211 protein-coding genes, 3 tRNA genes, 2 other RNA genes and 10 pseudogenes are annotated in these 224,275 nt (G+C 56.1%); 101 read left to right on the top strand and 125 right to left on the bottom strand.

Features of this window, described 5'->3' with window-relative positions; translation table 11 throughout:
• Window positions 1–75, top strand: a non-coding RNA gene (locus V3W49_RS03330) — RtT sRNA; the annotation flags it as partial.
• Between the two features lie 46 nt (window positions 76–121).
• A non-coding RNA gene (locus V3W49_RS03325) (RtT sRNA) lies at window positions 122–252 on the top strand.
• A 360-nt stretch (window positions 253–612) separates the two neighbouring features.
• Here V3W49_RS03325 and narI read toward each other — a convergent pair.
• From narI to V3W49_RS03300, 5 genes are all read right to left on the bottom strand, one after another.
• On the bottom strand, window positions 613–1,290 hold the full coding sequence (gene narI, locus V3W49_RS03320; RefSeq protein ID WP_500143677.1) for a respiratory nitrate reductase subunit gamma: 678 nt from the start codon (window positions 1,288–1,290) through the stop codon (window positions 613–615).
• Window positions 1,290–2,000 (bottom strand): nitrate reductase molybdenum cofactor assembly chaperone, encoded by a 711-nt coding sequence (gene narJ / locus V3W49_RS03315; protein WP_500143675.1) that lies wholly within the window; start codon window positions 1,998–2,000, stop codon window positions 1,290–1,292. The genes narI and narJ overlap by 1 nt, the downstream gene beginning before the upstream one ends.
• A complete protein-coding gene (narH, locus tag V3W49_RS03310; RefSeq protein WP_500143674.1) occupies window positions 1,993–3,528 on the bottom strand; it encodes a nitrate reductase subunit beta in 1,536 nt (511 codons plus the stop codon). Before narH ends, narJ begins: the two co-directional genes overlap by 8 nt.
• Window positions 3,525–7,277 carry a nitrate reductase subunit alpha gene (locus tag V3W49_RS03305; protein WP_500143673.1) on the bottom strand — a complete coding sequence of 1,251 codons (3,753 nt, stop codon included), beginning with the start codon at window positions 7,275–7,277 and terminating at the stop codon, window positions 3,525–3,527. The genes narH and V3W49_RS03305 overlap by 4 nt, the downstream gene beginning before the upstream one ends.
• A 402-nt stretch (window positions 7,278–7,679) precedes the next feature.
• Window positions 7,680–9,074, bottom strand: a complete 1,395-nt coding sequence (locus V3W49_RS03300) for a NarK family nitrate/nitrite MFS transporter (RefSeq protein ID WP_500143672.1) — start codon at window positions 9,072–9,074, stop codon at window positions 7,680–7,682.
• Between the two features lie 311 nt (window positions 9,075–9,385).
• Between V3W49_RS03300 and narX the strand changes: the two genes are divergently transcribed.
• On the top strand, window positions 9,386–11,179 hold the full coding sequence (narX, locus tag V3W49_RS03295) for a nitrate/nitrite two-component system sensor histidine kinase NarX (RefSeq protein WP_500143671.1): 1,794 nt from the start codon (window positions 9,386–9,388) through the stop codon (window positions 11,177–11,179).
• Complete coding sequence (narL, locus tag V3W49_RS03290; RefSeq protein ID WP_500143670.1) at window positions 11,176–11,826, top strand: two-component system response regulator NarL; 651 nt, start codon at window positions 11,176–11,178, stop codon at window positions 11,824–11,826. Before narX ends, narL begins: the two co-directional genes overlap by 4 nt.
• 5 nt (window positions 11,827–11,831) lie before the next feature.
• Here narL and V3W49_RS03285 read toward each other — a convergent pair whose 3' ends face one another.
• Entirely contained in the window at window positions 11,832–13,154 is a 1,323-nt protein-coding gene (locus V3W49_RS03285) for a YchO/YchP family invasin (protein ID WP_500143669.1), read from the bottom strand.
• A 256-nt stretch (window positions 13,155–13,410) separates the two neighbouring features.
• Here V3W49_RS03285 and V3W49_RS03280 point away from each other — a divergent pair, with 256 nt between their 5' ends.
• On the top strand, window positions 13,411–13,956 hold the full coding sequence (locus tag V3W49_RS03280; protein WP_500143668.1) for a YbhB/YbcL family Raf kinase inhibitor-like protein: 546 nt from the start codon (window positions 13,411–13,413) through the stop codon (window positions 13,954–13,956).
• Window positions 13,957–13,971: 15 nt separating this feature from the next.
• On the opposite strand, the gene V3W49_RS03275 is transcribed toward V3W49_RS03280, so the two are convergent.
• The gene (locus tag V3W49_RS03275; protein ID WP_500143667.1) at window positions 13,972–14,127 is read right to left on the bottom strand and encodes a hypothetical protein; all 156 of its coding nucleotides are present in this window, start codon (window positions 14,125–14,127) and stop codon (window positions 13,972–13,974) included.
• Window positions 14,128–14,196: 69 nt separating this feature from the next.
• Between V3W49_RS03275 and V3W49_RS03270 the strand changes: the two genes are divergently transcribed.
• Window positions 14,197–14,550 (top strand): DsrE/DsrF/TusD sulfur relay family protein, encoded by a 354-nt coding sequence (locus V3W49_RS03270; protein WP_500143666.1) that lies wholly within the window; start codon window positions 14,197–14,199, stop codon window positions 14,548–14,550.
• A 4-nt stretch (window positions 14,551–14,554) separates the two neighbouring features.
• On the opposite strand, the gene V3W49_RS03265 is transcribed toward V3W49_RS03270, so the two are convergent.
• A complete protein-coding gene (locus V3W49_RS03265; protein ID WP_500143665.1) occupies window positions 14,555–15,232 on the bottom strand; it encodes a gamma-glutamylcyclotransferase in 678 nt (225 codons plus the stop codon).
• 603 nt (window positions 15,233–15,835) lie between these two features.
• Between V3W49_RS03265 and chaA the strand changes: the two genes are divergently transcribed.
• Entirely contained in the window at window positions 15,836–16,936 is a 1,101-nt protein-coding gene (chaA, locus tag V3W49_RS03260; protein ID WP_500143664.1) for a sodium-potassium/proton antiporter ChaA, read from the top strand.
• Between the two features lie 71 nt (window positions 16,937–17,007).
• On the opposite strand, the gene kdsA is transcribed toward chaA, so the two are convergent.
• The 6 genes and pseudogenes from kdsA to hemA form a co-directional block, all read right to left on the bottom strand.
• Window positions 17,008–17,862 carry a 3-deoxy-8-phosphooctulonate synthase gene (gene kdsA, locus V3W49_RS03255; protein ID WP_500143663.1) on the bottom strand — a complete coding sequence of 285 codons (855 nt, stop codon included), beginning with the start codon at window positions 17,860–17,862 and terminating at the stop codon, window positions 17,008–17,010.
• A gap of 41 nt (window positions 17,863–17,903) precedes the next feature.
• The gene (sirB1, locus tag V3W49_RS03250) at window positions 17,904–18,713 is read right to left on the bottom strand and encodes an invasion regulator SirB1 (protein ID WP_500143662.1); all 810 of its coding nucleotides are present in this window, start codon (window positions 18,711–18,713) and stop codon (window positions 17,904–17,906) included.
• Window positions 18,714–18,716: 3 nt separating this feature from the next.
• Window positions 18,717–19,106, bottom strand: a pseudogene (locus V3W49_RS03245) (SirB2 family protein).
• A 41-nt stretch (window positions 19,107–19,147) separates the two neighbouring features.
• Window positions 19,148–19,981 carry a peptide chain release factor N(5)-glutamine methyltransferase gene (prmC, locus tag V3W49_RS03240; protein ID WP_500143661.1) on the bottom strand — a complete coding sequence of 278 codons (834 nt, stop codon included), beginning with the start codon at window positions 19,979–19,981 and terminating at the stop codon, window positions 19,148–19,150.
• Complete coding sequence (gene prfA / locus V3W49_RS03235) at window positions 19,981–21,063, bottom strand: peptide chain release factor 1 (RefSeq protein ID WP_500143659.1); 1,083 nt, start codon at window positions 21,061–21,063, stop codon at window positions 19,981–19,983. Before prfA ends, prmC begins: the two co-directional genes overlap by 1 nt.
• A gap of 38 nt (window positions 21,064–21,101) precedes the next feature.
• Complete coding sequence (gene hemA, locus V3W49_RS03230; RefSeq protein WP_500143658.1) at window positions 21,102–22,358, bottom strand: glutamyl-tRNA reductase; 1,257 nt, start codon at window positions 22,356–22,358, stop codon at window positions 21,102–21,104.
• A 199-nt stretch (window positions 22,359–22,557) separates the two neighbouring features.
• Between hemA and lolB the strand changes: the two genes are divergently transcribed.
• The 4 genes and pseudogenes from lolB to V3W49_RS03210 all read left to right on the top strand — a co-directional run.
• On the top strand, window positions 22,558–23,178 hold the full coding sequence (gene lolB / locus V3W49_RS03225) for a lipoprotein insertase outer membrane protein LolB (RefSeq protein ID WP_500143657.1): 621 nt from the start codon (window positions 22,558–22,560) through the stop codon (window positions 23,176–23,178).
• Entirely contained in the window at window positions 23,175–24,023 is an 849-nt protein-coding gene (gene ispE / locus V3W49_RS03220; protein ID WP_500143656.1) for a 4-(cytidine 5'-diphospho)-2-C-methyl-D-erythritol kinase, read from the top strand. The genes lolB and ispE overlap by 4 nt, the downstream gene beginning before the upstream one ends.
• Window positions 24,024–24,165: 142 nt before the next feature.
• Window positions 24,166–25,113, top strand: coding sequence for a ribose-phosphate diphosphokinase (gene prs, locus V3W49_RS03215; RefSeq protein WP_138097807.1), 948 nt, complete (start codon window positions 24,166–24,168; stop codon window positions 25,111–25,113).
• Window positions 25,114–25,185: 72 nt separating this feature from the next.
• Window positions 25,186–25,337, top strand: a pseudogene (locus V3W49_RS03210) (hypothetical protein); the annotation flags it as partial.
• 93 nt (window positions 25,338–25,430) lie between these two features.
• Here V3W49_RS03210 and ychH read toward each other — a convergent pair.
• Window positions 25,431–25,715, bottom strand: a complete 285-nt coding sequence (ychH, locus tag V3W49_RS03205; RefSeq protein WP_500143655.1) for a stress-induced protein YchH — start codon at window positions 25,713–25,715, stop codon at window positions 25,431–25,433.
• A 276-nt stretch (window positions 25,716–25,991) separates the two neighbouring features.
• Between ychH and pth the strand changes: the two genes are divergently transcribed.
• From pth to V3W49_RS03190, 3 genes are all read left to right on the top strand, one after another.
• Window positions 25,992–26,576, top strand: coding sequence for an aminoacyl-tRNA hydrolase (pth, locus tag V3W49_RS03200; protein ID WP_500143654.1), 585 nt, complete (start codon window positions 25,992–25,994; stop codon window positions 26,574–26,576).
• A 136-nt stretch (window positions 26,577–26,712) separates the two neighbouring features.
• On the top strand, window positions 26,713–27,804 hold the full coding sequence (gene ychF, locus V3W49_RS03195; protein WP_500143652.1) for a redox-regulated ATPase YchF: 1,092 nt from the start codon (window positions 26,713–26,715) through the stop codon (window positions 27,802–27,804).
• Window positions 27,805–28,120: 316 nt separating this feature from the next.
• Window positions 28,121–29,479 carry a hypothetical protein gene (locus tag V3W49_RS03190; protein WP_500143650.1) on the top strand — a complete coding sequence of 453 codons (1,359 nt, stop codon included), beginning with the start codon at window positions 28,121–28,123 and terminating at the stop codon, window positions 29,477–29,479.
• A 99-nt stretch (window positions 29,480–29,578) separates the two neighbouring features.
• On the opposite strand, the gene dbpA is transcribed toward V3W49_RS03190, so the two are convergent.
• Entirely contained in the window at window positions 29,579–30,952 is a 1,374-nt protein-coding gene (gene dbpA, locus V3W49_RS03185; RefSeq protein WP_500143649.1) for an ATP-dependent RNA helicase DbpA, read from the bottom strand.
• A 346-nt stretch (window positions 30,953–31,298) separates the two neighbouring features.
• Between dbpA and proP the strand changes: the two genes are divergently transcribed.
• The gene (gene proP / locus V3W49_RS03180; RefSeq protein WP_500143647.1) at window positions 31,299–32,768 is read left to right on the top strand and encodes a glycine betaine/L-proline transporter ProP; all 1,470 of its coding nucleotides are present in this window, start codon (window positions 31,299–31,301) and stop codon (window positions 32,766–32,768) included.
• Between the two features lie 79 nt (window positions 32,769–32,847).
• Window positions 32,848–33,282, top strand: a complete 435-nt coding sequence (locus V3W49_RS03175) for a hypothetical protein (RefSeq protein ID WP_500143645.1) — start codon at window positions 32,848–32,850, stop codon at window positions 33,280–33,282.
• A gap of 73 nt (window positions 33,283–33,355) precedes the next feature.
• Here V3W49_RS03175 and V3W49_RS03170 read toward each other — a convergent pair whose 3' ends face one another.
• The gene (locus V3W49_RS03170) at window positions 33,356–34,309 is read right to left on the bottom strand and encodes a chemotaxis protein (RefSeq protein WP_500143687.1); all 954 of its coding nucleotides are present in this window, start codon (window positions 34,307–34,309) and stop codon (window positions 33,356–33,358) included.
• A gap of 216 nt (window positions 34,310–34,525) precedes the next feature.
• On the opposite strand from V3W49_RS03170, the gene V3W49_RS03165 reads away from it, so the two are divergent.
• The 6 genes from V3W49_RS03165 (at window position 34,526) to V3W49_RS03140 (ending at window position 40,157) form a co-directional block, all read left to right on the top strand.
• Window positions 34,526–35,671 carry a transglutaminase-like domain-containing protein gene (locus V3W49_RS03165; protein WP_500143644.1) on the top strand — a complete coding sequence of 382 codons (1,146 nt, stop codon included), beginning with the start codon at window positions 34,526–34,528 and terminating at the stop codon, window positions 35,669–35,671.
• Window positions 35,649–36,005 (top strand): mercuric transporter MerT family protein, encoded by a 357-nt coding sequence (locus tag V3W49_RS03160; protein WP_500143642.1) that lies wholly within the window; start codon window positions 35,649–35,651, stop codon window positions 36,003–36,005. The genes V3W49_RS03165 and V3W49_RS03160 overlap by 23 nt, the downstream gene beginning before the upstream one ends.
• Window positions 36,002–36,286 carry a heavy-metal-associated domain-containing protein gene (locus V3W49_RS03155; protein ID WP_500143640.1) on the top strand — a complete coding sequence of 95 codons (285 nt, stop codon included), beginning with the start codon at window positions 36,002–36,004 and terminating at the stop codon, window positions 36,284–36,286. Before V3W49_RS03160 ends, V3W49_RS03155 begins: the two co-directional genes overlap by 4 nt.
• A 112-nt stretch (window positions 36,287–36,398) precedes the next feature.
• On the top strand, window positions 36,399–37,406 hold the full coding sequence (locus tag V3W49_RS03150) for a LacI family DNA-binding transcriptional regulator (protein ID WP_500143639.1): 1,008 nt from the start codon (window positions 36,399–36,401) through the stop codon (window positions 37,404–37,406).
• Window positions 37,407–37,531: 125 nt separating this feature from the next.
• Entirely contained in the window at window positions 37,532–38,983 is a 1,452-nt protein-coding gene (gene nhaC, locus V3W49_RS03145) for a Na+/H+ antiporter NhaC (protein WP_500143637.1), read from the top strand.
• 13 nt (window positions 38,984–38,996) lie between these two features.
• Window positions 38,997–40,157 (top strand): MalY/PatB family protein, encoded by a 1,161-nt coding sequence (locus V3W49_RS03140; protein ID WP_500143636.1) that lies wholly within the window; start codon window positions 38,997–38,999, stop codon window positions 40,155–40,157.
• Window positions 40,158–40,184: 27 nt separating this feature from the next.
• Here the strand turns inward: V3W49_RS03140 and V3W49_RS03135 are convergent, their stop codons facing one another.
• The 7 genes from V3W49_RS03135 to V3W49_RS03105 form a co-directional block, all read right to left on the bottom strand.
• Window positions 40,185–40,859 carry a hypothetical protein gene (locus tag V3W49_RS03135; protein WP_500143634.1) on the bottom strand — a complete coding sequence of 225 codons (675 nt, stop codon included), beginning with the start codon at window positions 40,857–40,859 and terminating at the stop codon, window positions 40,185–40,187.
• Window positions 40,860–40,975: 116 nt separating this feature from the next.
• The gene (locus tag V3W49_RS03130) at window positions 40,976–42,358 is read right to left on the bottom strand and encodes a purine-cytosine permease family protein (RefSeq protein ID WP_500143633.1); all 1,383 of its coding nucleotides are present in this window, start codon (window positions 42,356–42,358) and stop codon (window positions 40,976–40,978) included.
• 150 nt (window positions 42,359–42,508) lie between these two features.
• Window positions 42,509–43,975, bottom strand: a complete 1,467-nt coding sequence (locus V3W49_RS03125; RefSeq protein WP_500143632.1) for an aldehyde dehydrogenase — start codon at window positions 43,973–43,975, stop codon at window positions 42,509–42,511.
• A 13-nt stretch (window positions 43,976–43,988) separates the two neighbouring features.
• Window positions 43,989–45,026, bottom strand: a complete 1,038-nt coding sequence (locus V3W49_RS03120) for an LLM class flavin-dependent oxidoreductase (protein WP_500143630.1) — start codon at window positions 45,024–45,026, stop codon at window positions 43,989–43,991.
• A gap of 18 nt (window positions 45,027–45,044) precedes the next feature.
• Window positions 45,045–45,974 (bottom strand): flavin reductase family protein, encoded by a 930-nt coding sequence (locus tag V3W49_RS03115; protein WP_500143629.1) that lies wholly within the window; start codon window positions 45,972–45,974, stop codon window positions 45,045–45,047.
• A complete protein-coding gene (locus V3W49_RS03110; protein ID WP_500143628.1) occupies window positions 45,961–46,806 on the bottom strand; it encodes an alpha/beta fold hydrolase in 846 nt (281 codons plus the stop codon). The genes V3W49_RS03115 and V3W49_RS03110 overlap by 14 nt, the downstream gene beginning before the upstream one ends.
• Complete coding sequence (locus tag V3W49_RS03105; RefSeq protein ID WP_500143627.1) at window positions 46,778–47,380, bottom strand: amino acid synthesis family protein; 603 nt, start codon at window positions 47,378–47,380, stop codon at window positions 46,778–46,780. Before V3W49_RS03105 ends, V3W49_RS03110 begins: the two co-directional genes overlap by 29 nt.
• Before the next feature lie 468 nt (window positions 47,381–47,848).
• Between V3W49_RS03105 and V3W49_RS03100 the strand changes: the two genes are divergently transcribed.
• Window positions 47,849–48,523, top strand: coding sequence for a GntR family transcriptional regulator (locus V3W49_RS03100; RefSeq protein ID WP_500143626.1), 675 nt, complete (start codon window positions 47,849–47,851; stop codon window positions 48,521–48,523).
• 4 nt (window positions 48,524–48,527) lie between these two features.
• The gene (locus V3W49_RS03095; protein ID WP_500143624.1) at window positions 48,528–48,815 is read left to right on the top strand and encodes a DUF1330 domain-containing protein; all 288 of its coding nucleotides are present in this window, start codon (window positions 48,528–48,530) and stop codon (window positions 48,813–48,815) included.
• Here the strand turns inward: V3W49_RS03095 and V3W49_RS03090 are convergent.
• From V3W49_RS03090 to V3W49_RS03080, 3 genes and pseudogenes are all read right to left on the bottom strand, one after another.
• A pseudogene (locus V3W49_RS03090) lies at window positions 48,807–49,339 on the bottom strand (MEKHLA domain-containing protein). The gene V3W49_RS03095 and the pseudogene V3W49_RS03090 sit on opposite strands and share 9 nt — an antisense overlap.
• 8 nt (window positions 49,340–49,347) lie before the next feature.
• Window positions 49,348–50,562: a thiamine pyrophosphate-dependent enzyme gene (locus V3W49_RS03085; RefSeq protein ID WP_500143622.1), complete on the bottom strand. Its 1,215-nt coding sequence runs from the start codon at window positions 50,560–50,562 to the stop codon at window positions 49,348–49,350.
• 14 nt (window positions 50,563–50,576) lie between these two features.
• Window positions 50,577–51,092 (bottom strand): thiamine pyrophosphate-binding protein, encoded by a 516-nt coding sequence (locus V3W49_RS03080; RefSeq protein WP_500143620.1) that lies wholly within the window; start codon window positions 51,090–51,092, stop codon window positions 50,577–50,579.
• 225 nt (window positions 51,093–51,317) lie between these two features.
• On the opposite strand from V3W49_RS03080, the gene treA reads away from it, so the two are divergent.
• Window positions 51,318–53,063 (top strand): alpha,alpha-trehalase TreA, encoded by a 1,746-nt coding sequence (gene treA, locus V3W49_RS03075; protein WP_500143619.1) that lies wholly within the window; start codon window positions 51,318–51,320, stop codon window positions 53,061–53,063.
• A 47-nt stretch (window positions 53,064–53,110) separates the two neighbouring features.
• Here treA and hpaX read toward each other — a convergent pair whose 3' ends face one another.
• The gene (hpaX, locus tag V3W49_RS03070; protein WP_500143617.1) at window positions 53,111–54,454 is read right to left on the bottom strand and encodes a 4-hydroxyphenylacetate permease; all 1,344 of its coding nucleotides are present in this window, start codon (window positions 54,452–54,454) and stop codon (window positions 53,111–53,113) included.
• 368 nt (window positions 54,455–54,822) lie between these two features.
• Here hpaX and hpaR point away from each other — a divergent pair, with 368 nt between their 5' ends.
• The gene (gene hpaR, locus V3W49_RS03065; protein WP_500143616.1) at window positions 54,823–55,251 is read left to right on the top strand and encodes a homoprotocatechuate degradation operon regulator HpaR; all 429 of its coding nucleotides are present in this window, start codon (window positions 54,823–54,825) and stop codon (window positions 55,249–55,251) included.
• Between the two features lie 754 nt (window positions 55,252–56,005).
• Here hpaR and V3W49_RS03060 read toward each other — a convergent pair.
• On the bottom strand, window positions 56,006–56,242 hold the full coding sequence (locus V3W49_RS03060) for a hypothetical protein (RefSeq protein ID WP_500143615.1): 237 nt from the start codon (window positions 56,240–56,242) through the stop codon (window positions 56,006–56,008).
• A 128-nt stretch (window positions 56,243–56,370) separates the two neighbouring features.
• Between V3W49_RS03060 and V3W49_RS03055 the strand changes: the two genes are divergently transcribed.
• Entirely contained in the window at window positions 56,371–56,667 is a 297-nt protein-coding gene (locus V3W49_RS03055; RefSeq protein WP_500143614.1) for a hypothetical protein, read from the top strand.
• A 62-nt stretch (window positions 56,668–56,729) separates the two neighbouring features.
• A complete protein-coding gene (locus V3W49_RS03050; RefSeq protein WP_500143686.1) occupies window positions 56,730–58,883 on the top strand; it encodes a TonB-dependent siderophore receptor in 2,154 nt (717 codons plus the stop codon).
• A gap of 1,205 nt (window positions 58,884–60,088) precedes the next feature.
• Here V3W49_RS03050 and emtA read toward each other — a convergent pair.
• Window positions 60,089–60,703, bottom strand: a complete 615-nt coding sequence (gene emtA, locus V3W49_RS03045; RefSeq protein WP_500143612.1) for a membrane-bound lytic murein transglycosylase EmtA — start codon at window positions 60,701–60,703, stop codon at window positions 60,089–60,091.
• A gap of 113 nt (window positions 60,704–60,816) precedes the next feature.
• On the opposite strand from emtA, the gene ldcA reads away from it, so the two are divergent.
• Entirely contained in the window at window positions 60,817–61,728 is a 912-nt protein-coding gene (ldcA, locus tag V3W49_RS03040; RefSeq protein ID WP_500143610.1) for a muramoyltetrapeptide carboxypeptidase, read from the top strand.
• Between the two features lie 93 nt (window positions 61,729–61,821).
• Window positions 61,822–63,558: a potassium/proton antiporter gene (locus V3W49_RS03035; RefSeq protein WP_500143609.1), complete on the top strand. Its 1,737-nt coding sequence runs from the start codon at window positions 61,822–61,824 to the stop codon at window positions 63,556–63,558.
• Here V3W49_RS03035 and V3W49_RS03030 read toward each other — a convergent pair.
• From V3W49_RS03030 to V3W49_RS03020, 3 genes and pseudogenes are all read right to left on the bottom strand, one after another.
• A pseudogene (locus V3W49_RS03030) lies at window positions 63,505–63,615 on the bottom strand (hypothetical protein); the annotation flags it as partial. The gene V3W49_RS03035 and the pseudogene V3W49_RS03030 sit on opposite strands and share 54 nt — an antisense overlap.
• The gene (dadX, locus tag V3W49_RS03025) at window positions 63,576–64,646 is read right to left on the bottom strand and encodes a catabolic alanine racemase DadX (RefSeq protein ID WP_500143608.1); all 1,071 of its coding nucleotides are present in this window, start codon (window positions 64,644–64,646) and stop codon (window positions 63,576–63,578) included. The pseudogene V3W49_RS03030 and the gene dadX, both read right to left, overlap by 40 nt.
• A 12-nt stretch (window positions 64,647–64,658) precedes the next feature.
• On the bottom strand, window positions 64,659–65,954 hold the full coding sequence (locus tag V3W49_RS03020; protein WP_500143607.1) for a D-amino acid dehydrogenase: 1,296 nt from the start codon (window positions 65,952–65,954) through the stop codon (window positions 64,659–64,661).
• Window positions 65,955–66,279: 325 nt separating this feature from the next.
• Here V3W49_RS03020 and V3W49_RS03015 point away from each other — a divergent pair, with 325 nt between their 5' ends.
• Complete coding sequence (locus V3W49_RS03015) at window positions 66,280–67,818, top strand: SpoVR family protein (protein WP_500143605.1); 1,539 nt, start codon at window positions 66,280–66,282, stop codon at window positions 67,816–67,818.
• 61 nt (window positions 67,819–67,879) lie between these two features.
• On the opposite strand, the gene fadR is transcribed toward V3W49_RS03015, so the two are convergent.
• A complete protein-coding gene (fadR, locus tag V3W49_RS03010) occupies window positions 67,880–68,599 on the bottom strand; it encodes a fatty acid metabolism transcriptional regulator FadR (RefSeq protein ID WP_500143604.1) in 720 nt (239 codons plus the stop codon).
• A 235-nt stretch (window positions 68,600–68,834) separates the two neighbouring features.
• Here fadR and nhaB point away from each other — a divergent pair, with 235 nt between their 5' ends.
• Both nhaB and dsbB read left to right on the top strand, forming a co-directional pair.
• Window positions 68,835–70,394, top strand: a complete 1,560-nt coding sequence (gene nhaB, locus V3W49_RS03005; RefSeq protein ID WP_500143602.1) for a sodium/proton antiporter NhaB — start codon at window positions 68,835–68,837, stop codon at window positions 70,392–70,394.
• Between the two features lie 122 nt (window positions 70,395–70,516).
• On the top strand, window positions 70,517–71,047 hold the full coding sequence (dsbB, locus tag V3W49_RS03000) for a disulfide bond formation protein DsbB (RefSeq protein ID WP_500143601.1): 531 nt from the start codon (window positions 70,517–70,519) through the stop codon (window positions 71,045–71,047).
• Window positions 71,048–71,093: 46 nt separating this feature from the next.
• On the opposite strand, the gene lysM is transcribed toward dsbB, so the two are convergent.
• From lysM to V3W49_RS02975, 5 genes are all read right to left on the bottom strand, one after another.
• The gene (lysM, locus tag V3W49_RS02995; RefSeq protein WP_500143600.1) at window positions 71,094–71,540 is read right to left on the bottom strand and encodes a peptidoglycan-binding protein LysM; all 447 of its coding nucleotides are present in this window, start codon (window positions 71,538–71,540) and stop codon (window positions 71,094–71,096) included.
• A gap of 446 nt (window positions 71,541–71,986) precedes the next feature.
• Window positions 71,987–72,448, bottom strand: coding sequence for a cysteine cluster protein YcgN (gene ycgN / locus V3W49_RS02990; RefSeq protein WP_500143598.1), 462 nt, complete (start codon window positions 72,446–72,448; stop codon window positions 71,987–71,989).
• A 93-nt stretch (window positions 72,449–72,541) separates the two neighbouring features.
• Window positions 72,542–73,090, bottom strand: a complete 549-nt coding sequence (locus V3W49_RS02985) for an ADP-ribose pyrophosphatase (protein ID WP_500143597.1) — start codon at window positions 73,088–73,090, stop codon at window positions 72,542–72,544.
• Between the two features lie 15 nt (window positions 73,091–73,105).
• The gene (locus V3W49_RS02980) at window positions 73,106–73,765 is read right to left on the bottom strand and encodes a fumarylacetoacetate hydrolase family protein (RefSeq protein ID WP_500143596.1); all 660 of its coding nucleotides are present in this window, start codon (window positions 73,763–73,765) and stop codon (window positions 73,106–73,108) included.
• Window positions 73,766–73,923: 158 nt separating this feature from the next.
• On the bottom strand, window positions 73,924–74,199 hold the full coding sequence (locus V3W49_RS02975) for a YcgL domain-containing protein (protein ID WP_500143594.1): 276 nt from the start codon (window positions 74,197–74,199) through the stop codon (window positions 73,924–73,926).
• A 125-nt stretch (window positions 74,200–74,324) separates the two neighbouring features.
• On the opposite strand from V3W49_RS02975, the gene minC reads away from it, so the two are divergent.
• Genes minC through minE form a run of 3 tightly spaced genes read left to right on the top strand, consistent with a single transcriptional unit; the run spans window position 74,325 to window position 76,132 of the window.
• Window positions 74,325–75,020 (top strand): septum site-determining protein MinC, encoded by a 696-nt coding sequence (gene minC, locus V3W49_RS02970; protein ID WP_500143593.1) that lies wholly within the window; start codon window positions 74,325–74,327, stop codon window positions 75,018–75,020.
• 26 nt (window positions 75,021–75,046) lie between these two features.
• A complete protein-coding gene (gene minD, locus V3W49_RS02965; protein WP_500143592.1) occupies window positions 75,047–75,859 on the top strand; it encodes a septum site-determining protein MinD in 813 nt (270 codons plus the stop codon).
• A gap of 3 nt (window positions 75,860–75,862) precedes the next feature.
• Window positions 75,863–76,132 (top strand): cell division topological specificity factor MinE, encoded by a 270-nt coding sequence (gene minE / locus V3W49_RS02960; RefSeq protein ID WP_500143591.1) that lies wholly within the window; start codon window positions 75,863–75,865, stop codon window positions 76,130–76,132.
• Between the two features lie 157 nt (window positions 76,133–76,289).
• Here minE and rnd read toward each other — a convergent pair whose 3' ends face one another.
• The 5 genes from rnd to yoaA all read right to left on the bottom strand — a co-directional run bounded on the left by rnd (window position 76,290) and on the right by yoaA (window position 82,670).
• Entirely contained in the window at window positions 76,290–77,411 is a 1,122-nt protein-coding gene (rnd, locus tag V3W49_RS02955; protein ID WP_500143589.1) for a ribonuclease D, read from the bottom strand.
• A gap of 72 nt (window positions 77,412–77,483) precedes the next feature.
• The gene (gene fadD / locus V3W49_RS02950) at window positions 77,484–79,169 is read right to left on the bottom strand and encodes a long-chain-fatty-acid--CoA ligase FadD (RefSeq protein ID WP_500143587.1); all 1,686 of its coding nucleotides are present in this window, start codon (window positions 79,167–79,169) and stop codon (window positions 77,484–77,486) included.
• Between the two features lie 201 nt (window positions 79,170–79,370).
• Window positions 79,371–79,949, bottom strand: a complete 579-nt coding sequence (locus tag V3W49_RS02945; protein ID WP_500143586.1) for a Slp/YeaY family lipoprotein — start codon at window positions 79,947–79,949, stop codon at window positions 79,371–79,373.
• Window positions 79,950–80,005: 56 nt separating this feature from the next.
• Window positions 80,006–80,701 carry a tRNA (adenosine(37)-N6)-threonylcarbamoyltransferase complex dimerization subunit type 1 TsaB gene (tsaB, locus tag V3W49_RS02940; RefSeq protein WP_500143584.1) on the bottom strand — a complete coding sequence of 232 codons (696 nt, stop codon included), beginning with the start codon at window positions 80,699–80,701 and terminating at the stop codon, window positions 80,006–80,008.
• A 58-nt stretch (window positions 80,702–80,759) separates the two neighbouring features.
• Window positions 80,760–82,670 (bottom strand): DNA repair helicase YoaA, encoded by a 1,911-nt coding sequence (gene yoaA / locus V3W49_RS02935; protein ID WP_500143583.1) that lies wholly within the window; start codon window positions 82,668–82,670, stop codon window positions 80,760–80,762.
• Between the two features lie 266 nt (window positions 82,671–82,936).
• Between yoaA and V3W49_RS02930 the strand changes: the two genes are divergently transcribed.
• Window positions 82,937–83,284, top strand: a complete 348-nt coding sequence (locus tag V3W49_RS02930; RefSeq protein WP_500143582.1) for a RidA family protein — start codon at window positions 82,937–82,939, stop codon at window positions 83,282–83,284.
• A 122-nt stretch (window positions 83,285–83,406) separates the two neighbouring features.
• The gene (locus tag V3W49_RS02925) at window positions 83,407–83,778 is read left to right on the top strand and encodes a hypothetical protein (RefSeq protein WP_500143581.1); all 372 of its coding nucleotides are present in this window, start codon (window positions 83,407–83,409) and stop codon (window positions 83,776–83,778) included.
• A gap of 129 nt (window positions 83,779–83,907) precedes the next feature.
• Here V3W49_RS02925 and V3W49_RS02920 read toward each other — a convergent pair whose 3' ends face one another.
• Complete coding sequence (locus tag V3W49_RS02920; protein WP_500143580.1) at window positions 83,908–84,090, bottom strand: YoaH family protein; 183 nt, start codon at window positions 84,088–84,090, stop codon at window positions 83,908–83,910.
• A gap of 116 nt (window positions 84,091–84,206) precedes the next feature.
• Between V3W49_RS02920 and pabB the strand changes: the two genes are divergently transcribed.
• From pabB to sdaA, 3 genes are all read left to right on the top strand, one after another.
• Window positions 84,207–85,586 (top strand): aminodeoxychorismate synthase component 1, encoded by a 1,380-nt coding sequence (pabB, locus tag V3W49_RS02915; protein ID WP_500143579.1) that lies wholly within the window; start codon window positions 84,207–84,209, stop codon window positions 85,584–85,586.
• Window positions 85,583–86,158 carry a CoA pyrophosphatase gene (locus tag V3W49_RS02910; RefSeq protein WP_500143578.1) on the top strand — a complete coding sequence of 192 codons (576 nt, stop codon included), beginning with the start codon at window positions 85,583–85,585 and terminating at the stop codon, window positions 86,156–86,158. Before pabB ends, V3W49_RS02910 begins: the two co-directional genes overlap by 4 nt.
• A gap of 205 nt (window positions 86,159–86,363) precedes the next feature.
• The gene (gene sdaA / locus V3W49_RS02905; RefSeq protein WP_500143577.1) at window positions 86,364–87,728 is read left to right on the top strand and encodes an L-serine ammonia-lyase; all 1,365 of its coding nucleotides are present in this window, start codon (window positions 86,364–86,366) and stop codon (window positions 87,726–87,728) included.
• Between the two features lie 41 nt (window positions 87,729–87,769).
• Here the strand turns inward: sdaA and V3W49_RS02900 are convergent, their stop codons facing one another.
• The 3 genes from V3W49_RS02900 to yoaE all read right to left on the bottom strand — a co-directional run bounded on the left by V3W49_RS02900 (window position 87,770) and on the right by yoaE (window position 91,488).
• Window positions 87,770–88,402 carry a trimeric intracellular cation channel family protein gene (locus V3W49_RS02900; RefSeq protein ID WP_500143576.1) on the bottom strand — a complete coding sequence of 211 codons (633 nt, stop codon included), beginning with the start codon at window positions 88,400–88,402 and terminating at the stop codon, window positions 87,770–87,772.
• A 27-nt stretch (window positions 88,403–88,429) separates the two neighbouring features.
• Complete coding sequence (locus V3W49_RS02895) at window positions 88,430–89,671, bottom strand: amidohydrolase (protein ID WP_500143575.1); 1,242 nt, start codon at window positions 89,669–89,671, stop codon at window positions 88,430–88,432.
• A gap of 257 nt (window positions 89,672–89,928) precedes the next feature.
• Window positions 89,929–91,488, bottom strand: coding sequence for a CNNM family cation transport protein YoaE (gene yoaE / locus V3W49_RS02890; protein ID WP_500143574.1), 1,560 nt, complete (start codon window positions 91,486–91,488; stop codon window positions 89,929–89,931).
• Between the two features lie 219 nt (window positions 91,489–91,707).
• Between yoaE and V3W49_RS02885 the strand changes: the two genes are divergently transcribed.
• From V3W49_RS02885 to mntP, 6 genes are all read left to right on the top strand, one after another.
• A complete protein-coding gene (locus V3W49_RS02885; RefSeq protein ID WP_500143573.1) occupies window positions 91,708–91,875 on the top strand; it encodes a hypothetical protein in 168 nt (55 codons plus the stop codon).
• A gap of 69 nt (window positions 91,876–91,944) precedes the next feature.
• Window positions 91,945–92,919, top strand: coding sequence for a PTS mannose transporter subunit IIAB (gene manX, locus V3W49_RS02880; protein WP_500143572.1), 975 nt, complete (start codon window positions 91,945–91,947; stop codon window positions 92,917–92,919).
• Between the two features lie 70 nt (window positions 92,920–92,989).
• Entirely contained in the window at window positions 92,990–93,790 is an 801-nt protein-coding gene (locus V3W49_RS02875) for a PTS mannose/fructose/sorbose transporter subunit IIC (protein ID WP_500143571.1), read from the top strand.
• A 12-nt stretch (window positions 93,791–93,802) separates the two neighbouring features.
• On the top strand, window positions 93,803–94,654 hold the full coding sequence (locus V3W49_RS02870) for a PTS mannose transporter subunit IID (RefSeq protein ID WP_500143570.1): 852 nt from the start codon (window positions 93,803–93,805) through the stop codon (window positions 94,652–94,654).
• 56 nt (window positions 94,655–94,710) lie between these two features.
• Entirely contained in the window at window positions 94,711–95,169 is a 459-nt protein-coding gene (locus V3W49_RS02865) for a DUF986 family protein (protein ID WP_500143569.1), read from the top strand.
• A 456-nt stretch (window positions 95,170–95,625) separates the two neighbouring features.
• Window positions 95,626–96,189 carry a manganese efflux pump MntP gene (gene mntP, locus V3W49_RS02860; protein WP_500143568.1) on the top strand — a complete coding sequence of 188 codons (564 nt, stop codon included), beginning with the start codon at window positions 95,626–95,628 and terminating at the stop codon, window positions 96,187–96,189.
• Here the strand turns inward: mntP and rlmA are convergent, their stop codons facing one another.
• From rlmA to mgrB, 7 genes and pseudogenes are all read right to left on the bottom strand, one after another.
• The gene (gene rlmA, locus V3W49_RS02855; protein ID WP_500143567.1) at window positions 96,190–97,002 is read right to left on the bottom strand and encodes a 23S rRNA (guanine(745)-N(1))-methyltransferase; all 813 of its coding nucleotides are present in this window, start codon (window positions 97,000–97,002) and stop codon (window positions 96,190–96,192) included.
• Window positions 97,003–97,066: 64 nt separating this feature from the next.
• Window positions 97,067–98,812 carry a peptidoglycan glycosyltransferase FtsI gene (gene ftsI, locus V3W49_RS02850; RefSeq protein ID WP_500143566.1) on the bottom strand — a complete coding sequence of 582 codons (1,746 nt, stop codon included), beginning with the start codon at window positions 98,810–98,812 and terminating at the stop codon, window positions 97,067–97,069.
• 280 nt (window positions 98,813–99,092) lie between these two features.
• Complete coding sequence (gene cspE, locus V3W49_RS02845) at window positions 99,093–99,302, bottom strand: transcription antiterminator/RNA stability regulator CspE (RefSeq protein WP_004386688.1); 210 nt, start codon at window positions 99,300–99,302, stop codon at window positions 99,093–99,095.
• An 11-nt stretch (window positions 99,303–99,313) separates the two neighbouring features.
• Window positions 99,314–99,459 (bottom strand): annotated as a pseudogene (locus V3W49_RS02840) (DUF2627 domain-containing protein).
• A 542-nt stretch (window positions 99,460–100,001) separates the two neighbouring features.
• Complete coding sequence (locus tag V3W49_RS02835; protein ID WP_500143565.1) at window positions 100,002–101,000, bottom strand: MBL fold metallo-hydrolase; 999 nt, start codon at window positions 100,998–101,000, stop codon at window positions 100,002–100,004.
• A gap of 40 nt (window positions 101,001–101,040) precedes the next feature.
• A complete protein-coding gene (locus V3W49_RS02830) occupies window positions 101,041–101,313 on the bottom strand; it encodes a YebO family protein (protein ID WP_500143563.1) in 273 nt (90 codons plus the stop codon).
• A gap of 74 nt (window positions 101,314–101,387) precedes the next feature.
• A complete protein-coding gene (gene mgrB, locus V3W49_RS02825) occupies window positions 101,388–101,531 on the bottom strand; it encodes a PhoP/PhoQ regulatory lipoprotein MgrB (protein WP_138097873.1) in 144 nt (47 codons plus the stop codon).
• A 162-nt stretch (window positions 101,532–101,693) separates the two neighbouring features.
• Here mgrB and V3W49_RS02820 point away from each other — a divergent pair, with 162 nt between their 5' ends.
• Window positions 101,694–101,936: a YobH family protein gene (locus V3W49_RS02820; RefSeq protein ID WP_138097874.1), complete on the top strand. Its 243-nt coding sequence runs from the start codon at window positions 101,694–101,696 to the stop codon at window positions 101,934–101,936.
• Between the two features lie 36 nt (window positions 101,937–101,972).
• Here V3W49_RS02820 and kdgR read toward each other — a convergent pair whose 3' ends face one another.
• Window positions 101,973–102,764 (bottom strand): DNA-binding transcriptional regulator KdgR, encoded by a 792-nt coding sequence (kdgR, locus tag V3W49_RS02815; RefSeq protein ID WP_500143561.1) that lies wholly within the window; start codon window positions 102,762–102,764, stop codon window positions 101,973–101,975.
• Between the two features lie 176 nt (window positions 102,765–102,940).
• Between kdgR and V3W49_RS02810 the strand changes: the two genes are divergently transcribed.
• A complete protein-coding gene (locus V3W49_RS02810; protein ID WP_500143560.1) occupies window positions 102,941–104,311 on the top strand; it encodes an MFS transporter in 1,371 nt (456 codons plus the stop codon).
• On the opposite strand, the gene V3W49_RS02805 is transcribed toward V3W49_RS02810, so the two are convergent.
• The 5 genes from V3W49_RS02805 to V3W49_RS02785 all read right to left on the bottom strand — a co-directional run bounded on the left by V3W49_RS02805 (window position 104,299) and on the right by V3W49_RS02785 (window position 109,056).
• A complete protein-coding gene (locus V3W49_RS02805) occupies window positions 104,299–104,493 on the bottom strand; it encodes a hypothetical protein (protein ID WP_500143558.1) in 195 nt (64 codons plus the stop codon). The two genes, V3W49_RS02810 and V3W49_RS02805, sit on opposite strands and share 13 nt — an antisense overlap.
• A gap of 148 nt (window positions 104,494–104,641) precedes the next feature.
• Window positions 104,642–105,523 (bottom strand): protease HtpX, encoded by an 882-nt coding sequence (gene htpX / locus V3W49_RS02800; protein WP_500143556.1) that lies wholly within the window; start codon window positions 105,521–105,523, stop codon window positions 104,642–104,644.
• Between the two features lie 193 nt (window positions 105,524–105,716).
• Window positions 105,717–107,765 carry a carboxy terminal-processing peptidase gene (gene prc / locus V3W49_RS02795; protein ID WP_500143555.1) on the bottom strand — a complete coding sequence of 683 codons (2,049 nt, stop codon included), beginning with the start codon at window positions 107,763–107,765 and terminating at the stop codon, window positions 105,717–105,719.
• Window positions 107,766–107,785: 20 nt separating this feature from the next.
• A complete protein-coding gene (gene proQ / locus V3W49_RS02790; protein ID WP_500143553.1) occupies window positions 107,786–108,460 on the bottom strand; it encodes an RNA chaperone ProQ in 675 nt (224 codons plus the stop codon).
• 101 nt (window positions 108,461–108,561) lie between these two features.
• Window positions 108,562–109,056 (bottom strand): GAF domain-containing protein, encoded by a 495-nt coding sequence (locus tag V3W49_RS02785; RefSeq protein WP_500143551.1) that lies wholly within the window; start codon window positions 109,054–109,056, stop codon window positions 108,562–108,564.
• Window positions 109,057–109,184: 128 nt separating this feature from the next.
• On the opposite strand from V3W49_RS02785, the gene yebS reads away from it, so the two are divergent.
• The 5 genes from yebS (at window position 109,185) to V3W49_RS02760 (ending at window position 115,242) form a co-directional block, all read left to right on the top strand.
• A complete protein-coding gene (gene yebS / locus V3W49_RS02780; RefSeq protein WP_500143549.1) occupies window positions 109,185–110,468 on the top strand; it encodes a membrane integrity lipid transport subunit YebS in 1,284 nt (427 codons plus the stop codon).
• The gene (locus V3W49_RS02775) at window positions 110,437–113,067 is read left to right on the top strand and encodes a PqiB family protein (protein WP_500143547.1); all 2,631 of its coding nucleotides are present in this window, start codon (window positions 110,437–110,439) and stop codon (window positions 113,065–113,067) included. Before yebS ends, V3W49_RS02775 begins: the two co-directional genes overlap by 32 nt.
• 81 nt (window positions 113,068–113,148) lie before the next feature.
• Window positions 113,149–114,609 carry a 16S rRNA (cytosine(1407)-C(5))-methyltransferase RsmF gene (gene rsmF, locus V3W49_RS02770; RefSeq protein ID WP_500143545.1) on the top strand — a complete coding sequence of 487 codons (1,461 nt, stop codon included), beginning with the start codon at window positions 113,149–113,151 and terminating at the stop codon, window positions 114,607–114,609.
• 97 nt (window positions 114,610–114,706) lie between these two features.
• On the top strand, window positions 114,707–114,946 hold the full coding sequence (locus tag V3W49_RS02765; RefSeq protein ID WP_500143544.1) for a YebV family protein: 240 nt from the start codon (window positions 114,707–114,709) through the stop codon (window positions 114,944–114,946).
• Window positions 114,947–115,050: 104 nt separating this feature from the next.
• Window positions 115,051–115,242 carry a YdfD/YebW family protein gene (locus V3W49_RS02760; RefSeq protein WP_500143543.1) on the top strand — a complete coding sequence of 64 codons (192 nt, stop codon included), beginning with the start codon at window positions 115,051–115,053 and terminating at the stop codon, window positions 115,240–115,242.
• 3 nt (window positions 115,243–115,245) lie between these two features.
• Here the strand turns inward: V3W49_RS02760 and V3W49_RS02755 are convergent, their stop codons facing one another.
• Window positions 115,246–115,890: a metallophosphoesterase gene (locus tag V3W49_RS02755; protein ID WP_500143541.1), complete on the bottom strand. Its 645-nt coding sequence runs from the start codon at window positions 115,888–115,890 to the stop codon at window positions 115,246–115,248.
• 188 nt (window positions 115,891–116,078) lie between these two features.
• On the opposite strand from V3W49_RS02755, the gene V3W49_RS02750 reads away from it, so the two are divergent.
• The gene (locus V3W49_RS02750) at window positions 116,079–116,789 is read left to right on the top strand and encodes a hypothetical protein (RefSeq protein WP_500143539.1); all 711 of its coding nucleotides are present in this window, start codon (window positions 116,079–116,081) and stop codon (window positions 116,787–116,789) included.
• A 40-nt stretch (window positions 116,790–116,829) separates the two neighbouring features.
• On the opposite strand, the gene V3W49_RS02745 is transcribed toward V3W49_RS02750, so the two are convergent.
• The 4 genes from V3W49_RS02745 to yobA form a co-directional block, all read right to left on the bottom strand.
• Complete coding sequence (locus V3W49_RS02745; protein WP_500143538.1) at window positions 116,830–117,651, bottom strand: CPBP family intramembrane glutamic endopeptidase; 822 nt, start codon at window positions 117,649–117,651, stop codon at window positions 116,830–116,832.
• Window positions 117,652–118,302: 651 nt separating this feature from the next.
• Window positions 118,303–118,644 carry a YebY family protein gene (locus V3W49_RS02740; protein WP_500143537.1) on the bottom strand — a complete coding sequence of 114 codons (342 nt, stop codon included), beginning with the start codon at window positions 118,642–118,644 and terminating at the stop codon, window positions 118,303–118,305.
• 21 nt (window positions 118,645–118,665) lie between these two features.
• A complete protein-coding gene (gene copD, locus V3W49_RS02735; protein WP_500143535.1) occupies window positions 118,666–119,541 on the bottom strand; it encodes a copper homeostasis membrane protein CopD in 876 nt (291 codons plus the stop codon).
• A gap of 1 nt (window position 119,542) precedes the next feature.
• Complete coding sequence (yobA, locus tag V3W49_RS02730; RefSeq protein WP_500143533.1) at window positions 119,543–119,911, bottom strand: CopC domain-containing protein YobA; 369 nt, start codon at window positions 119,909–119,911, stop codon at window positions 119,543–119,545.
• 149 nt (window positions 119,912–120,060) lie between these two features.
• Between yobA and V3W49_RS02725 the strand changes: the two genes are divergently transcribed.
• From V3W49_RS02725 to exoX, 3 genes are all read left to right on the top strand, one after another.
• The gene (locus V3W49_RS02725; RefSeq protein ID WP_138097978.1) at window positions 120,061–120,291 is read left to right on the top strand and encodes a DNA polymerase III subunit theta; all 231 of its coding nucleotides are present in this window, start codon (window positions 120,061–120,063) and stop codon (window positions 120,289–120,291) included.
• Window positions 120,292–120,417: 126 nt separating this feature from the next.
• Window positions 120,418–121,140 (top strand): carbon-nitrogen hydrolase family protein, encoded by a 723-nt coding sequence (locus V3W49_RS02720; protein WP_500143532.1) that lies wholly within the window; start codon window positions 120,418–120,420, stop codon window positions 121,138–121,140.
• A 25-nt stretch (window positions 121,141–121,165) separates the two neighbouring features.
• Window positions 121,166–121,828: an exodeoxyribonuclease X gene (gene exoX, locus V3W49_RS02715; protein WP_500143531.1), complete on the top strand. Its 663-nt coding sequence runs from the start codon at window positions 121,166–121,168 to the stop codon at window positions 121,826–121,828.
• Window positions 121,829–121,830: 2 nt separating this feature from the next.
• On the opposite strand, the gene V3W49_RS02710 is transcribed toward exoX, so the two are convergent.
• The 3 genes from V3W49_RS02710 to V3W49_RS02700 form a co-directional block, all read right to left on the bottom strand.
• Entirely contained in the window at window positions 121,831–123,888 is a 2,058-nt protein-coding gene (locus V3W49_RS02710) for a prolyl oligopeptidase family serine peptidase (RefSeq protein WP_500143529.1), read from the bottom strand.
• 124 nt (window positions 123,889–124,012) lie between these two features.
• On the bottom strand, window positions 124,013–124,678 hold the full coding sequence (locus V3W49_RS02705) for a tellurite resistance TerB family protein (RefSeq protein WP_500143528.1): 666 nt from the start codon (window positions 124,676–124,678) through the stop codon (window positions 124,013–124,015).
• A gap of 132 nt (window positions 124,679–124,810) precedes the next feature.
• A complete protein-coding gene (locus tag V3W49_RS02700; RefSeq protein ID WP_500143526.1) occupies window positions 124,811–125,122 on the bottom strand; it encodes a YebG family protein in 312 nt (103 codons plus the stop codon).
• A 123-nt stretch (window positions 125,123–125,245) separates the two neighbouring features.
• On the opposite strand from V3W49_RS02700, the gene purT reads away from it, so the two are divergent.
• Window positions 125,246–126,427, top strand: coding sequence for a formate-dependent phosphoribosylglycinamide formyltransferase (gene purT, locus V3W49_RS02695; protein ID WP_500143525.1), 1,182 nt, complete (start codon window positions 125,246–125,248; stop codon window positions 126,425–126,427).
• Between the two features lie 37 nt (window positions 126,428–126,464).
• On the opposite strand, the gene V3W49_RS02690 is transcribed toward purT, so the two are convergent.
• The 3 genes from V3W49_RS02690 to zwf all read right to left on the bottom strand — a co-directional run bounded on the left by V3W49_RS02690 (window position 126,465) and on the right by zwf (window position 130,684).
• Complete coding sequence (locus V3W49_RS02690) at window positions 126,465–127,106, bottom strand: bifunctional 4-hydroxy-2-oxoglutarate aldolase/2-dehydro-3-deoxy-phosphogluconate aldolase (protein WP_500143523.1); 642 nt, start codon at window positions 127,104–127,106, stop codon at window positions 126,465–126,467.
• Between the two features lie 52 nt (window positions 127,107–127,158).
• Window positions 127,159–128,970: a phosphogluconate dehydratase gene (gene edd, locus V3W49_RS02685; protein WP_500143522.1), complete on the bottom strand. Its 1,812-nt coding sequence runs from the start codon at window positions 128,968–128,970 to the stop codon at window positions 127,159–127,161.
• A gap of 235 nt (window positions 128,971–129,205) precedes the next feature.
• A complete protein-coding gene (gene zwf / locus V3W49_RS02680; protein WP_500143520.1) occupies window positions 129,206–130,684 on the bottom strand; it encodes a glucose-6-phosphate dehydrogenase in 1,479 nt (492 codons plus the stop codon).
• A gap of 323 nt (window positions 130,685–131,007) precedes the next feature.
• Between zwf and V3W49_RS02675 the strand changes: the two genes are divergently transcribed.
• Together V3W49_RS02675 and pyk are read left to right on the top strand one after the other, a co-directional pair.
• On the top strand, window positions 131,008–131,877 hold the full coding sequence (locus V3W49_RS02675) for a MurR/RpiR family transcriptional regulator (protein ID WP_500143518.1): 870 nt from the start codon (window positions 131,008–131,010) through the stop codon (window positions 131,875–131,877).
• Window positions 131,878–132,002: 125 nt separating this feature from the next.
• Window positions 132,003–133,445, top strand: coding sequence for a pyruvate kinase (pyk, locus tag V3W49_RS02670; RefSeq protein ID WP_500143516.1), 1,443 nt, complete (start codon window positions 132,003–132,005; stop codon window positions 133,443–133,445).
• Window positions 133,446–133,522: 77 nt separating this feature from the next.
• On the opposite strand, the gene lpxM is transcribed toward pyk, so the two are convergent.
• From lpxM to znuA, 3 genes are all read right to left on the bottom strand, one after another.
• The gene (gene lpxM, locus V3W49_RS02665) at window positions 133,523–134,521 is read right to left on the bottom strand and encodes a lauroyl-Kdo(2)-lipid IV(A) myristoyltransferase (protein ID WP_500143514.1); all 999 of its coding nucleotides are present in this window, start codon (window positions 134,519–134,521) and stop codon (window positions 133,523–133,525) included.
• Between the two features lie 123 nt (window positions 134,522–134,644).
• Window positions 134,645–135,970: a murein DD-endopeptidase MepM gene (gene mepM, locus V3W49_RS02660; RefSeq protein ID WP_500143512.1), complete on the bottom strand. Its 1,326-nt coding sequence runs from the start codon at window positions 135,968–135,970 to the stop codon at window positions 134,645–134,647.
• A 15-nt stretch (window positions 135,971–135,985) separates the two neighbouring features.
• Window positions 135,986–136,918, bottom strand: coding sequence for a zinc ABC transporter substrate-binding protein ZnuA (znuA, locus tag V3W49_RS02655; RefSeq protein ID WP_500143509.1), 933 nt, complete (start codon window positions 136,916–136,918; stop codon window positions 135,986–135,988).
• Window positions 136,919–136,996: 78 nt separating this feature from the next.
• Here znuA and znuC point away from each other — a divergent pair, with 78 nt between their 5' ends.
• Together znuC and znuB are read left to right on the top strand one after the other, a co-directional pair.
• Window positions 136,997–137,752, top strand: coding sequence for a zinc ABC transporter ATP-binding protein ZnuC (znuC, locus tag V3W49_RS02650; protein ID WP_500143507.1), 756 nt, complete (start codon window positions 136,997–136,999; stop codon window positions 137,750–137,752).
• The gene (gene znuB / locus V3W49_RS02645; RefSeq protein WP_500143506.1) at window positions 137,749–138,534 is read left to right on the top strand and encodes a zinc ABC transporter permease subunit ZnuB; all 786 of its coding nucleotides are present in this window, start codon (window positions 137,749–137,751) and stop codon (window positions 138,532–138,534) included. Before znuC ends, znuB begins: the two co-directional genes overlap by 4 nt.
• 31 nt (window positions 138,535–138,565) lie before the next feature.
• On the opposite strand, the gene ruvB is transcribed toward znuB, so the two are convergent.
• From ruvB to aspS, 6 genes are all read right to left on the bottom strand, one after another.
• Window positions 138,566–139,576, bottom strand: a complete 1,011-nt coding sequence (gene ruvB / locus V3W49_RS02640) for a Holliday junction branch migration DNA helicase RuvB (RefSeq protein ID WP_500143505.1) — start codon at window positions 139,574–139,576, stop codon at window positions 138,566–138,568.
• Between the two features lie 8 nt (window positions 139,577–139,584).
• Window positions 139,585–140,196, bottom strand: coding sequence for a Holliday junction branch migration protein RuvA (gene ruvA / locus V3W49_RS02635; protein ID WP_500143503.1), 612 nt, complete (start codon window positions 140,194–140,196; stop codon window positions 139,585–139,587).
• A 214-nt stretch (window positions 140,197–140,410) separates the two neighbouring features.
• On the bottom strand, window positions 140,411–140,932 hold the full coding sequence (gene ruvC, locus V3W49_RS02630) for a crossover junction endodeoxyribonuclease RuvC (protein WP_500143501.1): 522 nt from the start codon (window positions 140,930–140,932) through the stop codon (window positions 140,411–140,413).
• A gap of 57 nt (window positions 140,933–140,989) precedes the next feature.
• Window positions 140,990–141,739: a YebC/PmpR family DNA-binding transcriptional regulator gene (locus V3W49_RS02625; RefSeq protein ID WP_500143500.1), complete on the bottom strand. Its 750-nt coding sequence runs from the start codon at window positions 141,737–141,739 to the stop codon at window positions 140,990–140,992.
• Between the two features lie 22 nt (window positions 141,740–141,761).
• Window positions 141,762–142,205 (bottom strand): dihydroneopterin triphosphate diphosphatase, encoded by a 444-nt coding sequence (gene nudB / locus V3W49_RS02620; protein WP_500143499.1) that lies wholly within the window; start codon window positions 142,203–142,205, stop codon window positions 141,762–141,764.
• A gap of 2 nt (window positions 142,206–142,207) precedes the next feature.
• Complete coding sequence (gene aspS, locus V3W49_RS02615; RefSeq protein WP_500143498.1) at window positions 142,208–143,980, bottom strand: aspartate--tRNA ligase; 1,773 nt, start codon at window positions 143,978–143,980, stop codon at window positions 142,208–142,210.
• 266 nt (window positions 143,981–144,246) lie between these two features.
• Here aspS and V3W49_RS02610 point away from each other — a divergent pair, with 266 nt between their 5' ends.
• From V3W49_RS02610 to V3W49_RS02580, 7 genes are all read left to right on the top strand, one after another.
• Window positions 144,247–144,813, top strand: coding sequence for a hydrolase (locus V3W49_RS02610; RefSeq protein ID WP_500143496.1), 567 nt, complete (start codon window positions 144,247–144,249; stop codon window positions 144,811–144,813).
• A 9-nt stretch (window positions 144,814–144,822) separates the two neighbouring features.
• On the top strand, window positions 144,823–145,641 hold the full coding sequence (locus tag V3W49_RS02605) for a DUF72 domain-containing protein (protein ID WP_500143495.1): 819 nt from the start codon (window positions 144,823–144,825) through the stop codon (window positions 145,639–145,641).
• A gap of 69 nt (window positions 145,642–145,710) precedes the next feature.
• Window positions 145,711–146,106, top strand: a complete 396-nt coding sequence (locus tag V3W49_RS02600) for an MAPEG family protein (RefSeq protein ID WP_500143494.1) — start codon at window positions 145,711–145,713, stop codon at window positions 146,104–146,106.
• A gap of 36 nt (window positions 146,107–146,142) precedes the next feature.
• Window positions 146,143–146,886, top strand: coding sequence for a carboxy-S-adenosyl-L-methionine synthase CmoA (gene cmoA, locus V3W49_RS02595; protein ID WP_500143493.1), 744 nt, complete (start codon window positions 146,143–146,145; stop codon window positions 146,884–146,886).
• Window positions 146,883–147,854, top strand: coding sequence for a tRNA 5-methoxyuridine(34)/uridine 5-oxyacetic acid(34) synthase CmoB (cmoB, locus tag V3W49_RS02590; protein ID WP_500143492.1), 972 nt, complete (start codon window positions 146,883–146,885; stop codon window positions 147,852–147,854). Before cmoA ends, cmoB begins: the two co-directional genes overlap by 4 nt.
• A gap of 68 nt (window positions 147,855–147,922) precedes the next feature.
• Window positions 147,923–148,699, top strand: coding sequence for a M14 family metallopeptidase (locus V3W49_RS02585; protein WP_500143491.1), 777 nt, complete (start codon window positions 147,923–147,925; stop codon window positions 148,697–148,699).
• A gap of 194 nt (window positions 148,700–148,893) precedes the next feature.
• Window positions 148,894–149,223 carry a hypothetical protein gene (locus tag V3W49_RS02580; protein WP_500143490.1) on the top strand — a complete coding sequence of 110 codons (330 nt, stop codon included), beginning with the start codon at window positions 148,894–148,896 and terminating at the stop codon, window positions 149,221–149,223.
• Window positions 149,224–149,534: 311 nt separating this feature from the next.
• On the opposite strand, the gene cutC is transcribed toward V3W49_RS02580, so the two are convergent.
• The gene (cutC, locus tag V3W49_RS02575) at window positions 149,535–150,272 is read right to left on the bottom strand and encodes a copper homeostasis protein CutC (protein WP_500143489.1); all 738 of its coding nucleotides are present in this window, start codon (window positions 150,270–150,272) and stop codon (window positions 149,535–149,537) included.
• 60 nt (window positions 150,273–150,332) lie between these two features.
• On the opposite strand from cutC, the gene V3W49_RS02570 reads away from it, so the two are divergent.
• A complete protein-coding gene (locus tag V3W49_RS02570; RefSeq protein ID WP_500143487.1) occupies window positions 150,333–151,466 on the top strand; it encodes a MalY/PatB family protein in 1,134 nt (377 codons plus the stop codon).
• Here the strand turns inward: V3W49_RS02570 and V3W49_RS02565 are convergent.
• The gene (locus V3W49_RS02565) at window positions 151,463–152,023 is read right to left on the bottom strand and encodes a VOC family protein (protein WP_500143486.1); all 561 of its coding nucleotides are present in this window, start codon (window positions 152,021–152,023) and stop codon (window positions 151,463–151,465) included. The two genes, V3W49_RS02570 and V3W49_RS02565, sit on opposite strands and share 4 nt — an antisense overlap.
• A gap of 188 nt (window positions 152,024–152,211) precedes the next feature.
• On the opposite strand from V3W49_RS02565, the gene argS reads away from it, so the two are divergent.
• The 7 genes from argS (at window position 152,212) to torA (ending at window position 161,535) form a co-directional block, all read left to right on the top strand.
• Complete coding sequence (gene argS / locus V3W49_RS02560) at window positions 152,212–153,948, top strand: arginine--tRNA ligase (protein WP_500143485.1); 1,737 nt, start codon at window positions 152,212–152,214, stop codon at window positions 153,946–153,948.
• Between the two features lie 126 nt (window positions 153,949–154,074).
• A complete protein-coding gene (locus V3W49_RS02555) occupies window positions 154,075–155,124 on the top strand; it encodes an ABC transporter substrate-binding protein (protein ID WP_500143483.1) in 1,050 nt (349 codons plus the stop codon).
• A complete protein-coding gene (locus tag V3W49_RS02550) occupies window positions 155,121–156,119 on the top strand; it encodes a FecCD family ABC transporter permease (protein ID WP_500143482.1) in 999 nt (332 codons plus the stop codon). The genes V3W49_RS02555 and V3W49_RS02550 overlap by 4 nt, the downstream gene beginning before the upstream one ends.
• On the top strand, window positions 156,112–156,888 hold the full coding sequence (locus tag V3W49_RS02545) for an ABC transporter ATP-binding protein (protein ID WP_500143481.1): 777 nt from the start codon (window positions 156,112–156,114) through the stop codon (window positions 156,886–156,888). Before V3W49_RS02550 ends, V3W49_RS02545 begins: the two co-directional genes overlap by 8 nt.
• Window positions 156,881–157,615, top strand: a complete 735-nt coding sequence (locus tag V3W49_RS02540) for a substrate-binding domain-containing protein (protein WP_500143480.1) — start codon at window positions 156,881–156,883, stop codon at window positions 157,613–157,615. Before V3W49_RS02545 ends, V3W49_RS02540 begins: the two co-directional genes overlap by 8 nt.
• Before the next feature lie 270 nt (window positions 157,616–157,885).
• Window positions 157,886–159,055, top strand: coding sequence for a NapC/NirT family cytochrome c (locus V3W49_RS02535; RefSeq protein ID WP_500143477.1), 1,170 nt, complete (start codon window positions 157,886–157,888; stop codon window positions 159,053–159,055).
• Window positions 159,055–161,535, top strand: coding sequence for a trimethylamine-N-oxide reductase TorA (torA, locus tag V3W49_RS02530; RefSeq protein ID WP_500143475.1), 2,481 nt, complete (start codon window positions 159,055–159,057; stop codon window positions 161,533–161,535). The genes V3W49_RS02535 and torA overlap by 1 nt, the downstream gene beginning before the upstream one ends.
• A 109-nt stretch (window positions 161,536–161,644) precedes the next feature.
• Here the strand turns inward: torA and V3W49_RS02525 are convergent, their stop codons facing one another.
• The 5 genes from V3W49_RS02525 to norV all read right to left on the bottom strand — a co-directional run bounded on the left by V3W49_RS02525 (window position 161,645) and on the right by norV (window position 169,731).
• A complete protein-coding gene (locus V3W49_RS02525) occupies window positions 161,645–162,616 on the bottom strand; it encodes a hypothetical protein (protein WP_500143474.1) in 972 nt (323 codons plus the stop codon).
• A gap of 111 nt (window positions 162,617–162,727) precedes the next feature.
• The gene (gene bglB / locus V3W49_RS02520; RefSeq protein ID WP_500143472.1) at window positions 162,728–163,867 is read right to left on the bottom strand and encodes a beta-galactosidase BglB; all 1,140 of its coding nucleotides are present in this window, start codon (window positions 163,865–163,867) and stop codon (window positions 162,728–162,730) included.
• A 4-nt stretch (window positions 163,868–163,871) separates the two neighbouring features.
• A complete protein-coding gene (locus V3W49_RS02515; RefSeq protein ID WP_500143470.1) occupies window positions 163,872–165,461 on the bottom strand; it encodes an MFS transporter in 1,590 nt (529 codons plus the stop codon).
• 1,685 nt (window positions 165,462–167,146) lie between these two features.
• Window positions 167,147–168,277, bottom strand: coding sequence for an NADH:flavorubredoxin reductase NorW (norW, locus tag V3W49_RS02510; RefSeq protein ID WP_500143468.1), 1,131 nt, complete (start codon window positions 168,275–168,277; stop codon window positions 167,147–167,149).
• Window positions 168,274–169,731, bottom strand: coding sequence for an anaerobic nitric oxide reductase flavorubredoxin (norV, locus tag V3W49_RS02505; RefSeq protein ID WP_500143466.1), 1,458 nt, complete (start codon window positions 169,729–169,731; stop codon window positions 168,274–168,276). Before norV ends, norW begins: the two co-directional genes overlap by 4 nt.
• Window positions 169,732–169,925: 194 nt before the next feature.
• Between norV and norR the strand changes: the two genes are divergently transcribed.
• Entirely contained in the window at window positions 169,926–171,446 is a 1,521-nt protein-coding gene (gene norR, locus V3W49_RS02500; protein ID WP_500143465.1) for a nitric oxide reductase transcriptional regulator NorR, read from the top strand.
• Between the two features lie 122 nt (window positions 171,447–171,568).
• Window positions 171,569–171,991, top strand: a complete 423-nt coding sequence (uspC, locus tag V3W49_RS02495; protein ID WP_500143685.1) for a universal stress protein UspC — start codon at window positions 171,569–171,571, stop codon at window positions 171,989–171,991.
• A gap of 4 nt (window positions 171,992–171,995) precedes the next feature.
• On the opposite strand, the gene otsA is transcribed toward uspC, so the two are convergent.
• The 14 genes from otsA to V3W49_RS02425 all read right to left on the bottom strand — a co-directional run bounded on the left by otsA (window position 171,996) and on the right by V3W49_RS02425 (window position 190,767).
• Window positions 171,996–173,426: an alpha,alpha-trehalose-phosphate synthase gene (gene otsA, locus V3W49_RS02490; RefSeq protein ID WP_500143464.1), complete on the bottom strand. Its 1,431-nt coding sequence runs from the start codon at window positions 173,424–173,426 to the stop codon at window positions 171,996–171,998.
• Window positions 173,401–174,198, bottom strand: coding sequence for a trehalose-phosphatase (otsB, locus tag V3W49_RS02485; protein ID WP_500143462.1), 798 nt, complete (start codon window positions 174,196–174,198; stop codon window positions 173,401–173,403). The genes otsA and otsB overlap by 26 nt, the downstream gene beginning before the upstream one ends.
• Before the next feature lie 196 nt (window positions 174,199–174,394).
• A complete protein-coding gene (locus V3W49_RS02480) occupies window positions 174,395–175,948 on the bottom strand; it encodes an FGGY-family carbohydrate kinase (RefSeq protein ID WP_500143461.1) in 1,554 nt (517 codons plus the stop codon).
• Between the two features lie 8 nt (window positions 175,949–175,956).
• Window positions 175,957–177,039, bottom strand: coding sequence for an alcohol dehydrogenase catalytic domain-containing protein (locus V3W49_RS02475; protein ID WP_500143460.1), 1,083 nt, complete (start codon window positions 177,037–177,039; stop codon window positions 175,957–175,959).
• A gap of 70 nt (window positions 177,040–177,109) precedes the next feature.
• Window positions 177,110–178,096 carry an ABC transporter permease gene (locus V3W49_RS02470; RefSeq protein WP_500143458.1) on the bottom strand — a complete coding sequence of 329 codons (987 nt, stop codon included), beginning with the start codon at window positions 178,094–178,096 and terminating at the stop codon, window positions 177,110–177,112.
• Window positions 178,093–179,583: a sugar ABC transporter ATP-binding protein gene (locus V3W49_RS02465; RefSeq protein WP_500143457.1), complete on the bottom strand. Its 1,491-nt coding sequence runs from the start codon at window positions 179,581–179,583 to the stop codon at window positions 178,093–178,095. Before V3W49_RS02465 ends, V3W49_RS02470 begins: the two co-directional genes overlap by 4 nt.
• An 18-nt stretch (window positions 179,584–179,601) precedes the next feature.
• Complete coding sequence (locus V3W49_RS02460) at window positions 179,602–180,519, bottom strand: ABC transporter substrate-binding protein (protein ID WP_500143456.1); 918 nt, start codon at window positions 180,517–180,519, stop codon at window positions 179,602–179,604.
• A gap of 278 nt (window positions 180,520–180,797) precedes the next feature.
• A complete protein-coding gene (locus tag V3W49_RS02455; RefSeq protein ID WP_500143454.1) occupies window positions 180,798–181,787 on the bottom strand; it encodes a LacI family DNA-binding transcriptional regulator in 990 nt (329 codons plus the stop codon).
• Between the two features lie 88 nt (window positions 181,788–181,875).
• On the bottom strand, window positions 181,876–182,856 hold the full coding sequence (araH, locus tag V3W49_RS02450; RefSeq protein ID WP_500143453.1) for an L-arabinose ABC transporter permease AraH: 981 nt from the start codon (window positions 182,854–182,856) through the stop codon (window positions 181,876–181,878).
• 13 nt (window positions 182,857–182,869) lie between these two features.
• Window positions 182,870–184,384: an L-arabinose ABC transporter ATP-binding protein AraG gene (gene araG / locus V3W49_RS02445; RefSeq protein WP_500143684.1), complete on the bottom strand. Its 1,515-nt coding sequence runs from the start codon at window positions 184,382–184,384 to the stop codon at window positions 182,870–182,872.
• Between the two features lie 16 nt (window positions 184,385–184,400).
• On the bottom strand, window positions 184,401–185,393 hold the full coding sequence (locus V3W49_RS02440; protein ID WP_500143451.1) for an arabinose ABC transporter substrate-binding protein: 993 nt from the start codon (window positions 185,391–185,393) through the stop codon (window positions 184,401–184,403).
• Window positions 185,394–186,464: 1,071 nt separating this feature from the next.
• Window positions 186,465–187,655 carry a glycoside hydrolase family 88 protein gene (locus tag V3W49_RS02435; protein WP_500143450.1) on the bottom strand — a complete coding sequence of 397 codons (1,191 nt, stop codon included), beginning with the start codon at window positions 187,653–187,655 and terminating at the stop codon, window positions 186,465–186,467.
• Window positions 187,652–188,926, bottom strand: a complete 1,275-nt coding sequence (locus V3W49_RS02430; RefSeq protein ID WP_500143449.1) for an oligosaccharide MFS transporter — start codon at window positions 188,924–188,926, stop codon at window positions 187,652–187,654. Before V3W49_RS02430 ends, V3W49_RS02435 begins: the two co-directional genes overlap by 4 nt.
• Window positions 188,923–190,767: a DUF2264 domain-containing protein gene (locus V3W49_RS02425; RefSeq protein ID WP_500143447.1), complete on the bottom strand. Its 1,845-nt coding sequence runs from the start codon at window positions 190,765–190,767 to the stop codon at window positions 188,923–188,925. The genes V3W49_RS02430 and V3W49_RS02425 overlap by 4 nt, the downstream gene beginning before the upstream one ends.
• Before the next feature lie 227 nt (window positions 190,768–190,994).
• Here V3W49_RS02425 and V3W49_RS02420 point away from each other — a divergent pair, with 227 nt between their 5' ends.
• The 3 genes from V3W49_RS02420 (at window position 190,995) to V3W49_RS02410 (ending at window position 194,380) form a co-directional block, all read left to right on the top strand.
• The gene (locus V3W49_RS02420; RefSeq protein WP_500143445.1) at window positions 190,995–191,846 is read left to right on the top strand and encodes a helix-turn-helix domain-containing protein; all 852 of its coding nucleotides are present in this window, start codon (window positions 190,995–190,997) and stop codon (window positions 191,844–191,846) included.
• Between the two features lie 471 nt (window positions 191,847–192,317).
• Window positions 192,318–192,791: a ferritin-like domain-containing protein gene (locus tag V3W49_RS02415; RefSeq protein WP_500143443.1), complete on the top strand. Its 474-nt coding sequence runs from the start codon at window positions 192,318–192,320 to the stop codon at window positions 192,789–192,791.
• Between the two features lie 245 nt (window positions 192,792–193,036).
• Window positions 193,037–194,380 carry an anaerobic C4-dicarboxylate transporter gene (locus V3W49_RS02410; protein ID WP_500143442.1) on the top strand — a complete coding sequence of 448 codons (1,344 nt, stop codon included), beginning with the start codon at window positions 193,037–193,039 and terminating at the stop codon, window positions 194,378–194,380.
• Between the two features lie 4 nt (window positions 194,381–194,384).
• Here the strand turns inward: V3W49_RS02410 and V3W49_RS02405 are convergent, their stop codons facing one another.
• The 3 genes from V3W49_RS02405 to azuC all read right to left on the bottom strand — a co-directional run bounded on the left by V3W49_RS02405 (window position 194,385) and on the right by azuC (window position 195,990).
• Window positions 194,385–194,639 carry a DUF2766 family protein gene (locus V3W49_RS02405; RefSeq protein ID WP_500143441.1) on the bottom strand — a complete coding sequence of 85 codons (255 nt, stop codon included), beginning with the start codon at window positions 194,637–194,639 and terminating at the stop codon, window positions 194,385–194,387.
• Between the two features lie 61 nt (window positions 194,640–194,700).
• The gene (locus tag V3W49_RS02400) at window positions 194,701–195,558 is read right to left on the bottom strand and encodes a D-amino-acid transaminase (RefSeq protein WP_500143440.1); all 858 of its coding nucleotides are present in this window, start codon (window positions 195,556–195,558) and stop codon (window positions 194,701–194,703) included.
• A 348-nt stretch (window positions 195,559–195,906) separates the two neighbouring features.
• Window positions 195,907–195,990, bottom strand: a complete 84-nt coding sequence (azuC, locus tag V3W49_RS02395) for a stress response protein AzuC (protein WP_014229869.1) — start codon at window positions 195,988–195,990, stop codon at window positions 195,907–195,909.
• Between the two features lie 202 nt (window positions 195,991–196,192).
• On the opposite strand from azuC, the gene V3W49_RS02390 reads away from it, so the two are divergent.
• Window positions 196,193–197,617 (top strand): MFS transporter, encoded by a 1,425-nt coding sequence (locus V3W49_RS02390; protein WP_500143438.1) that lies wholly within the window; start codon window positions 196,193–196,195, stop codon window positions 197,615–197,617.
• A 34-nt stretch (window positions 197,618–197,651) separates the two neighbouring features.
• Here the strand turns inward: V3W49_RS02390 and V3W49_RS02385 are convergent, their stop codons facing one another.
• Entirely contained in the window at window positions 197,652–198,290 is a 639-nt protein-coding gene (locus tag V3W49_RS02385; protein ID WP_500143437.1) for an RpiB/LacA/LacB family sugar-phosphate isomerase, read from the bottom strand.
• 458 nt (window positions 198,291–198,748) lie between these two features.
• On the opposite strand from V3W49_RS02385, the gene tyrP reads away from it, so the two are divergent.
• From tyrP to V3W49_RS02360, 5 genes are all read left to right on the top strand, one after another.
• Complete coding sequence (gene tyrP, locus V3W49_RS02380) at window positions 198,749–199,960, top strand: tyrosine transporter TyrP (protein WP_500143436.1); 1,212 nt, start codon at window positions 198,749–198,751, stop codon at window positions 199,958–199,960.
• A 341-nt stretch (window positions 199,961–200,301) separates the two neighbouring features.
• The gene (locus tag V3W49_RS02375; protein WP_500143435.1) at window positions 200,302–201,447 is read left to right on the top strand and encodes a porin; all 1,146 of its coding nucleotides are present in this window, start codon (window positions 200,302–200,304) and stop codon (window positions 201,445–201,447) included.
• An 803-nt stretch (window positions 201,448–202,250) separates the two neighbouring features.
• The gene (locus tag V3W49_RS02370) at window positions 202,251–205,478 is read left to right on the top strand and encodes an autotransporter outer membrane beta-barrel domain-containing protein (RefSeq protein WP_500143434.1); all 3,228 of its coding nucleotides are present in this window, start codon (window positions 202,251–202,253) and stop codon (window positions 205,476–205,478) included.
• Window positions 205,479–205,904: 426 nt separating this feature from the next.
• Window positions 205,905–206,138, top strand: coding sequence for a hypothetical protein (locus V3W49_RS02365; RefSeq protein ID WP_500143431.1), 234 nt, complete (start codon window positions 205,905–205,907; stop codon window positions 206,136–206,138).
• A 414-nt stretch (window positions 206,139–206,552) separates the two neighbouring features.
• Window positions 206,553–206,792: a hypothetical protein gene (locus tag V3W49_RS02360; protein WP_500143430.1), complete on the top strand. Its 240-nt coding sequence runs from the start codon at window positions 206,553–206,555 to the stop codon at window positions 206,790–206,792.
• Window positions 206,793–206,900: 108 nt separating this feature from the next.
• Here V3W49_RS02360 and V3W49_RS02355 read toward each other — a convergent pair whose 3' ends face one another.
• A complete protein-coding gene (locus V3W49_RS02355) occupies window positions 206,901–207,653 on the bottom strand; it encodes a DeoR/GlpR family DNA-binding transcription regulator (protein WP_500143682.1) in 753 nt (250 codons plus the stop codon).
• 80 nt (window positions 207,654–207,733) lie between these two features.
• Between V3W49_RS02355 and V3W49_RS02350 the strand changes: the two genes are divergently transcribed.
• The 3 genes from V3W49_RS02350 (at window position 207,734) to V3W49_RS02340 (ending at window position 209,612) form a co-directional block, all read left to right on the top strand.
• On the top strand, window positions 207,734–208,336 hold the full coding sequence (locus V3W49_RS02350; protein ID WP_500143429.1) for a GDP-mannose pyrophosphatase: 603 nt from the start codon (window positions 207,734–207,736) through the stop codon (window positions 208,334–208,336).
• Window positions 208,326–208,700 (top strand): NUDIX hydrolase, encoded by a 375-nt coding sequence (locus V3W49_RS02345; RefSeq protein ID WP_500143428.1) that lies wholly within the window; start codon window positions 208,326–208,328, stop codon window positions 208,698–208,700. The genes V3W49_RS02350 and V3W49_RS02345 overlap by 11 nt, the downstream gene beginning before the upstream one ends.
• 651 nt (window positions 208,701–209,351) lie before the next feature.
• Complete coding sequence (locus V3W49_RS02340; protein ID WP_500143427.1) at window positions 209,352–209,612, top strand: hypothetical protein; 261 nt, start codon at window positions 209,352–209,354, stop codon at window positions 209,610–209,612.
• Window positions 209,613–210,160: 548 nt separating this feature from the next.
• Here the strand turns inward: V3W49_RS02340 and V3W49_RS02335 are convergent.
• The 5 genes and pseudogenes from V3W49_RS02335 to V3W49_RS02315 all read right to left on the bottom strand — a co-directional run.
• Window positions 210,161–210,406, bottom strand: a pseudogene (locus V3W49_RS02335) (LysE family transporter); the annotation flags it as partial.
• Window positions 210,394–210,624, bottom strand: a pseudogene (locus V3W49_RS02330) (TIGR03750 family conjugal transfer protein); the annotation flags it as partial. The pseudogenes V3W49_RS02330 and V3W49_RS02335, both read right to left, overlap by 13 nt.
• Window positions 210,625–210,630: 6 nt before the next feature.
• Entirely contained in the window at window positions 210,631–210,951 is a 321-nt protein-coding gene (locus V3W49_RS02325; RefSeq protein ID WP_500143681.1) for a TIGR03745 family integrating conjugative element membrane protein, read from the bottom strand.
• Between the two features lie 97 nt (window positions 210,952–211,048).
• Window positions 211,049–211,285: a TIGR03758 family integrating conjugative element protein gene (locus tag V3W49_RS02320; protein ID WP_500143425.1), complete on the bottom strand. Its 237-nt coding sequence runs from the start codon at window positions 211,283–211,285 to the stop codon at window positions 211,049–211,051.
• A complete protein-coding gene (locus tag V3W49_RS02315) occupies window positions 211,285–211,632 on the bottom strand; it encodes an integrative conjugative element protein, RAQPRD family (RefSeq protein ID WP_500143424.1) in 348 nt (115 codons plus the stop codon). The genes V3W49_RS02320 and V3W49_RS02315 overlap by 1 nt, the downstream gene beginning before the upstream one ends.
• Window positions 211,633–211,784: 152 nt before the next feature.
• On the opposite strand from V3W49_RS02315, the pseudogene V3W49_RS02310 reads away from it, so the two are divergent.
• The 5 genes and pseudogenes from V3W49_RS02310 to V3W49_RS02290 all read left to right on the top strand — a co-directional run bounded on the left by V3W49_RS02310 (window position 211,785) and on the right by V3W49_RS02290 (window position 215,528).
• Window positions 211,785–212,623 (top strand): annotated as a pseudogene (locus tag V3W49_RS02310) (RNase A-like domain-containing protein).
• A 3-nt stretch (window positions 212,624–212,626) separates the two neighbouring features.
• Window positions 212,627–212,944 (top strand): contact-dependent growth inhibition system immunity protein, encoded by a 318-nt coding sequence (locus V3W49_RS02305; protein WP_500143423.1) that lies wholly within the window; start codon window positions 212,627–212,629, stop codon window positions 212,942–212,944.
• Window positions 212,931–213,239, top strand: a complete 309-nt coding sequence (locus tag V3W49_RS02300; RefSeq protein WP_500143422.1) for a contact-dependent growth inhibition system immunity protein — start codon at window positions 212,931–212,933, stop codon at window positions 213,237–213,239. The genes V3W49_RS02305 and V3W49_RS02300 overlap by 14 nt, the downstream gene beginning before the upstream one ends.
• Before the next feature lie 74 nt (window positions 213,240–213,313).
• A pseudogene (locus V3W49_RS02295) lies at window positions 213,314–214,227 on the top strand (IS3 family transposase); the annotation flags it as partial.
• Between the two features lie 224 nt (window positions 214,228–214,451).
• Window positions 214,452–215,528, top strand: coding sequence for an IS110 family RNA-guided transposase (locus tag V3W49_RS02290; protein WP_500143420.1), 1,077 nt, complete (start codon window positions 214,452–214,454; stop codon window positions 215,526–215,528).
• 15 nt (window positions 215,529–215,543) lie between these two features.
• On the opposite strand, the pseudogene V3W49_RS02285 reads toward V3W49_RS02290, so the two are convergent.
• The 7 genes and pseudogenes from V3W49_RS02285 to V3W49_RS02255 form a co-directional block, all read right to left on the bottom strand.
• Window positions 215,544–215,756: pseudogene (locus V3W49_RS02285) on the bottom strand (DNA adenine methylase); the annotation flags it as partial.
• Window positions 215,753–216,331, bottom strand: coding sequence for a 3'-5' exonuclease (locus V3W49_RS02280; RefSeq protein WP_500143419.1), 579 nt, complete (start codon window positions 216,329–216,331; stop codon window positions 215,753–215,755). The gene V3W49_RS02280 and the pseudogene V3W49_RS02285, both read right to left, overlap by 4 nt.
• A gap of 10 nt (window positions 216,332–216,341) precedes the next feature.
• Window positions 216,342–216,545 (bottom strand): hypothetical protein, encoded by a 204-nt coding sequence (locus tag V3W49_RS02275; RefSeq protein WP_500143418.1) that lies wholly within the window; start codon window positions 216,543–216,545, stop codon window positions 216,342–216,344.
• 95 nt (window positions 216,546–216,640) lie between these two features.
• Window positions 216,641–216,862 (bottom strand): phage filamentation protein Fil family protein, encoded by a 222-nt coding sequence (locus tag V3W49_RS02270; RefSeq protein WP_500143417.1) that lies wholly within the window; start codon window positions 216,860–216,862, stop codon window positions 216,641–216,643.
• The gene (locus tag V3W49_RS02265; protein ID WP_500143416.1) at window positions 216,852–217,055 is read right to left on the bottom strand and encodes a DUF4761 family protein; all 204 of its coding nucleotides are present in this window, start codon (window positions 217,053–217,055) and stop codon (window positions 216,852–216,854) included. The genes V3W49_RS02270 and V3W49_RS02265 overlap by 11 nt, the downstream gene beginning before the upstream one ends.
• 1 nt (window position 217,056) lies before the next feature.
• Window positions 217,057–217,299 (bottom strand): hypothetical protein, encoded by a 243-nt coding sequence (locus V3W49_RS02260; RefSeq protein WP_500143415.1) that lies wholly within the window; start codon window positions 217,297–217,299, stop codon window positions 217,057–217,059.
• A 13-nt stretch (window positions 217,300–217,312) separates the two neighbouring features.
• Window positions 217,313–217,516: a DNA-binding protein gene (locus V3W49_RS02255; protein WP_462583331.1), complete on the bottom strand. Its 204-nt coding sequence runs from the start codon at window positions 217,514–217,516 to the stop codon at window positions 217,313–217,315.
• A gap of 341 nt (window positions 217,517–217,857) precedes the next feature.
• Here V3W49_RS02255 and V3W49_RS02250 point away from each other — a divergent pair, with 341 nt between their 5' ends.
• The 4 genes from V3W49_RS02250 to V3W49_RS02235 are packed head-to-tail and all read left to right on the top strand — an operon-like array spanning window position 217,858 to window position 220,306.
• Entirely contained in the window at window positions 217,858–218,286 is a 429-nt protein-coding gene (locus tag V3W49_RS02250; RefSeq protein WP_500143414.1) for a helix-turn-helix domain-containing protein, read from the top strand.
• A gap of 8 nt (window positions 218,287–218,294) precedes the next feature.
• A complete protein-coding gene (locus V3W49_RS02245) occupies window positions 218,295–218,924 on the top strand; it encodes a hypothetical protein (protein ID WP_500143413.1) in 630 nt (209 codons plus the stop codon).
• Between the two features lie 28 nt (window positions 218,925–218,952).
• Complete coding sequence (locus V3W49_RS02240) at window positions 218,953–219,294, top strand: DUF2511 domain-containing protein (protein WP_500143412.1); 342 nt, start codon at window positions 218,953–218,955, stop codon at window positions 219,292–219,294.
• A gap of 4 nt (window positions 219,295–219,298) precedes the next feature.
• Window positions 219,299–220,306 (top strand): phage integrase, encoded by a 1,008-nt coding sequence (locus tag V3W49_RS02235; RefSeq protein ID WP_500143410.1) that lies wholly within the window; start codon window positions 219,299–219,301, stop codon window positions 220,304–220,306.
• Between the two features lie 132 nt (window positions 220,307–220,438).
• Here V3W49_RS02235 and V3W49_RS02230 read toward each other — a convergent pair.
• The 6 genes from V3W49_RS02230 to uvrY all read right to left on the bottom strand — a co-directional run bounded on the left by V3W49_RS02230 (window position 220,439) and on the right by uvrY (window position 223,979).
• Window positions 220,439–220,524, bottom strand: a tRNA-Leu gene (locus tag V3W49_RS02230).
• 12 nt (window positions 220,525–220,536) lie between these two features.
• A tRNA-Cys gene (locus V3W49_RS02225) sits at window positions 220,537–220,610 on the bottom strand.
• Between the two features lie 42 nt (window positions 220,611–220,652).
• Window positions 220,653–220,728, bottom strand: a tRNA-Gly gene (locus V3W49_RS02220).
• 156 nt (window positions 220,729–220,884) lie between these two features.
• Window positions 220,885–221,433, bottom strand: a complete 549-nt coding sequence (gene pgsA, locus V3W49_RS02215; protein WP_500143408.1) for a CDP-diacylglycerol--glycerol-3-phosphate 3-phosphatidyltransferase — start codon at window positions 221,431–221,433, stop codon at window positions 220,885–220,887.
• 58 nt (window positions 221,434–221,491) lie between these two features.
• Window positions 221,492–223,324: an excinuclease ABC subunit UvrC gene (gene uvrC, locus V3W49_RS02210; RefSeq protein ID WP_500143406.1), complete on the bottom strand. Its 1,833-nt coding sequence runs from the start codon at window positions 223,322–223,324 to the stop codon at window positions 221,492–221,494.
• Between the two features lies 1 nt (window position 223,325).
• Window positions 223,326–223,979, bottom strand: coding sequence for a UvrY/SirA/GacA family response regulator transcription factor (gene uvrY, locus V3W49_RS02205; RefSeq protein ID WP_500143405.1), 654 nt, complete (start codon window positions 223,977–223,979; stop codon window positions 223,326–223,328).
• Window positions 223,980–224,275 lie beyond the last annotated feature (296 nt).

The raw sequence follows: 224,275 nt of genomic DNA, 5'->3' as shown, positions 1-224,275 counted from the left end.
GCGAGAGAACGTTGCCGCAGGCAACGGCCCGCAGGGTGAGGAGCGCAGCGACGAATTATCCTTCCCCCACCACCATCACTTTATGTTTCTCCGTATTTAATCCCAGAGTCAGTTTTTCCATAGTGTGCAAGCACGGGGAAGGACGAGAAGCTTCGACTAAGGTTCGACCCGAGCGCAGCGAGAGAACGTTGCCGCAGGCAACGGCCCGCAGGGTGAGGAGCGCAGCGACGAATTATCCTTCCCCCACCACCATCTCTTCGTGGTTGATTCCCCGACAGTTCTTCTTCCTCTGTTGCATAACAGCCGCGCCTCTTTATTTTGCACGCTGGACGGTCAAGTGGAAAAGAGCGAGAAATCCCAACGTTACGGCGCCTTTCTGGCTGAACGCCTTAAAAGTGAAAATCCGCCTTCATAGAAGGCGGCATTGATTTCGCCCTATAGGAGCGTACCAAAGACCTTAAAAAGAGGTATCTGCCCGTCCTGAGAGATTTAAATCCGAAGACAATAAGGCAAAGCCAAAACCTGCTGATGACCACACCCGCAGGGCGTGGTTTTCAGCTGGCAATAAAAAAACCCTGCGAAAGCAGGGTTTCTCGGCTCGGGTAGCAAATATCAGCGGCGGGCGCGCACCAGTTGATATTTGCGGGTCAGATACTCCACCGGCGCGCTCCAGATGTGCACCAGACGGGTAAAGGGGAAGAGTACGAACAGCGTCATCCCCAGCACCAGATGAATGCGGAATACGGTTGCCACACCGTCCAGGTGGGCGGAGGCCCCGCCGTGAAAGGTCACCACGGACTGAGCCCAGCCTACCAGCTTCATCATCTCGGAACCGTCCAGATGCCGGGCGGAGAACGGGATCGTCAGCAGCCCCAGCGCGCACTGAATCATCAGCAGACTCAGAATCAGAATATCCGCCGTGGTAGAGGTCGCACGAATACGCGGGTTGAACAGACGGCGCTTCAGCAACAGTAGCCCGCCCACCAGCGTCATCACGCCGCACAAGCCGCCTGCGATCATCGCCAGTTTCTGTTTCACGTCGATAGGCAGAAACGCTTCGTACATCCAGTGCGGCGTCAGCATCCCAAAGAAGTGACCGAAGATGATGCCCAAAATCCCGAAGTGAAACAGGTTAGAAGCCATGTTCATGCCCTTTTTATCCAGCATCTGACTGGATGAGGCGCGCCAGGTGTACTGGCCATAGTCATAGCGCAGCCAGCTACCGACCAGAAACACCGTCCCGGCGATATAGGGGTAGATATCGAAGAAGAACATATTCAGGAAGTGCATTATTGCTGTCCCCCGGTAGAGATATTCAGATATTGCGGCGCGACGGCACCAGCAAAGCGACGCTGATGTTCGGCGATCTCAGAGTCGCCGCAGCCGCTGTCCGCGAAGAATTTCACCTGCTCCTCCTCCCAGACCGCATCCAGGGCCTGGGTGGTATCGTCGCGGGCTTCGTCGGCAATCTGCTTGCCGACCTGTTCAACATCCATCCGGCTTTCGCAAAGCGACAGCAGCAGGTCGAACAGCAGCGCGTAACGGCTGTCGCGCTTCTTGAGCCGGGCGCTAAGCAGTGCCAGAATCGGCGCGATATCGTCCAGACCGGAGCGAGCTTCCTGTTCCGGCAACTGCGCCAGATATTCCAGATAAAGCGGCAGATGATCCGGCAGCTCGTGGCTGTCGAGCTGCAGGCCAATCCGCTGGTATTGCGCCATCAGATCGACCATTGCCTGACCGCGATCGCGTGACTCGCCGTGCACATGTTCAAACAGCAGCAGCGAGGTGGCGCGACCGCGATCGAACAGCTCGCCGTAAGCGGCCTGGACATCCAGCAGATCTTTAGCCAGCAGATCGCGTAGAAAGACGCCCAGTTCGTGGGCATCGCTCCTGTTCAATGCCTGAGCGTCGTTAATGGCGGCAAACAGCTCCTGCTGATGCTCAGCCAGCGCCGCATCCGGGTACTCCAGCAGACGGGAAATAATCACCAGTTCAATCATTTTTGTTGCTCCGGGCGCTCACATCGATAGCGTCAATGCGGCGGCTGTTGAACAGATTGAATTTGGTGTCCGAACCGTGGCAACCGTCGCCAAAACTGAAACCGCAGCCGCTCTTCTCGGGGAAAGCGTCATGAGCCAGTTCGCGGTGGCTGGTCGGCACCACAAAGCGATCTTCATAGTTAGCGATAGCCAGGTAACGATACATCTCCTGCGCCTGGGCTTCAGTGAGCCCAACTTCTTCCAGCGCCCGGGTATCGCTCACGCCATCAACCGTTTCGGCGCGCTTGTAGTGGCGCATCGCCAGCATCCGCTTCAGGGCCCGCAGTACCGGCTGGGTATCGCCCGCCGTCAGCAGATTCGCCAGGTACTGCACCGGAATACGCAGGCTTTCCACGTCAGGCAGAATGCCGCTGTGCGGCAGCTCGCCGGCGTCGGCCGCAGACTGAATCGGCGACAGGGGCGGCACGTACCAGACCATCGGCAGGGTGCGATATTCCGGATGCAGCGGTAGCGCCAGCTTCCAGTCCATCGCCATTTTGTAGACCGGCGACTGCTGAGCCGCATCGATCACGCTCTGAGGAACGCCGTCTTTCAGGGCCTGTTCGATAACTTGCGGATCGTTCGGGTCGAGGAAGACATCCAGCTGACGCTGGTAGAGATCCTGTTCGCTCTCGGTGCTGGCCGCCTGCTCAATGGCGTCTGCGTCATAGAGCAACACGCCCAGATAGCGGATGCGACCGACGCAGGTTTCGGAACAGACGGTCGGCATGCCGGCTTCGATACGCGGATAGCAGAAGATACACTTCTCGGACTTGCCGCTCTTCCAGTTGAAGTAGATTTTTTTATACGGGCAGCCGGTAATGCACATCCGCCAGCCGCGGCACTTGTCCTGATCGATCAGCACGATGCCGTCTTCTTCACGCTTATAGATGGCGCCGCTCGGACAGGTGGCGACACAGGCCGGGTTAAGGCAGTGCTCACACAGACGCGGCAGATACATCATAAAGGTGTTTTCAAACTGGCCGTACATCGCCTTCTGCATGTTTTCGAAGTTCTGATCCTGGCTGCGTTTTTCAAACTCACCGCCCAGAATCTCTTCCCAGTTGGGGCCCGCTTCGATTTTGTTCATCCGCTTACCGGTAATCAGCGAACGCGGGCGAGCGATAGGCTGATGTTTACCTTCCGGCGCGTTGTGCAGATGCTGGTAGTCGTAGTCAAACGGCTCGTAGTAATCATCAATGCCCGGCAAATGTGGGTTGGCAAAAATCTTGCCCAGCAGCATACCGCGGCTGCCCATACGCGGCTGCAGCTTGCCGTTGATTTTGCGGATCCAGCCGCCCTTCCATTTTTCCTGGTTTTCCCAGTCATTAGGGAAGCCGACGCCTGGCTTGCTTTCGACATTATTGAACCAGGCGTACTCCATCCCTTCACGGCTAGTCCAGACATTTTTACAGGTTACCGAACAGGTGTGGCAGCCGATGCACTTATCCAGATTCAGCACCATGCCGACTTGTGAACGAATCTTCATTTTACGCTCTCCTGCTCCTGTTTCTGATCGCGACCGCTATCATCTAACCAGTCAATATTTTTCATCTTACGAACCACCACGAACTCATCGCGGTTAGAGCCCACGGTGCCGTAGTAGTTAAAGCCGTAGGCCAACTGGGCGTAGCCGCCAATCATATGGGTCGGTTTCGGACTGATACGGGTGACCGAGTTATGGATACCGCCACGCTGGCCGGTAATTTCCGAACCCGGAATATTCACGATGCGCTCCTGGGCGTGGTACATCATGGTCATGCCGGATGGGACGCGCTGGCTCACCACGGCACGAGCCGTCAGGGCGCCGTTGCTGTTAAACACTTCGATCCAGTCGTTATCGGCAATGCCCAGCTCGACGGCATCCACTTCGCTCATCCAGACTATCGGGCCGCCGCGCGACAGCGTCAGCATCAGCAGGTTGTCGCTGTAGGTGGAGTGAATTCCCCACTTCTGGTGCGGTGTCAGGAAGTTGAGCGCTTTTTCCGGGTTGCCGTTGGATTTAGCGCCCATCACCGCTTTTACCGAACGAGTGTCGATAGGCGGACGATAAACCAGCAGGCTTTCGCCGAAGTCACGCATCCACTGGTGATCCTGATAAAGCTGCTGGCGGCCGGAAATAGTACGCCACGGAATCAGCTCGTGAACGTTGGTGTAGCCCGCGTTATAAGAGACATGTTCATCTTCAAGTCCCGACCAGGTGGGGCTTGAGATAATCTTACGTGGCTGAGCCTGAATATCGCGGAAGCGAATCTTCTCGTCTTCCTTATTCAGCGCCAGATGTGTATGGTCGCGACCGGTAAACTCGCTGAGCGCCGCCCAGGCTTTGACCGCCACCTGGCCGTTGGTTTCCGGCGCCAGGGTAAGAATCATCTCTGCGGCGTCGATAGCGCTGTTCAGCATCGGCTGGCCTTTGGCCGGGCCTTCCGCCTTCTGGTAGTTGAGCTTACGCAGTAGATCCATTTCGCTTTGGGTGTTCCAGGCGATGCCCTTACCGCCGTTTCCGATGGTTTCGAGCAGCGGCCCGATAGAGGTAAAGCGTTCGTAAGTGGCCGGATAGTCGCGCTCCACCACCATCAGGTGCGGCGCAGTTTTGCCCGGAATCAGGTCACATTCGCCTTTCTTCCAGTCTTTCACCTCCAGCGGCTGCGCCAGTTCAGCGGCAGAGTCGTGCTGGATAGGCAGAGTGACGACGTCGGTCTCCTGACCCAGGTGGCCTTCACAGACCTCGGAGAATTTCTTCGCAATACCTTTATAGATTTCCCAGTCGCTCTTCGACTCCCAGGCGGGGTCGACAGCGGCGGAAAGCGGATGAATAAACGGATGCATATCCGAGGTATTCATATCGTCTTTCTCATACCAGGTGGCGGTCGGCAGCACGATATCGGAATAGAGGCAGGTGCTGGACAGGCGGAAGTCGAGGGTGACCACCAGATCCAGTTTGCCTTCCAGACCGTTATCCACCCATTCAGCCTCTTCCGGCATCACGCCGCCCTGCTCGCCCAGGTCCTTACCCTGAATGCCGTTCTCAGTACCCAGCAGGTACTTCAGCATATATTCATGCCCCTTACCGGAAGAGCCCAACAGGTTGGAACGCCAGATAAACAGGTTGCGCGGGTGGTTAGCGCCGCTGTCAGGCTGTTCGGCAGCGAAACGGATATCGCCGGATTTCAGCGCCTTAACGGTATAGTCCGCCGGGCTCATACCCGCCGCGTCCGCAGCCGCTTTAATGGTCAGCGGGTTGGTGTTGAGCTGCGGCGCGGAAGGCAGCCAGCCCATACGTTCGGCGCGCACGTTAAAGTCGATGAGATGGCCGCTATAGCGGGATTTATCCGCCATCGGCGACAGCAGCTCTTCCGCCGTCAGCGACTCATAGCGCCACTGGCTGGAATGGTTATAGAAGAACGAGGTACTGTTCATATGGCGCGGCGGGCGCTGCCAGTCAAGAGCGAACGCCAGCGGCTGCCAGCCAGTCTGCGGACGCAATTTTTCCTGGCCCACGTAGTGCGCCCAACCGCCGCCGCTCTGACCAATACAGCCGCAGAAGATCAGCATATTGATCAGGCCGCGGTAGTTCATATCCATGTGGTACCAGTGATTCAGACCGGCACCGACGATAATCATGGAACGACCGTGGGTCTTGTTGGCGTTATCGGCGAATTCACGGGCAGTGCGGATGATTTGCTGGCGCGGTACGCCGGTAATCTGCTCGGCCCAGGCCGGCGTGTAAGCCTTAATATCGTCGTAGCTGGTCGCGCAGTTGGCGTCTTCCAGACCGCGATCCAGGCCGTAGTTAGCCATGGTCAGATCATAAACGGTGGTGACCAGCGCACTGGAGCCATCGGCCAGTTGCAGGCGCTTCACTGGCAGTTTATGCAGCAGGATATTTTCAAGCTCGACCCGGTTAAAGTTTTCATTACCGGTCGCGCCAAAGTACGGGAAGCCCACTTCAGCCACTTCATCGTGGCTGCCCAGCAGGCTCAGACGCAGAGTGGTCTCTTCGCCTGAAGTACCATCGCGCTGCTCCAGGTTCCATTTGCCTTTCTCGCCCCAGCGGAAACCGATAGAACCGTTAGGCGCTACCAGTTCGCCTTTCTCATCGTCGCAGGCCACGGTTTTCCACTCAGGGTTGTTTTCCTGGCCCAGCGCATCCACCAGATCGGCGGCGCGCAGCATACGGCCAGCCGCGTAATAACCGTCACGCTGTTCCAGCATCACCAGCATCGGCATGTCGGTGTAGCGGCGTACGTAGTCGGTGAAGTACTGGCTCGGATTATCCAGGTGGAATTCGCGCAGCATCACGTGGCCCATCGCCAGCGCCATCGCGCTGTCGGTGCCCTGCTTCGGCGCCAGCCACAGATCGCACAGCTTGGCGATCTCCGCATAGTCCGGAGTCACCGCAACGGTCTTGGTTCCTTTGTAGCGCACCTCGGTAAAGAAGTGGGCGTCCGGCGTACGGGTCTGCGGTACGTTGGAACCCCAGGCGATAATGTAGCTGGAGTTATACCAGTCGGCGGATTCCGGCACATCAGTCTGCTCGCCCCAGGTCATGGGCGATGCCGGTGGCAGGTCGCAATACCAGTCGTAGAAGCTCAGACAAGCGCCGCCGATAAGTGACAGATAGCGGGCGCCGGAAGCGTAGGAAACCATGGACATCGCCGGAATCGGCGAGAAACCAGCCACGCGATCGGGGCCGTAGTTCTTGATGGTCCAGACGTTAGCGGCAGCGATAATCTCATTGACTTCCTGCCAGGAGGAGCGGACAAAACCACCGCGGCCGCGAGCCTGCTTATAGCGTTTGGTCTGCTCTTTATCCGCCATAATAGCAGCCCAGGCTTCTACCGGGTCACTGTTGCGGGTCTTCGCTTCACGCCACAGCTTCATCAAATGCTTACGCATCAGGGGGTATTTCAGGCGGTTGGCGCTGTAGAGATACCAGGAATAGCTGGCGCCGCGCGGGCAGCCGCGAGGTTCGTGGTTCGGCATATCCGGGCGAGTGCGCGGATAGTCGGTCTGCTGGGTTTCCCAGGTGACCAGACCATTTTTCACGTAGATCTTCCAGCTGCAGGAGCCGGTACAGTTTACGCCGTGGGTTGAACGCACAATTTTATCGTGCTGCCAGCGCTGGCGGTAACCTTCTTCCCAGTCCCTGTTGGTATTCAGCAGTTGACCGTGACCGTCGGCAAAGGTTTCGCCCTTCTGTTTGAAGTAACGAAACCGATCAAAAAATTTGCTCATCGGGATTCTCCTGATGTGGAGCTTTTAGCTCTCATAAATCGACATTGCTGGATTTGTCGCAACGGTAACGCGCGGAATTGCCAGCAGATTTGATAACGATCAACGCTACCGGGGTTAGGTCATTCCCATGGAAACCTTCATACCCCCAAAGTGGCACAAACGGAATTCAATTAACATATTGTTTTATATCGATTATTTTAAAAAAAATGAGAAAACGGATGGAAACAAATCAGTACGAAGGTATTAAGGGGTAGGGATGACGGAACTAAATCGAGACTAACCGGTTGAGGAGACGAGATAATTACGATGAAACAAGTATGTTGTAACTAAATAAATAACAAAAAAAGCGCGGCCCGCCGCCGCGCAAAAGGATAACCATAAAGGTTAAATCAAATTATTTACTTATTTGCTGGCGCGCTTACGACCATAAACGGCCCAGGTAATTACCACGCACAGAATGTAGAACACCAGGAAGACTTTCATTGCCCCGGCCGGAGAACCGGTCATTTCCAGCGATGTTCCGAAGGCTTTCGGAATGAAGAAACCGCCGATAGCGCCGATGGCGGAGATAAAACCCAGCGCTGCGGCAGTGTCAGTCGCCGCTTCGCGCATCGCTTCTTCTTCGCTGCCGCCCGCCGCTTTTACGCGATCCATCGTCAGCTTACGGAAAATCACCGATATCATCTGGAAGGTGGAGCCGCTCCCCAGACCGGCAGTCAGGAACAGCACCAGGAACACGCCAAAGAAGGCCATAAAGTTGCCGCCCTCACCCGCCGTCGGCAGTGTCATAAACAGCGCGGCGCTGAAAATCGCCATCAGTACAAAGTTAATCAGCGTGACCCGGGTTCCCCCCAGACGGTCAGAGATAGCGCCACCCGCTGAACGCGCCAGTGCGCCGATCAGTGGGCCGAAGAAGGCATAGTGCATCACGTCTATCTGCGGAAACTGGGTTTTGGAAAGCATCGCGAAACCGGCAGAAAAACCAATGAACGAGCCAAAAGTTGCCAGATACAGCAGGCTCATAATCCACAAGTGGCCGCGCTTAAGCACCGGTAACTGCTCACTCAGAGAGGCTTTCGATGCCGATAGGTCATTCATGCCAAACCAGGCAGCGATAGTAAAAATCGCTAGCGGAATCACCCATACCCAGGCGGCGTTTTCCAGGAACAGACGGCTACCGTCGCTCTGCATCACCCCGTCCCCGCCAAATACGGCAAACATAGACAGCGACAGCACCAGCGGGGCGACCAGCTGCATGACACTCACGCCCATGTTGCCAAGGCCGCCATTAATGCCCAGGGCACCACCCTGCTTGCTCTTGGGAAAGAAAAAGCTGATGTTAGCCATGCTCGATGCGAAGTTAGCCCCGGCGAATCCACACAGCAGCGAGATAATAATAAAGGTACTGAACGAAGTGGTCGGATCCTGTACGGCAAAACCCAGCCACACGCAGGGGACGATAAGAATACCGGTGCTGAACGCCGTCCAGCGACGGCCGCCAAATACCGGCACCATAAAAGAGTAAGGCACACGCAGCAGCGCCCCGGAAACCGACGGCAATGCGGTCAGCATAAACAGTTGATCGGTGGTAAAGCTGAAACCGACCTTATTCAGGTTCACTGCGACGGCGCTAAACAGCATCCAGACGCAGAAAGCGAGTAACAGGCAGGGAACCGAAATCCACAGATTACGGCTGGCGATGCGGTGTCCCGTACGTTGCCAGAAAGCCGGATCTTCAGGATGCCAGTCGCTGATGGTTGCACCTGACGAGCGCTCGGGCAGGGCTGACTGAGTCATATATACCTCTAAACTTTATGGGATATCTGCCGCCACATTAGGCCGAACAGGTGAAGATAAGTTGATGTAAATCAATGGATAATCAGACTTTGCGATGAGCAAAAAATGCGCATACTCCTGGAGGAGTACCCCCCGTACGGCAAAAAAGCGCGGTTTTTCACTATGCTGTCCACAAGTGGCAAAAAAGTGTCGTCATTCGCTACTCCCCCGGCAATTAAGAGGTAATCACTTGGAGGTATGGGTATACTCCCGGGGATGACTGAAAATATATTCACGGACTTCCCCTACTCTCCCTGACGGAGCCATCCTTTATGCTGAAGCGCAGCCTTTCTCCCCTGACTCTGTCCAACCAGCTGGCGCTTATCGTGCTGCTGCTTGCAGCGCTGGGCGGCGCGGGGCTGGCGCTGTCAGCCTGGCTTGGTCAGGGGCTACAGGGCAGCGCTCACGCCATCAATAAGGCAGGCTCGCTGCGTATGCAGAGCTACCGCCTGCTGTCAGCCGTCCCACTGCAGCCCGGGGACGAGCGACTACTGGAAGAGATGGCCAGTACCGCCAACAGCATCGAGCTGCGCGATGCCGCCCGCAGCGATCGCCAGAGTCGCCAGTTGGCGGCGCTCACCGACTACTGGCGCAACATTCTGGCCCCGGCCCTGAAAAACGCCAAAAATCCCGACGAGGTCAGTACCAAAGTTGAAGCCTTCGTTGGCTACATCGACGCTCTGGTTACCGCCTTCGACCATACCACCGAACTACGCATTCGCCATGTCATCATGCTACAGATGGCGATGGCGCTGCTGATGGGACTACTCCTTATTTTCACGGTGGTATGGCTGCGTCAGCGCCTGTTTAATCCATGGCGCCAGCTACTGACCATGGCCGCCGCCATCGGCCAGCGTAATTTCAGTCACCGGGTACGGCTGCGCGGGCGCGACGAAATGGCCACTCTTGGAGATGCCCTGAACAGTATGTCCGACGAACTTGCCGAAAGCTATGCCGGGCTGGAGCAGCGGGTGGCAGAAAAGACCGCCGGACTGGCGCGCACTAATCAGATGCTCTCTTTCCTCTATAACGCCAACCGGCGTCTGCACTCCCAGGCCGGCTTCTGTCAGCGCATCACCCCGGTGCTTAATGAACTACGCGCCATTACGCCACTGCGCGAAATCGAACTGCGAGTGTATGAGCATGACGATGAAGAGCACTACCAGGAGTTCACCCTGCGCCCGGACGCTGAGTGTCCGCACAGCGACTGCCAGCTATGCCCACGCCAGGAGCCCGAGCTGTACAACGCCAGCACCGCGTTGAAGTGGCGTCTGACCGACAGCCATACCCAGTACGGTCTGGTGCTGGCTCAACTGCCGCTGGGCAGCGCGCTAAGCCAGGATCAGCAGCAAATGGTGGATACTCTGATGGAGCAACTCACCACCACTCTGGCGCTGGAGCGTCAGTCGGAGCGCCAGCAGCAGCTGGTGGTCATGGAAGAGCGTTCCGCCATCGCCCGTGAATTGCACGACTCTATCGCCCAGTCCCTCTCCTGTATGAAGATTCAGGTAAGCTGCCTGCAAATGCAGGGGGAAGCGCTACCGGAACAGAGCCGTGAGCTGCTGGGGCAGATCCGCAACGAACTGAATACCTCCTGGCGCCAGCTGCGCGAACTGTTAACCACCTTCCGCCTGAAGCTGACCGAACCGGGCCTGCGCCCGTCGCTTGCGGCCAGTTGCCAGGAGTTCAGCGCCCGCCTGGGATTTTCGGTCGCTCTGGATTACCAGCTGCCGCCGCGCCGGGTGCCGGGTCACCAGGCCATTCATCTGGTGCAGATCGCCCGCGAAGCCCTCAACAATACTTTTAAACACGCCGATGCCAGCGCCGCTGGCGTTAGCGTATCCCAGAAAGGTGACAAAATACGCATGACGGTCTGGGACAATGGCCGCGGCATCTCCGGCAGCGGCGAAAAAAGTAACCACTATGGCCTGATCATCATGCGCGACCGCGCCCATAGCCTGAAGGGGGATTGCCAGGTCCGCCCACGCCACGGCGGCGGCACCGAAGTGGTGATAAGTTTTATCCCCGAACCCCAACTCTCTTCTACAACAGGAGCTAATGAATGAGTAACCAGGAAGCATCGACCATCCTGCTTATTGACGATCACCCGATGCTGCGTACCGGCGTGAAACAGCTGATTAGCATGGCCCCCGACCTGAGCGTGGTGGGTGAAGCCGGTAACGGCGAACAGGGTGTTGAACTGGCTGAATCCCTCGACCCGGATCTGATCCTGCTGGATCTCAACATGCCTGGCATGAACGGTCTGGAAACGCTGGATCGACTCCGTGAAAAATCGCTGTCTGGTCGGGTAGTGGTATTCAGCGTATCTAACCATGAAGAAGACGTTGTCACCGCTCTGAAGCGCGGCGCCGACGGCTATCTGCTAAAGGATATGGAGCCAGAAGATCTACTGAAGGCGTTGCACCAGGCTGCCGCTGGCGAAATGGTGCTCAGCGAAACCCTGACACCGATTCTGGCCGCCAGCCTGCGCGCCAACCGCGCCACCTCCGGCCGCGACGTATCTCAGTTGACCCCACGCGAGCGCGATATTCTGAAGCTTATCGCCCAGGGGTTGCCAAATAAGATGATCGCCCGGCGCCTGGACATTACTGAAAGCACCGTTAAGGTGCATGTGAAACACCTGCTAAAGAAGATGAAGCTAAAGTCGCGGGTCGAAGCCGCAGTTTGGGTTCATCAGGAACGGATTTTCTGACCCGCTTATTGGTCGGGCAGTAACTGCCAGCGCGAATCCCGCTCAGGCGCAACGTTCAGAGGCACCTGGGGCCTGAGAACGATCCAGTTAGACGTCACGCGCTGCCCCTTCTCATCTTCCACCGTTACCGACAGGCGCCAGCTGTTTTCCGCTTCCGGCGAATTATCCCAGGCCGGTAAAATCACGGTCCAGCCTTCGGGGCTGCGGCGATCGGGTGGCGGCGTCAGACTCAGCGCCTGGGTATCTCCCTGCCATGAAAGACGGCGAATGCCATAGCGGGAATTCACCTGCAGCTTTAGAACCACCGAATCTCCGGCGTTAAGCTGCCACGGAGGCGTCGCCAGATAAACCGACAGCGTTTTACGCTGGCGGAATTCCATAATCGGCGCGCCGCTGCGTTCAACGTTGTCATAGCGGCTACCGCGCAGCGAAGTGACGGGCGCCACTTCATCGGCAGAAAGCTGCTTCGCCATCGACACGCCGAAGCGATAGTTCAGTTTAAGCCCCAGATCCTCCTGAATATCCCCCTTCTCTCCCTGCTTATGGGAAGCGGTGAAGGTAATCAGCGGGATCGGGGTATAGCTCAGGCCCAGTTTTACCGCCATGGGATCGCGATAGCCGTTGCCGTTGCGAAACAGATCGACGTTATCGCCGAAATACTGCTCCAGGCTGACGCTGGTATTGATGTGCCGATAAAACGGCAGCCGGGCCTGGGCGGTAATATCGTAACCGTGGGCCATACGGGTCTGCTGGCTGATATCGCTCATCCGCCAGTCCCCCAGAGGGTGATAGTAGTTGGCGGACAGCCGCAAATTTTCGCCCCAGGCTTCGGCCCCTACGCTGGCCCGCCGCAGGCTATCATCGAACTCATTATCGTAGAAGGTGTTGTAGCCCAGCAGCCAGTCCCCCGCCACCCAGCGCTGCCCCAGCCCCAGGTTGCCCACCAGCCCCTGGTTCAACTGGCTGACGCCTACCTGGCTCCAGGTCAAAAAGTGGTCGGTATCCTGCCAGGGGGTAAACAACGAACCGCTACTGCCGGTAAACTCCCCTTCCTGGTCCACCTTCAGCGCCACATCGGCATTGCCGTATGGCGAAAGCAGCGACTCCGCTTCACTGGTCACCCGAGTCGCCAGCGCATCGCGCAGATGCTCCATGGCAAACAGTCTCGCTCGCTCACCGGTCGGAAGGTCGCTGTCGGTCATGCTGGCTTCGCCAAAGGCTTTCGCCATAGTCGCGATCTTTTTCTCGGTAGCCGCATCGTCAGGCGCTGAGCCGAGATCGGGCAGGCTATCCCCGTCGTTATCAAAGGGATTTTGCGCCTTCTGCATAAAGGTCGCCCCGACGGCGGCGTCGGGCATGATTTGGCAGAGCAGCAGCAGAAGCGTGAATGTGCAAAAAGATGGATACCGCATATAAAGGTTGTAGCTACTTCCTGAGAATCCGGGTTCGACCAAAGACGCGGGCCTGAATCGCGAGTATAACATAACAGTCCGGGCGCACGATTCCATGGCTAGCAGGCTTTAGCTGAAAAAATCGGCGAGTGTGCCAGGCTTACTCCTGCAACCGTTAACCCATGAGGTTCCCATGAACGCCAGGCTCGTTACCCTGACCTTGCTCAGCGCTCTCAGTCTGCCTGTGCTGGCCGATGCCCCGTTTCGCCTGAATTCCCCTGACTTCACCGACAATGCCCGGCTGGCTCCGCGCTTCGCCGGCAATGCGTCGGATAACCCCAACTGTACCGGCGATAACCACTCCCCGGCGCTGAACTGGTACGACGCCCCGGCCGGCACCCGTAGCTTCGTGCTGCTGATGCACGATCCGGAAGGGGCCAAAGGGCTGGGGGTGACCCATCTGGTGGCTTACAATATTCCTTCCTCCGCCAGCGGTTTTACCGCTAACGATCTGCGCGACGGCAAGGGTTACACCGGCGGCACCAATACGCCGGGTACCACGCGCTGGCACGGCCCCTGCCCCCCGCCGGGCACCAGCGCTCACCACTACACCTTTACCCTGATCGCCAGCGACCTGGCGCCTGATTTGCCTGGCGGACTCACCCGGGAAGCGCTGATGGCACGCCTGAAGGGGCACACGCTGGGCGCCGCCGGGCTGGTGGGGCGTTTTAGTCAGTAGTCAGCCGGTTGCGGATTAGCCCGGACAATAGTGTCGTTCTGACAGGCAGAAGCCGCGGTGGGTACCGGACGTCACTTCCGGCACGGTACCCGATATCCAGCATTCGGGACACTCGCGCACCACAATGAATCCGGCGCGCGCATCACCTGGCGGCGGGGACGAGGTCGTCATATACTCCCTCCAAAATAATCGTTATTTCAAAGCGAGTAAAAGTCATGCCCGCCCGGGCAGGGAGAGAAAATGCAAAAGATCGTGATTATCGCCAACGGCGCCGCCTACGGCAGTGAGTCTCTGTTTAACAGCCTGCGACTGGCCATTGCGCTGCGCGAGCAGAACGCCCAACCGGAAGTGAAGCTGTTTTTAATGTCCGATGCGGTGACCGCCGGTCTGCGCGGCCAGAATCCCGCCGAAGGCTATAACATCCAGCAGATGCTGGAGATTCTGACCGCCCAGGGCGTGCCAGTAAAGCTGTGCAAAACCTGCGCCGACGGCCGCGGCGTCAGCGTCCTGCCGCTGGTGGACGGCGTGGAGATAGGCACCCTGGTGGAACTGGCGGAATGGACTCTGGCGGCCGATAAAGTCCTGACCTTCTGAGCCATTAACGTTCCGGCGCCGTGTTGTGGGAGCCCTGAATCGCACGTACCTCGCGCAATAGTTCATCAAGATTGCTGTCATGCATTCCGAGTTTACCCAGGGTCTGCTCCAGCGAGAACAGATACTGGGCGTTACTGCCAAGTGGGCCATGGGCCGCAGCGATTAACGGCGCGATCGCCCGCGCCCGGGTATCAGACTCATAGAGGGGATGACGAGGATCCATGATAAACACCAGCGCATTGACGATTCGCCCGTCGTCCAGCTGTAGCGGGCACCAGCGCGGCAGATAACAGCCGGTGATCATTTCACGCTTCCACAGTAGCGTCAGCTCCTGCTCCAGAGTCGCTTCCGGCAGCCGAAAGGCCACACCGGTGGTGCGCCCGCCCTCTTTTAACGCCAGCATGCGCCCCGGCTGGCTGGTGGTGCCACGCCCGGCGGTCAGCCGCAGGCAGAAGGCCCGGTGCCAGCCTTCCAGAGAGCCGGTAGCCGACTCTTCATATTCCAGCGCCGGGTTCCACATCAGAGAACCATAACCAAAGATCCAGACCGGCCCGTCGGGACGACAGGCCAGGGTCGCGGCCAGCGATGCCGCCCGCTGTTCGCTCGACCAGAGTAGTGAAGATTCGATGTCGCCAAAGGCGGTACTACAATCTGCGTTAGCTAAAAAATCGCGTGTGATCACCCGTATCCCCCTGCTTAGCGTTACTGCATCACGGCCAGTCAGGAGCCTTCCCGGCTCGCGCGCGGCCTGCCTGTACCGCACGCTTTTTCGACCATAGAAAATTACACCGCCGCTGGCAAGAGGCTGTACATTATTTTTCACGCCAGCAGCGTCAGGCGAGCTTCGGCTTAATGCGCTATTCACCAGGAGATACTTTTGTATATATCTGACCGATATCGACGCCTGAACGCCATTTTTCACGCTAATAGCAGTATCAGTGGAAGATGACATTAACCGAGCAAAAACCGGCCCCAGGCTAAATACCGTTTAAAATCTGGGTATAATACCCCGATAAGTCAGTTAACCGACAAAGCATGCTGATGGAGCAATGGCAGAGATTATAGAAATCAATTAAATTTATCTTATTGATATATATTTAATTTTCACTTAAATCATGTAATTTATCAGCTCATAAAGAAAAATTACACAAAGGCAGTAAAATTTCGTAAAAAACAGAAGCAAAGTGCAACTTTTCTGTTATTTTATCGAGTATTCATGATTTTACTATAATGACTGCTGGCAACGGCAGGTTATTCACCTGCGACTAAGAAGGGAGAATTACAATTGACAAAACAGCATGAGGCGGTAAAAACCCGCCACAAGGAGACAACCCTCATCTTTCCGGTGGTAGCGCTGGTGGTGCTCGCGATGTGGGGCTCCAGTCAGTCGCTACCAGCCATTGCGGGTATCAACATCCTGGCGCTGATCGCCATTCTGAGCAGCGCTTTTAGCGTGGTCCGTCATGCCGATGTTCTCGCCCACCGGCTGGGCGAACCCTACGGCTCGCTGATTCTCAGCCTGTCGGTGGTGATTCTGGAAGTCAGCCTGATCTCTGCGCTGATGGCCACCGGCGAGGCCGCCCCAACCCTGATGCGCGACACGCTCTACTCCATCATTATGATCGTTACTGGCGGTCTGGTCGGCTTCGCGCTGCTAATGGGCGGACGCAAATTCGCCACCCAGTATGTGAACCTGTTCGGCATCAAGCAGTACCTGATGGCTATCTTCCCACTGGCGGTGATCGTGCTGGTGTTCCCCATGGCCCTGAAAGGCGGCAACTTCACCACCGGCCAGTCGCTGCTGGCGGCGCTGATTTCCGCGGCGATGTACGGGGTGTTCCTGCTGATTCAGACCCGCACTCACCAGAGCCTGTTCGTCTACGAGCATGAAGACGAATCAGACGATGACGATCCCCATCACGGTAAACCCTCCGCGCACAGCAGCGTCTGGCACACCGTCTGGCTGATCGTCCATCTGATTGCAGTGATCGCAGTCACCAAGATGAACGCCGTGCCGCTGGAAAGCCTGCTGAACTGGATGAATGCGCCCGTGGCCTTTACCGGCTTCCTGGTGGCGCTGCTGATCCTGTCGCCGGAAGGGCTGGGCGCCATTAAGGCCGTGCTGAATAACCAGGTACAGCGCGCCATGAACCTGTTCTTCGGCTCGGTACTGGCGACAATCTCCCTGACGGTGCCGGCAGTAACCCTGATTGCCATTCTTACCGGTAATGAGCTGACCTTCTCGCTCGGCGCGCCGGAGATGGTGGTGATGCTGACTTCACTGGTGCTGTGCCAGATCTCGTTCTCTACGGGTCGCACTAACGTCCTGAACGGCTCGGCGCACCTGGCGCTGTTCGTCGCCTACCTGATGACAATTTTCGCCTGAGATTCACGCTAACAAAAGAAAGCCCGCGCCACCTTCCGGTGGCGCGGGCTTTTTTAACGTTCTGGCGCTGCTTAACTGCTGGTATCCAGCTCCGGGAAGTTCTTCACCAAATCGTCGATAGCTTTAATCTGCTGCAGGAAGGGTTCCAGCTTCGCCAGCGGCAGTGCCGACGGGCCGTCACAGCGGGCGTTGTCCGGATCCGGATGCGCTTCCAGGAACAGACCAGCCAGACCGACCGCCATTCCGGCGCGGGCCAGCTCCGCCACCTGAGCGCGTCGACCGCTGGAAGCCGCGCCGAACGGGTCGCGACACTGCAGGGCGTGGGTCACATCGAAGATGACCGGCGCATTGCCGGAAACCTGCTTCATCACCCCGAATCCCAGCATGTCGACCACAAGGTTGTCATAGCCGAAGTTGCTGCCGCGATCGCAAAGAATCACCCTGTCATTGCCGCCTTCATGGAATTTATCCACGATGTTGCCCACCTGTCCCGGGCTGATGAACTGCGGCTTTTTGATGTTGATGACCGCATCGGTCTTCGCCATGGCTTCCACCAGATCGGTCTGACGGGCCAGGAAGGCCGGGAGCTGGATAACATCCACCACCTCGGAAACCGGTTGGGCCTGCTGCGGCTCATGTACGTCAGTGATAATTTTCACGCCGAAGGTTTTCTTCAGCTCTTCGAAAATCTTCATCCCCTCTTCCAGACCCGGCCCACGATATGAGTGGATCGAAGAACGGTTCGCCTTATCAAAGGAGGCTTTGAAGACGTAGGGGATGCCAAGCCTGCTGGTGACCTCGACGTAGTGTTCGCAGATGCGCATCGCCAGGTCGCGGGACTCCAGGACGTTCATACCGCCAAACAGCACAAACGGCAGGTCGTTCGCGACCCTGATGTCACCAATGCTAACCACTTTCTGTTTCATATCTTCGCCTTGTTGGTGTGAACCGGAAAAAACTGTCGCACTTAATGCAGCGTAATCGGTTTGTGAGAAATCGAATTAATTTGCGCTTTGATCATTTCGCTGATCGGATCTTCCGGGCAGTGTTCGACAAAATAGCTTAAGTCGTTGAGCGCCACGTGTTCGCAGTCGAGCTGGGCATAAATCAGCCCGCGATCGCGAATTTCATAAGGGTCTTCCGGATTAAACTGCAGCAACACTTCACTGGCGCGCAGCGCCATTTCCATCTGCTGCTCTTCCATCAGCGAGGTCTTCAGGGTATCCAGCAGCTTGCGGATCACCTCGGCGTTGTCCGCTTCGTCCAGATCCTCGTCGTACAGGCAGGCAGACGGCCCCACATTCCCCTTCAGCCAGACTTCCAGGATATGTTCGTCCAGCGTTTCGCCGTTAAACGGGTTGATTAGCCACATCTCACCGTCCATCCAGTCGGCGCGCAAAACCAGCTGGGTCGGAAAGATCACCGGCATCAGCGGTATATCCAGCGCTTCCGCCAGCCACAGCAGAATCGCCCCCAGAGAGACGGCGCTCCCCTGGCGGCGGTTGAGTACTTCGTCAAGCCACAGCGCGTCGGAAAGACGGTAGACGCCATCCGAATCGTGGAAGCCCCACTCGCCGTAAAACAGCTCCAGCAGTTTTTCCAGCTGATCGTCCTGCTGCCACCCTGTGCTTATCTCCTCGCGGGCAAGCTCTGCCAGCTTATCGAGCTGAGCGCGCACCTGCTGCGTTGGAAAGTCCTCGCGAATGGCCTGCGAGACCCGAATCATGCCCTCACACAGCGGAGCCTGATTAAATTCGAAACCGGCTAACGACTCCATGATTTACCCCAATAACGGAATTTTTGTGGTGGCGAGTTCGACGATGACATACAGCGCCACCAGCGCCAGTATAAACGCGCCCGCGCGCGCTTTCTGACTACGCTGGCCGCGGCCAAGCGCAATAAAACCAAAAACGATGTAGATAATAACGCCAAACAGTTTCTCAGTCAGCCATGCGCCCTGGGGCGTAAAAGGCCAGAAATGCGTTACGGCGACCAGCGCCACGCCGCTGCCCAACAGCAGCGTATCATTGATATGCGGCACAATACGCACCCAGCGCTTATTCACCATCGGCGAAGCACGATACTGCCATCAGTAACGTAAAATAAATAGCGTGATAGAGATAACCACGGTCAGAATGTGCAGGTGCTTCAGGGCGAAATATGCCACCATTGCCTTACTCCAGTATTGTTATAAATTGTCCTGCGGCGGGGTCAGATAAACTGCCCGGCGGTCAGCCGCTCGTTGTCGCCATAGTCGCGATGTGTCTCTACCTGGCTATAGCCCGCGCCGTTAAACATTTCCCGCACGGCTTCCCCCTGACGCCAGCCATGCTCCAACAGCAGCCAGCCGCCGGGTTGAAGCCAGCGGCGCGCTTCATTAACCAGCAGCTGTAAATCCGCCAGCCCTTTATTGGCCGCCACCAGCGCAGATTTCGGCTCGTATCGAACATCGCCCTGGCTTAAATGCGGATCCTCTTCATCGATATACGGAGGATTGCTGACGATCAGATCGAAACGCTGGCCCGGAGTCAGGGCAGAAAACCAGTCGCTTTGTAGTACGCTAACGTTATCTATGGCGAGATTTTGCGCGTTACGACGCGCCAGCGCAACGGCCTGCGGGATAAGATCGAGTGCCATGACTGCGGCATCCGGTCGTTCACTGGCTAATGCCAGGGCGATAGCACCGGTTCCGGTACCGAGATCGAGAATGCGGCAGGGCTCTGCGGGCAGACGCGCCAGGCTCTGTTCCACCAGACACTCGCTGTCCGGGCGCGGGATAAGCGTGGCAGGCGAAACCGCCAGCGGCAGCGACCAGAACTCACGCTGGCCGGTAAGATAGGCCACAGGTTCGCCACGCTCGCGGCGCGCCAGCAGCCGCTCCAGCTCGTCCTGCTGCGTCTCAGTCAACCGGGTTTCGCCAAAAGCGAGAAGATAAGTCCGGGAACGGCCAGTGACCAGGCCCAACAGAATTTCGGCATCGCGCCGCGGGCTGTCACTGTTTACGAGGCGCGCCGTTGCCAGACGCACCCAACTTTGATAGTCCATTACTCCTGCCCGGCAAGCGCTGCCAGCTGGTCAGCCTGATATTCCTGGACAATCGGCTCGATCAGCATATCCAGCTTGCCTTCCATCACTTCATCCAGACGGTAGAGCGTCAGATTGATACGGTGATCGGTCACCCGTCCCTGAGGGAAGTTATAGGTACGGTTACGATCGGAGCGATCGCCACTGCCCAGCAGGTTACGGCGGGTCGAGGCCTCTTCCTGCTGGCGCTTCGCCACTTCGGCCGCGTGAATACGCGCCCCCAGTACCGCCAGCGCCTTGGCTTTGTTTTTATGCTGGGAACGCTCATCCTGGCACTCCACCACAATGCCGGTGGGCAGGTGGGTGATGCGGATCGCGGAATCGGTAGTGTTGACGTGCTGACCACCGGCACCAGAGGAACGAAAAGTGTCGATACGCAGATCCGCCGGGTTGATATCCGGAAGTTCAGCCTCCGGCAGTTCCGGCATCACCGCCACGGTACAGGCGGAGGTGTGGATACGCCCCTGAGATTCGGTGGCCGGCACCCGCTGCACCCGATGACCGCCCGATTCAAACTTGAGGTGGCCATAAACGCCTTCGCCGCTGATTTTGGCGATAACCTCTTTATAGCCGCCCATTTCACCTTCGCTGGCGCTCATCATTTCCACCCGCCAGCGGCGGGATTCCGCATAGCGACTGTACATCCGGAACAGATCGCCGGCGAACAGCGCCGCCTCATCGCCGCCGGTTCCGGCGCGAACTTCCAGGAAAGCGTTACGTTCATCATCGGGATCTTTCGGCAACAGCAGCAGCTGGAGCTGATGCGCCAGCTCTTCGCTGCTGGCACGGGAAGCATCCAGCTCTTCCTGAGCCATTTCGCGCATATCGGGATCCGCCAGCATCTCCTGAGCAGTTTCGATATCCTGCTGCACCTGCTGCCACTGTAGAAAACAGCGGGAAACATCGCTCAACTGGGCATATTCGCGAGACAGCGCGCGAAACCGCGTCTGATCGGCAATAACTTCTGCATCGCCCAGCAGGGCCTGCACCTCTTCATGGCGCTCCTGCAGGGCCTCCAGTTTGGCAACAATAGAAGACTTCATGGGTAGCTATTTACCTTGTGGCAATCAAATGGGGGGCGCTAATCCAGCCCGAGGCTGTCGCGCAGAATGTTCAGGCGATCGTCGTCGCCGTTGCGCGCCGCCTGCTGTAACGATTTGGTGGGGGCATGGATCAGCCGGTTGGTCAGCTTCCGGGAGAGTTCCTGAAGTACGGTTTCCGGGTCGGCGCCCTGCTTAAGTGACGCCAGTGCTTTAGCGGTCAGTTCATCACGCGCTTGTTCAGCCTGACCGCGATACTCCCGGATGGTCTCGCTCGCGCTCTGGGCGCGCAGCCAGGCCATAAATTCGCCGGTTTCCTGGACAACGATGGTTTCAGCCTGTACCGCCGCAGCCTGACGTTGCGCCATATTGTGCTGAATAATGGACTGCAGATCGTCCACGCCGTAGAGATAAGCGTTAGCCAGTTTGCCGACTTCCGGTTCGACGTCGCGCGGAACGGCGATATCCACCAGCAGCATCGGCTGGTTGCGACGCGACTTCAGGGCGCGTTCCACCATGCCCTTGCCGATAATCGGCAACGGACTGGCGGTGGAGCTGATAATAATATCGGCCTGGGCCAGACGTTCGTCGATCTCCGGCAGGCCAATCACCTCAGCGCCGACTTCGTCAGCCAGCTCCCGGGCTCGTTCGCGGGTGCGGTTGGCAATAATCATATGACGAACCTGATGTTCGCGCAGATGACGTGCCACCAGCTCAATAGTTTCGCCCGCCCCCACCAGCAGCACGGTCACGTCGGAAAGAGATTCAAAGATTTGCCGCGCCAGAGTACAGGCGGCGAAGGCCACCGATACCGCGCTGGCGCCGATTTCGGTTTCGGTACGCACCCGTTTGGCGACTGAAAAGGATTTCTGGAACATCCGTTCCAGATCGCTGGCGTGCAGATGGCCGCGGGCCGAGTCGGCGAAGGCTTTCTTCACCTGCCCCAGAATCTGCGGCTCACCGAGAATCATTGAATCCAGGCCGCTGGCGACCCGCATCAGATGGCTGACGGCATCGTTATCCTGGTGCCAGTACAGGCTGTTGCGGACTTCTGTTTCGTCCAGCCCGTGGTAATCGCACAGCCAGCGCACCAGCGCTTCCTGCAGATTTTCCTGCTGTTCAACGCTGAGATAGAGTTCTGTTCTGTTGCAGGTAGAGAGAACCACCCCTCCCTGCACCATCGGCTGCGCCAGCAGGCTTTCCAGCGCCTGGTCAAGGGTGTCCGGCGAAAACGTTACGCGTTCTCGCAGCGATACCGGAGCAGTCTTATGGTTGATGCCAAGAGCTAACAGGGTCATGTGCGCGGAATAATGCCGGTCTTGATAAGGATTTCTGCAAGCATAATACAGGATGCGCAGCCCCAATAAAAGACGACGCCTTGCCTTTCAAACTAATAGGTAATTTTGACGATTCGGTCAATTTCGCCATTGACGGGCTGTGCGCCGCCCGCCAGGATGGTTGGCTATAATATGACGGTTCTCAAGGATTTATTGCGCTATGATCAAATTCAGTCCGCTGCGTCTGCTACCGCTGGCAAGTCTGGTACTTGCCGCCTGCGTCAGTCATCAGACCCCGAAAGGCCCGGGAATCAGCCACGATAACCCCCAGTGGCAGCAGCATATGGCTCAGGTGAAAGGACTTAGCCAGTACCAGACCCGCGGCGCCTTCGCTTATATTTCCGACGATCAAAAAGTCTACGCCCGTTTCTTCTGGCAGCAGACCGGCCAGGATCGCTACCGTCTGCTGTTGACCAATCCGCTCGGCAGCACCGAGCTGGAGCTGAACGCCCAGCCCGGAGCCGTAACCCTGGTGGATAACAAGGGCCAGCGTTACCAGGCGCAGGATGCCGAGGAGATGCTGGAGCGCCTGACCGGTATGCCGATTCCCATCGACAGCCTGCGCCAGTGGATCCTCGGTCTGCCAGGTGACGCCACCGACTACCGGGTGGATGAAAACCATCGTCTGAGCGAACTGAACTACGACCGCGACGGCAGAACATGGAAAGTGACCTGGAGCGGCTATAGCGATAAAGTGCAGCCCGCTCTGCCTGCCAGTATGGAGCTGAACGACGGCAAGCAGCGCATTAAGCTGAAGATGGATAACTGGATCGTGAAATGAGCGTAACCCGCTGGCCGGCACCGGCCAAACTAAATCTGTTTCTCTATATCACTGGCCGCCGCTGCGACGGCTATCACAACCTTCAGACCCTGTTTCAGTTTCTGGATTATGGCGACACTCTGACCATCACTCCGCGCAGCGACGGCGATATCCGCCTGTTAACATCGGTGAACGGCGTACCGGATGAGCAGAATCTGATCGTACGTGCCGCCCGGATGCTGGCGGAAGCGCTCGATGGCCCGGCGCCCGGCGCCGATCTGGCGGTGGAAAAAGTGTTGCCGATGGGCGGCGGGCTGGGCGGCGGTTCTTCCAATGCCGCGACCGCGCTGGTAGCGCTGAATCACCTGTGGGGCGCCGGTTTGTCGCAGGATCAACTGGCGCACATTGGGCTGCGCCTGGGGGCTGACGTTCCGGTATTCGTACGCGGCCACGCCGCTTTCGCTGAAGGGGTCGGTGAGGTGCTGACGCCTGTCTCCCCCCCGGAGAAATGGTACCTGGTACTGCATCCGGGAATTAGCATCGCCACGCCAGATATCTTCAAAGATCCTGAATTACCGCGCAATACGCCGGTGCGGTCAATTGACACGTTGTTGAAATGTGAATTCCACAACGATTGCGAAGTTATCGCAAGAAAACGTTTTCGCGAGGTTGATGCCCTGCTTTCCTGGCTGTTAGAATACGCGCCGTCGCGTCTGACAGGCACCGGAGCCTGTGTCTTTGCTGAATTTGACACTGAATCCGCGGCCCGTCAGGTGCTTGAGCAAGCTCCGATAGGGTCGCAGGGTTTTGTGGCGCGTGGCGTCAATCACTCCCCGCTGTACAGGACTCTATCCGGGCAAGCTTAGCGCCGGTGACAACGTCACCTTGTTTCAGACGTTGCACCATGCTTTTTAATATACCGCCGGGATGATGCGCCACCCCGCCCGCGCCGGATATCGGCGCGATGGCTCATCATCCACTACTGGACGCATGCCTGAGGTTCTTCTCGTGCCTGATATGAAGCTTTTTGCTGGTAACGCCACCCCGGAACTGGCTCAACGTATTGCCAACCGCCTGTACACTTCTCTTGGAGACGCCGCCGTCGGCCGCTTCAGCGACGGAGAAGTCAGTGTACAAATCAACGAAAACGTACGCGGTGGCGATATTTTCATCATCCAGTCTACCTGCGCACCCACCAATGACAACCTGATGGAACTGGTCGTCATGGTCGACGCCCTGCGCCGCGCTTCCGCAGGCCGTATTACCGCCGTTATCCCCTATTTTGGCTACGCCCGCCAGGATCGCCGCGTACGTTCTGCCCGCGTGCCGATCACCGCCAAAGTGGTTGCCGACTTCCTCTCCAGCGTCGGTGTTGACCGCGTCCTGACCGTAGACCTGCACGCTGAGCAGATCCAGGGCTTCTTCGACGTCCCCGTAGATAACGTGTTCGGTAGCCCGATCCTGCTGGAAGATATGCTGCAGAAAGATCTCGATAACCCTATCGTGGTCTCTCCGGATATCGGCGGCGTCGTGCGCGCCCGCGCCGTGGCTAAACTGCTGAACGATACCGAAATGGCTATCATCGACAAACGCCGCCCGCGCGCCAACGTTTCTCAGGTGATGCACATCATCGGCGACGTCGCCGGTCGCGACTGCGTGCTGGTCGATGATATGATCGATACTGGCGGCACTCTGTGCAAAGCCGCCGAAGCCCTGAAAGAGCGCGGCGCCAAGCGCGTGTTCGCTTATGCTACCCATCCCATCTTTTCGGGTAACGCGGTCACCAACCTGCGTAACTCCACGATTGATGAAGTGGTGGTCTGCGACACCATCCCGCTCTCTGATGAGATTAAGGCCCTGCCGAACGTTCGTACCCTGACGCTCTCCGGCATGCTGGCCGAAGCGATTCGCCGCATCAGCAACGAAGAATCCATCTCCGCCATGTTCGACCACTAATCGGACAGCGAACAAAAAACCCGCCACGGCGGGTTTTTTCTTTTAAGTTATACCGTTGTATACCTGTGCCTGGCGCCAAAGGACGACATTATCGTAATGCTTTTCTGCATGTCGCTGACGATGCAGTTCGATATGGCGATCGCGATTAGCGTGGAGGCCAGGCTGTGCGGGCATCGCTGCGGTTTACAGGCAGCATCACTCATATTGCCCGACTGGCGCCGCTGTTGCTTGCCGATCGCACCACGGTGTTGGCGTCATCGCCCACAAAAAAAGCGCCGCAGCATTACGGCGCCTTCTTCTGTTCAGGCAGACCGGCATCAACCGTGGCGATGCTGCCTGCTGTCGCTGCGACGACAGCGTTTATCATAATGACGTACCCACCAGTAGCGATCCGTTACCCGCTCGCGACCGCTAATACGTGCCCCCGCCAGCCACAGAATCGCCCCAATAAAGATGCTGAACACGGCACCATGAGCCAGAAATTCTGGTAAATTGAGCTGAGGAAGCTGGTTAAGTACGGAATATCCTACACCGCCAATCATCACAACTAACCCCAACCCCATCAGAAAATTGCCGAGTAATGAAGCGTTTTTGCGTTTCATCTTTCACCTCCGGAACACTGGGTCGGTGGGGAATATCCCCTTTCCTTGTAAGACAAAGTATAGACAGTTTCCTTTTTCAATGTGTGCGGTATCGATCACAACTCAGAACATTTGACTAACAAAACTTTACAAATAACCCACTGAACATCTTACCTTTTGAATGATTGGTAATAGTGATTATTACCAATCCTAATCAAAGCGGCGTGCGCTTTTTGTCATCACGCCTCCGGCACAGTACACTACGCGCAGATTAATCCTCTTTTTCAGGACAGTGATGTGACGATTAAACTGATTGTCGGCCTCGCCAATCCGGGAGCGGAATACGCCGCCACCCGCCATAATGCCGGGGCCTGGTATGTAGATCTGCTGGCCGAGCGCCATGGCCAGACGCTAAAAGAAGAAGCGAAATTCTTCGGTTACACCGCACGCATCAGCGTGAGTGGCGAAGATGTGCGCCTGCTGGTGCCCACCACTTTTATGAATCTGAGCGGCAAAGCGGTAGCAGCGCTGGCGGGATTCTATCGTATTAATCCGGATGAAATTCTGGTGGCACACGATGAGCTTGACCTGCCTCCGGGCGTGGCAAAGTTTAAACTCGGCGGCGGCCACGGTGGTCATAACGGGCTTAAAGACATTATCAGTAAACTGGGCAATAACCCCAACTTTCACCGTCTTCGCGTCGGAATCGGCCATCCGGGCGATAAAAACAAGGTTGTCGGTTTTGTGCTGGGCAAACCCCAGGCAGGCGAACAGACGCTGATTGACGAAGCCATAGACGAAGCGGCGCGCTGCACTGAGGTATGGTTTAAAGAGGGGCTGGCGAAAGCCACCAGCCGGCTGCATAGCTTTAAAGCACAGTAGCCCACCACCCCGGCCCAGGCGGGATTTCTCCCCCATGAGCGCCGGGTTTAGGTGTATAATAGCCAGAGTCATTCGTTTTTCATCATCAGACCATCAACAACCTGATGATTATCAAGCAATTAAGGTGATCTAAACCATGGGATTCAAATGCGGTATCGTCGGCCTGCCGAACGTGGGTAAATCCACTCTGTTCAACGCCCTGACCAAAGCGGGCATTGAAGCGGCGAACTTCCCGTTCTGTACTATCGAGCCGAACACTGGTGTGGTGCCGATGCCCGATCCGCGCCTGGACAAGCTTGCTGAGATCGTGAAGCCGCAGCGAGTACTGCCGACCACCATGGAGTTCGTGGATATCGCGGGTCTGGTTAAAGGCGCATCCAAAGGCGAAGGTCTGGGCAACCAGTTCCTGATGAACATCCGCGAGACTGAAGCCATCGGCCACGTGGTGCGCTGCTTTGAGAACGACAATATCATCCACGTGGCGGGCAAGGTGAACCCGGCTGAAGATATTGAAGTGATCAACACTGAACTGGCGCTGTCCGACCTGGACACCTGCGAACGCGCCATTCACCGGGTACAGAAGAAAGCCAAAGGCGGCGATAAAGACGCTAAAGCCGAACTGGCGGTGCTGGAAAAATGCCTGCCGCAGCTGGAACAGGCCGGTATGCTGCGCAGCCTGGATCTGAGCAAAGAAGAGAAAGCGGCTATCCGTTATCTGAGCTTTCTGACCATGAAGCCCACCATGTATATCGCCAACGTTAATGAAGACGGCTTCGAAAATAACCCGTATCTGGATATGGTACGCGAAATCGCCGCTGGTGAAGGTTCGGTCGTGGTCGCAGTCTGCGCCGCCGTAGAAGCCGATATCGCCGAGCTGGAAGACGATGAGCGCGACGAATTTATGCAGGAGCTGGGTCTGGAAGAGCCGGGCCTGAACCGCGTGATCCGCGCCGGTTATGAGCTGCTGAACCTGCAGACCTACTTCACCGCAGGCGTGAAGGAAGTGCGCGCATGGACTATTCCGGTGGGCGCCACCGCCCCGCAGGCGGCCGGTAAAATTCACACCGACTTCGAAAAAGGCTTTATCCGCGCCCAGACCATCGCCTACGAGGATTTTATTGCCTATAAGGGTGAACAGGGTGCCAAAGAGGCCGGTAAGATGCGCGCCGAAGGCAAGGAGTATATCGTTAAGGATGGCGATGTGATGAACTTCTTGTTTAACGTCTAAGCGTATCTGCTGCTGTCTTAGCGGGATTCGCTGAATCTCTCGCCCGGACGGATAAAAAACAAAAATCCACGCGATTGCGTGGATTTTTTTATATGATAAAGGTTAGATACCAAATGAGAAACTCCCCTGCTGCCAGTAAGGCTTGCTTTTTTTGCTCATGGTATCATACTCTTTAAAGACAAAAAGCCGTTTTACAATCATTTTGTGCCCAATTACCTCGCGACTTCACATAACACACCATGCTGTTAGCATAAACTTGTTATCTATATTAAAAAATTGTACAAAATATCAATCACACCACAAATGGATGACATGGATGGACACATTTATTGGACAAGGCCTCACCGATATGGATTCAATGGCACTTAACGTGCGGGATCCTGAATCAAAACGTTTGATTAGTGAGGCTATCTCTGCCTATCGAGGCGGAGCCTTGCGATCCGCTATTATCTCCACCTGGATCGCCGTAGATTATGATATTATAGCCAAAGCAAGAGAACTATCAGTGCATGGTGATGGTGCCGCATCGGAGCTAATTAAAAATTTAGATAAGGCGATCCATAACAGTGATTTAAAGGTATCACAGTCAATAGAATCTAATTTGCTTTCAACTGCTCATAATAGACTTCAACTTTTTTCTCCCCATGAATACGAAGATTTAACACGATTACAAAAAGACAGACATCTCTGCGCGCATCCAGCTTTTGCAACAGAAGAGGCCCTTTTCCAACCAACACCAGAACTAGTACGTACGCACATTGTACATGCACTGAAACACTTACTGATAAATGCACCATTACAAGGTAAAAGTGCAATTGAGCGTTTTCATTCAGACTTACTGAGTCCGTCATATCCAGTAGACAGTGATAGTATTAGTATATTCATTAGAGAAAAATATCTTAACCGGGCTAAAGATGTAATGGTTATTAACTTGATTAAAACATTACTGTTTGCCCCTTTCGGTAAAGAATCGGCAAAATATGCAGAGAAAATTCGCCAGGTAGCGCGTACACTATATGAGGTATCTAAATCTAAACAGGCACTTTATGATGCAACGGCCAAAGATTATATTGAAAAAAAATTTGAAGATATCCCTGATGGTTTATTATTAAATATTAGCACTTACCTGGAGTATGATCAGAGAATATGGCAATGGATGTCACAACCGACACGAATTCGATTTAAGACACTACTCAAACATGCAAATCCTGAAATACTAAAAACACATTCAGCCTTTGATGCATTCTCAATTCCTGAACTAGCTGAAATATTGCTTTCACGATTTAACTCTTTTGATCAAGAAGTACAAATAAGCATTATTTCTCAGAATCCACTGCGTGAGTTCATTGCGCCTGCCATCCAGATTTACGGCAACTCTGGAAACTACAGAACAGCAGAAATACGTGGTCGTACTTTGATATTACCGCTTGCACATTTACTGACTGCTGAGGATATCAATGTTCTGCTTGAATGCATCAAAAGCAATAGCCAAATCTATGAAGCATCAGGCACTCCAGAAATACTTAATAATATTTTTGATTTAAGTATTTCAATTATCAATGATACTAAATTATTCTGGCAAGCGTTTATTGCAGAGATGATTAAAAATAACAATGGAAAAACAGATGCCTACTATTCATATCCTGATATACGAAACAAGTTAGAAAAATTTTAAATAATCGCGATTAACTCATCTTCCCTGGAGCAGGTCAAACAGCCGCCTGCTTCTGTCAGCGGCTATTAGAGCATAAAAAATCGTATAACATCTTCCCCCCTACTTCAGCAACCGCACCTTCACCGCCCTGCCCTTAATTTTGCCCTGCTGTAGCTGTTTCCAGGCATGGCGCGCCTGGTTTTGCTTAACCGCCACGTAAGCATGCATGGGGTGGATCGCAATCCTGCCGATATCGGCGCCGTCCAGTCCCATTTCACCGGTTAGCGCGCCCAGGATATCGCCGGGGCGCATTTTGGCCTTTTTCCCGCCGTCGATGCACAGCGTCGCCATAGCGGCTTTCAGCGGCGTGACGCTCAGCCCGTCGGGCTGCGGCAGCCACTGGAGTTTGATATTCAGCATCTCTTCCAGCAGGTTAGCGCGCTGGGCCTCTTCCGGGGCGCACAGGCTGACAGCCAGCCCGCTTTGACCAGCCCTGGCGGTACGTCCAATGCGGTGCACGTGCACTTCCGGATCCCACGACAGTTCGTAGTTAATCACCATCTCCAGCGCCTTGATATCCAGCCCGCGCGCCGCCACGTCGGTAGCCACCAGTATCCGGCTGCTGCCGTTGGCGAAGCGCACCAGGGCCCGATCGCGCTCGCGCTGCTCCATATCGCCATGCAGCGCCAGCGCGCTCTGCTCGCTGGCGTTCAGGGCATCGCACACCGCCTGACAATCCTTTTTGGTATTGCAGAACACCACGCAGGAAGCGGGCTGTTCACGGCTCAACAGCCGTTGCAGCAGGGCGATTTTTCCGCTGCGTGGCACCTCGTAGAAGCGCTGCTCCACCGTCGGTAGTTCATCCACCGCATCAATCTCAATGGTCAATGGCTGGCGCTGAATACGCTGGCTGATGGCGGCAATCGCCTGCGGCCAGGTGGCGGAAAACAGCAGCGTCTGACGCTGGGCGGGGACATGGCCGATAACCTCATCGATGGCATCGGCAAAGCCCATATCGAGCATCCGGTCGGCTTCATCCAGCACCAGGGTTTGCAACGCCTCCAGGCTGACCGTCTCTTTCTTCAGGTGATCTAACAGGCGGCCCGGCGTGGCGACAATAATATGGGGCGCGTGAGTCAGCGAATCCCGCTGGGCGCCGAACGGCACGCCGCCGCACAGGGTCAGCACCTTGATGTTAGGTATCGCCCGGGCCAGACGGCGCAGTTCGCCCGCCACCTGGTCGGCCAGCTCACGGGTCGGGCACAGCACCAGTGCCTGAGTATGAAAACGCGTACCGTCAATACGCTGCAACAGCCCCAGTCCAAAAGCCGCGGTTTTACCGCTGCCGGTTTGCGCCTGTGCCCGCACGTCTTTTCCTGCAAGGATCGCCGGAAGCGCCGCCGCCTGAACCGGCGTCATGGCCAGATAGCCCAGTTCGTTAAGGTTAGAGAGCTGTTGCGCGGACAGCGCGGTAAGTTCGGAAAATGAGGTCACAGTGAGCATCCCGGATGAAGTGGCCGACAATGATAGCATCCTTTGCCCGCCAGGATGGCATCTAAAACGCGCAGCCAGCGTGTTCAAATTCTCATCAAAATAGATAAAAAGTATTTAGGTAATATATCAATATGTTTATTTAGATTTCCCATTATTAATAAAACACCTCGCAATAACCGGGGCTAATTATCCATGATTGCGCCATCACGCCGTTTTCTTTAAGGTGGTCGGCCGCCATTTCCATCGCAGTGGCGATATTACCGGCCTCTTATAGCTTTCCTTATCGATATAAAGGTAACGACGGCGAAAGCTATAAGAGTGCCCCATCCAGAGTTTTGGGGAATTTATGAGCACAGGATCGATACCGAATAACCAGAATAACCCTAAGCCATCGGCACAGGAATTAAGCGTTAGCGATATTACCATCGTTGACCGAAAACTATTAAAGCGCGCCGTCGGCGCCGCGGCGCTGGGCAATACCATGGAGTGGTTTGATTTCGGGGTTTACAGCTATCTGGCCGTGATTATCGGCAAGGTCTTTTTCCCCGACGCCAGCGGCGCTGTACAGCTTATCGCCTCGTTCGGCACCTTCGCTGCCGCCTTCCTGGTGCGACCGATTGGCGGAATGGTGTTTGGCCCGCTGGGCGATCGCTTTGGCCGCCAGAAGATCCTCGCCCTGACGATGATCATGATGTCGATTGGCACCTTCTGTATTGGGCTAATCCCCGATTACGGCAGCATCGGCATCGCCGCCCCCATCCTTCTGCTGGTCGCCCGTCTGGTACAGGGCTTTTCCACCGGCGGCGAATACGGCGGCGCGGCAACCTTTATTGCCGAATATTCCACCGATAAGCGGCGCGGCTTTATGGGCAGTTGGCTGGAATTCGGCACCCTGGGGGGCTATCTGCTGGGCGCAAGCCTGGTTACCTTCATGACCGCATTGCTGCCCGCACAGGCGATGCTCGACTGGGGCTGGCGCCTCCCTTTCTTTCTGGCCGCGCCGTTAGGCATTTTTGGCCTGTACATTCGCCTGAAGCTTGAAGAGACGCCGGCCTTTAAAGAGCATATGGAAAAGCAGGACTCCCTGGAGCACAGCAAACCGCAGCTTAGCCTGTTGAAAATGCTGCGTCAGAACTGCAATCAGATCCTCAAATGCATGGGTCTGGTACTGCTGTTTAATGTATCAAACTATATGCTGACCTCTTACATGCCCAGCTACCTCACCAGCGTACTGGGCATGAGCGAACTTACCGGCCTGCTGCTGGTGATGGTCATTATGTTCGTGATGATGCCGCTGACCCTGATGTGGGGTCACTGGACGGATCGCATTGGCCGCCGTCCGGTGATTGCCCTGGGGGCCATTGGGCTGGTACTGCTGTCCATACCCAGCTTTATGATGATCGGGTCAGGAAATTTGCTGGCGGTATTCGCAGGCCTTGCGCTGCTGGGCATCCTGCATACCTGCTTTAGTGGCACCATGCCCGCCACGCTTCCGGCGTTGTTCACCACTCATATTCGCTACAGCGCACTGGCCATTGGTTTCAATCTGTCCGTTTCGCTGTTTGGCGGTACCACGCCGCTGGTCACCGCCTGGCTGGTGGATACCACCCAAAACGTTATGATGCCCGCCTACTACATGATGGGCGCCGGGGTTATCGGTCTGGTCACCGTGCTGACGCTGCGCGAAACGGCCCAAAAGCCGCTGAGTGGCTCGTCGCCTACCGTCGCCAGCCATGCCGAAGCGCATCGTCTGATCGACCGGCTGCGTAAACAGCGGCCCCAAAAATCCCGGCTGTCGCAAACTGCAAGCGAGTAACCGATCCAATCCACGCTGCGGCGTGGATTTTTTCAGGGTAAGCTGGCAAATCCATTTCGATGAATAAAAGGAGCAGACCATGCGCCCCGTTGAATATTCTGCCATCGCTCATGATATTTACAATTACGCCCATTATATGAATCAGTTCTGGAAAAAGCTTCAACAGGAATCTATTGCTGAATGGATGCTTATTATGACTATCGCCTGCTGGGGAATTCCTAATCGTTTTTTCCAGATATGGGCGTTTATTTTAACGGCGCTGTTTTTCTCCAGCAAATTACTTCAATTCCATAATAAAATGACTTTTACCCAAATGGAGTCGAAAATCCGCGCACAGATTTGCGTATCAACGCTACCGGACGAATCGCGCCTAAAACTTAATCGCCGGCTGGAAAAGGTGAGCGCTTTCCGCCGCTTCAGAAATTCAGGTTTTGTTCTGCGTCGCAACTGGCGCTTTCTTGCCGGGTATCTGTTCCTGGGGACATCCGTAATTTCTGTGTTTTTTTTCCCGTAATACGGCCCTTTCGGATCCCCGAATAGCCCTCTGCCTGTCAGATAACAGGCAGATTATCCCTGTCTGGCGTCTGCTAACGCATTACCCGCGCAATCACCGACGACAGCTCATTTATTTCGAACTTGGCGACATAGCCGTCGGCGCGTACTTTACGCACGTGCTCTTCATTGGCGCTGCCGGAAAGCGATGAGTGAATCACCACCGGAATGCTTTGCAGTCGACTGTCGGTTTTAATTTTACGGGTCAGGGTAAAGCCGTCCATTTCCGGCATTTCCAGGTCGGTCAGCACCAGCGCGATCTTATCGCTGATGTGACTCCCCTCCTGCTGCGCCTGAGCGGCCAGTTCCTCAATCTTCAGCCACGCATCCTTGCCGGTCACATGCATTAGCACCGGCAGTCCCATGGCCTTCAGCCCCTTTTCCAGCATGGCGCGAGCCACCCGGGAATCTTCGGCGACAATCACGGCCGCTCCCGGCCTAATAGCGATCTGCGGCAGACCGCTGTGAGTGGCGTGCAGGTCGTGTCTGGCAGGCACAATATCATGCAGCACCTGTTCCACGTCGATGACCATCGCCAGATGATGACTGGATGGATCATCGTCCAGCCGCGCCACACTGGTAATATACTGGCCGTTGACCAGTTTTTCCGCGGTATGAATCTGGGTCCAGTCCAGGCGAACGATGTTTTCCACCGACTCTACGGCAAAGGCCTGCACGGTACGCGCATACTCGGTAATCAGCAGAATATTCAGCCCGCCAGTCGGCCGACAGCCCAATACCGCCGGTAGATCGATAACCGGGATTATCTGGTCGCGGATATTGACCATCCCCAGTACCGGATGGCGAACGCCGACCGGTTTGGTGTAATCGGGCATTGGCACGATTTCACGCAGTTTAAACACGTTGATGCCAAACAGTTCCGATTTTCCATCGCTTTCGGATGAACCAAGGCGAAACAGCAGTAGCTCAAAGCGGTTCGATAGCGTGAGATTCACCCTGTCATCAATATCTTTCTGGAAATTATCCATCATGCCCTCAGACTCCTTTTACCAATATTCTGGTTATCGGCATTCACCGTAAAAAGTGCAGCGGATTTTTCTTTTTTTTCACTCTCCGTCGGCTACCGGGGCGGGAGAAAGCCATTGCAATGATTGTCCATGCGTTTCGATAGTCGCATAATAACGCCCGACCTCCGCAGGTGCGGGGTTAAGCACCAGCTTTTTCTGGTAACTAAAGGATGACGAATGGAAAGGCGTAACTTTCTCAAAGGCGCAGCGGCGCTCTCAACCCTGGGGCTGGTCAGCCCGGTCTGGTCTGAAACCAAAAGCGCTAAGCAGTCCGCCGTCTCCGCTTCCAGCCAATGGCGCCGTTTTGTCATGACCCAGACTTACGACCTAAAGGTGCCGGAAGGATCCGCAGGCAAGGTCAATCTGTGGGTGCCGGTGCCCGAGAATACCGACTTCCAGCAGCTGGTTTCTCTCTCCTTTAGCGGCAATTATCAGAAAGCCGTACTCAATGCCAATAACCGCTACGGCGCGAAGATGCTGTTCGTCACCTGGCCTGATTCCAGAGGCAAGCTGGAACTGAAGGTCGAAATGACCATTGAAACCCGCGACTGGGAAGTGCTGAAGCAGAACAAACTGGCCGACTGGCAGTTGCCGGAGCAGGATGCCGTCATTCCGGACACCATCCAGCCCTGGCTTAAAGCCACGCCGCATATCGCTATCGACGGCGTGGTTAAAGAGACCGCGCACAAGATTATCGGCGACGAAAAATCTCCGCTGAAGCAGGCTCGCCTTATCCACGACTGGGTCAGCAGCCATATGCACCGCGATGAGTCAGTGATCGGCTGCGGCACCGGCGATGTGGGCGAGATCCTGAAAACCGGCAAGCTGGGCGGCAAATGCACCGATATCAATTCGGTCTTTGTGGCACTGTGCCGCGCGGCAGGCATTCCGGCCCGCGAAATGTTCGGCATCCGTCTGGGAGCGACCCGCAAGCTGGCGAACTATTCGAAGAAGGCCTTCGGCAGCGCCGATGCCAAGGGCGTGGCGAAAATCAGCGGCGGTCAGCACTGTCGGGCCATGTTCTGGCTGGCTGGCTTTGGCTGGATACCGGCCGATCCCGCCGACGTCACCAAAATGCGGCTGGCCGAGAAGAAAGAGAACGACTCTCCGGACGTGAAGGCGGTGAACGATTACCTGTTTGGCAACTGGGAGATGAACTGGGTGGGCTTTAACTTCGGCCGTGATTTCGCCCTCTCTCCAGAAGCGGAACAGGGCGACGTTAACAACCTTGGCTATCCTTATGCGGAAGTGGACGGCGACCCGCTAAACTTCTACGATCCGGCAACATTCAGCTATGACTATGTCAGCGTCGAACGGCGTTAAGAGCGGTCTGGTGACCCTACTGGCGGCGCTGGTGGCCGCCGTCGCGTCCACGCTGTGCTGTATCGGGCCGCTGCTGTATCTGCTGTTCGGCATCTCCGCCGCCGGGCTGATTGGCATTCCGGCGCTGGACTGGCTGCAGATCCCGATGATTATTCTGTCAGTCGGCCTGATGGTGCGCGGTTTCTGGCGGCTTTATCTGTCGCCGAAGCCTATCTGCGTTAACGTGGTCAGCCGTCGGGTGCTGGAATGGCTTTACTGGCTGTCGGTCCCTTTGGTGATGCTGCTCATCACTTACCCCTGGGTTCTGCCCTGGATACTGGAAACGATGGAATGAAAAAGATAATTTGCCTGGCGCTGATGCTGATTGCCCCTCTGAGCTGGGCCGCCAACAAAAAAGTGACGCTCGATGTCAGTCAGATGACCTGCCCGCTGTGCGTTATCTCAATCAACAAAGCGCTGCGTAGCACCGATGGCGTGATTAAAGCCAAGGCGTCGATGAAAACTCATCAGGCCGATGTTATCGTGCCTGCGGATTTCGACAGCCAGAAGCTGCTGGCGGCGGTCGCCAAAACCGGCTTCAGCGCGAAAATTCACAACGAAACTGCCGTTAAGTAACCATACGGTACGCTGCGCCGGATCTCATCTCCGGCACGGCGTTCTGCCCCCCTCCTTTTCCCGGCGTACAATGCTGTTGTTCGATATTCCTTAACCGGAGAGCGGCACCGCCATGCCAACCATCAAAGATGTCGCCCGACTGGCGGGCGTTTCCACCGCCACCGTCTCAAGGGTGATCAACCAGACCGCCTGGGTGGAGCCAGCGACCCGGGAACGGGTCGAAAGAGCCATGCGCGAACTCAACTACCGCCGTAACGCGGCCGCCCTGGCGCTGGCGAAACGCAGCGGCGACATGCTCGGCCTGCTGACCGGAAATCTCGCCGATCCTTTCTTTGCCCGACTGGCGCGCGGCGTTGAAGAGGTAGCCCGACAGCACGGATTCCGCCTGATGGTGTGCAGCGGAGGCCACCAGGAAAGCATGGAGAAATCCGGCCTCGATTTTCTGATTAACCAGGGCTGTGAAGCCATTGTGGCTCACGCCAGCCGCCTGAGCGATCGCGACCTGCTGCGCTACGCCGCCCATACGCCCGGCATGGTGCTGGTAAACCGCTATATCGCCGCCATGGCTAACCGCTGCGTCTGGCTGGAAAACCGCGCCGCCGCCATGCAGGCCACCCTGCATCTGCTGGAAAACGGCCACCGCTGCATCGCCTGCGTCACCTCGGATCTGCCCATCGACGATCGCCGCCAGCGTCTGGAAGGCTACCGCGCGGCGCTGGCGCAGTACGGTATTACCCCGCCAGGAGAATGGATAATCAGCGTGCCTTTTAACGAGGAAGGCGGCGAACAAGCGGCCCGCCAGCTTCTGGACAACGGCATTCCGTTTACCGCCGCCTTTACCTTTAACGATGTCATGGCCGCCGGCATTATGCGCATCCTGCATCAGCAGGGAGTGACGCTGCCCGAACGGCTGTCGCTGGTCGGTTTCGACGACGTGGTGCTGGCCCGCTACCTGCACCCCGCCCTGACCACCATCCACTACCCGGTGGAAACCATGGCTCGTCAGGCCGGTCAGCTGGCGATCCAGCTTTATCAGGGGCGAATTCCACCACCGCGTAGCAACGGCTTCCGCGCTGAACTGGTGCTCAGAGACTCGGTCTGCTCACGGGTCAATGACTAATGATGTGATCGGGTTCATCCTTTTTACCTTCATGTAACCGGTTACATGGCAAGCCATTCGCGATCACGTTAGCCCGCCGTGATTCCCCCTACCCTGAAGTCACCTCTTCGACCTGGAGCATCAACATGAACGCGAAACAGAACAACAAAAAAACGCTATCGCTCGGGCTGGCAATATTGCCCATTGTCGCCATGCTGGCGCTGCTGATTGTCGGCTACGGCGTGGCGGGGCTGCGCATCGAGCCGCTGCTGCTATGTTCGGCAGCCATCGCAGCGGGGCTGGCGCTGTGGCAGGGCTATAGCTGGGACGAAATTATCGACTCCATCGTCAGCAAACTGGCGAAGGCGATGCCGGTGATTATGATCCTTATCTGCGTCGGCGGACTTATCGGCACCTGGATGTTTAGCGGCACTATTCCCTACATGGTTTACTGGGGCCTGAAGCTGATTAGCCCGCAGTACATTCTGATCGCCGCATTTTTTCTGACCAGCGTGGTCTCGGTCTGTACCGGTACCTCCTGGGGCTCAGCCGGTACCGTCGGGGTGGCGCTGATGGGCGTTGCCGCCGGGCTGGACGTCTCCCTGCCTGCGGCGGCAGGCGCCGTGGTTTCCGGCGCCTATTTCGGCGATAAAATCTCACCGCTTTCCGACTCCACCAACTTCGCTGCTATAGTCGCGGACACCACGCTGTTCGAACATATTCAGCATCTGCTATACACCACCATCCCCAGCTTCCTGCTGGCGGCAGGGGTCTACCTGCTGGCCGGCCATAGCGACATAATCGGCAGCGTGGCCCCCCCTCAGCGCGTCACCGATATCATCACCACGCTGGAAGGGCTGTATCACTTCAATATCGTGCTGATTCTGCCGCCGGTGCTGGTGCTGTGGGGCGCCATACGTAAAAAGCCGGTGATTCCACTGATGCTGTTCGCCTGCCTGCTGGCCATCGTGCTCGGCGTCGTAATGCAGGGACTAAGCCTGAAACAGGGGCTGGACGCCTTTATGGATGGTTTTAATATCAGCATGTTCGACCACGGCGACGCCGGTGCCGTCGCCGATGTGCCGCGCCTGCTCAATCGCGGCGGCATGTTTTCGATGATGGGCACGATCCTGCTGGTGTTCTGCGCCTTCTCTTTCGCAGGCGCCCTGACCCTGACCGGCGCCCTGACCGTGATTATCAACCGTCTGCTGACCGTTATCCGCACCACCGGCCAGCTGATCGCTGCCACCATCGGCACCACCATTCTGGTGACCGGCGCCACCAGCGACGGCAAGCTGGCGCTGCTGGTACCTGCCGAACTGTTTAAAGGCGCCTACCGACGTATGGGGCTGGATAATAAGAACCTGTCGCGTACCGTTGAAGACGCCGGCACCGTTATCGAACCGCTGTTGCCATGGACTTCTGCCGGCGTTTATATGGCCACCACCCTGGGGGTGAATACGCTGGATCTGCTTCCCTGGGCAGTTCAGTGCTATGCCGCCATATTCTTCGCACTGATTTACGGCTTTACCGGTTTTGGTATCGCCCGACTGCCGCAATCAAAGACACAGCCTCAGCCTCAACCGGTTGCGGAATAATAAGGATCGGACCATGACAGAGATTTTTGATCGGATTATTGAGCGCCGGGGCACCGGTTCGGTGAAGTGGGATGCAATGGACGGCTCCGGGCTCCCCATGTGGGTTTCCGACGTCGACTTCGCAGCGCCGCCAGCGGTGCTGGCCGCCCTGCACCAGCGGGCGGATCACGGCGTCTTCGGCTACAGCACCCGCAATCAGGCATATGACGACGCGCTGCTGGCCTGGTTTGCCGGGCGCCATAACCTGACGCTGGATCCCCAGTGGATCTGCTGCGTGGAAGGTGTGGTCCCCGGACTGGCGCTCCTGTTGCAGATGCTCAGCCAGCCCGGCGACGGCGTGGTGGTTCAGGGGCCTTACTATGGCTCGTTCGCCAAAATCATTACCCTTAACGGCCGCGCACTACTGGAAAATCCCCTGAGTGAGGATCCTCAGTTCGGCTACCGGATGGATCTCGGCCAGTTGGAGCAGTTGTTCCAGCACCACCGGCCGCCGCTAATGATTCTGTGTAATCCCCATAATCCCACCGGACGCTGCTGGTCTGCCGACGAGCTGACCCGCCTGCTGGCGCTGTGCGAACGCTACGATGTCACCCTGCTTTCCGACGAGATCTGGGCCGATCTGCTGCTGCCGGGTAACCGCTTTACCTCGGTACTGCATCTGGACGCGCGCTGGCACCGGCGCATTATCGCCGCCACCGCCCCCAGTAAGACCTTCGGCCTGTCGTCGCTGCGCCTGTCCAACTTCCTGATCCCGGATGCCACGCTGCGTCAGCGTTTTTTACAGCGCCTGGACGCTCACGGGCTGGATGTATTCAACGCCATGTCGCTAACCGCATCCACCGCGGCGTTACGCCACGGCGCCGCATGGCTGGATGCGCTGCTGGATTATCTGGCGCAAAACCGGCGCTGGTTCTGCGAGCAGGCGGCGCAGCATCTGCCCTGGGCCAGAATCCTCCCCGCCCAGGGCACCTATCTGCTGTGGATAGACTGCCGCGCCCTGGAGCTGGATGACGATACCCTGAAGCAGCAGATTGTCGAACAAGCGGGCATAATCCCTTCGATGGGCGCCAGTTTCGGCCCCACGGGACAGGGCTTTATCCGTCTCAACCTCGGCTGCCCGCGCCGCTATCTGGAGCAGGCGCTGGCAGGGCTGCGGAAAATTCAACCTGCGTAACCACGGTGCCGGACGGCACGTCCGGCATTATTTAGCGGATTTCATCTCCTGAATAACAGGATCCCGGGTTAACAGATGTCGATCCAGCGTAAACCGATAGCACTGGGTGTCATTGATTTTTAAATACATGTGGTCTGCCATTTTTGGTCCGCAAGGGGAAATAAAAGAGGCATCCGCCAGCAAAGCCGCCCGGGCGATCCAGGGGGTGGAAAATGCTGCAAGGACGGGTAATGGCACCGTGAGTATCATCATATAAATGCCACGCCGCAGTAACAACATAAAACCAGAGGATTCAATGGACTGTTTCATACCACCAGGAATAACAGGAGAAAACTGGTTATAGACTGAAACAATCATGCCCGACAGCGCGGAAGCCAGCATAATCAGCACCCAAACCAGCAGCACCGAAACAGGCACTCCCAATATTGCGGGGGAATATTTCAAATTATCTTCGCTGACGCCGCTGGCGAAACTCAGTATTTTCAGGGCGATCAGATAAGAAAAAAACCAAATCACCACATTATAAAACCTGAGGACATACGCATTTTTCAGGAAACCGAAGATCGCCCCCCGAAACGGTGCCAGCCGGATAATCCCCAGACCAAAAAGAATACAGAACGCGATATAGATATGACCGTAATACATGGCCGCCAGGGCCATACCACAAATAACCAAATCCGTTATTATCTCTTTCCTGGACATATTGTCCTGATTCCCGTTCCACTTTTCCAGGTTCTGGAATATAGCACAGGCATGCCGGCAGTTAGCTGTCACGACCTGTAAGCCAGGGGAGGAAAATATTTCCTCCCCCAATCCCGTTATTCCCGCTGCGCCCGGGTCAACCACAGTTCGGTGCGGCCATTAAACAGCGGCCAGGCGATCGCAATGGCCGCCATACTGATAATCCACGAAATATCAGTGCCAGGAACCAGTCCGGCATAGGGGCCGATAAAAAAGGCGTTCTTCATAAAGGGCAACTGCACCAGGATACCAAAGGCGTAAATGCCCAGCGCCTTACGGTTTACCCGGCCATAGCGACCGCCGTCGGCCCGGAAGATCGATTCCACATCGTAGCGCTGGCCGTGAATCAGATAGAAATCGATCAGGTTGATCATCGCCCAGGGCACCAGCACCGAGATCAGCGCCAGAATCAGGTTCAGAAACAGGTTCACAAAGTTAGCGGACGCCGCCAGCGCCACCAGCACCGAGCCAACCAGCACCACCGCGGAGCACAGTAGCCTTCCGCGAGCCGATGGACGCCACTGCGGCAGAAATGTCTGTACCGCGGTGATAAGCGACAGCACCGCACCGTAGAGATTCATGGCGTTATGGCAGATGATATTCAGCAGAAACAGCACCATCAGCAGCGGCCCCAGCCAGCCGGTAGCCTGACGCACCGCCTCCATGGCGTCGCCGGTGCCGGTGACGCTGACTGCCGACATGCCGAACAAAAACGCCAGGATAGTGCCGCAGCAGGCACCGAGCCAGGTGTACAGAAACGGTTTCAGCACCCCGCAATCTTGCGGCAGATAGCGTGAATAGTCGGAGGTATAGGGCGAGAAGCTAATCTGCCACACCGCCCCCAGACAAAAGGTGGCGAACCAGCCGGAAAGCGTAAAGCTACCGCGCCCCCAGAAATCAGCAGGCAGCGGATGGCTGTAGATCATAGCCAGCCCTGCCAGCAACGCCGCCCCCATCACCCAGGCGCCAATACGGTTAATACGGTGAATAAAGTGGTAGCCCACCGCGCCGATAAAAGTAGCGGCCGCAGCGCCGCACAGCGTGGCGCTGGTGAGGTCTACCGACGGCAGCACGTTGTGAATCACCCGGCCGGAAAGCGTAATGTTCGAGATAAAAAAGCCCAGATAGATGACCGAAGCGAAACCTATCACCAGCAGCGAGCCATAGCGGCCGAACTGCGCCCGACTCTGCACCATCTGCGGAATCCCGGCCCGCGGCCCCTGGGCGGAAGTCAGCCCCAGAAACAGACCGCCGAACAGGTGCCCCGCAACGATAGCCGTTATTGCCGACAGCACGTTAAGGTGAAACGTCAGGGTAGCCGCGGCGCCGGTTACAACCGCCAGCGGCGCGATATTGGTGCAGAACCAGAGCGTGAACAGACTACGCGGATGACCGTGCCGTTCGGCGGCAGGCACATAGTCAATAGACTTATTTTCAATAAATGCTTTCCGGGCTTGCATGGTCGCCTCCTCCGGGAAAGAAATGGGTACGGGTTCTTAGTGTTTTCCCTGACAAAAGGCCGTAGCAGACCCGGCGCGCCATGGCTCGCCTGAACTGCGGGTTACGGGGTTCCTGTTAGCGGCGCCGCGAACCGGCGCCGTGACTTCGGGTTAACGCATCACAAAGGGATCGTCGATAGGCTCATCGCTGGTGCGTAGCCATACGGTGCGGGTGGTGGTGTACTCCAGCGCGGCGCTGATGCCCCCTTCCCTCCCTGAGCCGGATTCGCCAAAGCCGCCAAATGGCGCCATCGGCGAGATAGCCCGATAGGTATTGAGCCAGACCACACCGGCCCGTATCGCCCCGGTCACCCGATGGGCGCGGGCCAGGTCCCGGGTAAAGACCCCGGCTGCCAGGCCATAGGCGCTGTCGTTGGCAAGGCGAATGGCGTCTTCTTCGTTTCGGAACGACTGAACCGCCAGCACCGGCCCGAACAGCTCGGTGTGCAAACAGGCCACGTCGCGATGACCATCACAATCCAGGATAGTCGGCGGATAGTAGTGACCGCCCTGTTCCAGCGGATAATGGCCGGTCACCAGCCGCGCCCCCTGCGCCAGAGAGCGCTCAACCACCTCTTCGATTCGCTGCTTCTGGCGGGCGGTACACAGCGGCCCGAACTGGGTGTCGGGATCGTCCGGCGCGCCGATACGGATGGCCTGTGCTTTACGGGTCAGCAACGCCAGGAAGCGCGCCTTAATGCTTTCAGCCACCAGCAGCCGCGAGCCCGCCACGCAGCTCTGACCGGAAGCGGCAAAAATCCCGGCCACCTGAGCGTTGGCGGCGCTTTCCAGATTCGCGTCATCGAACACGATAAACGGAGACTTTCCCCCCAGCTCCAGCGAAGTGCGCGCCAGGTTCTCTGCGCTGTTGCGCACAATGTGGCGCGCGGTTTCCGGCCCGCCGGTAAAGGCGATATGGTCCACCGCCGGGTGAGCACTGAGCGGCGCGCCACATTCAGCGGCAAAACCGGTTATCACATTCACCACCCCGGGCGGGAAACCGGCCTGGTCGATAAGCCGGGCGAAGGCCAGCAGCGGCGCCGGCGCCTCTTCCGACGCCTTCAGCACCACCGTACAGCCTGCGGCAAGCGCCGGCCCCAGTTTCACCGCCGACAGGAACAGCTGGCTGTTCCAGGGGACAATAGCCGCCACCACCCCCACCGGCTCACGGCGGATCCAGCTCTCCATATCCGGTTTGTCGATAGCCAGTACCCGCCCTTCAATCTTATCCGCAAGCCCGGCGTAGTAGCGGTAATATTCGGCGATATAGGCTACCTGAGCCCGGGTTTCACGAATGATCTTGCCGGTATCCAGGGTTTCCAGACGCGCCAGTTCATCGGCATTTTCTTCCAGCAGGTCTGCCAGGCGCAGCAGCAGCTTACCGCGCCCGCCAGCGGTCAGCCCACGCCAGGCCGGATCGCGAAAAGCGCGCTGCGCCGCCAGTACGGCGCGATTCACCTCGTCGCCGCGCGCTTCCGGCATTTCGGCCCAGGCCTCCCCGGTCGCCGGATTGCGGGAAACAAAGCGGGCCGCTCCCGCTTCGAAGCGGCCGTCGATATAGAGTTTAAAGGTTTCCATCGCCGCCTCTCTGTTAATGGAATTCCGGTAATACCGACTGGATAAAGCGTTCCAGCGACGCCTTTTTGCGCTCGAAGGACATGCCGCTGTCGATCCAGAACGCGAACTCGTCATAGCCCAGATCCTTGTAGCGCTTCAGGCGGGTGATCACCTCGTTCGGCGTACCAATGGCCAGGTTATTGCGCATCATCTCCGGCGTGAAGAAGGCGTTGGCGGCGATCTCCTCGTCGCTCAGCGGTTCGATCAACCCCTGGCTGACCGGACGTTCATTCTTAAACCAGGCGCCGAAGTAGTTATAGAAGCGATTAAGTTCCCGAGCCGCCTGCTGGGCGTCGGCTTCGTCTTCAGCCACATAGCCGTGCTGCAGCAGCATAATCTTCAGAGGCTGTTCCGGGGCGAACTGCGCCCTGGCCTGCTTAAAGCAGCTGACCAGACGTTCTATCTCTTCAGCGCCCTGGCTGAGCGGCGTTACCTGCACGTTACAGCCGTTTTTCACCGCAAACTCGTGGCTGTTGGGATCCCTGGCCGCCACCCAGATGGGCGGATGAGGTTGCTGCTGGGGCAGCGGCGCCGAGGTGCTGGCCGGAAACGACCAGAACTCGCCGTCGTGGGTATAATCGCCTTCCCATAGCTTTTTCACCGCCGGAATCAGCTCGCGCATCCGCTGCCCGGCATCCCAGGCGGTCAGTCCTGGCAGCATACGCTCGTATTCATACATATAAGCGCCGCGGGCGATGCCCAGCTCCAGCCGCCCGTCGGTGACGATATCGGTCATCGCCGCCTCGCCCGCCAGACGAATCGGGTGGTTGAACGGAGCCACTATGGTGCCGGTGCCCAGCCGTACCCGGGAGGTACGGCGCGCCAGATCCGCCAGGTTGATGAAGGGATTGGGGGCGATGGTGAAGTTCATAGCATGATGTTCACCGGTCCATACCGCGTGCATGCCCCCTTTATCCGCCATCTCGCACAGCTCAATCATTTCGTCATAGAGCTGACGCTGCGGCGTTTCGGCAGAGGTGCGCTCCATATGGACAAATAAAGACAGTTTCATAACGCTCTCCCGTTATCCTCAGACCGCAAATTGCTTAATAGACCCACGCTGTTCATCGCCGTAATAGAGTCCGTAATTCCCCATAGCGCTCTCGCGCACAAAGCGGTTGAGCAGCGACTTGAGCGCGAAATCCTGAACCGGCAGATCCGGAATCACCGGCAACGCCACCCACTCGCAGCCCGGTCCCGCGGGTGGACTAAGCGTCGCCCCTACCGGCAGCGCGCAGTGCAGGACGATATGCTGTTGATTGCGCTGACGATCGTTATAGACCGAGTAGACCAGCCCCGGATTTGCCGGGATCTCCAGCTCCTTAAGCAGCGCTTCCAGACTTTCGCCCACGCTGCCCCCCGCCACGGCGCGTGAAGGCAGCCGGTAGCGGCCATCCTGCTGCTTCACCATCAGGGTCTGGCCACAGGCTTCGATCAGCGCGCTGACCACCACCTCCGGCCCGGCGGCCAGATTTTCGGCGTTTTGCGTCGGCGTAAAGTACGCGCCGCGATAGTAGCCCAGCCCCGCCGTACCACAGGAATCGAAGGCCAGAACCTCGCCAATCAGGATCTGGTGATCGCCCGCGCTGATGGTCTGCCAGCGGGCGCATTCAAACCAGGCCGAACAGCCATCGATAAGCGGCATGCCGTGATCGCCTTTGCGCCATACCGTGGCGGCGAAGCGATCTTCGCCGGGGCGGGCGAAGCGCCCCGACACTTCCTTCTGCTGCTCGGAAAGAATATTGATGGCAAAGCGTTCGCCTTCGGCAAAATGGCTCAGGTTGGCCGAACGGTTATCGATGCTCACCAGCAGTAGTGGCGGGTCGAGCGATACTGATGAAAATGAGTTCGCCGTAAAGCCAATGGGCTGCTGCGCTTTATTAACGGTAGTGACCACCGTCACCCCGGTCATAAAGGCGCCGAAGGCGTCGCGTAGCTGTCTGCGCTTATCCGCGTCCATCTGTTGCTCCTTCATACTGTTGTCCGACGCGCTTCCCCTGATGTAGCGCGCCAAGAAAAGTCAGGATCTCGTCATTTACCGACTGAGGATCGGTCAGGCTCAGCATATGACGGGCATTTTTCACGATAACGGCCCGGGCGCCGGGCGCGGCCTGCGCCATCTGGTGCGCCATGGCCGGGCTTGAGTTGGCATCGTGCTCGCCGGTCATCACCAGCACCGGGCAGCCGATCTCGCCCCAGCGCCCGGCATAGGTACTGTCACCGTCAGCGAAAGCCTGATAGGCCCGGGCATAGCCCTGTCTGTCGACCTGATGCAGCCATTCGCCCACCTGACGACGCAGCGCCCGCTCGTGGGGCGCGTCGCCGAACCAGCGCGCCAGCGGCGCATCGGTCTGTCCCTGACCGTTCGCCAGCTCCAGCGCCCGGGAAAGCACGGCCTTGCGAGCCGTCGGATCGCGACGGAATACACCGCTTATCACCACCGCGTGGCTAATCCGCTGTGGATACTCAATGGCCAGACCAGCGGCAATCAACGCCCCCATGGAGTGTCCCGCCACGGCGCAAGGCCCCTGCACCAGATGGCTAATGACGGCACCGGCCCAGTGGACGTAGTCCTCAAGCACCGGAATATGGTGAAAGCCTTCGCTGGCGCCATGGCCTGGCATATCCAGCGCAATCACCCGATAGCGGCGGCTCAAAGCCTCAAACTGCGGATACCAGGCACTGGCGTTCATCCCCACGCCGTGAATCAGCACCAGCGGCGCACCCTGCCCCGCTTCCAGGTAACCGACACCTAAGTCCGGTTCAGACAGCTGCAGGGTTTTTCGAATCATGGTCTAACTCTTTTAAGTCGAGATAACGATTACCGATACGGTGATGAGGTCTGCCCCCCAGCGCCGCCCCCAGCGCCACCACGATTTCATCGCTGAACGGCGCGTCGCTGATGTTGAACTGGAAAGTCAGGTAGTGTTCGCGGCTGCCCTCGTCATTTTTCCCCATCATCGGAATAAGAATCGGCGATGCGGCAGGGCCGCGGGTATTATTAAAGGCGAGATAGCTCTTGCCTCCCACCGCCGAGCGGTAGTGGTTGCCGAAATGCAGCGTGTGGATAAGCGCCGAGGCATGCTCCAGCTCGCCGTTCAGCCCCACCACGGCACTCTTGCCAAAGGCCTGAACCCGCTCACCGGAACCGGCCTCTTTAACGATCATGCCAGTCAGCAGTTCCCCCAGAACCGGCCCCATCTCGCGGATTTTCGGCGCCAGATCCTCAACAAAGCCCTCTCCGGCCCACGGATTCTTTACCACGGCCGCGGCCGCAATCATCACCAGCGGCTCGACCGCAGCCCTGCCACCGTCGACCCAGGTGGTCTCGGTGGCGACAAAGGTCTTACGAATATCCGGATGCATAAAAACCCCCTGAAATGTAGATCAAATGTTAATCAAATGTCGCAAAGGGTATAACATCGGGTATTACGGAATGTCAAAAGTTGGTATACCATAATACGAAACACCAGATTCGATATATCACAAACCATAAACGGGGCATCAAAGGTGAATATTTCGCATTGATTTAAAAGGATTTTCACTTCTGTTCCGCGCAGGTATTCTGCGCGGGATAACCGGGCAATGCGGTAGTTTTGGCAAGAATGGAAAAATGGCCAGGTGGCGTCACAGCAAGGCGTGAAGGCGACGGCGACGATTTTCACGGCAATTTTGAATTTTGTGAGCCGTGCCGAATTTAGTCATTCACCGACACCAACTGGTCCAACGGTGCAGCGTTGCCTTCCAGCGTAAAAGGATGTTAATAGTAGCCATGGACAGGAAGAACTGGCGCTATTTCATCACGATGTTTAACGGCTCAGCATGGAGAAGATAATGATTCAGAGCCAGTCACTGAAAATAGAGAGCACTCCTACCCTGCGTGAGCTCGCGTTAACCAAAATACGCCAGGCGATTATCGCCGGTTACTTTAAAGCGGGGGATCGACTGGTTGAGCGTAACCTGAGCGATGAACTTGGCGTTAGCCGCAGCGTGGTGCGGGAAGTGATCCGTTATCTTGAAGCGGAAGGATTAATAGAGATTATCCCCAAAAAGGGGCCTATCGTCGCGATTCTGACCTGGGAGATCGCCGAGCAAATCTACAATATTCGGATGCTGCTCGAACAGGAAGCCGCCCACGACTGCGCCCTGCGCGCTACCGAGCAGGACAAAAAGCGGCTCTACGACCGGCTACTGCAGATAGACAGCGCCTCCGGCACCAGCGATGATATCCAGCGTATCGAAGCCTCCCTCGCCTTTTACGAACAGCTGTTTCACATCGCCGGGCACAGCATCGCCTGGGAGATAGTCCAGCGTCTTAACAGTCGCATCAGCCGGCTGCGCACGCTGACCCTGAAGACCCGCGAACGCCAGGTTGCCGGTTTTGAACGTATGACGCGCATCTGGCGCGCCATCGACCAGAACGATCCCATGCTTGCCCGTCAGGAAGTGATTGACCATCTGCGCGAAGCATCAAGCCTTGCCCGCCAGATTCTGGAACAGCAGGAGTAAACCTATGCCCGCCTACTGGATTGCCCACGTGACCGTGCACGACCCCGAACAGTACCGCCACTATATGGATCTGGCCCCCGAAGCCTTTCAGGCCTGGAACGCCCGCTTCCTGGCACGTGGCGGCGAAGCCTCAACCCTGGAAGGACAGCATTTTGTGAAGCACGTACTCATTGAGTTCGATGATTATCAGAGCGCGCTGGCCTGCTACCAGTCCGAAGCCTACCAGCGGGCGAAAGCTCAACGCGCCGGCGTAGCCGAGGCGCAGATTGTGATTGTCGAAGGGTTAGCCTGATCGAAAACAGCCATGGCCGCATGCCACTGCGGCCAGATAAAATGACTCTGCATTCAATTCCATCCTCACTTCGTCATCGTACGGTGACAGCCAAAATAGCGCCCCCTGTCCCCACAAAACGCCATCTTCGTTTTTTAATTGCCAGATCGCTCCGTTATAAATTTTGAAGGATTCGCCTTGTCGGGTAATGCGTATTCCTGAATAGCCGCTAACGATGCCGGAGTTGTAAGTCCATCCAGCATTTGCTGGCGTTCCTGTCGTTCCGAACCGGCCGCACTCAACCGGGAAGGCAGTCGCAGCATCTCTTCCCGCGAGTATTTGAAACATCTCAGCGCACATTCATTAGCGTAAATAAAATGAGGGTCGTCCCCTCCATCGTGCGCCAGCAAACTATAAGAAGCCTTATCATGCAACCACCAGGCACGATCGGCCAGGTTATCCGGACCGGGCAATGGCTTTCCACTCAGCTTTTGATAACACTGCTCAATGCGTCCGATAAGTGCCCTGTCCGGGAAATTATTCATCCTCAACTCTAAAGATATTTCACCCGCGGGTTATGCCCCAGCACCTGTAAAGCATCCACGGGAATATCAATCAACAATGATTTCACTGAAGCACTACCCGCTCTTTCCAGCAAAAGATCGAGATTGCTCAGATCGGCAGCAAGTCGTTCAGCGTCCCAACCACAGGCCTGGGCTATAAGACAGTAGTCAAGCGGTTTAAGAGAGGAATGATAATTTTTTTCCTCAAGATCCGGCAGAACAACCGGCAACCCCTGGGCGACAATGGAAAAACTGGCATTATTCATCAGGAATATCACCAACCCTAATTCACTGGCTTCTCCCAGCGATCCAGAAAATAACCGAAAGCAACCATCACCAGTAAAAAGAAATACTGGCCGCTTTGGCGATGACAGCCTCGCCCCTACGGCTGCACCAAAAGCACCGCCCATTGCCGAGCCGCGATAAAAGGAATAAAAGTGAATATTGTTATTGGGGCGCTGAATTACATATTGCCTGTCTTTGTACGCCAGGCAGACATCATCAAAACCAATGGCACCGGCGGGCCACCAACGATCAAGCCTTTGATAAAGTTCCACCATATCCACATAGCCATGACGGGGAGCCGGGTATTCACGGTGATTGAGGTTATCCGGCGCAGTCGAAGCGGGAATATTGTCAAATGGTTGTTGTTTAGCTGCCATCAGCAGATGACGTAACGACTCATCTAATGGGCCAAAGACATGACGGTATTCCCCCCTGGCCATATGGGCAAAATTATTCTCTATCTGCCCATATCCTTCGGGATGACTCGTAAGATAAAAGGTCTTTGCAGCAGCAAATTTATTCCGGTTGACGGTATATTCATCCGGGCAGGCCCCCAGAACCAGCAACACATCATCTTGCCCAACAGATTGATATAACGCCAATGCTTCATCATTGCCGCCAAAAGAGAGATACCCAAAACCATAAGGATTTTTTCGACAGACGGCGTTGGCTCCATTGATACTCCAGACTGCTGCACACTGTAGAATCTGACAAAACTCCATCGTGAGCTCTGCCGCTCCCGGGTAACGCGCCATCTCTTCTCCAACCAGTATCACCAGACGGCGCCCAACAATGTCACGACGGAATTCGTCGCAAAAATCATCGGGGTTATCCAGAAGAGTGGGAGGCGACGAAACGATGGCCTCAGTTGAAATTGTTACCAGGCTGCTTAGTGCGCTATGCAATAACACCAATACCACTGGTCTGCATTGTTCTAACCGGGACCGGGCAGACAACAATTTCTCAGCCAGCGTAGCCGGAGAGTCAAGCACAAACACAGAATCAGGCAACTCGCTGCGCAGCTGCGCAGCTGCGCCAGGATGTTAATACCATATTCTGAAGTATCCTGTAACGGTGCCTGCCCCGGACTTTCACTCTCAGAGAGAGGAAGGATATAAATTGCCGGAATATCATGAAATTTCGCATCGCTCAGGCCACAACTCAGCAGTTTGCTAGCCGCACCGGTGGTCGCTACTGCCGCAGCTATCCTGCCGCTGCTCAGATAATACCCCAGAGGAATAAAACCCGCACTGTATTCACCTATTGAATAGAAGCCCGGCGCTTTCGTATCAGAATCAGCAACAGACTTAAAGTGCTTAAGAAAATGGATGACGCCTCCTCCGGTAACACCTGCGTAACAGGTAACACCCCATTCACGAAGTGTCTCCTGCAAGAACTGATACCCGGTAGAGGGTCTTTCAGTGACTGAACTCTTCACCTTGTCCTCCATATACAACTCCCAGACACAAATATGTAAGCCTAGCTTATATGTCACAGGTGGTGACGCTCAAAAAACAAGCGATCATCAGACGACGCTGCTCTTATTGTCCGAAAAAATTCGCTAATCGTGAGTTCGGCCCACCGCTACGCTGAAAATTCGGCTAAGGTTTTCATAGGGTTGATCGCCTCTATCCCGGCAGTGGCCCGGGAACATGGAGAATAAGGAGAATAATGCATGGCAAAATCTAATTTGCGCCGTCCCCGTACCCTGTTACTGGCCATCCAACTGGCGCTTGGCGGCGCTTTTATCTCTCTGACGCCTCAGGCCCTTGCCGCAAACGCCGATGAGAGCGAGGCTACACAACAGGCTCCCCAGTCGCCGGATGCGCTACTGGGTCCGTTGTTTACCGCCGTACAGAGCGCGAAACTGTTTCCCGATCAGAAAACCTTCGCCGACGCGGTACCGCGTAGCGATCCGCTGATGATCCTTGCCGACTACCGGATGCAGCGTAATCAGTCAGGCTTCGATCTGCGCCACTTCGTGGAGGTGAACTTCGTGCTGCCGAAAGCGGGCGAAAAATATGTGCCTCCTGCCGACCAGAGCCTGCGCGAACATATCGACGGCCTGTGGCCGGTGCTGACCCGCACCGGGAAAAGCACGGGCGAGTGGGATTCTCTGCTGACGCTGCCCAAACCTTACGTCGTGCCTGGCGGTCGATTCCGCGAAGTCTATTACTGGGACAGCTACTTCACCATGCTGGGGCTGGCCGAAAGCGGTAACTGGGACAAAGTCCAGGATATGGTGGATAACTTCGCTTACGAGATCGATACCTGGGGTCATATTCCCAACGGCAATCGCAGTTACTATCTGAGCCGCTCCCAGCCCCCCTTCTTCGCCATGATGGTGGAGCTGCTGGCCAGCCATGATAATGGGGCGGCGCTAACCAGATACCTGCCTCAGATGAAAAAAGAGTATCAGTACTGGATGGCGGGCAGTGATACCCTGGCGAATGGCGGCGCCAGCGGCAGGGTTGTTAAACTGCGCGACGGCACGCTACTGAACCGCTACTGGGACGATAAGGATACCCCACGTCCCGAATCCTGGCTGGATGACGTCACCACCGCGAAAAGCAACCCGAATCGTAAGGCGGCGCAGATTTATCGCGATCTGAGGGCCGCGGCGGCGTCGGGCTGGGACTTCAGCTCACGCTGGATGGACGATCCCAAAAAGCTGGCTTCTATTCGAACCACCAGCATCGCACCCGTGGATCTTAACGCACTGATGTATCACCTGGAAAAAACCCTGGCGCGCGCCAGTGAGGCGGCTGGTGATAGCGAAGCGGCAAAGCGCTATGCGAACCTTGCCAGTCAGCGCCAGCAGGCTATTGAGAAGCATATGTGGAACAGCAAGAACGGCTGGTATGCGGACTACGATCTGCAGCACCATAGGGTACGCGGCCAGCTTACCGCCGCAGCGCTGTTCCCGCTCTATGTCCAGGCTTCTAATAAAGAGCGGGCCGCGAAGGTGGCCACCGCAGTGCGTAGCCGACTGCTGAAAGAGGGCGGCCTGCTGACCACCGAGGTCAACTCGGGGCAGCAGTGGGATGCGCCTAACGGCTGGGCGCCGCTGCAGTGGGTGGCCGTCGAAGGGTTGAAGCACTATAACCAGAATGAACTGGCTGGCGACATCCGCTGGCGCTTCCTGAGCAATGTGCAGCGCATCTATAACGCGCAACAGAAACTGGTCGAGAAGTATGACGTTACCGGCCAGGGAGCAGGCGGTGGCGGCGGTGAATATCCGCTGCAGGATGGCTTCGGCTGGACCAACGGCGTGACGCTGAAACTGCTGGATCAACTGTGCGCGACCGACAAAGCCTGTGATAACGTGCCGCCCCAGCGTCCGGGGCACGCCACCCCGGATGCGGCAATGAATTCGCAACCGTCGGAAAAAACCGGGGCGCCGCAACCGGCAGAGCAATAATCCCTTTTCCCGGCCCCTCTCCCCGACCAGGAAGAGGGGCCGAGCCGCTATCCCTTTTCCATCATGCCCACAGGCGCATCGCGACGCGATTTCTGCCCCATCGGAATCCGTGCCATGACACCGGCCCCAATGACCAACAAACCGGCCACAAACCACAGCCCGGAACTAAAGCTGCCGGTCATATCATGCAGAATGCCAATCATCAGCGGACTGAGCGCCGAACCAACATTGCCTACTGCATTAATGACGGCAATCGCCACGGCGCGCGCCTGAAAGCTGATGGTGCTGTCCGGCGTGGTCCAGAACAGCACCATGGCAGTAAAGGAGCCAACCGAAGCCATAATAATACCCAGTAGTTGAATCAGGCTGTGGCCGGTGGCCGAAGCGATAAGCCAGCCGGCTGCGGCAAACAGAAACGGCAGTATGGTGTGTATTCGGCGCTCCTGACGACGATCTGAGCTTCGGCTCCACCACAGCATACCGATAATGGTGCACAGCTGGGGAATCGCCGCCAGCAGACCGATCATGATAGTACTGCTGTTCTGGTTAAAGCTCTGGAGAATCTGCGGCGTCCAGATATTAATGGCGCTCAGGGTGTTGGTCAGACAGAAATAGGCCAGGGTGTACATCAGCACCACCGGCGTCAACACTTCACGCCAGGTCGAACGCGTGGTGGGCACTACCTGACTCTGCGCCCGATCCCGGGCCAGCATCGCTTCCAGCACCCCTTTCTCTTCCCGGGTCAGCCAGCGCGCATCGGCCGGTTTATCATCAAGCCAGCGCCAGACCACGACGCCCAACAAGACCGATGGCAGCCCTTCCAGCAAAAACAGCCACTGCCAGCCTTTCAGATTCAGCACGCCATCGAGCGCCAGAATGTAACCGGAAATCGCCGAACCCAGCATCATGGTGACCGGCATGGCAATCATAAACAGCGCGTTAGCCCTGGCCCGATACCAGGCCGGAAACCACCAGGTAAGATAGAGCAAAATCCCCGGCAAGAACCCCGCTTCGGTAATACCGACAATCATTCGCAGCACGTACAGAGAGCCAGGCCCGGTGGCAAACAGCGTACAGGTGGAAGCGATGCCCCACAAAATCATAATGATGGCGATCCAGCGTCGGGCGCCCACGATGCCCAGCATGATATTGCTGGGGATACCGCAAATAACATAGGTCACGTAAAACAGCGTGGCGGCCAGACCGAACATGGTGGCACTCAGCCCCAGATCCTTGCCCATCGTCAGACCGGCAAACCCGATATTGATGCGATCGAGAAAGGAGAAGACGAACAGCACAAACAGAAAGGCGATCAGGCGCCGGAACAGCTTTTTCATCACCCGCTGTTCGAGCGCGTTAAAGCCTGATTGCGGTGAGTTCAGGTCGCTCATAAAGGACTCCCGAAAAGATCAGATGGATAGTCACTGGCAATCGCGGCATCGTACTCCGTGCCTTTCCTCCGCCAGGCCAGCTCATTAATACATTAACGAGATGGTTTTATTATGGCGATTATAATTGTTCAAATATTGTTTCAAAAGGCGTGATGAAATTAACAGAATAGATATATTATTGTAAAAACATGCCTGTGAAGTCACGCTCAGGTCGTTTCAGGAGAGAATACCCCAGGGCCCTGATCAATAATTAATACATTAACAATATGACGATAAAAAAGAAGGTAGTGAAAGTATTACCGACAAACCTTGCGACCAGAAGTGAAAAAAATATACTGGATACAGACTCTTATTCTGTGGAAATCACTATGCATGAATCCCTGACCATTGCCCTGTTACAGGCGCGGGAAACGGCCATGAGCTGGTTTCGTCCGGTGCTAAACCGGCATAACCTGACTGAACAGCAGTGGCGCGTGATCCGTATTCTGGCGGTGCACCGCTCGCTGGACTTTCACCAACTGGCCAGCGAAGCCTGTATTCTGCGCCCCAGCCTGACCGGCATTCTGACCCGCCTGGAGCGCGACGGTCTGGTCTGGCGGATGAAGCCGGTAAGCGATCAGCGTAAGTTATTCGCTTCACTGACGCCGCGCGGCGAAGCGCTGTATCAGGAAGCCAGTCACCAGGTCGAGCAGGGCTATCGGGAAATCGAGCGCCAGTTCGGTCCCGAGAAAATGGCGCAGCTTCAGGGGCTGTTGTACGAATTCAGCGCCCTGCCCCCACCGTCTGATGATGTCTGAAATCGCCCCTTTCCCCAGCCCTTTCATCAATAAAGTTTTTTGGGTTCAGCGTGGAGTGTTCGAAAGCAGAAACAAAAAACCGGCAGAATATGATGATGCGGTGGGCAGTTCCGCTCATTGCCGGGAAACTCCCTCTCCCGTTTCGGGAGAGGGCTGGGGTGAGGGTGACAGGCGGCTACGGCGCCCGGTTTCAGAACAAAAACGGCAGAATATAATGATGCGGTGGGCTGTTCCGCTCATTGCCGGGAAACTCCCTCTCCCGTTTCGGGAGAGGGCCGGGATGAGGGTGACAGGCGGCTACGGCGCCCGCTTTCAGAACAAAAACGGCAGAATATAATGATGCGGTGGCTGTTCCGTTCATTGCCGGGAAACTCCCTCTCCCGTTTCGGGAGCAGGCTGGGGTGAGGGTGACAGGTGGCTCCGGCGCTCGGTTTCAGAACAAAAGCGGCAAAATATGACGATGCGGCGAGTGTTCCGTTCACTTCAGGTTTCTGCTTCTCTGTTAATCCACCACGGGTGAACGGGCCAGGGGGCTCAGTCGCCGCTCCCCTGGCGACCCGGGCTCCCCGGCGGTAAAAAACGCCGCTGACGCGGGCCCTTCGCTTATCACGCCGGGCTTTTCGGAACGGGCAAGAGTCGCCATCCATGGCGACCTTGCCCTGTCGCGACATCCTGTCGCTCCTCCGGCCCTGCGTGAACGCTGCGGCGTTTTTTAAGCCGGGATGTAACCCCCTCATCGCTTCAGTCTGTTTTTTTAAATGATACCGGCTCTGATTAATCCAGGCAGATGATAAAAGGTGGTGACATTCTCCGGCCTGAAAATCGCCGGAGTATTCCCGGTGGCCAGGGTCAGCCCGACAGGACGTCGGGCTGAGGGCGTGCGGCACAGGGAGGTGCCGTCACGCCCGACCCGTCCGGCGGACGGGAATACGCAGGGGCCCGCGACAGCGGCGATTTTCACGCCGGAAAGCCGGGTTGTCAGGGGCGGCATCTGAGCCCCTGGCCCGTTCACCGGTTCCACAACCGGCATATAAAAATACCCTTAAGGTGAACGGAACCTTCACCGGCACGACATATTCCTCCAGAACACGGCATAATCGCCAAAATAGCCCAACCGGCATGACCACGTACTACAACCGCCGCCCCGGCCTGCATCTGAAAGGCCACCTGGCAAAATATGTGATGCAGCGGGCTGTTCCGTTCACTTCAGGCAACAGCTTCACTGTGAATTCACCGGTTCCGCAACCGACAGATAAAAAATCACCTTCAGGTGAACGGAATCTTCTCCTGTGCGACATACTCACCCGGAAGCCAGGGCAGCCGCTAGTAACTTCAGCTTCACAACAATCCGTGATGAACCTTTTTTCTTCTGTTTACCTGCATTTACGTCTTGAAATAAGCAAACGACAACGATAATAATTCGCGTTTAACTTTAAGCGTACGTTTATCGATGACGACGGGAAACAATAATGACGTTAATGAATAGCTACCGCCGCACACTGGCGATCCCCTTCGCGCTACTGGCCTCCGGCCCCGCTTTCGGCGCCGAGGATACCGTAATAGTCAGCGCCATAGCGCCAGATACCGCCACTACGCCCACCGCAGGGTACAACGCCACCACCAGCCGCGGCGCCACCAAAACCGATAAACCGCTCATCGAAACCGGTCAGGCGATTTCAGTCGTAACCCGTCAGCAGATGGAAGACCAGGGCGCCCAGAACGTCAACAGTGCCCTGAACTATACTCCCGGCGTCTTTACCGGCTTTGCCGGCGGCGCCACCCGCTACGATACCGTCGCACTACGCGGCTTCCACGGCGGCGATGTCAACAATACCTTCCTGGACGGTCTGCGCCTGATGAGCGACGGCGGCAGCTATAACGTGCTGCAGGTCGATCCCTGGTTCCTGGAGCGTATCGACGTTATCCGCGGCCCCTCTTCCGCGCTGTACGGGCAAACCATCCCCGGCGGACTGGTGATGATGACCTCGAAACGCCCACAGTTCGCCCGGGAAGGCCACCTGCGCGCCATGGTCGGTAATCACAATACCAACGGTACCGCCTTCGACTATACCGACGCCATTAACCAGAACTGGGCGTGGCGCCTGACCGGGATGACCAAAAATACCGATACCCAGTATCAAAATACCCGCGACGAACGTTACGCCATTGCCCCCTCGGTACTCTGGCAGCCCGATGATGATACTTCGCTGGTGCTGCGCGCTTATCTGGAAAAGGATCCCTCCGGTGGTTTCCACGGTTCGGTACCGGCAGACGGCAGCCTTTATTCGTCAACGGGCCATAAGCTGGGCACTGATTTTTCAGACGTAGAACCGGGTATCGACGCCTTTAAGCGCCACGAGCAGATCTACAGCTATGAATTCGCCCACCGCTTTAGCGACGTCTGGGCATTTCGCTCTAACGGCAGTTACACCCATTCCAACGTGAAGCTGAATCAGGCCTATCAGCTCGGCTGGGCCGATGCGCAGCACAATGAGCTCACCCGCTACTACAGCGGCGAAGACTCCTCGCTGGACGCCTGGGCCATGGATAACCAACTGGAAGCGGACTTCGTCACCGGTAGCGTGGATCACACCCTGGTGCTGGGCGCCGAATACCACCGCTTCCGAAACCGCATTCAGAGTGACAGCGCGTCGGCCACCAACCTGAACCCCTGGACTGGCCAGTCCGGTGGTACTGACCTGTGGCACTACGACGCCAGCGGCGCGCGGATTCCCGGCGTACTGCGTTCGAACATTCGTCGGGTTTACGAGCAGACCGGCGTCTATCTGCAGGATGAGATGGTGTGGAACCGCTGGCATCTGGATCTCTCCGGCCGTTTTGACAGGCTGGAAACCAAAAGCCGCACGGTCACGCCCGAGGATAACAGCCGGGTGGTGGATAACCGTCGCGACGATCGCTTCAGCGGTCGGGCCGCCCTGCTGTATGCCTTCCAGAATGGCGTCTCCCCCTATATTAGCTACAGTTCCGCCGTCACCCCCCAGGTGCTGCCAGACGCCCAGGGCCATCTGCTCAAACCCACCACCAGCCAGCAATATGAGGCGGGCCTGAAGTACCAGCCGCCAGGTAGTCGCGATCTCTACACCCTGGCCGTTTATGATCTGACCCAAAAAGATGTCGGCAACCGCGTGATTCAGGGCAGCTACTACGAGCCGGCAGGAAAAGTGCATTCCCAGGGGATTGAGCTGGAAGCACGCACCGAAATTACCCCGCGCCTTTCCGCCATCGCTGGCTACACCTGGAACAAGGTGCGCTTTAAAGACGCTATCGACGGCAATAACGGCAACACCCCCTACGTCACGCCGGATCGGTTCGCTTCGCTGTGGGGCCATTATCGTGCCGACTACGGCATCAGCTTTGGCGCCGGGGTACGCTACATCGGTAAGCAGTGGGTCGATAACGAGAATACCCGTCGTATTCCATCAGTGACCCTGGTGGATGCCATGGTACGCGCCGACCTTGGGGAGTGGAGCAACAGCCTGCGCGGCGCTTCACTCCAGGTGAATGCCACCAACCTGACCGGCCGCGACTACGTGGCGGGCTGTTATGGCGCCACCAACTGCTACTGGGGCCAGGAGCGCCAGGTGACCGTTACTGCGGGATATGATTTTTAATCGCTAAAAGAACATCGTTTCCGGGGCTTTGATGCAGGTGGGAGATGGTAGTACGGCGGGCCGTTCTGTTCACATCAGGCGGCTGCTGTTCTGTTGATTCACCGCTGGTGAGCAGGGAGAAACTCCCTCTCCCTTCAGGGGGTACGATCCGGGGTGAGGGGTATAGACAGTTCCGGCGCCCGGTTTCAGAACAAAAGCGGCAGAATATGATGATGCGGCGGGTGTTCCGTTCACTTTGCGTGATGGCTTCTCTGTTAATCCACCACGGGTGAACGGGCCTGGGGGGCTCAGTCGCCGCTCCCCTGGCGACCCGGGCTTCCCGGCGGTAAAAAACGCCCTTCGGGGCCCCTTCGCTTATCACTCCGGGCTTTTCGGAACGGGCAAGAGTCGCCATCCCAGGCGACCTTACCCTGTCGCTCCTCCGGCCCTGCGTGAACGCTACGGCGTTTTTTAAGCCGGGTGGCTACACCCTCGTCGCTTCAGTCTGTCTTTTCTAAATGACACCAGCAGCACCTTTCGACCTTTCGGATGAGTTCAGGCAGAAGATTCAGGGCGATGATACTCCGGCCTGAAAATCGCCGCAGCGTTCACGGCCGCCAGGGTCAGCCCGACAGGACGTCGGGCTGAGGGCATACGGCACAGGGAGGTGCCGTTATGCCCGACCCGTCCGGCGGACGGGAAAAGCGGAGGACAAAATTGCCGGGAGCCATTTTGAACAACGCCGCAGGCGTTGCCCCGAAGGGGCCCGGCCCAGGGATGGGCCGGGTTAATCCGCGACAGCGGCGATTTTCACGCCGGAAAGCCAGGTTGTCAGGAGGCGGCGTTTGAGCCTCCTGACACGTTCACCGGTTCCGGAACCGACATAAGATAAATCACCTTAAGGTGAACGGAACCTTCGCCAGCGTGACATATTCCCCCCAGAACACAGCATTGTCGCAGAAATAGCGCAACCGGCATGACTACATACTACAACCACCGCCCCGGCCTGCATCTGAAAGGTCACTGGGAAGAATATGACGATGCGGCGGGCTGTTCCGTTCACTTTGCATCACTGCTTCTCTGTTAATTCACCGGTTCCGCAACCGGCATAAGAGAAATCACCTTAAGGTGAACGGAACCTCCACCAGCGCGACATATTTCTCCGGAATACGGCACTGCGCGAAAATAACCCCAGCAACCCCGCACAAGGCCGTTGGCCAGCGTCATCAGGCGCTCTCCATCGCCGTCTTCACCTTCCACAGATAACGCGGCGCCTGAGATGAGGGATGGTTATCCATTACGTACTGCCAGAATTCCTCTGGCGACATACCGTTAATCTGATCGATAGCCTCCGCCCGGTCTGACGAGAACATCCGCAGTAGCGCCCCGGCGCCGTTGACGTATGAGACGATCAGCGCGTATTCCATAGTCTGCGGATTGTCGATGCCGCGCAGAATACCGTTTTCCAGAATGCTCAGATAGGCCGCGCCAATATCGATATTGCGCGCCGGATCTTTAAGCTCGCTGGTCGACGGCTGACCGCTACGCCCTTCATGGCGATAAACTTCACGACCGGCGGTGGAAGCCTTAATCTGCATTAGCCCCACCGCGTTAGAGCGGCTGACCAGTTGCGGATTACCGCCGGACTCCACGGCGATAATCGCGGTAATCAGACGCGGACTCACCCCCCATGTCTCTGCCGCCTCTTCGGTTATCGGCATCCAGGTCTGGGCACCCTGTACCGGACGGCCCGCTTCCCATCCCCCGTGTTGGACCCGGGATGGCTTACTCGAACAACCCACCAGCAACACACTCAGCACGATAAGCCATCTCAACTTCACTACGCTTCCCCTCTTTTCAATAACGGGTTACAGGTAAAGGCATTGCGGATGACAACCGCAGCGCCTCGCGGCATGATAACCAATACCGCATTTAAATCAGCAAGGAAATTCTCATGGCCACCTTTCACCTCGTCGCTCCATCCGGTTACTGTATGCAGCAGGACGCCGCGGAGCGCGGCGTAGTCCGCTTGCAGGAAGCCGGCCATCAGGTGCTTAACACTGACGTCATCGGGCGGCGCTACCAACGCTTCGCCGGTACCGACGCCCAGCGACTACGGGATCTTAACCAGCTTGCAGAATTATCTGAAAGTACGGCGATTGTGCTGGCGGTACGCGGCGGCTACGGCGTCAGCCGCCTGCTGGAAGCCATCGATTATCCGGCATTAGGGGCCCGCCAGCGCCGCGATCCTCTGATGATTTGCGGCCACAGCGACTTTAGCGCTTTTCAACTGGCGCTGCTGGCCCGTGAAGGAGCCATCACCTTTAGCGGGCCGATGCTGGCAGGTAATTTTGGCGCGCCAGAGCTGGAACCCTTTACCGTAGAGCACTTCTGGAAGGCGCTTACCTCCCCCTGCTTTTCCCTGAAATGGCATAGCGATGCGCCGGCCTGCCAGGCCAGCGGAACCGTATGGGGCGGCAATCTGGCCATGCTGATAAGCCTGGTGGGCACCCCCTGGCTGCCGCAAATTGACGACGGTATTCTGGTGGTGGAGGATATTAACGAACATCCATTTCGGATCGAGCGCATGTTGCTTCAGCTCCACCACGCCGGGGTTCTGAGACACCAGCGAGCTATCATACTGGGCAGCTTCAGCGCCGCTGCCCCGAATGATTATGATAATGGGTACAACCTGGCCCAGGTCTGTACCACGCTGCGCGAACGGACGGGGATCCCCATCGTTGACGGACTGGCCTTCGGCCACGAACCCTGTACCGTTACGCTACCGCTGGGCGCTCATGGCGAGCTGATGCATGACGGAAAGCAGGCAACTCTTCGTCTGAGCGGACACCCCTGCCTGAAATAAGGGCGATTCAGGTCGCTTTTCCGCAGGTCGGTTTTCGGCAATTGCCTGTATTATGGTAACATTTTGTAAAACTCAGCTGGGGGACTCTTTATCTTGGATGCCGGGACCATTTTTAATCTTTTTATCGTCGGCTCGTTGCTGGTCACTTTCAGCATCCTGTTAAGTTCATTTTCTTCCCGTCTTGGGATCCCAATCCTGGTTATCTTTCTGGCCATCGGCATGCTGGCCGGGGTGGACGGCATCGGCGGCATTCCATTCGATAACTATCCATTCGCCTATCTGATTAGTAACCTGGCGCTGGCGGTGATTCTGCTGGACGGTGGTATGCGTACCCAGGCCAGCTCGTTTCGGGTTGCGCTTGGCCCGGCTTTATCGCTGGCGACGCTCGGCGTGGTGGTCACTTCAGGGCTGACCGGTATGGCGGCCGCCTGGCTGTTTCACCTCGACCTGATGGAAGGTCTGTTGATCGGCGCCATCGTCGGTTCAACTGACGCCGCTGCCGTCTTCTCACTACTGGGCGGCAAAGGGCTTAACGAGCGCGTCAGCGCCACGCTTGAGATAGAATCTGGCAGTAACGACCCCATGGCGGTATTTCTGACCGTAACCCTTATCGAAATGATTCAGCAGCACGAAAGCGGCCTGAGCTGGATGTTCTTCGCCCATCTGGTTCAGCAGTTCGGTCTGGGTATTGTGCTCGGTGCGGCTGGCGGCTTTATCCTGCAGCAGGTGATTAACCGCATCTCGCTGCCCCAGGGGCTCTATCCGCTGCTGGCCCTGAGCGGTGGGATTATGATTTTCGCCGTCACCACCGCCCTGAACGGCAGCGGGATCCTGGCGGTTTATCTGTGCGGCTTCCTGCTGGGTAATCGCCCGGTGCGCAACCGCTTCGGTATTCTGCAAACCTTCGACGGTATGGCGTGGATGGCGCAGATCGGCATGTTCCTGGTGCTGGGCCTGCTGGTAACGCCGTCGGATCTGCTGCCGATTGCGATACCGGCGCTACTGCTTTCGCTGTGGATGATCTTTTTCGCCCGTCCGCTATCGGTCTTTCTGGGGCTGCTGCCGTTTCGCGGCTTTAATTTGCGCGAGCGGGTGTTTATCAGTTGGGTTGGACTGCGCGGCGCGGTGCCCATCATCCTGGCAGTGTTCCCGATGATGGCCGGGCTGGAACATTCGCGTCTGTTCTTTAACGTCGCCTTCTTTGTGGTTCTGGTTTCACTGCTGCTTCAGGGCACCACCCTCAGTTGGGCGGCCCGACGCGCCAAAGTGGTGGTGCCGCTGGTGGGTTGGCCGGTATCGCGTATCGGTCTGGATATTCATCCGGAGAAGCCCTGGGAGCAGTTTATCTATCAGTTAAGCGCCGATAAGTGGTGCGTGGGGGCCGCCCTGCGCGACCTGCACATGCCGAAAGATACCCGCATCGCCGCCCTGTTTCGCGGTAAAGGCCTGCTGCACCCCAGCGGCAGCACCCGGTTACGGGAAGGCGATATCCTGTGCGTGATTGGTCGCGAACGCGATCTGCCTGCGCTGGGCAAGTTGTTCAGCCATACCCCTCCGGTATCGCCGGACCTAGACCAGCGCTTCTTCGGCGACTTTATTCTGGAAGCCAGCGCCCGTTTTGGCGACGTGGCGACCATTTACGGCCTGGAGCCGGATAACGCGATGAACACTGAACAAAGTCTGGGTGAATGGGTGATCCAACGGCTGGGTGGCGCCCCCGTGGTCGGCGACCAGGTGGAATATGCCGGTCTGGTCTGGACGGTGGCGGAAAAAGAGGATAATCAGGTGGTGAAGATAGGGGTCAGGGTAGCTCAGGAGGAAGCGGAATAGAGCCGCTCCCTCTTTAGTTACACCGTCACAACAGGTACACGCGGCGCCAGCGCGCACATCAGCTCATAGCCGATAGTCCCGCTGGCTGCCGCAACGTCATCGATACGAATTTGCTCGCCCCACAGCTCCACCGGCGTACCGATACCTGCCTGAGGGCATGGCGTCAAATCCACAGCCAGCATATCCATCGAAACCGTGCCCACCAGCCCGGTGCGCACGCCCCCTACCACCACCGGCGTGCCGTCCGGCGCCACTCGCGGATAGCCGTCGGCATAACCGCAGGCCACAATGCCGATACGCTGCTCGCGGGGCGCGCAGTAGCGACTGCCATAACCTACCCGCTCGCCCGGTTTAAGCGTCTGTACCCCGATGATTTCGCTGCTGAGCGTCATGGCGGGCCGTAACCCGGCGCTGGCGATATCGCTCCAGCAGCCGCTCGGCGAGGCGCCATAAAGCACAATGCCCGGCCGTACCCAGTCATAGTGGGTCTGCGGATGCCACAGCGTTGCCGCCGAGTTAGCCAGCGAGCGCGGCGCCTCCAGGCCTTCTGCAGCCTGACTGATGCGCGCCATCGGCGCGTCAACGCCATCGGGCCGATCGGCATCAGCAAAATGAGCCATCAGGGTCAGCTCGCCGACGTTGTTCAGCTCGCATAGCTGGCGCCAGACCCGGTGTACCTGATCCGGAACAAACCCCAGCCGATTCATCCCGCTGTTAATCTTCAGATAAACATCTAACGGCGCGCTAAGCCGGGCGTCGGCCAGCGCCTTAATCTGCCAGTTACTGTGCAGACTGGTGGTCAGGCGATAGCGGTCGAACAGCGCGAGCTCCTGCGCGCTGAAGAAACCTTCCAGCATCAGAATCGGCCCTTTCCAGCCCCATTCGCGCAGCTGGATGGCGTCTTCCAGATTGAGCATGGCAAAGCCGTCGGCGCCGCTCAGCGCCGGCCAGACCCGCGCTAAACCATGCCCGTAGGCGTCGGCTTTCACCACCGCCCACACCCGGGAATGCGGCGCGGCGTTACGCACCTGACCGAGATTATGGCGCAGTGCAGCCAGATGAATAGAGGCCTGAACAGGACGCGTCATCAGAACCTCCTGTTAGTGCGCGCCGTGCAGGCGCGGTGAGTGCCCGGGGGTAAAACCCGGCAGATAGCGCGCCACCGACAGATCCTCACAGGGGATCGCAGGCGTCCGGCCAGAAATGATATCGCTCAGCATCTGGCCGGAGCCACAGGCCATGGTCCAGCCCAGGGTGCCGTGGCCGGTATTCAGCCACAGGTTTTTCCAGGGGGTTCGGCCGACTACCGGCGTGCCGTCCGGCGTCATGGGGCGCAGACCACTCCAGAAGGTGGCCTGTTCAATATGCCCGCCGCGCGGATAGAGATCGCGCACCACCATTTCCAGCGTCGCACGTCGTGCAGCCTGCAGTTCGGTATTAAAGCCGACGATCTCCGCCATGCCGCCCACCCGAATCCGCTGGTCGAAGCGGGTAATCGCAATCTTGTAGGTTTCGTCGAGAATGGTGGATACCGGCGCCCCGCTTTCATCAGCGACAGGAATCGTCAACGAGTAGCCCTTCAGGGGATAAACCGGGATATCGATAATATCCTTAAGCATGGCCGTAGAGTATGAGCCGAAGGCCATCACGTAGCCGTCCGCCTTGAGTATTTCGCCGCCGCATTTGACGCCGGCGACCTGCTGCCCTTCGGTCAGCAGTTGGTCCACCGGCGTGTTATAGCGAAACTCTACTCCGGCCTGTTCGGCCATACGGGCCAGGCTGCGGGTAAACAACTGGCAGTCGCCGGTTTCATCATTCGGCAAGCGCAGGCCGCCGGCCAGTTTATGGGCGACGGCCGCCAGCGCAGGCTCGGCCCGGGCCAGCTGTCCGGCTTCCAGCAGCTCATAGGGGACGCCCGCCTCTTCCAGTACCGCGATATCACGCGCCGCATTCTCATACTGCTGAGGGCTGCGGAACAGTTGCATCAGCCCTTTCTGGCGCCCTTCGTAAGCAATGCCGGTGCTGGCGCGCAGCGCCTTCAGGCAGTCGCGGCTGTATTCCGCCAGCCGTACCATGCGCTCTTTGTTTTCCGCATAGTGGCGAGCGTCGCAGTTACGTAGCATCTGCCACATCCACTTGAGCTGGAAAGAGGTGCCGTCCGGGCGAATGGCCAGCGGCGCATGACGCTGGAACATCCATTTAATCGCCTTTAGCGGAATGCCCGGCGCGGCCCATGGCGCCGCATACCCAGGCGAGATCTGCCCGGCATTACCGGCGCTGGTCTCCTCGGCCGGTCCGGATTCCCGATCGACAACCGTGACTTCGTGTCCCGCCTGGCGTAAATACCAGGCGCTGGCGACGCCCACTACCCCACTTCCCAGCACAATGACTCGCATAGCCTGCCCCATTCTGAGTAAAAGAATAATATTCTGGATACAAATTGATAACTCAGATGAAAATGTTATTCAACATATGGCTTTATTATGGTGACATAATTCACACTGTGACTGGCGTAGCGGTGAATCAGGAATTCAGAATCTCATGCTTCCCCAACATTTTTGCCAGATAAAAACACCGCAAAATGACAATAAAAAAGAATAAAAATTACAATAACCGTCCGTAAAAAAAATTCCGCCGCACGCCCGAAATGCTGCCCCTGTTCTATGCTTGATTTTGAGGTTCTCCATTTAGATGAGAGCCGCTAACAATGAGGGGGCGCTGATGGCAACTGTTGCAGATTCCACGATCAAGGACACCAAACATCTAAGCGACGGCCCCGACTGGACGTTCGGGCTGCTGGAGAGTTACCTGGCCGAGATCGATCGGGTAGCCAAATACTACCGGCTGGAAACTTACCCGCATCAGATCGAGGTCATCACCTCTGAACAGATGATGGATGCCTACTCCAGCATCGGGATGCCGATCAACTACACCCACTGGTCATTCGGCAAAAAATTCATTGAAACCGAGCAGCGTTATAAGCACGGCCAGCAGGGGCTTGCTTACGAAATCGTGATTAACTCCAACCCTTGCATCGCCTACCTGATGGAGGAAAACACCATTACCATGCAGGCGCTGGTGATGGCTCATGCCTGCTACGGCCATAACTCCTTCTTTAAAAATAACTACCTGTTCCGCAGTTGGACCGATGCCAGCTCGATTGTCGACTATCTGATCTTCGCCCGTAACTACATTAGCGAATGCGAAGAGCGCTATGGCGTGGATGAGGTAGAAAAGCTGCTCGATTCCTGCCACGCCCTGATGAACTACGGGGTGGATCGCTATAAGCGTCCGTCGAAAATCTCGTTGCAGGAAGAGAAGGCGCGTCAGAAAAGCCGCGAGGAGTACCTGCAAAGCCAGGTTAATATGCTGTGGCGCACTCTGCCGCGCCATGAAGAGGAGAAAGCCGTCGAGGCCAGTCACCGTTTTCCATCCGAACCGCAGGAAAACCTGCTGTACTTTATGGAGAAGAATGCGCCGCTGCTGGAGCCCTGGCAACGCGAGATCCTGCGCATCGTGCGTAAGGTCAGCCAGTATTTCTACCCGCAGAAACAGACCCAGGTAATGAACGAAGGCTGGGCCACCTTCTGGCACTACACTATCCTCAACCACCTGTATGACGAAGGCAAAGTCAGCGACCGCTTTATGCTGGAGTTCCTGCATAACCACACCAATGTGGTCTATCAGCCGCCCTATAACAGCCCCTGGTATAACGGTATTAACCCCTATGCGCTGGGCTTCGCTATGTACCAGGATATCAAGCGTATCTGTCAGTCGCCCACCGAGGAGGACAGCTACTGGTTCCCGGAAATGGCCGGTAAGGACTGGCTCGATACCCTGCACTTCGCCATGCGCGACTTTAAGGACGAAAGTTTTATCAGTCAGTTCCTGTCACCGAAGCTGATGCGCGATTTCCGGCTGTTTGCGGTGGAAGACGACGATCGCAAAAACTATCTGGAAATTTCGGCGATTCACAACGAAGAAGGCTATCAGGAGCTGCGTTCGCGCCTGTCGAGCCAGTACAACCTGAGCAATCTGGAGCCCAATATTCAGGTCTGGAATGTCGATCTGCGCGGCGACCGTTCGCTAACGCTGCGTTATATCCCCCACAATCGGGTGCCGCTGGACAAGGGCCGTCGCGAGGTGCTAAAGCACGTACATCGACTGTGGGGCTTTGATGTTCTGCTGGAACAGCAGAACGATGACGGCAGCGTGGAGCTGCTGGAGCGTTGCCCGCCCCGGGTGAATAATACGCTGTAGCGAAAAAAATGCCGGTAAGCGTAACGGCTTACCGGCTCTTATTATTCAGTGGTTAGCGCGATTAGTGGCCATGCATCGCCAGATCGCCCGGCAGATTTTTCTGCATCCGGTGCCAGATATCCCCGCTTTCCCGACCATAGTTACGCACCACATCATACACCTGCTCGTGAAGCGAGTCGCGGCACAGGGTCGCCAGCTTGTGGTAGAAGCCCAACGCCAGAGCGCGCGCTTCCGGGCTAGAGAAATAGTGGCGGCCGATGCGGGTGTACAGCCCCTTCATTCCGTTGATAATCAGACCATAAATCGGATTTCCGGAAGCAAAGGCCAGACCACGGAAAATGCTGTAGTCCAGTTCAGCGAAGGCATCAGCGTGATCCTCTACTGACTGAGCGCTGGCCAGCACCTTCTGTGACTCATCCGGATGATTACGCAGCGCAGTGCGAATAAAGATGGTGGCGATATTGGTTCTGACCGACAGCAGATTATCAATGAGCTGCGGAACGCTTTCATGATCGAGACGCGCCAGCGTTTCGAGGATATTGAGTCCGGAGGTTTCCCAGAAGTTATTCACCCGGGTTGGTTTGCCGTGCTGAATAGTCAACCAACCATCGCGCGCCAGACGCTGAAGCACTTCGCGCAGAGTGGTTCGGGTCACGCCAATCAGTTCAGAAAGCTCACGCTCGGCAGGCAGAATTGACCCCGGTGGGAAGCGATTTTTCCAGATGCTCTCAATAATATACTCTTCCGCGAAACCCGCTGGGCTCTGCGCCTTAATCACCATAGTGAAATTTCCATTAACCCGGATTAATCATTGGAACTCATCATACCAGATGCGCCGCCAGGCAGATAGCACGCGCAGATAACAAAATAGCGTGTCTCAGCTCACTTTTTAGACACTTCATCCATATTCTGGATCCGGTTGGGGAAAGCCGCGCCTTGTCAGCCCCGGGCTCGAAGAGTAATCTGGGTAGTTCCCGTAATGTATTTCAGAATAAAATAACGGAAAATCTCAATCCATGAAGGAAATATCTACTGGCCGCGCTATTTATCGCAACTTTCTGGGACAGTCTCCGGACTGGTATAAGCTGGCAATACTCTGCTTTCTGATCGTCAATCCGCTGGTGTTCTTTTTTGTCAGTCCCTTTGCGGCCGGCTGGCTTCTGGTTGCGGAATTTATCTTTACGCTCGCCATGGCGCTGAAATGCTATCCGCTGTTGCCCGGCGGCCTGTTGGCCATTGAAGCAGTCGCTATCGGCATGACCAGCGCCCAACATGTGCGCGACGAAGTCGCCAGTAATCTTGAGGTGATTCTGCTGCTAATCTTTATGGTGGCGGGCATCTGGTTCATGAAGCAGCTGCTGTTGCTGATTTTTACCCGACTGCTGCTGGGCATTCGCTCCAAGATACTGCTTTCCCTTTCTTTCTGCCTGGCGGCGGCCTTCCTTTCCGCCTTCCTGGACGCCCTGACGGTGGTGGCGGTGATCATCAGCGTCGCCGTCGGATTCTACGGCATCTATCACCGGGTGGCCTCCAGCCGCGACGATGATGGCGATATCTCGAACGACAACGATATTTTCCAGGATCATAAGGCCACGCTGGAGCAGTTCCGCAGCTTTCTGCGCAGCCTGATGATGCATGCCGCCGTGGGTACCGCGCTGGGCGGCGTGATGACCATGGTCGGCGAACCGCAGAACCTGATTATCGCCCGGGCCGCCAACTGGCATTTCGGCGACTTTCTGCTGCGTATGGCGCCGATCACCGTTCCGGTACTGATTTGCGGCCTGGTGACCTGTATGCTGCTGGAACGCCTGAAGGTGCCGGGTTATGGCGAACCGCTGCCGGAAAGCGTACGCGCCGTGCTTAAAGAGTTCGCGCAAAAAGAGGCCCGCCAGCGTAACCGCCAGGAGCAGGTACGTCTGGTGGTGCAGGGGCTAATCGGTCTCTGGCTGATTATCGCGCTGGCGCTGCATATGGCCGAGGTGGGACTGATTGGTCTTTCGGTGATTATTCTGGCCACTTCGCTGTGCGGCGTGACCGATGAACATGTGATTGGGCGCGCCTTTACCGAAGCCCTGCCCTTCACCGCGCTGCTGACGGTTTTCTTTTCTATTGTGGCGGTCATTATCGATCAGCAGCTATTCCAGCCGATTATCGAGTTCGTACTCCAGGCGTCACCGCATGCCCAACTGTCGCTGTTCTACATCTTCAATGGCCTGCTGTCATCAATCTCCGATAACGTATTCGTCGGCACCGTCTATATCAATGAAGCGCGTAGCGCCATGCTTCATAACGTGATTGACTCACGCCAGTTCGAACTGCTGGCGGTGGCGATTAATACCGGTACCAATCTGCCGTCGGTGGCAACGCCCAACGGTCAGGCGGCGTTCCTGTTCATGCTTACTTCGGCCCTGGCGCCGTTGATTAGGCTCTCTTACGGCCGTATGGTGCTGATGGCATTGCCCTATACCCTGGTGCTAACGCTGGTGGGGCTGGTCGGCGTGGAGTTTTTCCTGATGCCCGCCACCGACTGGATGCTGGCTCACGGCTGGATCAGTACGCCGCCACTGAATCCGTAATCATCCGGCGGCGCAGAGCATGCACCGCCGGGCTCATAAATGTATTATTTTTTTTCCGTCTGATGGCGCTGGTCACGAATTGGTTTACACTGCGCCAACGAATTTAGCAGGGAATGTGATTTATGTTGCGATATCTCAACCAATGCTCACGCGGCCGGGGCGCATGGCTGTTAATGGCGCTGACGGCCTTTGCGCTGGAACTGGTAGCGCTCTGGTTCCAGCATGTTATGAAGCTGCAGCCCTGCGTGCTGTGTATTTATGAGCGTTGCGCGCTGTTTGGCGTAATGGGCGCAGGGCTGTTGGGCGCTATCGCGCCGAAAACGCCGCTGCGCTTTGCCGCACTGGCGGTCTGGATCTACAGCGCATGGCGCGGGATCGAACTGGCCTGGCAGCACACGATGATGCAGTTGCACCCTTCGCCTTTCCAGGTGTGCGATTTCGCAGCCCGCTTTCCCGCCTGGCTGCCGCTGGATAAATGGCTGCCGCAGGTCTTTGTCGCCACCGGAGATTGTTCGGTGCGTCAGTGGGAGTTCCTGTCACTGGAAATGCCGCAGTGGCTGGTTGGCATCTTCGCCGCATACCTGATAGCGGCGCTGCTGGTGGTGATTGCGCAATTTGTCAAACCGCAGCGACGCGGCATTTTCAAAAACTAACGCCATAAAAAAACCCTCCGAAAGGAGGGTTTTTTACATCAGTGAATTACTGAGGAATACGCAGCGTCTGGCCCGGATAGATTTTATTCGGATCGCTCAGCATCGGCTTATTCGCTTCAAAGATTTTATTGTACTGGTTGGCATCGCCATACACTTCCTTCGCGATAGCGCTCAGGGTATCCCCTTTCTTCACAGTATAAGACTTGCTGGCCGCAGCGCTGTCGCCGGGTGCCACGCTGACCTGGTCTTCCACGTCGCCCACGCCTTCAACGTTACCGGCGGCGACCAGAATCTTCTCTTTCTGCTCCTGGGTCAAACCGTCGCCTTTGACGATTACCTTGTCACCTTCGACTTTAACTTCTACCTTGTCAGCACCGGCCAGACCCGTTTTTTCCAGATGCTTTTTGATAAGGCTGCCGCGATCGTCTTCATGACCAGTCACCTTATCCCAAAGCTTTTCACCCGCTTCTTTTACAAAATTAAACAGTCCCATTTTTTTACTCCTGTTATTTGGCGGGCACATGCCCATCCTCGATGCTAAGAAGTCTGGCAAAAAATGGCGAAAAGTAAAGGCGAAAATAAGAATTGTTCCATCAAATCATTATGTTAATAAGAGAAATGCGCAGAAAATAAGAATATTTCTGTATAAATACTTAGCAATAAATAAGTCTCTCAAAGGGCAACGGATTATTGTTCTCGTGAATACAGCGATCGAACCCCATACTTCCTCTATACCAGGATGAAATATGAAAAGGGAACCTGGGGAAAATAGCGGATCTGACGGTGATAGCCGGCAGGCGTTTACGCTGCAAATACCCCTTGTCGATAACTATGCCGTCGTTCGTGATAGCCGTCCTGCGCCTGCCACCACGCATGACGCGTTCGTAACCCCATTGAACGCACTCCCTCCCGGCCGCCAAAATAGCGACGTGACCCAGCTTATTCCGGTCGAGCTCTGGTCCACCAGTTAGGATGGTTAATGATATGATCTTCCCAGTCGTTTACTTCGGATTCCGGCACCGCGATATGGCGCACCGAGATACGCTGAGCGTGCATCGCCTCTCTGGATCCACAGCGCAGAGGATGCCAGGAGGGCAGACGCTTGCCTTCAGCCAATAACCGGTAAGCGCAGGTCGCCGGCAGCCATTCAAAAGTCGGCAGGTTTTCCCTGGTCAGCTTGATGCAGTCCGGTTCATATTCAAAGCGCCGCGTATAGTTGCGGCACTGGCAGGTTTTAATATTGAGCTGGCGACAGGCCGCATTGGTAAAATAGATTTCGTCAGTCACTTCATCCTGCAGCTTGTGCAGACAGCACTGCCCGCAGCCATCACAGAGGGACTCCCACTCCTCATCGCTCATTTGTTCCAGCGTTTTGCGCTGCCAGAAAGGCGTTTCGGTCATTAGCGTGGTCCTGGTTGTCGGAAAATAAGCTGCACGTTATAAAGGGCATGGCGGCCGTCGTCAAGCAAACCGCCATTAATCCAGTATAGCCGCTTACCCCAGCAGTCCCTTAGCCCGGGCCAGCAGAAAAGCGGTGACAGAGGTCGCGTCACTGACCTTCCCTTCAAGAATCAGCGTCATAAAGTCGCTGATTTTCATTTTACGGGAAGTCAGCCCCAGCTCTTCCGCATCCAGCTGCGGGCGGTCATGAGTCAGCCCCGTCGCCAGATAAATATGATACCCCTGACTGGAATAGCCCTGCGCCAGCTTCTGATAACCCACATAGACCATGTTGTTGGCCTGAAGCCCGGTTTCCTCGCGCAGCTCACCTGCCGCTAACGTCAGCGAATCGATATCGGGCGCGCTTTCCCATGAGCCCTGTGGCAGTTCCAGGGTTCGCTGCTCCAGGGGATAGCGATACTGTTCCACCACATAGATAAATTCCCCTTCTACCGGCAGGATCACCACAAAATCCGGTTTGACGACTACCGAATAAAGCCCTTCGTTGCCGTCGGCCCTGAGAATGCGATCCTCCTTAATCGTCATCCATTTATTACGGTAGATCTCGGTGGATGAAAGCGTCTGAATTTCTGTTTCCGGCACTCGTCCTCCTCGCGTTTACAGCACCCGGGTTTCCAGGGTGCGATTATCAAAGCCTATCACCAGCTCGTCACCGCTGTGCAGCGGCCCCACCCCCTCTGGCGTTCCCGTCAACACCACATCGCCAGCGCGCAGGGTAAAGAAACGGCTGATATAGGCGATTAACGGCAGAATAGGATGAATCATATCAGCGGTGGTTCCCTGCTGGCGCACCTCACCGTTCACGGTGAGTGAAAGCGGCGTGTTCTGCGGGCAGCCATGAAATTCTGCGGCCGGAATAAAACCGGAAATCGGGCAGGCATTATCGAAGCCCTTGGCTTTTTCCCATGGTCGCCCGGCCTTTTTCAATTTACCCTGTAGTTCACGCAGCGTCAGATCGAGCGCCACGCCGTATCCGGCAATGGCCTGGCGCACGTGTTCTTCTGTAGCCTGTTTCAGGGTTGAGCCAATCAGCACCGCCAGCTCCACTTCATGGTGCACCTCGCCCAGTCCCTGGGGCAGCGCCAGCGGCTGGCCCAGATCGCAAAGCGAGGTTTCTGGTTTTATAAATAACACGGGTTCTTCCGGCGTCGCGCTCCCCATCTCACGGATATGCAGGGCATAATTGCTGCCGACGCAAACCACCTTGTTAACCGGATAATCCAGCAGCGCCCCCTGCCAGTTGTGATGTCGGTACATAGTTTTCCCCTTCAGACTGTCGCGGTGATTGTTATCTATTCACTATCTACGGGGGGCGGGCAAACTGTCAATCACTGGAATTACGATAAAAAAGCGCGCCTGGAAACGGCGCGCTGGAGCAAAAGCGAATCGGAAAAAATATCTGTTTTCCCCTGATGTTATTTTCCCTGGTTAGTTTCCAGATGAATCTTAAGCAAACTTTCCGGCGGAGGAGGAAGCTGTAAATAATATCCCTGCTCGCTGAGGGCCTGTTTTACTTTTTCTATTTCCGCATTAGCTAATTTTTTCGAGCCATCCAGCGGCAATAGCATGGAAAACACGGGGACGCCGAACCCCTGCATCAGATCCTGCGGTACGCGGGAAAAATCGTCTTTTTTTTCGACATAAAGATAGGTCTGATCGCGTTTTGAACTTCGATAGATCGCACAAAGCATAATTTTACTCTGATTTCACCGGTTGGTTACTTGCCTGAATATAACGCTGACTATAACATGCCTGCTGTACATCGGAATATCGTCCGCAATCGTGGATTCTAAAAACTGAATTGAGTAAGGCCAGGATGTCAAACACACCCATCGAGCTAAAAGGCAGCAGTTTCACCCTCTCTGTGGTTCATTTGCATGACGCTCAACCCGGTGTGATTCTTGATGCGCTGCGGGAGAAGGTCGCCCAGGCGCCTGCATTTCTGAAACATGCCCCCATTGTGCTCAATGTGACCGACCTTGCTGGCGATACCGAATGGGAACCCATCCAGCAGGCGGTTGTGGACAGTGGCCTGCGCGTAGTAGGCGTGAGTGGCTGTAAAGACCCCGCGCTGCGCGAACGCATCGAACGTGCAGGCCTGCCACTGATGACCGAGGGTAAAGAGAAGCCGCGCGCGACCGATCCCTCCCCCGCCCCGGCGCAGCCAGTTGCAACATCCGTCACAAAAACGCGCATTATCGATACGCCGGTACGTTCCGGTCAGCGGATTTATGCGCCAAACTGTGATCTGGTAGTAACCAGTCACGTCAGCGCAGGCGCCGAGCTTATCGCTGATGGCAATATCCACATTTATGGAACCATGCGTGGCCGTGCGCTGGCAGGCGCCAGCGGCGATCGCGATGCGCAGATATTCAGCATTAGCCTTACGGCGGAGCTGGTATCCATTGCCGGGGTCTACTGGCTTAGTGAGCAGATCCCGACTGAATTTTTAGGTCAGGCGGCCCGACTTCGGCTGGCAGGCGGCGCCCTGACCGTTCAACCTTTTAATTGATAAGCCCTTTTAACAAGGAATTTCTTATGGCACGCATTATTGTAGTTACATCAGGTAAAGGGGGCGTTGGAAAAACCACCTCCAGCGCGGCCATCGCTACAGGTCTGGCACAGAAGGGAAAGAAAACCGTCGTTATTGACTTCGATATCGGCCTGCGTAACCTCGACCTGATCATGGGGTGTGAACGCCGTGTCGTATACGATTTCGTTAACGTTATCCAGGGCGATGCCACGCTTAACCAGGCGCTTATCAAAGATAAGCGTACCGAAAATCTCTATATTCTCCCGGCGTCGCAGACGCGCGATAAAGACGCACTGACCCGCGAAGGCGTGGAAAAGGTGCTCGATGAACTGAAAAAGATGGAATTTGATTTCATCGTCTGCGACTCCCCTGCCGGTATCGAAACCGGCGCGTTGATGGCGCTCTACTTCGCGGATGAAGCCATCATCACCACCAACCCGGAAGTCTCCTCTGTGCGTGACTCTGACCGCATCCTGGGGATTCTGTCATCCAAATCACGCCGCGCAGAAAACGGCGAAGACCCGATTAAAGAGCACCTGATGCTGACCCGCTATAATCCCGGTCGCGTCAATCGGGGCGATATGCTGAGCATGGAAGACGTGCTGGAAATTCTGCGCATTCCACTGCTGGGCGTGATTCCGGAAGACCAGTCGGTGCTGCGATCCTCCAACCAGGGGGAACCGGTTATTCTTGATGCTACGGCAGATGCGGGCAAGGCCTATGCCGATGCCGTGGATCGTCTGCTGGGAGAAGAACGTCCTTTCCGCTTCATAGAAGAAGAGAAGAAAGGTTTCCTGAAACGCCTGTTCGGAGGATAAGTCATGGCATTACTTGACTTTTTTCTGTCCCGAAAAAAGAATACCGCCAACATCGCCAAAGAACGTTTACAGATTATTGTTGCAGAGCGCCGTCGCGGCGATACAGAGCCTCATTACCTGCCGCAGCTTAAGCGGGATATCCTGGAGGTGATTTGCAAATATGTGCAGATCGATCCGGAAATGGTATCGGTACAGCTGGAGCAGAAAGGCGAGGATATTTCCATTCTGGAGCTCAACGTTACGCTTCCGGAAATGGAGGAATCAAAGTCCTGAGGTAAAAATATCTCCTGCGATGCCCGGGCAGCCAGGAGGTATTTTTGTTTAACCCCGACTTGCCATGGCTATCGGTAGCCTTGCCCCCTGCCGCTATCCCTGCCAACGCTTTTGCTATTCAGCCCTGCGGCAGCGCCGCCAGGGCCGATTTTGCGAGTTAACGGCTGGCAAGCAGCGCCTGAAGCTGGTCACCGAACAACTGGCCACGCCAGCCGCTGGTCAGCTCCGGCGCCAGGGTCGCTGGTTTCAATCCCCAGTGCGCATTCAATAGCTGGTTAATCTGGCGGCGCGAAGCCAGCAGCTCCGGAGTCAGCCCGTTGTCTTCCGCCACTTTCTGCACCAGCGCTTTAATCTCTTTGAAAATGCCGCGATAGCCCGGCATATCGATAAGATTGGCCAACGGTGCCGGCAGCGCCTCTTCGGGCAACGCCTTCGCCTCTTCCACCAGCCGAATCAGCGTTTTGCCGTGAAAGCGGATTTCGCTGCCGGATAGCCCCAGGCTGTCCAGCTCGCCGAGCGTACCCGGCATATGGCGCGCCACCTGCCACAAATGCTCTTCGCGCACTACGAAATTGACCGCCATATCCCGCTCCCGGGCCTTGCGCAGGCGCCAGGATGCCAGCAGGCGCAGGCAGCCCAGTTGACGGGTGCGCAGTTGCCAGGCGTTACCGATATCACGCCAGGCGTCGTCTGGCTCCTGCTGTTCGCGGCGCCTGGCCGCCATCAGACGGCACTCGTCTTGCACCGCAGCCAGCCAGCCGGTCTGGTCAATCTCATCCATCAGACGACGGGCGATCGGCAACAGATACCAGACGTCCGCCGCCGCGTAGTCAAGTTGACGCTCCGTTAGCGGACGCGCCAGCCAGTCGGTGCGCGATTCACTTTTATCCAGCGCCACGCCGCTGTATTTTTCTACCATGGTCGCGAAACCGCAAGAGAGCGGATGGCCCAGAAACGCCGCCAGCACCTGAGTGTCTATCATCGGTGTCGGCATCACGCCGAACGCATGCCAGAACACTTCCAGATCCTCGCTCCCCGCGTGCAGAAACTTGGTGACGCTTTCATCCTGCAGCAGCGCTTTCATTGGCGCCCAGTCGCTGATAGTCAGAGGATCGATAAGCGACGTCTGCTCGCCATCGAATAGCTGAATCAGCCCCAGGCGAGGCCAGTAGGTACGGGTGCGGACGAATTCGGTATCCAGCGCCGCCATAGGTACAAGGCGCGCCCGCTGGCACACCTGTGCCAGTTGCGCATCCTGAGTAATTATCTGGTAATTCAAATTTTGTTCTCTTCCGGTTTGCGTCCAAAAAAAACGCCGGCTGACCGGCGTTCGGACGACTGACCTGTGTATCTAGTCGCTATTGTTACTTGTATTGCGCTCTGCGTCACGCAGTTCGCGCCGTAAAATTTTGCCGACGTTGGATTTCGGCAGCTCATGACGAAACTCCACCAGCTTCGGTACCTTATAACCGGTCAGGTTACGGCGGCAAAAAGCGATCAGGACATCTTCCGTCAGGTCATCGCTTTTACGCACCACGAACAGTTTCACCGCTTCACCGCTGGTTTCGGAAGGCACCCCCACGGCAGCCACTTCCTGGACGGCCTCGTGCTGCATCACAACATCTTCGATCTCATTCGGATAAACGTTAAAGCCTGAAACCAGAATCATATCTTTTTTACGATCGACGATGCGCAGGAACCCCTCTTCATCCATCACGGCAATATCGCCGGTGTACAGCCAGCCATCGCGCAGGATATCGGCACTGGCTTCGGGCTGCCCCCAGTAACCAACCATCACCTGAGGGCCGCGAACGCACAGTTCGCCCGGCTCCCCGGGCGCTACCTCGTTATCTTCTTCGTCCACCAGCTTAACCTCGGTGGAGGGGATCGGCAGCCCGATACTGCCGCTGTGGTAAGTGATATCGTGCGGATTGACGCTTACCAGCGGCGAACACTCCGTCAGACCATAGCCTTCCAGCAGATAGCGCCCGGTAAGTTTTTCCCAGCGCTCCGCCACCACGTGCTGAACCGGCATACCCCCTCCGGCAGAAAGGTGCAGGTTCGAGAAGTCCAGCTTGCAAAATTCGCGGTTATTCAGCAGCGCATTAAACAGCGTATTCACCCCGGTAATGGCGGTAAAACGAAACTTCGCCATCTCCTTCACCATACCGGGAATATCGCGGGGATTAGCGATCAGCAGATTCTGACCACCCAGATCGATAAACAGCAGGCAGTTCATGGTCAGGGCGAAGATGTGGTACAGCGGCAGCGCCGTCACCACTCGTTCAGTATTGCTCATCAACAGCGAGCCGTAGGTCGCCTTAACCTGTTCCAGGTTAGCCAGCATATTGCGATGGCTCAGCATCGCCCCTTTCGCCACGCCGGTGGTACCGCCGGTATACTGAAGAAACGCTAAATCGTCGCCGTTCAGCTCTGGCTTCACGTACTGCATGCGGTATCCGCGCTGAAGCGCACTGCGAAAAGAGATAGCGTCGGGAAGATGGTATTTGGGCACCAGCCGTTTAATGTACTTCACCACAAAGTTGACCAGTGTGCCTCTGGCGGTGGAAAGCTGATCGCCCATACGGGTCAGAATCACGTGGCGAACTGGCGTTCGGGCCACCACTTTTTCCAGGGTGTGCGCGAAGTTAGAAACGATGACAATGGCGCTGGCGCCACTGTCGTTAAGCTGGTGCTCCAGCTCACGCGGCGTGTAGAGTGGATTGACATTAACCACCACCATACCGGCGCGCAAAATGCCGAACAGCGCCACCGGATACTGCAGCAGGTTGGGCATCATCAGCGCCACCCGATCCCCTTTCTTCAGCCCCAGCCCCTGCTGGAGCCACGCAGCAAAGGCACGGCTGCGCTCTTCCAGCTTGCGGAAGGTCATCACCTCCCCCATGTTTACGAAAGCGGGACGATCCGCATATTTGGTAGTGGCGTGTTCAAATAATTCCACCAGCGACAGATAGCGATCGGGGTTAATATCCGCCGGAACGTCCGCCGGATAGCGCTTAAGCCAGACCTTGTTCAAGGATTCACCTCTGAATTTATTATTCGCAGTCATCGCAACCCGATCTCACAACGCTTCGTTAACATAATATTAACTCAGCGTACCAGTTTATTTATTAGCCGGATTAAAGGTTGCGAAGCTCATCACTAAATTTTTTCATCCGTCCTGGATATAAAGAAACAGCGGCCAGGCCGCTGTTAAATATTTCGAAAAATCAAAAGATTATTCAGTCACGACGCTTTGAACCTGAGCTGGCATGGGGCTGTACCAGCCTCCCCATGGCCCATAGCGCCAGGGGCCTGGCCCCCACATCCAGGGATCGATCGGCTGCGGCGGCATTACCACCTGCTGAGTAACGCGCCAGCGTTTGAAGCCGTTAACCTGCATGGTCAGATAGCTGTAGGGCGTCTTACCGATCGTTCCCTTTTCGGTACCCGTAATCGGCCCCACCACGGTCACCAGCCGATTGCGGAAATCTACCGGATCGAGGAATTGATTAACGTCGGCATAAATGCGTCCGATCGAAGCCGCGCCCAGAACCGGCGCCGCGCTGGCGTCCAGCGGAACCGTGGCTATCTCCAGTCGGGTACTGCTCTGCAGATTCTTCACATCCACCACCCGGCCGCCGAAGCGCGCCTCCTGGCCGACGTAAAGCTGCGGCGCATTCATCACCCTGATAAGATCCTGCTGAGGCATGGGACTGGTGCCGCGAATAGCTTCCGGCACGCTAACGCATCCGCTCAGCGTCAACGCCAGCAACGGCGCCACTAACCAACGTCCTGTAGAGAATCGACCCGCCATAATAGACTCCTTTCCGCGACCGCAACGCGCGCGGTAGATAACGATAACCCGTAGGGTTAACCCCTACCGGGCAGTTTTTTCCAGGCCACTTCGTTTCGTAAGTAGACCGGCTCGGCCTGCTCGACCGGCACCGTTTTTCCCTTGCTGATACACAAATGCGCGAGCGGCAGCATGTCGCGCGCTTCCGGCAGCGTCACCTCGCCATCCTTCAGCGTCAACTGGCTGTCGGCCCCCAAGTCCGGCCAGGCCTGCCAGCCGGTACCGACGGTAGCCCATTCGCCATCGAGCTGTGCCATACGTTCGCTGACGGCTTCGGGCTTAAGCACTGCTTCACTCTCTTCGCCGTGCCAGACGCCCTGCTCGTCGCGCTGGTACTCCGCCCAGTATACCTCCCCCATACGGGCGTCGATGGCCGCCAGAACCCGGGTCGCCCCGGTACGTCGCCAGGCGCCTTCTGCCATAGTGGCCAGCGTCGAAACGCCCGCCATCGGCAGTTCCGCTCCCAGCGCCAGCCCCTGAGCAATACCGATACCGATACGCACGCCGGTAAAACTGCCAGGGCCGCGCCCGAAAGCCAGCGCATCTAATTCAGACAAAGAAATGCCGCCCTGGTTCAGGATATCGCGCACCATAGGTAAAATGCGTTGGGTGTGCTCTCGTGGGCAAAGTTCGAAGTGGTTCAGCACCTGGCCGTCCAGCCAGAGCGCAACGGAACAGGCTTCGGTGGCAGTATCAATGGCGAGGATTCGCATGGTTCAGTCAACCCCGATGGATAAAAACGGCGCGCATCATACCACAGCCTGGCGCGAATTACTGCGCCGGACTGTCTGTCAGAAAATCGACTGCCCGCGTTATATCCCGGGTGCGCGGCGCCGGCGGCAGGCTGTTCAGGAATATTTCGCCGTAGGGGCGCATCACCAGGCGGCTGTCGCAAATCACCAGTACTCCGCGATCGTCAACGTCGCGAATAAGACGCCCGACTCCCTGCTTCAGGGCAATGACCGCTTCCGGTAATTGCACTTCGTTAAAGGGATCGGCCCCGCGCAGACGACAGTCTTCCATACGCGCCTTCAACAGCGGGTCGTCCGGCGCGGTAAACGGCAGCTTATCGATGATGACCAGCGACAGCGCGTCACCGCGCACGTCCACTCCCTCCCAGAAACTGCTGGTCGCCACCAGCAGGGCGTTACCCGCTTCGATAAACTGACGCAGCAACTGCCCCTTGCCGGTTTCGCCCTGGAGCAACACCGGCAGGGTCATGGTGGCGCGAAACTCCGCGGCCAGGGAGCGCATCATGGCATGGGAGGTGCACAGCATAAAGCAGCGCCCATTATTGGCTTCGATCATCGGGCGCAGCATCCGGGCCAGACGGCGAGCCGCTCCCGGCTGACGGGCTTCGGGCAGGCCGCGCGGCACGCATAACAGCGCCTGACTGGCATAATCGAAGGGGCTCGGCAGCAGCAGCGTTCGGGCGTCGTCAATGCCAAGACGTCGGGTAAAGTGGCTGAGATCGTCATTCACCGACAGCGTCGCCGAGGTGAAAATCCAGCTCCCGGATTTCTGGGCGATCACCTCTTTAAACTTTTCCGCCACCGTCAGGGGCGTCAGCGCCAAGGTAAAATGGCGCGAGGTGCACTCATACCAGTAGCTGTAGCCGGGCTGATTCACCTCTTTCAGGCGCCGCAGCCGGGTACGGTACAGCGTGGCCCGTTCGAACGCGGCGTCAAGCAGCGCCGAGCGGCCCAGCGCCAGTTTCGCCACGTCGTAACAGAGCTCCAGCGCATCGTCGAGCAGCAGCAGCGCCCGCTGAATGGCGGCGTCCGCCAGTAGTTCACGCAGATTGCCGCGGTAGCCAGGCTCGCCAAGCTGCAGACGAAAATCCTGGGCACTCTGGGCCAGGCGATCGGCGCACTTCTGTAGCTGGCGAGTATCTTTGAGTTCAGTGCGATAGGCCATGGTGATATCCCGTGCCAGATCCAGCAGCTGACGGCTGGACAGCGACTGCCCGAAATACTGGCTGGCGATGTCGGGAATCTGATGTGCTTCGTCGAAGATCATCACCTCGGCTTCCGGGATCAGCTCTGCGAAGCCGCTCTCTTTTACCACCATATCGGCCAGGAACAGGTGGTGGTTCACCACCACCACATCGGCCTCCATGGCTTTTTTGCGCGCTTTCACCACAAAGCACTCTTTATACAGCGGGCAGTCGCTGCCAAGGCAGTTATCATTGGTGCTGGTGACCATCGGCCAGACAGGCGAGTCTTCCGCAACGCCAGAGCAGTTACTGACATCGCCGTCGTGGGTTTCGCCGGCCCAGCTACGCAGCTTAACCACCTCGCTCAACACCTGAACCGGCAGATCGCCGCCGGCCATTGCCTGCTGATCCAGGCGTTCCAGGCACAGGTAGTTGGATCGCCCCTTCAGCAGCGCCACCTGTCCTTTATAGCCCAGTGCTTTTTTAACAGTGGGCAGATCGCGGCTGTAGAGCTGATCCTGCAGCGCCTTAGAGCCGGTGGAGATAATCACCTTCCTGCCGCTGCGCAGCGCCGGGGCCAGATAGCCGTAGGTCTTCCCGGTGCCGGTACCCGCTTCCACCACCAGCGGTTCACCCTGTTCGATAGCCTGACTCACCGCCTGCGCCATCTGACGCTGCGGTTCACGCGGCTTAAAACCGGGTATCGCTTTGGCAAGCTGCCCGTCAACTGCAAAATCGTCCGTCACGCCACCTATATCCCCATGTTTCCCCTGAATAATTCAATCTGCATCGCGGCGGCAGCTTAAACACATCCCCGGCGCATAAAGAGCTATGTGACCGGGATAATCGCAGGAAGCCAACAAAAAGGCAGACTGAAGTATGACGGGTGTATAAATTGCCAGTGATTATGTCAGGGCTGCCCCATCAACGCCAGTAAAGAGGTGACGCCCGGGCGCGAATATGGCAGGCTCTGCATTTTCAACCCGATGAATACCTGAAGGAAAAGAACAAAATGACCATCAAGCGCATTGATACCGACCCGCGCATGTCCGACGCCGTTATCCATAACAACACGCTTTACTACACCGGCGTGCCGAGAAACCTGAGCGCCGGCGCCTATGAGCAGACGCTGGATACCCTGGCCCAGGTTGAAGAGATGCTGAACGCCCAGGGCAGCAGCAAAAACAAAGTGCTCGACGCCACTATTATTCTGGCTGACAAAGCCGATTTCCCTGAGATGAACCGCGCCTGGGATAGCTGGGTGAACCCTGAACACACCCCGGTACGCTGCACCATTCAGGCGGCACTGATGAAAGCCGAATATCGGGTGGAAATTAAAATCATCGCGGCGGTGGATTAAACAATTTAACCACCACGCCAGCGCCATTCCGTGTTAAAACACGTTGGTTGGTTTGTTGTTACCCGCCAGCGTGTATCAGGATTCCCTGTGAAGCGCAACAACGTGAATAAAGGGAGAATATTATGAACACAGGAAAGATTTATTTTATTTCCCGCCCTTCACCGACTCTCGGACGCCCTGCGCTTTTTAAAAGTGGCGTTTTTGGTTTATACCGAGAGAGGCATTACATAAACGCTTTACAAAAACGCTTAGCTACCGAGGGGTTAGCGTGGACGGTTGTAGCCGATGATACCGAATCAGACATTGAAAAACTGATTGAGCAAAAGGCTGATTTAATCATCTGCGCCCCCGGGTTGCGTTTGCAATTTTATACCAATGGCTTCAACAAAGACGATATTATCTATTTAAGCATGATGGATTATATGAATAATAACACCCGCATTATTATTCATAAGATAAGAGAGCGCGAAAAACCAAAAAGAGCGTTTCAGTAAAACCCTGAATGCGCTCATTAAATACAGCGCAGACCGTTTCAGCCAACGCAAAATGATACCAGTGGCCCCATCAGGCCAGGAAAACATTATCCTGGCCGTTGACCCTTAATGACGCGGTATGAAAGAGAATCACTCCTCTTCTTCATCCTCAAACCGCGCAGCCACACGGCCGCCGGTGTGAGTCGCGCGGATCTCCTGCGCCACTCTGGCGATGGCTTCGCCGCTGCTGACGCCCTCAGCCATCAACGCCTGAATGCGCTCAACGGCCTGCTGCTGCTGTTCGTGAGTCAGGGAAGGAAGACCTGTAAACATATTCGACTCCTCGTTTTGAAGGCGGCTATTATCCCACGCCCCTGCGACAGATGCCAGAAACCCCGGCTTGTGGCATGCTGTACGTCTGATGTTTTCGTTTCCGAGTGATCACCGCCATGCCACAACCGCTCACCCCATCGCCGCAGTGTCTGACGCTGCCCTGGCGCGAGGATGCCGCCTGCCACTATTTCGCACCGCTGAACGCCCTTCCCTGGGCCATGCTGCTGCATTCCGGCCATGCCGATCATCCGGATAGTCGTTTTGACATTCTAACGGCGGATCCCATAGCGACCCTGGTGACCCGCGCCCGGCAGACCGTTATTACTCACGGTGAAGATGCCCCGCAGATCAGCCTCGCCGATCCGCTGGCGCTGCTGCGCGGCGTGCTGGAACAGCAGGGACTGCGGCCTGCTCAACAGCCCGACCTGCCCTTTTCAGGCGGCGCGCTGGGGCTGTTCGGCTACGATCTGGGCCGCCGCTTTGAAAAACTTCCCGTCCTGGCGGCATCGGATATCGCCATACCGGATATGGCGACAGGGATCTATGACTGGGCGCTGATTGTCGATCATCATCGGCAGCGCGTCACGTTGGTTAGCCATAGCGATCCCGCGGCCCGTTTACGCTGGCTGGAAGCGCAGCATTATACGCCGTCCGCCCCTTTCCGGTTAACCTCTCCCTGGCAATCTAATATGAGTCGCGAGGAATACGGCCATAAGTTTCGCCAGATCCAGGCGTGGATCCGCAGCGGTGACTGCTATCAGGTCAATCTGGCCCAGAGGTTTAGCGCCGATTATCAGGGCGACGAATGGCAGGCCTTCTGCGCGCTAAATAACGATAACCGGGCGCCGTTCAGCGCCTTTATTCGCACCGAAGAAGGTGCCATTCTCAGCCTGTCGCCGGAGCGCTTTATCCACCTGGCCGAAGGGCGCATCCAGACCCGCCCAATCAAGGGTACCCTGCCGCGACTGGCGGATCCCCGCGAAGACGCTCTTCAGGCCAAACGCCTGCAGGCATCGCCCAAAGATCGGGCCGAAAATTTGATGATCGTCGACCTGCTGCGTAACGATATCGGGCGGGTAGCAGAGCCTGGCAGCGTTCGGGTGCCGGAACTGTTTGCGGTGGAACCATTCCCCGCAGTGCATCATCTGGTCAGCACCATTACCGCTGAACTACCCGCCAGCCTGCATGCCACCGACCTGTTGCGCGCCGCCTTTCCCGGCGGTTCAATCACCGGCGCGCCCAAAATCCGGGCCATGGAGATCATCGAGGCGCTGGAGCCGCAGCGCCGCAACGCCTGGTGCGGCAGCATCGGCTATCTGAGCTTTTGCGGGCGGATGGATACCAGTATCACCATCCGCACCCTGACCGCCAGCGGCGGAAAAATTTACGGCTCAGCAGGCGGTGGTATCGTGGCCGACAGCGAAGAAGAGGCGGAATATCAGGAAACTTTTGCTAAAGTTAACCGCATTCTGCGCCTGACCGGAAATATGGCATGACCTCCAGTGAACTGACGATCGATGAGTTCCTCTCCCGCTTTCAGATGCTGCGCCCCCGCCCACGCACGCCGACCCGCAACCTGCGCCAGGCGGCGGTGCTAATCCCCATCGTGCGCCGTCCGACTCCGGGGTTACTGTTAACCCAGCGCTCCCCCCGGTTGCGCAAGCACGCCGGCCAGGTCGCCTTTCCAGGCGGCGCCGTGGACGCCGACGACACTTCGCTGGTCGACGCCGCTCTACGCGAAGCCCGGGAAGAGGTCGGCATTCCCTCCCGCCACGTGGAAATCGTCGGCGTACTGCCCCCGGTAGACAGCGTCAGCGGTTTTCAGGTGACGCCGGTGGTCGGCATTATCCCACCGGATCTCCACTATCACGCCTGCGAGGACGAGGTGGCCTCGGTGTTTGAGATGCCGCTTCAGGAGGCGCTGCGACTGGGGCGCTATCACCCGCTGGATATCAAACGCCGCGATGAGGACCGCCGGGTCTGGCTCTCCTGGTATCAGCACTACATGGTATGGGGCATGACCGCAGGCATAATTCGTGAGCTGGCTCTGCAAATTGGCATCCGCTGAAGCGCTATACTTTAATTCTGACGAATCGCTATTACATAGATAATTATTCCAGATGACAGACTATTGAGAATAAGAGATTTTCACGTCCGGGATTAGTTTAATTCATGCGAATAGTCTTTCCCGACGAGGACGGGATCCCCGTACACTAGCCGCAGTTTATAGACCTTCGGAGCCATCGACGGCTCCCCTGGCCAGGAGTTTCAGCGTGATTAGCGTATTTGATATGTTCAAGGTCGGCATCGGCCCTTCAAGTTCTCACACCGTAGGCCCCATGAAGGCCGGCAAGCTGTTTGTTGATGAGCTTATCGAACAGGGGCTGCTGGACAGCGTCGACCGCGTTGCGGTTGATGTTTACGGTTCACTCGCCCTGACCGGTAAAGGACACCACACCGACATCGCCATTATTATGGGTCTGGCGGGCAATCAGCCGAATAATGTGGATATCGATGCCATTCCCGGATTTATCCGCGATGTCGAAACCCGTGGCCGCCTGCCGCTGGCTCAGGGACGTCATGAAGTGGATTTCCCGCAGGATAACGGGATGCGTTTCCACAGCGAAAACCTGCCCCTGCATGAAAACGGCCTGCGCATTCATGCCTTTAAAGGCGAGCGCGAAATCTACGCCCGTACCTGGTACTCCATCGGCGGAGGCTTTATCGTCGATGAAGAAAATTTCGGTAAGAGCGTACTTGACGAAGTGGAGGTTCCCTGGCCCTACCATTCGGCCAAAGAGCTGCTGGCCCACTGCAAAGAGAGCGGTTATTCGCTTTCCGGTCTGGTGCTTCAGAACGAGCTGGCGCTGCACAGCCGTCAGGAGATCGATGACTATTTCGCCGATGTCTGGCAGACCATGCGCGCCTGTATCGACCGCGGTCTTAGCACCGAAGGCGTGCTGCCCGGGCCGCTGCGGGTGCCGCGGCGCGCCGCGTCGCTGCGCCGGATGCTGGTTTCCAGCGACAAACTGAGCCGCGATCCGATGAACGTGGTGGACTGGGTCAATATGTTCGCGCTGGCGGTGAACGAAGAGAACGCCGCCGGCGGACGCGTGGTCACGGCTCCCACTAACGGCGCCTGCGGCATCGTGCCTGCAGTGCTCTCCTACTACGACCACTTTATCGAACCGGTCACGCCGGATATCTGGCTACGCTACTTCCTGGCGGCCGGGGCGATCGGCATTCTCTATAAAATGAACGCCTCTATCTCCGGCGCTGAAGTGGGCTGTCAGGGGGAAGTGGGCGTGGCCTGCTCTATGGCCGCCGCCGGTCTGACCGAGCTGCTGGGTGGAAGCCCGGAACAGGTGTGCGTGGCTGCAGAAATTGGTATGGAACACAATCTGGGCCTCACCTGCGATCCCGTCGCTGGTCAGGTACAGGTGCCCTGTATCGAGCGCAACGCTATCGCCTCTGTGAAGGCGATTAACTCCTCGCGTATGGCGCTGCGCCGCACCAGCGAGCCACGGGTATCGCTGGATAAGGTGATTGAAACCATGTATGAGACTGGCAAGGATATGAACGCCAAATACCGCGAAACCTCGCGCGGCGGTCTGGCGATTAAAGTTCAGTGTGACTGAACGCGCTTTCCGGAAACGGCGTGGCCTTTGGCCACGCCGTATTATTGATGATACGTGACCCGTGGCAGTTTAATTCCATAGTGCAACGACAGCAGCCTGATGAGCATACAGATAGCGATCGACAGCCAGATGCTATACTGCTGAGCCATCATTCCCGCTGCCCCACAAACCTCAATACCAGCGCCAATTAGCGCCGCACTGGCGTAGATCTCCTGACGGAATATCACCGGCGTATCTCCGGCCAGAACATCCCTCATACATCCTCCGCCCACCGCGCTGACGCAACCGAGCAGGATGGCAAGCTGTACATTGCCCGTAGCCTGAAACACTTTGTTTGCGCCAAACGAGGAAAAAAAGCCCAACCCCACGGCATCAAAAAAAAGTGAAGAACGATTAAACGACAGGATTATCGTCTGAAAAAAACAGACACAGACCACGGCCAGCATAACGGCTACCAGATATTCTCCACTGACTAATCCCGCAGGAGGCGTCGCCGAGATACAAATATCCCGGATAACCCCACCACCAATGGCTGTCACCATGGCAATAACAAATATACCAAGAATATCGAACTGCTTTTTTACGCCCAGGGTCGCTCCGCTAAGCGCAAAAACAAAGGTGCCGAGTAGATCAATACAGTGAAGGATATAATTCATCGCCTGCCATCCCAGCAAAGGCTCATATAAATACCGGAAAAGCGATTACAGCCATGAAAGAGCGGCAACCAGCATGGCTTCAATACCCGTACGCACCGTCGGATCCAGCTCTATGGTAAATTCTGATGAATGATTAGCAGGAATATCACAGACAGTCTCGGTTGCGACGGCCTTATTCCAGATATCATGCCGGGTAGAGCCAATAAACCAGAATGCGTAGGGTACATGCCACTTTCTGCCAAACTGGCTGAAATCTTCACTCGCCGTGGCAGGCGCAGTTTCATAAGCCCGATCGGCAAAATATTCTGTAAAACTTTTTTTCAGGGTCTCAGCCGTAGCAACATCGTTATCCGTCACGGGATAGGAATCGATAAAATCAATATCGGGATCCCGGGCACCTGAAGCATGACATTCGCAGCTACATATATTTTTCACCGATTTCAGCATTTTATCTCTTACTGACGATTTAAAACTACGCATATTAAGTTTAAGGATAGCCTCATCAGGAATGACGTTCTCTTTGATACCGGCCTGAATACTGCCGATGGTCAGAACCGCGCTGTCCAGCGGCGACGTTTCCCGCGAGACGATGCTCTGCAACCTGACGGCGCTGTAAGCAGCTATCATCACGGGATCGATGGTATTTTGCGGCATTGAGCCATGTCCCCCCTTGCCGTGGAACTTAACATGCAGGCTGTCCCCCGCCGTCAGGATAGCCCCATGACGGATCCCAACGCTACCCGCCTCGCCCACCATAACGTGCTGCCCCAAAATAACGTCAGGTTTCGGGAAGCTATCTTTCATATCCTCAATCATCGCCAGTGCGCCTCTGCCCACCTCTTCGCCCGGCTGGAAAACGAGCATCAGTGTCCCCGACCATATATCGCGATGCCGCATTAAGATTTCCGCAACTGCCATCATCCAGGCGACGTGAAGATCGTGGCCACACATATGGGATACTGGTGTTTTGACGCCATCAGGAGTTTCTCCGATCGCAGTACTGGCAAAAGGAAGCCCGGTTTTTTCTTCCATGGGTAACGCATCCATATCCGCACGCAACATCACCGTTTTCCCTTCACCATTTTTTAAAATAGCGACCACACCCGTTACGCCTATTTTTTCATGAACGTCATACCCCAGGCTTTGCAAATGTCGGGCAACAATCTCCGCAGTACGGAACTCTTGCATAGATAATTCGGGGTGCTGATGAAAATCTTTATACCAATCAACGGTTGAGGAAAGCAAATCTGTAATACTGACCTGAAGTTTTTCCATTCTTTCGTTCATAATGACTCCCTACATAATAACAATAAGAAACCCCCACGGTGCGATAAAAATCGCTCCGCATAATTTCCTGTTAACTGGATATTGAGTGCCAAATAACATTAGCAAACTTATCAGCTGCTATTATGTACAAATATTGCTCTACACGACTTCCTGGCGAGCGTCATTTTTAGATAGGCACAATTTGCTTAATTCAGGATTAATCCTGAGAGGGAAATAAAACAGGAACCGGTCTGAATCCGGTTCCTGAATAATTTAGCTTATTCGTCTGCTTCGTCAGGCAATGCTTCTTTTACCACCCGTACCAGATCCACCCGGTAATCGTTGGCCTCCATCACCTGAATACGCAACGGCGGCAGCACAATCTCCTCACCGACTTTCGGAATCTGGCCGTGAGCGTCAATCACCAGTCCGGCGACGGTCGCGATATCTGCATCCTCGTCCACAAGCGTCGTCACATCCAGATGCTGCTGGAGCGCATGCAAATCGGTAGTGCCCTTAACCAGCCAGCCGTCACCGTCGGCGACAATTTCCGGCGTTTCATCATCGTCCGGAAACTCGCCGGCGATAGCCTCCAGCACGTCCACCGGCGTGACCAGCCCCTGCACCACGCCGAATTCGTTAGTGACCATCACAAAGCTGCCGCGCGCGCGACGCAGAACGCTCAATAGCGCGATGGGATCAAGAGTTTCAGGCACCACAATGGCCGGCGACGAGGCCGCCCATGCTGCTACGTCGACACCGTCGTCCAGGGCCACCAGCAGCTCTTTGGCGCGCACTACGCCAATCAGTTCATCCAGTTCGCCATGGCATACCGGAAACAGGCTGTGGGGCGACGAGAGCAACTGTTGGCGTATCTCTTCCAGCGCCAGGCTGGCATCGACCCAACTGATTTCACCACGCGGCGTCATAATGCTGCGTAGCGAGCGCGAGGCCAGGGTCAGTACGCCGTTAATCATGTAGCGCTCTTCATCGGCAAAGCCCTCATCCGGAACCGGCATGACAACCGCCCCTTCCGGCTCACTCTGGCTGGCGCTGTCGCGACGATTGCCCATCAGCCGCAGAATAGCTTCGGCGGTACGGGCACGCAGCGGGCGCTGAGACTGGTTGCGAATAAAGTTACGCCGTGCGATCTGGTTAAAGGCTTCAATCACAATCGAGAAGCCGATTGCCGCGTACAGATAGCCTTTCGGAATATGAAAGCCGAATCCTTCCGCCACCAGGCTAAGACCTATCATCAGCAGGAAGCTCAGACAGAGTACGACCACCGTGGGATGCGCGTTCACAAAGCGGGTCAGCGGCTTTGAAGCCAGCAGCATAACCGCCATGGCGATGACTACCGCCGCCATCATCACCGGCAGATCGTTCACCATGCCGACGGCCGTAATCACCGCATCCAGCGAGAATACCGCATCCAGCACCACTATCTGCAATACCACCACCCAGAAGCTGGCGTAGCCCTTACCATGCTCGCCGTCATGCTGGCGGTTTTCCAGCCGTTCATGCAGCTCGGTCGTCGCCTTGAACAGCAGGAACAGCCCCCCCACCAGCATAATCAAATCGCGTCCTGAAAAGGTAAACGCCCAGATGCTGAACAACGGCTTCGTCAAAGTGACCAGCCAGGAGATCAGCGACAGCAGGCCCAGACGCATAACCAGCGCCAGAGAAAGACCGAGCAGACGCGCCTTATCACGCTGCTTCGGCGGCAGCTTATCGGCCAGGATGGCGATAAACACCAGGTTATCAATTCCCAGTACAATCTCAAGCACCACCAGCGTCAGCAGGCCAGCCCAGATTGACGGATCCATTAGCAGTTCCATGACAAGCTCCGAAAACAGGAATGATCAAAGCGTACATTGCAAATCGCGTACGCAAAAAGGCAGAGAAAAACGGAAGTCAGGCACAGGCCCAGGAAATGAAGAGATGCGCAGCAGGCGCTGCTCAATAAACAACGTCGGTGACGATCCATACGGAGGGCGGCAGCCCAAAGCTCCTTAAAAAATAGTCAGAACGACTAACATAACAGAGGGGTTAACGTTATGGCAAAGATTTACCAGACTTTGCAATACCCGGATCGACAGGAAAGAGTGACTGATTTCACAAAAGATTTTTATTACACAGCCAAAGATGATTTATCGAAGTTCATCACAAAAATTATTTTTTCACTGTCTAAAATAAATCGCGGCTTTTTAGATAAATCTCAATAACCCTTGTCTGAATCGATTCACTCTGATCAGACCATACAGAGTGGCTGGCGACACAACAGGAGGTAGCAGGTGACCATTGCTATTGTGATAGGCACACACGGCTGGGCAGCGGAACAGTTGTTAAAAACTGCCGAAATGCTGCTTGGCGAGCAGGAGAACGTAGGCTGGATCGATTTCGTCCCGGGGGAGAATGCAGAAACCCTGATCGAAAAATATCAGGCCCAACTGGAGAAACTGGATACCTCGAAAGGCGTCCTGTTCCTGGTGGATACATGGGGAGGCAGCCCCTTTAACGCAGCCAGCCGCATCGTGGTGGATAAAGAGGGCTATGAGGTCATCGCCGGGGTTAATATCCCGATGCTGGTCGAAACCCTGATGGCCCGCGACGATGACCCCAGCTTCGACGAGCTGGTCGCGCTGGCAGTGGAAACCGGCCGCGAAGGCGTGAAGGCGCTGAAGGCCAAACCGGCGCAACCGGTTCAACCCGCGGCGCCAGCCGCCGTAGCAGCTCCGCAACCGGCTGCGCCCGCTAAACCCATGGGCCCTAATGACTATATGGTTATCGGCCTGGCGCGTATCGACGACCGTCTGATTCACGGTCAGGTCGCCACTCGCTGGACCAAAGAGACCAACGTCACCCGCATTATCGTAGTCAGCGATGAAGTGGCCGCCGATCAGGTGCGCAAAACCTTGCTCACCCAGGTCGCCCCGCCAGGGGTCACCGCCCACGTGGTGGACGTCGCCAAAATGATTCGCGTCTATAACAACCCGAAATACGCCGGTCAGCGCGTGATGCTGCTATTCACTAACCCGACCGACGTCGAACGCCTGGTGGAAGGCGGCGTGAAGATCACCTCGGTGAACATCGGCGGTATGGCCTATCGCCAGGGTAAAACCCAGGTGAATAACGCGGTGTCGGTCGACGAAAAAGACATTGCGGCCTTTAAGCAGTTGAACGAGCGTGGTATTGAGCTGGAAGTCCGTAAAGTCGCCAGCGATCCCAAACTCAGGATGATGGACCTGATTAGCAAAATAGATAAATAGACGAAACCAGATGGTTTCACTGTGCTCAGCTTTTCACATTTAGTCTGACTACGTTTATAGGAGAAGTACAATGGAGATAACCACTCTTCAGATTGTGCTGGTATTTATCGTCGCCTGTATCGCGGGTATGGAATCAATCCTCGATGAATTCCAGTTTCACCGCCCGCTGATCGCCTGTACGCTGATTGGCGCCGTTCTGGGAGATATGAAAACCGGCATCATCATCGGGGGTACCCTGGAAATGATCGCCCTTGGCTGGATGAATATCGGCGCCGCCGTGGCTCCCGATGCGGCCCTGGCCTCCATCATTTCCACCATTCTGGTCATTGCCGGGCATCAAAGCATCGGCGCCGGCATCGCGCTGGCGATTCCGCTGGCTGCCGCAGGCCAGGTGCTGACCATTATCGTTCGTACTATCACAGTGGGCTTCCAGCACGCCGCAGACAGCGCAGCGGAAAAAGGTAACCTGACAGCCCTTTCCTGGATTCACGTTTCTGCGCTGGTGCTACAGGCCATGCGTATCGCCATCCCGGCCGTCATCGTTGCGGTTTCCGTCGGTACCAGCGAAGTACAGAACCTGTTGAGCGCCATTCCTGAAGTGGTCACCAACGGGCTCAACATCGCCGGTGGTATGATAGTCGTGGTGGGTTACGCCATGGTCATCAACATGATGCGTGCCGGTTACCTGATGCCCTTCTTCTATCTGGGCTTCGTCACCGCGGCCTTTACCGACTTCAACCTGGTGGCTCTGGGCGTTATCGGCGCAGTGATGGCCGTGCTCTACATCCAGCTGAGCCCGAAATATAACCGTTCTGCGGCAGCACCTGCCCAGGCGGCAACTTCTAACGATCTCGATAATGAACTGGATTAACAGGTGAGCGACATGGTTGATATGACTAAAACGACTACCGAGAAAAAACTCACTCCGGGCGATATTCGCGGCGTATTCCTGCGCTCTAACCTGTTCCAGGGTTCATGGAACTTCGAGCGTATGCAGGCGCTGGGCTTCTGTTTCTCTATGGTGCCGGTTATTCGCCGCCTGTATCCGGAAAATAACGAAGCGCGCCGTCAGGCTATTAAGCGCCACCTGGAATTCTTTAACACCCATCCCTACGTGGCTGCGCCGGTACTGGGCGTGACCCTGGCGATGGAGGAGCAGCGCGCCAACGGCGCCGAGATCGACGACGGCGCCATCAACGGCATCAAAGTGGGCCTGATGGGGCCGCTGGCCGGGGTCGGCGATCCGATCTTCTGGGGCACTGTGCGTCCGGTGTTCGCAGCACTGGGCGCCGGTATCGCCATGAGCGGTAGCCTGCTCGGCCCCCTGCTGTTCTTTATTCTGTTCAACCTGGTGCGTTTGTTAACCCGCTACTATGGCGTGGCTTACGGCTACCGTAAAGGGGTTGATATTGTGAAGGATATGGGCGGCGGCTTCCTGCAAAAGCTGACGGAGGGGGCGTCAATTCTCGGCCTCTTTGTGATGGGGGCGCTGGTGAACAAATGGACCCACGTCAACATACCACTGGTAGTTTCACGGGTCACTGACCAGACCGGTCAGGAACAGGTCACAACGGTACAGAATATCCTCGATCAGTTGATGCCTGGCCTGGTGCCGTTACTGCTCACCTTTGCCTGTATGTGGCTGCTGCGCAAGAAGGTCAACGCACTGTGGATCATTTGCGGTTTCTTCGTTATCGGTATTGTGGGCTATGCTATCGGCCTGCTGGGACTGTAATTCAGCCCTGATATCGGCATCGCCGGGGCTTGCCCCGGCTTTTTTGTGGAGAAAATATGGCTGTGACAGAAATCGTCCTGATGGTACTGATTGCGCTGATGCTCGGCTGGGCGCTGTATGTTGAGATCGCGCCAGAACGGCGCCGGGGCCACACGCTGTTAAAAGTCGCGCTACTGCGCCGCAGCCCGGTGGACACCGCCATCTTTACCGCGCTGCTGGCTATTCTGGTGTATAACAACCTGGTGAATCATGGTTCCCTGTTAACCACCTGGCTATTATGCGGTACAGCGCTGCTGGCTATTTATATTGGCTGGCTGCGTACCCCCTGGCTGCGATTTAAGAAGGGAGGCTTTTTCTACGGCCCGTTATGGATTAGCTACGCCAGAATCAGCACCATGAATTTGTCTGAAGATGGAGTTCTGGTGGTGCAATTAGAAAAACAACGCCTGCTTATTCGCGTCAGGAATATCGACGATCTTGAAGCCATATATAAAATTATGCTTCGTGGCCAATAAGATACAATATAGCCCGGGCCATGTTTTAACCGGGCTAAAAAATAACCTAAAATATAGCACAGGCTATAAGTCTATTAACCATACAGGCCACCATGATTAACAAAAACATTACCTCAAAAGCCAAATGAAAAGCATTATCAGGTAACTGGCAATTAATATCTTCAATGTTTGATGATTCAAAAAAAATAAGATAAAGTACGCTCCGTTCTTTGGGGAGTAGCCAATTTCCTGCAAACAGGAAATGTGCGCATCAACAGACTCGTGACCAGAAGGTGACGTGGTGCGTACGGGCCACAGGAATAGCCTGAATAGTTTGTGCGACAGGAAGGCCTGGCCAGGCGCTTTTGCCGTGCGAAGTATCACGTGAATTCCGGTCAGGCGAGACCATAGCGCATTTACTGCTGACACTGGGGGCAGTGATTTGCGTTATATGGTTTTCCCGGTCAGGACGCTCGTATGAATCTATCTGCAACGCTACTTCTTGCTTTCGGCATGTCCATGGACGCATTCGCCGTCTCCATCAGCAAAGGCGCCACGCTGCAAAAGCCCAAATTCTCTGAAGCGCTACGTACCGGGCTGATTTTCGGCGTGGTGGAGGCCATTACCCCGCTTATCGGCTGGGGGCTGGGAATGCTGGCAAGCCGTGTAGTGATGGAGTGGAACCACTGGGTGGCCTTCGCGCTGCTGCTATTCCTGGGCGGCCGCATGATTCTCGAAGGCTTTCGCAATCGCAGCGACAGCGAAGAACCGCGCCAGCGTCATGGCTTCTGGTTGCTGGTGACCACCGCTATCGCCACCAGCCTGGACGCCATGGCAGTCGGCGTCGGCCTGGCTTTTCTGAAGGTCAATATCATTCACACCGCGCTGGCCATTGGTTGCGCCACCATGATGATGTCCACGCTGGGCATGATGCTGGGGCGCTTTATCGGCCCGCTGCTCGGAAAACGCGCCGAGATTCTCGGCGGCATTGTACTGATCGGTATCGGCATCCAGATCCTCTGGAGCCATTTCACCGGCTGATTACCCGCCCAGGCGGCGCCACACCCGCACCACGAAATCCGTTTCGCACCCGAAGGTTTGCGCCCCATCCAGCTGCTGCCAGACTTCCGGACGCGCCCGCCAGGCAAAGGGGGTCATCTGTAACAGCGCCCGGGCCTGCACGCCCGGCAGTTGCATGCTCCAGCCCGGTGTCAGGGTTTGCATCAGTTCAAAACCTTCCAGTCGTTCTTCCCGATTCGGATGGAGCTGAACCTCACGATAAATCAGCGCCTTTAGCTGTACCAGATGGCGCGGGCCTGGCGTGACCGTCACCAGTATGCCACCGGGTCGCACCACCCGCGCCAGCTCCGCGGCGCTACACGGAGCGTAGATACGCACCACGGCGTCAAACGTCCCGCCGGCAAACGGCAGACGATGGCTGGACGCCACGCAAAAGCGAACCTGCGGATAGCGCTTCGCCCCGTAGCGGATGGCGACCTTTGAAACATCCAGACCGTAGCACTCCCCTCCCTGACCCAGCGCCCCGGCAAAGGCCGAAGTGTAATAGCCTTCGCCGCAACCGATATCCAGCACCCGCCCATTTTCGGGCAGCGAGCCGGCCATCACTGCTGTTACCGTATCGCGCAGTGGCTGGTAGTAGCCCGCATCCAGAAACGCCCGGCGGGCGCGCATCATCTCAGCGCTGTCCCCCGGCTGTCGGGATCCCTTGTGCTGTACCGGCAGCAGATTGACATACCCCTCTTTTGCCCTGTCGAACTGATGGCCTGCCGGGCAGCGAAACAGCGTGGATTGCTCTGCCAGCGGTGCGTGACATAATGGACAAACAAAAGACATGGTGGCTCCGGGTTCTGAAAAAGAGGGGCGCAGTTTACCGCTGCGCACCCTGTCAGGGAAGGGATCACGATAGCGGATGCGCCTCATCGTTAGTATTCAGTATCGACAGATGGTCTGAGTCCGGCGCCACTCCGTCCGGCTCGATGTTCTGCAACCGCAAAACATCGCCCATAATCTGGCTGAACACCGGCGCCGCCACCGCCCCGCCGTAATACTCGCCGTTTTGCGGATTGTTGATCACCACCACCAGCGCGTAACGTGGCCTGGTGGCCGGTGCCACGCCGGCGGTGTAGGCCACATAATTGTCGATATAGTGACCGTCCGGCCCTATCTTCTTCGCCGTGCCGGTTTTTACCGCCACCCTATAGTTACGCACCGCCGCCTTAATCCCACCGCCGCCCGGCAGGGCGACACTTTCCATCATATGTTCCACCTGGTGGACGACTTGCTCGGGCATCACTCGGTGCCCTTCTACCGGCGGGTCGATACGAGTAATCGACAGTGGTCGTTCAATACCAAAACCGCCAATAGTGGCATAGACATGAGCCAGTTGCAGCGGAGTAACCATCAGTCCGTAACCAAAGGAAAAGGTGGCGCGATCCAGCTTGCCCCAGATACGACGGTGCGGCAGCAAGCCGCTGCTCTCACCGGTCAGCCCCAGCCCGGTAGGCTGGCCGAAGCCAAAGGCCTTATAGGTCTGCATCAGCGCATTTATCGGCATCGCCAGCGACAGCCGGGAAACCCCGACATCGCTCGACTTTTGCAGGATACCGGTCAGGGTCAGCTCCGGATAGTAACCGACATCGCGAATCATATGGCCGTCGATACGCCAGGGATGGGTATCTACCACGCTGTCCGGCTGGACTATTCCCTGACGCAACGCCGTCATGACGACCAGCGGTTTCACCGTAGAGCCTGGCTCAAAGGTATCGCTGATGGCACGGTTGCGAAACTCATCCAGAGTGGCCCCGGCACGATTGTTAGGGTTAAAGGTGGGGTAGCTGGCCATTGCCAGAATTTCACCGGTATGCACATCCAGTAATACCGAAGCGCCCGATGTCGCTTTATTCCAGGTCACGGCATTGCTGAGCGCATCTTCAGTAACGGTCTGCAACCGACGGTCGATGCTCAAAATAATATTGTGTGCCGGCACAGGTGGGCGTTCGGTGATATTTTCGATAACCTTACCGTAACGATCTTTACGCACCCGCCGCTCGCCGGGTTTGCCGGTCAACTGGCGGTTAAAGCTTTTTTCGACGCCTTCTATCCCTCGATCGTCAATATTGGTAAAACCAATCAGATTCGCCGCCACATGACCCGAAGGATAAAAGCGCCGGGATTCCTGGCGCAGACTAATGCCAGGCAGGTGCAGCTTCTTAATGTATTCCGCCTGCTGAGGATCGAGCTGGCGCGCCAGATAAACAAAGCGCCCTTTCGGGTTACGTTCGATGCGGCGGGCTATGTCACTGAGCGGCTGCTTCAGCGTGGTTGCCAGCGCCTGCCAGCGGGCATTAATCTGCACGCCACCTTTCTGCGAGACAATCAGCGGATCGGCCCAGACTGCCGCCACCGGAACACTAACCGCCAGCGGCTGGCCATTGCGATCTTCAATCATGCCGCGGGGCACCACCACCGGCTCTTCACGCAGCGAACGTTTATCTTCTTCTTTCACCAGGTGATCCGGCTCAATCAGCTGCAGCCAGGCAACCCGGCCCAGAATCACCAGCAGGCTAAACAATATGGCGATGCAGAGCAGCCCGTAACGCCAGTGGACAAAGTTCAGGCTCGTCGCGCCGCGCAATTTTTTCACATCCTCTCCTTTGAGGTTAACCGGTTGGTAGCCTGATTAAACCCGACATTAATCCTGGATAACGTCACAAAATGCTAACAGCGCCTGGCGCTTTGCAACAGAAAACAACCAGAGGGCAGGTTTAGTAACACTCTGAAAAACCATACTGTTTTGGCAGGAATAAAGCGGCTATGGGATAACCGGTGAGAGGGTTAACGCGGACAACAAAAAACCCCGCGCCCAATAAAAGGGGCAACGGGGCATCATTCATCGGCAACCTGATATCGGCTGCGGCAGATTATCAGATGGCGACCACGTTAACGGCTGCCGGGCCCTTCTGGCCGTCCTGAATTTCAAATTCAACGTTCTGGCCTTCGGCCAGCGTTTTGAACCCGTTGCCCTGAATAGCGGAGAAGTGTACGAACACATCTTTGCTGCCGTCAGCCGGGGTGATGAAACCAAAGCCTTTAGACTCGTTGAACCACTTAACTTGACCTTTGATCTTTGCCATTTACAAATTCCTTAAATTGTTTTCTTCGCCCGCAGGCGCAACTTTAGATAAAACTGAGACATTACTGCTTGAGGCACTAATATAAGGTTCGGCAGAGAAGCGGTATTCAACGTCATCGTGTTTACTCAGGACTTCTTTGACTTAACATGCCACACATAAACAGAACTATACCTCGTTTAACCCATCGTGTTATCACACACAACGTTTCCGATGGCAAGCCATTTTTAAGCGTGTCACGATCTGCCGCACAGATTCAGATATTCACCAGATAAACAGCGCCTAAATTATGCACCTGCATGCGCAAAAGCTGCAGTACCCTACCGCGCAGAACAAGGCCTTAAGCCCCGCTTCGTCACGACTTTTTCACCATAGCTCAAACACTTCCGCTCGTCCAGACGAACACTCAAAAAGTCGTGCCGCCTCGCTTTTTTGGTTATATCTTTTTCGGTAAACATATAACAGAAAGTAATGGTCGAACGACCGCGAGTTAAGTTTAGCTGCGAACATTCGGATTCGCCAGTTTGCTGTAGATAATAAAATTTGAGCAGTTCAACAATATATTGCACCAGAATAATGACGCTTTAATGACAGTGCATCAAAATCGTGCAAGGTCTGCACCGCAATATAAAACACCATAAGTCATCGCTGAGATAATACTGAAATAAAATAATCACAGGATCGTCATACAATAACACTTCTTTATTTCCGCTCGAGCGTCAAATACTGACCAATGCGCAGCGGGCGGAAATCCGCCTCTTCCTCCTCCCCTGCTGCGCTAAGCGCCGCGCGCAATTCTCGCGGTGGCGCATCCAGCGACTCGTCCGCCAGCTCAAAAACGCCCCAGTGTACAGGAATAGCAATAGGCCGCCCAATCGCCTGCCACAGCGCCACGGCATCCTGAGGGCCCATATGGTGATAGCGCATAAACCAGCGCGGCTCATAGGCGCCAACGGGGATCGCCGCGCCATCCAGTACCCCAAGGCGCTGCGGGATCTCCAACAGCAGTTCGCTGTAGCCGGTATCGCCGCTGAACCAGAAGCGTCGGTCGGCGCTCTCTGCCACCCAGCCACACCACAGCGAGCGATTGCGATCCCAGGGAGTACGCATGCTCCAGTGGCGCGCCGGCACGGCAGTCAGCGTAATACCATTCAACTCATGGCTCTGCCACCAGTCGCGCTCGACAACCCGACGGATCCCCCGGCGCCGAAACCAGGTTCCCAGCCCCACGGGAACGAAGAAGACGACATTCGGAAAGCGGCGATGCAGCGATCGGATGCTGGCGCAGTCCAGATGATCATAATGGTTATGAGAAATCAGTACCGCATCGAGATGCGGCAAATCATCCGGCTTAAGGGCCAACGGCGTCCGGCGTTGAGGCCCCCAAAAGCGAAGTGGAGAAGCGCGCAGAGAGAAGACAGGATCGGTCAACAAATAGCGGCCATTAAGGCGCAGCAATAGCGTGGCATGTCCCAGCCACCAGACGGCGTCGCTATCGCCCTGAATTTCGGCATATTGCCACCAGCGGGCGATAAAGCCGGGATAGCCTTCTGCGGGAGGCCTGGGCAGGCCCTGCTCACGCCGCATTTTGCGCCAGCGCTTTAAATCGCCGGGCTGTCGCCGACCCGGCTCGATATTACGAAAACCATCGGGAAGGTGGTGCGCCAGTTGGGGATCATACCAGGGGTTTTTCCAGGGCATCGGGCCTCCGCGGAATCAGCCTCTGGATGATATAGCAGATTCAGCGCTCCGCGACCAGTCGCACCAGCTCCTCATCGCTATCGTCCGAAACCAGCGCCGGCACTTCCTTTTCTGGTTCGCTGGCCTCACACAGGCGACGCAACAGCGCGTTCTGACGTTTCTGCTGCTCAAGCATCGCTTCCAGCAGCGCGACCTGCTCACTGGCCCTCACGCTCGCGCGATTCACAAAAAACCACACCACCAGGCCAACGACCAGTATCAGTCCGGAAACCGCCAGCGACGTCACGTTTAACGTATTCATGAATTCATTCATTTAACCACCTCAAACAAACCCGAATTCTACCGCGGGTCCGTCCGGGACACCACCCGGGTGAGCGCCTGCGGCGGCTACCAGGGAATAAATTTATTCACGACGCAAATACCGTTGAAGAATGGTTCATCCTGATCGCACATAGCGTTCAACATCTGAGTCCACATCAGCAGGCAGGCGATAAGGACGACTATCAGGATAATCCACCAGTATTTTCTCACAGCGACTCCATCGTTATTGGGCATGGTATGCTATTATCCTGGCATCCGCAGGTTAAACCAAACTTCACTCATTCAGCGTTTCCTTTAGGAATCATCAGATTGTTAAGCGCTGCCTGCTGATTTAACCTGGTTTTGCATATCAATATCAAATAAGAGGGAATAATGCGCATCCTGATTCGTATCATTATTGTGCTGGCGCTCATCTGGATTGGCTTATTACTGAGCGGCTATGGGGTGCTTATCGGCAGCAAGGAGAATGCTGCAGGGCTGGGGCTGCAGTGTAAGTATCTGACCGCCCGCAGTACGCAAACCGTTCAGTATGTTCATACCGACAGCGGTATTATTGGTATTACGGACTGCCCGGTGCTGCGTAAAACCGGCGATGCAGTCGACGACGGTAAATAAGTGAATACGGCCCCGCACAACGCGGGGCCGTATTCATCAGAACGGATAGTCGTGATAGCCCATCTGCTCCGAGATATTGCGCGCGGCGCGATGCAGCATCGCCACATATTCATGCAGCTTTTCCTCTGAAAAGCGCAGGGTCGGGAACGAAATACTCAGACCAGCAATCACCACGCCGAAACGGTCGAATACCGGCACCGCAATGCAGCGCAGTCCTTCTTCCTGCTCTTCGTTATCTTCGCCGTAACCCACCTCTTTAACGCTATCCAGTACCGGAAGCAGCTCTTCAGCGCTGCCGATAGTGCGGGAAGTGCTGCGGGTATATTCTATCTGAGAGAGAATTTCCTTCACCTCATCGCGGTCACGCCAGGCCAGTAGCACCTTCCCGATAGCGGTACTGTGCAGCGGATTGCGGCGGCCAATGCGCGAATACATACGCAGGTTATACATCGAATCTATCTTGTGGATGTAGACGATACTGTCTTCATCCAGCGCGCCAAGATGGATGGTTTCCTTCGTCTGACGCGACAGTTCGCGCATCTGAATATCGGCACTACGAATCAGATCGACATTCTGCAGCGAACGGGCGCCCAGTTCAAAAAGCTTCAGGGTCAGGGAGTATTTTTCAGATTCCCCTTCCTGAGCGACATAACCGAGCGATTTCATGGTCTGTAAAAAGCGGTATACCGTACTTTTCGACATCATTACGCGCTGCGACAGCTCGGTTATCCCTATCTCGCGCTCTTCTCCCAACGCCTGAAGAATACCGAACACCTTCAGGACGGAAGAGACCGAATCCGGCTGTTTATCCAAATCTGCAACTGCCATTCATCACCTCGGCGCAACTTGTTTTATAAAAATCAGAACTGGTTTTTAGTATAATTGGCCCCTTCGCGATCCGCAATCGATCCCGGCCTGTTTCGTTACAAATCTGCGACATGCACCAGAACCTTCAGTGATAAACTGGTCTCTTTATTAAACTTTTGCCACTGATTCGTCATTTTATGGAAAAAACTCCCGCAGACGGCATGCCGCTGCCCCAGCGCTACGGCGCCATTATCACCATTGCTCTGGGCATTATGATGTCAGTGCTTGATGGGGCAATCGCCAATGTTGCCCTGCCGACGCTGTCTCAGGAGCTTCAGGCCAGCCCGGCCAGCACCATCTGGGTGGTTAACGCCTATCAAATGGCCATTATGGTCGCGCTGCTGTCATTCTCTTTTTTGGGTGATATGGTCGGCTACCGGCGTATCTACCGTTACGGGCTGGCGCTGTTCAGCCTGACGTCGCTGATGTGCGCCCTTTCCCCTTCCCTGGAGTGGCTAATTGTGGCACGGGTACTCCAGGGGTTGAGCGCCGCGGCACTGATGAGCGTGAATACGGCGCTGATTCGCCTGATCTATCCACGCGCCCGGTTGGGGCGTGGGCTCGCTATTAACGCACTAATTGTAGCGGTCTCCGCCGCAGCTGGCCCTACGGTCGCCGCCGCGATTCTGTCAGTCGCCACCTGGCACTGGCTGTTCCTGATTAACCTCCCCATCGGGGTCTCAGGCCTGATTCTGGCATTGCGCTGGTTGCCCGCCAATACTGAAAAACAGCATCAGCGTTTCGACCTGACCAGCGCGCTCATGAACGCCCTGACCTTCGGCCTGCTGATTGGCGCGCTGAGCGGCTTTGCCCAGGGACAATCGCCGCTGCTGGTGGCCGCGGAGTTTATCGCGTTGTTGATTATCGGCACGCTGTTCGTGCGCCGCCAGCTGCGTCTGGAAGTACCGCTACTGCCGGTGGATCTGCTACGTATTCCGATATTTTCGCTATCGATGGCCACCTCCATCTGTTCATTTATCGCCCAAATGCTGGCGCTGGTCGCGCTACCGTTCTGGATGCAGGGGGAGCTGGGCCGCAGCGAAGTAGAAACCGGATTGCTGCTGACGCCGTGGCCCATCGCCACCATGCTGGTAGCGCCCATAGCCGGGCGGCTGATCGAACATGTTCACGCCGGGCTGTTAGGCGCTCTGGGGCTCTTGCTGTTTACCGCAGGTCTGGCAGCGCTGGCGCTACTCACGGATACTCCTGGCGATATGGACATCATCTGGCGTATGGCCCTGTGCGGCGCTGGCTTCGCCCTCTTCCAGTCGCCCAATAACCATACGCTAATCTCCAGCGCTCCGCATAACCGCAGCGGTAGCGCCAGCGGGATGCTGGGCACTGCGCGCCTGACCGGGCAGAGTATCGGGGCCGCGCTGGTAGCGCTGATGTTTAATTTTTTCCACGATAGCGGTACGCAGTCCGCCCTCTGGCTGGCGGCGAGCTTTGCCTGCATTGCTGCGATCATCAGCAGCCTGCGCCTGCGACAACCCCGCTACCGGGCGTAAAAAGGTTTATCGTGCTTTAGCGTGGAATATTTAAAAATGGAAGCAAAAAACCAGCAGAACAAGACGATATGGTGGGCTGTTCCGTTCACTTTGAGTTTCTGCTTCTCAGTTGATTCATCACCGCTGAACGGGCCAGCTGGCAGCGCATGTAAAGCCCAATCCCCCAGCCCCGCAAACAGCATAAGCAAGCTCACCTTAAAGTAAACGGAATTTTCTCCTGCGCGGTATATTCACCCAGAAAATGAGCTAACCACGCTAACCTCATCTTCATGCTAATCCGCGATGAACCTAAAAAAAGCGCCATTCGGCGCTTTTTTATTATTCCCCAAATTACTTCAGGTACTCTCCGCTACGCAGCGCTTCGATACGCTTATCGAGCGGCGGGTGGCTCATAAACAGTTCGCTGAAGGACTTACCCTTACCGTTGATGCAGAATGCCATCATACTGCTGGCTTCCTGCGGCTCGTAGCTGGTCTTCAGACGCTGCAGGGCTGCAATCATCTTCTCACGGCCCACCAGCTTCGCGGATCCGGCGTCGGCGTGAAACTCCCGGTAGCGCGAGAACCACATGGTAATAATACTGGCGAGGATGCCAAATACCAGTTCCAGCACCATAGAAACCGCGAAGTAGATCATCGGGTTGCCGTTGGAGCTTTCGCCTTCATCGCGGTTGCCGCTCAGGAAGCCGGCAGCCAGCTGCGCGATAATACGTGAGACAAAGATTACGAAGGTGTTCACTACCCCCTGGATCAGCGTCATCGTCACCATATCGCCATTCGCCACGTGGCTGATTTCGTGGGCAATAACCGCTTCGGCTTCATCCTGATTCATGTTTTGCAGCAACCCCGTGCTGACCGCGACCAGGGAGGCGTCGCGACGGGCGCCGGTAGCGAACGCATTGATATCCGGCGCATGATAGATAGCCACCTGCGGCATGGCGATCCCCACCTGCTGCGCCTGACGGCTTACGGTTTCCAGCAGCCAGCGTTCCGTCTCGTTACGCGGCTGTTCAATCACTTCCCCACCTACCGAGCGCAGCGCCATCCATTTGGACATCATCAGCGACACGATAGAACCGCCAAAGCCAAACAGCAGCGCCATAATCAACAGACCGGTAACGCTACTGGACTGAATCCCTGTCAGGCTTAGCACAATCCCGAAGACGACCATCACAGCAAGGTTGGTCAGCAGGAAAAGCGCGATTCGCATCATAATTTTTTTAACCTCGTTTAAACAAAACGCACTACGCGATTCCTCACATCGTGAGGTGCGAAAGCGTTATTTTCAACGATCGGAGGCCGTCAGGTGACGAAAAAGACATATCTTTACATTTTGTAGCATTTAGCTAACGCAATACAGAGAAAGGCTAAAAAAACAGGCACAAAACTTTGTGCCTGTTGAGGGATTATTGTGCGCTTTCGGGCTGCTGAGCCGGCCGCACCTGTTCCATTTTCGCCAGATCGCTGGCGATATGAACCGTCTCGTCAAGATAAGGATCCGGCTCCTGGTAATTTTTGGGAAGATCGTCGATTTTCTTCAGCAGCGGCTTACCTTCTCGCTTCAGGCGATCGTTAACGCGCATCAGACGGGTCGCCTCTTCTTCATCGTTCTCTTTTTCACGCTGGGCGTAGTTCAGAGAGATGATGTTGCGTTTCGCCTTCATCGCGTTGTAGCGCTCGATATCCTTCATAATGAACTGGAACTCCGGATCTTTAGCGATCCGCTGCTGATGCAGTTTCAGCAATTCGGGTTCAAATCCTTTCAGATCTCCCGCCTGTACCCAGGTCGCCGGTTTAATGCTATCCCAGGGCAGCGCGTTATCCTCGAATTTCTCGCCGGTCTCCGTATCCTGGCTGGCAGTCGGCATAGGAATATCCGGAGTGACCCCTTTACGCTGGGTACTGCCGCCATTAATTCGATAGAACTTCTGAATGGTGTACTGCACCGAACCCAGCGCCGGCCATTCCGGACGCAGCATCTGATCGTAGATACGGTTGAGCGAGCGATACTGCTGTACGGTGCCCTTGCCAAAGGTCGGTTCACCGACGATCAGCGCCCGACCATAATCCTGCATCGCCGCCGCGAAAATCTCGGAGGCCGAAGCGCTAAAGCGGTCGACCAGCACCACCAGCGGCCCTTTGTAATAGACTACGCCGTCTGTGTCGCTATCTTCACGCACCTTGCCGTTATTGTCGCGCACCTGCACCACCGGCCCGCTCGGAATGAAGAGTCCGGAAAGCGATACCGCCTCCGTCAGGGCGCCGCCACCGTTCGAGCGCAGATCGATAACCACGCTGCTGACGTGCTGACGAGACAGTTTCTGAAGCTGCGCCTTCACGTCATCGGTCAGACCGACATAGAAGCCTGGAATATCCAGCACGCCGATCTTCTCTTTACCGACGTGTTTCACCGACATCTTCACCGCCCGATCTTCAAGGCGGATGCGCTCGCGGGTCAGAGTGACGATACGAGTTTTGGTGCCTTTGCCCGCCGGCAGGATTTCAAGACGCACCTTACTGCCTTTCGGGCCTTTGATCAGCGCCACCACGTCATCCAGACGCCAGCCGATCACATCCTGCATGGATTTACCCGGCTGCCCTACCCCAACGATACGATCGCCGACGCTCAGTGATTTGCTTTTCGCTGCCGGACCGCCCGCCACCAGCGAGTTAATGACGGTATAGTCATCGTCCATCTGCAGCACGGCGCCAATACCTTCGAGCGACAGGCTCATTTCGGTATTGAACTGCTCGGTGTTGCGCGGCGACAAATAGTTGGTGTGGGGGTCTATTTCGTGAGCGAATGCCGTCATCGCCAGCGAGAAAACATCTTCGCTCTTGGTCTGCGCCAGTCGGCGAATGGCTGAGTTATAGCGACGCGACAGCGTGTCGTGAATCTCTTTATCGCTTTTGCCGGTCAGTTTCAGCGTCAGTTGATCGTACTTAACCTTAGCGTCCCACAGCTTGTTAAGCTCGGCTTCGCTGGTCGGCCAGGGCGCCTTGCTGCGATCGAGATTAAAGGTGTCATTGCCGGTAAAATCCATCGGCCTATCGAGCACCTTCAATGCGTATGAGTAGCGCTCAAAGCGACGCTTTTGTGCCAGGTTAAACAGATCGTAGAAAACGTCCAACTGTCCGCTGCGCAGCTCATCGCCAATCAGGCTCTTCTTCTTCGCATATTCGTCGATATCACTGGCCAGCAGCACATTGTGGCTGTAATCCAGCAGATTGAGGTAGCGATCGAAGATTTTTGCCGAGAAGGCATTATCAAGATTGAACTGCCGATAGTGGGAACGGGTAAAGCGCGACGTCACACGCTCGCTTACCGTTGAATGCTGCGGCTCTTCTTTCAGCGTTGGAATCTGATCCGCGCGGGTAATATCTTCAACCGCCAGCGCGCTGCCGGAAAGCAGCAGCAGGCTGGCGACAGCCGTAAGCTTAAAAAAATTGTTCATGCCCTGGGTTGACCTCCGTTTCAGAACAGCAAGTGTTCTGCGCGTACTATCATTGACATACCAGAAGTCAACTGCACACGAACGCCGTCTTTGGTGACTTCCTGCACGGTGGCGTCCATCGCATTGTTACCTGCTTTAACTTTGACGCTCTGGCCCGGCTTCAATACGGAGAGATCCGTTACCGGCGTGTGACGCGGCTCTGCGGCGCGCGCGGCTTTGGCAGCAGGCTTCTCTGCACGGGGCTTGTTCCCGGCCCCCTCCTTACGCCGGGGCGTAGTCGGGCGGCTCTTGCGCTCGCGGCGCGGAACTTCGCTCTCGCCGTTCGCTTCACGCTTTTTCGCCTGCTTCTCAGCACGCTGAGCCTGAACCCGCGCTTTCGCTTCTTCCAGCTGCTTGCGGGCGTGTTCAACGTGCTGTTCTTCCAGTTCACCGCAGGGGTTGCCATCCAGGTCAACGCGCGTGGCGCCCGGCTTAATGCCGTACAGATAACGCCAGCTGGAAGTATAGAGACGAAGAGCGGAACGAAGTTGGGTTTTACTGAGACTCATCTCCCCCTGAACACGCTCGACCAAATCCTGAAAAATACCAATTTTCAGGGGGCGTGCTTCACCTTCGGCGCTAAAACAGCGAGGAAAACGCTCGGCCAGAAAGGCGATAACTTCTTTACTGCTATTCAACTTAGGTTGATTTTCCATGAAATTTCCTGATTACAACGGGCTTTGCCAACCAAGTCGCAGGCATGAACAGGCGCCATTATAATGACGCCATCGGCAAATGCTACGGGAACCGTTGTTTATCACGCGTTAATCGTAAAGAATTTTTTAAAATCGCTGGATGCGATCGCGCTCTGCAGGTTTTTCGCAAGCGTACTCAGACCTTGCTCATCCTGCTCATCGAAGCGGTCATGCTGCGTGCTATCGATATCCAGAACGCCGATAATCTGATTTTCCACGATCAATGGCAGTACGATTTCAGCATTACTGTCGGCGTCACAGGCGATATGGCCGTCAAAAGTGTGTACATCGGCCACTCGCTGTACGGAGCCGGTCGCGACCGCGGTGCCGCACACACCGGTTCCCACGGGAATACGCACGCAGGCCAGCTTGCCCTGAAACGGCCCCAGCACCAGCATTTTTCCTTCCAGAAGGTAAAAGCCGGCCCAGTTCACCTGCTCCAGACGTTCAAAGAGCAGCGCGCTGGTATTCGCCATAATGGCCAGAAAGCTGGTCTCCCCTGCCATTAAAGCATTAAAGTCTCGGTTGAGATCCGCGTAAAATTGTTCTTTATTCATTAATCAATCACATCGGCTGTATTACTTAAGACTATGCCTGATAAAATAAGCATTAAATGCGGTTACGCTCAAGACGAATCACGGGTTAGGTTACCCTTCGCAGAGGCAATTATCAGACATCTAACGTCATGGCGCTAAAATTCAGGCACTCCTCATCGGGCAATCCCCTTGTTATTCACGCCATTAGTGAGGCTCTGCCACATTCACGGTATCAGCGTTGTCCTGAATGCGATACCCTTTTTCTGTTACCGGTGGTGAAATCGCATCAGGACGCCTTCTGTCCACGCTGTCATGCTAAAGTTCATAACGGTCGGGACTGGTCGATGACCCGCCTGGGTGCCATGGCGATTACCATGCTGCTGCTGATGCCCTTCGCCTGGGGCGAACCGCTGCTGCACATGTGGCTGCTGGGAAGCCATATCGAGGCCAGCCTGCTGCAGGGGGTACGCCAGATGGTGCTGCAGGGATCACCGCTCACTGCTGCGATGGTACTGTTCGGTTCAGTAGCTGCCCCGGTCATCCTGGTGGCCGCTATCGCCTATCTGTGGCTCGGCAATATCCTCGGCATGAATCTGCGTCCGGTGCTGCTGATGCTGGATAAACTCAAAGAATGGGTGATGCTGGACATTTATCTGGTGGGCGTCGGCGTGGCCTCGATCAAGGTCAGCGAATATGCCTTCCTGCAACCGGGTATTGGCCTGTATGCCTTTGCGGCACTGACGCTGCTCAGTATACTGACCCTGATTCATCTGAATATGGAAGAGCTGTGGGAACGCTTTTACCCACAGAAACCCGCTCGTCACCGCAACCACCAGCTGCGCGTCTGCCTGAGTTGCCACTTTACCGGCGTGCCCGACCATCGCGGCCGCTGCCCACGTTGCCACGTACCGCTCCATCACCGGCGTCCACTGAGCGTACAAAAGTGCTGGGCGGCACTTATCGCCTCGCTGATTTTTTTACTGCCAGCTAACCTGTTGCCGATATCGATTATCTACGTGAACGGCGCCCGTCAGGAGGACACTATCCTGTCCGGTATTCTGTCGCTGGCCTCAAGTAACCTACCAGTGGCCGGGGTGGTCTTTATCGCCAGTATTCTGGTGCCGTTTACCAAAGTGCTGGTGCTGTTCACCCTGCTGATTAGCATCCATCTGAAATGCGAGCAGGGGCTAAAAACCCGAATTCTGCTGCTGCGCTTCGTGACCTGGATAGGCCGCTGGTCCATGCTGGATCTGTTTGTTATTTCGTTAACCATGTCGCTGGTCAATCGCGATCAGCTGCTGGCTTTTACCATGGGACCGGCCGCCTTCTATTTCGGCGCAGCGGTAATTTTAACTATTCTTGCAGTTGAATGGCTGGACAGCCGCTTACTTTGGGACGCTCATGAGTCAGGAAACCCCCGCTTCACCGACTGAAGCGAAGATCAAAACAAAACGCCGCATCTCTCCGTTCTGGTTGCTGCCGGTTATCGCGCTCCTGATTGCGCTGTGGCTGGTCTGGAATACCTGGCAGGAGCACGGCGCCACCGTCACTATCGACTTTATTTCTGCCGATGGCATCGTACCCGGCCGCACCCCTGTGCGCTACCAGGGGGTAGAAGTCGGCACCGTCCAGAATGTGCGCCCGAGTAAAGACCTGAAAAAGATTGCGGTCACCGTCAGCATTAAGCGTGATATGGAAGACGCCCTGCGCAGCGAAACCCAGTTCTGGCTGGTGACCCCCAAAGCCTCGCTGGCTGGCGTTTCCGGTCTTGATGCCCTGGTCGGTGGCAACTATATCGGCATGATGCCCGGACCGGGCGAACCCAAAGAGCATTTTACCGCCCTGGATACCCAACCCCGATATCGTATCAACAACGGCGAGCTGATGATTCATCTGCGGGCGCCGAATTTAGGCTCCCTGAGTAGCGGCTCGCAGGTCTATTTCCGTAAAATTCCGGTGGGCAGAGTCTATGACTATTCGATCGACGCCGATAAACAGGGCGTGACCATCGATGTGTTAATCGATCGCCGCTTCACCAGCCTGGTGAAGAAAAACAGCCGCTTCTGGAACGTCTCCGGCGTCAAAGCCGACGTCAGCCTTTCCGGGGCGAAGGTTGAGCTGGAAAGCCTGAGCGCGCTGGTTAACGGCGCCATTGCCTTTGACTCCCCTGACCAGAGTACAGCCGCAAAGCAAAATGATAGCTACCAACTGTATGACGATCTGGCCGACACTAAACGCGGTGTGAAAGTGAAGCTGGATCTGCCCGGCGGCGAAGGGCTGAGGGAAGGCTCCACTCCCCTGATGTACCAGGGGCTGGAAGTCGGTACCCTGACGACGCTTTCTCTGAATGCGAAAACCGGCGCCGTCAGCGGCGAGCTGACGGTGGATCCCAGCGTGGTCAGCCTGATGCGCAGCGGCACCCGTATCGAACTACGTAGCCCCAAAATATCGCTGCACAACCCGGGCCTGAGCGGCCTTCTGACCGGCAGTACCCTTGAATTAATCCCCGGCGAGGGAGAGCCGAAAACGCATTTTACAGTGGCTCAGGAAAACAAAGCGCCGCTACAAAAGCCCGGCACCCTTAAGCTGACGCTGACCGCACCGGAAAGCTTCGGTATCGACGCCGGCCAGCCTCTGCTGCTGCACGGCGTGCAGGTAGGGCGGGTCGTGGATCGCCAACTGACCGCCAAAGGCGTAAATTTCTCGGTGGCTATCGACCCCGGTTATCGCCATCTGATTAAGGGCGACAGCAAATTTGTGGTCAACAGCCGCATTGATGTGAAAGTCGGCCTGAGTGGGGTTGAAATGCTCGGTGCCGCTCCCAGCGACTGGGTCGACGGCGGTATCCGCATTCTGCCGGGCGATGGTGGCGCACTGAAGCAACGCTATCCGCTCTACGCCAACCTGGAGCGAGCCAGGGAAAATACCCAAAGCGAGCAGCCCGCCCCTACGCTGACGCTGTCGGCCCAGAGCCTGCCGGATGTCCAGGACGGCTCTGTCGTTCTGTATCGCAAATTCGAAGTGGGCGAAATCGTCGATATTCGCCCCCGCGCCAACGCCTTTGATATCGATGTCTACATTAAACCCCAGTATCGTCATCTGCTGACCCGGAGCAGCGTGTTCTGGGCCGAAGGCGGCGCCAAAGTCCAGCTCAGCGGCGCCGGCGTTTCGGTACAGGCGTCACCGCTGGCCAGAGCGCTCAAAGGCGCCATCAGCTTCGATAACCTGTCTGGCGCCAGCCTGCCCGACGGCCAGAAGCGCCATCTTTATCCATCGGAAACCGCGGCCCGCGCCGTGGGTAGCCAGATTACCCTACATACCTTCGATGCCGGCAAACTGGCAGCAGGCATGCCTATCCGCTATCTGGGTATCGATATCGGTCAGCTGGAGTCGCTGAAGCTGCTGACCGATCGCAATGAAGTTCAGGCCAGCGCTGTGCTTTATCCGGAATATGTCGATACCTTCGCCCGGGCAGGCACCCGTTTTTCGGTGATCACCCCGCAAATTTCAGCGGCAGGCGTTGAGCATCTGGACACCCTGCTTCAACCCTATATCAACGTCGAACCGGGCCACGGTAAACCGCGGCGCAATTTTGAACTGCAGGAAGCGACCATTACCGATTCCCGCTATCTGGACGGCCTGAGCATTATTGTCGAGGTTCCGGATGCAGGTTCGCTGAGTATCGGTACGCCGGTGCTGTTCCGTGGCATGGAAGTCGGTACCGTTACCGGCATGCATCTGGGCAATCTTTCAGATCGCGTAATGGTGGCGCTGCGAATCAGTAAGCGCTATCAGCACCTGGTGCGTAATAACTCAGTGTTCTGGCTGGCTTCCGGTTATAGCCTGGACTTCGGACTGATCGGTGGCGTGGTCAAGACCGGCACCTTTAACCAGTTTATTCGCGGTGGTATTGCCTTCGCCACCCCTCCCGGCACGCCGCTGGCGCCCGTGGCGAATCCGGGCAAGCACTTCCTGCTGCTCGACAGCGAGCCCAAAGAGTGGCGCGAATGGGGCACCGCTCTGCCGCGCTAACCCCAGGTCCCGGCGCCTGCGGCGCCGGGACCTTTATGCTACACTGCGCCTTTGCTAATTCACTTAACGAGACGCTCCCTGGTGCAAACCCCATCTGCCTGGCTCCCGGATACTTTCCTCGACCTGATGCGCGAGGCTATGCCGGCCCCGCTCTCTTTTGACGACTTTATCGCTGCCTGCCAGCGGCCCCTGCGCCGCAGTCTGCGGGTCAATACCCTGAAAATCAGCGTGGCGGACTTTCTTCTGCAGGTCGAACCCTACGGCTGGCAACTGACGCCGATCCCCTGGTGCCCGGAAGGATTCTGGATCGAACGCGATAACGAAGACGAACTGCCGCTGGGTAGTACCGCCGAACACCTGAGCGGCCTGTACTACATCCAGGAAGCCAGCTCCATGCTGCCGGTTGCAGCGCTGTTTGCCGACGGTTCCAGCCCGCAGCGGGTGATGGATATGGCCGCCGCGCCGGGCTCCAAGACCACCCAGATGGCGGCATCTATGAACAACCGGGGGGCAATTCTGGCCAATGAATATTCGGCCAGCCGGGTTAAGGTGCTACACGCAAACCTCAGCCGCTGCGGCGTCAGCAACGTTGCGCTAACCCATTTCGATGGCCGGGTTTTTGGTGCTGCGCTGCCGGAAAGCTTCGACGCCATTCTGCTGGATGCGCCCTGCTCCGGTGAAGGGGTGGTGCGCAAAGACCCCGATGCGCTACGTAACTGGTCTCCGGCCAGCAATCAGGAGATCGCCGCCACTCAGCGTGAGTTGATCGACAGCGCCTTTCACGCCCTCAGGCCAGGTGGCGTGCTGGTGTACTCTACCTGCACGCTCAATCGTGAAGAGAATCATCAGGTTATCCGCTGGCTGCTGGAACGCTATCCCGGCGCCGTTGAAATCGAGCCGTTAGGCGAACTCTTCCCGGAAGCCAGGCGCGCGCTTACGCCGGAAGGCTGGCTGCACGTTTTCCCGCAGATCTTCGACTGTGAAGGTTTCTTCGTGGCGCGGCTGCGTAAAACCAGCGCGATCGCGCCGCCACCCGAGCCGGACTTCCGGGTAGGCAAATTCCCCTTCACCCCACTCAAGGGCAAGCGGCTTAATGAAGTCGAAAACGCCGCCCGCAAAATCGGACTGCACTGGGACGAGAGGCTACAGTTGTGGGAGCGGGAAAAGGAGCTCTGGCTGTTCCCGGCACAGATTGCGCCGCTGTTTGGCAAGGTGCGTTTCTCGCGTTGTGGGCTACGTCTGGCCGAATGCCACACCAAAGGCTATCGCTGGCAGCATGAAGCCGTCATCGCGCTGGCCTCACCCCATGCGGCCAACGTTTTCCCCCTGACCGCGGAGCAGGCCGAAGAGTGGTTCCGGGGGCGGGATATTTTTCCGGATGCGTTCCCCCCTGAGGGCGAGATGATAGTCACCTTTCTGGGTCAGCCGCTGGGGCTGGCCCGGCGGGTGGGATCGCGTCTGAAAAACAGCTATCCACGCGAGCTGGTTCGCAATGGTCGACTGTTTAGCGCCGTCGGGCAGGTTAAAAACCCTACAGTTTGAATTGCGTCTTTTTTCGCCATCTGCCAGGATGAACCTGTACGGTTTTTAAGCCGTACAGGCAATGCGGCACTTACTTATTACGATCGGGAATCGTTCTATGGCAAAAACCAGCGTTCGAATCGGCGCATTCGAGATTGATGATGCCGAAATACATGGAGGAGAACAGGGGGATCGTACCCTGAGCATCCCCTGCAAATCTGATCCTGACCTGTGTATGCAGCTCGATGCCTGGGATGAAGAAACCAGCATTCCGGCGCTGCTAAACGGCGAAAACTCCGTCCTTTACCGTAAACATTACGACCGCAGTACCGACTCCTGGGTCATGCATCTGGCCTGAACCCATGAACCCGCCGTAAGGGCGGGTTGTTTTGAGAACAACGCATTTCCCAATAATCCCCTACAATAATCTTAAAACGCAACGCTGATTCTGGCGGGGATGGCATGTTCGCTCTGGTTTTATTTGTCTGTTATCTGGATGGAGGATGCGACGATATTGTCGTAGAGCTTTTTAATACCGAACAGCAGTGTGAAGTGGCGATGGATAATCAAAAGATTCGTCACGGCGGCTGCTATCCGGTGGAGGATTTTATCGACGGCTTCTGGCTGCCCGCGCAACAATACAGCGACTTCTGACGGCTACTGGAGCTGCACCAGCGTGAGTTTATTACCAAACACCGCGCCGGTGTCAATGTAATGCTGATTAAAAAAGGTTCTCGCCTCCTGCAACGGAGTATGACCAAACCAGAATTCGTCCGCTCCGGTGATGGCGCCTCCCCTGCCCTCCAGATGGCGGTTCAGCCGCTCGCGGCTCCATACCGTACGGCGGGCGTCAACCTGCTGCCGCCAGGCATAGTGAGAGCAGGGATAATCAGCATGAGCTATCACCTGCACCTTTCCGGCAGCATGCAATTCAATGATAAACGGCAGTCGGGCGCAGCGTCGCAGGCGTTCTATAGCCTCCCGGCGAGGCTGGCCGGCAAGTCGGGTCAGCCAGTCGCCGCCGTTCATCGTCCATAACAGCGTATCATGGGCTTCCAGGGCATCCAGCGCCATCTCCTCATGATTACCACGCACTGCCCTGAACCAGGGTTTATCCAGCAACGCCAGGCAACCGGCGCTGTCCGGCCCGCGATCGATAAGATCGCCCACCGAGATTAGCAAATCCTGCCAGGGGTTAAAGCGCCTGGCCCGTAACGCCTGCGCCAGTTGATGCAGACAACCGTGTAAATCGCCGACCAGCCAGATACGATGCCAGGCGACGCCATCGATTCGCTGATACACAGAGAGCCTCCTGCACTAAGTATAGCGTCCGGCAGTGGTGAAATGATCAGCAGCCAGCGGATAAAGTTTCCACGATTTTTCCTAAACCGCACATAAGGTTTATCTTAAGGTAAAATTAAGCAAGTTATGCCAATCCCCCTACGGCATTAATCTTTATGTTGCACCTGTTGTTTTCTAAGAGGTGCGACGTGTCCCTGAATCAATCCCCCATACTAAAGCAGTTTGTCATTTTTCTGGCTCTGGCGGCCTGTGTCGCGCTGAGTACCAGCTTTTTATTTATTGATGTGCTATGGCTTCACAATCTGGTAAAAGAGATTTCGCTCACCGAGATCTCCCAGGAGGTTATCCTGCTGGCCAACGTGGCGATCTTCGTATTTTGCGCTGTCCGATCGCCCGGTATGCGCGGCGGCCTGCTGCTGGTTGCCGGTTTCTACGCCGCAATGCTAATTCGCGAGCTGGATTACTTTTTCGATATGCTGCATCACGGTGCCTGGTTCTGGTTCGCCCTGGCCTCCACCGGTTTTTTCCTGATCCTTGCCACCAACTGGCACGCTTCCGTGCAACCCGGCCTGCTTGCCTTTATTCGCCACCCCAGTTTCGCCCATACCACTTCTGGCATGGTCGTGATTCTGGTGTTCTCTCGCCTGTTCGGCATGACCGAATTGTGGGACGGCCTGCTACAGGATGGCTACCTTAACGTGGTGAAAACGGCGATCGAGGAAGGTACGGAACTGGTAGGCTATACCCTGTGCCTGTTTTCCAGCACCTGGTTCGCCCTGAGCCTGGCAGCTCAGCGTCAGGAGGCTCTGGAACCGGAACGGGAAGTGCGGATGGCGCGTTTTGACACTGGTCGGCGTGAGCCGGAGGTCTGGGCCCGGGAAAGCCCCTCTCGTTCATAGCGAATAGCGGGCCGGCGTCTTTCACGCCGGCCTTTTTGTATCAGCTACCGTGCCGCAGCACGGGATAGGTAAAGAACAGGGCATGGCACAGATTAAGCGCAAAGTGCAACACCGCCGCTACCCATAACCTGCCGCTCCACAGCCAGGCCAGACCGTACAGCACGCCAGCAAGGGCGGCGAAAACTACCAACAGCATGCCGCCCGCAGCATGCATCAGGCCAAAAATCACCGCGCTTAACAGCAGTGCCGGCGGCGCTGCCATTACGCCACACAGCCGCTGCAGCAGCCAGCCGCGAAACAGCGCCTCTTCCGCCAGCGAAACAAAAAACAGATTCGCAAAAGCGAAAGGCAACACCCACTCCCCCTGATGTAATTCCAGCCCCAGCCCACCCAACGCCACCGCGACCAGCAACAGAGCCGGTACGGCCAGTACCAGCAGCAGCCACTGCCAGAAAGCCACTCGTTTTAACGGCTGCGCCACAAATAGCGTTGGCAGGCAGCACAACAGCAAAAACGGCACCAGTGCCTTATCAAAATTAAAATACATCGAAAATGCGGCGCTGCGCGGCCCGGCATAAATGCCATCAAGAACTTTGGGATTACTAAAACCGGGGATCAGGTGTAGCATCAGCGCCGCCGCTGCAACCACCAGCACAGCCTCAAGGATTATCCTGACAGAACGCCTCTCTCGCCACGTCATAGCAGCAGCCCCCAGCAGCGCCATAACAACAAGCGCCACAATGCCTGCAGGCTGCACAACGCCGCTACTCGCTCCCCAGACCACGGCCCCCGTCAGCAGAATCAGCGCCAGGGGCAGATAAAAGCGCAACGCCAACAGCGCCGAGGCCAACAAAATCCACATTATTGCTCTTCCTGTTGTAAGAATATCGGCCAGATTATGACTGACACAAAATTGTTAGCCAAAATAAAAGCACGCGGCGGCGGCGAACTCTCCGCTGGCAAGACTGAAAGGAGATAACCAGCACCGACTTACGATGTCTGTCAGATAGCGGCGTTCGGCTCCCGGATCTGGTAGAAACCATTGCCGGTCTCAGTCATCAGTATGATAAGCGCCACAACATGTTATCCGGATTTTCCGACAGGAATAATTCGTTTATGTTCATCTTTTGCAGCCATCACACCCGACAAAAAAATTCTGTCAGCAACTTGTAAATGAATCATTAACCATGTTAGAACAGAAAAGATCCGGAGCGATGCGGGCACGCGTCGTCATCGCCCCAGTCAGGGCAGGCGCTATAAAAACAGATAAAAAAAGACCGAATACGATTCCTGTATTCGGTCCAGGGAAATGGCTCTTGGGAGAGAGCCGTGCGCTAAAAGTTGGCATTAATGCAGGCTAAGTCGCCTTGCCCTTTAAAGAATAGATGAGAGTCGCAGGTTTTCCAGTCCGGCAACCTTTTCCGGGCGAAAAAACCGGCGCTGCGGCTACCCGTCTCAATAAAAAAAACGCCATACCGAACCCGGTGATGGCGTTTTTTTTATTTTCGCTCAGTCAATTACACAGTTTTTGCGCTCGATCGATGAAAGGCTCCAGGCTCATCTTCTGCCCCGGATGCTCAGGGTCGTCAATCATGATGGTTTCCAGAGGCTGGCCGCTGCTTTTACCGCTGGCTACCTGCTCTTTGGCGACCTCATTCAGCGGATACTGCATCAGGGTGCTGGGATTGATCACAAACAGAGCGTCGCCGGTACGACAGGTCAGCATTACCTCTTCACGGTTAAACGCCCACTTATCTTTGCCCATTTCAAAACGACTGACGGTTATCACCTTAGGCGCGGCCAGCGCCGCGCCAGAGGCAGCGAACAGCAGCAGGGTTATTGCGATTTTTTTCATCGGCACTCAAATATCATTCAGTTAAAAAGGCTCCAGGCTGGAAAACAGACTCACACACAGCAGCACAGCCAGCGCCAGCCCCATTTCCGCCCGGGTCAGTATAATAAAACGCCGCTGCGCCACACCGGCGCTTTGTGCGAAACGCGGCACCAGAAGATAGCGATTAATCAGCGCAATGACCACCATCACGAGCACCAGGCTCATCTTGACCAGCAACAGCCCGACATAGTCGCTGTGCCATGGCCAGCGCCAGCCCAGAATCGCCAGGCTATTGATTATCCCTGTGGTAATAACCAGCGCCACCGCCAGGTGACCATAGCGCGAAAAGCGCATCATGGCCGCTATTGCCGACTGACGCCAGCGCGGCCTGGCCGCCATTCGCATACAGACCAGCAGCGGCGCCAGCCCCCCCACCCACCAGGCGGCGGCAAACAGATGAACGCTATGGTTAGCGCGGTGCAGGGTACCGGCAACTCCTTCGTGCATCACCGCATGACCGGTGCCAGCCAGTAACGCCAGCTGCAACGCCGCCAGACTGAGCAATAGCGGCGAGCGACGTGGCGGTTGCAGTAGCGTCACTGCGCCAATAACCAACGCCAGCAGAATCTGCCATATCCACGCCGCGCCAAAGCGGGTGCCAGTCAGCGCGCGCCAGATGTCAGGGTTAAGCACATCGCCCCATCCCTGCCCCATCATTCCTCCCTGTAGCGCGAACAACAGCAGCGCGCTCAGGATATTCAACAGCGCGGCGACGCGCCACAGACGCGACAGCCGGCGGGTCACGGCCATTGCAAAACTACCAGCGCTGAGCAATACGCTGCAGATAGCCGACCCCATCAGCAACATCAACGCCAGATCGTGGCCAAAGCGCATCGCAACCACAAGCAGGTGCAGCATTTTACCTCACGCTAAAATGATAACTACCCTGAGTTTTGTGGCTGTCCACCGACACCACATGCCAGTCTACCTGATAGCTTCCTGGGGTCAGTTCGGCATTGAGCGGTACAATCAACTGACGATCGTTACCAGGCGCCAGGCCAACGGCTCCGGTAGCGACCTTCTGCCGCTGCGGGCCAATCAGGGTAACGCCGCTGAAAGCCGGCTCCACCCCTTCGGAAAAGGTCAGCGTCAGCGTTTTGGTTTGCACCGTCGCCACGCTCCCCTCTGCGGGCTGCTGCCGTTGAAGGTGGGCGTGGGCCTGCGCCAGAGAAGGCGTCAGAGAGGCAGCCAGAAACAGAGAGGCGAGTCGTTTGTAGGACAAGGCCATTCCGGTCATTCCTTTTGTTTATGGATGTGGCCCAAAGGATAACCGCCGTGTTTCGCCAAATCCAGCGCGCCGGGTGCGCTCCCCTCAGAAAGACTTGTCATCGCGTGCGCCAGGCAGTACCTTCTGGCTGACGATAAATGGAGACCACGATGAACAACAATCTCGCACAGCTCCCCCAGGAGGAGATGGACAAAGTTAACGTCGATCTGGCCGCGGCAGGCGTCGCCTTTAAAGAGCGTTACAATATGCCGGTCATCGCCGAGGCCGTGGAGAGAGAACAGCCGGAACCTCTGCGTGAATGGTTCCGGGAAAGATTAATTGCCCATCGGCTGGCATCGGTAAACCTTTCCCGACTGCCATATGAGCCAAAATCGAAATAATTTCATTCCGGTGACATTTCCTTACAGTGCCTTTGTTAAGATTTTTCTGTATAACAGAGACCTCTGACCTCAAAGGAATAGCGACCAGTCAGGCCACCTGGTTAGCAATAAAGGAAGGGAGAAACAATGCCCCTGTGGAATGTTGCCGCCGCGCAGTACGCCGCCCGTCCAGGCGGCGTGGAAGAGAATATTCATCACCATCTTACCTTCATCAGTCATGCCGCACGCGAATGCGTCGATCTGCTGATCTTCCCTGAAGATTCGCTGCTGTGCGCCGACGGCCCCGCTCTGCCTCCCGACTCCCCGTTGCTTCAATCTCTGCTACAGGCCGCGATTCATCATCGCATGACGATTGTAGTAGGGCTGCCCCATCGGGATCCTCATGGATTTTCCGCTGGCGCCTTAGGTTTTATGCCCGATGGCAGCCAGATCTCCTGCCGTAAACCTCATGCCGAAGCCGGAGACTGGTTTACCCCCTGTCCGGAAATGCCGGTGCTCGGCAATGGTGAGCGCAGTTTCGCGCTGGCGGTGAATACGCCCTGTCATGAAGAGGCGCTGCCGCGCAGCGCCGCCGGGCTGGGAGCCCATCTTTACGCTACCGGCGGTTTCGTTTCCGAGGCCAGCTGGCAACATGATGTGATGTACCTTCAGCGCTGGGCCCATAAGTACGGCATGGCAGTGCTCATGGCTAATAAGATAGAACAGCGCAACGGCGGCTACAGTCTGGGGCGCAGCGCCTTCTGGGACGAACGCGGACAACTGGTGGTGCGAGCGGAACAGCAGGAACTACTGGTTATCGGACGGCGCGCGCCCCAGGGTTGGCAGGGAGAAGTGGTTCCTGTACGCTAACGCCATTCAGCTGGCGGAGAGACTGATGCTACGCATTATTGATACAGAAACCTGTGACCTGCACGGCGGCGTGGTCGAGGTGGCCTCCATCGATATCATCGACGGAAAAATGGTCAATCCCATGAGCAATCTGGTACGCCCCGACCGCCCCATCAGCCCCCAGGCAATGGCCATTCACCATATTACCGAAGCGATGGTCGCTGATAAGCCCTGGATTGAAGAGGTGATTCCCCGCTATCAGGGCAGCCCCTGGTATGTGGCCCACAACGCCAGCTTCGACCAGCGGGTGCTACCAGAAATGTCCGGCGAATGGATCTGTACCCAGCGCCTTGCCCGCCGTCTGTGGCCGGGTATTCGATACAGTAATATGGGGCTCTACAAATCCCTGAAGCTGCATGTGGAAACGCCTGCGGATCTCCACCACCACCGCGCGCTGTATGACTGTTATATCACCGCGGCCCTGCTGCTGCGTATTATAGAAGATAGCGGATGGACGCCGGAACAAATGGTCACCATTACCGGTCGCCCCGCATTGCTGGAAAGCCTGCCGTTCGGCAAATACCGCGGCCAGTCTTTTGCGGATATCGCCGAGCGCGATCCCGGCTATCTGCGCTGGATGGCTGGCAACCTTAAGCAGATGTCGCCAGCGTTGCGTCTGACCCTGCGACACTGGCTCGATGAAGCCTGAGACTATAGCATCCGCCCCGGCAGCGTTTCCTGGGCCAGGGCGATAATAAAGGCGTACTCCAGCGCCACCCCTTCCCAGGACTTGTAACGCCCCGACTTGCCCCCGTGGCCGGAGTCCATGTCGGTACACAGCAGCAGCAGCGTATCGTCGCGCTTCATTTCCCGCAGCTTCGCCACCCATTTAGCCGGTTCCCAGTACTGAACCTGGGAATCATGCAGCCCTGTCGTAACCAGCATATGAGGATAGGCCTGAGGGGCCACATTATCATAAGGGCTGTAAGACTTGATATAGCGGTAATAATCCTCCTCCTGCGGATTACCCCACTCTTCAAATTCGCCGGTGGTCAGGGGGATAGATTGATCGAGCATCGTGGTCAGCACATCCACAAAAGGCACCTGCGCCACCACGCCGCGAAACAGTTCCGGGCGAAGGTTGACTACCGCCCCCATCAGTAGCCCGCCTGCGCTGCCTCCCATGGCAAAAAGGCGCTGCGGATCGCCGTAGCCTTTCGCCAGCAGAGCGTCACAAACGTCCAGGTAGTCGGTAAAACTGTTCATTTTGTTCAGCAGTTTACCATCGTCATACCACTGCTGGCCCAGCTCTCCGCCGCCACGCACGTGCGCAATGGCGTAGACGAAACCGCGATCCAGCAGACTCAAACGGCTGGGGCTAAAATCAGCCTCAATGCTGCTGCCGTAGGCGCCATAGCCATATACCAACAGCGGGTTGTGGCCACGCCGGAAATGACGACGGTGATACACCAGAGACACCGGAACTTCAGTGCCATCCCGGGCCTGTACCCACAGATGTTCGCTGCGATAATTATCGGCATCAAAACCGGGCACCGGCGTCTGCTTAAGGATCCGCCGCTCTCCACTATCCATATTCAACTCGAACAGGGTATCCGGCGTGGTCATTGAGGAATAACCATAGCGCAGCCAGGCGGTTTCCGGCTCCGGATTCAGGGCTATCCAGGTGACATAAGCCGGATCGTCAAAGGCGATGCCAGTCTCCTCACCGCTGCGACGGTGAATGCGGCGCAGGCTGGTCAGACCGCGCTGACGCTCTTCCACCACCAGCCAGTCGCGAAACAGGGTAAAGCCCTCCAGCATGATGCTCTGCCGGGCAGGGATCACCGTCTGCCAGTCGGACTCTTCCCCCGAAGCTGCGCGCCACAGACCAAAATTTTTACCCGCCCGGTTCGATCGTACCCAGAACTCATCCTGGTAGTGATCCAGCGTGTACTCATGATGATGGCGTCGCGCCAGAAAGCATTCAGGGCGCGGTCGCCCGTCATTGGCATCCAGTAGCCACACCTCACTGGTGGTGGCGCTGCTCAGATCAATCAGCACATAATTCTGTGATGAACTCTTATGCACGCCAACGTAAAATGCCTCGTCCGGCTCTTCGAAAATTAGCTCATCGTCCCGGCAGGGGCTGCCGACAGTGTGACGCCACACCTGCCAGGGATGTAGGGTCTTAGGATGTTTACGGACATAATAAAGGGTGCGTGAGTCGTTGGCCCAGACGAAGTCCGGCGAAACGTTCTCCAGCACCTCCGGGTACCAGTTACCGCTGTCCAGATTTCGCAACCGCAGACCATACTGGCGACGCGACAGATAATCCTCCGCGATAGCCATCGTCCGGTTATCGGGCGCCACATTCATCCCCCCCAGAGTGTAAAACTCGCTGTGGGCGGCGCGCTCATTGGCGTCCAGCAAGACCTGCCAGGGCTCCTGTTCGTCGGCCTGCACCGGCTGGCGTTGCCAGCAGGCATACTCATTACCCTCTTCATAGATATAGCGGTAACGATAACCATTTTTCACCCACGGTGCCGAAGCATCACGACCCGGCATGCGCCCGACCATCTCTTTCAGTAGCCGCTCCTGAAGCGCACGCTGGGAGGCCATGATCTGACGGCCATACTCGTTTTCCTGACGCAGATAGCCAAGGACATCAGGCGCGCTGCGGGAATCATCGCGCAACCAGTAGTAGCTATCAACACGGGTTTCGCCGTGAGCGGTAATGGCGTACGGCAGTTTTTTCGCTTTTGGGGGCATGGTTGTTCTTCTTATTTCCGGATAATGCACACCTGTAAGGGTGTGCATTATCCGCCCTTCTTGCAAGTTATCCCGGTTATCCTTCTGGCTGCGTCACAATGACCGGAAAACCTGGAAGGGAAGATCATTCAGTAAGCTGGCGCTTCTGAGACTGAATATCCTGTTCGATGCCGTCGCGTACGTCCTGGGGAATCTGCAACGCATCGCCCAGCGCGCTAAGGTAGCTGCGCTCCATAAAGTGGTCGATATCGATAGCGGCGCAGCTCAGGAAATAGAGCTCCAGCGCCTCTTCTTCGCTGCGTACCCCCTGAGCCAGACGCTGGGGATCGAGAGGCTGTTCGATGGCGCGTTGCACCAGCGCGCGCCCCTCCTGTTCAATCCCCGCTTCCTGAAGCTGCTGTTCGATTATCTGGCGCTCTTTATCATCGATATGGCCATCGCTTTTTGCAGCGAAGACCAGCGCCAACACCAGACGTTCGGCACGCTCATCCAGCGCCGAGGTCTGGTTCATCAGTGCAGACTGCGATGGCTGTTGCTGCAACCGCTGAGTTTCTCGCATACGCTGCTTGTACTTATTCCACAGTACGCTGCCCGCCACCGCGCCGCCGCCGACCAGCAGCGCGCTGCCGCCGTATTTGGTCAACAGTTTGCGCGATGACTTACTGGCGACCAGCAGTCCTGCCAGACCGCCCAAAGCCCCCGGAACCAGCAGCCTGCTCAGGCCCTGCTCCGGCTGTTCTGCACTGCCTTGCCCCAGCATAGACTGCAGTTGATTTAACCAGTTAGCCATACCCATCCTCCTGCTCCAGTGTTGATCTATTCATGCACCTTGCAGGGTAAGTGACCCAGCATCAGGAAATGTCGGGAAACGCAAAAAAAGCAAAACGGCCCCGCAGGGCCGTTCTTATCGAAGGGGCGACACTCAGGCCGCTTTGCTCTTCGCGCGCGCTTTGGGTGCGGCTTTTTCTTCTTTTTCCGCCACGGCAGTCGCCTTTGATTGAGGCCGCTTACCGGTCTTAATCAGGGTAGAAAGCGTCTCTTTATGCTCTGCCAGCCATAACCCCAGCGCTTCGCGTTGAGACTCCTCCAGCGCGACAGGCCCCTCTTCCAGCCAGTCCCCCAGCGACTCTGCCAGATCTAACATTTTGTCCCAGGAATCGGCCTCCTTCTTGCTGGCAAAAGACATTTTCTCCTCACCTTTGCGTACAACAACGTATTTAGTTTCAACCGCCATCGGTTTACCCCGGATATACTGGATTTTTAATCAGTATACCAGAACCGACGTTTTGGCTAAACTACGTCGCCAACGCAAACGTTTTCGTGGCTGTTGCTGCGTTTTTTGACCGGGGAAATCACTATGTCTGTACTGGGTACCGCGTTACGCCCTTCTGCAACGCGCGTTATGCTGCTGGGCGCTGGCGAGCTGGGGAAAGAGGTGGCCATTGAGTGCCAGCGTCTGGGGCTTGAGGTCATTGCCGTCGATCGCTATGCCGATGCACCCGCCATGCACGTAGCGCACCGCAGCTATGTCGTCGATATGCTTGACGGCGCTCGCATAAAAGCGCTGGTGGCCAGAGAGCGCCCTGACTTTATCGTACCGGAAATTGAAGCCATAGCTACCGATGCCCTGGTGGAGCTGGAAAGCGCCGGCGCCCATGTGGTGCCCTGTGCCCGCGCCACGCAGCTCACCATGAATCGTGAAGGCATCCGCCGCCTGGCAGCCGAAACACTGGGGCTGCCCACTTCCCGCTACCGCTTCGCCGACGACATGGCGGGTTTTCGTCAGGCGGTTGAAGAGACAGGCCTGCCCTGCATCATTAAGCCGGTAATGAGCTCTTCCGGTAAAGGGCAAAGCCTGATCCGCAGCGTCGACCAGATTGAACAGGCCTGGCAATATGCTCAACAGGGCGGCCGGGCGGGCAAAGGCCGGGTGATTGTCGAAGGCGTGGTCGACTTCGATTTTGAAATCACCCTGCTGACCATCAATGCCGTGGATGGTCTGCACTTTTGCGACCCCATCGGCCATCGCCAGCAGGACGGCGACTACCGCGAATCCTGGCAGCCCCAGCGTATGAGCGATCAGGCGCTGGCGCGGGCCCGTGACGTGGCAGGTAAGGTGGTGACCGCACTTGGCGGCTATGGGCTGTTCGGCGTTGAGCTGTTTGTTTGCGGCGATGAGGTCATTTTCAGTGAAGTGTCGCCCCGTCCCCACGATACCGGCATGGTCACTCTGATTTCTCAGGATCTGTCGGAGTTCGCTCTACACGTTCGCGCCTTCCTCGGCCTTCCGGTTGGTGCGATTCGTCAATACGGCCCGTCAGCCTCTGCGGTCATTTTACCGGAGCTGACCAGTCAGGATCTGCGTTTCAGCGGCGTGGAAAACGCCTGCGGCGCCGGATTACAGCTGCGCCTGTTCGGCAAACCGGAAATCGCGGGAACCCGCCGCCTTGGCGTGGCGCTGGCGAGCGGAAAATCCACGGAAGACGCAGTCAACCGGGCCAGAACGGCTGCAGATGCGGTAGTGGTTCAGGGGAAGTAAGTTAAGCGGCCCTCCCCGGATGGAGAGGGCCAGAAGATTACTGCTTCGCGCCTTCCACGGCTTCACGCGCAATCCGGGTAATACACGCGTAGTCGCCAGACTCCAGGGCATCGCCCGGCACCAGCCAGGAGCCGCCGATGCACAGCACGCTCGGCAGCGCCAGATAGTCGCGGTAGTTAGCCGGCGAGATACCGCCAGTCGGGCAGAAACGCACCTGAGAGAACGGCCCCGCGATAGCCTGCAGCGCCTTCACGCCGCCGTTAGCTTCAGCCGGGAAGAATTTAAACTCACGCAGACCGTAGTCCATGCCCAGCATCAGTTCAGAAACGGTGCTGATGCCAGGAATCAACGGAATCGTACCTTCGGTGGCAGCCTTCAGCAGCGGCTCGGTCAGGCCCGGGCTGATGGCGAACTGCGCGCCAGCGGCGGTAACGTCCGCCAGCTGCTGTGGGTTGATGACCGTGCCCGCACCCACGATGGCTTCCGGAACTTCCTTCGCAATCAGACGGATAGCTTCCAGCGCACACTCAGTACGCAGGGTCACTTCCAGAACGCGAACCCCGCCTTCGACCAGCGCTTTGGCCATCGGTACCGCATGCTCCAGCTTTTTGACCACGATGACCGGTACAACCGGACCGCTCTTCAGGATCTGTTCCGCACTCGTTTTCCAGTTATTCATCAGAGAATCTCTCCCGTGAAGGTTAATCTTTCTACCCCGCAACGTGCGGGATTTAAAAAGTAATACAGGTAGCCCCCTGCTCGGCACCGGACAGTTTTTCACGCAGCGCGCCAAACAGTTCGCGCCCGGTACCGATGCGCATGGCGCTGAGATCCGGGTGCTCAGGGGGGCGTTCGGCCAGTTCGTTATCATCCACCAGTAGCCGGAGCTCGCCAGTCTGGCCGTTGACCCGAATCATATCGCCCTCGCGAACCTTCGCCAGCACTCCGCCATCCCAGGCTTCCGGCGTTACGTGAATGGCGGAAGGAACCTTTCCTGAGGCGCCGGACAGGCGTCCGTCGGTCACCAGCGCGATTTTGAAACCGCGGTCCAATAATACACCAAGTGGCGGCATGAGTTTATGTAATTCTGGCATTCCGTTCGCTTTCGGCCCCTGATGGCGCACCACCACTACACAGTCGCGATCCAGTTTGCCGGCTTCGAAGGCCGGCACCACATCGTGCTGGCTTTCAAAAATTACAGCTGGCGCTTCAATCACCTGATTTTCCAGCGGCACTGCGGAAGTCTTCATTACGGCGCGACCGAGGTTGCCACTCAGCACTTTGGTACCACCGTGGTGGGAGAAGGGGTTATCGAAGGTGGCGATAACCTCAGGATCCAGCGGGCCATCCGCGCCTTCGCGCCAGTCCAGTTTGCCGTTATTCAGCCACGGCTCCATGAGGTAGTGTTTGAGCCCGCGGCCCGCTACAGTGTTGACCTCTTCGTGTAGCAGACCGCCCTTCAGCAGTTCGCGCATCAGCACCGGTACGCCGCCCGCCGCCTGGAAGTGATTGATGTCCGCCGGGCCATTGGGATACAGACGTGCCAGCAGCGGTACCACATCGGAAAGCTCAGAGAAATCGTCCCAGTTGATGATAATACCGGCAGCGCGCGCCATCGCGACCAGATGCATGGTGTGGTTGGTGGAGCCGCCGGTTGCCAGCAGCGCTACGATGCCGTTAACCACCACTTTTTCGTCGATCATCTTACCGAGCGGCATCCAGTCGTTACCGTTGCCGGTCATTCGGGTCACCTGCTGAGCCGCCGCCGCGGTCAGCGCGTCGCGCAGCGGCGCATCCGGCTGAATAAAGGAAGAGCCTGGTAACTGCATACCCATAAATTCCACCACCATCTGGTTGGTGTTCGCCGTACCGTAGAAGGTACAGGTGCCGGGCGCATGGTAGGAGGCGGCTTCGGCTTCCAGCAGCGCCATGCGATCCACTTTACCTTCGGCATACAGCTGACGAATACGCACTTTTTCTTTGTTTGGCAGGCCACTGGCCATCGGGCCAGAGGGAATCAGAATCGATGGCAGATGGCCAAAAGAGAGCGCGGCCATCACCAGTCCGGGAACGATCTTGTCGCAAACCCCAAGGAACAACGCGCCGTCGAACATATTGTGCGACAGCCCCACCGCCGCAGACATGGCGATCACTTCACGGCTCAGTAGCGATAGCTCCATACCGTCCTGCCCCTGAGTCACGCCATCGCACATCGCCGGAACGCCGCCGGCCACCTGCCCTACTGCGCCCACTTCATGCAGCGCCTTGCGGATTTTATCAGGGTAGTTTTCATAGGGCTGATGCGCCGACAGCATGTCGTTGTATGCGGTGATAATGGCGATATCGTTATGCAACATGCTTTTCAGTGAGGCTTTATCTCCCGGCTGACAGGCCGCGAAACCATGCGCCAGATTGCCGCAGGCCAGCTGCGAGCGCCGGACAGTGCCGCTCTTCGCCTGTTCTATGCGGGCCAGGTAGGCTTCCCGGGTCGGGCGCGAGCGCTCGATAATGCGATTTGTTACGCGTAACATTGTCGGGTTCATAAAGGGTCCTCATTATCTGTGTCGCCGTCAGGCGGCTGGTGCGAAGCATAAGATAAAGCGGCTCTGCCGGTTTATCACTTCTCCCCCGCACCACTAAGGCAAAATCGCTTCAGCCAGTGTAATGAAAAAAGCCCCGCCGGTGAATCCGGTCGGGGCTTTAAAACGAAAAAATTTTCAACTCTGCTGAGTCAGATCATGTTACCGGTAAAATAACCGCGTATCGAGATCGCGACCATCAGGACTCAAACTCATTCCAGGAACGACCGTCGCGGGTGATCATTGCCACAGAGGCAACGGGCCCCCAGGTACCGGCCTGATATGGCTTGGGCGCATCGTTATCCGCCGCCCAGGCTTCGGTGATGGAGTCCACCCATTTCCATGCTTCTTCCACTTCATCGCGACGTACAAACAGCGCCTGGATGCCGCGCATGGTTTCCAGCAGCAGCCTTTCATAGGCATCCGCCAGGTGGGTCTGGTTGAAGGTTTCGGAATAGCTCAGATCCAGCTTGGTGGTCTGCAGATTGTGCTTATGATCAAGACCGGGCACTTTATTCAGGATCTGGATATCCACCCCTTCATCCGGCTGCAGACGAATAGTCAGCTTATTCTGGGGCAGCTCCTGCCAGGACTCTTTAAACAGGTTAAGGGCCGGGTTCTTAAAGTAGACCACCACTTCTGAGCACTTGGTCGGCAAACGCTTGCCGGTACGCAGATAGAAGGGCACGCCGGACCAGCGCCAGTTATCAATATCCACCCGAATAGCCACAAAGGTTTCGGTATTGCTGCTCTTATTGGCGCCCTCTTCGTCCAGATAGCCCGGCACTTTTTTCCCCTGAGCGAAACCCGAGGTGTACTGACCGCGCACCGTTTTATCGCGCACGTTAGTACGATCGATGCGGCGCAGGGACTGCAATACCTTCACTTTCTCGTTGCGGATGTGGTCAGCCGTCAGGTCGGCCGGCGGCGACATGGCGATCATGCACAGAATCTGTAACAGGTGGTTCTGTACCATATCGCGCATCTGTCCGGCCTGATCGAAATACCCCCAGCGCCCTTCAATGCCCACCTCTTCAGCTACGGTGATCTCTACGTGGTCGATGGTGCGGTTATCCCAGTTATTCACGAACAGCGAGTTGGCAAAGCGCAGCGCCAGCAGGTTAAGCACCGTCTCTTTACCCAGATAGTGGTCGATACGATAGACCTGACATTCTTCAAAGAATTCACCCACCTGATCATTGATTTCGCGCGAGGTTGCCAGCGACGTGCCCAGCGGTTTTTCCATCACCACGCGAGCCGGTTTGGCATTCAGCTTCGCCGCGCCCAGTCCCTGACAGATAGCGCCAAAGGTGCTGGGCGGCATAGCAAAGTAGTTAATGGTGACGCGGTTTTGCTGATCGAGCATCTTACCCAGCCGGGTAAAGCCTTTTTTGTCGTTCACATCCAGATTGCAGAAATCAAGACGACCACTCAAAGTCCCCCACAGCGTTTCGTCGATCGGCTCTTTCATGAAGGTTTCAAGCGCTTCGCGCACCACTTTGATATAGGCTTCTTTGTCCCAGTCCGCGCGCCCCACGCCCAGAATACGCGTATCGGGATGAATCTGGCCCGCCTTTTCTAACTGATACAGGGAAGGCAGCAGTTTACGGCGCGCAAGGTCGCCTTTTGCGCCGAAAATGACCAGGTCGCATGCCTGGGCTGTTTGCGTTACCGCCATATCTCTCTCCTCGTTTCGGCTGGCCCGGCTTATGCCAGACCGCTTGTAATTTTATTACAATGCACTGTACTTCATTTTGTTAGTGAGGCGAATACACCCCGTGCCTTTCGCCACAGAAATCGCCAGGTGTCGCTATCGTAAAGCGCTATCAGGCCGGTTGCCACCAAAGAACAAAAACCCGACTACGATCAAGTAATGAAAAAAAACAACAGCTTTGACCATTTTGATACCCGCAGACGTCCCCGAAAAAGGTATTCTTGCCAGAGTCACACAGGATGCCGCCTGCTGCGGCATCGTAACTAGCCGTGAGTGCCTCATTCACTATGAATATGCTGGAAAATATCCGGGCTCAGCGGGAAAGGCTGAGCAAATCCGAGCGTAAGGTCGCTGACGCCATTTTACAGGCGCCTCAACGCGCCATCCATTCGAGTATCGCAGCACTTGCCGCCAGCGCCGGGGTAAGCGAGCCCACCGTCAACCGCTTTTGTCGCCGAATGGAAACCCGGGGCTTTCCCGACTTTAAGCTGCATCTGGCCCAAAGCCTGGCCAGTGGAACCCCCTGGGTCAGCCGCAGCGTTGATGAAAATGATAGCGTCGAGGCTTACACCGGTAAAATTTTCGAATCAGCGATGGCCTGTCTTGATCAGGTACGCCAGACTCTGGATATGCAGACCATTAATCGCGCCGTGGACTGGCTGAGCCAGGCCCGACGCATTACTTTCTTCGGGCTTGGCGCTTCGGCCGTCGTAGCCCACGACGCCATGAACAAATTTTTGCGCTTCAATGTACCGGTCTTCTATTCCGACGATATCGTGGTACAGCGCATGAACTGCATCAACGGCGGCAGCGGCGACGTACTGGTATTGATCTCCCATACCGGGCGAACCCGGCAGATGGTTGAGCTTGCCAGACTGGCTCGCGACAATGACGTGATGGTGATAGCCATTACCAGCCCAGACTCGCCGCTGGCGCAAGAGGCAGGTCTTAGCCTGCTGCCGGAAGTACCAGAAGACACCGATGTCTATATACCGATGATATCTCGCCTGGCGCAGCTCACGTTACTCGATACGCTGGCCACCGGTTTTATCCTGCGCCGCGGCCCAAAATTCAGGGAGAACTTGAAGCGGGTCAAGGAAGCCCTGCGCGAATCGCGCTTTGATAAAGGGCTGTTTTTGCCGGATAACACACAATAAATCGGTTAATTTTTTATAACAAAGATGTAACTTAGCAGGCTGTTCGGTTAGGTTAAGAGTAACAAGTCCGAACAACCGAATTCTATTCAAGCAACACCGAGTTGTTTCAGTCAACGGAGTAATACATGTCCAGACGGCTACGCAGAACTAAAATCGTTACCACCTTAGGCCCGGCTACCGATCGCGACAATAATCTGGAAAAGGTTATCGCCGCTGGTGCCAATGTGGTGCGCATGAACTTTTCTCACGGTAGCGCAGAAGATCACCTGCTGCGCGCCAACAAGGTCCGCGAAATTGCGGCGCGGCTGGGACGTCATGTTGCCATCCTGGGCGATCTCCAGGGGCCGAAAATCCGTGTTTCCACCTTTAAAGAAGGCAAAGTCTTCCTCAACATCGGTGACAAATTCCTGCTCGACGCAGGCCTGGGAAAAGGCGAAGGCGATCGGGAAAAAGTCGGCATCGATTATAAAGGGCTGCCCGCCGACGTGGTACCGGGCGATATCCTGTTGCTCGACGACGGTCGTGTACAGTTGAAAGTGCTGGAAGTCCAGGGGATGAAAGTGTTTACCGAAGTCACCGTCGGCGGACCTCTCTCTAATAACAAAGGCATCAACAAGCTGGGTGGCGGCCTGTCGGCCGAAGCGCTGACCGAAAAAGACAAAGCAGATATTCTTACCGCGGCGAAAATCGGAGTGGATTATCTGGCGGTCTCCTTCCCGCGCTGCGGAGAGGATCTGAACTATGCCCGCCGCCTGGCGCGCGATGCCGGCTGCGACGCCCACATCGTCGCCAAAGTCGAACGCGCAGAGGCCGTTGCCAGCGAAGAGGCCATGGACGATATTATTCGCGCATCCGACGCGGTCATGGTGGCGCGCGGCGACCTCGGCGTCGAGATAGGCGATCCGGAGCTGGTTGGCATCCAGAAAACCCTGATTCGTCGCGCCCGTCGGCTGAATCGTGCCGTCATTACCGCGACTCAGATGATGGAGTCGATGATCACCAACCCGATGCCGACCCGCGCCGAAGTGATGGACGTGGCGAACGCCGTGCTGGATGGCACCGATGCCGTCATGCTTTCCGCCGAAACCGCTGCGGGCCAGTACCCGGCAGAAACCGTCGCGGCCATGGCCCGGGTCTGCCTCGGCGCCGAGAAGATCCCCAGCGTCAATGTCTCCAAGCATCGTCTGGACGTGCAGTTCGAAAACGTGGAAGAGGCCATCGCCATGTCGGCCATGTACGCGGCTAACCACACAACCGGCGTCACCGCCATCATCGCGATGACCGAATCCGGCCGCACCGCGCGCATGACCTCACGCATCAGCTCCGGTCTGCCGATCTTCGCGATGTCCCGCCATGAGCGCACCCTGAACCTGACCTCGCTGTATCGCGGCGTCACGCCGGTTCACAGCGATACCCATACCGACGGAGTGGCCGCCGCGCACGATGCGGTAAACCTGCTGCGCGATAAAGGCTATCTGGTTTCCGGCGATCGCGTTATTGTGACCCAGGGCGACGTAATGGGCACCGTAGGCACCACCAATACCGTGCGTATCCTGACCGTCGAATAACCCCCGCCCGGAAATAACAAAGCCCACAGTTCAGGCCTGTGGGCTTTTTTTTATAGCTTATCGTAGACGCTATACAATCAGGGCTTCTTCCTGTCCTTTGGCCACAAATCCTTACGCTTATAGGGCTGAATCTCCCCTTCCTTACGGGTCTTCAGCAGCTTCAGTATCCAGGTGTACTGCTCGGGGTGAGGGCCAACGAAAATCTCCACTTCTTCATTCATACGCCGGGCGATGGTGTTGTCATTCGCTTCGCGCAGATCGTCCATCGGCGCACGGATGTAGACATCCAGACGGTGTGTATCGCCGTTATAGACCGGAAATAGCGGCACGACTCGCGCCCTACACACCTTCATCAAACGTCCGATGGCCGGCAGCGTCGCCTTATAGGTGCCGAAGAAATCCACGAATTCGCTATGTTCGCGACCATGATCCTGATCCGGCAGATAGTATCCCCAGTACCCCTGGCGTACCGAACTGATAAAAGGCTTAATGCCGTCATTACGAGCGTGCATACGGCCACCAAAGCGGCGCCGTACCCGATTCCACAGATAATCGAACAGTTGGTTGCCCTGATTATGGAACATCGCCGCCATCATCTGACCGCTGGCGGCCATCAGCATCGCAGGAATATCCACTGCCCAACCGTGGGGCACCAGGAAAATCACCCTTTCATTATTGGCCAGTAGCTCATCAATAATCTCTTTGCCGTGCCAGTCAACCCGCGCCAGAATTTTTCCGGGATCGCGCAGTCCCAGTTCTGCCATCATGGCAATCGCCTGGGGGGCGGTTGCAAACATGCCGTCGATAATGGCTTCACGCTTTTCTTCCGGCAAATCCGGGAAACAGTAAAGCAGGTTAATGCGCGCGCGGCGGCGGGCGCTTTTCGCGAAGCGACCGGCGATACGGCCAATATTGCCCAGCAGCGGATCGCGCAGGCGCGGTGGTGTCCAGGCCAGTCCGGCGAATGCCAGCGCGCCCAGCCAGGATCCCCAGTAGCGCGGATGTAAAAACGCCTTGCGGAACTGGGGAATAAATTCAATGTTCGATCTCTTTTCTGCTTTTTGTTCTTTTTCCATTCGCTTCCCGGCCGTGGCCGATTTGACTCATCATCACCGTTGTCCGCTATTTTAGCGGCGGATGCCCAACAGACAAAATAAAAAGCCGGCCATCAGGACCGGCTTTCAGGTACACAGGACAAATCAGTCAAAACGCAACTGCGGAGTAACCTCTTTCACCTGCGCCATAAAGGTGGTGCGATCTTTACCTACCAGCCCTTCAGTTCGCGGCAGTTTCGCCGTGAGCGGGTTAACGGCCTGCTTGTTGATCCACACTTCATAGTGCAGGTGCGGCCCGGTAGAGCGCCCGGTGTTGCCGGATAGCGCGATACGCTCGCCGCGTTTCACCTTCTGCCCCGGCTTCACCAGCAGTTTCTTGAGGTGCATATAGCGGGTGGTATAAGAACGGCCATGACGCAGCGCGATATAATAACCCGCCGCCCCGCTACGCTTGGCGACCACGACTTCGCCGTCGCCGACCGCCATCACTGGCGTGCCCTGCGGCATGGCGAAATCCACCCCGCGGTGCGGCGCGATCCGCCCGGTCACCGGGTTCACGCGACGCGGGTTAAAGTTCGAGGAAACGCGGAACTGACGCGTGGTCGGGAAGCGCAGGAACCCTTTGGCCAGCCCGGAACCATTACGATCATAGAATTTACCGTCCTCGGCGCGGATGCTGTAGTAATCCTTGCCGCCGCTGCGCAAACGTACGCCCAGCAGTTGGCTCTGCTCGCGCTTGCCGTCAAACATTTCGCGCGACATCAGCACGGCAAACTTATCGCCTTTCTTAAGTTTGCGGAAGTCAATCTGCCACTGCATCGATTTAATGACCGCATTGATTTCACTGCTGGTAAGGCCAGCAGAGCGGGCGCTGGAGACGAAGCTGCCCCCGACGGTGCCCTTCATCAGGTTGTTAACCCAGTCTCCTTTCTGAGTTTCACGAGTCATTTTGAAAGTATTGCCGCTACGCTCATAGGTGCGGGTCTCGCGACGCGACATCTCCCAGGTCAGACTCTGGAGGTTACCGTCTGCGGTCAGCGTCCAGGAGAGCTGTTGGCCAATTTTCAGGCCGCGTAGATCCCTATCCACCTGGGCCAGGCGACTAATCTCGCCCATGTCGATGCCATACTGGTTCAGGATGCTGCTAAGAGTATCGCCGGTAGAAACGACATATTCATGAAGCCCCTGATCGGAGGCGACCTTATCGTCCAGCTCATCCTGAGGAATGGCTTCATCCTCTTGCGGCGCGGTGGTGTCGATAGGCTCACTGGCTTCCGGGAGCAGGGAGCGGATATCATCCTTACTCAGCTCGATGCTTCTGACAACCGGAGAAGAGGACTCCTGATGGTAAACATAAGGTCGCCAGACGGCGACCGCTAATGTGACGACTGTCAGCGACCCCAACATCACGCGGTGAGGTCGCGGTAGATTGTTAAATGCCAGGGCGACAGCGCGGGCTATCTGTTGCACGTATTCACTTCCTCGTTAATCCCCTTTCAGGCAGGCGGTGTACTGGCCCGCAAGCCCGGTAAGGAACTGCATGTAGCTATCCTTACCGAGTTGTACGGCGCTGCCCAGAGGATCAAGCGTACCCATGCGCACCCGCGTTCCTCTGGCAACGGCTTCTATGACCGCCGGCCTGAACTGTGGCTCAGCAAAGACGCATTCCGCCTTATGCTCAACCAACTGTGTTCTGATCTGATGTAAACGCTGCGCACCGGGTTGGATTTCAGGGTTGACGGTAAAATGCCCAAGCGGCGTTAACCCATAATGTTTTTCGAAGTAACCGTAGGCATCATGAAAAACGTAATATCCCTTACCTTTAACTGGTGACAGCTCGTTTGCTACCTGCTTATCTGTTCGGGCTAAATTTGCCTCAAAGCGCTGCAGGTTGGCATCAAGTTTGTCGCGATTTTCCGGCATAAGTTCCACTAATTTTTTATGGATTGCAACCGCCGAAAGCCGCGCTATCTCTGGGGATAACCAGATATGCAGATTGTTTTCGCCGTGATGGTGATCCTCATCACGTTTTTCTACCTGATACTCATTGTCGCCATGGTCGTGATCGCCTTTTATCAGCAGCGGTTTCACCTCTGAAAGCTGAGAAAGCGTCAGGCGATTTTGCTGAGCCCGGCGTGCTACGGGTTTTTGCATAAAGGCTTCCATCTCCGGGCCGACCCATACCACTAAGTCCGCGTCTTGTATACGTTTTATGTCAGATGGACGCAGTGCGTAATCGTGTTCAGAGGCACCATCAGGCAGCAAAACCTGCGTGTCAGTCACCCCATCAGCTATGGCTGAAGCGATAAATCCGAGTGGTTTTATCGAGGTCACAACGTCGGCTTTCGCGGCGTTGACCGCACCAAACCACAGTACCAGCGCGCCGCTGGCGCAAAGAAGCGTCTTTTTATGTAACATAATGCAAATTCTCATCTTTGATAGCGCAGAGAGTGTGATATTATAACATTCGCGAACTTCTGCAATAGCTGAATTGTCATGACTAACCTTGTTTCACTGGAAAACGTTTCCGTCTCCTTCGGTAACCGTCAGGTACTGTCGGGGATTTCATTCGATCTACGCCCCGGGCGCATTTTGACGCTGCTTGGCCCAAACGGTGCCGGAAAATCGACCCTGGTGCGTATTGTGCTCGGGCTGATAGCAGCAGATGAAGGAACCATCAAGCGCAGCCCGGCGCTGCGCATTGGCTATGTTCCGCAAAAATTACACCTGGACGCTACCCTGCCCCTGACCGTCGGGCGCTTTATGCGGCTGCGCCCCGGCGTGAAAAAGCACGATGTACTGCCGGCGCTGATGCGCGTTAACGCCGCCCATCTGGCGGATGCGCCGATGCAGAAACTTTCCGGCGGCGAAACCCAACGCGTTCTGCTGGCTCGCGCACTGCTTAACCAGCCGCAGTTGCTGGTGCTGGACGAACCCACCCAGGGGGTGGATGTCAACGGTCAACTGGCGCTCTACGATCTGATCGACCAGATTCGTCACGAACTGGGCTGCGGCGTTCTGATGGTGTCTCACGATCTGCATCTGGTCATGGCGAAAACCGACGAGGTGCTGTGCCTGAATCACCATATCTGCTGCTCCGGCACGCCAGAGGTGGTATCGACCCATCCGGAATTTATCTCAATGTTCGGACCGCGCGGTGCCGAACAGATCGGTATCTACCGCCATCATCACAACCATCGCCACGATCTTCGTGGGCATATTATCCTGCGCAAAGGTAACGATCGCTCATGATAGAACTGTTATTGCCCGGCTGGCTGGCCGGAATTCTGCTGGCCTGCGCCGCCGGCCCTCTCGGCTCCTTTGTGGTATGGCGCCGTATGTCTTATTTCGGCGATACCCTCGCCCACGCTTCGCTGTTAGGCGTGGCCTTTGGGCTACTGCTCGATGTGAATCCGTTTTATGCGGTGATCGCCGTGACCCTGTTACTGGCCCTGGGGCTGGTATGGCTCGAAAAGCGTCCTCAGCTCGCGGTAGATACCCTGCTGGGCATTATGGCCCACAGTGCCCTGTCGCTGGGTCTGGTGGTGGTCAGTCTGATGTCCAACGTTCGGGTGGATCTGATGGCCTATCTGTTCGGGGATCTACTGGCGGTAACGCCCCAGGATCTGATAGCGATCGCCGCCGGCGTAGCGATAGTTATCGCAGTGCTGTGCTGGCAGTGGCGCAGCCTGCTGTCAATGACTATCAGTCAGGAACTGGCCTTCGTGGACGGCGTGAAGCTTCATAGAGTGAAGCTGCTGCTAATGCTGGTCACCGCCCTGACCATCGGAGTGGCGATGAAGTTTGTCGGCGCGCTGATTATCACGTCGCTGCTGATTATTCCCGCCGCCACGGCGCGCCGTTTCGCCCGCACGCCGGAGCAGATGGCGTGGGTGGCGGTAGGCGTTGGTATGCTGGCAGTTACCATAGGGATGGCTTTTTCCGCCAGCTATGACACGCCAGCAGGCCCATCGGTGGTACTGGCCGCAGCGCTGCTGTTCATTCTTGGCATGCTGCGCCGCCAGCCGGTCTGAAGTCTTGCCCCTCTCCCGGCCCGGGAGAGGATTAATCCGAGGATGGCGGCGAAATGCCGAAGTGATTCCAGGCGCGGGGCGTCGCCATACGGCCACGCGGCGTGCGTTGCAAAAAACCCTGCTGAATCAGAAACGGCTCCAGCACGTCTTCAATGGTTTCACGCTCTTCACCAATCGCCGCGGCCAGGTTATCAAGCCCCACCGGCCCGCCAAGAAACTTGTCCAGCAGCGCCAGTAGTAGCTTGCGATCCATATAGTCGAAGCCTTCGGCGTCGACATTCAGCATATCCAGCGCCTGGTTGGCCACCTCGCCGTTAATGATGCCATTATGACGCACTTCGGCGAAATCGCGCACCCGGCGCAGCAGTCGGTTGGCGATACGCGGCGTACCGCGCGAACGCCTGGCCACCTCCAGCGCGCCGTCCTCGCTCAACTCCAGCCCCAGACATTCGGCGCTGCGCGCCACAATACTCTGTAGGTCAGCCACCTGGTAAAACTCCAGGCGCTGGACAATGCCAAAACGATCGCGCAGCGGTGACGTCAGCGACCCCGCCCGCGTGGTGGCCCCCACCAGCGTAAAGGGTGGCAGATCGATTTTGATGGAACGTGCCGCTGGCCCTTCGCCGATCATAATATCGAGCTGGTAATCTTCCATCGCCGGGTAGAGCACCTCTTCCACTACTGGCGAAAGACGGTGGATCTCGTCGATGAACAGCACATCATGAGGCTCCAGATTGGTCAGCATCGCCGCCAGATCGCCAGCCTTTTCCAGCACCGGGCCGGAGGTGGTACGCAGATTCACCCCCATTTCGTTGGCAACGATATTGGCAAGCGTGGTTTTACCCAGCCCTGGCGGCCCAAAAATCAGCAGATGGTCGAGTGCATCGCCGCGCAGCTTTGCCGCCTGGATGAAAATCTCCATCTGCGCGCGTACCTGAGGCTGCCCCACGTATTCGGACATAAGTTTCGGGCGAATAGCCCGATCGGCGGCCTCTTCCACCGGCACTGGGCCCGGCGATACCAGGCGATCTGCTTCAATCATCCTCTACCTCACAGCGCCGCGCGCAGCGCTTCGCGAATCAGGGTTTCAGTATCGGTACTGCTGGCGGTGACTTTGCTCACCATCCGGCTCGCTTCCTGAGGCTTATAACCCAGCGCCACCAGCGCGGCCACGGCTTCCGCCTCGTAGTCGTCCGTCACCGGCCCCGCCGGGGCGGTGAGCGCCAGATCGGCCGCCGGCGTAAAGAGATCGCCGTGCAGCCCCTTAAAGCGGTCCTTCATCTCTACCACCAGGCGCTCGGCGGTCTTTTTACCGATCCCCGGCAGCTTCACCAGCGAAGCCGGCTCTTCGCGCTCTACCGCATTGACGAACTGCTGAGCCGACATACCGGAAAGGATCGCCAGCGCCAGTTTTGGCCCGACCCCGTTAACCTTAATCAGTTCACGGAACAGGGTGCGCTCCTGCTTATTATTAAAGCCGAACAGCAACTGGGCGTCTTCACGCACCACAAAGTGGGTAAACACCACCGCCTCTTTGCCCGCTTCCGGCAATTCATAGAAGCAGGTCATCGGCATATGCACCTCATAACCCACGCCGCCCGCTTCCAGTAATACCAGCGGCGGCTGTTTCTCCAGGACAATGCCTCTGAGTCTACCTATCACATTTCGCTCCTGCGTTAAGGGCCGTTACAGTGGGTCTATACGCTAAATAATTCGAGTTGCCGGAAGGCGGCGGCGCAGCGAACCCCTGGAGCATAGCCGAACTATGTGACCGGGGTGAGCGAAGAAAGCCAACGTACCTGCAACTTAAAGAATGACGAGTATATCATATAAAAAAGGCTGGATAGATATCCAGCCTTGTCGACATTGTCGCATACTAGCGCAACCTGCCGCGCGCCAGCGTCAGGCGCGAATCGCCGATCTGCTGCACATTCTGACTCATATGGCAGTGGGTGATGGCGATCGCCAGCGCATCCGCGGCATCGGCCTGGGGATTGGCGGGCAGGCGCAGCAGATTACGCACCATATGCTGAACCTGGCTCTTTTCCGCGCCGCCGTTGCCCACCACGGTCTGTTTGACCTGACGCGCGGCGTATTCAAACACCGGCAGTTCCTGATTCACCGCCGCCACGATAGCAACGCCACGCGCCTGGCCAAGCTTAAGCGCCGAGTCGGCGTTTTTCGCCATAAAGACCTGCTCAATGGCAAAAAAATCGGGCTGAAACTGGGTTATCAACTCGCTGACGCCTGCATAAATAAGCTTCAGACGCGAGGGCAGATCCTCCACCCGAGTGCGAATACAGCCGCTGCCCAGATAGCTGAGCTGACGGCCGGTCTGGCGAATTACGCCGTAACCGGTAATTCGCGACCCCGGATCGATACCGAGAATGATGGCCATCTCGCCTCTCTGGTGAGTATAAAAGAAGTTCGGGCCGCCTTCCGGCAGCCCGCAACATTACAGCGTCGCCGCAACCTCGTCGGAGATTTCACCGTTGTGGTAAACCTCCTGTACGTCGTCGCAGTCTTCCAGCATATCGATCAGGCGCAGTAGTTTGGGCGCGGTTTCAGCGTCCATATCCGCTTTGGTGGAAGGAATCATTGAAACTTCGGCGGCGGACGGCTTCAGACCTGCGGCTTCCAGCGCGTCACGCACGGCACCCAGCTCTTCCCAGGCGGTATAGACGTCGATAGCACCGTCGTCGTAGCTCACCACATCTTCCGCGCCAGCTTCCAGCGCCGCTTCCATCACAGTGTCTTCATCCATACCCGCTTCAGCGTCAAATGAAATCACCCCTTTCTTGCTGAACAGATAGGCCACAGAGCCATCAGTGCCCAGGTTGCCACCACTTTTGCTGAAGGCATGACGCACTTCGGAAACGGTGCGGTTGCGATTGTCGCTCAGACACTCCACCATCACCGCAGTACCACCGGGGCCGTAACCCTCATAGATGATGGTTTCCATGTTAGCGCCATCGTCGCCACCCACGCCACGCTGGATAGCGCGGTTCAGGGTATCGCGCGTCATATTGTTGGAGAGCGCTTTATCGATAGCCGCACGCAGACGCGGGTTAGAGGCCGGATCGCCGCCGCCCAGGCGGGCCGCTGTCACCAGTTCGCGAATGATTTTGGTGAAGATCTTTCCGCGCTTGGCATCCTGCGCCGCTTTACGATGTTTTGTGTTGGCCCATTTACTATGACCTGCCATATCTATCTCCAGATTCGCCTGTTCAGGCGCAATTAATAACAAACTCTTCAATCGCCTGCCGGTTGCTCCAGGAGCGGGTCAGTGCCGCGGCTTCTCTGGCCTCTACCCACCTATAGTCCAGGTGTTCGCTGATAACCACCTCCCGCTCATGGGGCAGCGCCAGCGAAAACCAGGATTCGGTGTTACGCAGGGTTCCCGGCGCATAGCGATGACGTAAATACTCAAAAATTTCAAATTCCACGCTGCGCTGATGATCGACCAGGTTCAGCTTCTCGCTTTCGATATCGATGGCGACCTCTTCCTGAACCTCGCGCAGCGCGGCCTGCCGCGCGCTCTCATCCGCCTCCAGGCTGCCGGTCACCGACTGCCAGAAGGCGGGATTATCGCGACGCTGCAGCATCAGCACCCGCCCGGAATCCTGAGCATAAATCACTACCAGTACCGATACGGGACGCTTGTATGTCATCTTCAGTCGCTCTCTGACTTTTTCACAACTGCAATCCCCAACTCTTCCAGCGCGGTCGGATTGGCGAAGCTCGGCGCCTCGGTCATCAGACAGGCCGCTGCGGTCGTTTTCGGGAAGGCTATCACATCACGAATATTATCGGTGCCGGTCAGCAGCATCACCAGCCTGTCCAGGCCGAAAGCCAGACCAGCATGCGGCGGCGTACCAAACTTCAGGGCATCCAGCAGGAAGCCAAACTTAGCGCGCTGCTCGGTTTCGTCAATGCCGAGGATGCGGAACACCGCCTGCTGCATGGCGCTGTTGTGAATACGCACCGAACCGCCGCCCACTTCATAGCCGTTAATGACCATATCATAAGCGTTGGCGATAGCCCCTTCCGGCTGAGCCTCCAGTTGCTCCGGCGCGACGTCGCGCGGCGCGGTGAACGGATGGTGCATCGCCGTCAGCCCGCCTTCACCGTCTTCTTCGAACATCGGGAAGTCGATGACCCACAGCGGCGCCCAGGCGTTTTCGTCGGTCAGATTCAGATCTTTGCCGGTCTTCAGACGCAGCGCGCCCATGGCGTCGGCGACAGTGCGCGCCTTATCCGCGCCGAAGAAAATAATGTCGCCATCCCGGGCGCCGGTGCGTTCCAGAATCGCCTCGACGATTTCCGCGCTCAGGAACTTCGCGACCGGGCTGGTGACCCCTTCCAGCCCCTGACTGCGCTCGTTGACCTTCATCCAGGCCAACCCTTTGGCGCCATAGATTTCAACAAACTTGCCGTATTCATCAATCTGCTTACGGCTGAACTGCGCCCCACCCGGCACCCGCAGTGCGGCGACGCGGCCTTTCGGGTCATTGGCCGGGCCGGAAAAAACCTTAAACTCGACTGAGGTCAGCAGATCGGCAACGTCCACCAGCTCCATTGGGTTACGCAGGTCCGGTTTGTCAGAGCCGTAGCGACGCTCCGCTTCGGCAAAGGTCATGATCGGGAACTGACCGAGATCCACACCTTTTACCTCCAGCCACAGCTGGCGAATCATCTTCTCCATTATCTCACGCACCTGCGGCGCGGTCAGGAAAGAGGTTTCGACATCGATCTGGGTAAACTCCGGCTGGCGGTCGGCGCGCAGGTCTTCATCGCGGAAGCACTTAACTATCTGGTAGTAGCGATCGAAACCGGACATCATCAGCAGCTGCTTGAACAGTTGGGGCGACTGCGGCAGCGCGTAAAATTTGCCTTTATGCACCCGGCTGGGCACCAGATAGTCACGCGCCCCTTCCGGCGTAGCTTTGGTCAGCATCGGGGTTTCGATGTCCAGGAAGCCGTTGTCGTCCATAAAGCGACGTACAAAACTGGTGATGCGGGCGCGGGTCTTCAGGCGCTGGGCCATCTCCGGGCGACGCAGGTCGAGGTAGCGATACTTCAGGCGCGCCTCTTCCGTATTGGACTGGTTAGAATCCAGCGGCAGCGGTTCGGAGCGATTGATAATCGTCAGTTCGGTCGCAAACACTTCGACTTCACCGGTGGCCATATCGCGATTAAGGTTTTTCTCGTCGCGGGCACGCACGGTACCGGTGATCTGGATGCAGAACTCATTACGCAGTTCGGAGGCCAGCCTGAACGCCTCATCACGATCCGGATCGAAGAAGACCTGAACGATGCCTTCACGGTCGCGCATGTCAATAAAAATCAGACTACCGAGATCGCGGCGGCGGTTAACCCAACCACAGAGCGTCACCTGCTGCCCCACATGGGACAACCGCAGCTGTCCACAATATTCTGTACGCATGAGATTTCCTTTAACTTCGCCGCAGGGGCTGATTGCCTGCCGGGCAGACACCACGGTGCGGCGCTTGTCGAATGTCACAACTGAATGAAAAAAGGCGGCTATTATACTGGATATTGCGCGCCGAGATAAGCCCGATACCGCCCGAGCGCGCGTTTGCTGTGCGCCTGCCCCATCATTCTCACAAAAATTAACAAAATTAGTATAAGACCAGGAAGGGGGTTATCGCTATGGTAAGCAACGCTATCAATCAGTTAACCGGAGTGACGATGTCTGAATTCAATCCGCAAACCACCGCCCTGGTGGTCATCGATCTTCAGCAGGGGATCCTACCTTTCGCTGGCGGGCCCTGGAGCGCCGATGACGTAGTCGAACGCGCCGGGCGTATGGCCCGGGCCTTCCGCAAGCACAACGCCCCGGTCGTGATGGTGCGCGTGGGCTGGTCGCCGGACGGCGCCGAGGCGCTGAAACAGCCGGTTGACATGCCTGCCGGCGCAGGACCACTGCCGGACAACTGGTGGGACTATGCGCCAGCTCTCGGCAAAGCCGACAGTGATATTGAGGTGACCAAACGCCAGTGGGGCGCCTTTTACGGCACCGATCTTGAATTACAGCTGCGCCGTCGCGGTATCGATACTATCGTACTGTGCGGCATTTCGACCAATATCGGTGTGGAGTCCACGGCTCGCAATGCATGGGAACTGGGCTTCAACCTGATTCTGGTCGAAGACGCCTGCAGCGCGGCGAGCCAGGAACAGCACGAAGGCAGCTTCTCCCATATCTTCCCGCGTATCGGACGGGTACGCCGCACCGAGGAGATCCTGGCGGCGCTATAGCCGTGGCTTATGATCTATATCGGTCTGCCCCAGTGGTCGCACCCTAAATGGGTGCGACTTGGCATCCAGAACCTTGAGGATTATGCCCGCCACTTTAATTGTGTGGAGGGGAATACCACACTTTACGCCCTGCCCGGGGCGGAGCTCGTGGCGCGCTGGCACGCGATGACCGGCAACGATTTTCGCTTCTGTTTTAAATTTCCGGCCACCATTTCTCACCAGGCCGGGTTGCGTCACTGCAGTGCCCTGGTGAGCGAATTTTTTAGCCGTATGGCGCCGCTGGAAGCACGTATCGGCCAGTACTGGCTCCAGCTCCCCGCCGCTTTCGGCCCGGATAATCTGGGCGCGCTGTGGCAGTTTCTTGACGCCCTGCCCCGGGACTTCAGCTACGGCGTGGAGGTGCGCCACCCGCAATTTTTCGCCAAAGGCCCGCAGGAACAGGCACTGAATCGCGGACTTCATCAGCGTGGCGTGAACCGGGCTATTCTTGACAGCCGACCAGTTCACGCTGCCGAGCCGCGCAGCGAGGCGGTACGCGAGGCCCAGCGTAAAAAGCCGCGGGTGCCGGTGCACGCCCTGAGAACCGCCGACAAGCCGCTGGTACGCTTTATCGGCGGCGACAATATGAGCAGCAACCAGCAGCTATTTCAGCCGTGGCTGGACAAGCTGGCCCACTGGCAGCAGGAAAGCACGCCGTACCTGTTTTTGCATACGCCGGATATCGCCCAGGCGCCGGAACTGGTGCACCGGCTGTGGCCCGCGCTGCGCGAGCGATTCCCGGATATTGGTGAAGCCCCGGCGATTCCTCAGCAGGAATCGCTATTCTGATGCTGGCGGCCTCTGCTTGCGGTCGGTATGATAGCCGGCGCCATCGATTGAGCCTTTCAGGGAGTTTTTATGGTCTGCGCGCTCTATGCCGTGCTGGGTGCATTGCTGCTGATTAAATTTTCTTTCGACGTCGTGCGGCTGCGCGGTCTGTACCACGTCTCATACGGCGACGGCGGATTTACCGAACTGCAAAGCGCCATCCGTATTCACGGCAACGCGGTAGAGTATCTTCCCATCGCTTTGCTGCTGTTGCTGTTGATGGAGATGAACGGCGCCGAGGTCTGGATGATTCACCTCTGCGGCCTGATGACCATTGCCGGACGACTGATGCACTATTATGGTTTTCAGCATCGGCTGGTGCGCTGGCGTCGCTCGGGTATGGGCGCCACCTGGTGCGCCCTGCTGCTGATGGTGGCAGCCAACCTCTGGTATATGCCGTGGGAGTTGGTTTTCAGCGTGCATTAACGCACAATACGCCTTTGTTTTTCCCGGATTTAAACTATGCCTGACCGCGATACGCTGTTTTCCGCCCCCATCGACAAGCTTGGGGACTGGACCTTTGATGAACGCGTCGCTGAAGTCTTCCCCGATATGATTCAGCGTTCCGTTCCCGGTTATTCCAATATTATTTCGATGATTGGCATGCTGGCGGAGCGTTTTGTTCAGCCCGGCACCCGGGTTTACGACCTGGGCTGCTCGCTGGGCGCCGCCACTCTGTCGGTGCGCCGCAATATTCGCCACGACGGTTGCGAAATCGTCGCCGTGGATAACTCTCCGGCCATGGTCGAGCGCTGCCGCCGCCATATCGACGCCTTTCGCGCCAGTACGCCGGTCGACGTCAGAGAAGCGGATATTCGCGATATCGATATCACCAACGCCTCGCTGGTAGTGCTCAACTTTACCCTGCAGTTCCTGAACCCGGAAGACAGGGAAAGCCTGCTGGCTAAAATCTGGCGCGGCCTGCGCCCCGGCGGCGCGCTGGTACTGTCGGAAAAGTTCAGTTTTGAAGATGGCCAGGTCGGCGAACTGCTGTTCAATATGCACCACGATTTTAAACGCGCCAACGGTTACAGCGAACTGGAAATCAGCCAGAAGCGCAGCATGCTGGAAAATGTGATGCTAACCGATTCCGTAGAAACCCATAAGGCCCGCCTGAAGCGCGCCGGTTTCGACCACGCCGAACTCTGGTTCCAGTGCTTTAACTTTGGCTCCCTGGTGGCGCTGAAGTCTCCGGAGGGCGCGTGATCGACTTCGGCCCCTTTTACAGTCAGATAGCCTGCGGCCCGCTGGCCCCATGGCTGGAAACCCTGCCCGCTCAAATCGGCGCCTGGCAGCGCGAGTCGCTGCATGGTCAGTTCAGCCAGTGGCTGAAAGCGGTGGACGGGCTGCCCGCCCTGCGCCCTGACCGTCTGGATCTGCTGCACAGCGTCACCGCCCGGAGCGCACAGCCGCTCAGCGACGGCCAGAAACTGGGCATCGAGCGCCTGCTGCGTAACCTGATGCCCTGGCGTAAGGGCCCATTTTCGCTGTACGGCATCGATATTGATACCGAATGGCGCTCCGACTGGAAGTGGCAGCGGGTTTTGCCCCATCTGAGCGATCTTAGCGGCCGTACCGTGCTTGATGTTGGTTGCGGCAGCGGCTACCACCTGTGGCGCATGGTCGGCGCCGGGGCGCACCTGGCGGTAGGCATCGATCCCACCCAGCTGTTCCTGTGCCAGTTCGAAGCGGTGCGCAAACTGCTGGGCAACGACCAGCGCGCTCACCTGTTGCCGCTGGGTATTGAGCAGATGCCGACTCTTAACGCCTTCGACACCGTGTTCTCTATGGGCGTGCTCTATCACCGACGCTCTCCGCTTGATCATCTCTGGCAGTTGAAAAATCAGCTGGTCAGCGAAGGTGAACTGGTGCTGGAAACCCTGGTGGTGGAAGGTGATGAAAATCAGGTGCTGGTGCCCGGTGAACGCTACGCCGCCATGCGTAATGTCTGGTTTATTCCTTCAGCGCGGGCGGTCAAACTGTGGCTGGAAAAGTGCGGCTTTGTGGATGTGCGCATCGCCGATCAGAGCATCACCACCACTGAAGAGCAGCGCGCCACCGACTGGATGCGTACCGAATCGCTGGCCGACTTCCTCGACCCTCGGGATCCCACTAAAACCCGCGAAGGCTATCCGGCGCCGATGCGCGCTCTGCTTATCGCCCGTAAGCCCTGATTCGCTCAACCGTCCTCCCTATTCCAGGCTACGCTTGCATTCAGGCGTGGTCAGGAACTGGAGGGAAAATGAAAAGCGTCTGTTACCGCTGGCCGCTGGCGGCCATTCACGGCTATAGCAACGATATCGACCGTCTGAATAGCCTGCTGGCGGTGCAGTATGAGCGCTGGGGCATGGAAGAGCGCGAACTGGGCAGCGTGGGCGACGGTATGATAGCGCTCTGGCAGTCCATCGCCGCCGACAGCCATCTGCCGCATCTGCTCATCATGGCCGGCTTTCACGGCGATGCGCCAGCGGGCAGTTGGGCCATCCTCAATTTTCTGCAGCACAATTCGCCGCTGCTGCTGGATAAAGTCCGGCTCTCATTTATTCCGCTGGTGAACCTTTACGGCCTGCGGGCCGGCGTAAAGCTCAATCGCTACGGTTTTGATCCCGCCGGCGGATTTTGCAACGGCACGCCCGGCGCAGAAGGAGAAGTTCTGCACGCCCATACCCGACTGCTGGCTCAGGCAGCACAAGATGGCGTACTCTGGTGCACAGAAGCGCCCCTGGCCGCTCAGGCCTGGCTGTGCGTATCGGATATGGAACAAACGCCGGCTCTGGCCCTGCGCGACGATCTGAGCCAGACTTTCGAACTGTGCAACGGCGCCAGTCCGCAAGGCGATATCTGTTGCAACGGACTGGCACCTCTGGGCGGCGACGATGATATCCTTCACTGGTTGACCCGGAAAACCGGTGGGCCCGCCGCCCGCGCGGTAACGCCGGGCCGGGCAACGCTGGAACAGCGGATCTTCGCGCATCACAGTCTGATAAGCGCCTTTATCGCCGCAACCCTGGCGCCCTGAGCGGGGTTAAATAGGTGGGGCAGCCACTCTGATATATCGAATACCGTCTGTCAGGAAAAAAGATAAGAAAAAACTCATTCTTTTATCCGAATAGCAGATATCGCCAGCATACTATGCCCTATTTTTTAGTTGACCAGTTTAGCGCGAAAAATATAACATCCCGACACTGACTGATTACCGGCAACCGGGGCAGAATGAATATACCCAAGGCTAAATTTTTACAACAGTCCTGGCTCAGAAACAAAGCAAGCGTTGAGAAACAGGCCCACAATGAGGCCATTCTGATCAGAGGGATTCTGACCAATATATTGCGCAACCCCCAGACCCATAAGCAGGGAACCTTTTCACAGTTTTTCGATGTTGCGGAATATCCGCTACTGGCTCGGGGCGCCTGGCCTGAGTATATTTCGACTTTACAGAAAGAGTTCGAAGATGCCGGATATCAAATTCTGCTTGAGCAGCGTAATAACGGTCTCTCCATTTCCATTGACTGGCGCAACGCCGGTATCGATGGCACTAATTAAATACTTTTCGTTAACAACCCGGCAGCTATAATTTCCCCTTATCAGACTCTTCCTTCGCCCGCCTGATATATTGTCGGGCGAAACATTAGTGTCATATAGCCGCTATCAGCGATGGAGGCAAATGCGCTGAAATGTGACTAAAGTGACAAAAAAGACTATGGTTTATCTGTGGTAGCCGTCAGACAAGAACCGATGACTCAATATAAAGAAAAAAAGCCCCGGGAAAAGGCCGGGGCGTGGTACATGCAAACATCACATTGGGCGACATGATGCGCGGTAAAAACAGGTTGTGAGTCAGAGGCGGCGTGCTACTACGCCGCGCCAAGCGCCGCTTTCATCGCCGCTACCGCATCGGCATCCACATAGTAGCGACTGTACTCATCGACAGTTGCATCCGAAGACATCGAAATGCCCTCTTTACGATAACGCATCGGGGATCTCCCCCAACAGCCTGCCGAACTGTGCAGCTCCTCAATCCCCGCGGCGATAAAGTGCTGGAGGTTGCTCAGACGCACGCCGGAACCGGCCATAATGATTGGAGCACCGGATCGGTCTTTTAGTTCCCTGATTAATGAAAGTCCTTCCAGGGCGTTCGCTTTCTGCCCCGAAGTCAGAATCCGCGCCACGCCCAAATCCCGCAGTTGATCCTGCGCGATCATGGGTTCACGGCACACATCGAACGCGCGGTGAAAGGTGACCGCCATCCCCTGCGCCGCCGTCATGACCTTTTCCATCCGCGGCCGATCCACTTCGCCATCCTCATTCAGAATGCCGATAACCAGCCCCGGGTAGCCCAGCTCCCGCAGATACGCAATATCATCCAGCATGGTGCTGAACTCCCCGGCGCTGTAGCAGAAATCGCCGCCCCGCGGCCGGATTATCGGATGCACTGGAATAGACACCCGCTGGCGCACGCCAAGCAGCATTCCGGCGGAAGGCGTAAGCCCCCCTTCCGCTGGCGCCGCGCACAGCTCAATGCGATCGGCCCCCGCCTGCTCGGCACTCACGGCGCAGTCTATTGCGTAGCAACATATCTCAAGCAAAGCCATTCACTGATTCCTTCTGTTACGCTAGTCTGAAACCTCATATTCAGGGCTCGGAAATTTATCATGACATTCAATTTCGACGAAGTGATCGACCGCCGTCACAGCGACAGCCTGAAGTGGAATAAATACGACCAGGGTATTCTCCCTATGTGGGTAGCGGATACCGACTTTCGCTCCCCACCCTGCATCACCGAAGCACTACAGCGTCGCGTGGATCACGGCGTCTTTGGCTATGGTGACTGGCCTCATGCCCTTGCTGAGGTCGCCATCGACCATTTCTGGCACAGCTACGGCTGGAAGGTGGAAAAAGAGTGGCTGGTGTTTCTGCCCGGCATCGTCAGCGGGCTGAATCTGTGCGTGCGCAGTTTTGCGCAGGGTGGCACCCTTGCCCCGCATCCTATCTACCCACCGTTTCGCAAGGCGGCCATGCTCGCAGGATGCCCGCAGCTTAATGCGCCGATCGTCCAGCGCGGCGAGCGTCCCTGGCTCGATCTGCCATCGCTTACCCCCCGGCTAACCGGGCGCGAAAAGCTACTGATGCTGTGCAACCCTCAAAACCCTGGCGGTACCGTATGGCGTCGTGAGGAGCTGGAACAGCAGTTGGCCTTCGCACAACGTCACGACCTGATAGTCTGCTCCGACGAAATCCACTGCGAACTGCTGCTGGAGCCCGGCGTGCGTCATATTCCTTTCGCCACGCTCAGCGAAGACGCGGCCCAACGCAGCATCACCCTGATGTCACCTTCAAAAACTTACAATATTGCCGGGCTGGGCGCCTCGCTGGCGATTATCCCTAACCCTGAACTGCGCCGCCGCTTCTGCGCCACCCGGGAAGGTATAGTACCGTCAGTGGATGTGCTGGCGCTGACGGCAGCCGAAGCGGCCTGGCGCGACGGCATCCCCTGGCGCACGGAGCTGTTGAAGATATTGAAAATTAACCGGGACGCGCTCTGCGAAGCCGTCAACGCTCTGCCCGGCCTGAGTATGACATCACCGGAAGCCACCTATCTGGCCTGGGTAGACGCCAGCGGGCTGAAGGAAGAATCCCCGGCCCGCTTCTTCCGCCGCGCCGGGCTGGGTTTTTCCCCCGGTGCAGACTTCGGCGAGCCGACGTTCGTGCGTATTAACTTCGGCTGTACCCGCTCCACCCTGGACGAAGCCATTAACCGGCTGAACCAGGCGCTGAAAGCGCGTTAATCCCGTTCGCTGGCGACCACGGCTTCCAGACTCCATGGGTGAAACTTCAGCGTCACCTGACCATCGGTTACCGCCAGGGTGGGATTCGCCAGGCGCTCGCCAGCGCCTGCCGGCGCGCTGGTTTTTAACGAAATGTCTGGCTGTCGCAATCCGTCGTCGGACATCAGGGCCAGCGCCCGGGCATTAAGCGTTTCAGGCGGGCCGGGCAGTACTATCTCAATATGCTCCCAGCCCTCATGCGGATAGCGTTTCTCGCCGGGCCAGGGCAGTTCAATCACCGTAAAGCGCCAGTGGGCCACGCGCAGCGGTTCCTGCAGGCGGAACAGGCAAATGGGCCGTCCTTTAATCTGTTTTTCACTAAACAGCGTGCCGCATTGCTCCAGCCCGGCTCGCCAACGCTCCGCGGTAGCATTCTGATGGCAACGCAGGGAGATATGGTCGGCGTCTAGCGGTGCCAGATCGAGCCCCATCCGTTGCGCCAGCGCCAACAGCGCCTGTTCAAAGCGCGGCAAATCGGCCACGATATCCTGTAATGCTTCAACCTGTTGCCAGTTCATCCGGCTCCTCCTGCCCGTCATAGAAAAGTCGCTAATCTACCCGCTTTCGCGTTTGTAGGCCAGCGTGCCGCAAGCCGCGCAGGTACTGACGCCCGCTGCGAAATGCAGTATACTTGGCCTCTTATTTTATCCATGCTTCATGCGTCGTCCCGCCCAGATCGGCCGGCGCTTAAATTTAAGGTAATCCGGTGAATATTCAGGCACTTCTCTCAGATAAAGTCAGTCAGGCTCTGATTGCCGCAGGCGCGGACGCAGATTGCGAACCGCAGGTTCGTCAGTCCGCTAAAGTCCAGTTCGGCGATTATCAGGCCAACGGCGTTATGGCGATCGCTAAAAAAATGGGCATGGCCCCGCGACAGTTAGCTGAGCAGGTGGTGAATCATCTGGATCTCTCCGGTATCGCCGCAAAGGTTGAAATCGCCGGTCCCGGCTTTATCAATATCTTCCTCGATCCCGCTTTCCTGGCCGCAGGCATCGACAGTGCCGTCGCCAGTGACCGCGCTGGCGTAGCGCTGGTGGAACAGCCCCAGACCATCGTGGTGGACTATTCCGCACCGAACGTCGCCAAAGAGATGCACGTGGGCCACGTACGCTCCACTATTATCGGCGACGCTTCAGTTCGTACCCTGGAATTCCTGGGTCATAAAGTGATTCGCGCCAACCACGTCGGCGACTGGGGTACCCAGTTTGGAATGCTGATCGCCTTCCTGGAGAAAAAGCAGAACGAAGCCAGTGCCGATATGGTGCTGGCGGATCTGGAAGGCTTCTACCGTGAAGCCAAAAAGACCTACGACGAAGACCCGGCCTTCGCCGAACGCGCCCGCAGTTACGTGGTGAAACTACAGGGCGGCGACGAGTACTGCCGCCAGATGTGGCGTAAGCTGGTCGATATCACCATGACCCAAAACCAGAAGACCTATCAGCGTCTGAACGTCACTCTGACCCGCGACGACGTGATGGGCGAAAGCCTCTACAACCCGATGCTGCCTGGCATCGTGACGGATCTGAAGGGCAAAGGGCTGGCGGTGGAAAGCGAAGGCGCCACCGTGGTCTTCCTGGACGAGTACAAAAATAAAGAAGGCGAACCTATGGGGGTCATCATCCAGAAAAAGGATGGCGGTTACCTTTACACCACCACCGATATCGCCTGCGCCAAATACCGCTATGAAACGCTGCACGCCGATCGCGTACTCTACTACATTGATTCGCGCCAGCATCAACACCTGATGCAGGCCTGGACCATCGTACGTAAAGCGGGTTACGTGCCGGAATCGGTACCGCTGGAACACCACATGTTCGGCATGATGCTGGGTAAAGATGGCAAGCCGTTCAAAACCCGGGCCGGCGGCACCATTAAGCTTTCCGACCTGCTGGACGAAGCGCTGGATCGCGCGCGTCGTCTGGTGGCGGAAAAGAATCCTGATATGCCAGCGGACGAGCTGGAAAAACTGGCCAATGCGGTGGGCATCGGCGCCGTGAAATATGCCGATCTTTCCAAGAGCCGCACCACCGACTACATCTTCGACTGGGACAACATGCTGGCCTTTGAAGGCAACACCGCGCCTTATATGCAGTACGCGTATACCCGCGTGTTGTCTGTATTCCGCAAGGGTAACGTGGATGAAAGCAGCCTGGCCGCTACGCCGGTGAGCATCACCGATCCGCGTGAAGCCGCGCTCGCCGCGCGTCTGCTGCAATTCGAAGAGACGCTGGCCGTTGTGGCACGCGACGGTACGCCGCACGTGATGTGCGCATATCTTTACGACGTGGCGGGTCTGTTCTCCAGCTTCTACGAACACTGCCCGATCCTCAGCGCTGAAAGCGAAAGCCTGCGCCAGAGCCGCCTGAAACTGGCGTTGCTGACCGCCCGCGTGCTGAAGCTGGGCCTGGACACCCTGGGTATCGAGACCGTCGAACGCATGTAATTATTTCAGGGGGCGTAACGCCCCCTGAATTTCTCCCCTCTCCCCCTTCCTTGATCTGAATAATGGTTTCGTGCGCCCCATCGTTATATCATTTTATATATAACGATATTTGTTGCGGATCCTCCCATGTTAAAACGACTCCCCTGCCTGCTTCTGGCACTGTTTTTGATTTCCGGCCAGGCTCAGGCCCAACGTCAGGTTGTCGATCAGCTCAATCGTCGCGTCACCCTACCGGATCGCATCGATCGTGCCGTCGTGCTACAGCACCAGACCCTTAATTTGCTGGTGCAGCTTAACGCCATGCCTCAGGTAGTGGGCGTCCTCAGCAGTTGGCGAAAGCAGCTCGGCCCCCGCTACCTGCGCCTGGCGCCGCAGCTGGATAAAATGCCGATGCCTGGCGATCTGACCTCGATTAATATCGAAAGCCTTCTCAGGTTGCGCCCGCAGGTGGTGTTTGTCGCCAACTATGCGCCGCCAGTCATGATCAGCCAGATTGAGCGCACCGGCATTGCAGTAGTCGCCGTCTCGCTGCGCCGTAAAGAAGCAAGCCAGGCAGGAAAGATAAATCCGCATTTGAAGGACGAAGAGCGCGCCTATAACCTGGGGTTACAGGACGGGATCCGCCTGATTGGCAAAGTGATGGGACGCCAGGCTGAAGCTGAAAAGCTAATTCACGACACCTTTGAACAACGGACGCTGGTCGCCAGGCGGCTGCGCGATCTGCCGGAAAGCGCGCGCCAGCGGGTCTATATTGCCAACCCTGATCTGACCACCTACGGCGCCGGAAAATATACCGGCCTGATGATTCAACACGCCGGCGCCATTAACGTGGCGGCTCGGGAGATAACCGGCTATCGCCAGGTCTCCATTGAAGATGTACTACGCTGGAACCCGCAGGTCATCTTCGTTCAGGCGCGCTACCCACAGGTGGTGGAACAGATTCTGCACGCCCCCCAGTGGCAATCCATTGACGCGGTAAAACATAAGCGCGTCTGGCTGATGCCCGAATACGCTAAAGCCTGGGGCTACCCGATGCCGGAAGCGATGGCGCTGGGCGAACTGTGGATGGCAAGCCGACTCTACCCGCAACGCTTTAAGGATATCGACGTCAATCAGCGGGTCGATGCCTGGTATCACCGCTACTACCGTACCTCCTGGACGCCGAAAGCCCAATGAAACAGGGGGCACTTATCCTTATTCTGGCGTTCTGCGCCCTGCTTTCGCTCGGCATCGGCCGTTATCCGGTGTCGCCGGAGCACTGCCTGCTGATTCTTCTAGAGCCGCTGACCGGGCAGCATCCGGCCATCAGCGATCCGGAACGCCAGGTAATTATGGCAGTACGGGTGCCGCGCACCCTGTTAGCCATGGGTGCCGGCGCAGCTCTGGCATTGTGCGGCGCCACGCTTCAGGGGGTATTTCGCAATCCGCTGGTCGATCCTCATATCATCGGCGTCTCTTCCGGCGCCGCTTTTGGCGGCACTCTGGCGATTCTGCTGAGTCTGCCGGTGACTGGCCTTCTGCTCTCTTCCTTTCTGTTCGGCATGCTGACGCTACTGCTGATCTTCATGCTGACCAGCGCCATTGCCCGGCGTAATATCCTGGCGCTGGTGCTGACCGGCGTGATCCTGAGCGGTTTTTTTTCCGCCTGGGTCAGCCTGTTGCAGTACCTCGCCGACACCGAAGAGAAACTCCCCAATATTATCTTCTGGCTGATGGGCAGCTTTGCCACGGCGGACAGCCAGAAGCTGTGGACTCTGCTGGTGCCGCTGATGCTGGCAGGGTCTGCGCTGCTGGCCCTGCGCTGGCGTATTAATCTGCTATCGCTGGGCGAGGAAGACGCCGCCACCCTGGGCATTAACGTTCAGGCCACCCGCTGGTGGGTGCTGACCCTGTGTGCGCTGATCGTCGCAGCCCAGGTCGCCGTGAGCGGCAACATTGGCTGGGTGGGCCTGGTGATCCCCCATATCGCGCGTCTGATAGTGGGGCCGGATCACCGCAGGCTGCTTCCCGCATCGGCTACCCTTGGCGCCCTCTATATGACGGGCATTGATGGCCTGGCGCGCACCCTCAGCGCCAGCGAAATTCCACTGGGAATTCTGACCGCGCTTATCGGCGCGCCGCTATTCGCGATACTGCTACGTCGCGCGCAGCTAAGGGGCTGGCATGGATAAATATTTACTACAGGCCCGGGCGTTAAGCTACCGCTGGCCGGAACAGACGCCGCTATTTCAGGGGCTCTCCTTACGGTTAAAACGCGGAGAAGTGCTGGCGTTGCTCGGCCCAAACGGCTGCGGTAAGAGTACCCTGATGCGCCTGTTGCTCGGGCTCCTGGCACCGCAGCAGGGAACGGTTGAGCGTCTGGCCGTGATAGGCTTCGTACCGCAAACCTTTACTCCCCCCTTCGACTATCTGGCTCGGGATATCGTTCTGATGGGCCGGGCCCGCCATATCGGCCTGTTTCGCTCACCGTCTTATCACGATCGGGAACGGGCGGAAGAAGCCCTGGCCGCGCTTGAGGTTCAGGATCTCGCCGACCGCGCCTTTGGTTCGCTTTCCGGCGGGCAGCGTCAACGGGTGCTGATTGCCCGGGCTCTGGCCTGCGGCGGCGACATTATCATTCTGGACGAGCCGACATCGGCCTTGGATCTGCACCACCAGGATCGGGTTCTGACGCTGATCCGTCAGTTGGCGGAGCAACGCAATATGGCTGTGATGTTTTCTACCCACCAGCCGGTTCACGCCTGCGCGGCTGCCGACAGCGCCCTGCTATTGGGCAACGGTGGACGGCATCATCTGGGCGCCTGCGAGGAGGTTTTAACTCCGCAACGCCTGTCCGCGCTATTTCAGCTTCCGGTCGAACGCGTAAGCCTGGAAGCAGGCGGCAGACAGCACAGTACGCTGGTGCCCCTCTACCGCTGCCAGCGGAGGTTCCATGACTGAACGGATCGTCTTTGCCGCTGGTAGCCTGCGCCACGCCTTCGACAGGCTGTTGCCGATGGCACGACGTCTGACGGGTTGCAACGTTAGCGCCGAATTTGGCCCGGCCGGCCTGTTGCGCCACCGTATTGAGCAGGGAGAATGTCCCGACCTGTTCGCTTCCGCCAACCTCGAACATCCACTACAGCTGTTAGCATCGGGCCAAATACGGGAAGTTCATCCCTTCGCCACCAATCACCTGTGCGTCACGGTGCGCAATATCCCGGAACTGACCGAACCGCCGCTGCTGGAGGTACTCTGCAATCCCCGCTGGCGAATCGCCACCTCTACCCCTGGCGACGACCCGGCAGGCGATTACAGCCTGCAACTTTTTTGTCTGATTGAACGACTGCGCCCGGGAGCGGGGACGGAACTGAGCCAGCGCGCCCGGCCGATGGTCGGGGGCGCCCACTGTCAGCCGCTGCCGCAGGGGCGTATGGCCGCGGAGTTTTTACTGCGCGAGGGGCTGGCGGATATCTTTCCCGGCTACGCCAGTTACGCCGTTGCCCTGTCTGCATTTAGCGAGTTAAAGGTCAGAATGCTGCCCGCAGAACTGACGGTTGTCGCCCACTATGGCTGCGGTCTGCTCAGCGACCATCCGGATGCCCGGGCACTGCTGCGGGTGCTTTCTGGTGCCGAAGGACAGGCCTGTCTACGCGCTCACGGGTTTGGCGCCAAAATGCTTCTCTGACAAAAAGCCTGAAATGGCCGCCCCTCTCTTTAACGGAAAATATCTCCGGGGATATTTCCTGGTCGTCAGCCCTGAAATGACGAAAAAACAGGCTAAGCACATTCATCTGCCCCGCCGGTGTTTGCGCGACATCAACGAAGTAGTAATTAATTTACTCCTTACGAGTTAATTCTTCTGTCATTGCCTATAATTCCACAGGCAAATTATATCGCCTGGCAAGAAGCGATTTTTTACGTTGTTGTTTCTTTTATCTTTTTTAAGGGACTCTCTATGAGCAAATCATCCCCCCGCGCCCGGCGGCGTCTGGCCTGGCTATGGTTATTGCTGGTCGGCGTCGTGCTGGGTGCCGTTCTGCTGGCCGGTGGCGCGACGGTCATGCATAAAACCAGCGACACCGAATTCTGCGTCTCCTGTCACTCGATGCAGCAGCCGCTGGCCGAGTATCAGGGCAGCGTTCACTTCCAGAATCCGAAAGGCATCCGCGCTGAGTGCGCCGACTGCCACGTACCCCACAAACCGATGGACTACCTGACCACCAAAGTCATGGCGCTTAAGGACGTCTGGGGTGAGATGACCGGCAAGATCGATACGCCAGAGAAGTATGAGGCTCACAAACTGGCGATGGCCCAGAGCGTCTGGGACACCCTGAAGAAAAACGATTCCGCCACCTGCCGTTCGTGCCACAGCTATGAAGCCATGGACGTGCTGGCCCAGCGCCCTGAAGCGCGTCAGGAACATCCGGTCGCCATTAAAAAAGGCGAAACCTGCATCGACTGCCATAAAGGCGTCGCCCATATTCTGCCGGACATGAGCCAGCTTTCCGCCGCCGGCGCCAGCGAGCTTTCCGCCGCCGCCGCTAAAACGCCGGATAACGCTCAGACGCTCTGGTCTATCGCCACCCAGCCCTTCTGGCTGAGCGCCGATACCAAACAGCACAACGCCGGTAACCTGATGCCCGGAACAGAAATTAAGGTGATCAAACGTGAAAATTCGATGATCCTGGCCGAAGTCAGCGGCTGGCAGCAGGATGGCGTTAATGAAGTCTTCTACGCCGCCGCAGGTAAGCGCATTCTGAGCGTGCTGCTGGGTGAAGAGGCACGCGCCCAGGTGAAACGCCTGAGTGACGTCACCGATCCGGAAACCCATCTGCTCTGGCATCAGACCGCACTTCAGGTCTGGCTGCCCGCTGGCCAGTTGATTGACAACCAGAAGAAGATCTGGGACTACGCTGCATCCATGATGTCCGCTAACTGTACCGGTTGCCACGGTCTGACCGCTCTCGACCGTTTTAACGCCAACCAGTGGATTGGCGTGATCAAAGGCATGGCGCCGCGCACCTCCCTTAATCAGGAGCAGCTGCGGGTACTGACGCGTTACGTTCAGCAGCACGCCAGCGATATGCCATCAACCACTCAGGGCGAAGTCAAGGAGGCTCAATAATGAAAAATCAGCATGAAGCCATGCAGGTCACCCGCCGTCGCTTTCTGACCGGCGCCGCCGCGCTGGGTGGCGTATCCCTGCTGGGCGGCCTGTGGCCGCGTTCAGCCCTGGCCGAAGCCGTCAGCCAGGCCCTGCCGCAGTTTACGGCACTGCGCCAGGCACAGAAAGGCATTCTGACCGGTGCTCACTGGGGCGCTTTCGAAGCCATAGTCAAGGATGGCAAGATGGTGGAAACCCGTCCGGTGCAGGACGATCCCTTCCCTAACGAGCTGATAGCTATGGCGCCCCACCAGGTTCATGCCCCCAACCGGGTGAAATACCCGATGGTGCGTAAAAGCTGGCTGGAGGGCGGCGCGCAAAACTGCCGCCCCGAACTGCGCGGCTGCGACGAGTGGGTGCGGGTGAGCTGGGATAAAGCACTGACCCTGGTCAGCAATGAAATTCGCCGCCTGCAGCAGGAGCACGGGCCACAGTCGATCCACGCCGGCTCCTACGGCTGGAAAAGCGTCGGAATGCTGCATAACAGCCGCACCCTGCTTCAGCGCCTGATGAATCTGGCGGGCGGCTTCCTGGGCTACGCGGGGGACTACTCCACAGGCGCCGCCCAGGTGATCATGTCCCACGTGGTGGGCTCTATGGAAGTCTACGAACAGCAGACCGCCTGGCCCGGTCTGCTCGAAAACTGTCAGCTGGTGGTGCTCTGGGGCTGTAACCCGATGATCACGCTCAGGAACAGCTGGAACGTTCCGGATCACGTCGGGCCAGCGGGCTTTGAAGCGCTGAAGAAAAAAGGCGTACGGGTTATCAGCATCGACCCGGTGAAGAGCGACAGCACCGACTATCTGAACGCCGAATGGGTCGCTCCGCGCCCCTATACCGACAGTGCCCTGCTGGTGGGGATCGCCCATACCCTGATGGCGGAAAAACTGCATAACCCCGACTTCCTGAAAACCTATACCGTCGGTTTCGATAAGTTTGCCGCCTATCTGAACGGCGAATCGGACGGCGTGGTGAAAGACGCCGACTGGGCCGCAGACATCTGCGGCGTGGAGGCGGATACCCTGCGTAAACTGGCCCGGGATATGGCGAAGAACCGCACCATGATCATGGGCGGCTGGGGCATCCAGCGTCAACACCACGGCGAACAGCCGCACTGGCTGCTGGTTACCGTGGCGGCTATGCTGGGGCAGATTGGCCTGCCCGGCGGCGGTTTCGGCTTTAGCTATCACTACTCTTCCGGCGGTAGCCCAACCGCCCGCGGAGGTATTCTGGCCGGGATTTCCGCAGGGGACGCGCCGAAAAACAGCCCAACCCCGATTCCGGTGGCACGAATTGCCGAATGTCTGGCGAATCCCGGCAAAACTATCGACTTTAACGGCGCCAAAGTCACCTATCCTGACGTGAAGATGGTTTACGTGGCCGGGGGCAACACCTTCCACCAGCATCAGGACACTAACGCGCTGATCAAGGCCTGGCAGCATCCGGAAACCATTGTGGTGAACGAACCTTACTGGACCGCCACCGCGAAGTATGCCGACATCGTTCTTCCGGCCACCACCAGCTACGAGCGTAACGATCTGGAGATGGGCGGCGACTATTCGCAGCTCTACGTCTTCCCGATGCACCAGTGCGTGCCGCCGCAGCATGAAGCGCGTAACGACTTCGACATCTTCGCCGGGCTGGCGTCTAAACTGGGCGTGCTGGAAGCCTTTACCGAAGGGAAGGACGAAATGCAGTGGCTCAAGGGAATGTACGACGATATGAAAGCCCAGGCGCGCAACGCCCGGGTAGCGCTGCCGCCGTTCGATATGTTCTGGGCCTCGAACAACTATATTCGCTTCCCGGTGCCGGAACAGAACAAGAAGTGGGTACGTTTCGCCGACTTCCGCGAAAACCCGCTGCTCAATCCGCTGGGTACGCCTTCCGGTAAGATCGAAATCTACTCCGAAGCCGTCGCCAAAATGGGTTACGCCGACTGCCCGGGACTGCCCGGCTGGCTGCCGCCGCATGAGTGGTATAAGAGCCCGGAAGCGAGCAAGTATCCACTGTCGCTTAACACCGCGCACCCGATCAACCGCCTGCACTCGCAGCTTGATAATACGCCGCTGCGTAAGAAATATGCGGTGGCGGATCGCGAAGCCATCTGGATCCACCCACAGGATGCCAAAGCGCGTGGCATCGGCAACGGAGAGCTGGTACGAGCCTTCAACGATCGCGGGCAGATTCTGGTGGGTGCCGTAGTCACTGAACGGGTTCGCCCCGGCGTGGTGCGCATCAGCGAAGGCGCCTGGTTCGACCCGGCGGATCCGCGCGAGTCGGGTTCACTGTGTAAGAACGGCAACGTCAACTGCCTGACCTTCGATATCGGCTCAAGCAGTCTGGCCCAGGGCAACTGCGGCCAGATGGCCCAGCTGGAGATCGAAAAATATCAGGGGCCGGCGTTAAACAATACCGCCCATGCAGTACCGGTCGGCGCCTGATAAGCCGGCCAGAGTGTTAAAACAGAAAGCCCCGGCCGTAATGGCCGGGGCTTTTACCTTTCCCGGTGTAAAATAGTCGCTGGTACCTTAAAGACGCGACTGTCACGCATCACTTTTCGCTATGGCCGCTCTGTATTTGCCGGCCATACAACGCAATCGTCTTCAGCGACGAAACAGTAATCGACCACGTGTCTTTACCTGTTTTATCCTCGCGTTTCTGAACAACGGGATCCAGAAGATAAACGCTCAGATAATCCACGGTTTTATCATTAAGCAACTGCTGAACTATATGATTGAGCGAACTCTTTTTCGCCACTTTATCGAACACGGCGACCCGAATCGGGCATCCATTTATCTGGTCGTAAAACTCCGCCGTAAAACCTGCGCCATAGCGCCATACCGGGAGCTTTAGCCCCCCAAAATAAACGCCCGTATTCGCCCCGGGGCTCAGATTCCGGATATGTTTAAAATAATCTTTCCACAGAACGTCACCCACACCATGCACCCGGAGCTGCATGACTGCTCTCTCCTGGGCTGTCAGCTTCGTCCTTGCCTCAATCCAGGTATCGGTAAGAGTATAAAGGCTGGAAGTCGTCGCGCTTCCCGCCCTGTTTTTCTGGCCAACGCCACCGGATCCAGATATCCGTAATTCGCGTTCTGGGTTATCAGCATCTGACGTTTCTGATTGGGATTCCCCGTTATCGCCCCCCGGCCCGCTGGCTCCTGGATTAAACGCGTTAAGGAAACATCCCAGCTTCTGTTTCACCATGCGATCGCGATACTGATGTTCGGACTCGTCAGCGCCTCTTTCCGAGCCCAGCGACATATCGTGCTGCCGCCACTCACACTCTGGCAGATGCTTTTTAACCGCATTTTCTCTAAAACAGGGACTTTTGATAATATCGGAAGGAAGCTTATCGTAATTCACACCAGTAATGGGGACGCGGCATCGAATATCGCTGCAATAGAATGTCAGTCGATGGCGGAGAGCCTCTGGCCGGGAAAAATAAAAAACCCGGGCTTCCTGAATAGTCAAATTCCTCTTCGCTTCAGGACAATAGGCCAAATTAACGCGGGTCATACATTCTCCTGGTTAACGGTTTCTCCTTTTAATCATGGCCCAGTATTATCATAAAAGACTCACGTATAACATCTTGCTTCGGCCTGCTTTAATGCAGGCCGAAATGACCGATTAATAATAAGTGCGCAAAAACTCCGACATGCAGAGAATCGCCATCGCCTGGCCATAGGGCATCGAGGTGAGCGGGATCTTGCGATAGAAATCGAGATCGCCGCCCATGCCGGTGCCAAAGGATACCTGTAACAGTTCGCCGTCCGGCGAGATACTGGCGACTACCCCCTGAATCGCCTTTTCCGCTACCGGCGCATACGCTTTGCCGATATAGCGTTTACGCACCGCCTTCAGGATCCCATAGGCGAACCCCGCAGTGGCGGAAGCTTCAAGGTAGGAGTCGGGATCGTCCAGCAGCGTATGCCACAGACCGCTCTCATCCTGACATTTCGCCAGTGCCGCCACCTGGCTTTCCAGCACCTGAATCAGATAGCGACGCACCGCGTTATTTTCCGGCAGATCCACCAGCTCCAGAAAATCCGGAATCACCATAGTCAGCCAGCTGTTGCCGCGGGCCCAGCGCGCCCGGGCGAAGTTGTGATTGCCCTCAAAACTCCAGCCGTGGAACCAGAGACCCGTCTCACGGTCCATCAGATACTGTACGTGCATCAGGAACTGGTAGGTCGCCTCTTCCACATACTCCGGACGATTCAGCAGTTTGCCGATTTTAACCAGCGGTAACACCGTCATCATCAGGGTATCGTCCCACATCTGCTGGTGGTTCTCTTCCGCCAGCGTGATGTGCTGCATCCCTCCATGTTCGGTACGCGGCATCTCGTGCATCGCCCATTCTGCCCAGCTTTCCAGCCACGGCAGCAGAGCCCGATCGCCGGTCTCTTCATAGCGATACGCCAGCGTCAGAAACGGCGCCATGGTGTTGACGTTTTTGGTGGTGGCCCCTTCGGCGAAACGGTCAGCAAACCAACCGTCCACGATGTCGCGCATTTTTGCATCACCGGTCTGCTGGTAATACTGCCAGATACCATACAGCCCCACGCCGTGGGTCCACTCCCAGCCGGCCCAGCCTTTGGTATCAATCACCCGCCCATCGTCCAGATGCAGCAGGAACTCCCCGGTTTCGTCGTGAATATTCACCAGATTATCCGTCACCTTATGGATAAGGCTCTTCAGCTCGTCGCGAGCGATAAAACGGGTTGGCTGGCGCAGCAGCGGGCTGTGTTTTACAGGATAAACAATCATCAACTTAACCTCTGTTTAACGTCGAATTTTCAGGCGTCACTACGGTGTTATTCAGCTTCGGCGCCGCAGGTTTATTACGATTCAGATAACCAATATTGTTATTTCCCCACAGCGAGTCATAGGGGATGCCAGCCAGCATCTCTACGGTGGCGCGAGCTTGCGGCGTCACGTTTTCCGGGGTGGTGCGACCCGCTACGCGCATTTTCGCAGTCTCTTCACGCAGTACGCTGTGAGTTTTCAGGTCGAGCTTAAAGCGCAGGGAGATCAGGAAGCCTATCGTCAGTACCGCAATGGTACCCACGCTCAGAATCATCAGGATGGTATGGCTTACCGCCGGCGGCTGGGTGCTCTGGCCGGAAACGAAGCCGGAAAGCTGCATCACAATGCCCACCAGCATGACGGCGCCCGCCTGGGAAGCTTTACGGGTCAGGGTCATAATGCCGGCGAAGATCCCTTCACGGCGTTGACCGGTTATCACCTCATCCACATCGGCGATATAGGTATAGGTATTCCAGGGAACATAGTTGATTCCACCGCGTCCCAGACCTGCCAGCGCAGAAACCAGAACCAGCAGCGAGAAAACATCGCTCATTCCGGCGTACCACAGTACTGCGTAAGAGAGCGAACTCACACCAAACAGCAACACCACCATCCGGTATGAAGGGGCCGGCCCGAAGCGAATACACAGCGGAATCATGGCGATAACCGAAACAAACTGCATGATAGCCATAGTGCCCAACAGATTAGAGGCTACGGTAGCGCTCTGCATCAGTACGAAAACCACATAGTAGGTGAAAACCGCGTTAAACACGTCCTGGGCGATATAGCCACCAAGATACATTCCCAGATGCTGGCGGAAGATGCGAATACGCAGGGTCGAGCTCAGCTCCACGTTCAGGCGCTTCAGGCTCTGGCGCAGCGTCAGCCCCTTTTTCTCTTCTTCGGCGCGCAGCTGCGCTTCTGTCCACTCATCTCGCGGGCGCTCCCAGGTATAGAACCAGACCAGGGTCAGAACGATGGCGCAAATAGTAGAAAAGACCAGACTTGCGTAGAAGAAGGAGACGGCGTTGTCTTTACCGAACAGGCTCAGCAGTACGCCCGGCAGGAAGGCGGCCAGAATCGCCGACAGCTGGGCCAGCGCGATGCGGGCACCGGAAAATTTGGTCTTCTGCTTGAAGTCATCGGTCATCTCCGGTACCAGGGTTTCATAAGGCACCAGAATCATGGTGTAGACCACATCAAACACCAGGTAGGTCAGCAGATAGTACCAGTAGTTCATCTCCCCGACCCACATCAGGCTATAGCTGAACACGCAGGGAATGCCGAGCAGAATAAAGAATTTGCGGCGACCAAAACGCTTACCCAGCCAGGTGGAGCCGAAGTTATCGGTCAGAAAGCCCATCAACGGGCTTACCACCGCGTCCAGCACGCGCGCCATGGCGAAAATAAAGGTCGCTTCTATCGGCGACAGGCCGCAGAAGGTGGTATAGAAGTAGAGCAGCCATGCGGCGGTGAGCGCGGTAGTTCCGGCGCCAAGGAAGTCGCCTGAACCATAGGCGAGATAGTTAGCCAGTCCAATCTTTCTTGTTTTCATTGCCATCACCCTTCACTGTTTTTGTCGTCATCCGACATAAGGGAATCCTTTACCTCGCTAAAGTACCGGCTCCTTCCGCCATCAAACCTTTCTGTTTTTGCCAGCCGCACCGACGCGCTGGCAAAAATGCAAAGAGTACCAACACCGGCTTCACTGATTTATAAAACAGTGGTTTGTTTTTATCAAAAGCAGTATTTTAAACTGAGATGCAGGGTGAGAATTCCCCAGGACGACAGCTCAAGAATCCGGGATGGGTCACGCGATATTGGGAACCTAAAAAAGGTTCAGCGTGGATTAGCGAGGAGTGTTCGAAAGCGTAAACAAAAAACCGGCAGAAGATGATGATGTAGCGGGCTGTTCCGTTCATTGCACTCCCTCTCCCGTTTCGGGAGAGGGCCGGGGTGAGGGTAACAGGCGGCTTCGGTGCCCGCTTTCAGAACAAAACCGGCAGAATATGACGGTGCGGCGGGCAGTTCCGTTCACTGCAGGGAAACTCCCTCTCCCGTTTCGGGAGCAGGCCGGAGTGAGGGTTACAGGCAGCTTTGGCGCCCGCTTTCAGAACAAAACCGGCAGAATATGACGGTGCGGCGGGCAGTTCCGTTCATTGCAGGGAAACTCCCTCTCCCGTTTCGGGAGAGGGCCGGGGTGAGGGGAACAGGTGGCTTCGGTGCCCACTTTCAGAACAAAACCGGCAGAATATGACGGTGCGGTGGGCAGTTCCGTTCACTTTGCATCACTGCTTCTCTGTTAATTCACCGCGGGTGAACGGGCCAGGGGGGCTCAATCGCCGCTCCCCTGGCGACCCGGGCTCCCCGGCGCTAAAAAACGCCGCTGACGCGGGCCCCTTCGCTTATCACTCCGGGCTTTTCGGAACGGGCAAGAGTCGCCATCCCAGGCGACCTTACCCTGTCGCGACATCCTGTCGCTCCTCCGGCCCTTCGTGAACGCTACGGCGTTTTTTAAGCCGGGTGGCTACACCCTCGTCGCTTCAGACAGGTTGCTCAAAAGCGACCAGCACCATTCTTTGCTGTTAATCAGAGCAGAAGATGACAGATGATGACACTCTCCGGCCTGAAAATCGCCGCAGCGTTCACGGCTGCCAGGGTCAGCCCGACAGGACGTCGGGCTGAGGGCGTGCGGCACAGGGAGGTGCCGTCACGCCCGACCCGTCCGGCGGACGGGAAAAGTGGAGGGGCCCGCGTCAGCGGCGATTTTCACGCCGGAAAGCCGGGTTGTCAGGGGTGGCATTTGAGCCCCTGGCCCGTTCACCGATTCCGCAACCTACATAAGAGAAATCACCTTCAGGTGAACGGAACCTTCGCCATCGCGGCATATTCCCCCGGCACACGGCACTGTCGCAAAAATAGCGCAACCGGCATGACCACGAACTACAACCGCCGACCCAGTCTGCATCTGAAAGCCCACTGGGTAGAATATGACGATGCAGTGGGCTGTTCCGTTCACTTTGCGTCACTGCTTCTCTGTTAATTCACCGCAGGTGAACGGAACCTTCTCCTGCGCGACATACTCACCCGGAAAGCCAGGGCTGCCGCCGGTAACTTCAGCTTCACGCCAGTCCGCGATGAACCATAAAAAAGCCCCGGATAACGGGGCAAACGGACAAACGCGCCAGAAAGGCTCCGGCTAAAGGCATGCCGCGCGTCCCTGCGCGGGAGAGGTTAACGTTATTGCAGTTCGCGCAGCAGCACGAAGGCCTGAGGTACCTGTCCTTCGCTGACCACAAAGGCGCACAGTTTCTGGTTCGGGTCGAATCCTTTGGCGACCAGACCTTCCGGGCCGGTGGAAATCTGCCAGGCCAGATCGCGGCGCCCGGTCTCCCCCGCCAGCTGTAAGGGCAGTTCCGGGGTCTTAATTTTCACCAGCATCGCTGGCAGCTTCAGGATGGCATTCTGACCGAGCAGATTTTTCGCCAGGGTCATGGCGCTCAGCAGCGTTGGTTGCAGGAAAGGCATCAGCCGCCCGTTGATTTCAGCACAGTCGCCCAGCGCATAGATATGCTGTCGGGACGTCCGCAGGCCATCATCCACCACAATCCCCTGATTCACCGTCAAACCGGCGCGCCGCGCCAGGTCGATGTTGGCGTGCAGACCGATAGCAGAAACGGCTTCATCCACTTTCAGCACCCTGCCGCTTGCCAGATGCACTTCCAGCCCGGCCGAGCTGCGATCCAGTTTCGCCAGCTGCTGACCGGTGAGGATCTCAACCCCCATAGCGCTCAGCTTATGCTGCAGGCGTCCGCTCACTTCTGGCGGCAGCAGCGAAGCCAGCAGGCAGGGGCCGTTATCGACCACGGTGACCTGTTTACCGGCCCGGCAGAAATCCATCGCCAGTTCACAGCCGATCAAACCGCCACCAAGAATCATCACCCGGCGGGCATCCGTCAGCCGCGATTCGCAGGCGCGGTACTCCTGTTGACTGTTAAGGGTCAGAAGCAGATCCCTGCCCTCGACCGGTGGCAGACGCGCCGACGAACCGGTCGCCAGCACCAGACTATCGTAGCCCCACTGCTGCCCGTTGCCTTTGACCACCCGGTTATCGGCATCGATATCCGTAACCCAGGTGTGCGGCACCAGCCGCAGATTAAACTGTTCGGCGAATTCACCGGCCAGCTGCCGGGTCATGGCATCCGCCCGCTGTCCCTGGCTTATCACATGGCTGAGATCGGGTTTGTTGTACTCATCGATGCTGTCGGCGGCGATCAGGGTCAGGGGCACGTCGGCATCGAGCTTACGGATACTTTTGACCAGTTGGCGGGCCGCGAAGCCCGACCCGATAATGACGATACCCTGACTCATTTTGCCTCCGAAGCCAGGACGTCGAAAACGTCTTTACCCAGCGAACATTCGGGGCACAGGAAGTTATCCGGCACCTCGCTCCAGGGCGTGCCCGGCTCTACGCCCTGCATCGGCTCGCCCTGCTCGGGATCGTAAATCCACTGACAGACGCTGCACTGCATACGCGGCCCCAGGTCGGCACAACCGGCACTTGCTGGCTGCTGCGGCGCGCTGCTGGCGCTTTGCGCCACCGGGACGCTGGTGGTCTGCGGCAGTGGAGAGAGGGCCCACTGGCGGGCGATTTCCCGACCGTGCTCGCGGCACAGCGCCAGAGCGTCGACATCCGGGCGCCATTTGGCCTTCAGACTCAGGGACATTTCAAACCCGGCATCCTGCAAACGGGTTGAAAGCCTGTCCACCGCGCCGCCGCTCCAGCCGTGGGAGCCAAAAGCGCTGGCCCGTTTGTTGCGAAAACGCAGCCCGGTCATCTCTTCCACCAGACCGGCGATTTTCGGCATCATTACGTTGTTCATGGTAGAGGTCCCCGCCAGTACCCCTTTAGAGCGGAAGACATTGGTCAGAATTTCGTTCTTATCGTGACGCGCCACGTTGAAGATTTTCACCGCCACCCGGGGATCCACTTCGTTAATTCCCTGCGCAATGGCATCGGCCATCATACGAGTGTTATTAGACATGGTGTCATAGAAGATGGTGATGCGATCTTCCTGGTAGTCCGCTGCCCACTTCAGATACAGCTCGACTATCTGGGTCGGATTATCGCGCCATACCACGCCGTGAGAGGTGGCTATCATATCCACCGGCAGGTTAAAGCCCAGGATTTCGGTAATTTTCGGCGTCACCAGGCGGCTAAACGGCGTCAGGATATTGGCGTAGTAGCGCTGGCACTGCTCAAACAGCTCCGCCTGGTCTACCTCGTCGTTGAACAGGTGTTCGTCGCAGTAGTGCTGACCAAAGGCGTCGTTGCTGAACAGCACCGCATCGCCGGTCATATAGGTCATCATACTGTCCGGCCAGTGCAGCATCGGAGTTTCAACGAAGATCAGCTGCTTGCCGTTACCGATATCCAGACTGTCGCCGGTTTTCACCACGTTGAAGTTCCATTCCGGATGATGGTGGTGACCGGTAATCGAATCCACGCCGTTGGCGGTACAGTAGATCGGCGTATTGGGAATAGCGGCCATCAGTTCGGAAAGCGCCCCCGCGTGATCCTCTTCGGCATGGTTAATAATGATATAATCGATCTGCTCAAGGTCGATTTCGGCACGCAGGTTCTGCACGAATTCACGGCTAAATTTATGATCGACTGTATCGATAAGGACATTTTTTTCTTCGCGGATTAGATAGCTGTTATAGCTGCTACCCTTCAGGGTTTTGTATTCAGTGCCGTGAAAATCACGCACTTCCCAGTCACGCTGCCCGACCCAGTGAATATTGTTCTTAACGTGAATAGCCATCTGTTAACCTCGATCAATGATGTACTGACAAATAAGTGTGTTGCTTGTCATATATCAGGAACCGTGCCAACTTTTTATTTTATTGATTTATAATAAAAAATTATTTTTTGCATTTTTTTGATTGTCATTATGACTATGGCTATAATTGTCATTATGACAGTCATCACAGTCATAATGACGACACGAGAAAATCGATGAGCCTCTCCGTTAACCTGCTGGCGAAAATCGCCATTGAACTTCAGAACGGCATCAGTCAGGAAGATCGCTTCCAGCGCCTGATAACCACCCTGCGCGAAGTACTGAACTGCGACGCCTGCGCCCTGCTGGGCTATGAGCGCCAGCAGTTCAGGCCGCTGGCCATTGACGGCCTATCCCCCGACGTCCTGGGCCGCCGCTTCGCCCTTGAAGCGCACCCGCGCCTGGAGGCCATCGCCCGCGCCGGCGATGTGGTACGCTTTCCGGCGGACAGCACGCTGCCCGATCCCTACGACGGGCTAATTCCCGACCAGGAGGTACTGAAAGTGCATGCCTGCGTAGGGCTGCCGCTGTTCGCCAGCCAGACGCTGATTGGCGCTCTGACCATGGACGGCATGAATCCGACCCAGTTCGACACCTTTAGCGACGAGGAGCTGCGGCTTATCGCTGTGCTGGCGGCGGGCGCCCTGAACAATGCCCTGCTGATCGAACAACTGGAAAATCACGATGTGCTGCCGGCGCTGCACCCGGGAAATCATGCGCCGGATAGCGAGATGATCGGCCTGTCGCCTGGCATGACGCAGCTTAAAAAAGAGATTGAAATTGTCGCCCCTTCCGATCTCAACGTGCTGATTAGCGGCGAAACCGGAACCGGCAAAGAGCTGGTGGCCCGCGCCATCCACCGTGCCTCTATGCGTGCGGAAAAGCCTCTGGTCTATCTGAACTGCGCTGCGCTACCGGAAAGCGTGGCGGAAAGCGAACTGTTCGGCCACGTAAAAGGCGCTTTTACTGGCGCTATCAGCAACCGCAGCGGTAAATTCGAAATGGCCCATGAGGGCACGCTGTTTCTGGATGAGATCGGCGAGCTTTCTCTGCCGCTACAGGCCAAATTGTTAAGAGTACTCCAGTACGGCGACATTCAGCGGGTCGGCGACGATCGCAGCCTGCGGGTCGATGTTCGGGTACTGGCCGCCACTAACCGCGATCTCAAGCAGGAAGTGCTGAACGGCAACTTCCGCGCCGATCTGTTCCATCGCCTGAGCGTATTCCCGGTGTCGGTACCGGCGCTACGCGAGCGCGGCGACGATATCGCCCTGCTGGCCGGTTTTTTCTGCGAACAGAGCCGCCAGCGTCTGGGCCTGACTCAGGTGGTACTGAGCCAGGGAGCGCTTCAGCGCCTGCTCGGCTATGGCTGGCCTGGCAATATCCGCGAGCTGGAGCATGCCATTTATCGCGCCATCGTGCTGGCGCGGGCCACCGGCTCCGGCAGCGAGGTCGTGCTGGAGCCTGGCCATTTCGCGCTTAACGATCCATCAGCTGCTGCACCAGCGCCCACGATCGCCGACGCTCTCCCGGTAGCCCATGGACTATCGCTGCGTGACGCCACCGATGATTTCCAGCGCCGCACCCTGAGACAGGCGCTGGCCCACACCCACGGTAACTGGGCCGCTGCCGCCAGGGAGCTCAATGTCAACGTTGCTAACCTGCATCGACTGGCTAAGCGGCTGGGAGTTAAGTAGCCGGTATACATTTCATGCCGGATAGCCTGCCCGCTGGCGGCAATCCGACACCGGTCACTGTCTTTTCCCTGAGAATCTACCAGGCTTTAAGGAGTGAAGCGAAGCGCAAGGCAGGAGGCATTATGAGCTGGCGTCATCTTCTGGTCGCCGTGGCGGCGACCCCGGAAAGCGATCGACTGGTAGAAAAAGCGGTGGAACTGGCGCGCCCATGGGAGGCGAAGATTACGCTGTTAACGGTCACGGCAGATCCGGAACTCTACAATCAGATGGCGGCGCCAATGCTCGGTAGCCTGCGGGAGCTACTGCGCGAAGAGAGCCAGATGTTCCTTGATGGGTTATGCCAGCGGGCCGGATACCCCATCGCAAAAACGCTTATCGCCGGTGGCGAACTCAGCGAATACCTGCGCCATCTGTGCCAGCACAGCGATATCGACCTTATTATCTACGGGAACCATAATCAGAATGCGTTCGGTAAGGCACTCTGTTCGGCACGTTCGGTGGTAGCGACCAGCAGCGTGGATGTGCTGCTGGTCGCGCTGGATTAGCGACCTATCGCTTCACTGACGCGACTGCCGTTATCGCATCCGGTCGCCGTACCCGTAAATGACTGCGGGGGATCACCGCTTTCAGATCCCGCACGAAGCTACGCTGCCAGTGACCGATATCATTAGATTTCACCACTTCCAGCATCTCGCCATGGCGCACCAGGCGTTCAGCCAGTGGCATAGTCAGCGCCCGGTGCAACGCACTGGCGACATCGTCCCGATCGTAAGGGTTGACGATAAGCGCCGAAGTCAGCTCCTGGGCGGCGCCGGCGAACTGCGACAGTACCAGTACCCCGGGATTTTCCGGATCCTGCGCCGCTACATACTCCTTGGCCACCAGGTTCATTCCATCACGCAGCGGCGTCACCAGCCCCACATCGGCATAGCGGAACACCTTCATCAGCAACCGTCGCTCAAAATGCTGGTTCAGATAATAAAGCGGCGTCCAGCCAAGCTGTCCGTACTTGCCGTTAATCCTTCCCGCTTCGGTCTCCAGCTGATGGCGAATATCCTGATAGGCCTGGACGTCGCCACGCGAGGTGGGCGCTATCTGGGTATAGCGGATATTGCCGTGATGCTCCGGGTAGTTTTCCAGCAGTGACTCAAATGCCAGGAAGCGCTCCGGCAACCCTTTGGAGTAGTCCAGCCGTTCCACGGAAAAGATATTGCGGATGTTGCCCAGTTCCTGCTTGAGCTCCACCAGCCTGGGCGGCAGCGGTTCCGCCGCCTGTTCGGCAATCTCGTCCGGTGCGATCCCAATGGGATAAACCGCAGTACGGAATGTTCGCCCCCAGGCGCTGTGCTGGTGGGATCCGACATGGGTCATACGGGTCTGTCTGGCGACGCTGTCCAGAAACGCCAGCCGATCTCCTTCGGTCTGAAAGCCCAGCAGATCGTAATCGCACATGCGCTGCAGCAGCTCGGTATGAGGCGGCAGCGCGTTGAAAATATCCGGAGACGGGAAAGGGATATGCAGGAAGAAACCAATACGGTTGTCTATACCACGCTGGCGCAGCTCGCTGGCGAAAGGCAACAAATGATAGTCATGCACCCACAGAGTATCGTCAGGCGCAACCAGCGGGCGCAGCTTTTCCGCCAGCATGCCATTAACCTCCAGATACCCCTGCCAGGCTTCACGCTGAAACTTGACCAGATCGAGCCGATAGTGAAATGCTGGCCACAGCACCGCGTTAGAAAACTGGCAGTAATACTGTTCATAATGCTGTTCGCTAAGATGAAATGATGCCCAGGTAATATTACCGTGGCTCTCCTGCTGCAACGGAGCCTCTTCATCCCCGATTTCACCACTCCAGCCAAACCACAGACCGCCCGATGATTTCAGCGCCCCGAGAATGCCGACAGCCAGTCCGCCAGCGCTACACTTTTTATCAGTCGGCGCTGCGATACGGTTAGAGACTACGACTAAGCGACTCATTACCTGACCTCCTCATGGTGATATTATCGTTTTGCTGACTTACAACCTGCGCCAGCCAGCGATGAACCTCGCCCACGCCGGGCAGGCGATGCTGCGCCCGGGTCTCTCCCTCCCCGACCTTGATGCTGATCCCATGCAGACGGTTGACCACCTCGAAACCGCTTTCATCGGTTAAGTCGTCACCGATAAACAGCGGCCTGCGCCCGCTGAACGGTGATTCGCCTATAAAGGACTCGATAGCCGCGCCTTTACTTACCGCCTGCGCTTTAATCTCCACCACGCACTTTCCGGGCTGAAGCATCAGCGTAGGATGCTGAGCCACCACCCCCTGCGCCAGCGCCATGACGGCGCGGGCATGTTGCGGGGCCTGACGATAGTGCAGCGCAAACGCGACACCTTTGTTTTCCAGCCAGGTACCGTCGAGCGGGGAAAGCCCATAATTCAGACTCTCCTGCAGCCTGGCCGCCAGCGCGGGATCCAGTTCGAAACGATGGGTCTTACCATGGATATCACGGCGTTCTGCGCCATGCACGCCCGCCAGCGGTAAACGCAGCGGGGCAGCCAGCTTATCCAGCTCGGCTATGGAGCGCCCTGAAATCAATGCCACAGCCCCGTGGGTCATTTCCGCCAGTTGCCCCAACAACTGGCGTACCGGCTCCGGAATAAAGACCCGTTCCGGGCGTGGCTGAATCTCTGCCAGAGTACCGTCTAAATCGAAGAAAAAGCCGAAATGGCCGGGAATGAGGGGCGGTACAGATGAATCATCAGTCACCTTCTGTCTCCTCCTTATGTGATATGAATGATAATGAAAGTGTTACCTTTCATTATCATTCAACCATGTAAGTATAGACAGCATGGCAAAGCTCGCCATATTTGATTATCGCCTCAGGGCGCGGTGTATCTGACGTTACGCTTTCAGAATAAAAAAGAATCCCCGCCGGTAAGGGCCGGGGATTGATAACTTTTTGCTATAGTTCAGCATCTGCGACGCGCAGCGCAGCCAGTTGGTGCATTATGTCACGATTATTACGATACAAATCGCGAAACAGTGGGAACAATCGATCGTAGCGGGCCTGAGCTTCGGGCCGTGGTGTCACTTCCGGCCCCAGGGTAAACCAGCGGCGAGCCTCATTGATATCATTCAACCAGCCGATAGCACGCGCCGCCAGCATTGCGTCGCCAAGCGGCGCTTCCACCTCTTGTTCGATGGTCACCACCGGAAAGCCGGTGACGTCAGCGATAATCTGCATCCACAGTGCAGACGCCGCCGCCCCCCCCACCACAATCAACCGCCGGTTTAGCGCCCGACCGCCGCTGCGCGCCGCTTCAATATTGTCACGCAGCGCCAGGCTGACGCCTTCCAGCACCGCCCGGTAGAGATGGTGGCGGGTATGGAACAGGCTCATGCCCAGCACCGCGCCGCTGGCGCGGGCGTCCCAGACCGGGCTGCGTTCGCCCATCAGATAAGGCAGGAACAGTAACCCGTTGGCACCAGGGGCCAGATCCCGTGCTTTCTGTTCCAGTTGCTGCCAGACCGAGGTTTCTTCCCTGGTGGCGGCTTCGCGATCGCCCGCGCAGAACTGCTCGACAAACCAGCTCACCGAAGCACCTGCGGTAATGGCGCCGCCGAAGGAGTAGGTTTCACGCATACCGTCCCACACGTGTGGAAAGCTCACCAGCCGCTGCCCGGCATCCACATCCCGGTTAATGAAGCCCCAGCACATGGAAGTACCGATCATCGCCACGTGATCGCCAGGTTCAGTCACCCCCGCCGCCAGAGTCGCCACCGCGGCGTCGACGCCCCCCGCGACCACCGGTGTTCCGGCCCGCAGCCCCAGACGCTGCGCCATTTCCGGCAGCAGCCCCCCTACGACCTCGTGACTTTCCACCAGCCGCGGCGGCAACTTGTCGATATCCAGCCCCAACATGGCACAGGCCTCCGGCGACCAGCGGCGCTGCGTCAGGTCATAGACACCGCCGATATTGCCTGCGGAACTGTGATCCACCGCCAGCTCACCGCACAGGGCGTGGTTGATAAAGCTGTTGGGGGGCAGAAACCAGCGGGAACCGGCCCAGACTTCAGGCCAGTGACGCTTAATCCACAGCAGTTTGGTGAACCCATAGTAGCTGTCCACGCCATTGCCGGTAATAGCTTCGAGCCGGGTCACATCCACCTGTTCCCTCACCCACTGCGACTCCTGTTCCGCCCGCCTGTCCATCCAGATCAGGCACGGCGCCAGCGGCCGCATCTGCGCATCGACCGGAATCCCCGCCCCGCCATACAGCGAACTGACGCAAATAGCTGCCACCTGCGCGGCATCTGGCGCCGACGTCGCCAGGCATTCGGCCACCTCCAGTACCGCATCCAGCCACACCTGACCTTCCTGCTCCGCCCACATCGGCTGCGGCGTTTTCACGTCGTAGGCCCTGGCGGCGGTAGCCACAATTTCACCGCGGCGATTCATCAGCACCCCTTTGGTACTCCCGGTGCCGACATCAATCCCCATGACATATCCCATCATTGACTCCGTTAAGGCACCAGTAGCACCTTGATCGATTCACCGCTGGCCGCCATGGCAAATCCCTGTTCCCACTGATCCAGAGGCAGGGTATGGGTGACCACCCCTTCCGCCGTAAACAGCTTACGGGCAAAGAAGTTGATCACCGTTTCATAGCAATGAGGCCCGAGGTGAGAACCGCGCACCTCCAGTTCTTTACGATCGCCGATAATCGACCAGTCCACCGTGGTTTCTTCGCCGAACACGCTGAATTCCACATAGCGCCCAAGCTTACGGATCATCTGCAGTCCCTGCTTTACCCCCGCCGGGTTGCCGGTGGCTTCGATATAAACGTCGCAGCCGTATCCGTCAGTGAGTTGTTTCACTTTACCGATAGCGTCCTCTTCCAGCGGGTTAATCACCAGATCCGCCCCCAGCTTGCGCGCCAGTTCCAGCCGCGCCGGAACCGTATCCAGTACGATAAACAGTTTAGGATTTTTAAGCCGCGTCGCCTGAATCATCCCCAGTCCCAACGGCCCAGCCCCGGCCAGCACCACCACGTCGTTAAATTCGATAGAGGCGCGGTTTACCGCATGTACCGCGCAGGCGAACGGCTCGATCAGCGCGCACTCTTCGTGGGTCAGGCTGTCGGGAATGCGATGTACCCGGCTGTTGGGCTTAAAGATCATATAGTCCGCCATGCCGCCATCGGCATCTTCACGCTGAAAGCCATAGATATCGTGCTTTTCGCACATCCAGTATTTACCATCCTGGCAGAATCGACACTTGTTGCAGGGCACTATCTGTTCGGCTATCACCCGTTCTCCCACCTTAACGTTAAAATGCTCCAGCGCCCCCGGCCCGTAACCTACTACGGTACCGTAGAATTCATGCCCTACCACCACCGGGGTTTTGACCCAGGCGGGTTGGCTGTCGCTGCCCCAGTACATGGGCGCGCCGTGATGGCAGTGCACGTCCGAGGCGCAGATACCGCAGGCGCCCACTTTGACCAGCAGCTCGTTGGGGCCGGGTTTCGGCAGCGGCGCCCGCTCAAGGCGATAATCTTTCGGGCCGTGATTCACCAGGCGTTTAATCTCGTCAGGTAAGTTTTGCATGATTCTCCCTCCAGGAATGTTGACGTTAACATTTGTTGTTCAATAATAGGGGCGAATACGCCCCGGCTATTTAGCGCCGCTTCATTGAGCTCATCCAGATAGCGGCAAGGATAATGGCGCCTTTGATCACGTTCTGAACATAGGGGGAGACGCCCATCAGATTCAGGCCATTATTCAGTACCCCCAGCATCATCGCCCCGACCAGGGTACCGATAATGGCCCCCCTGCCCCCGGCAATGGCAGCGCCGCCCAGCACTACAGCAGCGATGGCGTCCAGTTCGAACCCCTCTCCGGCGTTGGGCTGACCGCTCAGCAGGCGCGAGCTGAGCACCAGTCCGGCCAGCGCCGCAGTAAAGCCGCTAATCACGTAAACCAGCAGACGCACCCGGGGCACCCGAATTCCGCTCAGTCGTGCCGCCTCAACGTTGCCGCCCACCGAATAGAGGTGGCGGCCAAAAGGCATATGGTTAAGCACGATCCAGGCCAGCAGATAAACCAGCACCATCACCAGAATCGGCACCTGTATCCCTAAAAGCGTGCCACGTCCCAGCCAGGAGAAGGCGTCCGGCAGTCCGGAAATCGGATAGCCGCCGGTGTAGATCAGCCCCAGGCCGCGGGCAATGCCCATGGTCGCCAGGGTCACGATAATCGGCGGCATCCGCAGCCAGGCGATGCAACTGCCGTTAATAGCGCCAAAAGCGGTACCGACTGCCAGACCGGCCAGCATCGCCAGCGGCACCGGCACACCGGCCACCATCAGACCCGCGGCAACGGTACCGGAAAGCGCCATCACCGGCCCTACCGACAGATCGATACCGCCGCTGAGAATGGCGCAGGTCATACCCACCGCGATAATGGCATTGATCGACACCTGACGCGCCACGTTAGTCAGATTGTTGGCAGTCAGGAAGTTATCGTTGATAAAAATCATCAGCGCAAACAGCACGATGAAACCGATGAACGGCAAAAATGCCGGATGATGGAGGCAGCGATCCAACCGACTGCGCGCCGCAGGCCGCGTTCCCTGCAAGCCCTGGGACTGTGGAAGCGTACTCATGATGCATTCCCCGTAGCCTGTAACATAATGGTACCGGCGTCTATCTCCGGCCCGCTCAACTCGGCGACAACTTCGCCGCCGCGAAAAACCAGTACCCGATCGCACACTCCGATGACCTCCGGCAGTTCCGATGAGATCATGATGATAGCGATCCCTTTGCGGGTAAGCTGGCGCATTAACTGATAGATCTCCGCCTTGGCCCCAACGTCGATGCCGCGGGTCGGCTCGTCGAAAATCAGCACCCGACAGTCGTGATTCAGCCAGCGGGCGATCACCACCTTTTGCTGATTGCCACCGCTCAGGGTATTCACCTCAGCATCGGCATTGGGCGTGCGAACTCCTACCCGCTCGATAAGCTCCGCCACCTGCGACCGGTCCCGGGCCCCGTGAACAAACCAGCGCAGCCAGCGGGCATTTTTGTTCAGGGTGATATTGCGCGCCACGCTGAACGACAGAACCAGGCCGCCAGTTTTACGACTTTCCGGTAACAGCCCTATGCCCTGGGCCAGCGCGTCGGCCGGGCTGCGCAACCGGATCTCCCGCCCGTTAAGACGTACCCTTTTACGCCAGCAGGGACGCGCGCCAATCAGCGCTTCGGCAGTTTCGGTACGCCCGGAGCCCACCAGACCGGCGAAGCCGAGTATTTCGCCGGGGTGCAGCGTGAATTCAATGGGCCGCATCCCTCGCCCGGGCTGGAGCGACGCTTCCAGCAGCGTAGCCTCGACGTCCACCGGGTGATCCTTCGGCGGAAAAGTCTGTTCCACCCGGCGACCGACCATCATCTCGACCAGAGCCGTACTGTCGGTATCCGATGTGGTCACCGTACCGACATAACCACCGTCCCGCAGCACCGTGACGGCGTCACAAACGCTAAAGATCTCCTCCAGATGGTGCGAGATAAATACCATCCCCACCCCCATCAGTTGCAGATCGCGCATCACGCTGAACAGGTGTTCCGCCTCGCCAGGAGTCAGGGTGGCAGTGGGCTCGTCCAGCACCAGAATGCGCGCCTCCAGCGCCAGCGCCTTGGCGATTTCCACAAACTGTTGCTGGGCCACGCTCAGGCTTTCCACCGGAACCCCGGTATCGATAGTGATGCCCAGCCGCTTAAAGATGGCGGCGGCGCGCGCGCGCATCGCCCGCCTGTCCAGCAGCCCCAGCGAATTGCGTAACTCCCGGTTCAGGAAGATGTTCTCCACCGCGTTCAGTTCCGGAATCAGTGAGAATTCCTGAAAAATAATGCCAATACCGGCGTCGATAGCGTCGCGGTAGCTGCGAAAGCGCTGGCGCTGGCCATCGATACGGATCTCGCCGCCATCGGGCTGATAGATGCCGCACAGCACCTTCATCAGCGTCGATTTTCCGGCACCGTTTTCCCCCAGCAGCGCGTGGATCTCCCCCGCCTTCAGGCTGAAGTGGATATCATCCAGCGCCCGTACTCCGGGGAAGGATTTATGGATGCCGGTCAGTTGCAGTAACGGTTCCATCAGCACTCTCCCGACGGCTTACCAGCTAAAATCTTTGCCGTTATCTTTGGTAATCAGCTTCACATCCAGCGGCACGGTTTTCGGAACCTGGCTGCCCCAGTGTTTCGCCAGCCCCACGCCAATGCCCAGCCTCACCATATCGCGCGGATATTGCGCCGAGGTGGCGATAAACGGCGAGTTGGGCTTCATAATCTCTTTGATGGCTTCCGGATGACCATCCACGCTCACCAGTTTAACGCTGGCGCCAGCCGCCTGAATGGCCGAGAGCGCGCCAAGGGCGCCGACGTCATTCACGCTAAACAGCCCGGCAAGATCCGGATTGCCCTGCAGAATATTTTCGGTAACGTTCATTGCGGTATCGCGCTCCTGGCGTCCGTTCTGTTTGGTGACGACCTCAATATTCGGGTACTTCTTCATCGCCGCTTCGAACCCCTTCACCCGTTCGAGGATCGGCACCACCGGAATACCGTCAAGGATGGCGACTTTACCTTTACCACCCAGCGCTTTCGCCAGATATTCACCGGACTTAAAGCCCGCATCGTAGTTTTTGGAGCCGACAAAGGCGTCGATAGGCCCCCTGGCCTGGGCATCGATGGCAATCACCACCACCCCGGCCTTCTTCGCTTCATTCACGGCGGATTCCACGCCGACCGAATCCGCCGGGTTGATCAGCAAAATATCGATTTTCTTTTGCAGCATATCTTCGATGTCGTTGATCTGTTTGGAGACATCGTGGCGGGCATCGGCGGTAATCACCTGGGCGTTAATCTCCCCCGCGGCCTGATCAAGCGCCTGTTTCATGGTGACGAAATAGGCGTTGTTCATCTCCTGAAACGACATGCCAATTGTCAGCGGTTTGGCGACGGTCGCTGCGGAAAAGCAGAACAGGGCCGCTGCCGCGCACAGCGCGCCAATGCGTTGAATAATGTGAGTCATAGGGTGCTCCCGGATTCCAGGGTTACTGTTGTTGTTATGAGAGGCGCACGCCATTAATGTTAACGTCAACATTTGAAATGAGACCGTTAACCACGCATTGAATGGCTTTATGCCGCTCTGTTTTTACTACCTGTCTGTACTTCGATCAAAAGTTAAGCACAGAAGATGATAACGTCAACATCAAGAATCCACGAAAACCCGAAACCCTGCACCGCGTCACAATTTATTAACACGCACCGTGACGCGGTAAAGGAGTCAAATATCAATAAGTTGATTTTTCAGACGTTTTTTAGAAAGCCGTTGATCATTACCCGGGCTTCAAACGGCTGGCGTTCAATGGCGGCAAACATATTTTCGGAAACCAGCTTCGCCCATTGATTATTGTCGTGCCAGATATGGGGGATAAGTACCCGGTAATCCTCGGCGCAGGGCACTTCGTCGATCGAAATAAAGCCCAGCCCCTGGAAGTCCCAGCGCAGCGCCACATGCACCGCCGCCAGCGTGATCATACCATTCAGACCCACAATGCAGTCATAATGCTCGTTGACCGTGGAGAACCAGGATTGCAGCATTGCTTTGGCATTTTCGTAGCGATAATCACTGTAGAAGTAGCGCACATTCACTTCTGGCCCCAGGCCGCTGCGGATCCCGGCGATACGGTGCTGAGTAATATGCGAATGCTCATTGCCCCCGACCACCAGAATATTGCGATATCCCTTACGGTTCACCGCTTCGGCCACCAGTTCACCGGCACGGCTGTTGTTCAGAAATACCGCCGGAAGCCGGCTGTCGAACTGGCGATCCAGTTGAATCAGCGGCGTACCGGAATTGAGAACCACATCGATATGGCTGGTGTCATAGCGATCGGAATCCTCCACCACCGATAGCACGATACCCGCCGCCTTGTAGCTCACCAGGGTACTGAGCGCTCTGGCTTCAGTCTGACGATTACCGTTGGTGGTAAAGATCATCACCGAATAGCCGCGGGCATCCGCCAGTCGGCACAGCGCTTTGATGATATGGGCGTAAACCATATTGAAGGTATCGTCGGTAACCACGCCGATAATCCGGCTACGGCTGGACTTGATGCTGCGGGCAAAGGCGTTAGGCACGTAATTAAGCTGTCGGGCCGCCGCCAGAATCCGTTCCCGGGTTTCCGGACGTACCTTTTCCGGGGCGGTAAAGGTTCGTGACACGGTAATGTTGGTGACGCCAGCCAGTCTGGCGATATCTTTGATGGTAGCCGCTTTCGGCGCTTTTCCGCTCATTCAGTGGGAGCCCGCAGGGGAAACGTGCACCCATAGTAGCAGTTTTTGGCGCCAGTGTTGACGATAACACTGGCGCCAGCGTTGAACATCAGGTGCGACTTTTCAGCTTCTGCTTGTAGCGATCAAAAATCACTGCCAGCAGCAGAATCAGTCCGCGTACCACGTACTGCGAGAATGGTGAAATATTCAGCAGGTTCATGGCGTTCTCGACGGTACCCAGAATCAGCACCCCGGCGATCACCCAGGAGATCTTGCCTACACCGCCTTTCAGCGACACCCCGCCCAGTACGCAAGCGGAAATCACGATCAGCTCAAAGCCGATAGAGGTCATCGGCTGACCGCTGGTCATTCTTGATGCAAGGATAATGCCCGCCGCCGCCGAAACCAGCCCCGAAAGTACAAAGATAATGATCCGGGTACGCACCACCGGCACCCCGGACAAACGCGCCGCCTCTTCATTACCGCCAATCGCCAGAGTATTGCGGCCAAAGGTGGTCTTATTCAGCAGAAAGCCGAAAATAACCATACAGCCCGCAGTCAACCAGATCGGCGCCGGCAGCCCCAACCAGTTGGCGTAACCCAGAGTGAAGAACCGCTCATCTTCGATCCCCACCGCCTTACCGTCGGAAATGATATAGGCCAGCCCACGCACGATCTGCATCATGGCGAGGGTGGCGATCAGCGCGTTGATCTTAAGCCAGGCGATAACCAGCCCGTTAACCAGGCCGCTCAGCGCCCCCAGCGCCAGACCGGCCAGTACCCCGATCCACAGGCTTTCGGTCATATTAATGACCACGGCGGTAGTGACGCCAGCGCAGGCGATGACCGACGCCACCGACAAATCGAAATCGCCGGACGCCAGGCAGAACAGCATGCCGCAGGCCACCATGCCGGAAAGCGATACCGCCAGTCCCAGCCCCTTCATATTGACGAAGGTAGCAAAGTTAGGCACAAAGATGGCGCAGCCCAGAAACAGCAGCGCAAAGACCACCAGCATACCGTACTGTTCCCAGATTCGGCCCGGTGAAAACGACGACCCGGAGGCGCCGGATGTGGTTAATAACGACATCGAATTTCCTCCATTAAGCGACCGCACGACCGGCCTTCGGCATCGCCAGACCCAGCACCTGCTGTTCATCGGCCTGACCATGTAAACACTCTCCGGCCACCTGCCCTTCGCACATCACCACGATGCGGTCGGCCAGCCCCAGTACCTCCGGCAGATCGCTGGAGGCGAACAGCACTGCCACCCCCTGCTCCGCCAGGGCATAAATCACGTTGTAAATCTCATGCTTCGCCCCAACGTCAATGCCGCGGGTCGGCTCATCCAGCAGAATCACCTTCATGCTTTCCGACAGCCAGCGACCCAGTATCGCCTTCTGCTGATTGCCGCCAGAGAGGTTCATCACCAGCTGGTGCGCCCCGGGCGTGCGGATATTCAGCGACTGAATATGGTGGCGGGCGTTTTGTCCTTCCCAGCGATTATCGATAAGGCACCCCGCGTTGATATGACGCCGGCGGGCGCTGATATTGATATTTTCCTGTACCGAGTGCACCGCGATAATACCGTCAGCCTTGCGATCTTCCGGGCACAGCATCATGCCAGCGCGAATAGCGGCACCGGGATCGCGCAGATTCACCGGCTCACCGTCCAGCCAGACTTGTCCTTCCTGAATGCGGGCAGCGCCGAACAGCCCCTTCATCAGTTCGCTGCGCCCGGCACCCACCAGCCCGAACAGACCGACAATTTCACCGCCCCGAACCGACAGACTAATCGGCCCGCGCACGCCGGGGGCCTTCACGCCCTCCAGCCGCAGTCGTTCATCGCCGTGGGGGCGCGGATGCCAGTCGTAAATATCGGCTATCTCGCGCCCCACCATCGCCTGTACCAGCCGGTCGTGATCGACATCCTGCATGTCGGTGAAGGTGCGCACGTAACGGCCATCTTTAAACACCGTGATGGCATCGCTCAGGGCGAAGATCTCCTCCATACGGTGAGAGACGTAGATAATCACCCGCCCTTCATCACGCAGCTCGCGGATCACCCGAAACAGCTGTTCTATCTCCCGGGCCGATAGCGAACTGGTGGGTTCGTCGAAGGCGATAATCCTGGCATCCCGCGCCAGCGCCCGGGCAATCTCCACCATCTGCCACTGACCCAGCGACAGATACTTCAACGGGGTACGGGGATCGATATCCATTCCCAGCCGGGTTAGCTGGCGCCTGGCCTCATCGTTGAGACGACGGTTGTTCACCAGCCCGGCGCGCTGAGGCAGTTGCCCCAGGCTGATGTTTTCCGCTACTGTCATCTCAGCCACCAGGTGCAGCTCCTGGTAGATAATGGCGATTCCCGCCTCCAGCGCGGCGGCAGGGTGCTCAAAACGCCGCTCTTCACCGCCGACAACCAAAGTGCCGCTATCGGGCTGATAGTTGCCGCTCAGGATCTTAAGCAGCGTCGATTTTCCGGCGCCGTTCTCCCCCATCAGTGCATGAACCTGTCCGGCGTGACAGTCAAAGCTGATATCGCTTAAGGCGGTCACACCGGGAAATACCTTGCCGATACCGCGAAACGCAAGGCCCGGTTGTTGCTGTGTCATCATTACTCCTCAGCCCTCACTTACCGGCCGCCAGCCCTTTTTTCGCCAGCTCCTGTTTAAAGTTGTCGCGGGTGATCAATACCACGTCGGACACTTCGGTAAACTTCGGCGGTTCAGCGTCTTTGGTGACCCAGTTGTAGAGCATTTCACTGGTTTTATAGCCGTGAACGTCGGGGCTGGGCAGCAGCGAGCCATAGAACCCGGTGGGCTTCGATTTTGACAGCTCGCTCACCGCATCCACGCCGTTGATGCCAATTCCGATCACATCCGCAGCCTTAAAACCCTGGCCTTCAGTGGCGCGTACGCCTCCCAGCACCGTGTTATCGTTCATACCGATAACCAGCCAGTGCTTCACCTGGGGATGCTGTACCAGCAGCGAGTTACCGGCATCCAGCGCACCGGGAATGTCATTGGATTTGGTGGGTACCTGGTAGATTTGATCCGCCGGGAAACCCGCGGCCTTCAGGGCGTTCATGGAGCCGGTAGTACGACGGCGGGCGGTATCCAGTTCGTTAGCAGTAATGGCCATCACGCCGGTCTGCTTCACGTCCCAACCGCGTTTTTGCATCTCTTTGTACAGCTCCTGCCCCTGGCGCTCGCCAATTTTGGAGGCGGCCATCATCACCAGCGGAACCCGTTCCATCGGCTTACCGCTGGCGGAAACAAACTGGTCATCCACGGCGATCACTTTCATATCGTAGCTGCGGGCCCGGGCCATAATGGCGGCGCCCAGCTTGGGATCCGGCGTACAGATCACAAAACCTTTCGCGCCATTAGCCGCCAGGCTGTCGATGGCATTCAGGGTCTTTTCTCCGTCCGGCACGGCTATCTTAATCACCTCGAAGCCCAAATCCTTGCCAGCCTTATCGGCAAAGCGCCATTCGGTCTGAAACCACGGCTCTTCCGGCTGCTTCACCAGGAAGCCCAGTTTCAGGTTTTCAGCCAGGGCGGACTGCGACATAACGGCGGCCAGACCAATGGCCGCCAGCGCTTTGGTCAATTTACGCATAATGAACTCCATCCAACTTTCAGGTCGTTATTGTTAGTCGGGCTACGGCATAAAACCCCTGATGTTACGAGATTGTGATGCAGCCATAAGTTGTAGCGGGAAAAGAGGGATTCAGAGGAGAGCGAAATCACAGCGCAGAATTTCAGTGATTGTGTACATAAATTCAGCGAATTCAGGCATAAAGCGAAGGGGTGTTTCGTGATCCAGGCGAGGTTTTATTGATCGGGAAGGGGGAATCTCCTTTCCCGGGAGCAGGCCGGGGTGAGGGTTACAGGCGGCTCCGGCGCCCAGTTTCAGAATAAAAGCGGCAGAATATGATGATGCAGTGGGCTGTTCCGTTCACTTTGCATCACTGCTTCTCTGTTAATTCACAGCCGGTGAACGGGCCAGGGGGCTCAGTCGCCGCTCCCCTGGCAACCCGGGCTCCCCGGCGGTAAAAAACGCCCTTCGGGGCCCCTTCGCTTATCACTCCGGGCTTTTCGGAACGGGCAAGAGTCGCCATCCCTGGCGACCTTGCCCTGTCGCGACATCCTGTCGCTCCTCCGGCCCTTCGTGAACGCTGCGGCGTTTTTTAAGCCGGGTGGCAACACCCTCGTCGCTTCAGACGGGGTGCTTAAATACAACCAGCAATACCTTTACGGATAAGTTTAAGGCTGAAGGTAGCAGGCGATGACACTCCGGCCTGAAAATCGCCGGAGTATTCCCGGCTGCCAGGGTCAGCCCGACAGGACGCCCGACCCGTCCGGCTGGCGGGAATACGCAGGACAAAATTGCCGGGAGCCATTTTGAACAACGCCGCAGGCGTTGCCCCAAAGGGGCCCGGCCCAGGGGGGGGCCGGGTTAATCCGCGACAGCAGCGATTTTCACGCCGGAAAGCCGGGGTGTCAGGCGCGGCATCTGAGCCCCTGGCCCGGTCACCGGTTCCGCAACCGGCATATAAAAATCCCCTTAAGGTGAACGGAACCTCCACCAGTGCGGCATATTCCTCCAGAACACGGCACCACAGCAATAATATTTCCCGTTAATGACCCCCTACCTTTCCGCGTACATCCCGGTGGGGAGAAGGAATCACTACCAGTAACTATGCCAACTCTGACGCAAACGGGTCAGCGCCTCCAGCCAGAAGTAGTCCCCCCAACTACAGCATTCGTCCACGCCCTTGCCGCTCGACATATGATAAACCGAGTGCTTAAGCAATCCTTCGCAGGATTCATCATCCCGGGAAAGATAGTGACGGGTCAGCGATTCCATTATCCGCAGTGCCATCTCTTCATAGGCCGGACGCAGCGGATCCAGGGTCGGCAGTGCCTTCACCAGTTCCAGCAGCCCGCATACCGCAATAGCGGCGGCGGAACTGTCGCGCACGGCATCGGTACCGAGCAGCGCCAGATCCCAGTGGCAGACGTCATCTTCCGGCAATCGGTTCAGAAAGTAGTGCGCCAGGCTGCGCGACAGCTCGACGTAGCCGCGCTCGCCGGTGTGGTTCCAGCTCAGCAGGAAGCCGTAAATACCCCACGCCTGTCCACGAGACCAGCAGGAACTATCGCTGAAGCCCTGGTGGGTGTTGCCAAAACGCGGCGCGCCGCTGTTCACATCCATATAAAAAGTATGGTAGGTCGAAGCGTCTGGTCGCACGATGTGGTCAGACGCCTGTTGCGCATGGGCCCGGGCAGCCTGATGATAGCGGGCGTCACCGGTCTGCTGGCTGGCCCAGTAGAGCAGCGGCAGATTCATATTGCAGTCGATAATCATCCGCCCCTGCTGTTCGGGGTCGCGCAGATCTCCCCAGGCCTGGATTATCTTCGCCACCGGGTTGTAGCGCTCCATCAGGGCGTCCGCCGCCTGTAACGCCGCCCGGCGGGCGGCTTCGTTTCCGGTCAGTCGCCAGGCACTGACGCAGGAGAGCGAATAGAGAAAGCCCAGATCGTGGGTGGCCGTGCCGATGCGTTGCTCAATACGGCGATAGAACGATGGCAGGTAGCGTTCCGCCGCTGCGCGGTAGTGCGCCTCACCGGTCAACTCCCAGGCCAGCCACAGCTGACCGACCCAGAAACTGGTAGTCCACTCCACATTTTCAGTACGCGGCCAGCGCCCGTCCTGGCAGGCCTCGCCGGGGAATTTATCGCCAAAGGCCGCCAGGTTGCGATCGAGCAGGCGACAGGCGCGTGCCAGCGCCTGCTCCAGCAGAGCTTTCAGTGCAGGCCTGTCGACCTGGTACAATTCAACGGGGCGTAGAGGCTCAGTAACGACGGAACGGATCATAATATCTCCTCGTTGGGAAGGTTACCCGGAGCGGAAACCGCCTGACGCGCTGGTGCGCGCCGCTCTCCGGCAAGCGTAAAAGCGGAAATGAGGGTGAACAGCAGCGCACAGGTGCCCATCAACAGATAGGTGTGCTCGAAACCGATACGGTCGTAGAGATAACCTGCCGGCGGCGCCACCACCACCGAGCCGACGTAGATCATCGCCTGGTAGCCCATCAGATACATGGTAGCGTTCACTTTTTTGTCGAAATGGGCAGCAATATATTTAAAGACCGAAATCAGCAACAGCGAGATCTCAAGACCATAGAGCGGCTTAATAATCGAGATAACCAACGGGTCCTCGGTCAGTCCGCAGGCGATAAGTCTGGCCCCCACCACGCAGCCGCAGATAATCAGCCCGGCTTTGGCCCCAAAACGATTCACCAGTAGAGGGATACACATCATCATCACAAACTCGGTACCGGACTGCACGGTGCTGAGGTAGCCGAACCAGGCATTGCCCTGCTCCCGGGTTTCGAAAAACGAGACGAAATAGCGTGGAAACTGCTGTTCGGCCACAAACATCATCCAGGCGACACCAGCCACGTAGAGGCTGAACATCCAGAACTTGCGGTTACGCAGCAGCGCCGCCACATCGCCCGGCATAATTTTGTCTTTGGCGATCACGTCATTATCGCGCAGCAGATCGTCCCCCAGCTTCAGACTGACCAGCATCAGCAGCATCAGTATCGAGGTGGCGCTGCTCAGCAGGAAGTTCGCCAGCGGCGTCAGATTAAACAGCAGGCCGGAAAACGACGCCGCCAGCGCCCAGCCCAGGGAACCCCACATCCGGATCCGCCCGAACTCCAGACCATACAGTCGACTAAAGCGATCGGCGTAAGACTCCGCCGCCGCCACTCCGGCGTACCAGCCCAGACTGAGCCAGAATGCACCGACAATCATGCCAATAGTGGTGTGACTCATCAGCAGGGGCTGATAGACCAGCACAAAGAACGGCGCCATCAGGGCCGAGATGATGCAGACAAAATAGAGCAGCCACTTACTCATGCCGATTTTGTCCATGATGTAGCCATAAACCGGCTTCAGGATCACGGCAAACAGACCGTTTACCGCAAATACGCTGCCAATGGTCACGCTGTCCAGTCCCACCTTCTGGCTGAGCCACAGCGCGTACAGCCCGAAACTGGATGACCAGGTAAAGAAATAGAGGAAAATAAAGCCGCTCATTCTAAGCTGGGCGCTACGGGTTGGGGTTGATGCAGTAGTCATAACATTCTCCCTGCGTCGGCAAGCCGGAACACGGTTTGCTGATTTCCGTGATGAACCACAATTTGCCGCCCTTCCCGACGCAGGCGAGGCGGTTCCGGTTCGGCGACATCGTCATCTCCGGCCCAGACTGCGCAGCACAGCAGGTGCTCCCCGGGTGTCAGCTCGCCGCGCAGCGTCGGTATAGCGCTACGTTCCGGCCACATCAGATTGCTGTTGGGCGGCGTCATTACCGTTTCACCGCGGCGCGACATGGCTCCAATATCCAGAATACCGCTGCGACTTGTGCCGCAGTACAGCCAGCAACCGCCCGATACCACGCGGGGAGCCACCCGCTGTCCGGGCAGACTAAAGCCCCCCTCCGCGCTTTCCAGGCGCCTGTCGCTTACGAGGTGATGGATGCGCACCTGCCAGTCACCAGCCGTTAGTTGCCAACTGTCGATCCGCACCGTCGGCCACGGCCGCCAGCGGCTGTAGATTATGCCGTCCCGGGTTTCCACCCGCTCACAGCCGCGACGCCCACGCCAGTAGCCGTCCCCTTCGCTCAGCAACAGCATAGAGTCAACAGCAGCATGAGACAGCCCAAAACGTCCCCGTTCCAGGGTAAAGCCGAAACGGCTGGAGTAGGCGAATTTGCAGTATTTGGCTTCGGTATTAACGTAGTTGTTCAGCTCAAGCTGTCCGGCGGTCGCCATCCACAAATGACGCCCCTTGCGCTGGCGCACCACCACCTGATCGGCCTGGGGAATGGCGTGCCGCTCATCCAGCGGCGGCAACGGCTGCTCCGGCGCCTGCCAGAAGGGATCCGAATCATCCAGCGCCAGCACCAGCAGGGTTTTCAGCGCCCAGTAAGGAGAGCCAGGCGCATTATAGTCTTCGGCCATCACCAGATTTGGGTAGCAGTAGCCCACCGACAGCACGCCGTCACGATCGAATATCGGCTGACGCATCCACCAGCGCAGATGGCGCATTACCAGCCCTTTAATAACCCCGGGAGAGAAAGGCTCCAGACCGGCAAAAGCGCAGGCGCTCCAGAAAGCCCCCTGAGCGAAGCGATAGGTCAGACTGCGCCCGAACGGAATGGCTGCGCCCTCTTCATCGAAAAAGTGGATAAAATCGCGCGCGAAACGAGCCGCGCGCTGGCGCAGAATCTGACAGCGTTCGGGATCGATATCCGCCATCAATCGGGCGTAGATCAGGCCGTAAAAGTGAAAGCCCATAGCGATGTAATAGTCGCGTGGACGACCAGGACCGTCGCTATACCACCCCTCCCCCAGCCAGTATGCCTCAATGCTGGCGAAGTGGCGTTCCACCACCGCCATATCGAAAGGCATTCCGGCGGCGCGGAATCCTACCTGTACCAGGACAGGGAAGAAGTGCCAGTTATTATCAGGGATTTCCGCCTGCTCGCTCTGTTTCAACCAGCGCCACAAGTGCTCGCGCTCTGTCGCGCTAAAGTGGGCCAGCAGCGGCTCGGGCGCAATAGCCAACAGCAGACCGAAGGCGGCCATTTCCACCACCCGCTGGTCAAAAGGGCCGATATCTCCCCAGTAGCCAGAGTGTTCGGGCGTGACCCCGGCTTTGATAATAGCAACGTAATTCATTAGTCTGGCGGGCGTTTCTCCCCCGGCCAGCAAAGGCGCAATTCCCCACAGCAGTCGTGAAAACGCCTCTATTCCACCAATGTCGTGCCCGTAATGGGCGCAGGTATTTCCCAGGTAGAGGCGGGCACTATCGTTATCAAACCATGGCTCGGCCGCCGCCAGTAAAGCGCTGGCCAACTGGCTCACCGCTTCGCGATTATTTAACCTCAATCCGGCACTACCAATATTTTCAGGACACACAGATCCCTCCCGTCGAATATGACAGTCATTTAGCTCAATCGCTATGGAATGATGGCCGGCGCCTGCCATCAGGGCTGAGGCAGAGTATCGGCATTATCGAAAGCGCCGTTGTTATCCGGCTCACAAAAATGAACCATTATTTCAATTTAAAGCAGCATTGTTATCGTCAGGCACGATAAATTGCAGCCGGTAGCAGAAAAACTTAATTTTATTGCACTGGGGACTCGATGGCGCAGACCCAACTTCTCGAACATATTCTGCTTAATCAGCGAACCATTTCCTTCAACCGGATGAACCACTCCAGCGCGCGCTATTATCACTGGCACCAGTGCCTGGAAATTCTGTGGATCTCAAAAGGCTACGGTATTGTGGTGGTGGATAATCAGCATTACACTGCCCGCCCGGGCAGACTTTTTATCTTTCCGCCGTTCCGTCTGCACAAGGTGCAGGTGGACGCCAGCGCCAGTAATCCATACCACCGCACCACCATGCATATCGAACAGAGCGAAGTGTTGGGAGCACTGCGTGACTTTCCCCGCCAGCAGCATCAGTTTTCATTGCTCTCTTCCAGCGAAGCGCCAGCCCAGGCCTGTGATTTAAGCGAGCGCAGCGCTTTTGTCGAACAGATACTGGGGAATTTCGCCGCGCTGGAGCGCGAAGGCGCGCCTCCTACCAGCGATGTGGCCTTTCTGGTGATGCAGCTAATGGGCTTTCTGCCTTCGCGCCCGGAAGCCTGGCGCCCCCGCAACCCAACGGTTGCTACCCGCATCATGGACTGGATAGAACGACACTACAGTGAAAAATTCAGTCTGGAACGGCTGGCCGAAGAGATGGGACTGTCGCGCAGCTATACTTCACGCCTGTTTCGTCAACAAACCGGAGGCAGCCTGCATGAGTATCTGCTTAGCCGGCGCATTAAGCGGGCCTGCGAACTGCTACGCAATACCACGTTGCCGGTAGAGGCCATCGCTGCCGCGACAGGTTTCAGCGATGTCACCTGGTTTATCACCAGCTTTAAGAAGATGATGAACTGCACACCGCTGAAATATCGCAAAAATGTGTCTCTGATTGAAAAGTGACAATTTTCTGAAAATTGATCCAGTTCGATTATAAGTTTATTCCCCTTAGCTATAAAAAATGAATTTAATCATTTTACCGTCAATTAGTCCGAAACCTCGCTACCCTTTAACATTAATTGCGAATATACTCAGCGGCAATTCAGATATGAACTTAAAGAGTCACTAACTATCAGATGGTTAATCCATCCACAACCTGTCCGGGCGCTACCTGTAAGCTAACAGGATTTAAATTTCAGGGTATTCCCTTACTTCATAGAGAAATTTATCCGACAAGACTTTTCCTAATGCAGATTAAGCGCTAATATCCTTACCAGGAAAATGGACTCATACTCTGATAGCAGAACGCGGTTATATCGGTTTATTTCGGCACAAAGCGTCACTGTTCCAGGCGGCCATGGAAGCGACGCGCAAAAATTTTTGCCCTGGTGGCCGGCAACGCAACGGGGCAATACGCAAATAAGGATATTAAACATGGCAGCCCCCGGAATGCTCCAGAACCTCAGTATCCAGATAGAGCGTGAATTTCACGCTTCTCATCTCTGTATGCGACTAAGCCACTGGAGCACGGAACAGTGCCTTAATGGTCTGGCCTGCTTCCTGCGTGACCAGGCACAGGAGTGCATCACCCAGATGGTGCAAGTTTTTAACTATATGAAACGCGCCGGTGGTAATCCGGTTATTAGCGCTGACATACCGGAGTTCCCTCCCTGCGACTCTGTTGAGCACTTGTTCGAACAAATCCATGATGAATTCCAGCGCCGCGACGAAACGCTGACTCAACTGCGCCAGGCCTCCTGGGCCACCCGGGACTTTACCACCCTGGCGTTTATCACTCAGTTGATAAGCCAGCAGCAGCGGGATAAAGCACGTCTGGAAACCCTACGCCATGAAATTTTCCACTCCCTGGCGCACGGGTTATGTATTCGCCAGGCCGGACTGAATTAATAGCAGCAGCAGATTTACCTTGTGAGTGGTGTTCGCCCGGTGCTCCCGGGCCATTTTCTGCCCCCTGTCCGGGGCAATTGTTCCTGTTCCCCTTTCCCGTTGCCGGCGCGCTCCTGTTCCAGCAACGGGCTTTTCTTTAGTCATCGCCTGAATCGTTTCAGAACCAGAAGCATCTCTCAATTATTAACCGCTTTTTTTGTAATGATTTATTCCACGACATCTGATAACGACACAAGGATATGTTTATGCTGGTTGCGGAATTTATCGTCATTATTCTCTGTTTGCTGGTCGGCACCCGCTATGGTGGAATGGGTCTGGGCCTGATTAGCGGCATCGGTCTGTTTATTCTTAGTTTTGTCTTTGGGCTGCAGCCGGGGAAACCGCCGGTGGATGTTATGCTCACCATCCTGGCGGTGATCGGCTGTGCCGCCACGTTACAGAGCGCGGGCGGGCTGAATGTGATGATGCAGTTTGCCGAGCGTCTGCTGCGCCGCCATCCTCAACATATTACCCTGCTGGCGCCGCTGACCACCTGGACGCTCACCTTTCTGTGCGGTACCGGCCATGTGGTCTACACCATGTTTCCGATTATCGCAGATATTGCGCTGCGGCGCGGCATTCGCCCGGAACGGCCGATGGCGGTGGCCTCCGTCGCTTCACAGATGGCGATCACTGCATCACCGGTGTCGGTAGCTGTGGTATCGCTGGTATCGATTCTGGCGGCCGCTCATGGTATCGGCGAACCTCTGGGTATTCTGCAAATTCTGGCGGTATCGGTACCTGCGTCGCTGTGCGGCGTACTGGTGGCAGCCCTGTGGAGCCTGAAACGCGGTAAGGATCTCGACGATGATCCGGACTTCCAGCGGCGCCTCAGAGATCCGGCGCAGCGCGAGTATATTTACGGCGGCAGCGAAACCCTGATGAATCAACGTTTTCCGCGAGCGGCATACCGGGCTACTGCCTTGTTTTTTATGGCGATTCTGGTGGTGGTGGCGCTGGGCGCCATGCCGCAGCTGCGTCCGGCTTTCGAAGTTAAAGGCGCCCTGCGTCCCCTGTCGATGAATCTGACCATCCAGATGATGATGCTGATAGCCGGTGCCGCGATCCTGATTCTGTGCAAGGTTCGCCCGGGTGCCATTGCCGAAGGCGCGGTGTTTAAAGCCGGAATGGTGGCGATCTTCTCAGTATTCGGAGTCGCATGGATGAGCGACACCTTCTTTCAGGCACATCTGGAAACGCTGAAAATGGCGCTGGAAGGCGTGGTACGCGATCATCCCTGGAGCTATGCGCTGGTGCTGTTTCTGGTGTCAAAGCTGGTGAACAGCCAGGCGGCAGCGCTGACGGCCGTGGCTCCAATGGGGTTGATGCTGGGCGTGGAGCCGAAGATGCTGTTGGCCTTCTTTCCGGCTGCCTATGGTTACTTTATTCTGCCGACTTACCCGAGCGATCTGGCCTGTATTGGCTTCGATCGCTCAGGCACTACCCGCATCGGCAGATTTATCCTCAACCACAGCTTTATCTTGCCGGGGCTGATTGGCGTGGGCAGCGCCTGCCTTACCAGCTGGCTGCTGGTACAGGCCATCTGGTAGCGCCTTAGTGGGTCTCTGCCTGTTCGCCCTTGAACTTCAGTTCAATCAGGGCGATAGCTTTCTGAATTGCGCGGCGGGTCACCGGATCGGAGGCCGCTGCGTTATCAGAAAAGTCGATGGACTTAAGCTGGCCGGCCATTTTATCGCGCACCTCCACCGGGGCGATCACGTCGATCACATCGAGAATCTGCTTAATCACCAGCTGGCAGGCGACCACATCGGATACCAGTTCCTCTTCGCGGGTCAGGGATTGGGACATACTTCACTCCTTAATTCACGGAGGCGACAGTCTACCTGTCCCGAAGCCTGAAGGGTACCGTTCAGGCGATTTGTTCGCGCAGCGCCGCAATGTAATGCTCGCGCAGCCGACGGGTGAATGGCCCAGGCGCACCATCGCCAATCGTAACGCCGTCGATAGCCACCACCGGCCATACCAGACTGGTGGCTGAACTGATAAAGACCTCGCTGGCCTCCCGAGCCTCTGCCGGAGTAAAGGGCCTTTCCACATGCTCGATTCCCAGGCGCTGCGCCAGTTTCAGCAGGACTCCCCGGGTAATGCCGTGTAAAATGTTGTTATCCAGCGGTCGGGTAACCAGACGGTTATCGCGCGTTACGATAAACACGTTGCTGGAAGCCCCTTCGGTGATAAAGCCCTGTTCCACCAGCAGCGCATCATCCGCCCCCCGGCTTCGTGCTTCCTGTTTCGCCATGCAGGCCGCCAGCAGCCCCACCGTTTTAATGTCGCGCCGCCCCCAGCGAATATCCGGACAGGTAATCACCCGAATGCCCTGTAGCCCCTGAGGCACATCGACGATCGCCCGGGCCTGGGTGAACAGCACCAGCGTCGGCGCTGTCCCTTCCGGGCAGAGAAAGCTGCGATCGCCGCTGTCGCCACGGGTCAGTTGCAGATAAACGGCCCCTTCATCGAGTCGATTGCGGCTAATGAGTTCCTGATGCAGAGTCCGTAGCGCTTCGTCGTCCCAGGGACAGGCAATTTCCAGAGCCTGACAGGAGCGGCGCAGACGAGCCATATGGCCGTCAAAATCCACCAGTTTGCCGTCTATCACTGCCGTCACTTCGTAAATCGCGTCGGCGAACAGAAAACCCCGATCAAAAACCGATACCGTTGCCTGCTGCTCCGGCAGCCAGTCGCCATTAATCCAGACCGTACGAGACATAACTCCTCCATGCTAATATGAAAACGCGGAGCTGAGAGCAGACCATCACGCCGCGGCCCCGGTTCAGCATAGCCGATCTACCCTACGATGCACGCGGTCTTTATCGACAAGGCGACAACAGCGGAAATGCATAAAAATGGCCTTATCGCCCGCTGGCGGATAGCGGAAAAAGCAACAGTGGCATTTTTAGGCCACGCAACAGAATAAACGTCCCACTTTGTCCGGCGTCTATGTGAACAAAATTTCCCCCTCAGCCGCACAACAGCACCATAAAACAAAACGCCCGCGACCACTGAAGGTCACGGGCGTTTGCTGAGATTAACTCGCTGTTATCTGACGCGAGTCTTATCAGAACATCGCTCCGGGCGGTACGTCTTTAAAGGTTTTGCAGTAGTTCTCAAACATGCTTTTCAGGATTTTGCGCAGTTTCATCGTTATAGCTCCTGGTTTTATGTGTGCAGATGATGCTCGCGATGAGTCTATAATATGACCACAGTCACAAAAATCAACATATTTGTGATGCGTGTCACATAAAAAATCCATTTTTTTACCTCATCCCGGTAAACCCCTTGCAAAACATGCCCCGGACTGCTTACCTGACCATAAATTTTTAAAACACGGTTTTAATCAATCCATGCCTCTGTCCGATCGTGCCGCTTCCGGCAAAAGTGGCCTTTCCCCTGCTGCGCTGCTGGTGGCTGGCGCTTTCTTTATGGAATTTCTTGACGGCACCGTGATCGCCACGGCTCTGCCGGAGATGGCGCAGAGCTTCGACGTCAGCCCCGTCGATCTCAATATCGGCATCAGCGCCTACCTGCTGACGCTGGCGATACTGATTCCGGCCAGCGGCTGGATAGCCGATCGCTACGGTGCCCGCCGGGTCTTTACCCTTGCGCTGGGAATTTTCACCCTGGCTTCAGTGCTGTGCGGGCTGGCGACCAGCATGGAGCTGTTCGTTGCCATGCGGGTACTTCAGGGAGCGGGCGGTGCCCTGATGGTACCGGTGGGACGCCTGGCGATACTGCGCACCACCCCCAAACCCCGCCTGATCGCCGCCATCGCCACCCTGACCTGGCCCGCGCTGGTAGCCCCCATCATCGGCCCGCCGCTGGGGGGATTTATTACCAGTTATGCCAGCTGGCGCTGGATCTTCTTTATCAATCTACCGCTGGGGTTGCTCGCCATGTGGCTCGCCTGGCGTCTGATTCCGGATCTCCGCGACGAGGCGCGCCGCCCTTTCGATCTTCCCGGATTCGCCGCCACGGCTGTCGCGATGACGGCCCTGGTCAGCGGCATGGAAATGCTGGGCGCCGAACAGCATAACGGCGCCTTCAGCCTGGCGATGCTGGGACTGGGAGCGGGCGCTCTGTGGCTTGCCCTGCGCCATTTTCGCCGTAGCGCGCATCCCATGATACGCCTTGACGCCATGACGGTACCGACGTTTAGCGTAACGATGTATGGCGGCTCGCTGTTTCGCTGCACCATCAGCGCCGTACCCTTTCTGCTGCCGCTGCTGTTCCAGGTGGGCTTTGGAATGGATCCCTTCCAGGCCGGGCTACTGGTGCTGGCGGTGTTTGCCGGAAACCTGGCGATGAAGCCCGGCACCACCTGGCTTATCCGCCGCTGTGGCTTTAAAAAACTCCTGATTGGCAACGGCCTGCTTAATGTGCTGGCGCTGCTGGCCTGCGCTCTGCTAACACCGGACACCGCGCAGTGGCTGACCCTGGCGGTTCTGTTCCTGGGCGGAATGTTTCGTTCTATGCAGTTTACCGGCATCAGTACCCTGGCCTTCGCCGACGTACCGCAGGAGGCCATGAGCTACGCCAATACGCTGTTCAGTACGGCGACCCAACTGGCCGCCGGTCTGGGAGTCACCCTGGGGGCGATCGGTATCCGCCTTGGGGAGCAACTGGCGCCGCAGATAGGGCTGGGTGAATTACCAGGCATCAGTTTTCGCTGCGCTTTTGCGTTTCTTGCGCTGCTCACACTAATTGGCCTGTTCGATCTGTTACGCCTGACGCCGGACGCGGGTAGTAACGTATCGCAGAAAGGGGATTAAATAGCGCGCGGGCAGCACACCCGCGCGGCGGCCATTAGCCGAGGATCTCACGCACAAAGGCTTCGATCTCTTTGTTCTGGCCGTTTTCGAAGAAGCACTTCTGGAAACGTTCGCCGGAAACCGCCGTTTTTACCAGTTCAGGATCGATAGCGCGCAGGGTATCAAGATAGTTTTCTTTTACCACCGCCGCTTTCACCTGATTCAGGATACCGGCATTGCGCACCTGCGGCGCTTTACGCTCAGGCGGATAGCCTTCACCGTTACGGCCGGTAAAGGCTTTTTCAAAGATGTAGCGCACGTTCAGTTCAGCGCCCCAGCCAAATCCTTTGGCAAACGGCAGCGAGAGTGCGTTACCGTTATTGATTTGCGCGAACAGGAAGGCGTCTGCCGGGTCAATGCAGTAACCGCAAACCACGCCCGGATGAATATTCAGGGACATTAGCGCCCCCTGCCCGGTGCCACAACCTGTCACCACAAAATCAACCGCCTTCGCGTTGAGCAGAATGCTGGCCATGATGCCCAGATGGATATAGGTCAGATGGTGATCCTGCTCATCGCACATACCGACGTTATAGACCGGCCAGGACTTCTCACCGGCAACGGCCTGTAATTCGTTGAGGATAATGGCGTTCTTGCTTGCCTGGCTATTTTCCATCATCAACGCGATTTTCATTCTTAGGTCTCCTGAACTGCATGGTCATGAAGGGTTTACGGATTCTGTCCACCATACACCCCAACAAACATGCTTTCAAATAAAATGAAAAATCGTTTTAAAAAATAGAATTCAACTCACAAATTTGCCTGCGACCAGGAAGTTTCAGCGAAACAATCATGGCAGGGTATCGGGGAGCGGCGTCAGTGACAACCATTGATGAACAGAGGAAAAGTCGTCGCCCACGCGCTGCATGATGAATGCTGGCAGAGCTTATCCTGATGAGTGGTAAACCTGCGCCTGCCGGGCAGAAGAAGCCCAACATGAAGATGTTGCATCGGAACAGGTTGTCCCGGGACGCGTCGCGCAATGCGTAAACTTATCAATACAATTATTGTAACTGAGATTTGACGAAAATCGGCAATTCCCGTAATCTGCGCAGCACTCTGTGGTATCTGCGATAAAACCTGGAATAAAAAGTGAAAAATAAGACTGTCGGCAGTATTTTCATCGTAGCCGGCACCACGATCGGAGCAGGAATGCTGGCAATGCCCCTTGCCGCTTCCGGTGTGGGATTCGGGGTCACCGCTCTCTTGCTGTTCGCGCTCTGGGCGCTAATGAGTTATACCGCACTGCTGCTGGTGGAAGTCTGGCAGCATGAATCTCCGGATGCAGGACTGGCAACCCTGGCCCGCCGCTACCTGGGGCGCCCCGGCCAGTGGCTGGCGGGTTGCAGTATGCTATTCCTGATGTACGCCCTGACCGCCGCCTATATCAGCGGAGCCGGCGAACTGCTGGCCGACAGCCTGAACCAATGGCTCTCGCTGAGCCTTTCCCCGACCGCTGGCGTATTGCTGTTTACCCTGGTGGCTGGCGGTATCGTCTGTATCGGCACCCACGCGGTGGACTTCTTTAACCGCTGGCTGTTCAGCGCCAAACTGGTGCTGCTGGTGGTAATGCTGACGCTGATGATGCCCCATATCCACCGGGTGAATCTGCTCACCTTACCGCTGGAACAGGGGCTGGCGCTGTCGGCGATTCCGGTTATCTTTACCTCCTTCGGTTTTCACGGCAGCGTACCCAGTATCGTGCGTTATATGGGCGGGGATATTCGCCGCCTGCGCTGGATCTTCATTACCGGCAGCGCCATTCCGCTGATCGCCTATCTGTTCTGGCAACTGGCCACCCTTGGCGCAATCAGCAGCGCCGCCCTGACCCGTATCGCCGCCAGCCATGCTGGCCTGAACGGCCTGTTGCAGGCGGTACGCGAAGTGGTCAGTTCTCCCCACGTAGAACTGACGGTACATCTGTTTGCCGATCTGGCGTTGGCCACCTCGTTCCTTGGCGTCGCACTGGGGCTGTTCGATTATCTGGCCGATCTGTTGCAACGCCGCCGCAATGCCATCGGACGATTGCAGACCGGCGTGATAACCTTTGCGCCGCCGCTAATCTTTGCGCTGTTTTATCCACGCGGCTTCGTTATGGCCCTTGGCTATGCGGGTATCGCGCTATCTGCGCTGGCGCTATTGCTACCTACCCTGCTGGCATGGCAGAGCCGACGTCGTCACCCAGAAAGCTGCTGGAAGGCGCCAGGCGGCACACCGCTGCTGTGCCTGGTATTTCTGTGCGGCATCTCCATTATTATTATTCAATTCGCCATCGCCGCTGGCCTGCTCTCTTCTCCGGGTTAACTGCCATACCGCAATAAAAAAGGCAGGGTATGCTGCCTTTTTTATCTTTCATATTTACCCTGTCCAACACAATAATTAGCCATTAGTAAAACCCCGCACTGATACTATGGACAGAAAATGCGAATTATGTGGACATTAACAATTCGTGCACTTTAGAAATTGTCATATTATATATAGAGAGATTTTGTGCATAATGGTATTCAGTGGCTAAAATTTGCCAAAGAATATTCACCAACGGCATTTTACCATTTATTATCGACAAAATTGACGATGCTTTGTCAATTATGGTAAATATTTCCCGTTATTTATCGTTCTTTTAAAAAATAGTCGCGGAGTTTATTTTGTCTTTCACCAGAAAATTAACCTCTCCACTGCTGGTCAGTGGCGCGGTATTATGCCTGTTTTCCCAGACGGCGAACGCTGAAGTAACCGTACTGGAAAAAAATACCTTCAGTAACGCGTTACTGGCCCCCCTGAGTTTACAGGTTGGAGGGAGCATTCGCCCCGAATTTATCTGGAATAACGGCGATGAACCCGGCTACTACAAGAATGGCCACGACGGCGGCACCCGTTTTCGCTTTACCGCTGACTACGCCCTGAGCGATCGCACCTCTGTAGTCGGTTACTATGAGTGGGGCGTGGATATCGCCCACGTTCTGGGCTGGGACAGCCATTACGATCATGAAGGCGACCGCGACTATCAGCGTCAGCTGTATGCCGGCATTAAGGACAATGTGTACGGAACCCTGACTTTCGGCCATCAGTATGGCGTCTATTACGACACCATCGGGGTTAAGAGCGACGTCTGGGACAACGACGGCCACGCCAGCGCCAACTGGATCGGTATTAATGGTGACTATGACGGCGGTGAGCGTCCGAAAAATACCGTGAAATACACCAACACCTTTGGCGATCTTACTCTGTATGCGGATTACCTGCTGCCACAGGACGAAACCGATGCCGGCGAAAGCCTACGTTATCGTCGTAACCACGGCGGCGGCATCGGCTTCGATTATCAGTTACAAAAAGACCTGGTCTTCAGCGCCTCCTGGAACCAGACCCGGGCAACGATTAAAGGGCCGGACAATGATAAGCGTACCTATAACCAGCAGTATTCCGGTGCCGCGCTGACCTGGCAGCCAGGTAACTGGTATATGGTGGGAACCGCCACCTGGTACGACAATTACGTTCCGTCAAAGAAACAGCAGAATACCCGCCGTTACTTCGCCGGTGACGGCTACGGTCTGGAAAGCTTTGTCGGCTATACCTTTCCCATTGATAAACCGTTCCTGGAATCCATCCAGCCTTACGTTGCGGCCGACACGCTGCGCCTGAAGGGCGACGAAAATTACCACGCGAATCACGTTTATCTGGGCATGTACACCACCATTGGTCACGGCTTTTCGTTCTGGCTGGAGCGTACCCTGGCATCCAGCAGCGACAATGAGCAGGATACCACCTGGCTTTCCATCTACTACGACTTCTGATGTCTGACGGGCGCGGCCTTGGGCTGCGCCCTTCCCACCTTTTATCCTGCTATCGCAGCAGCGTGCCAGACATTTATCAATCTGAGCGTTTTTCCTTGAGCGGAACACACGACTCCACAACTCATTCATCATGCTTATCTTTTGAATTAGCAAAAAATAAAGCAATACTTCATAGTTAAATCAGCACTTTCCTTTAATACCACTACCGAATCCCAACGCACAACATCATCAAAGAAAACAGTTGTTGACAAATAAACAGCCTGAATATAATCTCATATTGAGAATATTTCCCAGAACACCGCTCAACAGGAGATGCCACAACAAGAATAAGAGCGATCCCTGAATAACAACAAGGCTGTTGTCTCTCATATGAAAGGAAGCGTACCGATGCTCCATACTAATCTTGTAAAGTCCGCCCCGCTAATCAATAGAAACCATGCCTGGCATCGCTGGCATGGCCGTTCCCATATTCGCTATGGGGTACGACTGCCACAGATTTCCAATATCGCCATCGATTCGATGTTTCTCATATGGAATTGGGCTCAGCATCTGGACGGTGAAGCACCATAAGGTGTGGTGAAACATACCTTATACTGCCATTCTGGTGTTTCCGAAGATATCCGGTAATGTCAGCAGCGGTAACGACCAGACTAATCTATCACTAGCAGGCAGCCATTCTGGCTCCACCGACCCTAAGCAACAGGACGCCAGCGATCACACAAAACATATCTTATTGACAAACTACATGTTTTAAAAAAAGAGCAAATCCTTAATTGATATAACATTTAAAAAGGATATTAAAAATGTTATTTAAAGCCAATTATCTTTCCAGGGTATCCACTTTAGCTTTATTAAGCTGTTCCGTTTCTGCTGCACCACCATACTTTAACTCTTCTGAAGTATGGAGTGATGGACTCTGGGACAGGAACACCAAAGGTGACATCATTGGTGGTGGCGATGGCAATACTGGCAATCTGTTATTAAAGGGCTCATCAACATATAATAGCTCCTTCACTGTTGGACTGGATGGTGGAAATGGTTCATTAACCCTATCTGAGTCCGCAACAAATATAAATAACACTACCTATTTTGCTGTTGGCACCGTCACAACCGAAAGAACCCCCATCTATAACACTCATGGCATACTAAATCTTGTTGGCCCACAAATTGGGGAGGTGACTTCACTCGATCTCCGCGTTGGTAGTAGTGGGAATTTTGACTGGAATACCCAAAGAGATAGTGAAGTAACAGGTGTATTGAATATACTTGACGGCGCGGTCATGAACGTCGGTGAAGAAAAAAACTTCTCTAAAAACAAAGCATACATAGGTACAGGAAACGCCAGCAACACAGGAATTTTAAATATCTCAGGTTCTGGTAGCGCATTGATTTTAAAAAACAATGCTCCTTATCTTGGTGATTCTGTTGAAAATGGTTCGTTATATCTTGGTTTTATTGGCAGGGGAATAATTAATATCACCGATGGAGGAAAGTTATATGCCGGAAGGATAAGCGCGTCAACAACCTTAGCAGACGATAACACTTACTTGACTGATAGCTCCCCCTCTGCTGAAATCACTGTTTCAGGAAGCGGTAGCCGTTTAATCGTCGGTAGCCAAATGTCCCTGGCCGCTGATGCACTTGACGATCTCCAGTCTATCGATGTGAAAGTAAAACAAAAGGGTGCCGGATCGGCGGTTCTTAATATTGATAACTACGGCGAAGTCATTTTTGAAGGCAAAGCTAATACTGATGCAGATGGTTTTGAAAATCCGGTTTCCGGCCTGTTCCTGGCAAGCAGCAATGATACATCTGCGACAGTCAACCTGAATAAAGATGGATTTATGACTATCGCCAACAGTAAGTTATCGCCTGATCAGGACGCGATAATTTCCGGTGCCGGCTCTTATTCATTTAATCTTAATGGAGGAACTCTCCGGGTAAATGAATGTGACTACTGCGATGACAAACTGTCCACCCGCGTAGATATGAATGTACTCTCAGAATCAGTGCTGGAATCCGGCAATAATAAAGAAATGCATCTTAACGGTTCATTAAAAGGAAATGGTGGGATAGTCAAATCAGGCGATGGTCTGGTGGTATTTTCTGGGTTAAATAGTTACTCAGGCGGAACGCGAATAGAGGCCGGAGAACTTCGGTCAGACAGTGATGGCGCATTAGTAAATAATACCTCATATATTATCAATGCCGGTAAACTGAATCTTAACGGTCATGATTTGACGATGTCATACCTTTCAGGCAGGGGCGGTGAGGTAGATATCACGGATGCCAACCTAATCGTTAATCAAAACTCAAACAGCCATTATGCTGGCTCATTCGCAGGTTCAGGGTATATCGAGAAAAGCGGTCTCTCTACTTTATACTTAAGCGGCGATAGTGGAGGTTACGCAGGAAAAGTATCCGTTCAGCATGGCGGTCTGGATTCGTCCAATGCTTTAGGCGGTGAGATATCTGTACAAACGGGTGGCATGCTTTCTGCTGAGGGCTACCTCGGTAAAACACAGGTAATGAATGGCGCAACTCTTAAGGTAGGCAGTTTATATAATAAAAAACAGCGCCCTGCCCAACTCCTTATTGATAAAGAATTAATCAATACCGGAAGCGTAATAATTGCCGGAAATACAGGTAATCAACAACAACGGGTCGGCAATACTCTTCTGGTTGAAGGGAACTACATCGGGAATAATGGACACATTGAGTTCAACACTGTCCTTGGAAATGATGCCTCAAAAACCGACCGACTGATTATCAAGGGAAATACAGCTGGCACCACCTTTGTACAGGTGAATAACACAGGTGGTACCGGTGCTTATACCAATAAAGGCATTGAATTAATTAGCGTAGCAGGCCATTCGGAAGGTACCTTTGTGCAAAGCGGACGCATAGTGGGTGGCGCCTATGAATATTATTTAAGCCGCGGTAAAGGGAATGACTATGCCAACTGGTATCTTATCAACACCAGGCCTAATCCAGAGCCGGAGCCGGAGCCGGGGCCGGGGCCGGGGCCTGAACCCTCACCGGAACCAGCTCCGCAGCCTGACATTCGCCCGGAAGGAAGCGAATATGCAACCAATCTGCAAGCTGCAAATACATTGTTTGTACACCGGTTACACGATCGTCTTGGAGAAACTCACTATGTGGATGCCCTGAGCGGTGAGGAACAAGTGACCAGTATGTGGTTACGTCATATCGGCGGACACACCCGGTTTAAGGATAGCAGTGGTCAGTTGAACACACAGGCCAACCGCTATGTTATGCAACTGGGGGGCGATATCGCACAGTGGAGCAGCAACGGTCAAAATCGTTTCCATCTCGGGATTATGGGCGGCTACGCAAACCAGAAGAGCAACACCCGTAATACTCACAATAGTTACCGGGCTGACGGCAGCGTCAATGGCTACAGTACCGGGATATATGGCACCTGGTTCCAGGACAATGAGCAAAAGACGGGGGGTTATGTTGACACCTGGGTGCTGTATAACTGGTTTAATAACCGTATCAGTGGCCAGTCGCTACCCTCTGAAAGCTATAAGTCGAAAGGTATTACGGCATCTGTGGAAACAGGTTATACCTGGAAAACAGGGGAAAGAAATGAGCGTGAAAGCTATTACATTCAGCCTGTAGCTCAACTGATATGGATGGGAGTAAAAGCCGATGCTCATCGGGAAGTAAACGGGACGCGGGTACATAGCTCTGGCGACGGTAATATTCAGTCCCGCCTTGGCGTCAGGGCATTTATTAAAGGACGCAGTGTTATTGATGAAGGGAAGGAGCGTACCTTTGAGCCATTTGTAGAGCTAAACTGGCTGCATAACACAAAGGATTTCGGAGCATCGCTTAATGGAGTTCACGTGGGACAGGCAGGAACCCGAAATATCGGCGAGGTAAAAGTAGGAGTCGAGAGTCAACTCAACCGTAATGTGAATCTATGGGGGAATGTAGCCCAACAGATTGGTGGCAAAGGATACAGCGATACACAGGCCATTTTAGGTGTGAAATATTTATTTTGATATTTGCTGCCAGGCGCCTGTTCGCCACGCGATGTAAATACCATTTCTCTGAGGTGACCGTCCAGGCGGTCACCAGCTCCGATAACAAAGCAGCTCGCTGGAGGCTGTGACTTAAATTTTGTATCGGCCTGTTTTGGGGATCTTTATTCCCATAGCAAAGACGGGAAATTTATGTATGGACCAAAAGAAACTTAAAGTCCTTTCAGCTAACCCGGTTAAAGACCTTAAGACCAAAGCCGATATTAACCCGTTCCTCGCATGTTGACGAAGTTACCCGTTGAAAAGGCTCTTGATAATGATAAACATCCCTGTACCCCGCAGTATTCCGGTGCCAGGCTGGCCGCCAGAGCAGGTGTCCCCTCCAGATACAATTGCAAAGAAACGGTAGAGCACCTGAAGGCGGTTAGGGTTACGTTCTGGAAAGCTTTGTGGGCAATTCCCTCCCCCGTTGATAAACCATTCGTGGAATCCATCCAGCCTTGCATTGCGGCCGACACGCTGCGCCTGAAGGGCGACGAAAATTACCACGCGAATCACGTTTATCTGGGCATGTACACTATCATTGGTCACGGCTTTTCGTTCTGGCTGGAGCGTACCCTGGCATCCAGCAGCGACAATGAGCAGGATACCACCTGGCTTTCCATCTACTACGACTTTTGATGTCTGACGGGCGCGGTCTTTGGCTGCGCCCTTCCCACCTTTTATCACTATCGCTGTGCAAACTTGACTCCCATCAACACGAACATATTAACCTGTGCGGGAAAATTTGATCTCTACCGATTATTTACTGATATTTATTTCTTGCTTTAATTAGCCCGTAACAATATCCCAGCTTTTTTTTTATCGTTCATCTCCCCGCAAAAACAAAATAAGTAATTTCTTACAGAAAACATTACAAAACCCCGATGGCAAACATAACCAGCGAAAACAGTTGTTGACAAAGAAACAGGCTACATATAATTTCCACATTCGGAATATTCCCATTCCACCGCTCAATGGGAAAGGAAGTAGAAGGGTAAGAGCGGCCTCTGAATGGCAACAAGGTTGTTGTCCTCATATGAAAGGAAGCGCACCATGATCCGCATTAATTTCGTAAAGTCCGCTCTGTTTCTGCTGCTGATTTTGAGTCTTATCTGCCTGCTAATCAATGAAGTTCAGGCCTGGCACTGCTGGCATGACAGCTTCTATGCCCATCACGATATACAACAGCCGCTGATTTTCGATATCGCCAGCGATACGCCGCTCCCCATACAGAACCAGCCGCAGCAACTGGCCAACGTTGCATCGCTGGCATCGTACTGGACGGCGTGGTGAACCCTACCCGAAACATCCGTAGTGTCAGAATATAAGATGGCCAGGATTCTGGCACTGCGGGTTGTCTGGTATTGAAATCATTTTCAAAGATTCCAGATAAATACAAAATTAATTTATCACCGACACGCCTTCCTTATTTAGTGCCGCCATCAGCGGCGCTCCCGGTTCCCCCTCTACAATTAACGTACTGGCAAGACTGAGTTCGCCAATCACGAAGGTGGAAGCCGCATCGATTTTTTCATGTGATGCCATCACGATAGTTTCAGATGCCCTTGCGCTCAGCAACCGTTTTACCCCCGCCTCTTCATAGCTACCGGTGGTAAACCCGACGCTTTGGTGAACGCCCGTTACTCCCATAAAAAAGAGATCGGCATTAATTCTGGCAGCGGCTTCAGCCATGGTCATTCCTGTCGTGACCATCGAGTGTTTAAACAGGGTACCGCCCAGCAGAATCACCTCAATGGCCGGATAGTCAATCAGCCCGACAGCAATACCGGGACTATGGGTGACCACGGTGAAGGGCATATCCTGCGGCAGCAGTTTGATCATTTCGCTGGTAGTGGTGCCGCCGTCAATAATTACCACCTGGCCCGGGTTAATCAGTTCCACCCCCTTGCGGGCGATGCTCCTTTTTGCGTCTGTCTGCACGTTTTTTCTTACTTCATAGGGCGCAATGGCAGCAGAAACCGGTAGCGCTCCGCCGTGCACCCGCTGTAGCAGACCGGCAGCGGCCAGCTCCCTTAAATCCCGACGAATCGAGTCCTCTGAGACCTTAAATTGCTGGCTCAATGCCGTGGAGTGCACCTGTTTTTCTCTGGCCAGAATCTCCAGGATACGCTGTTTTCTTTGGGTGGCTAACATCATTTCACCTGCATGATTATTCTTGATAGTTCACGATTATGCATGATAGCGTGTTCACTGTCATCAACAGGAGAACCTAAATGAAAACCACCGGCTCCCCCATCAGGAACATTCGCTCTGAGTTACTTTCCAACGACTGGTATACCCTGAAAAAATATACCTTTGAACTGCGCAGAAGAGACGGCAGTTGGCAGCAGCAAAGCCGGGAAGCCTATGATCGGGGTAATGGGGCCGTCGTTTTGCTTTACAATCGTAGCAAGCAGAGCGTGGTTTTAACCCGCCAGTTCAGGATGCCGGTCTATCTTAACGGCCACGATGGCTTTTTAATCGAAGCGGCAGCGGGTTTGCTGGATAACGCCTCGCCGGAACAGCGCATTATCGCCGAAGCGCAGGAAGAGACCGGATTTCGCATCACCCGTATTCAACGGGTATTTACCGCTTTTATGAGCCCCGGTTCGGTCACTGAAAAGCTGTGGTTTTTTATCGCCGAATACAGTGATAGCGATCGTACCGGTAGCGGCGGCGGGCTGGTGGAAGAAGGCGAAGATATCGAAGTTCTGGAGTGGCCATTGCAGCGCGCGCTTGAAGCTATCGCCAGCGGCGAAATTATGGATGCCAAAACGATTATGCTGCTCCAGTATCTGGCCCTTAATATCCCTCAGGAGAATACTAATGAACAGTAAGTTAATTCTGATTGCTGGCCCGGTCCGTAGCGGTACCCACGGCGATGAAAAACGGATCCATGAAAATCTTTCCCGTATGGAACAGGCTGCGCTGACAGTTTATCAGAAAGGTCATATACCGGTGATTGGCGAGTGGTTGGCCTTTCCGCTGGCGGCAGCCGCTGGTTCAAAAAAAATCGGCGATGAAATCAGCGAAGCGTTTCTTTATCCGGTAGCTCACCGGCTGATTACTCGATGCAATGCAGTACTACGTATCGCAGGAGATTCCAAAGGCGCCGACAATGATGTGCGTATCGCGACAGAGTCAGGACTTACGGTGTATTACAGTCTGGACAGTATTCCCGCTGCTAACCCAGCTGCGTGACGGCCCTTCCCTACCACATGGCGCACGCCCGGGTTCCGGTAATGCAGACCCGGGCGGCTGCTGAAAGCGCCAGAGAGTAGCCCGAATCAGGAAGAGCCGGTCGTCATAGTAGTAAACAACGGGCGGCGGTACGGAAGCTAAAGAAATATCCAGAATTCAGGTGCAGGGTGAACCAGGCATTTACGAAGCCAGACCCTGCGGTGTGACTGCAATAATGCAGGAATCAACAGGCACTGCATATCAACCTGGTCGGTATGGGAAATGACACTGTCTCTGGAAAGATTCAAAGGGAATATCTATGAGTGAATTCCGGTACGATGCACCAGAAGCATATCAATATTTCTGACAACATTATTAAACCATCCGGACATTATTACTGGCAAGCCCCCCTCTAATCACAAGAGTGAGAAAATAAATTTCACTCACGCCAAATTAGCTTATTATCACGCATCAGGCAGCGTATACAGCGGAATCACCTGGCAAGACCGGGAATGACCAGTGACAGGCTGATGTTGTATATACGTCTTAGAGCAGAATAATAGATAAATATTCTTATTGCAATTTTAAAATAATACATTTAGCATAATAATGTTATAGCTATAACAGCTGATCTTACAAAAATCACATTTTATTCAATAAAAGGAATTATCAATGCGTATATTAAATTCTTACGAGGTAAATGAAGTTTCTGGTGCTGGCTTCCTTGATGGTTTTATGGCTGATTTCAATAAACAACTCAACGCCGCTATAAATAAGCACCTGCCCGACCTGTCAAACTTAGGTCAATCCATTGAGAATTCAATAAAAAACAATATGGACAACGTCGATTTAAACCAATCATGTGGGATAAGCAATATCATCAATATCAGCTCCGGGAGTGTGACAAGTATAGTGACCGGTTGTTGTAAATAAATAGAGACTTAGAGCAGGAAAAATACCAGATGGTATCGAGCCAGCTTAGTTGAAGTCAGTGCAAAGCGAGCGCTTTCTGACTCTGTTCTAAGCTCCTGCCCGGGCGGTTAACCCTTACTCAGGCCAAAAACAGCAAGAACCGTACCGTGCTTATTTCTGAACAGCGGCAAAAACGATTATCCCCAAAAAGGCGTGGGCGCTGTTCTCCCGGCCTGTGAGGCATTCAATTCCCGCACTCAGGCGTGCGGGAGTTGAATTGCCAAAGGGGGCGTACCCAGGTGCTGAGCTATATGCTCGCCAGGTCGCTTATGATGTGACCCTGAGCCCGAATATGCTCCAGTCATAATCAGGAATAACCGGCCTCATGTTGGCTGCATATTCTGGCAACCACCAGACTTCTCAGCGAATTCAGAGCTTGGTCGCTATATTGCGAAGTCAACTTCCGCTGCTCACTCTCAGCGGATCTTCAGTTCAGTCAGATGGTCTGTTCCGTGCCAGGAACGGCTGTTTCTGCCATAAATAAAGATAAATTGAGTGGCTGTCGGAACTTAATGAGTGAGACTGTGTAGTGAAAAAATAATAAGCAGGGCTCCCCCAGCTATATTCACATATTTTTTAAGAATGACAGGATCGGTATTTTTGGCAGAGAAAACCAAGGTACGACTAACAGCAATGAGCCAGATACTCATTACCGCTATGTGAACGGATGCTAAGGCCAGGTAGTTTCCTACCCCACCATGAACCCCACTAAACTGGGAAACAACAGTGAGATAAAAAATAATCGCTTTAGGCGACTGAGCCACCGGCCTCCGGACCAGATAAGCAGCAGCGGCATCACCAGCATGCCGGTGGGCACAATGACCCAGCCGGCAAGTGGAATGAACGGTAACGACAGGAGCAGACCCGCCCCCAGACCCGCCAGCGCAGCCAGCCCCAGCTCCGGAGTGGTAAACCCGCGAAACACTACAGGCTCACTGTTGAGACGGTCAGGTATAAAGCGAATGGTCTGCATATGGCCTCACAGAATGATGTCGGCAGACTTGCCCACCAACCAGATAACAGTGACCAACAACACCACCCCTACGACTACGATGGCGCCAAACTGGCCCCACGTTGCTTTCTTATCGCGGACTTCCGCGTATGTAGACAACCCCGCTTCAGCCACCTTCACAAAGGCAACCGCTGCCAGCACCAGACCAACCAGAACAATACCGTCCTGCAGATATCCTTTAATCTGCCCCATCAGGCCACTGCCTCCACCGGATTGCGGCGGCTCAACCGTAGGCAGATCGGCCAGTGCTGGCTGACAGGTCAGCCAGGCCAGTAATGCCAGGGCCATCCCCCGGGCCAAAACGCGCTCGGCACCGCAACGAATCCGGGCAATAACAGACTGAGATTGATTCATGTATTTCTCCTGAAAAAATTAAAAACAGCGTTCAGCTGGCGAACATCCAGATGCAAATAACCAACAGCAGCACCGCGCGGATGGCAAAGCGCACCAGTGCGGCATCGCGGACTCTCTCGTTACTCCAGCCACTCCAGACATCCACAAACGCCCAGGCGGTCCAGAGAAACAGAAATGCCAGCAGCGCTCCGATACAGACCAGGTGCAGAATGCTGACTTCGATATCTCCTGAACCGGCTTTAAAGGCCGTGGACTGCGCAGCATTCATCAGGGACGCTCCCGGCGGTAATGACCGCCGATATGCGATGACCGGGGCTGCGCCCGGGAAGGTTCCAGATAGCGCTCAACACCGCCCCGAATCGTGTTCAGGTCGGATGTTGCCTGTCGGTAGTCAAAGAAAAAGCGGCCACGCTCTGCCGGATCAGCCTGGGCTGCAGCCACGCGGGCCCGCTCCAGAGATGCCTGCACCTGGTCCAACTGACGCAGGGCCGACGCCAGTTCGTCTTTCTCGGCAGCCCGGACTGACGTTGATACGGATAAAGCGGCCAGCAACAGCAGGCCAGTGATGCCCGGAATACGAGCGCTCAGACGCCGGGCCAGACAGGGTTGATTCATACACACCTCCACAGGGGGATTAAAAAGGTGCGTACAGAATGCGCAGGACAAGAAGGACGGTCAGCGATAAACTCTTTTTGCGATTATGAAAATTAATGCTTATGGCTGTTATGATGGTGCCAGCCTTTTAAGCACAACAGGGAGTCCTTGATATGACAGACGATGGTGGGGTCAGAATGGCCCTCTCCCCGGTTCAGCTTGCCGCTGTTCTGACCGATAAATCCGTCAGCGAGGGGGAAACCCTCAGTAACCGTCTGTGGGGAGGTCTGGGGCTGGCAGGCGGCGTGGCAGAAATGTTTGGAGCAGGCGTCATGTGCGTCGCCCCCGATCCCACTATGCTCACTAAAGCCGGTTGTGTCATCGTAGGCACCCACAGCCTGGATGCCATACAGGCTTCCGTACGCCAGATGTGGACCGGCAGGCAGATCAATACCGATACCTACAATACTGCTGTATCCCTGGCCGAAGGACTGGGAGCCGATCGCCAGACCGCTGCTCATGTTGGAATGACAGTTGATCTCGCTATCCCTATGGGATTTGCACTGGCCGTCAGCGCCGTCCGTATTGCAGCCGTTCGCAACGGAAGGATAAAACTGGCGATACATGAGTCAGCAACCGGAAAGCACCCTGGTGGGCATACGCTGGAACGCCACGTAGGTAAAACGCCAGAAGAGCTACTGGCAAGGCTCGGAAGACGTCCCGGGTTACCCGCAGCAAGCTCTTTCAGAAATCTGGATGAAGCAGAAAGGCTGACAACAAAGGTGTTGAGAGAACATAAAAATGCCATTGAAATGTTCGTGCGTCATCAACCCAAAGGTACCCCCTGGCGGAAAAAATTTTCCACTACCTTCGCTCAACCAACCGGCATTGTCATAAAGAGGGGTAGTTCTGAAGTTCGGAAATGTTATCGCGTTGAGCTCTGGCTGGAACTTACCGAATATAACGTAACGGGAAGCCCTATTTCATCGTAACCTCAATGCCAATGGAGTAAGTTATGTTTGTTAAAGATAAGGCTCGGGAGCTGGATAATTTTATCTGTAATTATTTCGGTCATGATTATGACCTTATCGACGACAGTGAAGAGATTCAGCCAAAGATCGATGCCTATAATAAACACTCCGGACGACCAATGCAGCTGGCGCTTCTTGATGATATTGATGAATTTCTGGCTTTAGGTGAAGCCCTGGACAGGACGTTCCATGATGTTTACGGCGAGTATTTTGTGCCAGAACTTTGGGGCACAACCCCCCATGACTTCCTGAAATTCGCAAGGGAAAAGGTCCGGCAGGATCTGAATAATGAACCTCAATGAGTTTGACTGCTTTATCACTGTTTACTTCGGGCAGGATTACGATCTTATTGATGACAGTGATGAAATTGAACCAAAAATTGACGCATTTATCGCCGATAGCCACTTCGCTATGCGCTATGGATTAATCGCTGATATTGATCTTTTCCTTGAAAGTGCTGACAATCCGGAAGAAGCGTTCAGGAAACGCTACGACCTGGAGTTTGATCCTGACTTATGGGGCACTGATGCCCTCAGTTTCCTGCAACTCGTAAGAGAAAAGGTGAGTTCGTCTCTGAAGGAATATGAAAGCGACTGACGCGCCAGTAACCGTTGGACTGACCCCGCCCCGGTAGACGATCCTGCCCTATAGTTTGAGCACAGGAGGAGCGTATGGGCACACCACGATTTACACCTGAATTTAAGGAAGAAGCCGTCCGTCAGATAACGGAACGCGGTTATTCCGTCGCCGAAGTATCTGACCGTCTGGGCGTCTCTGCACACAGCCTCTACAAGTGGCTACGGGCTATCAAACCTGATAACAGCGAGCAGCATGCCCGGGATTTACTGGAAGCTAAAAGCGAGATCCTGAAACTCCGGGCGCAGCTAAAACGCACCGAAGAAGAACGGGATATCCTGAAAAAGGCCGCGCGGTACTTTGCAAGGGAGCCCGACTGAAGTACCGCTTTATCAATGAGCACCGCACTGTATGGGGTGTCATGACAATGTGTCGGGTACTGAATGTCCCCCGGGCCGGGTTCTATGCGTGGCTGCATAACCCGGTCTCGGCGCGTGATAAAGATAACCAGCGCCTGCTGATGCTTATCCGCGACTCATATTCCCTGAGCGGAGGCGTATACGGTTACCGGCGGGTTCATGGCGATCTGAACGAAATCGGGGAAACCTGCGGTAAAAACCGGGTGGGTCGGATCATGCAACTGAACCGGATTAAAGCCGTGCGCGGCTATAAAGCGCCACGTCGTATCGCTGGCAGGCCTTCAATCGTTGCTCCTAATCGCGTGCAGCGGCAGTTCACCGTTGTCCGGGCCAACCAGGTCTGGGTCACCGATATTACTTATATCCGCACCTGGCAGGGCTGGCTGTATCTGGCGGTGGTTATCGATCTCTTCGCCCGTAATGTGGTCGGCTGGTCGATGAAACCCACCCTCTCACGCGAACTGGCGCTCGACGCGCTGATGATGGCGGTCTGGCGCCGAAAACCGGACGGCGAGGTCATCGTACATAGCGATAGTAATAATGCCGGTGTCAGTTTTTATCATCACTCCGTTTGCCGTTTAACCAGATTGATGTGATTACTGATGCAGTGAAGACCTTCCCGCATCCTGACTCACACAGCGATCGACCTTTTGTGTCCTGCCCTGGACCCGTCGGTTGCCGGAAGCGCCTTCATGCGAGGCATCTCCTCACCGGTGCGCGTGACTCAAGAAGGGCCTGACGGCTTGTCTCGTTACTGTCCTGTCCGGGTTATCTGTCTGGAGATTCAACTCTGTTTCCTTACAGGAGTCGTGTCATGGCTAATAACGTTACCGAAACCGCCATTGTTGGTGGTGTCGATACACATAAAGATCTGCACGTTGCCGCTGTTGTTGATCAAAACAATAAAGTCCTGGGTACCCAGTATTTCTCCGCCACACGGCAAGGGTATCGCCAAATGCTGACATGGATGGCGTCGTTTGGAGCGTTAAAACGAATTGGCGTTGAGTGCACCGGCACCTATGGTTCCGGACTGCTTCGCTATTTCCAGAATGTCGGGTTAGAAGTCCTTGAAGTAACTGCGCCAGACCGAATGGAACGACGCAAGCGGGGAAAAAGTGACACGATTGATGCTGAATGTGCTGCTCATGCCGCATTCTCCGGAATCAGAACAGTCACCCCCAAAACTCGCAATGGCATGATTGAGTCTCTTAGGGTGTTAAAAACTTGCCGTAAAACAGCGGTATCAGCCCGCAGGGTCGCTCTCCAGATTATCCATTCCAATATTATCTCTGCACCGGATGAATTACGCGAACAGCTCAGAACTATGACACGCATGCAGCTCATCAGGACTCTGGGATCCTGGAGGCCTGATGTCAGTGAATACCGCAATGTTACCAACGTCTATCGCATTTCATTGAAGTCCCTTGCCAGACGCTATCTTGAGTTACATGACGAAATCGCTGATTTAGATGTCATGATTGCGGCAATTGTCGATGAGCTGGCACCTGAACTGATCAAACGTAATGCTATTGGGTACGAAAGCGCTTCACAATTGCTGATAACTGCCGGAGACAATCCCCAACGATTAAGATCAGAACCAGGTTTTGCGGCATTGTGTGGTGTCAGCCCTGTTCCCGTATCATCTGGGAAAACAAATCGTTACAGGCTTAACCGGGGTGGGGATCGTGCTGCAAATAGTGCACTTCACATCATCGCTATCGGACGTTTACGAACTGATGATAAGACGAAGGAATATGTCGCCAGGCGAGTAGCCGAAGGACACACAAAAATGGAAGCAATACGCTGCCTGAAGCGCTATATCTCACGCGAGGTTTATACATTACTGCGAAATCAAAACAGGCAGGTCAACAGCATCCCGATAACGGCTTGACTCTTAGAAGGGCGTCAGCAAATCAGGGTTGCTCTTAACCTCGCGATACAGGCGGATCAGATCGGGATTGATATCTGCCAGTACGTAGCGACGATAATCTGTATTGAGGAATACCGCAGCACCGCCAACGAAGGGTTCTATCAGGCAATCGGCTTTAGGCATGTGCGGCAGCAGTTCAGGCATCACGCGGCTTTTGCCGCCAGGCCATTTGATGAACGGGCGGATCATATTACGTCCTCCCCATTCATCGCCAGGCGCTGCCAAATCTCCGATACGTAAGCAGCCTGGTGGATAGCATCATTCAGCGCATTGTGACGAGTGCCGCGAAAAGCTGTATTACGCTTCGGGTCAATACCTACGGAACGCCCCATTTCAACAACGGTACGAACGTCGCGATCGTTCCACCATTTCCACGGAACTTCGAGATCGCAACGCCCATAGGCCGCGCGCAATAAAACGCAGTCAAACGACGCCCCATTCCCCCACACCTGCAAAAGCTCCAGGTCATTGGGTAGGGCGTGCTCTTCAATAAAATCACGTAGTTTCGTCAGAGCATCCCAGATACGTAATGCGCCATCGGCCACTAATTCGGCCCTGGCTTCACTGCCCTGCTTTAACCACCATTTAATGGTTTCACCGTCAGGCACCGCCCCCATGCTGATATCCGTCACAAAATCAACCCGCTCATAAAAGCGCGCGCCGGTGTGTCCGGTGGACGGCTCAAAAAACACCGCGCCAATAGCCGCTATCGGCGCGCTGGCATCGGTACCCATAGTTTCCAGATCGATCATCAGGTGATTCATGGTGGTTTCCTCAGTAGATAACGGTGTTGATGATTGGGCGCTGTAGCTCAGCCTCCAGGCTGCTACGCATTTCGCTAATGAAATTGACGACGGCGGGATCGGTTGGCCTGATAGTTAATTCACCATCGCGGCGGGTTTTAATGGTCATGCCCTCACGCTCGACGGCTGGCAACAGAATGTTGAGAATAAAGCTGTATTGTTCGCGCTTAGTCATAATGAAAACCTTCATAAAAAGAATGAGCTGAACCGCAACCACTCAATAAAGAGGTGGATAAAACAGATTTGATTTTTTAAAACCGAATTACTTAATTATTTTTTAAATAATTCAATAAAGGAAAGCAGGAAGCTTTTATTTATTCTTTGGGTATAAATAAATGGTTTATTTTTACCCTTGATAAATTGAACCTTCGCCGGTTCGGGCTTAAAAAATCTCCCGTCTGGCGTTTCCAGCCAACCACGCGAATTTTTGAAGTGTGTTACCTGGCATCCTTGCTTTAGCAGGCTCGCCAGTGATGGGCCTTCATCGTACATAGCGCCCCCTTTTGTTATGCATACCGTCAATCGTCCGCATAGCCTCAGCCAATGCAAAGTCGCGCCCGTAATAATCCCCATTACTAAAAATGCTGTAAGAGTTTGTCAGCGTAAAAGGATTGCGCGGACACTTCTGGATAGTAAAACCACGATATAAATACGAGTGACGACTTAACTGTATTAACTGACTCATGTCACCGCCCTGTGATAGCCACTTTCAGATCAGCGATTAAACGATTTAATTCTTCGCGCCCTTCTTTATTCAGCGCATCAATGCCGTAATCGTAGGCGGCAAGAATGGCTATTTCTTGTTCTCGCGAATCAATAGCAACCGTCACTTTAGTGCCCGGTTTGATATATGTCGGCACATCATAGGTATTGCTATCAGAAAAGGGGTTGATGGATAGCGTGTAATCTTTATTTAGCGGGTTAAACATAATATTTTCTCCGTTAGCTATTTGCTATAGCGTCCTTGAGCATGGCAACCATATTAACCTCAACCTTTCCTCCGGCCAGTTCTTTAGGACGAATAATTATCCGTCCGTCTTTCACCATATCCCGGCAGGTGTTAAAGGGTATCCCTGTCACTCTGGCATACTCTTTTAGCGATAAATAAGGCGCCGCCACATTTAAATTGATAGTTACACCTGACATTTTTCACCTCAAGGCAAATATCATTAACTTTTTCATCCACTTCAGGCAGACAGACTCTCATTGATGGCCTGGTAAGCGCTGCTTTTCTAATTACCTGTCTGGTTAATCGGGTCAGGCCGCATAACCTCCAGCCCGCGTAAGAAAACGATACGCGCCATATTGGATGCAGAACGGCATTCAGCTTCTGCCATTGCCTCAATGGTTGAGCGCTCCTCCGGAGAAAGCCGCAGTGGAAGCGCGCCACCCGCGACGGTGTTTTTTGGGGTACGTGACCGCTGAACATGATGTACTTGTGTCATAGTGGTATATTGTGATCTGCTAAGTGTATGTGGAAAACATCATTGACCGCTATAGGCGTCAATGCAAACCAACTTTATATAAAAATGACTACTTTAGGTTGCAGACTAAAAGAAGAGCGTTCACGTAAGGGATTGAATCAAACTGATTTTGCTGCATTAGCGGGGGGATCTCGTGGGGCGCAAGCTACTTATGAGCGTGACGAAAAAATACCGGGCGGGGCCTATCTGACAGCATTAGCTAATGCTGGGGTGGATGTACTGTATGTTCTCACCGGCAGAAGAACCCCCGATATTGGTGATATCACCAATGATGAGATTGAATTAATTAAACTTTACAGGTCAGCACCTTTAGCAGTTAAGGCTGCTGCTTTAGCTGCTCTTACAGCCGGAAGCTCCGCATCAAACTCAATCAACGTATCAGGCTCAGGCAACCGCATAGCAGGCAGGGATTTCAACGAAAACAAGAAGTAAGGTGATTTATGTCGGTAAATTCTACTGGTGAGCAGAATCGTATCGCGGGTCAGGACTTCCATGAAAATAGCGTTCAGATAGACCATTTTGACGGGCGCCATACCGTCAATATCGCCATTCCATCAGAGAAGGAAGAGAAACGCCCGCTGGTAAAGGCTCAGCGGAAAGAACTCAACGCCCTGGTTGCTGCGATAGCAGAAGCCGGGAACGATGAAGCGTTTGTCATCTGGCAAAAAGTACATGCAGAAGTTGGCGTTTCCAGTATTGAGGATATGACCGTCAACCAGTACCAGACAGCCCTAAGCTTTCTTCAGGCCATACTGGACAGGTGCAAGGAAAAAGACGCCAGCAAGGCACTGGTGAGCCTTCTTCTCCGCAATAGCGAAGACAACGACATCCGGCAAAAACTGATCCGATACTGTCATATCAATTTTGGGACAGGCAGACTGAACGATCTGACCAGAAACCAGCTTCAGCTTGCACTATCCTGGTTGGATCAACCGTCGCAGGAAACACACCAACCTCCTCGCAATCCCACATCAGAACGACTCAACATTGTTGAACTACTGCGGGCGCACCCCAAAGAGTTCGGATTTATTTTCGCTGTAGGTTTTGTTGTAGGTGCCCTTGTTTTTTAATTAATAAACTTAAAAAGGAATTACATATATGAAGCATAAATTACTGGCTGCCTTATCAACTCTCTTTATCTCTACCACAGTATCCGCTATGCCATTTCAATCTATCGAAAAAGAAAGTTTTAAAGGGGTATGGCCCTTTAATGCTGATGAAGTTCAGTTACAGTGTCTTGATGGTAACGCTTACGTGATGAATTTCGATGATAACAAGCTATACGCACTTACTGGCGCAGCGCGTATTAATGGCCGTTCTTTCGGTGCTCTACCACTTGATAACGATAATAAGTTTTGGCTTAGTGACGAAAAAACGAAAGGTTTAAAAAAGAGCCTAAGCGATGTTACCAACGCAGCTTTAGCTTTATGCGACAAATAGAATTATGACCGTCCGTAAACTTCCATCAGGTAAATGGCTTTGCCAGTGCTTCCCCTATGGCCGCGATGGGAAGCGTATACGCAGGCAGTTTGCTACTAAAAGCGAGGCGCTCTCCTTCGAGCGCCGTACCATGAATAATGCATCCAGCCAGGCGGTTAACGATAACGCGGTAACGCTCTCCGCATTTGTTGATCGCTGGTATGAAATGCACGGCAAAACGCTGTCTTCTGGTAAAGAAAGAAAAACGAAGTTGCTTGCCATCTGCGAGCGCCTGGGGGATCCGCTTGCTACTCATTTTGATAAAAATACCTTTGCCGTTTACAGGGAAAGGCGCTTAAGCGGTGAATGGAATCAGAAGGGAAAGAAGAAGCTTAGCGAAGCCACCGTAAATCGCGAGCAGTCTTATTTACACGCTGTCTTTTCGGAAATGAAGCGGCTGGGAGAGTGGGAAGGCGATAACCCGCTTTCGGGGATCAGGCAGTTCAAGGAAGGCGATCAGGAACTGGCTTTTCTCTATGAAGAGGAAATTGACCGACTGCTTGCAGCCTGTGATCAGTCGGCCAACAAAGGCCTGGGTACTATCGTGAGGATTTGCCTGGCGACCGGCGCGCGATGGAGTGAGGCTCAGGATCTGAAACAATCCCAGGTACTGCCCGGGCGGATAACCTTTACCCAGACCAAAAGCAAAAAGAACCGTACCGTACCCATTTCCGATCAGTTGCAAAAGCTGTTACCCAAAAAGCGTGGGGCGCTGTTCTCCCCTGCTTATGAAGCGTTCAAGGCCGCACTCAAGAGGGCTGGAATTGAACTACCAAAGGGACAGCGTACCCACGTACTGCGTCATACGTTTGCCAGTCACTTTATGATGCGTGGCGGCAATATTCTGGTGCTGCAACAGATACTCGGGCATAGCACCATCATGATGACCATGCGGTACGCTCACTTTGCCCCTAACCACCTGGATGCAGCTATAGCGCTTAATCCCTTTGATAACCGCGAAGAGGCAAAATAGCGGACAGCAAAAAGCAACGCTGCCATGCTGCTGCCATTTTGCTGCCACTCTGCAAACGACAGACACAAAAAAACCACCCGAAGGTGGTTTTGCACGACACTGCTTATCATTGATTTTATGCGTTTTTCCCGCTGGTACCCGGAGCGGGACTTGAACCCGCACAGCCAAAGGCCGAGGGATTTTAAATCCCTTGTGTCTACCGATTCCACCATCCGGGCTCGGGGAAAAAGTGGAGGCGCGTTCCGGAGTCGAACCGGACTAGACGGATTTGCAATCCGCTACATAACCGCTTTGTTAACGCGCCAAATTCTTTTTGGCACCCGCCGTAAGGGCCGATGCTGAAAACTGGAGCGGGAAACGAGACTCGAACTCGCGACCCCAACCTTGGCAAGGTTGTGCTCTACCAACTGAGCTATTCCCGCATCATCAGGTAGTTAACGCTGGTTAATTACTTGATTTCACTATCGTCTGGCGAACCGTGCTGCCGTTCGATGCGTTGCATTCTACTTACCTCACGCAATGAGTCAACGAAATTTTCCCTCTCGCCGACTCGTTTGCTGAATTTTACAGCGGATAGATCATCCTTCAAGCAAATCGCCGCGCGCGGCGTTCAAATACTGGAACATTGACCAGAATGTCAGCAATGCGGCAACGAAAAACAGCGTAATACCGGCGTACTCAATCCAGATATTCGGCCGCCACAGCATACCGATTAGCGCCAACATCTGTGCCGTGGTTTTCACTTTGCCTATCCATGAAACCGCCACGCTGCTACGCTTGCCGATTTCCGCCATCCACTCACGCAGCGCGGAGATGATAATCTCACGGGCAATCATGGTTGCGGCCGGCAGCGTCATCCACCAACTGTGGTAGTGCTCCACCACCAGCACCAGGGCTATCGCAACCATCACCTTATCGGCGACCGGGTCGAGGAAGGCACCGAAACGAGTGCTCTGATTCCAGCGCCTGGCCAGAAAGCCATCAAACCAGTCCGTCACCGCTGCCAGGCAGAAGATAAACGCGCACAGAAATGGCGCCCAGTGGAATGGCAGATAGAATGCCAGCACAAAGAACGGAATCAGGACAACACGAAACAGCGTAAGCAGGGTTGGTATATTAAATTGCATAATGCCGGATAACTATCTGTCGTCAGGGGGAAATTGTCTCTATGTTGCTACATAGCCCTTAATGTTTCAACGAGTAGTAGATCTTTTCTGCCAGTCCCTGCGAGATCCCCGGCACTTTTGCGATTTCTTCAATGCTGGCATTCTTCAGGGGTTGCAATCCGCCCATATATTTAAGCAACATCTGGCGCCGCTTAGGGCCTATCCCTTCAATAGACTCCAGCGAGCTGGTGTTCTTGACCTTAGCCCGCTTTTTACGATGCCCGGAAATAGCGTGGTTATGGGACTCGTCGCGAATATGCTGAATAACATGCAGCGCCGGCGAATCTGGCGGCAGAGCAAATCCCTCCCCTTCCGGTTCCAGGAACAGTGTCTCCAGCCCCGCTTTACGATCGCTCCCTTTGGCGACCCCCAGTAACAGCGGGCGGTCTTTATCCCACTCCACGTCCAGGCTGGCGAAGACCTCTTTGGCCTGGGCCAACTGTCCTTTACCGCCGTCAATCAAAATTACATCCGGGATTTTGCTCTGCTCAATGGCTTTACCATAGCGGCGGCACAGCACCTGGTTCATAGCCGCGTAATCGTCCCCCGGGGTAATACCGGCAATGTTATAGCGCCGATATTCGGAGCGCAGCGGGCCGTTAGAGTCAAACACCACGCAGGAAGCCACGGTCTGTTCCCCCATAGTGTGACTGATGTCGAAGCACTCCATCCGGTTAATTTTCGCAAGCCTGAGTACCTGCGCCAGCGCGGTCAGACGTTGAGTGATGGTGGACTGCTGAGCCAGGCGGCTGACCAGCGCCGTGGCAGCGTTAGTACGCGCCAGCTTCAGATAGCGCGCCCGGGCGCCTCGCGGTCGGGTTTGCAGATGGATATGGCGCCCCGCCAGTTCGCTCAGGGAGTTTTCCAGCAGGCTCTTATCCTGCAGCGCGAAATCCAGCAGGATCTCGCCCGGCAGGGTGCGCATCTGGCTCCCCTGCAGGTAGAACTGGCCGACAAAGGTTTCGACCACTTCACAAAGATCGGTACCGCCCGGCACTTTCGGGAAGTAGCTGCGGCTACCCAGCACCTTACCCTGGCGAATAAACAGCACGTGCACACAGGCCATGCCTGCGTCAAAAGCCACGCCGATCACATCCAGATCGTCACCGCTGTTAGAAACGAACTGCTTCTCAGTGACCCGACGCACAGCCTGAATCTGATCGCGCAGCCGCGCCGCCTCTTCAAATTCCAGCTTCTGACTGGCCTGTTCCATCCGCGCCACCAGGCGGTTCAGCACCTGATCGTCTTTACCGGAAAGGAACAAACGCACATATTCAACCTGGCGCGCGTACTCCTCTTCGCTCACCAGCCCTGCGACGCAGGGGCCAAGGCAGCGACCGATCTGGTACTGAAGACAGGGGCGGGAGCGGTTACGATAGACGCTGTTTTCACACTGGCGAACGGGGAAAATTTTCTGTAGCAACGCCAAGGTTTCACGCACCGCGTAACCATTGGGAAATGGTCCGAAATACTCCCCTTTGGCATGCTTTGCCCCGCGGTGGATAGCAAGGCGCGGATGGGTATCACCGCTCAGAAAAATAAAAGGATAGGATTTATCGTCGCGCAACAGCACGTTATAGCGCGGCTGATAGAGCTTAATATAATTGTGCTCCAGCAGCAGCGCCTCGGTTTCGGTATGGGTTACTGTAACGTCAATCTGGCGGATCTGAGCTACCAGCGCTTCGGTTTTGCGGCTGGCAAGGTTCGAACGAAAATAGCTCGCCAGCCGCTTTTTCAGATCCTTGGCCTTACCGACATAGATGACCGTACCCTGGCCATCATACATACGATATACACCAGGTTTACTGGTGACGGTCTTCAGGAACGCTTTTGCGTCAAAAACATCATTCACTTTAACTGGTCAAAGGCTCCGCGCTGCACAACCCGTGGCGTATTGCCAGATGGGTCAATTCGACATCACCGCTAATATTGAGTTTGCTAAACATTCGATAGCGGTAGCTGTTTACCGTTTTCGGACTCAGGTTCAACTGTTCGGAAATTTCATTGACCTTCTGCCCCCGGGTAATCATCAGCATAATCTGCAACTCGCGCTCAGACAAACTGGCAAACGGCGATCCCGTGTTAGCCGGTTCTATCTGGCTGAGCGCCATTTGCTGTGCAATGTCAGATGCAATATAGCGCTGCCCGGAATTCACCGAACGGATAGCGCTGACCACTTCTTGCGGCGCGGCTCCTTTACTCAGGTAACCTGCCGCCCCCGCCTGCATCACCCTGGCCGGTAACGGGTTTTCGGTATGCACGGTCAACATAATGACCCTGGTATCGCCACAGGCCCGGGCAATCTTACGAGTGGCCTCAAGGCCCCCCATTCCCGGCATGTTCATATCCATCAGAACCACATCCACCGGAGTACTACGGCACAGTTTTACGGCATCTTCACCACAACAGGCTTCGCCGATCACTTTAATGCCCTTGATATCTTCCAGAATGCGGCGTATCCCTGCGCGCACCAGTTCATGGTCATCAACAAGAAGGACGTTGATCAAAGAATAATTCTCCAGAAAAGGGATAACGCTACTGATAGTTTATTCGCCACATATATTAACGGTTTTTAAGTCACATTTAAAACGTAAAAATGCTGAGTGCCACACAGTATCGACCATCCATAAAATAAAAGTAACGCAAACGTTCCCGGCACTGAACCATCCGCTAGCAAAAGAAATAGTTATGCAATAATTACATTACATCAGTCGGAAAAATACATGTTTACTGCTATTTCTTTCACTTACCCCTGGGCTCTACTTTTAATTAACCTTCAACACACCAAATTGAAACAATTATC

Origin of the sequence: Rosenbergiella sp. YN46, assembly GCF_036620675.1 — a bacterium.
In the GTDB taxonomy this organism is placed as follows: Bacteria; Pseudomonadota; Gammaproteobacteria; order Enterobacterales; family Enterobacteriaceae; genus Jejubacter.
Note: the sequence above shows the minus strand (reverse complement) of the source record. Positions and strands in the feature narration are given on the sequence as shown.

Coding starts and splice junctions, on each gene's coding strand:
- nhaB (WP_500143602.1), top strand. CDS start 68,835: ATGAAGGAAATATCTACTGGCCGCGCTATTTATCGCAACTTTCTGGGA.
- V3W49_RS02270 (WP_500143417.1), bottom strand. CDS start 216,862: ATGTACGATGAAGGCCCATCACTGGCGAGCCTGCTAAAGCAAGGATGC.
- narJ (WP_500143675.1), bottom strand. CDS start 2,000: ATGATTGAACTGGTGATTATTTCCCGTCTGCTGGAGTACCCGGATGCG.
- V3W49_RS02975 (WP_500143594.1), bottom strand. CDS start 74,199: ATGCTTTGTGCGATCTATCGAAGTTCAAAACGCGATCAGACCTATCTT.
- yobA (WP_500143533.1), bottom strand. CDS start 119,911: ATGGCCTTGTCCTACAAACGACTCGCCTCTCTGTTTCTGGCTGCCTCT.
- V3W49_RS02785 (WP_500143551.1), bottom strand. CDS start 109,056: ATGAATAAAGAACAATTTTACGCGGATCTCAACCGAGACTTTAATGCT.
- V3W49_RS02525 (WP_500143474.1), bottom strand. CDS start 162,616: ATGACCCGCGTTAATTTGGCCTATTGTCCTGAAGCGAAGAGGAATTTG.
- prfA (WP_500143659.1), bottom strand. CDS start 21,063: ATGAAGTCTTCTATTGTTGCCAAACTGGAGGCCCTGCAGGAGCGCCAT.
- V3W49_RS02440 (WP_500143451.1), bottom strand. CDS start 185,393: ATGCGTAAATTGACCAAAGCGCTGGCGGCCATTGGTCTGGCCGCCGTT.
- V3W49_RS03080 (WP_500143620.1), bottom strand. CDS start 51,092: ATGGAGGACAAGGTGAAGAGTTCAGTCACTGAAAGACCCTCTACCGGG.
- V3W49_RS02710 (WP_500143529.1), bottom strand. CDS start 123,888: ATGCCCCCAAAAGCGAAAAAACTGCCGTACGCCATTACCGCTCACGGC.
- purT (WP_500143525.1), top strand. CDS start 125,246: ATGTCTGTACTGGGTACCGCGTTACGCCCTTCTGCAACGCGCGTTATG.
- V3W49_RS03150 (WP_500143639.1), top strand. CDS start 36,399: ATGCCAACCATCAAAGATGTCGCCCGACTGGCGGGCGTTTCCACCGCC.
- V3W49_RS03140 (WP_500143636.1), top strand. CDS start 38,997: ATGACAGAGATTTTTGATCGGATTATTGAGCGCCGGGGCACCGGTTCG.
- V3W49_RS03280 (WP_500143668.1), top strand. CDS start 13,411: ATGAACGCCAGGCTCGTTACCCTGACCTTGCTCAGCGCTCTCAGTCTG.
- V3W49_RS02925 (WP_500143581.1), top strand. CDS start 83,407: ATGAACACAGGAAAGATTTATTTTATTTCCCGCCCTTCACCGACTCTC.
- V3W49_RS03175 (WP_500143645.1), top strand. CDS start 32,848: ATGCGCCCCGTTGAATATTCTGCCATCGCTCATGATATTTACAATTAC.
- V3W49_RS02475 (WP_500143460.1), bottom strand. CDS start 177,039: ATGCAAAACTTACCTGACGAGATTAAACGCCTGGTGAATCACGGCCCG.
- V3W49_RS02235 (WP_500143410.1), top strand. CDS start 219,299: ATGACCGTCCGTAAACTTCCATCAGGTAAATGGCTTTGCCAGTGCTTC.
- V3W49_RS02585 (WP_500143491.1), top strand. CDS start 147,923: ATGAAAAGCGTCTGTTACCGCTGGCCGCTGGCGGCCATTCACGGCTAT.
- V3W49_RS03055 (WP_500143614.1), top strand. CDS start 56,371: ATGACCACGTACTACAACCGCCGCCCCGGCCTGCATCTGAAAGGCCAC.
- rlmA (WP_500143567.1), bottom strand. CDS start 97,002: ATGTCTTTTGTTTGTCCATTATGTCACGCACCGCTGGCAGAGCAATCC.
- V3W49_RS02740 (WP_500143537.1), bottom strand. CDS start 118,644: ATGAAAAAAATCGCAATAACCCTGCTGCTGTTCGCTGCCTCTGGCGCG.
- ldcA (WP_500143610.1), top strand. CDS start 60,817: ATGGCCACCTTTCACCTCGTCGCTCCATCCGGTTACTGTATGCAGCAG.
- V3W49_RS02930 (WP_500143582.1), top strand. CDS start 82,937: ATGACCATCAAGCGCATTGATACCGACCCGCGCATGTCCGACGCCGTT.
- hpaR (WP_500143616.1), top strand. CDS start 54,823: ATGCATGAATCCCTGACCATTGCCCTGTTACAGGCGCGGGAAACGGCC.
- fadR (WP_500143604.1), bottom strand. CDS start 68,599: ATGGTGATTAAGGCGCAGAGCCCAGCGGGTTTCGCGGAAGAGTATATT.
- znuC (WP_500143507.1), top strand. CDS start 136,997: ATGACTAACCTTGTTTCACTGGAAAACGTTTCCGTCTCCTTCGGTAAC.
- copD (WP_500143535.1), bottom strand. CDS start 119,541: ATGCTGCACCTGCTTGTGGTTGCGATGCGCTTTGGCCACGATCTGGCG.
- lysM (WP_500143600.1), bottom strand. CDS start 71,540: ATGGGACTGTTTAATTTTGTAAAAGAAGCGGGTGAAAAGCTTTGGGAT.
- V3W49_RS02535 (WP_500143477.1), top strand. CDS start 157,886: ATGAGCAAATCATCCCCCCGCGCCCGGCGGCGTCTGGCCTGGCTATGG.
- prc (WP_500143555.1), bottom strand. CDS start 107,765: ATGAACAATTTTTTTAAGCTTACGGCTGTCGCCAGCCTGCTGCTGCTT.
- V3W49_RS03105 (WP_500143627.1), bottom strand. CDS start 47,380: ATGCATCCGGATATTCGTAAGACCTTTGTCGCCACCGAGACCACCTGG.
- sirB1 (WP_500143662.1), bottom strand. CDS start 18,713: ATGGAGTCGTTAGCCGGTTTCGAATTTAATCAGGCTCCGCTGTGTGAG.
- ycgN (WP_500143598.1), bottom strand. CDS start 72,448: ATGACCGAAACGCCTTTCTGGCAGCGCAAAACGCTGGAACAAATGAGC.
- yebS (WP_500143549.1), top strand. CDS start 109,185: ATGGCGCTAAAATTCAGGCACTCCTCATCGGGCAATCCCCTTGTTATT.
- exoX (WP_500143531.1), top strand. CDS start 121,166: ATGCTACGCATTATTGATACAGAAACCTGTGACCTGCACGGCGGCGTG.
- V3W49_RS02745 (WP_500143538.1), bottom strand. CDS start 117,651: ATGTGGATTTTGTTGGCCTCGGCGCTGTTGGCGTTGCGCTTTTATCTG.
- V3W49_RS02830 (WP_500143563.1), bottom strand. CDS start 101,313: ATGAATGAATTCATGAATACGTTAAACGTGACGTCGCTGGCGGTTTCC.
- norW (WP_500143468.1), bottom strand. CDS start 168,277: ATGAGTCAGGGTATCGTCATTATCGGGTCGGGCTTCGCGGCCCGCCAA.
- kdgR (WP_500143561.1), bottom strand. CDS start 102,764: ATGGCAGTTGCAGATTTGGATAAACAGCCGGATTCGGTCTCTTCCGTC.
- V3W49_RS02555 (WP_500143483.1), top strand. CDS start 154,075: ATGTTAAAACGACTCCCCTGCCTGCTTCTGGCACTGTTTTTGATTTCC.
- lolB (WP_500143657.1), top strand. CDS start 22,558: ATGATCAAATTCAGTCCGCTGCGTCTGCTACCGCTGGCAAGTCTGGTA.
- cspE (WP_004386688.1), bottom strand. CDS start 99,302: ATGGCAAAGATCAAAGGTCAAGTTAAGTGGTTCAACGAGTCTAAAGGC.
- V3W49_RS02280 (WP_500143419.1), bottom strand. CDS start 216,331: ATGAATCACCTGATGATCGATCTGGAAACTATGGGTACCGATGCCAGC.
- V3W49_RS03300 (WP_500143672.1), bottom strand. CDS start 9,074: ATGACTCAGTCAGCCCTGCCCGAGCGCTCGTCAGGTGCAACCATCAGC.
- V3W49_RS02470 (WP_500143458.1), bottom strand. CDS start 178,096: ATGAGTACGCTTCCACAGTCCCAGGGCTTGCAGGGAACGCGGCCTGCG.
- V3W49_RS02720 (WP_500143532.1), top strand. CDS start 120,418: ATGCCCCTGTGGAATGTTGCCGCCGCGCAGTACGCCGCCCGTCCAGGC.
- V3W49_RS02690 (WP_500143523.1), bottom strand. CDS start 127,106: ATGAATAACTGGAAAACGAGTGCGGAACAGATCCTGAAGAGCGGTCCG.
- V3W49_RS02325 (WP_500143681.1), bottom strand. CDS start 210,951: ATGGCCCTGGCATTACTGGCCTGGCTGACCTGTCAGCCAGCACTGGCC.
- V3W49_RS03155 (WP_500143640.1), top strand. CDS start 36,002: ATGAAAAAGATAATTTGCCTGGCGCTGATGCTGATTGCCCCTCTGAGC.
- ruvB (WP_500143505.1), bottom strand. CDS start 139,576: ATGATTGAAGCAGATCGCCTGGTATCGCCGGGCCCAGTGCCGGTGGAA.
- V3W49_RS02290 (WP_500143420.1), top strand. CDS start 214,452: ATGGCTAATAACGTTACCGAAACCGCCATTGTTGGTGGTGTCGATACA.
- V3W49_RS02870 (WP_500143570.1), top strand. CDS start 93,803: ATGGTTGATATGACTAAAACGACTACCGAGAAAAAACTCACTCCGGGC.
- yoaE (WP_500143574.1), bottom strand. CDS start 91,488: ATGGAACTGCTAATGGATCCGTCAATCTGGGCTGGCCTGCTGACGCTG.
- prmC (WP_500143661.1), bottom strand. CDS start 19,981: ATGGACTATCAAAGTTGGGTGCGTCTGGCAACGGCGCGCCTCGTAAAC.
- V3W49_RS03115 (WP_500143629.1), bottom strand. CDS start 45,974: ATGGACGCGGATAAGCGCAGACAGCTACGCGACGCCTTCGGCGCCTTT.
- V3W49_RS02895 (WP_500143575.1), bottom strand. CDS start 89,671: ATGAACGAAAGAATGGAAAAACTTCAGGTCAGTATTACAGATTTGCTT.
- otsA (WP_500143464.1), bottom strand. CDS start 173,426: ATGAGTCGCTTAGTCGTAGTCTCTAACCGTATCGCAGCGCCGACTGAT.
- narH (WP_500143674.1), bottom strand. CDS start 3,528: ATGAAGATTCGTTCACAAGTCGGCATGGTGCTGAATCTGGATAAGTGC.
- proQ (WP_500143553.1), bottom strand. CDS start 108,460: ATGGAAAATCAACCTAAGTTGAATAGCAGTAAAGAAGTTATCGCCTTT.
- V3W49_RS03015 (WP_500143605.1), top strand. CDS start 66,280: ATGGCAACTGTTGCAGATTCCACGATCAAGGACACCAAACATCTAAGC.
- V3W49_RS02390 (WP_500143438.1), top strand. CDS start 196,193: ATGCCTCTGTCCGATCGTGCCGCTTCCGGCAAAAGTGGCCTTTCCCCT.
- htpX (WP_500143556.1), bottom strand. CDS start 105,523: ATGATGCGAATCGCGCTTTTCCTGCTGACCAACCTTGCTGTGATGGTC.
- uspC (WP_500143685.1), top strand. CDS start 171,569: ATGAGCTGGCGTCATCTTCTGGTCGCCGTGGCGGCGACCCCGGAAAGC.
- aspS (WP_500143498.1), bottom strand. CDS start 143,980: ATGCGTACAGAATATTGTGGACAGCTGCGGTTGTCCCATGTGGGGCAG.
- V3W49_RS02455 (WP_500143454.1), bottom strand. CDS start 181,787: ATGAGCGGAAAAGCGCCGAAAGCGGCTACCATCAAAGATATCGCCAGA.
- znuA (WP_500143509.1), bottom strand. CDS start 136,918: ATGTTACATAAAAAGACGCTTCTTTGCGCCAGCGGCGCGCTGGTACTG.
- V3W49_RS02430 (WP_500143449.1), bottom strand. CDS start 188,926: ATGACTACTGCATCAACCCCAACCCGTAGCGCCCAGCTTAGAATGAGC.
- minD (WP_500143592.1), top strand. CDS start 75,047: ATGGCACGCATTATTGTAGTTACATCAGGTAAAGGGGGCGTTGGAAAA.
- V3W49_RS02435 (WP_500143450.1), bottom strand. CDS start 187,655: ATGATCCGTTCCGTCGTTACTGAGCCTCTACGCCCCGTTGAATTGTAC.
- V3W49_RS02810 (WP_500143560.1), top strand. CDS start 102,941: ATGGAAAAAACTCCCGCAGACGGCATGCCGCTGCCCCAGCGCTACGGC.
- V3W49_RS02605 (WP_500143495.1), top strand. CDS start 144,823: ATGATCTATATCGGTCTGCCCCAGTGGTCGCACCCTAAATGGGTGCGA.
- tsaB (WP_500143584.1), bottom strand. CDS start 80,701: ATGCGAATCCTCGCCATTGATACTGCCACCGAAGCCTGTTCCGTTGCG.
- V3W49_RS02360 (WP_500143430.1), top strand. CDS start 206,553: ATGATCCGCATTAATTTCGTAAAGTCCGCTCTGTTTCTGCTGCTGATT.
- V3W49_RS02265 (WP_500143416.1), bottom strand. CDS start 217,055: ATGAGTCAGTTAATACAGTTAAGTCGTCACTCGTATTTATATCGTGGT.
- ruvC (WP_500143501.1), bottom strand. CDS start 140,932: ATGGCCATCATTCTCGGTATCGATCCGGGGTCGCGAATTACCGGTTAC.
- V3W49_RS03095 (WP_500143624.1), top strand. CDS start 48,528: ATGCCCGCCTACTGGATTGCCCACGTGACCGTGCACGACCCCGAACAG.
- dadX (WP_500143608.1), bottom strand. CDS start 64,646: ATGACGCGTCCTGTTCAGGCCTCTATTCATCTGGCTGCACTGCGCCAT.
- V3W49_RS02260 (WP_500143415.1), bottom strand. CDS start 217,299: ATGTTTAACCCGCTAAATAAAGATTACACGCTATCCATCAACCCCTTT.
- kdsA (WP_500143663.1), bottom strand. CDS start 17,862: ATGAAACAGAAAGTGGTTAGCATTGGTGACATCAGGGTCGCGAACGAC.
- treA (WP_500143619.1), top strand. CDS start 51,318: ATGGCAAAATCTAATTTGCGCCGTCCCCGTACCCTGTTACTGGCCATC.
- minC (WP_500143593.1), top strand. CDS start 74,325: ATGTCAAACACACCCATCGAGCTAAAAGGCAGCAGTTTCACCCTCTCT.
- V3W49_RS02705 (WP_500143528.1), bottom strand. CDS start 124,678: ATGGCTAACTGGTTAAATCAACTGCAGTCTATGCTGGGGCAAGGCAGT.
- V3W49_RS02400 (WP_500143440.1), bottom strand. CDS start 195,558: ATGTCTCGTACGGTCTGGATTAATGGCGACTGGCTGCCGGAGCAGCAG.
- V3W49_RS02565 (WP_500143486.1), bottom strand. CDS start 152,023: ATGAACTGGCAACAGGTTGAAGCATTACAGGATATCGTGGCCGATTTG.
- V3W49_RS02370 (WP_500143434.1), top strand. CDS start 202,251: ATGTTATTTAAAGCCAATTATCTTTCCAGGGTATCCACTTTAGCTTTA.
- azuC (WP_014229869.1), bottom strand. CDS start 195,990: ATGAAACTGCGCAAAATCCTGAAAAGCATGTTTGAGAACTACTGCAAA.
- V3W49_RS02760 (WP_500143543.1), top strand. CDS start 115,051: ATGTTCGCTCTGGTTTTATTTGTCTGTTATCTGGATGGAGGATGCGAC.
- edd (WP_500143522.1), bottom strand. CDS start 128,970: ATGAACCCGACAATGTTACGCGTAACAAATCGCATTATCGAGCGCTCG.
- znuB (WP_500143506.1), top strand. CDS start 137,749: ATGATAGAACTGTTATTGCCCGGCTGGCTGGCCGGAATTCTGCTGGCC.
- V3W49_RS02920 (WP_500143580.1), bottom strand. CDS start 84,090: ATGTTTACAGGTCTTCCTTCCCTGACTCACGAACAGCAGCAGCAGGCC.
- V3W49_RS02910 (WP_500143578.1), top strand. CDS start 85,583: ATGACCTCCAGTGAACTGACGATCGATGAGTTCCTCTCCCGCTTTCAG.
- V3W49_RS02275 (WP_500143418.1), bottom strand. CDS start 216,545: ATGACTAAGCGCGAACAATACAGCTTTATTCTCAACATTCTGTTGCCA.
- V3W49_RS03285 (WP_500143669.1), bottom strand. CDS start 13,154: ATGCAGAAGGCGCAAAATCCCTTTGATAACGACGGGGATAGCCTGCCC.
- V3W49_RS02460 (WP_500143456.1), bottom strand. CDS start 180,519: ATGACTCACATTATTCAACGCATTGGCGCGCTGTGCGCGGCAGCGGCC.
- V3W49_RS02725 (WP_138097978.1), top strand. CDS start 120,061: ATGAACAACAATCTCGCACAGCTCCCCCAGGAGGAGATGGACAAAGTT.
- V3W49_RS02405 (WP_500143441.1), bottom strand. CDS start 194,639: ATGTCCCAATCCCTGACCCGCGAAGAGGAACTGGTATCCGATGTGGTC.
- V3W49_RS02550 (WP_500143482.1), top strand. CDS start 155,121: ATGAAACAGGGGGCACTTATCCTTATTCTGGCGTTCTGCGCCCTGCTT.
- V3W49_RS02255 (WP_462583331.1), bottom strand. CDS start 217,516: ATGTCAGGTGTAACTATCAATTTAAATGTGGCGGCGCCTTATTTATCG.
- nudB (WP_500143499.1), bottom strand. CDS start 142,205: ATGACATACAAGCGTCCCGTATCGGTACTGGTAGTGATTTATGCTCAG.
- ispE (WP_500143656.1), top strand. CDS start 23,175: ATGAGCGTAACCCGCTGGCCGGCACCGGCCAAACTAAATCTGTTTCTC.
- V3W49_RS03020 (WP_500143607.1), bottom strand. CDS start 65,954: ATGCGAGTCATTGTGCTGGGAAGTGGGGTAGTGGGCGTCGCCAGCGCC.
- V3W49_RS02675 (WP_500143518.1), top strand. CDS start 131,008: ATGAATATGCTGGAAAATATCCGGGCTCAGCGGGAAAGGCTGAGCAAA.
- V3W49_RS02700 (WP_500143526.1), bottom strand. CDS start 125,122: ATGGCGGTTGAAACTAAATACGTTGTTGTACGCAAAGGTGAGGAGAAA.
- V3W49_RS02320 (WP_500143425.1), bottom strand. CDS start 211,285: ATGAATGCTGCGCAGTCCACGGCCTTTAAAGCCGGTTCAGGAGATATC.
- nhaC (WP_500143637.1), top strand. CDS start 37,532: ATGAACGCGAAACAGAACAACAAAAAAACGCTATCGCTCGGGCTGGCA.
- V3W49_RS03050 (WP_500143686.1), top strand. CDS start 56,730: ATGAATAGCTACCGCCGCACACTGGCGATCCCCTTCGCGCTACTGGCC.
- narL (WP_500143670.1), top strand. CDS start 11,176: ATGAGTAACCAGGAAGCATCGACCATCCTGCTTATTGACGATCACCCG.
- V3W49_RS02305 (WP_500143423.1), top strand. CDS start 212,627: ATGTTTGTTAAAGATAAGGCTCGGGAGCTGGATAATTTTATCTGTAAT.
- V3W49_RS02345 (WP_500143428.1), top strand. CDS start 208,326: ATGAACAGTAAGTTAATTCTGATTGCTGGCCCGGTCCGTAGCGGTACC.
- narI (WP_500143677.1), bottom strand. CDS start 1,290: ATGCACTTCCTGAATATGTTCTTCTTCGATATCTACCCCTATATCGCC.
- V3W49_RS02410 (WP_500143442.1), top strand. CDS start 193,037: ATGCTGGTTGCGGAATTTATCGTCATTATTCTCTGTTTGCTGGTCGGC.
- V3W49_RS03125 (WP_500143632.1), bottom strand. CDS start 43,975: ATGGAAACCTTTAAACTCTATATCGACGGCCGCTTCGAAGCGGGAGCG.
- V3W49_RS02820 (WP_138097874.1), top strand. CDS start 101,694: ATGCGCATCCTGATTCGTATCATTATTGTGCTGGCGCTCATCTGGATT.
- V3W49_RS02835 (WP_500143565.1), bottom strand. CDS start 101,000: ATGCCCTGGAAAAACCCCTGGTATGATCCCCAACTGGCGCACCACCTT.
- V3W49_RS02465 (WP_500143457.1), bottom strand. CDS start 179,583: ATGGAACCGTTACTGCAACTGACCGGCATCCATAAATCCTTCCCCGGA.
- V3W49_RS02420 (WP_500143445.1), top strand. CDS start 190,995: ATGGCGCAGACCCAACTTCTCGAACATATTCTGCTTAATCAGCGAACC.
- pyk (WP_500143516.1), top strand. CDS start 132,003: ATGTCCAGACGGCTACGCAGAACTAAAATCGTTACCACCTTAGGCCCG.
- V3W49_RS02980 (WP_500143596.1), bottom strand. CDS start 73,765: ATGTACCGACATCACAACTGGCAGGGGGCGCTGCTGGATTATCCGGTT.
- V3W49_RS03305 (WP_500143673.1), bottom strand. CDS start 7,277: ATGAGCAAATTTTTTGATCGGTTTCGTTACTTCAAACAGAAGGGCGAA.
- V3W49_RS03270 (WP_500143666.1), top strand. CDS start 14,197: ATGCAAAAGATCGTGATTATCGCCAACGGCGCCGCCTACGGCAGTGAG.
- V3W49_RS02415 (WP_500143443.1), top strand. CDS start 192,318: ATGGCAGCCCCCGGAATGCTCCAGAACCTCAGTATCCAGATAGAGCGT.
- V3W49_RS03120 (WP_500143630.1), bottom strand. CDS start 45,026: ATGAAACTGTCTTTATTTGTCCATATGGAGCGCACCTCTGCCGAAACG.
- V3W49_RS02245 (WP_500143413.1), top strand. CDS start 218,295: ATGTCGGTAAATTCTACTGGTGAGCAGAATCGTATCGCGGGTCAGGAC.
- cmoA (WP_500143493.1), top strand. CDS start 146,143: ATGCCTGACCGCGATACGCTGTTTTCCGCCCCCATCGACAAGCTTGGG.
- V3W49_RS02610 (WP_500143496.1), top strand. CDS start 144,247: ATGTCTGAATTCAATCCGCAAACCACCGCCCTGGTGGTCATCGATCTT.
- V3W49_RS03160 (WP_500143642.1), top strand. CDS start 35,649: ATGTCAGCGTCGAACGGCGTTAAGAGCGGTCTGGTGACCCTACTGGCG.
- proP (WP_500143647.1), top strand. CDS start 31,299: ATGAGCACAGGATCGATACCGAATAACCAGAATAACCCTAAGCCATCG.
- V3W49_RS02300 (WP_500143422.1), top strand. CDS start 212,931: ATGAACCTCAATGAGTTTGACTGCTTTATCACTGTTTACTTCGGGCAG.
- norR (WP_500143465.1), top strand. CDS start 169,926: ATGAGCCTCTCCGTTAACCTGCTGGCGAAAATCGCCATTGAACTTCAG.
- pgsA (WP_500143408.1), bottom strand. CDS start 221,433: ATGCAATTTAATATACCAACCCTGCTTACGCTGTTTCGTGTTGTCCTG.
- V3W49_RS02240 (WP_500143412.1), top strand. CDS start 218,953: ATGAAGCATAAATTACTGGCTGCCTTATCAACTCTCTTTATCTCTACC.
- mntP (WP_500143568.1), top strand. CDS start 95,626: ATGAATCTATCTGCAACGCTACTTCTTGCTTTCGGCATGTCCATGGAC.
- V3W49_RS02580 (WP_500143490.1), top strand. CDS start 148,894: ATGAATATACCCAAGGCTAAATTTTTACAACAGTCCTGGCTCAGAAAC.
- V3W49_RS03275 (WP_500143667.1), bottom strand. CDS start 14,127: ATGACGACCTCGTCCCCGCCGCCAGGTGATGCGCGCGCCGGATTCATT.
- V3W49_RS02545 (WP_500143481.1), top strand. CDS start 156,112: ATGGATAAATATTTACTACAGGCCCGGGCGTTAAGCTACCGCTGGCCG.
- V3W49_RS03190 (WP_500143650.1), top strand. CDS start 28,121: ATGGACACATTTATTGGACAAGGCCTCACCGATATGGATTCAATGGCA.
- V3W49_RS02355 (WP_500143682.1), bottom strand. CDS start 207,653: ATGTTAGCCACCCAAAGAAAACAGCGTATCCTGGAGATTCTGGCCAGA.
- araH (WP_500143453.1), bottom strand. CDS start 182,856: ATGTCGTTATTAACCACATCCGGCGCCTCCGGGTCGTCGTTTTCACCG.
- ychH (WP_500143655.1), bottom strand. CDS start 25,715: ATGAAACGCAAAAACGCTTCATTACTCGGCAATTTTCTGATGGGGTTG.
- torA (WP_500143475.1), top strand. CDS start 159,055: ATGAAAAATCAGCATGAAGCCATGCAGGTCACCCGCCGTCGCTTTCTG.
- pabB (WP_500143579.1), top strand. CDS start 84,207: ATGCCACAACCGCTCACCCCATCGCCGCAGTGTCTGACGCTGCCCTGG.
- V3W49_RS02765 (WP_500143544.1), top strand. CDS start 114,707: ATGGCAAAAACCAGCGTTCGAATCGGCGCATTCGAGATTGATGATGCC.
- hpaX (WP_500143617.1), bottom strand. CDS start 54,454: ATGAGCGACCTGAACTCACCGCAATCAGGCTTTAACGCGCTCGAACAG.
- V3W49_RS02340 (WP_500143427.1), top strand. CDS start 209,352: ATGCGTATATTAAATTCTTACGAGGTAAATGAAGTTTCTGGTGCTGGC.
- V3W49_RS02315 (WP_500143424.1), bottom strand. CDS start 211,632: ATGAATCAACCCTGTCTGGCCCGGCGTCTGAGCGCTCGTATTCCGGGC.
- V3W49_RS02600 (WP_500143494.1), top strand. CDS start 145,711: ATGGTCTGCGCGCTCTATGCCGTGCTGGGTGCATTGCTGCTGATTAAA.
- V3W49_RS02885 (WP_500143573.1), top strand. CDS start 91,708: ATGGCAAAGATTTACCAGACTTTGCAATACCCGGATCGACAGGAAAGA.
- V3W49_RS02480 (WP_500143461.1), bottom strand. CDS start 175,948: ATGATGGGATATGTCATGGGGATTGATGTCGGCACCGGGAGTACCAAA.
- V3W49_RS02570 (WP_500143487.1), top strand. CDS start 150,333: ATGACATTCAATTTCGACGAAGTGATCGACCGCCGTCACAGCGACAGC.
- V3W49_RS02350 (WP_500143429.1), top strand. CDS start 207,734: ATGAAAACCACCGGCTCCCCCATCAGGAACATTCGCTCTGAGTTACTT.
- V3W49_RS02875 (WP_500143571.1), top strand. CDS start 92,990: ATGGAGATAACCACTCTTCAGATTGTGCTGGTATTTATCGTCGCCTGT.
- V3W49_RS02540 (WP_500143480.1), top strand. CDS start 156,881: ATGACTGAACGGATCGTCTTTGCCGCTGGTAGCCTGCGCCACGCCTTC.
- V3W49_RS02625 (WP_500143500.1), bottom strand. CDS start 141,739: ATGGCAGGTCATAGTAAATGGGCCAACACAAAACATCGTAAAGCGGCG.
- V3W49_RS03100 (WP_500143626.1), top strand. CDS start 47,849: ATGATTCAGAGCCAGTCACTGAAAATAGAGAGCACTCCTACCCTGCGT.
- araG (WP_500143684.1), bottom strand. CDS start 184,384: ATGACACAGCAACAACCGGGCCTTGCGTTTCGCGGTATCGGCAAGGTA.
- V3W49_RS02945 (WP_500143586.1), bottom strand. CDS start 79,949: ATGGCGGGTCGATTCTCTACAGGACGTTGGTTAGTGGCGCCGTTGCTG.
- V3W49_RS03135 (WP_500143634.1), bottom strand. CDS start 40,859: ATGTCCAGGAAAGAGATAATAACGGATTTGGTTATTTGTGGTATGGCC.
- ychF (WP_500143652.1), top strand. CDS start 26,713: ATGGGATTCAAATGCGGTATCGTCGGCCTGCCGAACGTGGGTAAATCC.
- narX (WP_500143671.1), top strand. CDS start 9,386: ATGCTGAAGCGCAGCCTTTCTCCCCTGACTCTGTCCAACCAGCTGGCG.
- V3W49_RS03165 (WP_500143644.1), top strand. CDS start 34,526: ATGGAAAGGCGTAACTTTCTCAAAGGCGCAGCGGCGCTCTCAACCCTG.
- V3W49_RS02775 (WP_500143547.1), top strand. CDS start 110,437: ATGAGTCAGGAAACCCCCGCTTCACCGACTGAAGCGAAGATCAAAACA.
- V3W49_RS03130 (WP_500143633.1), bottom strand. CDS start 42,358: ATGCAAGCCCGGAAAGCATTTATTGAAAATAAGTCTATTGACTATGTG.
- minE (WP_500143591.1), top strand. CDS start 75,863: ATGGCATTACTTGACTTTTTTCTGTCCCGAAAAAAGAATACCGCCAAC.
- V3W49_RS03170 (WP_500143687.1), bottom strand. CDS start 34,309: ATGGATAATTTCCAGAAAGATATTGATGACAGGGTGAATCTCACGCTA.
- V3W49_RS02385 (WP_500143437.1), bottom strand. CDS start 198,290: ATGAAAATCGCGTTGATGATGGAAAATAGCCAGGCAAGCAAGAACGCC.
- V3W49_RS02805 (WP_500143558.1), bottom strand. CDS start 104,493: ATGCTGTTTGCGGGGCTGGGGGATTGGGCTTTACATGCGCTGCCAGCT.
- bglB (WP_500143472.1), bottom strand. CDS start 163,867: ATGATTGTTTATCCTGTAAAACACAGCCCGCTGCTGCGCCAGCCAACC.
- V3W49_RS02515 (WP_500143470.1), bottom strand. CDS start 165,461: ATGAAAACAAGAAAGATTGGACTGGCTAACTATCTCGCCTATGGTTCA.
- V3W49_RS02865 (WP_500143569.1), top strand. CDS start 94,711: ATGGCTGTGACAGAAATCGTCCTGATGGTACTGATTGCGCTGATGCTC.
- V3W49_RS03060 (WP_500143615.1), bottom strand. CDS start 56,242: ATGCCGCCCCTGACAACCCGGCTTTCCGGCGTGAAAATCGCCGCTGTC.
- V3W49_RS03110 (WP_500143628.1), bottom strand. CDS start 46,806: ATGATTCGAAAAACCCTGCAGCTGTCTGAACCGGACTTAGGTGTCGGT.
- zwf (WP_500143520.1), bottom strand. CDS start 130,684: ATGGCGGTAACGCAAACAGCCCAGGCATGCGACCTGGTCATTTTCGGC.
- cutC (WP_500143489.1), bottom strand. CDS start 150,272: ATGGCTTTGCTTGAGATATGTTGCTACGCAATAGACTGCGCCGTGAGT.
- hemA (WP_500143658.1), bottom strand. CDS start 22,358: ATGACCCTGTTAGCTCTTGGCATCAACCATAAGACTGCTCCGGTATCG.
- dsbB (WP_500143601.1), top strand. CDS start 70,517: ATGTTGCGATATCTCAACCAATGCTCACGCGGCCGGGGCGCATGGCTG.
- lpxM (WP_500143514.1), bottom strand. CDS start 134,521: ATGGAAAAAGAACAAAAAGCAGAAAAGAGATCGAACATTGAATTTATT.
- norV (WP_500143466.1), bottom strand. CDS start 169,731: ATGGCTATTCACGTTAAGAACAATATTCACTGGGTCGGGCAGCGTGAC.